Here is a 227,805-nt window from a genome sequence, read left to right as displayed (position 1 = left end):
AGCTCGCGGGCCTGCCGTCCAACCGCATCCTGTCACTCAAGGCGACGGATGACGGCGCGCTCTACATCGGCACCGACGGCGCGGGCCTCTGGCGGCTGGAGGCGGACGGCACCACGCTGGCCCCGGTCCGCGAGGTCTCCGGGCAGCGCGTGCTGCAGATGGTCTACGAGCCCACCGTGACGCCGAGCATGCTGCTCGTCCTCACCAACCAGGGGCTCACGGTCCTCCGCGGACCGTAAGCCCCCGGGCCTCAGGCGAGCTTCGCCAGGGTGGGCAGCACCTGCCCGCTCATGCCCTGGACGAAGTGGTGGAAGCGCTCCGTGTTCGCGGCGGACTCGTAGTTCACGAGCCACGTGTCCCCGCGCACGGAGCGCACCTCGTCCACGATGCCCGCCGCCGGCCACACCGCGCCAGACGTGCCCGCGGCCAGGAACACCAGCCGCGTGCCGTCCTTGCGCGTGATGAACTCGCCAATGCGCGCCAGGTGGTCCGGGTCCAGCATCTCCCCGAACCAGACGATGTCCGGCCGCAGCCGGCCTCCGCAGCTGTCGCACCGGGGCACCGTGCCCGACGCGTGCACCGTGGTGTCGGCGAAGGGCTCACGCCGGCAGTCCGCGCACTTCGTGCGGAAGAGGTTGCCGTGCATGTCCACCACGCGCTGGCTGCCTGCCTTCGTGTGCAGGCCGTCCACGTTCTGCGTGGCCAACAGGAAGCGGTCGCCCAGGTGCTCCTCCCAGCGGACCAGCGCGTCGTGGCCCGGGTTGGGCTTCACGTCCGCCGCCCCCGAGCGACGCTGCGAGTAGAAGCGCCAGACGAGCGCGGGGTTCGCCTCGAAGCCCTGCGGCGACGCCACGGCCTCCACGGGGTGGTTCTCCCACAGGCCGTTCATCCCCCGGAACGTGGGCACTCCGCTCTCCGCGGAGACTCCGGCACCGGTGAGCACGAGCAGGCGGGTTTTCGAATCCAGGACGAGCGGTTCCACACGACCTCCAGTGCCAGCCGGCACGAGGGTTGTTAGAAGGGGCGGGACTGAACTCCTGACAGAGGACTCCATCATGGCCGAAGTCACCCTGGATCTGCGCGGTCAGCCCAAGACCGAGGCATACGCCGAGCTGAAGGCGCACGCGCTCGCCATCCTCGAGGGCGTGGATGATGACATCTGCGCGATGGCGACGATGAGCTGCCTGCTGCACAACGCCTTCGGCCACCTGTGGACGGGCTTCTACCGGGTGGTGACGCCCGGGAAGCTGCTGCGCGTGGGCCCCTACCAGGGGACGCTCGGGTGCCTGGAGATCGCCTTCGGCAAGGGCGTGTGCGGCACGTCCGCAGCCAGGGGCGAGACGGTGGTGGTGCCGGACGTGCACGCGTTCCCGGGCCACATCACCTGCGACGGGCGCTCCGCGTCGGAGATCGTCGTGCCGGTGTACGGGCGCAACCGCGAGCTCCTCGCGGTGCTCGACATCGACTCCGAGCACAAGAACACCTTCGACGAAGTGGACCGCGCGGCGCTGGAGGACCTGATGTCCTGGTTCCAGCGCCGCGCGGCCTGAGACCGCCGCTTCAGCGCTTCGCGAGGCGGGCGTAGGCCACGGCCAGCGCCCCCGCGAAGCGCGCGTTGTTCTCCAGGAGCGCCAGGTTCGTCTTGAGGCTCTTGCCGCCGGTGCGCCGGGCCATCTCGCCCAGGAGGAACGGCGTCACGGCCTTGCCGCGCACGCCCTGCCGCTCCGCGTCCGCCAGCGCGGACGCGATGTGCAGCTCCACGTCGTTGCGGGGCAGCGCGGCCTCCGCCGGCGGCGGCACGGTGTAGAGCACCCCGCCCTGCCCCAGCGTCTCGAAGCGCGCGTGGGCGATGCGCGCGGCGGTCTCCGCGTCGTCCGCGCGATGCTCCAGAGAGAGGCCGGACTCGCGGCTGTAGAAGGACGGCAGCTCGTTCGTGCCCACGCCGATGACGGGCACGCCCGCGGTCTCCAGGAGCTCCATCGTCTTGGGCAGGTCCAACACGGACTTGGCGCCCGCGCACACCACGGCGACGGGGTAGCGCGACAGCGCCGCGATGTCCTGCGAGATGTCCCAGTGCTCGGAAGCCCCGCGGTGCACGCCGCCGATGCCGCCGGTGGAGAAGACGCGGATGCCGGCCGCCGCGGCCAGCTCGCACGTGGCGCTCACCGTGGTGCCGCCGCTGGCGCGGGTGGCCACCGCCACGGCTAGGTCGCGCGAGCCCACCTTGAGGAGCTTCTCCTTGCCCTCGGCCAGCCGGCGCAGCGCGGCGTCCTCCAGGCCGATCCACACCTCGCCGTCCACCAGCGCGATGGGCGCGGGCACGGCGCCAGCGCGGCGGATGGCCTCCTCGCACGCGCGAGCCGCGGCCAGGTTGTCGGGATACGGCAGGCCCTGCGCGACGACGCTCGTCTCCAGCGCCACCAGCGGCTGCCCGGAGTCCTTCGCGCGCCGCACCTCGTCCGAATAGCGGAAGTCCATGGGCGGGCATTTACGCCATGGCCCGGGCGGCCGGACAAGCACGGGCGCGGGGAAACGTCGGCGCGCCGTCGACTGCGGGTGGGAGAGCACCGCGCGTGCGTGTCGGTGACCGGGCCGTGTGGCATGGAAGGCGCCTGTTCGTTGCGGCTCCGTGGGTTGCATCCGGAACCGCGCCGCCCTATGCCCCGCCGCCGTGAGCACCTCGTCGCCCGCGGTCGCAGCGCCTGCCCGTCTCCTCTCCACCTCGGACCTGGCGATGATCGCCGTCGTGGTCGTCTGGGGGACGAACTACACCCTCGTGAAGGACGCGCTGGAGGGCATGCCGGCGCGGGCCTTCATGTCGCTGCGCTTCGGGCTCGCGGCGCTCGCGATGGGGCTCGTGCTGCTCGCGGTGGAGGGCCACAAGCCGATGCCGTGGAAGACGCTCCTGCGGCTGACCGCGCTGGGGTTCGTGGGCAACACGCTGTACCAGCTGTGCTTCATCGAGGGGCTGTCGAGGACCACGGCGGCCAACAGCGGCATGCTCACGGCGGTGAGCCCGGTGGTGACGGCGGCGCTGGGCGCGGCGCTGGGCATCGAACGGCTGCGGCGGCCCGTCGTCGCGGGGCTCTCCCTCGCGGTGGTGGGCACGCTGCTCGTCGTCGGAGCCCGAGGCCCCAACCTGGGCGCGGCGACGTGGATGGGCGACGCGCTGATTGTCGGCAGCTCGCTGTGCTGGTCCATCTACACGGTGGGCACGCGCGCCGTGGGCGACGGCGTGTCCGCGCTGCGCGTCACCGCCATCACCATGCTCACGGGAGCCCCGGGCGTCGTGCTGGCCGGCGCCTCCCAGGTCATCGAGATGGACACGTCGCGCGTGAGCGCCGCGGGCTGGGTGGCGCTCGTGTATTCGGCGCTGGTGCCGCTGGTGCTCGCGTACTTCGTGTGGTTCCGCAGCGTGCAGCAGGTGGGCACCAACCGCACGACGCTCTACGGCACCGGCATCCCCGTGGTCGCCGCCCTCACCGCCTGGGCCGTCCGCGGCGAGCGCCCCACCCTGCTCCAGATGCTCGGCGCGGCGCTCATCCTCACGGGGGTGTTGCTCAGCCGCCGCAAGGACGGCGCCATCACCAAGGCCTGAGCGCTCAACCGCGGGTCCCCCGCTCCAGCGTCAGCCCGTACTCCTCCATCTTCCGGTCGAGCGTGGGCCGGCTGATGCCCAGCAGCTCCGCCGCGCGGACCTTCTTCCAGCCGGACTCGCGAAGGGCCTCCGCGATGGCGTCGCGCTCCAGGCGGGCCACCTGCTCCTGCAACGTGCGCGGCGCGTGCCCCACCACGCCCTCGCGCACCTCGGGCGGCAGCTGCGGAATGCCCACGTGGCCCGCCGCGTACACGCGCCCCAGCCGCTCCGCGACCAACTCCAGTTCGCGCACGTTCTGCGGCCACGGGTACTCCGCCAACAGGCGCCGGGCCTCCGGTCCCAGCACCGGCGCCTCCCGCCCGCCCTGCCGGGCACCGCGCAGGACGAAGTGCTCCAGCAGCACCGGTACGTCGGCCCGCCGCTCCCGCAGGGGAGGCACTTCCATCTCGAACCCCGTGAGCCCCCGGGCCAGCGCCGCGTCGAACTCGCCCCGCGACGCGAGCCGCGACACCGGCGACGCGCTGGTGGCGACGATGCGCACGTCCACGGGCTCCTCTCCCCCCTGCCGGGCCGGAGCCGCGCGCCGGGCCAGCATCCGCGCCAGCCGCTCCGCCGCCTGCCGGGGAAGCGCCTCCACGTGGCGCAACAGCAGCGTGCCCGCGTCCGCTCGCAGCACCGCGGACGTCACCGGTGGCTGGCCGGGCGAGCCCGCGCGGCCGAAGAGCGCCACCTCCACGGCCTCCAGCGGCTGCCGGCACTCCACCGTCACCCACGGCCCCAGCGCGCGCGGTGACTTGCCGTGGAGGAAGTGCGCCAGCAACGCCTTGCCCGTACCGGGTTCGCCATACAGCACCACCGGGGCGGCGCTGCCCGCCGCCCGCCGCGCTTCCTCCAACACGCCCCGGAACACCCGCGACGTCCCCAGCGGCGTCACCCACGGCGTCTCCGCGGCCTCCGCCTCACCGCGCGAGCGCACCGCCGTATAGGCCTCGCCGCCCAGCCGCCCCAGCGACGCGAGCAACTGCCCCTCGCCCTCGGTGAACGGCGACTCCTCGCGCTCCACGTAGAGCACGCCAAAGGGCATCCCGCCCGAAGCCACCAGCGGCGAGCACAGCGCCGTATCCGTCCGCCCCAACTCCTTGCGCTCCAGCGCCGCCTGCACCAGCGCGCGAGGCACCTCCACGGACGCCGCGCCGGACACCGCGGCCGTGCGCAGCCCCTCCGGCCCGCTCAGGAGCGCCGCGGCCCGGTCCGCGTTGAGCGCGTGCGCCGTCTCCTCGGACAGCCGCCGCAGCACCATGGCCTCGCTGGTGGCCCCCAACAGCGCCGTCCCCGCCGAGTACATCGCCGCGGCCGCGCCCACGTGCGGCAGCACCTCCTCGATGGGCACGTGCTCCGGCCCCGGGGCGACGACCCCGGAAGGCTCGTCCACGATGGACACCGGCGGCGGCTCGTACACCGCGATGGTGGCGCCCACGCGCATCCGGTCGCCCGGGCGCAGCACCGCCTCCTCCTGGAGCGCCAACCGCTGCCCGTTGAGCAGCGTGCCGTTGGTGGAGCCCAGGTCGCGCAGCCGCACCTGTCCCGCGACCGTGTCCAGGAACAGCTGCGCGTGGCGGCGCGAGACCTGGTCGTCTTCCAGCGGGATGTCGCAGGAGGGGCTGCGGCCGAGGGTCAGCTGGGAGACGACCTCGTACCGGCGCCCCGCCGAGGGGCCCGTGAGCAGCAGCAATGCCGGCATGCGGACGGGGAGCCTACCAGTGCCCCGAGGGGCGCCCGCAAGACGCGTCGGGTTGGACGCGCGGCGCTACATCGGGCGTTCGGCGTTCAAAAGAGCCCTCAGCTCGGACTCGTTGAGCGCGCGGCCCTCCCGGGCGATGGCCAGGGCGTTGATCTGCTTCTCCTCCACCTCCACGTGGGCCCCCTTGCGCCACTCCGTGGTGTGCACCGCGCCATCCACCAGCCGGCCCACGACGGAGCCCTCGTCCCGGGTCACCGCCTCCAGCCAGAGGTTCTCCACCACCACCTCACCCTCCGGGTGCGTCTCGAAGGGAGCCCGCACCAGGAACGTGAGGGGCTCCATCAACCCCTTGCGCTGGAAGCGCGCCAAGAACGCGGGCAACAGCGCCTGCGCCTCTTCATGCATGGCCTGGGTCTGCTCGGCCGGCTCCTTGGCGAAGCGCTCCCGGTACGTCGCCAGGAGCTCCGCCGTGTTGTGCCGGCCCAGCGGCGACACCACCGTGAGGAACAGCCCCTCGTGGCCCTCGAAGGCGTCCAGCGGCACGCCCAGCAGGTTCGCGCGGGCCTCCTCCGACGGCACCAGGGTGAAGCTCTGGCCCTCGCTGGTGGCCACCTCCGAGCGCAGCGCCGGCCCCTGCGCGAACGCCAGGTCCGTGCACAGCTCGTGGAGGAAGCTCTCCGCGGCCAGCAGGTCGTTCTCCCCCAGGTGGAAGATCTCCACGTCCCGCGCGCCGAACTTCTCCATCCCGTGCGAGTGCACCCACAGCGGCGTGTCCCCCTCCGCCAGCTCCAAGGCGTGCAGGTGCACGTGGTCGCGGATGTCGAAGTCCAGCTCCGTGATCTCGACCACGTCCTCGGGCTCGTGCAGCTTGAACGCCGTCAGGTCCACGAGCACGCCCTGCACCTGCTCCATGAGCGTGCGCACGGTCCACAGCGCCTCGAAGACGGGCAGCGTGGGCTGCGGACCGCCCGGCTCCAGGAGGAACGCGTAGCAGGCCTGGGAACGCTCCACGCGCGCGAAGGCATCCGGGCTGCCGCTGAACAGCTCCTGGGTGACGCGCGGACGGCCGTCGCTCAGGGGCTTGAGCACCACCTTCACCTCCGAACCGTCCGCCCGCACGGTGAAGCCCCAGTCGCCCTCGTGCGGGACGAACTCCACCTCGTCCGTCGCGAACGCCGCGCGCAGCGCGTCCAGGGCCGGCGGCGCGGGGTGCTCGGTGGCCAGGACGTAGACCTCCTTCACAGGTGCTTCTCGATCTGTCGGAAGAGGTCCACGCGGTCCACCAGGTTGGTGAGGTAGTCCAGCTTGTCCGTCCCCAGCACCAGCACCGGCGACAGCGAGTAGCCCTCGAACCATTCCTCGTAGAGGGCGTTGAGGCGCTTCAGGTAGGGGGTCGGGATGTCCTTCTCCATGGCCCGCCCGCGCAGCCGGATGCGCTCCTTCAGCGTGGCCACCGGGCAGCGCAGGTAGATCATCAGGTCCGGCGGCCGGAGCGCCTGGGAGATGGTCTGGTACAGCTCCCAGTACGTTCCCCAGTCGCGCTTGTCGATGAGCCGCTGCCGGTGGAGGTTCTTGGCGAAGATTTCCGCGTCCTCGTAGAGCGTCCGGTCCTGGAGCACGGTGCCGGGCGTACGCTCCAGCTCCCGGTGCAGGCGGAACTTGTGCGTCAGGAAGAAGAGCTGCGAGCGGAACGCCCACGTCTTCATGTCCTTGTAGAAGTCCGCGAGGTAGGGGTTCTGGTCATTGGGCTCGAAGGACGGCGTGAGGCCGTACTTCCGGCACAGGAAGGACGTGAGCTCCGTCTTTCCGGCCCCGATGTTGCCCGCGATGGCGATGAACTTTTTCCTGGCCACGCCACCCTTGCTTGTAACCCCGGCGAGCGGCATTCACCAGAAACAATGGCGAGAGGAGCCATGGTAGATAAAGTGCATGCCCCCGCCCCGTTCCGCACGCCCAGGAGCCCGAGCCGGCGCCCAAGCCGCTCCGCCTGCCTGCACGTCGGGTGAGCGGCACCCCCGGGGTCCTACCGGCGCTCAGGCCCTGCGGTAGAAGGAAAGGCGACGCATGCTGCGCAAGCTGTGGTGCATCCTCGTGGTCACGGTGTGGTCCATCGTCTGCTTCCCGCTGGCCTGCCTCACGATGCTGGTGACGCTCAACCCGTCGCGCTCGGTGTGGTTCGTCCGGAAGTTCTGGTCGCCCGTGCTGCTCTGGGCTGGCGGCGCGAAGCTGGAGGTCATCGGCCAGGAGAACGTGGACCCGAAGCGGCCCACCATCTACGTGGGCAACCACCTGTCCACGCTCGACATCCCGGCGCACTTCGTGTCCGTGCCGGTGGACTTCCGCTTCGTCGCCAAGTCGCAGCTGCGCTTCGTGCCCCTCATCGGCTGGTACCTGTGGCTGGCGGGGCACATCTTCATCGACCGGGGGGACCGCTCGTCCGCCATCGCGTCCCTGGAGAAGGCCGCCCGGAAGATCCGCGCCGGCACCAGCATCTTCCTGTACCCAGAGGGCACCCGCTCCCAGGATGGCCGCGTGCTGCCGTTCAAGAAGGGCCCCTTCGCGCTCGCGCTCAAGGCCCGCGTGCCCATCTGCCCCGTCACCATCGAGGGCACCGACAACATCATGCCCAAGAACTCGTGGGACATCCGGCCGGGCGTGGTGCGCGTGAAGATTGGCCGCCCCATCGACACCACCGGCTTCGCGGACAACGACCGCGAGGGCCTGGCCCGCGCCGTGCGCGCGCAGATCATCACCGACAGCCTGTCGCTGGGCGGCAAGGGCGGTGACCCCGACACGGCCGTCGCCCCGCCGAACCGCGAGGGCGTCGCGCAGCTTGCCTCCACTTCCCAGGCCTCCTGAGCTCCCCGTGCACTCGACCTCCCACCGCTCCCGCACGCTCCGCTGGCCCGCCGCCCTCCTGGGGCTGGGGCTGTTCACCACCGCCTGTGGCCACGGCCAGGCCCAGGGCCCCGCGCCCTCCCCCCAGGCCCAGGCGCGGGCCTACCTGGACGGCAACAAGCCTGAAGAGGCGGTGAAGCTGCTGCGCGAGCTGCACGCGCGCACGCCCGACGACGTGGACGTGGCGCGCGCCCTCACCGAGGCCCAGGTGAAGGCGGGCCACGCGGACGCCTGGGCGGAGGAGCTGCGCCAGGCCATCGCGAAGAACGAGCGCGCGGTGGACCAGTACATGCTGGGCCTGACCCTCTTCTCGCGCGCCCGGGACGCGGGCGCCCCCACCGTGGCCGCCTTCGAGCGCGCCATCGCGCTGTCCCCCCCCACCGCGGAGTTCCACTACCGCCTGGGCGTCGCGCGCCTGGAGTCGGAGCAGTACGCCGCCGCGCTGGGACCGCTGCGCAAGGCCGTGGAGCTGGCTCCGGAGCGCGCGGGCTGGAAGCTGCCCCTGGCCAAGGCCCTGGCCCGCACGGGGGACACCGCGGGCGCGGTGGAGGCCCTGGGCACCGTCGTGCGAGGCACCCCCACCCCCGCGGAGGTCGCCACCGCGCGGGCGCTGATGAACCAGCTGGCGGATCCGTTCCAGAACTTCCCCAAGGCGGCGGAGGGGAAGCTCGAGGAGGGCATGCGCTACCTGCACGAGCTGGACGCGCCCCAGCACGCCCTCATCGCCTTCGAGGAGATCCTCCACGACTACCCGGACCTGGCCGTGGTGCACGCGCTCCTGGGGCTGGCCTATCAGCGCCTGGATGACGCCGGCCGCGCCGTGGATGAATTCAAGCAGGCCATCGAGCACGCCCCCCAGGACGGCAAGAACCAGCTCTACCTGGGAGAGCTGTACCTGTCGCGCCAGCGCACGGACGCGGCCCGCACCGCCTTCGAGAAGGCCGTGGCGCTCAACCCGCTGCTCGACCTGGCCTGGTTCCGCCTGGGCGACCTGCGCCTGGAGGCGCGCGACCTGGCCACCGCGAAGGAGGCCTTCCAGGTGGCGGTGACGCTGACCCCGGACTCAGTGCCCGCCCGCGGCAAGCTGTCGCTCGTGTACCAGTTGGAGGGTGACTACACGGCCGCGCAGCGGGAGCTGAAGGTCGTGGCGGACAAGGACCCGGAGAACACCGAGTTCGCCCTGCGCCTGGGCCTGCTCTACACGGACGAGGCCCAGAAGGCCCGCCGCCCCGAGGACCGCCAGAAGGCCGCGAGCGAGGCAGAGCGCTGGCTGGGGAAGGTGCTGGAGACCCAGCCCGACAACGCGGTGGCCAGCAAGGCCCTGCAGGTGCTCAAGGGCCAGTAGCCACCGGCGCACCGCGCCTTCTACACTCCGCCTCCTGATGAGCGACGCGCGCAAACCCGCCCCTCCCAGCCCCCCGGCGCCCCGGACGCCCTCCAACCCCGGCCCCCAGCCCCGAGCCGCCACCAGCCCCGGTATGCGCGCCGTGAGCGCCGCGCGCACGGCCCCGCTGGAGAAGCCCAAGACGGAGGGCCCGCTGGGCAAGCGCGTGGCCGCGGAGACGTCCAACGTCCTCCTCAACGCCTTCTCCATCCTCAAGGAGCAGCTCGCGGACTTCCGCGCGAGTGACCGCTTCTTCAAGTACAAGGCCGGCATCGTCGCGGGCTGGCTCGTCCTGTCCGTCGCCAGCCTCGGCATCGCGTGCCCGGGCAGGTCGCTGGACACGGGTGACATGGACGCGCGCCTGGTGCTCAGCGACAAGCTGGACCGGCCCTCCGTCACCATCTGGAACGAGAGCAAGGACGTCTGGCGCGACGTCATCATCACCGTGAACAACGAGTACAAGGCCGTGGTGGCGGAGGTGCAGCCCGGCAACTTCGTCACCATCACGCCCAAGCAGCTGCTGGGGAAGAACGGCGGCGCCGCGCCGGCGGACCTCCGATTCCAGGCGCTGAAGATGAAGAGCGCGGACGACAGCGCCGACCTCACGCCCTCCCTCCAGGAGGAGTGGAAGCGCCTCCTCGAACCGAAGAAGTAGCCGTCGCGAGGCGCGCTTCCAGTCACTGGAAACACGAAGGGCGCCCTCCTGAAGCAGGAAGGCGCCCTGGGTGCTTCTTCAGCCCGTCCGGGCCTCACTCACGTGAAGCCCGGATGCGGGGAACGGCTCAACCCTCGGACTTCGCCTCGGCGGGAGCCTCGGTCGTCTCGGCGGCGGCCGGAGCCTTCGCGGGACGGTCCACCAGCTCGATGAGGGCCATCTCCGCGGCGTCGCCCCGGCGGAAGCCCAGGCGCACGATGCGGGTGTAGCCACCCGGACGGGAGGCGTAACGCTCCTTGTACTCGCTGAACACCTTCTGGAGGACCGCGCGGTCCTTCACGGTGCGGGCGGCAAGGCGCACGTTGGAGAGCCCACCGCGCTTGGCGAGCGTGATGATGCGCTCCGCCAGCGGCCGGACTTCCTTCGCCTTGGGAACGGTGGTGCGGATGGCCCCGTGCTCCAGCAGCGACGTGACCATGTTGTTCAGCATCGCGAGACGGTGGCTCGTGGTGCGGTGCAGCTTCCTCTGTCCGACCTTATGACGCATGCGCGTGCTCCGGGGCCTCTTCGTGAGAACCCCACCACTCCGGCCGTATCAGGTACCGGGTGGGAAGGACGGCCCTGACACAAAGGGCCGTCGTTGAATCGGGCCCTGTGTACCAGGGCCCCCTGCCTTCGCGCCACCGTGAAGCCGTGTCGGTGGGGAGCGGAGGCAGGCGCTTCAGGAAACAACGACGCTTCAGGCCTTGGGGGCCGCGGGAGCCGGCGCGTTCTTCGGCGGCCAGTTCTCCAGCTTCATGCCCAGCGACAAGCCCATCTCCGCGAGGATCTCCTTGATCTCCTTCAGGGACTTGCGGCCGAAGTTCTTCGTCTTGAGCATCTCCGCCTCGGTGCGCTGAACCAGGTCACCGATGGTCTTGATGTTCGCCTGCTGCAGGCAGTTGGCCGAGCGCACCGACAGCTCCAGCTCGTCCACCGAGCGGAACAGGTTCTCGTTGAGCTTGGCCTCTTCCTTCGGCGCCTCGGCGACGACCGGCTCCTCGGTCTCGTCGAAGTTCACGAACACCGTGAGCTGCTCCTTGATGATCTTCGCCGCGTACGCCACCGCGTCCTGCGGCACCACGGAGCCGTCCGTCCAGACCTCGAGCGACAGCTTGTCGTAGTCCGTGACCTGACCGACGCGCGCGTTGGTGACCTGGTAGTTCACCTTGCGGATGGGCGAGAAGAGCGAGTCGATGGGGATGGTCCCGATGGGCGCGCCCGCCACCTTGTTGGTGGACGCCGGCACGTAGCCCCGGCCGCGGCGGCACGTCAGCTCCATGCGCACCTTGCCACCCTCGGACACGGTGCAGATGTGGTGACCCGGGTTCAGGATTTCGACATCCTGGTCCGCGATGAGGTCGCCCGCCTTCACTTCCTTGGGGCCCTCCACCTCGATGCGAAGCGTCTTCGTCTCGTTCGTGTGCATCCGGAGGAGGACCTCCTTCAGGTTCAACACGACGTCCGTGACGTCCTCGGCCACCTCGGGGATGGTCGTGAACTCGTGGTCCACGCCCTCAATCTTCACGGAGGTGATGGCCGCGCCCTGCAGCGACGACAGCAGCACCCGCCGCAGCGAGTTGCCCAGCGTCGTCCCGAAGCCGCGCTCCAGCGGCTCCGCCACGAACTTGCCGTACGTGGGGCTCAGCGAGTCCTGGTCCACTTCCATGCGGCGCGGCTTGATGAGGTCGCGCCAGTTCTTCGCAACAAACGTGTCGGCCATGGGGACTGCTCCTCTGGTCGTGCGCCATCACCGACTTCCCCGTCAGGGTGACGGGAGGACGGGCACGCGGGGACTGCGTAACAAGCTCGCCCGGCGCGCGCAGGACGCGCCCTCCAGGCGATGAAACGACAGGCGACAAAGCGACGACGCCCCGGCCTCATCGACCAGGGCGTCCACCGCGGGAGGGGCCCACCGGAGGCGGGCCCGGCACCCCTGCTTACTTCGAGTACAGTTCGACGATGAGCTGCTCCTGGATGGGCATCGTCAGGTCCTCACGGTTCGGGACCGTCTTGACCGTGCCCTTGAACGCCTTCTTGTCCAGGTCGATCCACTGCGGCACGCCACGGCGGTCCACCGTCTCCAGCGCCTCGGAGATGCGGAGCACCTTGCGGCTCTTCTCGGCGACTTCCACGGCGCTGCCCGGCTTCACGGCGAACGACGGGATGTTCACCCGGCGGCCGTTCACCTGGAAGTGACCGTGGCGGACCAGCTGGCGCGCCTCGTTGCGCGTGTCCGCGAAGCCCATGCGGAACACCACGTTGTCCAGGCGGAGCTCCAGCTGCTGCAGCAGGTTCTCACCCGTCTTGCCCTTGGCCGCGGACGCGCGGTGGTAGTACCCGCGGAACTGGTTCTCGAGCAGGCCGTACATGCGCTTGACCTTCTGCTTCTCGCGCAGCTGCACGCCGTAGCCGGAGAACTTCACGCGGCCCTGGCCGTGCTGACCGGGGGGATAGGGGCGGCGCTCGATGGCGCACTTGTCCGTATAGCAACGGTCGCCCTTGAGGTACATCTTCAGGTTCTCGCGCCGGCAGATACGGCAGGCGCTCGCGGTATAACGAGCCACGGAAATCTCCTTGCAGATGGTCTGGAGCCGGGCCCGCCGCGAGGCAGGTCCCCGGCCCGAAGCGGTAATTAGACGCGGCGGCGCTTGGGCTGACGGCAGCCGTTGTGCGGGATGGGCGTCACGTCGCGGATGAGGCTGATCTTCAGGCCGGCGGCGGCCAGCGCGCGCAGCGCCGACTCACGGCCCGCGCCCGGGCCCTTCACGAACACCGTCACGCTCTTCAGGCCGTGCTCCATCGCCTTCGCCGCGGCGTCGCCAGCGGCCACCTGCGCCGCGAACGGCGTGGACTTGCGGCTGCCCTTGAAGCCGCGCGCCCCGGCCGACGACCAGGAGATCACGTTCCCGGACACGTCCGTGATCGTGATGATGGTGTTGTTGAACGTGGACTGGATGTGGACCACGCCGTTGAGGATGTTCTTCTTGCCCTTGCGCTTGCTCTTCTTCGCCGCAGGGGTCTCGCCACCCTCGGCACCGGCCGGCGCGGCGGCGGTATTGATCTCGTCAGCCATGTGAATCGCTGCTCCTGGGAGTAGGTGATCAACGCCCGCGCCTCACCTGGGGCGAGGCTGCAGGCGCCAGAGGGTTTAGCGGGCCGGAGCGGCCGGCTTCGCGCGAACGATGCCGCGCTTGGGGCCCTTGCGGGTACGCGCGTTGGTGTGGGTGCGCTGGCCGCGGACCGGAAGACCCTTGCGGTGACGCAGACCCCGGTAGCACCCCAGGTCCATCAGCCGCTTGATGTTCATGGTCACTTCACGCCGGAGGTCACCCTCGACCTTGTACTTGGCCTCGATGATCTCGCGGATCTTTCGAGCCTGGTCCTCGGTGAGGTCCTTGGTCCGGGTGGTGAGATCGATGCCCGCCTCGGTGATGATGTCGTGCGCGGTCTTGTTACCGATCCCGTAGATATACTGAAGCGAGATCACCGCGCGCTTGTTGGGCGGCAGATCGATGCCGGCGATACGAGCCATCTTCGGTCTTCCTTCGTTGTGGAGTTGGTCTGAGGCAAGAGTCCCCGAGGGACTCTTAGCCCTGGCGCTGCTTGTGCCGGGGGTTGGAGGCGCAGATGATGCGCACGATGCCCTTGCGGCGAACAACCTTGCACTTGTCGCAGATCTTCTTGACGGACGCCCGAACCTTCATGGAGCGAACTTCCTTCCTTCAGCAGAGAAAAGCACAACAGCCGGTCCGCACAGGCGGCCGGCGCGAATTACTTGGCCCGGTACGTGATCCGTCCGCGGGTCAGGTCATACGGCGACAACTCGACCTTCACCTTGTCGCCCGGGAGGATACGGATGAAGTGCATCCGCATCTTGCCCGAGATGTGCGCGAGGACTTTGTGGCCGTTGTCCAGCACCACGCGGAACATCGCGTTCGGTAGGGGCTCCATTACGGTCCCCTCGACTTCGATGGAATCATCCTTCGGCAAGCGTCAACCTTCTTCCCGGACCACGAACCTTCTGGAAGCGCGGCGGGATAACACTTTGGTCCGTAAGTAGCAAGCGCCGCGCGATCTGAAATCTGGACCTCTATCAACACCAGCTGACATCGTCCTATTTCACCCGGCGTCCAGGGGGCCCTCCTCAGCGCCGGGTGAGGACCTCCGGCCCCCGCTCCGAGATCAGGATGGTGTGCTCGAAGTGGGCGGACAACTTGCCGTCCACGGTGACGGCCGTCCACTCGTCTTCCAGGACCTCCACGTCGGGCGTTCCCTGGTTCACCATCGGTTCCACCGCGAGGACCATGCCTGGCCGCAGCTTCATCCCCGCCCCTGCCTGTCCGTAGTTGGGCACCTGGGGCGGCTCGTGCAGCTTCCGGCCGATCCCATGCCCGGTGAAGTCCCGGACCACGGAGAACCCCCGCGCCTCCACGTGGCTCTGCACCGCGTGGCCAATGTCCCCGAGCCGGTTGCCCGGCCGCATCACCTGGATGGCCCGCTCCAGGGACTGCCGGGTGGCGTCCACCAGGGCCTGGGTCTCAGGCGTCACCTTCCCCACCGGCACCGTCCGCGCCGAGTCCCCGAAGAAGCCCCGGTAGACCACCCCGAAGTCCAGCTTCATCAGGTCGCCGGCCACGAGCCGCCGCTTCTTGCTGGGGATGCCATGGACGACCTCCTGATTCACGGAGGCGCAGAGCACACCCGGAAAGCCGTGGTAGCCCTTGAACGCCGGCCTGGCGCCCTTCTTGGCGATGAGCTGCTCCGCCAGGGCGTCCAGCTCCCACGTAGAAACTCCGGGAGCCACTGCCTTCTCCAGCTCATCCAAGATTTCACAGACGATCCGCCCGGCTTCCCGCATCAGGGCGATCTCATCCGGGCTCTTGATCTCCACCGGGTTCATGCGCCCCTTTCCCTACCGGGCTGCTGCATGAGGGGAACCCGCGATTGGTGGGGCGGCAGTCCGGACCGGCCCTGCCCCCGCCCTACCGCCTGGACCCCAGGCTCAGGCAGGGCGCCCGGCGGCCTTCTTGATCTCCTCGTAGATGCCCTCCGGAGATCCGACGCCGTCCACGCTCTTGAGCAGCCCCTTCTTCGCGTAGAAGTCCTTCAGCGGGGACGTCTCCGCGTCGTACTTCTGCAGCCGCTTCTCGATGACCTCCGGCGTGTCATCCGGCCGCTGCACGAGCTCCGCGCCGCACTTGTCACACAGGCCCGCGCGCTTCGGGGGGCTCTGCGTGACGTGGTAGACGGACCCGTCGTTGGGGCATACGCGCCGGCCGGAGCCGCGCTCGACCAGCGTCGAGTGCGGGACCTCGAGCGACACCACGGCGTTCAGCTGCTTGCCCAGACGCTCCAGCATCCGGTCCAGCGCGTCCGCCTGCCCCGGGGTGCGCGGGAAGCCGTCGAGCACGAAGCCCTTGGCCACGTCCGACTCCTTCAGGCGCTCCTCCACGATGCCGATGACGACATCGTCCGGGACGTACTGCCCCGCGGCCATCAACGGCCCGGCCACCTTGCCCAGCGCCGTGCCATCCTTCACGGCCTTGCGCAGGATGTCCCCGGTGGAGATCTGCGGGATCTGGAAGTCCGCGAACAGCTTCTTCGCCTGGGTACCCTTCCCAGCGTTCGGCGGCCCCAAAAGGATGAGGTTCATGTCGCTCCCTTGTACCTGCGTCCACCCTTGAACGACGAGGCGCCCCTCCCCACCATTGGGGAGAGGCGCCCAGAACACAACCGACCGCCGTCAGGCCGCCACGCGGACCCGACCACGGATGCGCGGACCGCGCGGACCCGCGAAGCCCTCGTAGTTGCGGCTGATGAGGTGCCCCTCGATCTGCTGCACCGTGTCCAGCGCCACGCCCACCACGATGAGGAGCGCCGTACCACCGAAGGTGAACCGCACGCCCAGCACGCTGCTGATGACGGACGGAATCACGCAGATGATGGCCAGGTAGATGGCGCCACCGAACGTGAGGCGGTTGAGAGTGCGCTCGATGAACTCCGCCGTCTGCCGGCCCGGGCGGATGCCCGGGATGTAGCCGCCCTGCTTCTTGATGTTGTCCGCCACGTCATCCGGCCGGAACGTGAGCGCCGTGTAGAAGTAGGAGAAGAACACCACCAGCAGCACGAACAGGCCGTTGTAGACCCAGAGGTTGCCTTCGATGCTGCGCTGGAAGCCCTGGAGGAAGGGGAACCACGCGCCCAGCGTCGCCGGGAAGGACAGCACCGCGCCGGCGAAGATGGGGGGAATCACGCCCGACGCGTTCACCTTCATGGGGAAGTACGTGGCCTGGCCCGCGAACATGCGACGGCCCGCCATGCGCTTGGCGTACTGGATGGGCACGCGCCGCATGCCCCGCTCCACGTAGACGACCACCCCGATGATGATGAGCATGAAGAAGAGCAGGCCCAGCACCGCGGCCACGTTCACCACTTCCTGCGTCGTCAGGTCCAGCAGCGTCTTCGCGCCGGGCAGCACGCGCGCCACGATGCCGGCGAAGATGATGAGCGAGATGCCGTTGCCGATGCCACGCTCGGTGATGCGCTCGCCCAGCCACATGATGAAGGCCGTGCCCGCCGTGAGGCTCACCACCGTCATGAAGGTGAACCAGACGTTGTCGTTGGGCACCACGACCTGGTTGAACCCGCCCTGCCCCGCGTCGGAGCGGCCCAGCGAGGCCAGCCACCGCGAGATGCCCACGCCCTGCACGATGGACAGCACGATGCTGCCATAGCGCGTGTACTGGTTGATCTTCTGGCGGCCCGCGGCGCCTTCCTTCTGCAGGCGCTCCAGGCTGGGCACCACCACCGCCAGGAGCTGGATGATGATGGAAGCGCTCACGTACGGCATGATGCCCAGACCGAAGATGGACATCTGCTCCAGCGCGCCGCCGGAGAAAAGGTTGAACAGCGAGACCAGGCCGCCCGATTGTTTCTGGGCGTCCATGAACGCGTTCATCGCGGAGCGGTCCACGCCTGGCGTGTTGATGAAGATGCCGATGCGGTAGACGGACAACAGCACGAGCGTGTACGCAAGCCGGCTGCGCAGCTCCGCGATGCGGAAGACGTTGGCGAGGGCGTTCAGGGCCACGGTAATGCCATCCTCTTCAAGAGGTTCTGCCAGCAACAACAAACGCCCCTCTCCGGTTCCGGAAAGGGGCGCGGAAGCCTACACAAGGCTGGGGGCGCGCACCACATCACCGTGATGCGCGCCGGTCACGCCTACGCCCGGGGCTGGCGAGGGGCCTTGACGCCCTTGCCGGCGTGGGCCTTGGCGGCCGACTCCGGCTTGTGCGCCATCAGGGGGAGCTCCTCCACGGAGCCGCCCGCCTTCTCGATGTTCTCGCGGGCAGCCGCGGACACCTTGTTCACCTTCACGGTGAGCTTCTTGGCGAGCTCGCCGTGCGCCAGGACCTTCACGCCATCGTAACGGCCCTTGACCAGGCCCGCCTGCTTCAGCGCGGCCTCGTCCACCGTGGTGCCCGCGTCGAACACGTGCTCCAGGTCGCCCAGGTTCACCACCGCGTAGACGGTGCGGTTGGGCGGGTTGAAGCCGAACTTCGGCAGACGGCGCTGCAGCGGGCTCTGGCCGCCTTCGAAGCCCTCGAACCGCATGTTGCCGGAGCGGGCCTTCTGGCCCTTGCCACCGCGGCCGGCCGTCTTGCCCAGGCCGCTACCCTGGCCACGGCCCACGCGCTTCTTGCGGTGCCAGGAGCCCTTCGGGCGATTCAGATTGGTCAGGATGCTCATGTTGGATCCTCAGTTCTCAGGCCTTGGCCTGGGCGGCCAGGCGCTCCAGGGCGCGGTCCCGGGCGACAATCTTCCGGGGCTTGCGGCGCTTGGGCGCCGGGGCCTCCTGGCTGACCGTCTCCAGGGAGACCAGGTGCTTCACCTTGAACACCATGCCGCGCACCGCCGGGGTGTCCTTCAACAGCCGCTCGTCGCCGAACTTCTTCAGACCGAGGCCCTTGATGGTGGCCAGCATGTCCTCGGAAGAACCCGAGAAGCTCTTCGTCAGCTTAACCTTGAGCGCCATGACTAGCCCCTCGCCTCGCCCGCGAGCTTCTGGGTCTCGACGTCCTTGCCCCGCAGGCGCGCGACCTGCTCCGCGCTGCGCAGCTGCTTCAGGCCGGCCACCGTGGCCTTCAGCACGTTGTGCGGATTCCGCGAACCCTGGCTCTTGGTCAGGATGTTGCGGATGCCCGCCGCCTCCAGCACCGCGCGCACCGCGCCACCGGCGATGACGCCTGTACCTTCGGAGGCCGGCTTCAGGAGCACCCAGCCGGCACCGAAGTGCCCCAGGATCTCGTGCGGGATGGTGTGGCCCATGCGGGGAACGCGGAACAGGTTCTTCTTCGCGTTCTCGCCGCCCTTGCGGATGGCCTCGGGGACTTCGTTGGCCTTGCCCAGGCCCACGCCCACGTGCCCGTTGCCATCGCCCACCACGACGAGCGCGGCGAACGAGAAACGGCGGCCACCCTTCACCACCTTGGCCACGCGGTTGATATTCACCACGCGGTCGGTCAGGTCCAGATCGTTCGGATTGATCGGAGTTGCCACTTGAGGAATTCCTTTCTGGTACCTAGAACTTCAGGCCGGCCTCGCGCGCGGCGTCAGCCACGGCGGCGATGCGCCCATGGTAAGGGAAGCCGTTGCGGTCGAACACCACCGCATCGACGTTGGCGGCCTTGCACTTCTCCGCGATGAGGGAGCCCACGCGCTTCGCGTCGGCCTTCTTGTCGCCCTCGTCCTTGCCCTTCAGCTCCTTGGACAGGGACGACGCGAACGCCAGCGTGCGGCCAGTGGAGTCGTCCACCACCTGCGCGTAGATGTGCTTGAGGCTCTTGTAGACCGACAGCCGCGGACGCTCCGTGGTGCCGGAGAGCTTCTTGCGGATGCGGTTCTTCCTCTTGAGGCGCTGATCGACAGTCTTGGACATGGCTGCTTCCTTTTCCGTCCGGCGGCGATGCGGCCTTCCGCCGCCGGATGATTCCGCCAGACCTCAGGGTCCGGCAGGGTTGAATGCTCGGCGAAGACGCGGCGACGACTAGGTCGTACCGGTCTTGCCCTCCTTGCGACGGATGCGCTCCTCGGCGTACTTGATGCCCTTGCCCTTGTAGGGCTCCGGCGGACGCAGCGAGCGGATGTTGACCGCCGTGGCGCCCAGGGCTTCCTTGTCCGCCGAGCGGAGCGTGAGCCCCACCGTGGGAAGGCTGTCCTCGGTGCGGGAGGTCTTGTCGACTTCCGCCGTCACGCCCTCCGGGAGGTTGAACACCACCGGGTGGGAGTAACCGAGCGAGAAGTGGATGGCCTTGCCCTTCACTTCCGCGCGGAAACCAACGCCGCGGATGTCCAGGCGCTTCTCGAAGCCCGTGGAGACGCCCTTCGCCGCGTTGGCGAGGATGGTCCGCGTCAGGCCGTGCAGGCTGCGGGCCTCGCGCGAGTCATCCTCACGCTGCACCGTCACCTGGCCGTCCTTCACCTCCACCTTCACCTTGGCGGGGAGCTTGACGGACAGCTTGCCCTTGGGGCCTTCGAAGTTGACCTGCTGGTTGGCGACGTTCACCTTCGTCTTGTCGCCAAGCTTGATCGCCAGTTTTCCAATCCGACTCATGATTGCCTCGTGCTGTCGTCGCCCGGGGCGCGCTCCTCGCGGGGCGCCTCACCCAGGCTCCTGGCTAGTAGACCGTGCAGAGCAGCTCGCCGCCGACCTTCTGCTTCCGGGCCTCGGTGTCCACCAGGATGCCGCGCGAGGTGGAAAGGATGGAGATGCCCATGCCGCCGAGCACCGGCTGGATGTCGCGGGAGCCGACGTAGCGACGCAGGCCGGGCTTGGACACGCGGCGCATGCCGGTGATGGCCGGGCTGCGGTCCGGGCCGTACTTCAGCTGGACGGTGATCTCGTTCTGCGGCGCGACCTCGTGGACCGTGAAGTCCCCGATGTAGCCCTCGTCCTTGAGGACCTTGATGATCTCCACCTTGAGCTTCGAGTGGGGGATGACGACCTTGTCGTGCCGCGCACGCGAGGCGTTGCGCAGACGGGTCAGCATGTCGCCGACGGGATCATTGACCGGCATGAAGCACCTTCAAGCAAAGCAGCGGTCCCCAGGGGACCCACCGCGCTCACAGCCACCGCGCCTGCCGGGCCCATCCCGGGGGTTCGCGACGACCGCCACTTCCCTTCTACTTCAGCCTGGTACCGCCCTGCCCTCTTCAGGACAGGGACAGGCCCAGGGTCCAGCGCCTACCAGGACGACTTGGTGACGCCGGTGATCTCACCGCGCAAGGCACGGTGACGCAGGCAGATACGGCACATCTTGAACTTGCGCAGGAAGGCGCGAGGACGACCGCAGAGACCGCAGCGGTTGTACTGACGCACGGGGAACTTCAGCTTGCGCTTCGCCTGGGCAATCTTGGAGAGCTTGGCCATGATCGATGGGAGTCCTGGGCTCGGTTACTGACGGAACGGCATGCCGAAGTGACGCATCAGCGCGAGGCCCTGCTCGTCGTTCCGGGCGGTGGTGACGAAGCTGATGTTGAGCCCCTTCACCTTTTCGATCTGATCGTAGTTGATTTCCGGGAAGATGATCTGCTCGCGCACGCCGAGCGTGTAGTTGCCCTTCCCGTCGAAGGCCTTCGGGGACACGCCCTTGAAGTCACGCACGCGAGGCAGCGCGACGGTGATGAGGCGGTCCATGAACTCGAACATGCGGTCGCCGCGCAGCGTGACGGCGGCACCGATGGCCTGCCCCTGGCGCAGCTTGAAGTTCGCGATGGACTTGCGCGCGCGGGTCACGACCGGCTTCTGACCGGTGATGGCGGCCAGCTGGTCCACCGCCGACTCCAGGATCTTGTTGTTGGCGAGCGCCTCGCCCAGACCCATGTTGACGACGATCTTCTCCAGCCGCGGCACTTCCATGGGGTTCTTGAGCCCCAGTTCCTTCATGAGCGAAGGAACGCCTTCCGCGCGGAAGCGGTCCTTGAGGCGCGCCGAGCGGGCCTTCAGGCCCTCCTCGATGTTCGCGGCGAAGCCGACCTTCTTGGCTTCTTCCTTGCCGCGCTTCTTGCTCTTCTTTTCCTTCGAGTCGGCCTTCTTCTCGTCAGCCATCTTTCAGTCCTCTGCTTCGGAACGCCGTCATGGACCCAGCGCGCCCGATCAGTCCTGCGTCTAGAACGTGGAAACACCCAAAGGGAACAACGATTTCAACCCTCTGGACGCGCACGCCCGCTTGCCCCACCACCAGGTGGGGCAAGGGGCGCGCATACATGCCCGAACACCGACCCCTAGTCAATCAGGGCGTCACACTGCTTGCAGAACCGCTTGGAGGACTCCCCCTCCTTGCGGATGCCGACGCGCGTCGGCTTGTCGCACTTGGAGCAGACCACCTGGACGCTCGAGAGCGCGATGGTGCCCGGCTTCTCGATGATGCCGCCCTCAGGGGACTGCGGCGTCTTGCGCATGTGGCGCTTGACCAGGCGCAGCCCCTCGACCGTCACGCGGCCCGCCTCGCGGTCAACCTTCAGCACCTTGCCGCGCTTGGTCGCCGGCGTCTTCTCCGACCGTTCGGCACCGGAGATGACCTGGATGGTGTCACCGACTTTCAGCTTCTGCATGGCTTCCTCACTCTGGCTGTTCGCCGTCAGGCCTGCGTCCTCTTAGAGGACCTCGGGCGCCAGCGAGATGATCTTCATGAACTTACGGGCACGCAGCTCACGGGCGACCGGCCCAAAGATGCGCGTCCCGATGGGCTCCAGGTCCTTGTTGATGAGGACCGCCGAGTTGCCGTCGAACTTGATGTAGCTGCCGTCCGGACGACCCACCTCGCGACGGGTGCGAACGATGACGGCCTTGGCCACGTCACCCTTCTTCACCTTGGAGTTGGGAAGCGCCTCGCGGATCGAAACGACGATCACGTCGCCGATGGAGGCGTACTTGCGCTTGGAGCCGCCGAGAACCTTGATGCAAAACACCTTCTTGGCGCCCGAGTTGTCGGCCACATCGAGCACACTCTGCATCTGAATCATGTGAAGTCTCCTCTTGCTCGAACCGGTCCATGCGCTTCATGGCGCACGGACCCGGTGTGGCCTACCTAGACGTTCTTGCTCTTCTCCAGGACCTCGACCACGCGCCAGCGCTTGTCCTTCGAAGCGGGCTTGGTCTCGGCGATGCGCACCCGGTCACCCTCGTTGATGGTGACCTTCTTCGGGTAGTCATGGTCCTCGACGTGCGCCTTGTACTTCTCGCGCAGGCTCATGATCTTCCCGTACTTCGGGTGGGGAGCGCGACGCTGGACGGTGACGACCACCGTCTTCTGCATCTTGTTGGAGGTGACGATGCCCACGCGGGTCTTGGGACGACCCCGGGTGGAGGTCTCGGCAGCGGGCGTTTCGGTCGCTTCAGCCATGTTGGTTCTCACTGTCTGTCATGCACCCGGGCCCTCTGCCCGGATGGCCGCGGACACCGGGTGAGCCCGGATGCCCGCGGATGCACTGCGACTACCCCGCCTTGGCCGCCCGGGCCTTCTCGCCCAGGACGGTGAGGATGCGGGCCAGATCACGGCGGTGCTGCACGCCCTCAGCGGGGCTGTCCAGCGAGCCGGTCCGACGCTTGAGCCGATCCTGGACCAGCGTGTCGCGCAGTTCCTTCGCGCGGTTCTGCAGGTCGTCCGTCGACAGTTCCTTCAATTCCTTCGCAGTCGCCATCTTGGTCTCCTCGGCGCGGGACGCGGGCGCCCTCCCCTGTCACCAGGTGGAGCGCCCGTCCCGGCGGTGCGTGACTACAGCGAGAGCTCGCTGCGGCGCACGATCTTGGTGAGCACCGGCAGCTTCGCCTGCGCCAGCTTCAGCGCACCGGTGGCGATCTCCTGCGTCATGCCCTCCATCTCGTAGAGCACGCGTCCCGGCTTCACCACCGCGACGTAGTACTCCACACCACCCTTACCGGTACCCATACGGGTTTCGGCGGGCTTCTTCGTGATGGGCTTGTCCGGGAAGATCCGGATCCAGATCTTGCCGCCGCGCTTCACGTGGCGGGTCATCGCGATACGGGCCGCCTCGATCTGGCGCGAGGTGATCCATCCCGGCTGGAGGCTCACCAGGCCGAACTCACCGTAGGTGAGGTCGCTGCCGCGGTGGGCCGAGCCGAACATGCGGCCCTTCTGCATCTTGCGGTACTTGGTTCGAGCAGGCTGAAGCATGGTCGATGTCCTTCGTGCCTCACGTGCAGGGCGGGCTTCTCAGGGCCCGCCCCGCCGGGGGCGGATTACCGGTTGGAGGGCATGGGGGCCTGGCCGGCCTTGCCCGGGAGGACCTCGCCCTTGCAGATCCAGACCTTGCAGCCAATCTTGCCGTAGGTCGTCTTGGCCTCGGCGAAGCCGAAGTCGATGTCCGCGCGGAGGGTGTGCAGGGGCACGCGGCCCTCGCGGTACCACTCGTAGCGGGCCATCTCGGCGCCACCCAGGCGGCCGGAGCAGGCCACGCGGATGCCCTTGGCCCCGAACTTCATCGCGGTCTGCAGCGCCTTCTTCATGGCGCGGCGGAAGGCGATGCGGCGCTCGAGCTGCGTGGCGATGTTCTCCGCCACGAGCTGCGCGTCGGTCTCGGCCTTGCGGACCTCGACGATGTTCAGGAAGACCTCGTTCTTGGTGAACTGCTGGAGGTCCTTCTTGACGGTCTCGATGCCAGCACCGCGCTTGCCGATGACGATGCCCGGACGCGCGGTGTGGACGTTGACCTTCACCTTGTTGGCGGCGCGCTCAATCTCCACCTTGGACACGCCCGCGTGGTTCAGCGACTTCTTCACGAACTCGCGGATGCGGATGTCCTCGTGGAGCCACTGGGCGTAGTTCTTGTGCTCGAACCACTTGGAGTCCCAGGTCTTGATGACGCCGAGCCGGAACCCGATCGGATGTACTTTCTGTCCCAAACTGAATCTCCTTGGTGCGTCCGGGCGGGGCCCGACGGGTCCTACTTCTTGGCCTCGGCCAGCACGACGTGGACGTGGGCAGACTTCTTCTGGATGGGCGTCGCGCGCCCCATGGCGCGCGGCATGAACCGGCGCTGGGTGGCGGCCTGGTCCACGGAGATGGTCTTGACGTAGAGGGTATCCACGTCGACCTGACCCTTGGACAGGTCCGTCGCGTTGGCGACGGCGCTCTTGATGAGCTTCTCCACCGGCCGCGCGGCGGCGCGCGGGGTGAACTTCAGGATGTTGAGGGCAGCCTCGACAGGCTTGCCCCGGACGAGCGCCGCGACGAGGGACAGCTTGCGCGGGCTCATGCGCAGGTGACGCAGATGTGCAGTCGACTCCATGGTCATCTCCTCAGGCTCTCAGGCGTAGGTGCGGGCTACTTGCCCGGGGCCTTGGCGACCTTCTTCTCCGCCGAGTGCCCGCCGAAGGTGCGCGTGGGAGCGAACTCGCCGAGCTTGTGGCCCACCATGTTCTCCGTCACGAACACCGGAATGAACTTCTTGCCGTTGTGCACGGCGAAGGTGTGACCCACGAACTCAGGGAGAATCGTGGAGCGCCGGGACCAGGTCTTGACGACCGCCTTCTTGTTCGCCGCGATCATCCCCTCAATCTTCTTGAGGAGGTGATCGTCGACGAACGGACCCTTCTTGATCGAACGAGCCATGTTTCAAATCCTCTTACTGGCTGCGCGCGCCCTGGCGGCGGCCGCTCACGATGAACTTGTCAGTGCGCTTGTTGGTGCGCGTGGTGAGGCCCTTGGTCTTCTTGCCCCACGGCGACACCGGGTGCGGGTTACCCTGACCGGACTTACCCTCACCACCACCGTGCGGGTGGTCGACGGGGTTCATGGCCAGACCGCGGACGGTGGGACGGATGCCCAGCCAGCGGCTCTTACCCGCCTTACCGATGCGGATGATTTCGTGCTCGATGTTGCCGACCTGGCCCACGGTGGCGCGGCACTCGATGAGCACCTTGCGCACGGCGCCCGAGGGCATACGGACCTGGGCGTAGCGCTCCTCCTTCGCCATCAGCTGGCCGGAGGTGCCCGCGGAGCGGATGACCTGGGCGCCACGGCCCGGCTTCAGCTCCACGTTGTGGATGACCGTGCCCACCGGGATGTTCTGCAGCGGGAGGCTGTTGCCCGGACGGATGTCGGCGGCGGCGCCGGCGAACACGGTGTCGCCCACGCTCAGGCCCACGGGGGCCAGGATGTAGCGCTTGTCGCCGTCCGCGTAGTGCAGGAGGGCGATGTTGGCGGTGCGGTTCGGGTCGTACTCAACCGCGACGACCTTGGCCGGCACGCCGTCCTTGTCCCGACGCTTGAAGTCGATGACGCGGTAGCGGCGCTTGTGACCACCACCCTGGTGGCGGCGGGTGATGTGCCCGTGGACGTTGCGGCCACCGGAGCGCTTGATGGGCTCGGTGAGAGACTTCTCCGGGGAGTCCTTGGTGATGTCCGCGAAGTCGGACACCGTCATCAGACGGCGGGCGGCGCTGGTCGGCTTGTACTTCTTGATGCCCATGGTGTGTTCCTCTCAGGCGGATCCGGACGCCAATGGCGTCAGACCGCTCCCCCTTCGAAGAGTTCGATCTTGTCACCCTCCTTCAGGGTGACGACCGCCTTCTTGAAGTTGGGGCGCTGGCCGATGTTCTTGCCCACCCGCTTCGTCTTGCCACGCACGATGTTGGTGCGAACACCCTCCACCGTGACCTTGAACAGGGCCGTGACCGCGCGGGACACGTCGTGCTTCGTGGCCTTGCGGTCCACGATGAACGAGTACTGGCGGAACTTCTCCCGGGCCTTGTCCAGCTTCTCCGTGATGAGCGGGCCCTTGATGACGTCGTTCAGGTTCATGACAGGGACCCCTCGAGCGCCTTGGCGGCGGCGGAAGTCAGGACGATGTGCGAGTGCTTGAGCACGGATTCGAGGTTGAGACCCTCGGGCGGCAGCACGTCGAACTTCGCCAGGTTGCGCACGCTGCGGTGCAGGTTGGTGTTGCCGCGCTCGTCGATGACCAGCGCGTTCTGGAGCTTCATGCGCCGCGTGAGCACCTCGAAGGCCTGCTTCGACTTCGGGGCGTCCAGCTTGAAGCCATCCAGGATGATGAGCTGCTTCTCCCGGGCGCGCAGGGACAGCGCGGCGCGCAGGGCGCCACGGCGAACCTTGCGGGGCGGCCGGTAGAAGTAGTCACGGGCCTTGGGGGCCATCGCCTTGCCGCCGCCCACCCAGTGGGAGGCGCGGATCGAGCCCTGACGGGCGCGACCGGTGCCCTTCTGCTTCCAGGGCTTCTTGCCGCCGCCGCTGACGAGCGAGGTGTTCTTCACCCCGACCGTGCCGCGGCGCCGGTTGATCTGCTGCATCTTCGCCACCTCGTAGAACAGGTGGGTGTTCGGCTCGGCGCCGAAGATCTCGTCGGAGAGCTCGATCTCCGACACCTTCTTCAAATCCAGGTCGACTACGTCAAACTTCGCCATGGCACTTTCCTCGGGGGTCAGAGTGAAACCACTCCGACGCCATCCCGCTTCCTAGGACTTGATCTCGACGTCAACGCCGGCAGACAGATCCAGCTTCATCAGCGCGTCCAGCGTCTGCTGGGTCGGCTCGAGGATATCGAGCAGGCGCTTGTGCGTGCGGATCTCAAACTGCTCGCGGCTCTTCTTGTCCACGTGCGGCGAACGCAACACGGTGAACTTGTTGATGCGCGTCGGCAGGGGGATCGGACCGGCCACCTTGGCGCCCGTGCGCTTGGCCGTCTCGACGATCTCCCCAGCACTCTGATCCAGGAGCTTCGAGTCGTACGCCTTCAGCCGGATGCGGATCTTCTGTGTCGCCATTCGCAAGAACCTCTTTGAACGACCTCTGGGAACCGTGAGGCGGTACGCCCGTCAACGCCTGGATTTCAGAGAACCGTTTCTTCGGAACGAAGGGGCGCGGTGTGTACCACCACACCCCATGGGTTGCAACTGGATTTCCACCGGCCCCCTGGCAAGGCCCCCATGGGCCCCACCGGGGAGCTGGTGGCCTGAGCACTACGCGATGATTTCAGCCACGACGCCCGCGCCCACCGTGCGGCCGCCTTCACGAACCGCGAACCGGAGCTCCTTCTCCATCGCGACCGGGGTGATGAGCTCCACCTCGATGGCGATGTTGTCGCCCGGCATGACCATCTCGACGTTGTCCGGCAGCTTCACCGTGCCCGTCACGTCCGTGGTGCGGAAGTAGAACTGCGGACGGTACCCCTTGAAGAACGGGGTGTGGCGGCCGCCCTCTTCCTTCGACAGCACGTAAATCTGCGCCTTGAACTTCGTGTGAGGCGTGATGCTCCCCGGCTTCGCCAGCACCTGGCCGCGCTCCATGTCCTCGCGCTTGAGGCCACGCACCAGCGCGCCGATGTTGTCGCCCGCCCGGCCCTCGTCCAGCAGCTTGCGGAACATCTCCACGCCCGTCACCACCGTCTTCTGCGTCGCGCGCAGACCGACGACTTCCACTTCCTCGCCCACCTTGATGACGCCACGCTCCACGCGGCCCGTCGCCACCGTCCCGCGGCCGGCGATGGAGAAGACGTCTTCCACCGGCATCAGGAAGGGCTTGTCCGTCGCGCGCTGCGGCGTCGGGATGTAGCTGTCCACCGCCTCCATCAGCTTCAGGATGGCCGGCTCGCCGATGTCGCTGGTGTCACCCTCCAGCGCCTTCACCGCGGAGCCGGGGACGATGGGGATGGTGTCGCCCGGGAACTCGTACTTCTTCAGCAGGTCGCGCACCTCCATCTCCACGAGCTCGCGCAGCTCGGGGTCGTCCAGCAGGTCCACCTTGTTCAGGAAGACCACGATGTAGGGCACGCCCACCTGCCGCGCCAGCAGGATGTGCTCGCGCGTCTGCGGCATCGGGCCGTCCGCCGCCGACACCACCAGGATGGCGCCGTCCATCTGCGCCGCGCCCGTAATCATGTTCTTCACGTAGTCGGCGTGCCCCGGGCAGTCGACGTGCGCGTAGTGCCGGTTCTTCGTCTTGTACTCCACGTGCGCCGTGGAGATGGTGATGCCGCGCTCGCGCTCTTCCGGCGCCTTGTCAATCTGGTCGTACGCCAGGAACGTGGCGCCGCCCGTCTTCGCCAGCACCTTCGTGATGGCCGCCGTCAGCGACGTCTTGCCGTGGTCCACGTGCCCAATCGTTCCGATGTTCACGTGGGGCAGGCTGCGATCGAACTTTTCCTTGGACATGAACCGCTCCTCACGACGCCGCCGGTGCAACTCCGGCGGTATGGGACTACGGGGGAACTTCCGAGGGGTGCTGCGTGTGCTTCAAAGCTGCTGGAACGTCAACAGAATTCGCCCGGCAGCCCCCCTGGCGGGCAGAAGCTCAGTAGACAGGGTTGAGCGCTGACTTCGGCGCCGGTGCGTAGTGCTTGAACTGCATCGTGTAGGTCGCCCTTCCCTGGCTCTTGCTGCGCAGGTCGGTCGAGTACCCGAACATGGCGGCCAGGGGCACCTCCGCCTGGATGGCCTGCACCCCACCGGGCCGGGGCGTCATGCCGAGAATCTTTCCGCGGCGGCCGTTCAGGTCACCGATGACGTCGCCCATGGCGGCCTCCGGGGTGACGACCTCGGTGGCCATGATGGGCTCCAGGAGGACGGGGTTCGCCGCGCGGACCGCGTCCTTGAAGGCCATGGAGCCGGCGATCTTGAACGCCATCTCCGACGAGTCCACGTCGTGCATGGAGCCGTCGTAGGCCTCCACCTTCACGTCCACCATGGGGTAGCCGGCGACGGGGCCATTCTGCATGGCCTCCTTCGCGCCGTCGCGCGCGGCGTCCACGAACTCCTTGGACACGGCGCCGCCGGTGATGGTGCTGACGAACTCGAAGCCCTTGCCCGGCTCGTTCGGGGACACGCGCAGGTGGATGTGGCCGTACTGCCCCTTGCCGCCCGTCTGGCGGATGTACTTGCCTTCCGCCGCCTTCGTCGTGGTCACCGTCTCGCGGTAGGCCACCTGCGGCTTGCCGATGTTCGCGTCCACCTTGAACTCGCGCAGGAGGCGGTCGACGATGATTTCGAGGTGCAGTTCGCCCATGCCGGCGATGAGCGTCTGCCCCGTCTCCTCGTTGGTGCGCACGCGGAAGGACGGGTCCTCCATGGCCAGCCGCTGCAGGGCCTGGATGATCTTGTCCTGATCCGCGGTGGACTTCGGCTCGATGGCGATGTCGATGACCGGCTCGGGGAACTCCATCCGCTCCAGGATGATGGGCTGCTTGTCGTCACAGAGCGTGTCGCCCGTGGTGGCGAGCTTCAGGCCCACCACCGCGCAGATGTCGCCGGCGTAGCACTCGGTCAGCTCGTCCTTCTTGTCCGCGCGCATCTGCACGAGCCGGCTGATGCGCTCGCGCTTGCCCTTCACGGAGTTCCAGGCCGCCGTGCCCGCCTCCAGCTTCCCCGAGTAGACGCGCAGGAAGGTCAACGTCTGCGAGGAGAACGACGGGTCGTTCATGATCTTGAACGCCAGCGCGCTGAAGGGCGCATCGTCGCGCGTCTCGCGGATGGCGTCCTCGCCCTTGGGCGTCTTGCCGTGGATCGGCGGGATGTCCAGCGGGCTGGGCAGGTAGTCCACCACCGCGTCCAGCAGCGGCTGCACGCCCTTGTGGCGGAACGCCGAGCCGCAGAACACCGGGAACAGCTTCAGCCCCACGCAGCCCTTGCGGATGGCGGCGCGCACCTCGTCCTCGGTCAGCTCCTCGCCGTTGAGGAACTTCTCCGTGAGCGCGTCGTCCTGCTCGGCCGCGGCCTCCAGGAGCTCCCCGCGCGCGGCGGCGGCGGCGTCCTGGTACTCCGCGGGGATGTCCTGGATGTCGAAGCGGCTGCCCTGCTCCGCGTCCTGGAACACCAGCGCCTTCATGCGGACGAGGTCGATGACGCCCTTGAGCTTGTCCTCGCTGCCCAGGGGCAGCTGCATGCGCACCGGACGCGCGCCCAGCTTCTCCTTGATGGTGCCGACGGACATCTCGAAGTCCGCGCCCACGCGGTCCATCTTGTTGATGAAGCAGATGCGCGGGACCTTGTAGCGGTCCGCCTGGCGCCACACCGTCTCCGACTGCGGCTCCACGCCGTTGACCGCGTCGAACACGGCGATGGCGCCGTCGAGCACGCGCAGCGAGCGCTCCACCTCGATGGTGAAGTCCACGTGTCCCGGCGTGTCGATGATGTTCACGCGGTAGCGCTGGCCCATCCGCTCCCAGAAGGCGCTGATGGCCGCGGACGTGATGGTGATGCCGCGCTCGCGCTCCTGCACCATCCAGTCCGTCGTGGTGGTGCCTTCGTGCACCTCGCCCATCTTGTGGATGGCGCCTGTGTAGAACAGGATCCGCTCGGTGGTGGTCGTCTTGCCGGCATCGATGTGCGCCATGATGCCGATGTTGCGGTAGCGCTCGAGGGGGAACTCACGGGGCATGACTCGGTTCCTTCCGGACGTCTCAAGGTGCTGCCAGGGCAGATAAACGAAACCGCCCGGACGCTGGCAGCGCATCCGGGCGGCGACCGCGAAGCCCCTGACGGGACCTACCAGCGGTAGTGAGCGAAGGCCTTGTTGGCTTCCGCCATCTTGTGCGTGTCTTCACGCTTCTTCACCGCGTTGCCGCGGTTGTTGGCGGCGTCCATGATCTCGCCGGCCAGCTTCTCCTGCATGGTCTTCTCACCGCGCGCCTTGGCGTAGGTGATGATCCAACGCATGCCCAGCGCGACGCGGCGGTCCTGACGGACCTCCACGGGCACCTGGTAGGTGGCGCCACCGACGCGGCGGCTCTTCACCTCGAGGACGGGCTTCACGTTGTCCAAGGCCTTCTTGAAGGTCTTGAGGGGGTCTTCCTTCGCGCGCTCCTCGAGGAGGGCAAAGGCGCCGTAGCACACGCCTTCCGCGATGGACTTCTTGCCCTTGCGCATCAGGTCGTTGACGAACTTGGTGACGAGCCGGTCCTGGAACTTCGGATCCGGGAGAATCTTCCGCTTGGCGACTACGCGACGACGAGGCATCTCTTCCCTTACGCCCCACTCTCCTCGCCTGGAGGAAAGCCTTGTTCAGGGGCTTCAAGAACGACTGCTGGGAACTTCCAAGGACACTCCCCAGGGTGTGGGGCCAGCGTCCGACACTTCTTCAGGGACCGCGAAGGTGTTCCGCGCCAACGACGCGCGGGGGACCGACTAGCTGGGACGCTTCGCGCCGTACTTGGAGCGGCTCTGCTTGCGACCGGCAACGCCCACGGAGTCCAGCGTGCCGCGGATGATGTGGTAGCGAACGCCCGGGAGGTCCTTCACACGGCCGCCGCGGATCATGACCACCGAGTGCTCCTGGAGGTTGTGACCCACGCCGGGGATGTAGGAGGTGACCTCGATGCCGTTGGTGAGACGCACGCGGGCCACCTTGCGGAGGGCCGAGTTCGGCTTCTTCGGGGTCGTGGTGTAGACGCGCGTGCAAACACCGCGCTTCTGGGGGCACTCCTTCAGGGCAGGGCTCTTGCCCTTGATGTTGAGCTTCTCGCGGCCCTTGCGGACGAGCTGGCTGATGGTCGGCACTGAAACCTCTTCTTCGTGGGGACCCCGCGTCCGGAGACACGAAAGCGGAGCATATCTACCTACAGGCTACACAAAAGGCCCGCGAGTATAGGGAGGGCCCCCCGGGTGTCAAGCATGGCTTGCCCCTGGGCCAGAACCGGCCAGAGGACCCGGGTGCGTTCCCCGACACGCGAAAAACCTGGGACTGCGACGACGGCCGGACGCTCTACTCCCTTACGCCCCTAGAAGTCGAGGACCATCACGATCGCATCCTCGCCCTCGTCCACGTAGTAGTTCGGGCGGATGCCGACCGGACGGAAGCCCAGCGAGCGGTAGAGGTTGAGGGCGGACTCGTTGCCCCGGCGCACCTCCAGGGTGGCCAGCGAGCAGCGGCGGGCCACGCCCCGACGGAGCACCTCCTCCATCACGGTGCGCGCGACGCCGCGGCGGCGGTGCACGGGGGCGGTGGCGACGTTGAGGACGTGGACCTCGTCGTGGACGATCCAGAAGATGGCCAGGCCCAAGAGGTCCACGCCGCCCTCGGGCCGGGGCTCCTCCACGAGGAGGATGGTGGACCAGTCGTGCTGGAGCTCTCGCCCGAGCAGCTCCGTGGACCAGGGGTTCTTGAAGGACGCCTTCTCCAGCGCCATCACCGCCGGCATGTCGTCCACGGTCATCTGCCGGATGAGGAAGCCCTTCCCCTTGTCGGGCGTGCCGTCCTCCCTCAGCCGTCTCATCGCCGTGCCTCCCGCGCGAAGGGCGCCACCCGCCGCACCTGCGCCGACCTGCGTACTTCAGCCAGGGCCTGGGCCGCCAGCTCTCCGTAGCGCGCCCGCACCAGCTCCTCGCGGATGGCCGTGCGCGCCGCCTGGTCGAACTCACCGGGGTACAGGTCCCGGTGGGCGTCATAATGGTGACGGACCTCCGCCTCGCTCACCTGCGCCTTCAACCGGACGCGACTGTCGAGGATTCGCTCCGCCCGCAGCCCCCGCGCCAGCACGGTCTCCAGCGCGGCCCGGTCCACGCCATGCCGGTCCAGGAAGCGCCGGAGCGCCGCTTCGCCCCCCACGCGCGCCCGGAAGGCGTCCAGCCGGGCCTCCACCTCCGCCGGCTCCGCCGGGAAGGCCTGCAGGCGGTCCGCGCTCAGCACCTGGAGGCGCTGGTTGATGGACAGCTCCAGGGCGCTCCGGAGCGTCTGCTCATCCAACGGCTGGGCGGCGGCCTGCACGGCCCCCCGCTGGATCAGCGCCACCCGGGCCTCCATCTCCAGCTCGCTCAGGGTGAGGACCTGGCCCTCGATGACCGCCACGACCCGGTCCACCACCCTGCCCTCCTCCACGGCGGGGGCGGGTGTAGCGGCGTGAGCGGTCGCTCCGACCCCAGGGCCGAGCCCCAGGCCGGCTCCCAGGCTCATGGGAAGCAGCGCCCACGCCAGCCACAGGGGGGCCTTCCGGCGGGCGCGCGGTGGTGGCATGGCCTTCCTCATCTTGCGGCGACTGTAACCATCGCGGCCCTGTCCGGACATCCCGTGCTGGCGCTCACCGCCCCGCTGGTTACGTTCTCCCTTGTCGGGTACTGCACCACCCTTAAGAACTTATGGCTGACGACTACTACCAGATTCTGGGCGTGCCCCGGACGGCCTCGGCGGACGAGCTCAAGAAGGCCTTCCGGAAGCTGGCGCGCCAGCACCACCCCGACGTCAACCCGGGCGACAAGGCGGCGGAGGAGAAGTTCAAGCGCATCAACACCGCCTTCGAGGTGCTGGGCGACCCGAAGAAGCGCGCGCTGTACGACGAGTTCGGCGAGGACGCGGAGAAGATCGGCTTCGACGAGAAGAAGGCCGCGGCCTACCGCCAGTACCGCGCCGCCCAGGCGGCCGGGGGCAGCGGCGGCGGAGGCATCCCCTTCAGCACCGAGGGCGTGGACCTGGGGGACCTCTTCAACGACATCTTCGGACGCGCGGGCGGCGGAGGCGGTGGCGGCTTCGACATCAACGACCTGTTCAGCCGGGGCCGGGGCGGCAGCCGCTCCACGGCGGCGGAGCGCGGCGACGACCTGACGACCCGGGTCCACATCTCCCTCGCGGAGGCGGTCACCGGCACCGAGCGCACCCTGACCCTCCAGCGGCCGGGGCGCTGCTCCAGGTGCCATGGCGAGGGCAACACGGGGAAGCTCGTGACGTGCCCCACCTGCAACGGCACGGGGCGGGCCCGGCGGGGCGGCGCCATGTTCGGCGGGTCCGGTGTGTGCCCCACCTGCCGCGGCAGCGGGAAGGCCCCGGAGCCCTGCCCCCAGTGCGGCGGCAGCGGCATCAAGGAGGAGACGACCCGGCTGACGGTGAAGATTCCGGCGGGCGTCGTCACCGGCTCCAAGGTGCGGCTGGCCGGTCAGGGCGCGGCGGGCATCCAGGGGGGCCCTCCGGGGGACCTCTACATCGAGACGGAAGTCGCCGAGCACCCGCTGGTGCGCCGCGAGGGCGATGACCTCTACCTGGACCTGCCGGTGACGGTGTCCGAGGCGCTCTTGGGCGGTGAGGTGCGCGTGCCCACCTTCCAGGGGGAGGTGACGCTGAAGGTGCCGCCGGGGTCCCAGTCCGGCCGGAAGATGCGGCTCAAGGGGCGGGGCGTCCCGTCGCTCCGGGGCGGTACTCCGGGAGACATGTACCTGTTGCTCCAGGTCAAGGTCCCCGAGGAGGCCACGGACGAGGTCCGGGCCGCCGCGGAGACCCTTGCGCGGGCCTACCGGGGCGACGTGCGCCGGGAGCTGACGTTGTAGTTGTCGTTGCCACTTGTCCTGGAGAGCGCACCGTCCTACATGGCGCCTCCACTCTTCCGAATCCGGAGCGGGTACGTACCTATGGGTCTCTTCGATTTCCTCTCGGGCGGCTCGGGCCCGGAAAAAGCCCTCAAGCTCAAGTCCAAGGTGACCCAGAAGTATGGGGAGCCGTCCACGCGCCAGAAGGCGCTGCAGCAGCTGGGGGAGATGAAGTCCCCCGAGGCCGTCACGGTGCTGCTCAGCCGGTTCACCATCACCGTGGACCCGCTCACCACCGACGCGGACGAGAAAGAGCACACCTTCGAGCTGATCAAGCACTTCGGCGACGTCGCCGTCGAGCCGGTGAAGGCCTTCCTCAAGACGAGCGATCAGGCCACGTCCTGGGCGCTGCGCATCCTCCAGGAGCTGCTCCCCGAGGACGCGCTCATGGGTGCCATCACCGACACGCTCCAGCACCTGTCCGAGCGCTACACGCGCGACCCGGAGAAGAAGGTCGTCCTGCTCCACCACGTGCAGGGCAAGCAGGACCCGCGCGTGCCCGCGGCCGTGCTCCCCTTCCTGGAGGACATGTCCGATGACGTGAAGATCGCCGCCATCAACGTCCTGGGGCCCCTGAAGTACGAGCCGGCGCGCGAGCCCCTGCTCAAGCTCCTGACCTCCGAGGACACCGCACGCCGCGTGCAGACCGTGGCGCTGGCGGCCCTGGCGGAGAGCGGCTTTGGCGTGCAGGGCTACCAGGACAAGGTGCAGGCCGCCCTCGTGGAGCCCTACAGCCTGGACAAGGATGGCCGCGTCCAGCGCCGGGCCTGAGGCATCCCGGTAGCCCCGGCCGGAGGGGCTGGGGGCTGTCGGGCACCTGACACGCTCGGCGTTGGTGGAGGGCACCGGGCTTCGGTGCGGTTCCCTCCCACGCGAGACATGAAGCAGGATTCACGCGTGCCATCGAAGAAGAAGGGTCCGCAGCTCGCAGAGGTGGTCCCGCTGCGCCCCGCCACCACCGCGAAGAAGGCCCCACCGAAGCGCGCGGCGAAACCGCCGCCCCCGGTGGACACCGATGCCGCCGCCCAGGCCCTGCTGGAGATGGGCCGGCAGCTCACCGACAACGCGGGCCCCACCGAGGCCCTGCGCGCGCAGTTGCAGACACTGCACTCGTTGCTCAAGCCGAAGGTCTGCTACGTCGCGCGGCACTTCCCGACGCGCAACCAGCTGCACGTGGAGCACGTGCGCGGACGCTACGACGAGCGCGTCACCGCCGCCGTCCCGGGCGAGGGCGTGGTGGGCCGGTGCTTCACCGACAAGGTGCTCCTGCGCGAGGACGACACCGTCGCCGTGCCCCTGGAGGGGCCACAGGGCGTGACGGGCGTGCTCGTGGTGCTGGGCGCTCGCCGCAAGGCGTCCGACGTGCTGATGCAGTCACTGGCGGCGCAGCTCACCGCCGCCTACGAGGTGGCCCGGCTGCGCGACGACAGCGCCCGGCGCAACAAGGACCTGCAGACGGCCATCGCGGGCCTCAAGAGCCTGGAGCAGAACCGCGAGGAGCTGCTCGGCAACGTGTCCCATGACTTGAAGAACCCGCTCACCACCATCAAGGCCTACCTGGCCATGCTGGGCCGGGAGAAGCTGGGCGCGCTGACGGACGGGCAGCGCCGCGCGGTGCAGATCTGCGACCGCAACGCGGACCGGCTGCTCCAGCAGGTGAACGACCTGGTGCTGATGTCCCGGCTGTCCTCCGGGAAGATGCAGCTCAACCAGCGCCCCTTCGGCCTCAAGGCCGTGGCGGAAGAGGTGGTGCGGGGGCTGGGCGCCGTCGCGGAGCACAGCCGCGTGCGCGTGGTGATTCCGCCCTGCCCGGAGGTGTTCGTCCGCGGCGACCGCGAGCGCATCTCCGAGGCCATCCACAACCTCGTGGAGAACGGCATCCACCACAGCGAGACGGACGACGTCGTCGAGGTGAGCGTGTCCTCCAGCGAGGGGCTGGGCATCCTCACCGTGAAGGACTCCGGCCAGGGCATGACGGCGGAAGCCCTGGAGCACGTGTTCGATTCGTTCTACCGCGCGCAGCCGGGCATGCCCCGGCCGCCGGGCACGGGCCTGGGCCTGCCGCTGGTGGCGAAGATCGTCGCGCTGCACGGCGGCCGCGTGGACGCGACCAGCGTGCTGGGCGAGGGCAGCACGTTCCAGATGGTCCTGCCCCTGTTCGCGAGCGCCGTGAGCGCCCCGGACGTGAGCCAGGCCGCGCCCAAGGCGGGCGGCATCCTCCTGGTGGAGGACGACGTGGACTGCCGCGAGGTGCTGGAGCAGGTGCTGGAGCAGGAGGGCTACCGGGTGATGGCCACCTCCGGGGCCGCCGAGGCCCGCTCCCTGCTGTCCCACATCCGGCCGGCCATGGTGCTGCTGGACCTGCGGCTGTCCGGCGAGGATGGCCGGTCCGTGCTCCACTACATCCGCACCACGGAGTCGCTGGCGGACGTGGTCGTCTACATCATCTCCGGAGCGAGCGACGTCGCGTCCCTCACCTCGGGTGAAGGGCCGGACCGCATCGACGGGTACTTCGAAAAGCCGCTCAAGCTGCCCAAGCTGCTGGACACCGTGGCCTCGGTGGTCCGTCCCAAGAGCCGCGGCCCCGCCGTGCCCTGAAAGACGCTCCAGCGCCTTCCCTACAGAAGAGGTGGATGGAAGGCGCCCCGCCTTGGGTAGTATCCGCGCGGTCCATGAGCACTTCTGTCTATTCCCGTTACCGCGCCGCGTTCGCCCAGGCCCTCGCCGGGGCCCTGGGTGTCCCCGCCGCGGACATTGAGCCCCAGGTCAAGCCCGCGGACCCCGCGCACGGCGACCTGAGCTTCGCCACCTTCCCCCTCGCCAAGGCGCAGAAGAAGGCGCCCCCCGCCATCGCCGCGCAGCTCGCGCAGGCGCTCCAGGTGCCCGGCCTGGAGGTGAAGGCCGTGGGCCCCTACGTCAACGCGCGCTTCCTGCCCCTCCCCTTCACCCACGAGGTCATCGACGGCGTGCGCCTGGCGGGGCTCGCCTACGGCAGCGACGCGGAGGACGGCAAGGGCAAGACGGTGGTCATCGACTACTCGTCACCCAACATCGCCAAGCCCATTGGCTTCCACCACATCCGCACCACGTTCCTGGGCCACTGCATCGCGAACCTGTACCGCGCGCTGGGCTGGCGCGTGGAGGGCATCAACTACCTGGGAGACTGGGGCAAGCAGTTCGGCCTGGTGGCCGTGGGCTTCCAGGAGTACGGCGACCCGGCGCGCATCGACGACATGGCGCACCTGGTCCAGGTGTACGTCCAGGCGAACAAGCGCGCCGGCGAGGACCCCGCCTTCGACGAGAAGGCCCGTGAGTTCTTCCGCCGCATGGAGGCCAACGAGCCGGCGGCGATCAAGCTCTGGAACCAGTTCCGGGAGACGAGCCTCAAGGGCTTCAAGAAGGTCTACGCCCGGATGGGCATCGACTTCGAGCACATCGAGGGCGAGAGCCGCTACCAGGGCAAGATGGACGCGGTCATTGATCAGATCGCGAAGAAGCCCGGCGTGAAGGAGTCCCAGGGCGCCATCATCGTGGACATGCCCTACGCGGACGGCGAGCCGCCCGTGCTGCTCAAGAAGAACGACGGCAGCACGCTCTACGCCACGCGCGACCTGGCCGCCGCCGAGGACCGCCACGCGCGCTTCAACTTCGACAAGTCGCTCTACGTCGTCGCGCAGGACCAGGCGCTGCACTTCCGGCAGGTGTTCCGCACCCTGAGGGAGATGGGGCAGCCGTGGGCGGACCGGTGCGTGCACGTGCCGTTCGGCCGCATCCACGGCATGAGCACGCGCAAGGGCCAGGTGGTGGAGCTGGACCAGGTGCTCGACGAGGCGAAGGAGCGCGTGCTCGAGCGCGTGAAGGCGAACATCCAGGAGGGCAACCTGGAGACGAACGACGCGGAGGCGCTGTCGGAGCAGATCGGCCTGGGGGCCATCGTCTTCGGCGACCTGAAGCACAACCGCGCCAGCGACTACACCTTTGACTGGGATGAGGTGACGAGCCTGGAGGGGCACACGGGGCCCTATCTGCAGTACGCGCACGCCCGGAGCGCGAACGTGCTGCGCAAGGGCGGCGGCGTGCCCACGGCCTACGACCCAGCCCTGCTCACGCTTCCGGAGGAGCAGGCCCTGGTGCGCGAGCTGATGCGGCTGCCGGACACCGTGAAGGCGGCGGCGGAGCAGTACGAGCCCAGCCTGGTGGCGCGGCTGCTCCTGGACGTGGCGGCGGCGTACAGCCGCTACTACACGGCCGGCAACAAGGACCGGGACAAGCGCATCCTCGTGGAGGGGAATGACGCGGTGCGCGCGGCCCGGCTGGCACTCACGGACGCGACGCGCATCACCCTGGCGGCGGGGCTCACCTTGCTCGGCATCCCGACGCCGGAAAACATGTAGCCTGGGGGGCTGCGATGGACACCGCGCTGGCGCCGACCGAGACGCAAGGAGAGGCCTTGAAGGAGGAATTTGGTCCCATGTCCCGGGTGCTCGGGGCTCGGTACTTCGACGGGGTGCATTTCCCGCCCGAAGCCGAGAACGAGCTGCGCGTGCTCAGCGCCCGGGGCTTCGTGGTGCACGTCATGCGCACCACCGCGTGGATCAACTTCCTCTACATCGCGTGGGCCATGGTCCGCCGGGCCATGCCCCCCATCCGCGCGGTGGTGAACCTGCGCCCCTGGTTCACCCGCCCCTGGCGCCAGACGGCCCAGGGCGGCGCGGTGGAGGAGCGCTTCCGCTACGCCCGCGAGCAGGGCGGCAGCGGCCTGGTGTTCCTGCGCCGCACGGCGCTCCTGCACGCCTCCGGCAAGGAGACGCGCGAGGACCCCTTCCCTGCCCTGGTGCGGCTGGCGCGAGCCTCCGAGCGGCCGGTGTTCCTGGTGCCGGAGCTGTTCGTCTGGGAGAAGCGCCCCGCGAAGCTCAAGCCGGGCTGGCGAGACGTGGTGTTCGGAAGCCCGGAGGCGCCGGGCTTCGTGCACTCCATGGTGGCGTTCTTCCGCAACTACAAGCGCGCGCAGTTCCGCGTGGGTGAGCCCATCGACCTGCGCCGCTTCATCGAGGAGAACCCGGGCGTCAGCGACGAGGTGCTGGCGCGCAAGGTGCGCAGCACGCTGCACGTGTTCCTCGCGCGGGAGACGCGCGCGGTGTTCGGTCCGCCGCAGAAGCCCACGGACCGGCTCATCGAGGAGACGCTGCGCGACCGCCAGCTGCGCAAGGCGCTGGACGAGCACGCCGCCGCCACGGGCCGCAAGTCCTCGAGCGTGTACCGCGAGGCGAAGCGCAACCTGGAGGCCATCGCGGCCAAGCCCAACCCGTCCGTCCTGGCGGTCATCGCGCCGGTGCTGGAGTGGGTGTTCAACCGCATCTACGACGGCATCGGCGTGGACGAGGCGGGCCTGCACCGCGCGCTCAAGGCCGCGGGCAAGGCGCCGGTCGTGCTCTGCCCCAGCCACAAGAGCCACGTGGACTACCTGGTGATGAGCTGGGTGCTCTGGAACCGGGGCTACACCGCGCCGCTGGTGGCCGCGGGCGCGAACCTGTCCTTCTGGCCCCTGGGCGTGCTGTTCCGCCGTTGCGGCGCGTTCTTCCTGCGCCGCTCGTTCAAGGGCGACAAGGTCTACGCCGCGTCCTTCAAGGCGTACATCAAGAAGCTGGTGCACGACGGCATCCACCAGGAGTTCTTCCCGGAGGGCGGCCGCTCGCGCACGGGCAAGCTGCTCACGCCCAAGCTGGGCATGCTCACGTGGCAGGTGGAGGCGGTGCTGGACGGCGCTCGCAACGACCTCTACTTCGTGCCCGTCTCCATCGACTACGAGAAGGTCGTGGAGTCCGACAGCTACTCGAAGGAGCTGGCCGGCGGGGAGAAGAAGCCGGAGGACCTGAAGGCGCTCCTGAGCGCGCCCAAGGTGCTGGCCGCGCGCTATGGGCGCATCCACCTGACGTTCGACGAGCCGCTGTCGCTGGTGGAGTTCATGAAGGCGCGTGGCCTGTCGCCGCAGGAGCCGGTGACGGACGAGCAGAAGAAGGGCCTGGTGCGCGCGCTGGGCAACCGCGTGATGTATGGCATCAGCAAGGTGTCCACCGTCACGCCGCACGCGCTGGTGAGCGCGTCGCTGCTGGCCCACCGCCGGCGCGGCCTCACCCAGCGCGAGCTCACGGACCGGATCAGCCTGCTGCGCCGCATCGCCTCCGAGGACGGCGCGCGGCTGTCCAAGGAGCTGGCCAACGCGCCGAGCAACCCGGAGACACTGGGCCCCATCCAGGACGCGATGCGCGAGTTCATCTCCGACGAGATGGTGCGCACGCAGGAGGCGCGTGGCGAGGTCAGCTACCAGGTGGAGGATTCACGCCGCCCGGAGATGTCCTTCTACAAGAACACGCTGATGAACCTGGTGGCCGCGCGCAGCCTGGTGGCCAACGCGCTGCTGGCGGGCACGCCCGCGCCGTACGACACCGTGAAGGCCCGCGCGCTGTTCCTGTCGCGCCTCTTCAAGGTGGAGTTCATCTACCGGGTGGGCGCGTCGTTCGACACCATCTTCGCCGAGTGCGTGGAGCGGCTCGTGCGCATGGGCCTGGTCATCCACGAGGGCGACACGCTCACGCGCGCGCCGGAGGCCCATGCCCAGCCGGACCTGGAGTTCCTCGCGGACCTCTTGCGCGACTTCCTGGAGGCCTACCTGCTGGCCGCCATGACGTTGCCGGACGTGGCTGCGGGCGTGGCCACCGACCGCAAGTCGTTCGTCAAGCTGGCGCTGGAGACGGGGCGCGGCGAGTACAACGCCGGCCGCATCACCGCCGCCGAGTCGCTGGCGAAGACGACGCTGGAGAACGCGGTGGAGTACCTGTTGGATCAGCGCATCCTCGTGGAGGAGGACAAGAAGCTGCGGCTGGGAGACCCGGCCGCGGCGGCGGAGCTGCCCCGGAAGAACCCGCTCGCGGAGGAGATCCGCGGCTACCTCCACCGGGCCTGAAGCAGCGCCCGTCCCTCGAAGCGAACGCGGCACCCCACCCCTCTTCCGCCTGACGGAAAGGGGGGCAGGAGACGACACGGTGGACGAAGCCTCCCCTCCCAGCGACCCGCGGCCGGCGGAGGCCCCCGGGCCGCTGTCGCCGCCCCACCCCGTGCTCGCCGCGGCCGTGGCCTTTGGCCTCTTTGTGACGCTGGGCGCGGTCGTCCAGTTGCTCAACCCCGCCTTCGGCGTGTGGTTCACGGAGGTGTTCCTCTTCCTCGGCCTCGCGTGGATCATCCTGCGCGACTCCGGGTTCCGGCCCGCTGCGTACACGGGCCTCACGCCGTTCCAGGGGCCTGCCGCCCTGTTCGGCTTCCTGCTGGGCATGGCGAACTTCATCGCCGTGGTGGTGCCCGTGCAGTTCCTCGCGCAGCGGGTGGCCCCCGAGTGGCTGCGGGAGATGTTCGACGCCTCGCGCCTCTTCGAGGGCCAGTCACCCGTGGAGCTGGCGCTGCTCCTGGGCGGCGTGTCCGTGGCCGCGCCGCTGTGCGAGGAGTTCTTCTTCCGCGGCCTCTTCCAGCGCGCCCTGACGCCGCCGGCCCCGGCTTCCCCCTGGCGCGCGCTGATCATCACGTCCGTGGTGTTCAGCGCCTTCCACCTGGATCCGGTGGGCTTCCTCGCGCGGGCGGAGCTGGGGCTGCTGTTCGGCTGGCTCTTCCTGCGCACCGGCTCGCTGTGGCCGGGCATCGCCGCGCACGCGGCGAACAACATCGTGTCGTCGGCGCTGTTCCTCATCGCCACGCACTCGGGCCTCGGGAACGAAGGGGGCTCGGACGACGTGACGGACTGGCGCGCGGTGGTGGGGCTGGCGCTGTTCGGCTGGTCGGCGCTGTTGGGGCTGCGCGCCGCGTCCCGGCACTTCCCCTCCGTGTGGGGGCGAGGCAGGGCTGCCAGCGCCGAGGAGGTGCGCGCCACGAAGCCCGCGCCCCTCTTCGCCGTCCAATTGGTGCCCTGGGTGGTGGCGGCCACGCTGTCGCTGGTGGGGCTGGGCCTCGTGGACGGGCGCGGCGTGTCCCTGAGCGTCTACGACGTCCAGCACCCGGTGGAGCCGCTGGGCAAGGACGCGGACCCGGCGCTCCAGGCGGAGCGCAAGGCCCTGCGGCAGCTTCGCGCGGCCGCGCGCCGGGGCGAGGTGCCCATGGAGGCCTACGAAGAAGAGCGGCTCCGGCAGTCGGAGGGCCAGGCCCCCGCCAAGGACAAGCCCCGCCGCTGAGGGCAGGGCCGTCCCTTCACTCCAGAGCCGGACGCCGTTTCAGTCCGGCTTGTACGACGAGACGTGGAACACCGGCCCCACCATGGCGGCGGTGACGGCGTCACGCTGGATGCTGCCTTCGGCCGTGATGCGCTGACCGTCCTTCTTGATCTTCCGGTCACCGCCCGCGAGTTGGTACGTCCGGCCGTCGTCGGCCTTCAGCACCCACACACCGCCCTCCAGGTCCTGGTACTGCACCGTGCCGGAGAGCTTCATGCGTCCTCCCGCTTGAGCATCGCGCGAGCGATGACGAGGCACACCACCGTGTTGAAGCCCAGCCACGGCTTCGCCAGGAAGGTGAAGGGCATCCATGCGAGCGCCGGAGCGCCCACCCACGCCGCGTAGGAAAGGAAGCCCGCGAAGCCCAGCGCCAGGCCGCCCACCGCCGGACGGAAGCCCCGCCACGCGATGGCCGGCAGCGACAGCACCAGCGGGATGAGCGCGCTGTAGAACAGCGGGTTCACTGTGTTCCGGCCGAAGATGATCTTCTGCCAGTCCGGGATGGGCAGCGATGCCACGCTCACCACGTCGTGGGCCGGGCCGGCCGCGCCCGCGAACCAGGTGCGCAGGAAGAAGAAGCCCACCGTGGAGAGCACCAGCGACACGAGGAACGTCGGGCGGAAGAGCACGTTGAGGTAGCCCGGACGCTCACGGCCGCGCAGCGTGAGCAACACCACCGCGAGCAGCACCGCGGCCCAGCCCAGCGGAGGCCAGCGGGGACCGGCGCCCTGGTTGAAGGCCTGCAGCGACGCGTTGGCGTTGAGCACGCCGTGGCCGTACTCCTCAGACCAGGCCTGATTCTCCGTCGCCTTCGCGCCGGTGTAGAGCGCCTGCTCCACCTCGTCCGGCGTCGTGGCGCCCGCGCCGTAGAGCATCGCGGCGACGGCGGCCACGTGCGGCGCGGCCATGCTGGTGCCCTGGTACCAGGCGTAGATGGAGCGCGAGGGATCCCGCGGGTCGATGGTGTTCTGCAGGATGCCGCCCGTCTCGCCCTGGCTCTTGTCACCACCGGGCGCCGCGATGTCCAGCTCCTTGCCGTAGGAGGAGTACGGCGCGCGCGTGCCGGACGGGCCCACCGCGCTCACCGCCACCGCGCCCGGGTACGCCGCGGGGAACTCCACCCGGCCCCGCCCGGTGTTGCCCGCCGCGGCCACCACGGTGACGCCCTTCTTGCGCGCGTAGTCCACCGCGCTGGCCATGACCTGCGAGTACAGGCCGCCGCCCAGCGACATGTTGATGACCTTCGCGTCGTGGTCCGCCGCGAAGCGGATGGCGTCCGCGATGTCCGCGCTGGTGCCGCTGCCGAAGTGGTTGAGCACCTTGAGCGGCATCAGCGTCGCTTCGAAGGCCACGCCCGCCACGCCCTCGCCATTGTTGGTGGCCTGCGCGATGGTGCCCGCCACGTGCGTGCCGTGGCCGTGGTCGTCGTTGGCGTGCTCGTCGTCGTTGACGAAGTCATAGCCCTTCACGAACGACACGCCCTTGAGGTCCGGCACCTGCTTGAAGTCGCCGTAGTCCTCGTAGGCGATGCCCGTGTCGATGACCGCCACCACCACGCCCTTGCCCCGGTTGCCGTCCCACGCCTTCGGCATGTCGATCATCCGGAGGTTCCACTGGGCCTCGAACTGGGGGTCGTTCGGCGTGTAGCTGGTGCGCAGTTGCATGAGCGGCTCGGCGGACTCCACCGCCGGGTTCTGCCGGATGCGCTGGAGCACGGACTCCACGTCGTCCACGCCCACCGCCAGCGTGACGCCCGACTGGGGGCCCTCCACGGAGTTGAACTCCAGGTCCACGCCCCACTCCTGCTCCCAGGCGTCGAACTGTTCCTTCGTGGTGCCGTCCTTGAAGTCCACCACGATGGCGCCGGACACCACGTCGTCCGAGCCCTCCGCCACCGCCCGGGACACCTCCGCCTCCGCGGCTGCCAGGTCCTGCCTGGCCGGGGCCTCCGGCTCCCTCGACGCGGAAGCACACGCCGAGGCCGACAAGGCCAGCGCCGCGAGAACCACGTTCCATCGCCTCATCCGCATCGGGACACTCCTTGAACGAAGACGCCTCGAAGACCCACTACGAACGCACGGCGGGACGATTGGGTCTGCGCTTTCAGTCTGTCCGCCCCCAGGCCGGCCGTGCAAGGCACAGGGGATGAAGAAAGGTGAAGAAGTCCAACGGTTTGCACGCCACCGACCTACCCACCCGACAGCCGCTGGAGCCACGCCGCCGCCGCCCGCCCCACCTGCGGAAGGTTGCGATGGAAGGTGGGCCCGGCATCATCGATGACCTCTAAATCGCCCCCGGCCTCCGCGACAGCGGCGGCCAGCGCCGCCCGGGGCACCCGCGTGTCCGCCTCCCCCACGATCACCAGCAGCGGACACGACAGTCGCACGAGCGACAGCGGGTCCACATCCGGCGCCACCAGACACAGTCCGCCCACCGCCGGGTGCCGCTCCTGGAGCGCCAGCGCCACCCGGGCCCCGCCGTGCAGCGACGCCACCGCGAGCGCCGTCGTCCCCGCGTTCTCCAGCGCCACCCGCATCGCGGCCTCCGCATCCTCCACCAGCGCCCCGCCGGTGCCCCGTGCGCCCTGGCTGGCCCCCACGCCCCGGTGGTTGAAGCGCAGGGTGGGAAAACCCGCCCTCGCCACCGCGAAGGCCAGCTCCGCCGCCACGACGTGGTCCATCCCCCCGCCCTCCTCCGGCCGGGGCGGCAGGATGAGCAGCGGCGGCGACTTCTGGCCCCGGTGCACCGTGCCCTCCATCACCGCGCCGTCCGAGCCCACCGGGATGAGCGTGGAGCGCTCCAGGAACTGACCTTTCTGGACCATGCCCCCACCTTAATCGCCCCCCTGGGTCCCGCTCGGAGCGGATTCCCGCCGCCGTCCCCTTCTGGATTTCCCGCGCCGCATCGCGTTACGCACATTCCGTGACCTGCTCGCAACTTTTCGGCGGTTCGGGGGAGAATGGATCAACGCAATACGCTTTCCCCCCTCCCTTCAAAAATCCGCACACCGCAGGAGCCTCAAGCCATGGGAACCATCGGGCGCACCTCCAACAACACCATCGCGCGCACCCCTTCGACGACGGGGACGACCAACACGGCCCCCGCGGCCAAGCCGGCCGCCCCGGCGACGGCGAAGCCGGCCAACACCGTGAAGGACGGGTTCGACGCCAAGTCGACGAACAGCGCGGTGCGCACCGTGGCCCCCACGGGCGTCTTCACCGCTCCGGCCGGCGCGAAGGACAAGGCCTATGACGGCAAGATTGTCGGCAAGGGCGGGCAGGCCTTCGACGCCAGCACCCCGCTGAGCCAGATCCCCGCCTACGAGCCCAAGAACGGCGTGAAGCAGCCGGGCACCATCATCTACGTGAACGGCATGATGACGGACAAGGCGGGCCAGGAGGCCACGCTGCAGGCCATCGCGGACAAGACGGGCCAGAAGACCATCGGCATCCACAACTCCACCGAGGGCTTCTTCAAGGACCTGGGCCAGTGCATCACGGACAAGATGGACAAGGGCAAGAACCCGGCCGTGGACACGCTGGCGGACTCGCTCTACACGGAGCTGAAGGCCGGCCGTGACGTGCACCTGATGGCGCACAGCCAGGGTGGCCTCATCACCAGCCGCGCGCTGAGCGACGTGGCCAAGCGGCTGCGCATCGAAGACGGGATGTCCCCCGCCCAGGTCCAGGAGAAGCTGGGCAAGGTCTCCGTGGAGACCTTCGGCGCCGCGGCGGCGACCTACCCGGACGGCCCCAAGTACGTCCACTACGTCAACGACAAGGACCCCGTCCCCGGCCTCTTCGGCCTGGGCACCAGCGGCAAGGGCCCCCTGGACCTGCTGAAGCACGCGGGCAAGGACGCGAAGATCCGCTACTTCTCCGAGAAGAGCATCTTCTCCGGCGCGCACAACATCAACGACACGTACCTCAACCAGCGCGTCCCGTTCGACCAGGCGCGCGCGGGCTAGTTCTCATCCTGGGCCTGGACTGGTATGACTGCACGTATGACGCTCGAAGATGCCCAGCGACTGGTGCAGTCATTCATCCAGGCCCACGGAGGCGATGCACAGGCTTCCGGGCTGAACGCGAAGGGATTTGGCGGCGCCGCTCTTGGCGAAGCCCAGGTCTACTTCGAGCATGTGAAGGACACGGGGGCGCTGAAGTGCAGCGCCCTCATCTACCGCTTCCGCGACGCGCCCCGTCCGGGCGTCATCGACGGGTTCCGTGACGAAGAGAAGAAGGGCACGGACACCGGCGGCGGCAAGGTGGACTACGAGTCCGAGAACAAGAGCCTCTTCCTGAGCCGCATCTACGGCGTGCTGCCCGCGCAGCAGCAGTTCAAGGAAGACGTGGACCGGCTCGTGGAAGCCAGCCTCGTGTGGGGCGACGAAGTGTTCAACCGCGTCGCGGACCGCGTCATCCCCGCGAAGTGATCAGCTCCTTCTCCAGCAAGATTCAGTGGCTGCTGTCCTCCATGGGCCTGGCGCGTCCCGCGCCGCCTTCGGGGGGGCCGATGACGCGCGACGCGGCCCGGCAGCTGGTGAAGTGGTACCTCCAGTCCCAGGGCGCCGGCGTCACCGAGGGCCTCAACGCCGAGGGCCTGGGCGGGATGATGAACGGCGAGGGCCAGTACGCCTTCGAGCACGTCGAGTCCCCGCCCGCGCTCAAGTGCAGCGCCCTCATCTACCGGTTCCGCGAGCCGCCCAAGCCCGGCATCATCGAGGGCTTCCGGCAGCAGCAGGAGGAAGGCACGGACACCGGCGGCGGCAACGTGGACTTCGAGCCCGCCACCGGCAACCTCTTCCTGACCCGCACCTACGAAGTCGTGCCGGACGGCCGCGAGTTCACCCGCGACCTGGACCGGCTGGGCAAGGCCAGCATCGTCTGGGGCAAGGACGTGCTGGACCGCGTGGCCCACAAGGTCTTCGGCACCTGAGCCCCCCACGCCCCCTGGGAGGCGCGCCCGATGGCCGGCGCGCCCCGAGGGCTGGAGGCTCCCGCTACACCGACTGCATCACGTAGAACTTGAGGTACTTCCCTTCCGGGAACTGCAGGCGCACGGGGTGGTCCGGCGGCTGGTAGCGCTCCTCCACCAGGGCCAGGTCCACGCCGGCCTTGAAGCCCGCCTCGCGCACGGCGCCCATGAACATGTCCCCCGTCACGCGCGCGGAGCACGACGCCGTGGCCAGGAGGCCGCCGGGGCGCAGCAGCGCCAGGGCCTGCCGGTTGAGGGACGCGTAGCCGTCCACGGCCGCCTCCACCGCGCGCTGGCTCTTCGCGAAGGCGGGCGGGTCCAGGATGATGAGGTCGAAGGTGCGGCCCTCCTCCTTGAACGATTGGATGAGGGCGAAGACGTCCGCCGCCAGGAAGTCGTGCTTCGCCGCGGGCAGCCCGTTGCGCGTGAAGTTCTCCCGCGCCAGCGCGATGGCCTCCGGGTCCTGATCCACGGAGAAGACGCTGTTGGCGCCGCCGAGCGCCGCGTTCACGGAGAAGCCGCCGCTGAAGCTGAAGCAGTTGAGCACGTCCCTCCCCTGTCCCAGGCGGCGGATGAGGAAGCGGTTCTCACGCTGGTCCAGGAAGAAGCCCGTCTTCTGTCCCTTCCACGCGTCCACCAGGAAGATGGCGCCGCGCTCGCGGATGGGGATGAGCTCCGGGGCCTCCTCGCCCCACAGCATCTTCCCGCTGCCGCGCCCGTCATCCTCCTCCACGTCGTCGCGCCCCACCTCGTCGCGGCCGATGATGCCCTTGAGGCCCGGGACGCCCGCCTTCAGCGCCTCCACGATGAGGGGCCGGTACGGGGTGAGGCCCGCGGAGTAGAGCTTCATGACCGCCCAGCCCGCGTACAGGTCCACCACCACGCCGGGCAGGCCGTCGCCCTCGCCGTGGATGAGGCGGTAGCTGTCCGTGTCCTTCAGGTCGATGAGCGCCGTGCGCGCGGCCAGGGCGCGCTGCACGCGCTGGGTGATGAAGCGCGCGTCCACCGTCTCGCGCGAGTCCCGCGTGAGCACGCGCACCGCGATGGCCGAGTGCGGGTCGTAGTACCCGCGCGCGACGAACTTCCCGTTCTCCGTCAGGTCCACCACGCTGCCGGGCGGAATCCGCGGCACGTGCTCCAGGGCCTTGCGGAACACCCACGGGTGCCCCGCGCGCAGGTGACGCCCCAGGCCCCGGGCCAGCTCCAGCTTCACGACATTCACGTTGAAACTCCTCGACTGCGGGCCGTCCGGCGGCGGGCGAGGAGGGCGCGAGCCAGCTCCTCGAAGCCCCGCCCCTCGGGCGCCCGGGTGATGAAGGCCGGCGGCGCGTCGATGCGATCCAACACCGCGCGCACGTTGGCCACGCCCACGCCCAGCTTGAACGCCTGGAACATCGGAGCGTCGTTGAAAGAATCCCCCGCGTAGACATACCGCCCGTCCGCGGGGTCCAGCGTCTCGCCCCACGCCACCTTCGCGAAGCGGCGCGACGCGGAGAGCTTGTCGAAGCGGCCCAGCCAGCAGTTGATGTGCACCGACGAGCGCACCGCCGTCACGCCCCGCGCCCGCAGGAGCGACTCGATGCGGGTGGCCCCTTCATCCCCCAGCCGGGCCTCCTCGTTGTAATCCACCGCCAGGTCCACTTCCGTGTAGCGGCTGTCCACGGACAGCCGCGCCCCCGGCACCTGGGCGAGCACCCGCTGGACCTCCTGCTCCAGGCGCTGGCGGTTGGCCACGCGCTGCGCGGGCGGCTCCAGGTACACCTTGCGCAGCTGCCCCTTCGCGTCCTTGAGGAAGAACAGCCCGCCGTTCTCCACGACGACGCCGTCCACCGGGAGCTGCCGGGCCCAGGCCTCGCCCCACCCCGCCGGGCGGCCGCTCACCAGCACCACGCGCAGTCCGGACTCCGTGAGCTGCTCCAGGGCGCGCACCGTCTGGCTGCGCAGCTTGTGGCCCGTCGTCAGCGTGCCGTCCACGTCGGTGAAGACGCCCTGCACGCCGGACAGGTCCGCCTGCCGCAGGGGACGCGGCTCCACGACCTCCAGTTTCCTCGCGGCCGTCACATCACATCCAGTTGCGCGAGCTGGGCCTGGAAGGACTCGATGGTGGAGAGCAGCTCCGGGCCGGTGAGCGCGGCGAGCTTCAGCTTGCGCGCCTTGCGCAGGAACGCATCCATCGTGGGATCCCGCCCGTAGAGCGACTGCGCGCTGGCCGCGGCCTCCGCCAGCGCCTTGGCGGACGCGACCGGGTCCTTCTTGGACTGGGACAGCGCTCGCTCCAGGCGCACGCCGCACGCGGCCCAGACCTCGCGGTCGTGGAGGATGAGCAGCTGGCGCTGGTTCATCGCGGACAGGCCTCGCACCAGCTCCTCCAGCGCTTGCGTCAACGTGAGCAGCCGCTGCTTCTCCGGGGCGGACTCCAGCGCGAGCGCGCCCACCTCCGCGCGGGCCTCCACGATGTGGCGCTTGTCCTGGGCGCGCAGGTTCCGGTACGCCGCGGTGCGGCCGAAGGCGTCCAGCTCCGTCTGGAGCTGCTGCGCGTTCCACAGCACCTCCTCCGGCTTCGCGTCGCGCACCTTGTTGAGCCGCGCCGCGACGATGCGCGACAGGTCGGACGTGATGGCGCGCACCGTGACGGCCGCCTTCACCTCCGCCTCGTAGCCGGGCACCACCTGGGCGCGCGACACCTCGCCGAAGGTGCTCGCGGACTCGAAGACGAGCTGGCTCATCTGTTCGCGGTAGTCGGACCGGAAGCGTTGGATTTCCGCCAACAGCTGCCAGCGGTCGCTCACCACGGACGGGTTTCGCATGGCCTCGCCCAGCTGGGTGATGCTCTGGGCGAGCCGCGCCATCCCGTCCTGGAGCATGGCCGGCACGTCCCCGGGGCCCTTGCGTGACGCGGACGGCGGCGGCGCGCCGGGGAACTGCTCGCGGATGACGTTGAGCAGCCCGTTGACGTCCATCACCGTGTCGCGGATGACGGGCGCCATCTCCTCCCACAGCGACAGGTCGGGGCTGGCGTCGACGACCGGTGTTTCATACTTCACCAGGTCCAGGTCGCTCAGCCGGGAGATGGCCTGGGCCGCGGCGAGGTACACCGCGCGCAGCCGCGCGGCGAAGGCGCGGTCGGGCAGCGACTGGAGGATTTGTTCGAGCCTCGGGGTCAGGGAGGCCGGCGGGGGATTCTCGGCGGCAGCGGACACGTTGCCCCCACTCTACCGCTCGACATCGCGTCCGGGGAGTTCTAGCAAGCGTCCCGGGCCCAACTGTCGGGCCGGGGAGTCCACGGAAATGATCCAGGTCTGTCTGTGGGAGGACGGCAGGGCTGTCTCGGGGGGCGAAGAACTGCTCGACCGGCCGGGGACCAAGTGGATCGACGTGCTGGAGCCGGACGCGGAGGTGATGGGCCGGCTGGCCGAGCGCTTCCAGCTCCACCGCCTGGCCGTGGAGGACTGCCTGACGCTGGACCAGCGGCCCAAGCTGGAGGAGTACCCGCACCACCAGTTCATCGTGCTGCAGGGCTTCAGCTGCGGGCCGGACGTCACGGAGCTCACGCTGCACGAGCAGCACTTCTTCCTCGCGCAGGACTGGATCATCAGCGTGCACGCGCTGAAGCTGCCCAGCCATGAAGGCGTCCGGCGGCGCGTGATGGACGACCCCGCGGGCACGCTGGGCCGGGGCGTGGACGTCATCCTGTACCTGCTCGCGGACGCGCTCGTGGACGCGCAGTTCCCCATCATGGACGACTTCAGCGACCAGCTGGACGACCTGGAGGACGCCATCTTCGCGGAGCCGGATCCGGAGCACCTCCAGCGCATCTTCGCGCTCAAGCGCGCGCTGGTGACGCTGCGCCGCGTGCTGTCCCCGCAGCGGGACGTGGTGGGCATGCTGTCGCGCCGGGGCATCCCGCAGATCCAGGAGAAGACGACGCTGTACTTCCGCGACGTCTACGACCACCTGGTGCGGCTGTACGAGCAGATCGACTCCAGCCGCGACGTCGTGGGCAACGTGATGGACGGCTACCTGTCCATGGTGGCCAACCGCACCAACGACATCAGCAAGCAGCTCACCATCTTCGCCACCCTCTTCCTGCCCCTGTCCTTCATCGTGGGTTTCTTCGGGCAGAACTTCGAGCAGTTGACGGGACGGGGCTGGTACACCGCCATGTGGGCGACCATGGTGGGCTTCCCGCTGGGGCTCGTCGCCTGGTTCAAGTACAAGAAGTGGATCTGACGCCGCACCCTGAGACGGGCCGCGAGGAGGCACGCATGCTGACGGTCGCCGTGGATGGGATTCCGCTGCACTACCGGGACGTGGGCCAGGGGCTGCCGGTGCTCCTCATGCACGCCTTCCCGCTGGATGGCTCCGCGTTCGACCGGCAGGTGTCCGCGCTGTCCGGGCGCTACCGCTTCCTCGTGCCGGACCTGAGAGGCTTCGGGCAGAGCCGCCTGGGCGAAGGCCCCACGGAGATGCGCAAGCTGGCGCAGGACGCGCTCGCGCTGCTGGACGCGCTGAACATCGACTCCGCGGTGGTGGGCGGCGTGTCCATGGGCGGCTACGCGGCGCTGGCGCTCCTGCGCGAGGACGCGGGCCGGGTGCGCGGGCTGGTGCTTTCGGACACGCAGTGCACCGCGGACGACGCCGCGGGGAAGGACAAGCGCGAGGCCACCGCGCAGCAGGCGCTGAAGGAGGGCACGGCGTCCGTCATCCCGGGGCTGGTGCCCAAGCTGGTCCACGCGGGGCCGGAGTCCCCGGTGGGCCGCGAGGTGACGAAGCTGGGCATGTCCGTGTCGCCGGAGTCCATCGCCGCCGCGCAGCGGGGCATGGCGCTGCGGCTGGACAGCAAGGACCTGCTCGCGCGCTACGCGGGGCCCGCGCTCGTTGTCGTCGGCGAGCACGACACCGTGACGCCCCTGACGAAGGCGAAGCAGATGGCGGACCTGGTGCAGGGCGCGCGGCTGGAGGTCATTCCAGGCGCGGCGCACCTGCCCAACCAGGAACAGCCGGAGGCCTTCAACGCGGTGCTGGACAGCTTCCTCGCGTCGCTGGCCTGATGGGGCACCTGCTGCCCTTTCGCCAGGAAGTGCGATGAAGCCGTCCCCCGCTCCGCAAAGCATGTACCTGCCCGACGTCGAGTCGCATGAATCCGACGGAACCTACGGGACGATGATCGCCATGGCGCGGGCCGGGGGCATGACGCCACCGGGCATCTGGCACCTGTTCGCGTTCAAGCCGCGCATGACGGACGCGCTGTCCGCCTTCACCCACGAGGTGATGCGCGGCCCGTCCCCGCTGTCCGCGGGCCTGCGGGAGCTCATCGCCGCGTACACGTCGAGGCGCAACGCCTGCGTGTTTTGAACGGGCTCACACGCCGCGGTCGCGGCGGAATTGCTGGGCAGCACGCAGCACGTGCAGGCGGTGCTGGACGACGTGAAGACGGCCCCCATCCCGGAGGCCGAGAAGGCGTTGTTCGCCTTCGTGGACCGGCTCAACGACACGCCCGGTGACGTGCGCCGCGAGGACGTGGAGCGCCTGAAGGTGGCCGGCTGGTCGGATGAGGCCGTCTACGACGCCGTCTCCGTCTGCGCCCTCTTCAACTTCTACAACCGGTGGATTGACGGCACCGGCGTCCAGGGCCTCTCACCGGCCATGTACGAGCGGTCCGGGAAGCGCATGGCCGCGGGCGGCTACCTGCCCGCGCCGCCGCCGGGAGCCCCACCGCCGGCCTCCGGAGGGGACCCCGAGCGCTGACGTCACGGCTGGCAGACGGCCTGGTTGTCCTGCACGGCGCACGAGGAGCAATCCGCCGTCTTCACCAGCACGCCCTGCTTGCAGGTGAGGAGCGCGCGCCCGTTCGGGCTGCACACGCCCTTGCCCTCGGCGGACATCGCGCAGCCGTCGTTCTCCTGGTTGAGGGACGTGTCGCACCGCACGCTGTCCGCCAGCTCCCGGCATCCCAGCGGCCCGCGGCACGCCAGCGGACGCCAGGTGCCGTTGCGGCACTCCAGCGCCTGCGCGCCGTCCTGGCACACGAAGTCACGGTCACTGCACGAGTCGCCCGAGCTCGGCCCGCCACAGCCGGGAAGGAGGAGGAAACCGACGAGGGACAGGAGCGCGAGAGGAAGGCGGTTCATGAGTGCCGGCGACTCTTTTCGACCGGTTTTTCGCTGTCAACCGCCGCCGAGCGTCTCGCGGAAGTAACGCCGCAAGTTGCCACCCATCACACGTTCCACCCAGGACTCCGGGTGCCGTTTGAGCAGGGCTTCCGTGAGTCGCGGCAAATCCGTCACGTCCCGCATGCCCCGGGGCAGCGCCACCATGCCGTCGTAGTCCGAGCCCACGCCCACGCCCTCCTCGCCCATGATGTCCACCGCGTGCTCCACGTGGCGGACGACGTCGTCCCACGTGTCGCCGCCCAGGTACACCGGCGCCAGGATGATGCCCACCACGCCGCCGCGCCGGGCAATGGTGCGCAGCGCCTCGTCGGACAGGTTGCGCCAGCCACCGCCCGCGGCGCGCACCCCCGTGTGCGAACAGAAGTAGCGCACCGTGGGGTGCGCGAAGAGGTCCGCGAGCGTCTGCTCGGAGGCGTGCGCCACGTCCACGCTCATGCCCAGGCGGGCCATCTCCTCCATCACCTGGTGGCCCAGGGCCGTCAGCCCGCGGTTGCCCATCATGGGAAAGGACGAACCGCCCAGGGCGTTGTTGGACAGGTGCGTGAGCCCCATGAAGCGCACGCCGCGCCGGTGCAGCTCCGCGAGCCGCTCCACCTGGCCTTCAATCGCGTGGCCCCCCTCCACGCCGAGCACCGCCGACAGCCGCCCGTGGGCGAGGTTGTCCTCCAGCCCCGCCCCGGTGGTGGCGATGCGCACGGTGTCCCCGGAGCGGGCGCAGAAGGCGTCCAGCCGTCCAATCTGCCAGAGCGCGCGCGTCCACTCGCTGCCGCGCGCCTCGCGGGGCCACTTGCGCCACGCGGCGAACAGCGGGAAGCCGCCAATGAACGGGAAGCCCCGGGTCACCAGCGTGAAGCACTGCAGCTTCACCCCCGCCTCGCGCAGGCGGGGGAAGTCCACGTGCCCCTCCGAGGACCGCTCGCACAGGTCGCGGTTCCACATCAACGAGTCCGCGTGCCCGTCCGCGATGCACCACTGACGGTGCAGCTCCTTCACGTCACCCATGCCAGCAGTCTTCGCCACGGCCTCCCGGGATGACAAGCGCCCCGGGCCCCCCGTCCATCACGCCTCACGTCCACTCCGCGCCATCGTCATCGCAGCCATCCCAGAGGTCGTCCTCCAGCGGGAGCCCCGCCTCCGCCTCCCCCGCCGGGCCCACGAGCGCGTCCGTACGCACCTCCGCCACCTCGCGCAGCGCTTCGTGAGGACCATAGGGCCGGCCTTGCGCGTTCAGCAGGTCCCGGAGCGCGTCCCGCAGCTGCGCGCCCGTCTGGAAGCGCAGGTCGCGGTCGCGCTGGAGCACCTGCTGGAGCACGGCCCGCATGCCCGGCGACAGCCCCCGCGTGGCCTGCTCCACGTGCGCCGGCGTCAGGCACGCCATGCGCGCGGCCATCAGCGGCGCGGGGAGCCAGCTGGGCGTCTCCGCGCACAGCCCGCGCGTCCCGGGCACGGGCTGGGCCTGCTGCGCGGCGCGCTCCACGTCCTCCAGGTCCAGCAGGTGCAGGCCGGTGAGCAGCTCCAGCAGCACCATGCCCAGGGAGAACAGGTCCGCGCGGCCATCCAACGGCAGCCCCTCCAGCGCCTCCGGCGACGCATAGGCCACGTCCCCGCGCACGAGCCCCGGCTCCGTCACCACGCGCCCGGGCAGCCGCGACCACGCGAGCGCGAAGTCCGACAGCCGCACCCGCCCGTGCACGTCCACGCGCAGCGAGCGGGGGCTGACGTCGCGGTGGACCACGCCCACCGGCAGGCCGCGCGCGTCCTCCAGCGAATGGGCGTGGTGGAGCGCGTCCGCCACCTCCGCGCCCACGTACGCGGCGAAGGCCTCCGAGAAGGGCCGCCGCCGCAGCGCCGCGAAGCTGGACAGCGTCTCCAGGCACGGCCCGTCCACGTACTCCGTCACCAGGTGGGGCGCGCCGTCGTGCACCCGCACCAGGTACACCGGCGCGATGGCCGGGTGGGACAGCCGCATGAGCAGCTTCACCTCTTCGCGCAGCCGCGCCCGCGCCACGTCATCCGTCACGTCGCGCAGGCGTTTGATCAGCACCAGCCCGCCCGGCGTGCGCGCGTAGTGCCGGCGGGCGAGCAGCAGCTCCCCGCCGGCGCGCGACCCCAGGTAGCGCACCAGCTCATAGGACGTGGCCCCGGTGGTGAAGAGGATGAAGGGCCGGGACGCGGAAGACGCGGGGGGATGGGTGGCCATCGCGGTGACGCTCCTGACGGGAGTGGCGCTTCCCGGGGGCGGGAAGGCATGAGGAATTCCTCACGCACGCGTCCTACCACCCGGGTCAGACATTCCCATCCGACCCCACCGGGCAGCTCCCCGACAAAAAAGGAAACGGCCCCCACCGCGAAGGTGGGAGCCGCTGCCTTTCAAGTACTTCCCCTGTCCGCTCGGGACGTCAGGCGCGTGAGGCGCGGGGCTACTTGTCCATCTTCTTCACCGGCGCCACCAGGGTGACGTCGCGGGCGACCATGTCCTTGCCGTCCATCACGTAGGAGGCGCGCACCTGCGAGCCTTCCTTGATGTCGTCCAGCTTCACCGCGCGGCTGGCGTTGTCCATCACCGCGGTCTTGTCGTTGGTCTTGATCTTCAGCTCCTTGTTGGTGCTGTCCACCAGCGTCAGCGTGTCGCCGGACTTGGACAGCACGCGGCCGTTGACGGTGGTGGCCGCCGCGGCGCTGGTGGTGCCGGCCATGCCGGAGCCGCCCTCGGCCAGGTCCGCGTTGCGGTTGGACTGGGCCTCGGCCAGGTCCTTCTCCTCGTCGCGCACGTCGTCATTGGCGCTGGCGATCTTCTCGTTGGCGTCCCGGTGCGCCTCCGCGATGTCCTCGTTGGCGTTCTGCTGCGCCGAGGCCACTTCCTTGCTCTCGTCCCGGCGCGCCTCCGCCGTCTCGTGCGCGGCTTCCTGACGGGCCTCGGCCACATCCTCGCGCTGCGCCTGGACATCATCCCGCTTGCAACCGGTGACCATCGTCAGACCCGCGACCGCCGTGACCGCAATCATGAGCTTCCGCATGTGTGACCGCCCCCTGTGAGTGTGTTCTCGATGCCGGTGATTTGTTCCCCGGCGTTGGGCAGAAACTGGTCGTTCCCCCCGCCCCTGCACAGCGCTTGTCAGCGCGCGGGGCCATGCGCAGGGGCGGAAGGCGTCAGGGGGAGGGCCTGGCCCCCTGCCTGCTGGGGTAGCGGAACAAAACGCATCCGGGCGCGAAAAATCCGTTCCGGTGCGCTGAAGCGGGGCTGCTGCGTGGGGGAGGCTGTGCGTTGACAGGGCAGAACCGCCCTTGTACTGGCAGCGGCGGGTCCCGTCCGTGGAGGGGGCCGGAAGGAGCCGCGAGGCCGTGAACGTGTGGGTCAACGGAGAAGCCCGGACGCTGCCGGAGGGCAGCACCCTTTCGTCCCTGCTGGCGCTGTTGAACCTGGGCAGTGGCCCCGGGGTGGCTGTGGAGGTGAACGCGGAGGTGGTGCGCCGCGCCCGTCACGCCGAGCACCGGCTCCAGGACGGGGACCGGGTGGAGATCGTCACCTTCGTCGGTGGCGGGTGAGCGCAGGCACTGGAGAGGAGACGGTCATGAGCGGCATCGCGGACAAGCCTTTCACGCTGGCGGGGGTGACGTTCTCCTCGCGGCTCATCGTGGGGACGGGGAAGTACCCCAGTCACGAGGTGATGAAGCAGTGCCACGAAGCGTCGGGCGCGGAGCTCGTCACGGTGGCGGTGCGGCGGTTGGACCTGAAGGCGACGGGTGAGGCGTCGCTGATGAACTGGATCGACCGCACCCGGATGCGGCTCCTGCCCAACACGGCGCTCTGCTACACGGCGGAGGACGCGGTGCGCACGTGCCGGCTGGCGGAAGAGCTGGGCATGAGCAAGTGGGTGAAGCTGGAGGTCCTGGGCGACGAGAAGACGCTCTACCCGGACGTCGAGGAGACGGTGAAGGCGGCGCGCATCCTGGTGAAGGAGGGCTTCACGGTGCTGCCGTACACCAGCGACGACCCCATCACCGCGCGCAAGCTGGAGGACGCGGGCTGCGCGGCGGTGATGCCGCTGGCGGCGCCCATCGGCAGCGGGCTGGGCATCCGCAACCCGCACAACCTGCGGCTCATCCGCGAGGTGGTGAAGGTGCCGGTCATCGTGGACGCGGGCGTGGGCACGGCGTCCGACGCGGCCATCGCGATGGAGCTGGGCGTGGACGCGCTGCTCATGAACACCGCCATCGCGGGCGCGAAGGATCCGGTGCGCATGGCCGTGGCCATGAAGAAGGCCGTGGAGGCCGGCCGCGACGCGTTCCTGGCGGGCCGCATCCCGCGCAAGGCGTACGGCTCCGCGTCCAGCCCCATCGAAGGGCTCGTGGAGTAGCGGTGCCCCCCCTGCCCCGCCTCGTGGTCATCACGGACTGGCGGCTGCCCCGGGCGCGGTTGTTGACCGCGCTGGAGCGGGCGCTGGAGGCGGGGCCGGACGTCGCCGTGCAGCACCGCCACCCGGAGGCCCCCGGGCGGCTGTTCCTGGAGGAGGCGCGGCTCCTGGCGGAGGTGTGCCGGGGCCGGACGCTGTTCGTGAACGGGAGGCTGGACGTCGCGCTGCTCGTGGGCGCGCACCTGCACCTGCCCGCGTCGGGCCCTGCGCCTCGAGACGTGCGCCCGTTCCTCTCCGCGGACCGGTGGGTGAGCGTGGCGGTGCACGACGCGCGCGAGGCGGAGGCCGCGGCCGGAGCGGACCTGGCGCTGGTGAGCCCCGTGTTCGCGCCCGGCTCCAAGCCGGGGGACACGCGCGACACGCTGGGCCCGCATGGGTTCCGGGGGCTCGCGCGGCGGCTGCCCTGCCCGGCCCTGGCGCTGGGCGGGATGACTCCGGAGCGCGCTCGGGAGGTACCGGAGGCCTGGGGCGTCGCGGTCATCTCCGCCGTGCTGGAGGCCGAGGATCCGCGCGCGGCGGCCCAGGCGTTGTTGGACGTCCGCGCGCCCCCGTGAGCCCGAGGCGGCGCTATGCTGCGCGGCCGTGACGCCCTCCCCGACCTCCGTTGAGCTGCGCCCGCTCGCCCTCGGAGAAATCATCGACCGCGCGGCGACGTTCTGGCGCGCGCACCTCAAGCCCCTGTTCGTGCTGTGTCTGGGGTTCGACCTGCTCAACTACATCGCGGTGAAGGCCTTCACGGTCGTGATGACGCGCACGGTGGGCGTCTTGCCCGGAATGGGGAGCCAGGCTCCCGCGGGCACGGCCCCCACGCAGGCGTTGGCGCAGTCCGGCACCCTGCTCGGGTTGATGCTCGTGCTGTACGTGGTCCTGGTGTGGAACTTCTGGGTCGCCACCACGGCGGCGGCCCGGTACGTGGTGCCCGCGCAGCTGGGGGAGCCGGTGCGTCCCTCGGAAGGCCTGCGGCGGGCGGCGTCGCGCCTGGGCACGCTGACCGGGACGTACCTGCTGTCCAGCCTGTGGTTCATGGGCGTGGCGGTCGTCTTGTGCCTGCCCGGGTCCTTCGTCCTGGGGCTGGGCGTGGTCGCGGCCGTCACCGGGAAGGGCTCGGGCGGGAGCACGGCGCTGAGCGTCGCGTTGATCATCATCGGCGCCATCGTGCTGGGCCTGGGCGCCCTGGCGGCGGTGCTCTGGTACTTCCTTCGCTTCATGCTCCTGCCTCCGGTGCTGGCCATGGAGGACGTGGGCGCGTGGGCGGCGTTCAAGCGCTCCGGGGCCCTGCTCAAGGGCCGCGTCGAACAGGGCTTCCTGGGCCGGGGCACGGTGCGGGCCATGGTGCTGTCCACGGTGGTGGGCGGCATCCTCATCGCGGTGAGCCTGGTTTCGGGCCTGCCCGCGTGGATCGTCCGGCTGGCCTATGGCGGCAACCTGTTGGATCCGGCGGCCCAGGCGGCCATTCCGCAGGCGCTGCTCGTCCCCGCGGAGCTGTTGCAGGTGGTCGGGCAGTCCTTCTTCACGCCGCTGAGCTTCGTGGTGACCGCGTTCTTCTACGTGGACATGCGCGTGCGCCGCGAGGGCCTGGACCTGGAGCGGCGGATCGCGACCGTGGAGCCGGCGCCGCCGTCCCCCTGAGCTCCCGTGCCCGCCCTGCCCCTGCTCCTGCTGCTGGCCGCACTGCCCCCCTGCGCGGAACGGGAGGCCGTGTCGCGCCGGCTCGAGGACACGGCGCGCTCGCGCCCGGACGCCTTCAACGCGGAGGTGAACCGGCTGGTGGAGGCGCTGGACGGCCTGCCCCTGCCGCCCGGGTCCTCCGGACAGACGGCGCCGGAGCGGGCCCGGCAGCTCTCCGTGTACCTGGAGGCCGTGTGCGCGCTGGACGCGGAGCCGACGGCGTCCCCTGTGGTGACGAGTGAGCCGGAGCGGCTGCGCGCCATCCTCGACCGGCCGGAGTTCGCGAGGGCCCGTCAGCGCAACAGCGACCTGCTGACGCGCCTGCTGCGCGAATTGCAGAGCTGGTTGGAAGGACTCTTCGAGTCCCGGGGCGCGCAGGGCTTCGCGGTGGCCACGCGCGCGGTGATGCTGGGCGTGGCGCTGGCGGTGGTGCTGTTCGGTGTGCTGAGGGTGCGCTGGCGCCGGAGCCGCAAGGCCGCCACCGCGCAGGGAGTGGAGGGCGAAGCCGCGCCCCTGGAGCTGGACACGCCTGGAGAACACCTGGGCCGCGCGCGCACGGCCCTGGAGACGGAGGACGCGCGCGAGGCCATCCGCGAAGGCTTGCTGGGCCTGCTGTCCACGCTGGAGCAGCGCCGGTTGGCAAGGCCGGACCGCGTGAAGACCAACCGCGAGCTCGCCGCGGAGCTGCCGTCGCGAGGCGCCCCCGCGCGCGTCACGGGCGAGGTGGAGCGGCTGGTCTGCTGGTACGACCGGGCCTTCTATTCGCTGGAGCCCGTGTCGCGGGAGGAGGCCACCCGCTTCGTGGAGTCCGTGGAGCAGTTGCACGGCTCGCTCGCGGAGGGCCGGCCGTGAGGAACGCGCGCGTCGCCGTCGTCCTGGGCTTGATGATCGCCGTGGCGCTGGCGGTGGGCCTGGCCTCACACGAGGCCCCGCCGGACTCGCCCGTTCCGTCCATCTCGAACCCGGGGCCCCTGGGGCTCAAGGCCCTCTTCGTCTACCTGCGGGAACGCGGACGGAACGTCAGCGCGCAGACGAAGTCCCTGGACGCGGTCCCCGCGGACACCCGCACGCTGGTCATCGCCGCGCCGCAGGCCCAGCCCGTCACGAAGGAGGAGGTCGCCGCGCTGGAGCGCTTCGTCCACAGCGGCGGCACGCTCGTGTACCTGTCTCCGCACGTGCTGGGCGAACACCAGCCGGGCATGGAGGAGTGGCTGCGCATCGTCTCCGGCGCCCTGCCCGGCACGAACCACCAGGGCCTGGCCTCCGAATGGGTGGACCCCTCCGGAGTCAGCGTGGACGTGTGGCTGCCCACCGGCGCGCTGCGCGACCTGTCGCTGCTGCGCGTGGCACGGGATCGAAGCCTGCGGATGGAGCACGAGGACGCGGTGCCGCTCGCGGGCCTGGGCAGCGCGGGCGTGCTGTGGCGCTGGGGCCTGGGCCAGGGCGAGGTCTACGTCGCCGCGGGCCCGGACCTCGCGGAGAACCGGCGCCTGGAGCTGCTCGACAACCTGCGCTTCTGGGATGCGCTCGCCGCGCGGGGGCCCCTGCGCTTCGACGAGTTCCACCACGCCGTCGTCACGCGCCCGCCCCTCTCCCAGGGCCTCTGGGTGTTCATTGCCCAGAGCCTCGCCGCGGGGCTCGTCTACGCCGTCTCCCGAGGCACGCGCTTCGGCGCGCCCCGCCCCGTGCGCGTGGAACGCCACCGTTCGTCGCGCGAATACGTGCGCTCCCTGGGCTGGCTCATGCGCCGCGCGAAGGTGGAGGCGGAGCTGTTGCCGGAGCTCGACGGCAGCCTGCGCCGCTTGATGCAGGAGCGCCTGGGCATCGCTCCGTCCCTGCCGGACGCGGAGGCCGCGCGCCTGTTGGAGGAGACCTGCGGCGTGCCCGCGCGCGACTACCTGGACGCGAAGGACGACCTCCTGCGCACGAAGGAGCGCGCGCCCATCCGCCCCGCGGACTACACCCGCCTCGCGCGCCGCTACGCCCTCCTGGAGCGTCGCGTGACGGGCCGCGCGGACGCCCCCCGCGAATGACGAAGACGCGGGCCTGAGCGCGCTCGCACGCCCCGGACCCGCGCCCTCTTGTCGCCCGGTACCGGACCGGACCTACAGCTTCTTGCCCGCCGCGAGCATCGCCTCACCCACGTGCTGGCGGATCTCCGCGACGCGCGCCTCCCAGCTCTCGTGGAAGATCTTCTCCGCGCGCTCCCGGTTCGGGCCCGGGTTGTCCGCCAGCGCCGCGTTGACCTGCTTCACGTAGTCCTCGGGCGTGGTGGCGATGCGGCACAGGCCCACCTTGCGGACCTCCGGGAGGTCGGACGACACCACCGGCAGGCCGGACGCCAGGTACTCGCGCACCTTCAGCGGGTTGGAGTTGAGCGTCAGCTCGTTGATGACGAACGGGTTGAGCGCCACGTCGAACGCCTTGTTGTAGCCCGGCAGGTCCGCGTACGGCTTGCGCCCCAGCATGTGGATGTTGGGCACCGCGCGCAGCCGGCTGTCGTCGCAGTCCGGCGTCGTCTTGCCCACGATGACCACCGAGCCCTCGGGGTGCGCCTTCGCGCACGCGATGATGGCGTCCTGATCAATCCAGTCCGCCACCAGCCCGAAGAAGCCGATGATGGGCCTGGGCAGCTTCGCGATGTCCTCCGGAATCCTCGTCGCCGGGTCGCACGCCTTCACGAAGTGCGAGAAGTCCGTGCCGTGGCGCACCAGCACCGTGCGCGGGTTGATGCGCTTCTTGTTCTCATACAGGCGCTCCGCGGACGTGATGCACATGTCCGCGCGGCGCAACAGGCGCTCCTCCAGCTCCGCGATGTGCTTGCCGTTCGTGTCGCTGAACGCGGAGAACTCGTCCACGCAGTGGTACACGACGAAGTCCTCGCCCAGCGTGCCGGACACCGGCGCGGAAGCCGGCAGGAAGCTCCAGGAGATGGGGCGCTCGAACTTCAGCTGCTTCATCGCGCGCAGCACCTGGAGGCGCAGGAGGTGGCGGTTCGCCTGGCGCACCGTCTCCGAGCCGTAGAACGGAATCGCCAGCGGCGCGAGCACGTGCAGGTTGGGCTCCACTTCACGGATGCCCTGGGTGAACGTCTTCAGCTTCTTGATGATCCGCTGCGCGTCGTGCGCGTTCGCCTTGGGCGCCCGGTTGCCGATGCTGTTCACCCACAGCACGCGGTTGTCCCGGGAGAGGATCCGCATGATGTGGACCTTCGACAGCGGGTCCCCATCCCAGTCGTTGGAGAACACCACCAGGTCCCGGCCGCGAAGGGCCCGCTTCGACAAATCCATTTCTTCACTGCGACGCATCGTCTTCTTCTCCTGAAATCAAAACCCCGTGCTGAAAGCCCCTGGAGCGCGCCCGCATCACGCAGGCGCCCCAACCCCGTCCCCGCCCGCTCACGCCGCGTTCACGGTCCCCGCACCCGACATGCCGGACGGCAGCAGCCCCGCGTACAGGTCCAGCATCACCGGCCCCGCATCCGGGGCCATCACCTTCGCCGGGCCCGCCGCCAGCGCGTCGCGCACCGCCTGCGCCAGCGCCCGCTCGTCCCCGGCCTTGAACAACCGCGTGCCCTCCGGCCGCGCGCACACGTCGCTGGCCACGCACGGCACGCCCAGCGCCAGCGCCTCGCGCACGGACAGCGAGTCCCCGTCATGCGTCGTGGGCCGGATGAAGACGTCGCTCCGGGACAGCAGCCCCAGCGCCTTCGCGTGCTCCAATTCGCCCAGGTCCTCCAAGAGCCCCGCCACGCCCAGGTTGCGCGCGTCGCGGATGAACTCTTCAGAACGCGTGCCCGGGCCGAAGAGCGCCAGCCCCACGCCCGGATGCGTCTCCGCCACGAGCTTCAGCGCGCGGAACATCTGCATGCGCCCGTACACGGGCGACGGGTGGTGCGCCATCGCGAGCAGCGGACTGCGCCGGGCCCGCGCGGCCTCCACCTCCGGCGTCACCGGCCCCGGCTGCACCTGGGAGGCACAGAAGGCCGGATGCACCAGGACCCTCTCCTCCGGCACGCCGCACGCGACCACCGCGTCGCGCACCGCCGGGGACACCGCCACCACCCGCGCGTAGCCCGCCAGCGCCGTGCGCGCGAACACGCGCCGGGCCTGCGACTCCGCCAGGTAGTCCGGAATCAACCCGGAGTGCAGCGTGATGACCCGCGGCGAGCGCGGCCCGGGCATCGTGCCCACCAGCGCCGCCAGCACCCACGCCTTCGGGTTGTTGCCGCTGGTGTGCAGGTGGACCGTCCAGCCCGCGGAGGTGAACCCCGCGAGCCGCAGGCCGAAGGCGGCGGCGCCGTGCACCGGGAGGACGTCCGGAGCCGGCCGGCCCCCCTTCCCGATGTCGAGCACCTTCGCCTCGACCCCGCGGTCGCGCAGGAATTGATGGAGTTGACGGACGTGGATGGCCACGCCCCCGTACGGCGGCGGATAGTCCCCGACGAGCAGCACGCGCATGAACGAAGCCCCCTTGTCCATGGAACCGGTGGCTAGCGCAGGGACGCCTGCGAGGAGTGCCGGGGAACCTGGGTGAGCTTCGGCGGCGCGCGCGTGGGCAACAGGCCCATCTCGCGCTGGTACGTGGTGAGCGGGTCCGCGTCCTGGCGGATGACCCTCGCGGGCACGCCCGCGACGACCGCGCCCGCCGGCACGTCCTTCACCACCACCGCGTTGGCCCCAATCACCGCGAAGTCGCCCACGCGGATGTTGCCCAGCACCTTGGCGCCCGCGCCGATGCGCACGTAGTCGCCAATCACCGGCGCGCCCTCCAGCCCGGAGCGTCCGCCAATCGTGACCTGCTGCGAGATGAGGACGTGGCGGCCCACCTGCGCCGCCTTGTGGATGACCACGCCGATGCCGCCGTAGCCCAGCTGCGTGCCCTCCCCCAGCTGCGCGTCCTCGGGGATGTAGGAGCTGTGCAGGTAGTAGATGGCCTTGCGCAACACCGCAGGAAGCAACGGCACTCCGCGCTTCTTCAGCCCATGCGCCAGCCGGTACAACGTCATCGCGTCGAATCCCATCACGCCTCTCCTCGCCCTCACCCGAAATCCGTGACGCCCGGAAGGTAGGTACCCACGCGTGGAGAGGGAAGTGCTCCCCACGCGTCCAGTACCCGACGGTGGATCAGGCCGCCCGGCGGGGACGCAGGGACTGCAGTGCGCTCCACGGGCGAACGCCCTGCGCATACAGGCCCACCACGTACCCCACCACGAACGTCAGCCCCGCCACCGCCAGCGGCAGCACCCGCCACAGGAAGCCCGTGGGCAGGTTCACCCACGCGTCGTGCACGCCGGTGCGAAGCAGGAAGATGCTCCCGCCCGCCGCGACCGCCGCCAGCGACGCCTGTCCCAGCTCCCGCCATGGGATGACGTCCCGCAGTCCCAGCTTCCGCTCGGGCGTGGACAGAGCCCTGGGCACGCGGATGAGCAGCATGCCCTTGCCCACCATCTCCGCCAGCGCCCAGGACGCGATGCCGCCCATCATCCCGAACTGCCTCACGCCCACCCAGAGCAGCGGCACCGTCACCACTGCCTTCACCAGGTATGACGCGAAGATGGCCCGCGTCTGGCCCCGGGCCCGCAGCGTCCCGTCCATGGGCAGGATGGACAGCATCACGCCCAGCACGCTCACCCGGAAGATGGGGACCGCCGGCAGGAACTTCTGGCCGAACATGCCCCCCACGAACTCCGGCGCCGCCGCGAAGAGGAACGCCGCGAAGGGCAGGAACACGTACGCGAGCTTGCCGGCCGCCTCCCGGAAGGCCTCCACGCCCTCCTCCAGCCGGCCCTCGCGCTCCAGCTCGCCCAGGCGCACCATCAGCACCTCACTGGTGGGCGTGTAGAGCAGGTCCACCACCGGCAGCTGGAAGCAGCCCACCCGGTAGAGCGCGTACACCGCGGGGGCCACCACGCCCGCCACCGCGTACATGTGCGCGTTCTGCTGGGGGATGGCCAGGCACATGGCCGCGCCAAAGGGCGCCGCGTACACCAGCTGTTCCTTGAAGAGCTTCCAGTCCACCAGCGGACCGGTGGAGCCGCGCAGCGACACCACCCACGTGGCCACGTAGCGAAGCCCCGCGAAGCAGGCCACGGCGATCATCATCCCGTGCAGGGAGAAGCCCAACAGCGGCGGCACCACCATCACGCCCGAGCGCACCGCGTCCGACGCCAGGTACACCACCGCGGACGCCTTCGTCTTCCCCTGGCTGGTGAGCGAGATCTCCAGCGGGTAGGCGCCCAGGAAGAGCGCCGTGTAGAGCGCCAGCGCCGCGCGGTGCTCCATCAGCGCCGGGTTGTTGAAGTAGGCGGCCACGTGGCCCAGGAAGGCCCACACCAGGCCCGCGGCCACGATGCCCGCCCCCGTCACGAAGAGCAGCGCGTGCCCCAGGTAGGGCCGCTTCGCTTCCGCGCGGGGCAGGAAGTAGTAGAGGCTCTGCGCCACGCCGAAGGGCAGCACGTACGACAGCGTCGTGGCGATGAGGAACAGTTGGTAGTAGGTGCCGTACTCGTCCAGGCGCAGCACCCGGGCCAGCACGAGCGGAATGGACAGCGTCAGCCCGGCGGTGAACAACCGGGCCAACACCAACGGGCCGGCCCGCCCCAGGAACGACGGGGCCGCGGCCGGCTTGGGTGACGCACTCACTGGATCTCCTCCGGCTTCGCCGCCTCCGAGGCAAGGGCCACGTTCGGCGCCACCACGACCTGCGCACCCGTCACCGCCGCGGCAACCCGGGGGTCCTTCACGATCACCTGCGCTGTCACGTCCACGACGTCCACCGGCGTCACCTTGCCCAGCACCGTGCTCGTGATGGCCGGCGGCTGGGCGAGCACGTTGGCGCCGCTCGACTGCGAGAACACGTGGGGCCGGTGGCCCAGCACCGGATGGCTCATGCCCAGCAAGCCGAAGCAGTCGTCGAACTGGCACACCGTGAGCGACGACGAGTAGTCCCCCATCAGGCCCAGGCTGAAGTTCTCCCACATCACCTTGCGCTTGAGGGTGAACGGGTCGCCGCCCACGCGGTTGGGCAGGTCCTCCGTGGTGACGCCGGAGCGGAAGCCGTTCTGGCTGAGCACGCGGATCATCTCATCCGAGTACCAGCCATTGCAGTACGCGAAGTCCTTCACCTGGATGCCCACCTCGCGCTCGATGGTCTGCTTGGACTCCAGGATCTCCTTCTCCACCACCGCGGTGGGCTCCAGCGTCAGCACCGTGTGGCCCAGCGTGTGCGCGCCGAACTCGAAGCCGTCGCGCGCCATCTGGCGCACCTCGTCCCAGTTCATGACGTCGCCCTGCTCGGGCGTCAGGTCCGAGCCGCCGCCCAGCTGCTGCTCCAGCGCGTCGATGATGCCCGTGAGCACGCGCGTCGGGTGCTCGCCGATGAAGTCGTCCAGCGCCGCGGACGCCGTCTTCCGCCCGGAGAGGATGGGCCCCAGCAGTTCCACCGACGCGCCGGGCATGGCGGAGTAGTCCGGACGGAACCGGCGCTCCTGCACGCGGCGCAGCAAGTGGAACAGCCGGTCGTGGTTGAAGCGCTTGTCCGTGTTGATGAACGCCGTGGGCAGATAGGTGATGGCCGGCACGCCCATCTGCTTCAGCACCGGGTACGCGTACCGGTACACGTCGCGGTAGCCGTCATCGAACGTCACCACGAACTGGTCCTTCTTCGCCGCGCGCCGGCCCGCCATCACGTCCAGCGCGTCGCCCAGGCTCGCCAGCTCGAAGCCCGCGGCGTGCGCCTCTTCCATGTGGCGACGGAAGGTCTCCTGGGAGATGAGCAGACCCGGGATGGAGCGCTGAAGCTCCCCCGTGAAATCGCTCACCACGCGGTGGTAGCTCACAATGAGGATGCGCCGCCCCCCCGACTGGGAACGGCGGTACGCCGCCATCGCCTTGCGCACCCCGCTGTAGTGGAGGAATCCCGCCGCCGCCGCCTTCGCCGCCCGCCGCAACACCCTGCCTGCCATCACGCCTCCCTCGCGGTTTTCGCCGTCTGCCCGCTCCCCACTATGGAGCGAACCCCGGCGCGAGTGGTTGCATGCTGGATGCCAGGGCAGGAAGGTGGTGGAAATCCTCCGTAACCCGGGGAAACCCGGTGCCTTCAGGGGCAGACAGGGGCCGATGTGAGTCGTACCTGGGGGTACCAGGGCAGTCTGGAGCCCCCCCATGGGGAAAACCTTTCAGTCCTGCAGCGAAAGCAGCGGAAGAAGCAGGCGTAAAAACTTCTTGTCCTCGTGCGGCCGGCCCCTGGGGTTTCACTGGTGAACAGCGGGTTTTCCGGCTACGAAACGGCCCGCCGATGCCCCCTCTCCCCTCTGGATCAGCGCCCGCGATCGCCCTCCACGACGTGAGCAAGCGCTATGGGCGTCGGTGGGCGCTCGCGCGCCTCACCTACGCGCTGCCCGCTGGCCGTTCGCTGCTGCTCACCGGCCACAACGGCTCCGGGAAGACGACGCTCCTGCGCCTCGTGGCCACCGCGCTCGGGCCCACCGCGGGCCGCGTGGAGGTGCTGGGCCGGGACGCCGTGCGGGACCGCGATGCGGTGCGCCGCGACGTGGCGCTCCTGTCCCACGCCAGCTTCCTCTACGAGGACCTCACCGCGCAGCAGAACCTGATGGTGCTGGGGCGCCTGCTGGGCGTGGACGCGCCGCAGGACGTCGCGGACGCGCTGCTCAACCGGGTGGGCCTGACGCGCCGCACGGACAGCCCGGTGCGAGGCTTCAGCGCGGGCATGCGCAAGCGCCTGGCCATCGCGCGGCTCCTGATGAAGGCCCCCGCCCTGGCGCTGTTGGACGAGCCCTTTGGAGAGCTGGACCCCGCGGGCATCGGGGACATGGAGCGCGTCATCGCGGAATTGAAGGCGGCGGGGACCACGGTGGTGCTGGCCACGCACCTCATCGAACAGGGATTGAGCCTGTGCGAGGAGCGGCTGCACCTGCAGGACGGCCGGGCGGTGGCGGCATGAGCGCGCCGACCCCGAAGCGCCGTCCGGGCCTGCTGACGACGACGCTCGTCCTCCTGCGCAAGGACCTGCTCATCGAATGGCGCACCCGCGCGCGGCTCAACGCGCTGGTGTTCTTCGCCATGGCCACGCTGCTGCTCTTCTCCTTCGCGCTGGGCCCGGACACGAAGCTCCTGGAGCGCAACGCGGGCGGCTACCTGTGGCTGGCCATCCTCTTCGCCAGCGTGCTGTCCCTGGGCGAGTCCTTCCGCGTGGAGACGGAGAACGCCTGCCTGGACGGCGTGCGCCTGGCCCCCGCGGACGCGCGCGCCATCTTCCTGTCCAAGGCGCTGGGCAACGCCCTGCTGCTGTTGGCCCTGGGGATGCTGCTGGTGCCGGTGATGGTGGCCCTCTACGGCGTGCGCATCGTCACCGGGCTCGGTGACCTGGCGGGCATCCTGGTCCTGGGCAGCCTGGCGCTCAGCGCCCCGGGGACCGTGTATGCGGCCATCTCCAGCAACGCCCGGGCCCGAGATGTGCTGCTGCCTCTGCTATTGTTCCCGCTCGTCATCCCGGCCCTCCTGTCCGCTGCCAAGGGGACCACGCTCGTACTCCAGGGTGACCCGATGCAGCAGCTGGGCTCATGGCAGGGGCTGCTGCTGGGGTTCAATCTGATTTACTGGGGCGTAGGCTTCGTGCTGTTTCCCCGAGTCATCGAGGACTGAAGGATGAACAAGTTCGTCAAGTTTGGCTTGCCGGCGCTGGCGCTGGCACTGCTGGGCGCGGGCTGGTGGCTGGGCCTTGCGTGGGCGCCGCCGGACCGGGAGATGGGTGACGTGCAGCGCATCATGTACGTCCACGTGCCGCTCCAGTGGATGGCCATGATGGCCATGTTCATCAACTTCGTGGCCGCGGTGACGTACCTGATGCGTCCGTCGTGGAAGACGGACGCGATGGCGGAGGCCTCCGCGGAGGTCGGCCTGCTCTTCGGCACGCTGGGCATGATTACGGGCTCCATCTGGGGCCGCCCCACGTGGGGCGTGTACTGGTCGTGGGACCCGCGCCTGACGTCGGAGGCCATCCTGCTGGTGTCCTACACGGGCTACCTGGTGCTGCGGCGCTTCGTGGAGGACCCGGAGAAGCGCGCGGTGTGGAGCGCGGTGGTGGCCATCATCGGGGCCATCAACCTGCCCATCGTGTGGTTCTCCGTGCGGTGGTGGCGCAGCCTCCACCAGGTGCAGTCCAGCCCCAAGACGGTGGACCCGAACATGGTGCTGCCGCTGCGCGTGGCCGCGTTCGGCATGCTGGCGCTGCTCATCCTCTTCATGGTGCACCGCTACCGCATCGCGCTGGCGGATCGGAAGGCGGAGGTGGCGCTGCCGGACGCGCTGCCCACGGATGATCCCGCGGTGCGCGCGTCCCATTCCTCGAAGGTGGCCTGAACATGACCTCGCTGACGTCGCTGATGCTGCTGGCCCAGGTGGGCAGTGGCCGTCTCCAGGGTGGTTGGGGGTACGTGCAGGCGTGCTACGGCATCTCCGTGGCCGCCTTCGTGCTCTACTCGGTTTCCCTCTGGGCGCGCCGTCCCCGCGCCTCCGCTGATTCGAAGGAGTGAGCCCATGACGCCCGTCAACCGCAACCGCCTCATCGCGCTGGGAGCCCTGCTCTTCGCCGGCGCGGGCCTGGGCTTCATCGCCTTCGGCAACATCGGGGACAACCTCGTCTACTACTGGAGCCCGTCGGAGCTGGTCGCCAACGGGGACAAGGCCTACACGGCCACCATCCGCCTGGGCGGCGTGGTGCAGCCGGGCAGCATCCAGTGGAACGAGTCCCACACCACGCTGGACTTCCGCGTGGCGGACAACGCGCACGCGGACGCGACGAGCGTGCACGTGCGCTCGCTGGAGACGCCGCCGCAGATGTTCCGAGAGAAGATCGGCGTCGTGGTGGAGGGCACCTATGACAAGTCCGGCGTCTTCACGTCCAACCGGCTGATGGTGAACCACTCCAACGAGTACCGCGCGCCCAAGGAAGGCGAGTCCCCGCGCAAGTGGCAGGACACGCTGTCCGAAGGCGCCACCACCGCGGCCGCGACGCCGCCGGGGGCGCCGTGAACGGGATGCTGGGTTACGGGCTGGTCCTCGCGGGCCTGGCCTTCGCGGCGTTCGGCGCGGTCCTGGGACTGGTGGGCGGCCTGCGCCGCAACGACGCCAGCTATCCGTGGGTGCTGCGCGCGGTGTGGGGCTTCGCCGCGTGCATGATCGGCAGCAACCTGGTGATGGTGGAGGCGCTCATCCGCCACGACTTCAGCGTGAAGTACGTGGCCCAGGTGGGCAGCCGCGCCACGCCGCTCATCTACACCATCGTGTCGCTCTGGAGCGCGCTGGAGGGGTCCATCCTCTTCTGGGGCCTCATCATGGGCACGTACGTGGCGGCGTTCGCCTGGGTGCACCGCAAGGAGCACGCGCGCTACATGCAGCTGGCGCTGGGCACCATGCTGGCCGTGGGCGTCTTCTTCGCCTTCCTCATCGCGGGCCCCGCGAACCCCTGGGGCGCGGTGTCGCCGGTGCCGGCGGACGGTCCGGGCCCCAACCCGCTTTTGCAGAACCACTTCCTGATGATCATCCACCCGCCCATGCTCTACGCGGGCTACGTGGGCATGACGGTGCCTTTCGGCGTCGCCGTGGCGGGCCTCTTGCGCGGGGAGATTGGCGAGGCGTGGATGGCGCCGCTGCGGCGCTGGACGCTCATCGCGTGGATGTTCCTCACGCTGGGCATCGTGCTGGGCTCGTGGTGGGCGTACGCCGTCTTGGGCTGGGGCGGCTACTGGGCGTGGGATCCGGTGGAGAACGCGTCGTTCCTGCCGTGGCTGACGGCCACGGCGTTCATGCACTCCACCATGGTCCAGGAGCGCAAGCGGATGCTGAAGCTGTGGACGCTGAGCCTCGCGCTGGCGTCGTTCGTGCTCACCATCCTGGGCACGTTCATGACCCGCTCCGGCATCTTCAACTCGGTGCACTCGTTCACCCAGTCGGACATCGGGCCCACGTTCCTCGTCTTCATCGGCATCCTGCTGGTGGTGTGCATCGGCCTCCTGGCCACGCGCGGCCACCTCCTGGCGCCGGAGGGCCGGCTGTCGTCCATGATGTCTCGCGAGGCGAGCATCCTGGTGAACAACCTGGTCTTCGTGGCCATCACCTTCACGGTGCTGTTGGGCACGCTCTACCCGCTGGTGTCGGAGGCCGTGCGCGGCATCCGCGTGAGCGTGGGCGAGCCGTACTTCAACAAGATGGCGGTGCCGGGCGGCATCGCGGTGCTCTTCCTCATGGGCGTGGGCCCGGTGCTGCCCTGGGGCACGCCGGACAAGGCCACGCTGCGCCGGCAGTTCCTCATCCCCGCGGCGGTGGGCGTGGTCATCACGGTGGCCTGCTACGCGGCGGGGCTGCGCGGCGTGTACCCGCTGCTCACGTTCGGGCTGGCCGGCTTCGTCACCGTCATCACGCTGCGCGAGCTGGTGGTGCCGGTGCGCGTGCGCATGACGGAGCGCAAGGAGGGCTTCGTCACGGCGCTCGCCACCGCGACGGGCAAGGCGCGCCGCCGCTTCGGCGGCTACGTGGTGCACCTGGGCATCGTGCTCATCATCGTCGCCGTGGCGGCCTCCAGCGCGTACGTGAAGCACACGTCCGGCACGCTGAAGAAGGACGGCACGATGATGCTGGACGGCTACCAGCTGAAGTACGTGGGCCTGTCCAGCGGCGAGGAGCCGCACCGCACCTTCGTCGCCGCGCGCCTGGAGGTGACGGCGCCCAACGGCACGGTGAGCGAGCTGCGCCCGCGCATGAACTACTACGAGCGGAGCACGGACCCCGTGGGCACGCCCGCGGTGCGCGAGTCGCCGAAGGAGGACCTCTACATCTCCCTGATGGCCTTCAGCGAGACGACGGGCACGGCGAGCTTCAACGTCTGGGTGTTCCCGCTGGTGGGATGGATCTGGTACAGCCTGCCGCTCCTGCTCCTGGGCACGCTCATCGCCGTGTGGCCGCAGCGCCGGGCCGCGGTGCTGCGCGCGGACGCGCCGACGGTGGGGGCCTCCCCTCCCCTGGCCAGCGGTGACGCCGAGCGGGGTGCGGCATGAAGCGCTGGCGGCTTCCCCTGCTGTTCACCGTGGCGGGCGCGGCGCTGCTCGCCGTGCTCTACCAGGGCTTCGGGCGGGATCCGCACGAGGTCCCCTTCATGCTGAAGGGCACGTCCGCGCCGGACTTCACGCTCAAGCCGCTGGACGGCGGAGACCCCGTGAAGCTCGCGGACCTCCAGGGCCGCCCGGCGGTCATCAACTTCTGGGCGTCGTGGTGCGGGCCCTGCAAGTACGAGCACCCGGTGCTCGAGTGGGGTTCGCGCGAGCTGGGCGCGCAGGCCGTGTTCATGGGCGTCGTCTTCGAGGACACGGAGCCCAACGCCCGCGACTTCCTGCGCCGCATGGGCGCGAGCTTCCCGCAGCTGATGGACGAGCGCTCGCGCATGGCGGTGGACTACGGCGTCGCGGGCGTGCCGGAGACGTACTTCATCGACGCGAAGGGCATCATCCGCGGCAAGCACGTGGGTCCCATCGATCCGCAGACGCTGGCGCAGCGGGTGAAGGAGCTGACCCAGCCCCTGGCCAGCTCCACCGCGGAAGCCGCGCGTCAAAACTGAGTCACGCTGCCCGCTCGGACGGCAGGCCCCCGGGAGCAGGGAGGGACCTCCCGGGGCCGCCTCGCGGCAAGCGCGGCTTCCGTAGTAAGTCCCTGCTGTCGGCGTCGTGCGCAGGGGCTTCCCCCGGCCCCGGTCCCAGCGAGGTGGGCTTCCATGCAGTGCCCCGAGTGCGGTGAGAACGCGGCGGACGTCCGCCTGGCCTACTGCGAGAACTGCGGCGCGAAGATGCCGGCACGCCAGCTCCCGCCCCCTCGCGCGACCAGCGCGAAGAAGAGCCAGCGCCCCAGCCGCCCCGCGTCCGAGCCGGCCTATGCGTCGGAGATCATGGACGAGGAGGAGGACGACGCGCGGCAGGGCCGCGACACGCCGCCCCCGCGTGGCTCCCGCGCACAGCCTCCCCCCGAGGAGTACGAGGACGAGGAGCCGTACACGGGCCCGCGCTGGCTGAAGGACGTGCCGGGCCACTCGCAGAGCGTGCTGGGCGTGGGGCTGGTGGCGTTCTCGTTGGTGCTGTCCATCCTCCCCTTCTTCCCCAGCGTGGGCGTGCTGGGGACGCTGCTGACGCTGGTGGGCTGCGTGGCGCTCGCCGCGCGGGAGCTGCGGCGCAGTGGCGACGCGCCCGGCTGGGTGGACTCCGTGCCGCTGGCGCTGATGCGGCCGGAGGTGCCCGCCGCGTTCACGCTGCTGCTCCTGGCGCTGTCGGTGCGGCTGCTCTCCGGCTTCAACCTGCTCTTCCCCCTCTGGGCGGCGGGGACGGCGCTCATCGCCGTGGAGCAGTACCGGCGGGTCATCGCGGAGCCGGATGGCGTGGGCCGCCACTTCGAGTGGCGCTCGCTGCTGGGCTTCCCCCGGGTGCTGGCGCTGGCGGGCGTGGCGGTGTGCGTGGCGGCGCTCTACCTGCCCTGGGGCAAGGTGATGGCGGACGGCTCGCCCCTGCCGGACAACGCGCCGGTGCCCGGCAGCGTGCGCGCCGGGCCACCGGAGCTGCGCGTGATTCCCACGACGCAGGCCTCGGATGATTCGCTCTACAGCGCGGGGGGCGGCGTCGCGTCGCGCTCGGGCTGGGACCTGCCCCTGTCGGAGCTGCCGCTGCTGGTGCTCCTGTCGGTGCTGGTGCTCGCGGCGCTGCGGCCGGACGTGGAGCGCCCGGCCTTCCTGCGGTGGGCGCCGGTGGGCGCGGTGAGCGTGAGCCTGCTCTGGGCGCTCGCGGGGGTGAAGCTCGCGGTGGGGCCCCTCGCGTTCCTCGTGGGCCTGGGGGCGGTGGGCTTCCATGCCGTGCGCCAGGCGCTGGGCCGGGACGAGCCGGCCGGGTACCTGCCACCGGACGAGGACCCCTACGACCCGGACCAGGACCTGGAGACCGAGCAGGACCCGGCGTACCGGGGCTGAGGCCTTCGGAAGTGCCAAAGGGGGGCTGCCCGAGCGGCGGGCGTGCGGCCCAGGAATCCCTGTGCAATACCCGTCAGGGGGCGGTAGTTAGGGACGGCCCCCGCTGGAGCCCCCGATGAATGCCGTCCTCGTCTCGTTGACCCTCGCCCTGAGCCTTGCCACGGGGCAGTTCGCGCCGCAGCAGGCCGCGAGTGAGCCGCTCGCGCCGGAGCAGGAAGTCCGGGTGCAGCAGCTGGCGAAGAAGCTGCGCTGCGCGGTGTGCCAGGGCCTGTCGGTGGCGGACAGCCCGTCCTCCATGGCGCGCGCCCAGTTGGACAAGGTGCGCGAGCTGGTCTCCGCGGGCAAGACGGACACGGAGATCGTCGACTACTTCGTGGCGCGCTACGGCGAGTGGGTGTTGCTGGAGCCGCGCGCGGAGGGCTTCAACTGGTTCGTGTGGCTGGGACCGGTGGCGCTGGTGCTGGGCGGCCTCTTCGTCATCCTGAAACAGCGTCAGCCCTTGCCCGAGGGCGCCGCGCCCGCGGAAGCCGCGCAGGTCCCCTCCCCTTCCACACCCGCGCCGTCTCCGGACGACGCGGACCCCTACCTCCAGGCCGTGCGCCGGGAGCTGGAGCGCTAAGCCATGCAGCCCGAGCCCACCAACTGGTTGCCCGGAATCATCGTCCTGTCGGTCGCCTTCGTGCTGGCGGCCGCGTGGCTCCTCTACATGAAGATGAAGACGGGGAGCGCGCTGCCGGACACCCCGCCCAGGGCGGACGGTACGGCGGACGACCTGGCGCAGCGGGCGCAGTCGCTCATCGAGCAGCTGCGGACGCTGGAGGCGGAGAAGCACCACTTCAGCGCGGAGCACTACACGGCGGAGAAGGCGCGCCTGGAGAAGGAGGCGGCCGCCGCGCTGCGCGCGAAGGACGAGCACCAGAAGCGGCAGGCGGCGGGAGAGAGGTCACCCGCGCGCAACGTGCCGGCGCCCACGGGCTGGGCGTCGCGCAATCCGCAGCTGGTGGGCGCGATGTGGGGCGCGGGCATCGTGGTCTTCTTCGGAGGGCTGAGCTACCTGCTCGTGTCCGAGCAGAAGCCGCGCGAGGAAGGGCAGATGGGCACGGGCGCGACGCCGCCGGGCATGGCCCAGCAGCAGGCGCAGCTGCCCGAGGAGAACGACGAACTGGAGCAGGCGCGCCAGCGGCTGGCGTCGAACCCGGGCGACGTGGAGGCCGCGTCGATGCTGAGCCACGAGCTCATCCGCCAGCAGCAGTTCGACGAAGCGATGAAGGTGACGCTGAAGGGCCTGGCGGTGGATCCGTTCAACGTGGAGCTGCGGGTGCACCGGGGCGTGCTGCGCGCGACATCGCAGGGCGACCTGCAGGGCGCGGAGCAGGAGCTGACGGAGCTGGTGGACACGTGGCCGGACGCACAGGAGGCGCTCATCTTCCTGGGCAGCCTGTCGCTGCGCCGGGGCGACAAGGCAGGCGCGCTGGCGCATTTCGAACGCTTCACGGTGGAAGTGCCCAAGAACATGCAGCCCCCGCAGCTGGCCCCCGCCATCGCCCAGCTGCGCGCGGAGGTCGCGCAGCCGTAGCGCTACGGTGTGCGTCGTGAAGGGCCGGGCCTCCGGCCCGCCTCCCCACCGTCACCTCGGCCCGTGCCCCCCCGGGCGTCAATGCACCGCGGCCTTCCTCCGACGGAACCGGCGCACCTTCTCCACCAGCGCGTCGGACAGCACCCCCTTCACCGCGTTGCGCGTCTGGCGGGCCCACGCCTCGGAGCGCGTGAACCACCCGCCCGCGAAGCCCGCGCCGTGCACGCGCAGCGACACCGTCTGCCGCTGCTTCGTCACCCAGTCGGACTTGTACGTCTCCGTGCCCCGCAGGAAGTCGTACTCCGTCAGGCCCATCTCGATGGCGTCCTTGAACGTCTCGCCCACCAGCACCAGCCCCACGCTGCGGTTGCGCCACGCCGGGTCATAGCCGGACTGGAAGTACACGAACGTCTGGCCATGGAGGATGCCGTACACGGACGCCACCGCCTGGCCGCCCACCTTCATCGTGTACATCCGCAGCCGGCCCCGCTCCGCCAGCCACTGCGTCGCATCCCGGTGGAACGCCTCCACCCCAGCGCCCTTGATGCCCTGCGACCCGCCATCCGAGGACCAGCGCAGCGCGTGCAGCCGGAGGAAGTCCGTCATCGGACCGGCCAACCCACCCGGCGCGTCCGTGCGCTCGATGCGGTAGCCGTCCTGCTTCTCCAGCCACTTGCGCCGGCGCAGGTAGTTGTCCCGCCGGCCCGTGCGCTTGAGGAAGGCATCGAACGGCTCGCCCGGCACCAGCGTCTCGTAGGGGCACACGTAGCGCTCCGACACGCGCACGTCGCCAAACACCTCGCGCGCCACGCCGAGCGTCGTCGAACCCTCACGCAGGTCCGTCAAATCCAACACATCCCACTCGTCGCGAAGCCCCTGGAGCACCTGGAAGAACGCCCGGGCCACCTCCGCCTCGCGGCCCTTGCGCGCCACCACGTCCAGGTAGTCGCTGCCCACGTGCGTCTCCCCCAGGAAGCCCAGGCGCCGCACGCGCACCCCGTTCACCCAGCGGTGCTCCAGCCCCAGCGGCAGCAGGCCCACCAGCGTGCCCAGCCTGTCTCGCGCCGTCAGCACCAGCGGCCGCACGTCGGGCGCGATGCGCCGGCACCACGGATACAGCCACTCCCATGCGTTGAACGGACCGGCCGTGCTCGCGTCCAGCAGCGCGTTCCACTCCGCCCGCATCCCCGCCAGCTGAGAGGCATTGCCCACCGCCGCCACGTCCAACCGCGGCGACAACCTCGGCCCCGACGTCAACTCGTCCTCGCGGATCACCGCGTCACCCTGATGCCTTTCCCGAAGCACTTCCCCGGCACCCGGGGGCCATTGCAACCCGGGCGCCAGTTCCTGGTCCCTCACGACGCGCGCTTGCTCGGCTGGCGCTCCGTCTTCAGCACCTCCCGCACCACGTCCGCCACCTGCCCCATCACCTCCGGCGACAAGTCCTGGTGGCACGGAATCTCCAGGATGGTGCGGCGCAGCTGCGCCACCTCCGGGAACTCCGCCGGGTCGCACGCGGGATGGAAGCGCTTCCAGAAGTCGATGGCGTCGATGCCCCTCTCCCGCAGCCTCGCCAGCAGCGCCTCCTTGTCCTGCACCAGCATCGGGTAGAACAGGGGGCTGACGCCCGGAGGCAGCTGGTTGAAGAGCGGCGGAGACACGTCGCGCAGCCGGCTCAGCAGGAGGAAGTAGTTGCGGCGGCGCGCCTCGACGATGGAATCCAGGTCCTGCGCCAGCGCGATCCGCTTCGTCAACGGGCTCATGCCCAGGTCCACGTGCCGCCGGTCGAAGTGCTGCGTGCCCGTGGCCACGCGCTCGATGCTCGCGGCCTTCACCGTGCCGTGCCCCACCGAGCGCACCAGGCCGCGCAGCCCCCGGCCCACCGCCCCGCCGCGCAGCTCCAGGTTCTGCAGCAGCGCGGACACGGTGTGGCTGAAGGTGGACGCCAGCGGCGGCGCCGGCGGCTCCGGCAGGCTGTACGAGCGCTTGCCATTGACGACCAGCGCACCCCCATTGGGTACCGGAAGGGTCTTGTAGAGGCAGAAGATGCCCACGTCGCCCGTGGTGCCCAGCGGCGTCGTACCGTCGGATGACAGCAGGGACAGCGCGCAGTCCTCGATCAACGGGATGCCGTGCTCGTCCGCCAGCTTGCGCATCTCGGCCACCGGGCCCGGGAAGCCCGCGTAGTGCGTGAGGTAGAGCGCGCGCGTCTTCGGCGTGATGCGCCGGGCCACGTCCGCCAGGTCCACGTCCCAGCGGCTGCCCACGCGGTAGAAGCGCGGCGTCGCGCCCGCGTCCACCACCGCCTCCACCTCCACGCCGTGGTGGTAGGCGGGCATCAGCACCTCGCCGCCATCCAGGCGCAGCATCTTGATGGCCAGCCAGATGGCGTTGCGCGCGAAGTAGAAGTAACGCGCGTTGGAAGAGGAGAACGGCGGCAGCGCCCCCGGGCGCCGCGGAGCCACCAGCATGCCCGGCCACAACGTGGGCAGGGAGGGAACGAACAGCTTGTCAGTTGTCTTCACCGCTTCCATCGCGCCATCACCTCTTTCGCAGCCGGCACCCACCGGAACTTCGCCGCGCACAGGGCCCGGCCAAAGGCGGTGTCATTGAACACGTAGAGCCAGGTGTGCCGCCGGACCTGATCCGTCCAGTCGCGCTTCCACACCATGTCCGGCCCCAGGAAATCGAACTCGGTGAGCCCCCGCTCCAGGCAGTCCCCCAGCACCTCTTCCACCAGGAGCTGCCCCGGGCTGCACTCCTTCAGGTTCTCGTCGTAGCCGGGCTTCAAGAGGAAGTAGCGGCCGCCGTATTCCAGGCCGTACTGGAACGCCACCGCGCGCCCGTCCACGCGCAGGAAGTACAGCGCCAGCCGGTCGCGGTAGGCCGCGTCGCGCGCCAGCTCCGTGTAGAAGCCGCGCGTCTTCGCGTCCTGCGCCATGGCCGTGCCGTTGGCGCCCTTCCAGCCGCTCTGCTCCAGGAGCAGCCCCTCCTCCAGCGTGCCCTCCAGGTCCAGCCCGCCGGAGATGCGCTCGAAGGTGACCTTCCCCTTCTCCTCCAGCTTGCGGCGCCGGCGGCGGCAGTTGGCCTTGAACTTGGACGGCAGCTTCGCGAAGTACGCGTCCTTCGTCGCGGGCAGCGGCACGTACGGAGACCGCAGGGACTCCCACTCGCCCACCGGCATCCGGGCCTGCCTCGCGGCCTCCAGCAGGAGGAAGCCCGCCCCGCCGTCCGGCACGTCCGTCAGCCGCAGCACGTCCCAGCCACCCGTCGCGCGCAGGTGCGCGAGGAAGGTCCGGGCCGCGGCGTCCGGCTCCCGCGCCAGCATGTCGAAGCGGCAGGAGTGCGCGTTGGCCGCGGAGGTGAGCTGGCGCACGGGCACGCCGTACATCGACGTGCGCTCCTCCACCAGAGGCAGCGCGGCGGCGAGCGCGCCATCCGCACCGCGCAGGGTCAGCACGCGCATGCGCGCCCCGGCGGCGAAGTTGTCCAGCCACAGCCGCAGGAACTCGTGCCGGTAGAAGAGCTCGTTGGAGGTCTGCTCCACGAGCACGTTCCACTCGGCTTCCAGGGTCATGAAGGCCGCCCGGTCGTTGATCTCCACGACGCGTGGGACGGCGGCAAGGTTGATGGCTTCCATATTCGCGGGCCCCCAAGGTGGTGATGGAAGAGGTGGCCTACAACCCGCTGCGCGCCATCTTCAGCAGGCACGCGGCGACCTTGCGGCTGTCGTGTCGGATCTTGGACCCCTCCTTGAGCAGGTCCGCCTGCACCGGAATCACGCCGGAGGACAACAGCTCCCGCGCCTCCGCCGTGACCATGAAGGAGCCCTTGCGCGCATAGCGCTGGATGGACTCCTCCGTGGGCATCCGGCCGTTGACGAGCACCGCGTCCAGCACCGGCCCCACGTGGTCGATGACGGCCTGCACGTGGTCCAGGCAGTTCATGCCGTCCGTCTCACCCGGCTGGGTCATCAGGTTGGCCACCATGACCTTCAGCGCGCGCGTCTCCTTCAGCGCCTGGGCCACGCCGTCCACCAGCAGGTTGGGCAGCACGCTCGAGTACAGCGAGCCCGGCCCGATGGCGATGAGGTCCGCCGAGTAGATGGCCTCCAGCAGGCCGTCCACCGGCGGAGGCGAACGGGGGCTCAGCGACACGCGGCGCACGCGGCCCTCGGCGCGGCAGATGTTGCGCTCGCCCACCACCTCCGTGTCGTCGTGCATCTGGGCCACCAGCTGCACCGACGCGAGCGTGCTCGGCAGCACATGGCCCTTTGCGCCCAACAGCTCCCCGGACAGCCGCACCGCCTCCAGGAAGTCACCCCTCAGCTCCGCGAGCGCCGCGATGAGCAGGTTGCCCACCGCGTGGCCGGCCAGGCCCCGCGCGCCGCCGAAGCGGTACTGGAACACGTCCTTCAGCGCGCTCTTGCCGCCCGCGAGCGCCACCAGGCAGTTGCGGATGTCGCCCGGGGGCAGCGCGCCGTGCAGCCGGCGCAGGCGGCCGGAGCTGCCGCCGTCGTCGCTCATCGCCACGACCGCGGTGATGTCCACGCCGGGCTGCCCCGCCTTGGGGGCCGCGCGGCGGGCCAGCCCCTTGAGCACCATGGGCAGGCCCGTGCCGCCCCCCATCGCGACGATGCGCGTGGGACGGTTCTTCGGCGCCTGCAGCAGCTCGTTGCGCTCCACGCCCTGCTGCTTGTTGCGCGCGTCGTCCTGGCTCCACTGCTCTGAGAACGGCGCGTCCACGTCCATGCCCACCATGTTCCAACCCCCTCGCCCACCCCAATCCATGGCTCCACCCTTCGCATCCCGGCCTCCCCCCACAACCGGAGGCCGCGGACCGTCCCCGACATCCACTGACGAACTGTCCTACCGGGCCCCCCGCCCCAGCAGCACGTGCCGCACCGTGTGGAAGATGATGCCGACGTCCAGGAAGAGCGACCCGTTCTTCACGTAGTACAGGTCGAACTCCAGCTTGTTGCGCGCATCCTCCACCGAAGCGCCGTAGGGGTAGCGGATCTGCGCCCAGCCCGTGATGCCCGGCTTCACCGCCTCGCGCAGGCCGTAGAACGGAATCTGCTGCTTGAGCTGCTCCGTGAACACCGGGCGCTCCGGACGCGGCCCCACGAAGCTCATGTGGCCCAGGAGCACGTTGAACACCTGCGGAATCTCGTCGATGCGCGTCTTGCGGATGAACCGTCCCACCCGGGTGACGCGGTCGTCGTTGGAGCGCGCCCACACGGCGCCGTTCTTCTCCGCGTCGGTGCGCATGCTGCGGAACTTCCAGAGCGGATACGCCCTGCCGCCCAGGCCCACGCGGTCCTGCCGGTAGAAGACGGGGCCCTTCGAATCCAGCTTGATGGCGATGGCCACCAGCACCAGGAAGGGCGAGGCCATCAGCAGGAGCAGCGACGCCACCGCCACGTCGAACACGCGCTTGAAGGCCCGGCGAAGGGGCGACACCGTCATCTCATCCGCGAAGGCGAAGTCGCTGGCGCGCAGGAACTGCACCGGGATGCGGCGCAGCACGCGCTCGCAGAAGCCCGCCGCGTCGTACACCCGCCGCCCGTCCAGCCGGCAGCGCAAGAGCGAATCCACCCAGTTGGCGCCGCGCATGTCGTCCGCGGCCTGCACCACGTAGGAGGCGTTGAGGCGGGCCGCCATCGCGTCCAGCCGCTCCTCCACCTTGCGCGGGTCCACCAGGGCCACCACGCGGAAGGACCCCTCGCCGCCGTCTTCGATGGCGCTCGCCACCGCGCGGGCCTTGAGGCCATCCCCGACGACGAGCACCGCGTCGGGCTCACCCACCAGCGCCCGGATGGAGACGCGCACCACCAGCGTGCCGGCCAGGGCGCCCATCGCGCCGCCCAGCAGCGTCCCGGGAGGCAGCACCACCGGGAGCATGAGCGGCAGGAGCAGCATCACCCCGCCCGCCACCATCGCGGTGACGCCCGCGGCCTTGAGGAAGCGGTAGCCGCGCGTCCGGTCCTCCGCGGCGATGCGCAAATCGTAGAGGTCCAGCAGGTACAGCGTGAACTGGAACGTCACGACGAAGGCCAGGCCCAGCCCCACCAGCGTGGGCCACAGCGTGGCGAACGGAGGCTGGGTGCCCAGGGGTGCGAAGAGGGCCGCGCAGGCCGCGGCACCCGCGACACAGGCCAACGCGATCGCCGAGGACTCGGCGAGGAAGAACGTCAGTTTCTTGGCTGAAAAATAGTGGTGGAAAACGCGAAGCACGTGACTCCTCCAACCCCAACCCGCCGCCGCTCCAGGCCCCCCGCCCCTCACCCCTCATCAGGGCGAGGAGCGGGTCGGGCCGCGAAACACTTCACCTCACCGCCACACCGCTACTTCCTCACGTAGTTCTTCAGGTATGGGGTCGCGTTCACTTCCGCCCCGTTGAGGACACAGCCCACCAGCGCCGCGCCCGCCAGCTGCTCCACCGCCTGGTTCACCACCTTGGAGGGGGTGACGTTGGCGCGGATGACCATCAGCACGCCGTCCATCTGGTGGCCCAGGATGGCCGCGTCCGCGAACGGCAGCGTGGGCGGCAGGTCCACGTACACCTCGTCGAAGCCGTCGCGCACCGCCTTGAGGAACTGCTTCATGCGGGCGCTTGCCAGCACCTGGGTGCTCTCCTCCGGCGTGGCGCCGGCGGGGATGACCGCCAGCCGCGTGGCGTTGAAGCGGCGCACCACGTCGCGCACGTCGCACTCACCCGCCAGGAGCTCCGCCAGGCCCTGCTTGTTGCGCATGCCCAGCGTGGGAGCCACCTGCCCCCGGCGCAGGTCCGCGTCCACCAGCAGGATGCGGCGCTCCGGGTTCGCCCGGGCGGCGGCCAGGGCCAGGTTCACGCTCGTCACCGTCTTGCCCTCGCCGGGCATCGCGGAGGTGAGCGCCACCACCTTCATCGGGCGCTGCTCGCGCATCCGCTCCAGGCGGTAGTACAGGGTGCGGTACTGTTCGGCGGCCGCGGAAGCAGGGGCCGTGAGCGTCACCACCCGGCGGTCCACCGCGTTCGAGGAAGCCGCGCTGTCGTCCACGCGGGGGAGGAAATTACCGGCCCGCTCCATCGTCGAGTCCATCTGAGTTCTCCAATCCTTTCCGTAGAGGGTCGGCAATTAGTTCAGGGAAGTCGGTGCGGAGACGCTGTTCTTGCTCCCAGCCATCGGCATCAGGATCCGCTTCTCCGTCTTGCCTTGCATGTTCGGGACCACCGCCAGGACAGGCAGCGTCAGGCGCTCGCGGACCTCGGTGCCGTCGCGCAGGCTGTCGTCGCGCATCTCCAGGACGGTGCCGGTGAGGACCCCCAGGGCCAGGGCCGCCAGCGCGGCGATGAGCAGACCGCTCATGCGGTCCGGGCGGGCGGGCGAGGAGGGCACCCCGGCGGGCGAGATGACGTTGAACAGGCTCTTGGCGCTCTTGGCCTCCAGCTCCTGGGCGATCTCCGCCTCCACCTTGCGGCTCACCACGCTCTGGTACTTGGTGCGGGCGATTTCGTAGTCCCGGTTCATGACCGCCAGGTCCTGGGCCCAGCGCGGGGTGTTGTTCAGCCGCGCCTGGTACGCCTCGGCCTGCTTCTGGAGATCCACGATGTCCTTCTGGATGTTGGTGATGAGCGTGGCCACGCGGGTGCGCTCGTTGCGCTCGGCGACCATGCGGCCTTCCGCGTCCTTGCGCTGGGCGGCGATGTCGCTCAGCTCACGCGCCATCCGCTTCACCTCCGGGTGGTCCTCGGTCCACTGCGTCTTGGCCTGGGTGAGGGTGCGAGCCAGCCCGCTCTCCGCGGCCTCCAGCCGGCCGGCCTCGCTGTCCGCGGCGTTGCGGGCGCGGGCCAGGTCGGAGCGGCGCGCCTCGGCCATGCGCAGCTCCTCGGACTTCGTCTGCAGCTGGGCGCCAATGCGCTCCAGGCCGCGCATGTTCATCTCCAGCTGCTCGGGCAGCTCGCCCAGGTGGTCCACCTTGAACTTGGAGATCTTCGACTCCCACGCGGACACGGCCTTGCCCATGGACACCATCTCCTCGTTGAAGAGGTCGGTGGCGCGGGCCGCCTGCGCCTGGCGGATCTTCAGCGTCTCCTCGGAGAAGATGGCCGGCAGGCGGTTGGCCACCTGCGCCACCACCTGCGGGTCGCGGCCCGCGTAGGTGAGCTCGAAGGCCGTCTCACCCTCGACGCGCACGGTGATGTCCTTGCGCATCTGCTCGACCGCCGCCTCGATGCCCTTCTCCGACACCAGCTCCGGATAGAGGTTCATCTCCTCGATGGCCTTCTGCAGCACCGGCCTCGCCAGGAGCTCCTGGCGGACGGTGACGAGCCGCTGCTCGATGAGCTCGCTCACCGTGCGCTGGACCATCTCCTCGCCGGGGCGCTGCGGCTCCACGCGCACCACCACGGACGCCTCATAAATGCTCGGCCGCGTCATCACGATGGCCGCACCCAACACGAAGATTGCTGCAGCGATCGCCCCCACCAGGGCCTTGCGGCGCCACAGCGCCGAAAGCAACTGGTCCGCCGTCATCCCACGCTCCATGATCCGCTCCTCCATCCTCGTACTCTTTCGAAAGTTGCCTACCAAGCAGTCATGACCAGACGGAGGGCGAACACGTTGCGTGTCAGGTCCCCCGCCCCAGCGACATCCGCCGCGCCCACCTGGGCGATGCGGTCGAACGCGCCCTGCAGCGCGAGCTTCCGGCTCAGCCGGTACTCGACGCCACCTCCCACCGCATAGCCCTGCGACACGTTCGTGGTGTTACGCCACTCCGTGTAGTGAAGCCCGGGAGCCGTCCCGTTCCGGAAGAAGCTGGCCGCCCCAAAGGCAGACAGCTTCTGGCTGAACCGGTGCGCCCCCATCAACGACGCGTAGTCCGCCCACACCGCGCCGGAGAAACCGCTCGCGCCCACCAGGTCGTGGCCCATGGCGAAGCCGAAGTCGCTGCGCTCACCCTCGCGCATCACCTCCAGCCCCACGCGGGGCAGCCACCCGCCGCGCGACGCGTCCGGCGGCAGGTAGCGCACCGGCCCGCCCCGAAGGGTGAGCGTGGTGGGCCGCGTCAGCCGGTAGCGCAGGGCCACGGAAGCGCCATGCGCCTGGCTGTAGTCGCCGTCATACAGGAAGCCCTGGTAGCGGTAGTCCACGCCCAGGGCCAGCCGGCGCGTGGCGCGGTACCACAGCTCCAAGGACGGGGTGTGCGCGTAGCCCGCGACCCGTCCCGGCTCGATGATGCGCGTCGCTTCGAACGTGTAGTTGCCGCGCACGTCCATGCGGTCCGTGACGCGCCCCGTGAGCCCCACCTTCGTCTGCGCATAGAAGGTCGGCGCCGTGGAGCGCGCCAGGCCGTCGCGCGGCAGCGACGTGGGGTCGGTGACCCGGAACACCTTCGCGGTGGCGTCCAGCCGCAGCCGGCGGGACAGCACGTTCTTCAGGCCCACGCCCGCGCGGTGGTCGAGCGTCGTCGTTCCGGAGCCGTGCCGCGCGAGCAGGTCCGTGGCGTAGAAGGACTCGAGCGTCAGCTGCTCGTTCATCACGTCCAGCCCCAGCCGCGGGGACAGCTTCGTCATGAACTGTCCGTTGGTGCCGGTGCCGCCCAGACGGATGTCGTTGTCGAAGCGCTCCTCCGCCGCCAGGCGCAGCCGCGGCTGCAGCAGGGTGGCCGCCTGCGCGGCCGGCGCGACGACGAGACAGCCTGCAATCACTGCCCGCTTCCAATTGCCCCTCACCGCCGCCCTCCCATCCTTGCCCACGCCCGCGCCCACGTCCGCTGCTTCCCCATGTCTATCTTTGAAGCGCCCGCGCCGTCCTCGGCTCACGGGACGACGACGGTGTCACCCGGCCGCAGGATGACGCCTTCGTTCTCGGCGGAGGCGGAGACCAGGTCGCTGTAGCGCACCGGGATCTGCCCGCCCTTGCCGTCCGTGCGGATGACGACGATGCCGTCGGAGTTGGCGAAGTCCGTGAAGCCGCCGGCCAGCGCGATGGCCTGCAGGAGCGACACGCGGCCGCGCAGCGGGTAGGCGCCCGGGTGGGCCACCTCGCCCGTCACGAAGACGCGGCTGCTGTTGACCTCGCGGACGATGACCGTCACGCGCGGCTCCTGCACGTACTGCTGGAGGCCCGTCTTGAGCATCTCCGCCAGCTCCGTGGGCGTCTTGCCCGCGGCCTGCACCTCACCCACCATCGGAATGGAGATGAAGCCGTCGGGGCGCACCGGCACCGTGCGCGACAGCTCCTGGTCGCGCCAGACGCTCACGTCGAGCACGTCCTCACGCCCGATGCGGTACGGCTGATCCGAATTGTCGACCTTCAGCGCCTGCTGATGAGCACAACCCGACAGGAGGAGCATCCCCATCACCGTCCAGAACCCCGTGCGCCGCATTCCCATCTTCCGCTCTCCTTCGTTCACTGATGTCCGCGAGAGCCACCGCTCACACGCCCTGAAGGGCCGGGTGGCTCGCTTCTGGCGGTGGCTCTTAGCAGCGCGTGTGCCAGCGCCAGGGGGGAGGGAAAACCCTTGGAATGCAGTGGGTTACGGCGTGCCACATCAGGCGCACATCCGCGCATCCGGGAAAAATTCCGGTCCGGGACCGGTGTTCTCCCCTGTGCTTTCTGCCGATCGCTTCCACGGGTTGGAAGGGGATTGCCCACCCCAACCCACGCATCTTCCACGCTCCTTCGTGCTCCCTCTGGGGCGCCCGCACCGGAGGCTCGGCACAGGACTTGAAGAGGGATGGGCGTCGAACAGCGGTTGGGGTTCAGGGGTCCAATTCAGTCCAGAGGGGGACAGCGGATGGGCAAGGTGGCAGGGGCGGTGGGGGTGGTCTTCATGCTCGGAACCAGCATCGTGGGGCTGTTGGGGACCACGATGGGCGGCAGCGTCGAAGCCGGCGTGCTGGGCATGGTGGGCCTGGCCCTGTACGGCGGCAGTTCGCTGTTGGGCGGCAAGGCGACGGAGCCCGAGGGCGTCGCGAAGCAGGCATAGCGCTCACGCCAACGCGGTCTGGATCGCTGTAGGAAACACAGGGCCTTCGGGCCGGAGCGGCGAAGAGGGAAGCCAGGCTTCCTCCCGCTGCCGGCCCGCGGGCCCTTGTCATGTCGTGGGTTCGCTTCAGCTCAGTGCGAGTGGCGCCCGGCTTCCGGAGGATGGGAAGCGTTCGCCTCTGGCAGGGCTCGCGGTTCCCCACCCGTGGAACGCGGCGGCACCTCCTGCTCCGGAAGCGGTTGCTGTGCGGTGCCCTGGGCCTCCTGACGGCGCAGGCGCAGGGCCCGGCTCCACAGGGCGATGCCCGCCCACGCGCCCACGATCGCCGCCGGCACGGCCACGACATGCGGCCAGTAGAGCGCCACGCCGGCCAGGGCCAGGGGCACCACGCCCGCGCCGAAGACGACCTTGGATTCGGTGCGGCCCAGCTCACGGTGGTTGGTGACGGCGGCGCCCACGGTGTTGCCCAGGCGCACCGCGCCCGCGGCCGCGCGGCTGACGCTGCCCCGCCGTCCAGGAGCCCCCCGCTGCGCGCGAGGCAACGGAGGCGCGGCGTTCATGCGCCGGGCCCGCCCGCTGAGTACGACCTCGGTCGCATGTTCCAGGTCCTGGAGGTACATGGCCTCCATCTGCTGGGCGAAGCGGGCGTCCTCCACGGCGACGTCGATTTCGGAGTTGCCCAGCCAGCTCGCGGGGTTGAGGTTGGACGACCCGACGCGCGCCCAGGTTCCATCCGCCACGGCCGTCTTCGCGTGGAGCATGGTGCCGTTCCATTCATAGACGCGGATGCCGGCCTCCAGGAGGGGGCGGTAGCCGGCCTGGGTGAGCGGGCGCAGCGCGGGGATGTCGCTGCTGCCAGGCACGAGCAGCCGCACATCCACGCCGTCGCGCGACGCGGCCCGGAGCGCCTGCACATAGGTGGCGGTGCCCACGAAGTACGCGTCGGTGAGCCACAGCCGCTTGCGCGCGAGCGACGCGATGAGCTGATCCACGCGGAACAGGCCCGCGCTCCACGGCACGCCAGCCACCACGCGCAGGGCGACGTCGCCCATGGGCAGGGAGGCGCGGGAGGACAGGCAGCCCTCCTCGTCCAGGGGAGGGCCCACGGTGCTCCACCCCTGGGCGAAGGCGCGCACGAGGTCCGCCACCGCGGGGCCGCGAATCTCCAGGCCGGTGTCGCGCCACGGAGCCACGCCCTTCGCCGGGTCGCCCACCCACTTGTGGCTCACGCACAGGCCGGAGACGAAGCCCACCTCGCCGTCGACGGTGAGCGTCTTGCGGTGGTTGCGGCCCAGCCACGCGAGGGGCCTGTCGAACTGGAAGGGATTGAAGGAGCGCACCTCCACGCCTGCGTCGCGCAGGTCGCGCCAGTAGCGGCGGGACGCGGTGCCCTGGCAGCCCAGCCAGTCATAGAGGACGCGGACCTGCACGCCGGCGCGGGCGCGGGCGCACAGGGCCTCCGCGAAGGAGCGGCCCACCTCGTCGTCCTCGATGATGTAGTTCTCGAAGAGGATGGAGCATTGGGCCTCGCGGATGGCGCGCAGCCACGCGGGGTAGTTCTCGCGCGCGTCGCGCAGGAGGCGCACGTCGTTGGAGGGCACGAGCGGCGCGCCCGCGGCGCGGGAGAACACCTGCTCGGCGAGGTTATGCTGTCGGCCGCTGATGCCCGACGACTTCACGATGGCCACGCGGTGTCTCCTCGAAACTTCGGGGCGCACCCGAAGACCCTGGGTGAGGTGCGGTTCCAGGAGGACCACCGCAAGGGCGCGGTGTGAAGGGATTCCGGTGCGCGCCCGGCATCGGCGAGGGCCTGTCCGTCCGGCTGCCCTCCCCTCGAGTCCAGGGGCCAGGGGATGCGCTGTGAGGAGCGGGGCTGCATGAGCAACGTCTTCCTACCCTTCCCGCGCGTCTCCGCACAGGGGGACGGGCGGTGACCACCGCGCTCGCGTCAACGAGCAAGGAGGAGACGTAGGCGTGAACGAACCAGCCCCTACCCTGCCCCGACTGTCGTTCGACTTTCCGGAGGGCGCCGACTTTAGCGCCGGCGTGAACCACGAGTGGCTGATGACCAACGGCCGAGGGGGCTACGCCTCCGGCACGGTGGTGGGCTGCAACACGCGCCGCTACCACGGGCTGTTCATCCCCACGCTGGAGAAGCTGGGCCGCACGGTGCTGATGGCGAGGTTGGAGGAGGCGGCGCTGGTTGACGGAGGGCGCTACCGGCTCACGTCCGAGGAGCACGCGGACGGCGGCACGATGGAGGACGGAGCCAGGCACCTGCGCCACTTCCACCTGGAGGGGCTGATCCCCGTCTGGGAGTACGCGGTGGGCCGTGCGCGCCTGCGACGGCGCTTCGTGATGGTGCACGGCGAAGACACGGTGTTCATCGAGTGGACGCACCTGTCCGGCCCGGAGGTGACGCTGAACCTGAGGCCGTTCCCGGTGCTGCGTCCGCACGACGGACCGCTGCTGAAGGCCGTGCCCGAGCCCATCGTCACGCTGCGCGGACCATTGCTGGAGCTGCGCAATGGCGAGGACGGTCCCCGTCAGAGGATGCTGCTGTATTCGGACAGGCCCACGCCGTACGTCAGCCTGGCGGAGACGTCCCAGCCACAGCACCTGCGGATAGAGAAGGCGCGCGGCTATGACTTCACGGAGGTACAGCACTCGCCGGGCTACTTCACGGCGACGCTGAAGCCGGGAGGGGCGCTCTACTTCGGGCTCACGACGGGACCCGCGGGCCACTTGATGGAGCGCAAGCCCTCGGAGGTCTTCGAGCGGGAGTTGCTGCGGCAGCAACGTCTGCTGGAGCAGGCGCCGGTGCATGGGCGCACGGGCGTCCCAGCACGTCTGGTCCTGGCGGCGGATCAATTCATCATCGAGCCGCCAAGGCCGGCGGACGCCGTGAGGGCACGGTCAATGGGCCTGGACGCGAGGAGCGTCATCGCGGGCTACCCCTGGTTCACGGACTGGGGCCGGGACACGATGATCAGCCTGGACGGACTGACGCTGGCCACGGGGCGCTACCGCGAGGCGGCGGCCATCCTGCGCACGTTCCAGCACAACGTGCGGGACGGGCTGATTCCGAACTACTTCCCGGACGGAGCGAACGAGGGCGTCTACCACACGGCGGACGCGACGCTCTGGTTCTTCCACGCGGTGGACCGCTACCTGGAGGAGACGGGAGACGAAGCGCTGCTGCGCGACCTGTTCCCGACGCTGCAAGACATCGTGGCGCACCACATGAAGGGCACGCGCTTCAACATCGGCGTGGATCCGGCGGACGGGCTCCTGCGGCAGGGGCAGGAGGGCTACCAGCTCACCTGGATGGACGCGAAGGTGGACGGCTGGGTGGTGACGCCCCGCCGGGGCAAGGCGGTGGAGATCAACGCGCTGTGGTTCAACGCCCTGCGGCTGATGGCCGGTTGGGCGGAGCGGCTGGGGCAGGACTCGGGGCCTTACCGGGCCTCGGCGGAGCAGGCGCAGGGCAGCTTCAACCAGCGCTTCTGGAACGAAGCGGGAGGATGCCTCTACGACATCGTGGACGGAGAGGACGGCCGCGAGGACGCGCACGTGCGGCCCAACCAGGTCTTCGCCATCTCGCTGAAGCACCCGGTGCTTCAGCGCGACAAGTGGGCGAAGGTGCTGGAGGTGGTGAAGCGCGAGTTGGTGACACCGGTGGGCCTGCGCAGCCTGGCGCCAGGGAGCAAGGACTACAAACCCAGGTACGACGGCGACCTGCGAGCCCGCGACGCGGCCTACCACCAGGGCACGGTGTGGGGCTGGCTCATGGGTCACTACGTGGACGCGACGTTGAAGGTGTCCCCGGACCTGAAGGCCGCGAGGGCCCTCCTGTCTGGAATGGAGGACCACCTGTCGCACGCGTGCATTGGACAGATTTCGGAGATCTTCGACGCCACGGAGCCCTACCGCCCGCGCGGTTGCTTCGCCCAGGCCTGGAGCGTGGCGGAGGCGCTGCGGTTGTTCAGCAAGACGAACGTGGGGTGATCAACTTCCGCACCCATCTGGCGGACTTCGCGTGGCCCAGGCTCGCGGCATCCCGAAAGTGCCGCAGGGCTCGCGCCGTGGACCTGGGCACGCCATCGCCGTTCGCGAACATCAAACCCAGGTTGAACGACGCACTGGCATTGCCCTGCTCCGCCGCCAGTCGAAACCAGGCAAAGGCACGCAAGGGGTCTGGAACCAGGCCCACGCCATTGGAATAGTTGTAGCCCAGGGCCAGCTGGGCTTCCGCGTAGCCACCCTTCGCGGACATTTCATAATACGCGTTGGCTCTCTTCAGGTTCTTGCGGACACCCTTCCCCAGCTCATACGCGAGGCCGACGTTGTAGGCCGGAATCGGGTGTCCCTGCCTTGCGTGCTTCCGGTAGAGCCGGACCGCCTCCTCCTGCTGGTGGGTCTCGGTTCCGTGGAACAGGAGATACGCCAGGTTGTCCTCGGCGATGGCGAATCCCAGGGCGATGGACCGGCGATACCAGGCTTCCGCGAGCCCTTTGTTCTTTCGGACCCCTCGTCCATTGTCATAGGCGAGGCCCAGATTGAACGCCGCGATGTCGTCCCCCAGGGCGGCTGCCTTTTCCGTCCACATCCGTGAGCGCTTCGGGTCGCGCCGGACGCCATCTCCGTAGAGGAAATGGAGTCCCACGTTCGTCATGGCCTCCATCTTCCCGAGTCGCGCCGCCGCGAGGTACGCCTCGTAGAGCGCCTTGCGGTCATCAGGCCGCGTCTCTTCGATCGTCCACGCCCTGTTCATGGCCGCGTCCGCCAGGGACACGACCGGACGCGCTCTCACTTTTTCCATTCCGCCCTACACGACGTGAACCAGACAGACCTGACCCTCGCGGTCATCCCCCTGTTGTCGTGACCGCGGGACCGCCAGTCGCGGAGGCCCGTGCGCGTGGGCAGCCCCCGTCGTTCAGCAAGAGGCCCAGGCGCGCGAAACGCCGCCCTGCGCTAGGGTGCGCCGCCATGGCGAATCCGCGGTACTGGCTGATCAAGAGCGAGCCCTCCGTCTACGCGTACGCGCAGCTGGAGAAGGACGGCAGGACGGAGTGGACGGGCGTGCGCAGCTTCGAGGCGCGCAACAACATCCGGGCCATGACGCCCGGGGACCTGTGCCTCTACTACCACTCCAATGAGGATAAGGCCGTCGTCGGCGTGGCGTGCGTCCTGTCGAATCCAGGCCCCGACCCCACCGCCCCCGGCGAGGACTGGGCCTCCGTGGACGTGGGGCCCGTCGTCGCCTTCACCACGCCGGTGACGCTCGCCACCATCAAGGCCACGCCCGCGCTCAAGGACTTCCCGCTGATCACCCGCAGCCGCCTCAGCGTGACGCCCACCCCCGTCGAACACTTCGAACTCGTCCTCAAGATGGGCAAGACCAAGCTGCCCAAGACCCCGTCGCCCAAGCCGAAGGCCAGACCCAGGGCCCGCCCATGAGCGCTGCCCGCGAAGTCCGCGCCGACTTCGATCGAGCCACCATCGTCATCTATCAGGCCTACTCGGACGCCATCGCCGACGTGGCCGTGAAGCAGCAGAAGTTCGGCCCGCCGTTCTCCGTGGGCCGGATGACGTGGATCAAACCCAGCTTCCTGTGGCTCATGCACCGCTCCAACTGGGGCAAGAAGAGCAGCCAGGAGCGCACGCTCGCGGTGCGCATCAAGCGCTCCGGCTGGGAAGAGGCCCTGGCCTCCGGCGTCCTCACCGGTTACGAGCCGAAGGCCCACGGCTCGCCGGACGCGTGGCGCAAGGCCTTCGACACCGCGCCCGTCCACATCCAGTGGGACCCGGAGCGCAGCTTGCGCGGCGCGGGCCTGCCCCACGACAGCATCCAGGTGGGCCTGAGCCGCGCCGTCATCCAGCGCTTCGTGGAGGACTGGACCGTCTCCATCACCGACCTCACCCCGCTGGTCCAGAAGCTGCGCAAGCTCATGGACGACGGCCGCGCGGACCAGGCCACGCGCCACCTGCCGAAGGAGTCCGCCTACCCGGTCCCTCCGGACCTCACCCGCCGCCTGGGAATGTGACGGCCCCAAGAGAGAAGCCCGCGCACTCGACGCGAGTTGTTATGTTCCTGCAATGGCGGACATCCCCTCCCTGGAGACCCTGCGGACGCAAATCGAACGCATCGACGAGGACATCCTCGATGCCCTCCAGCGGCGCATGGCCCTGGCGGACGACGTGGCGCGCGCCAAGCTGGTGACGGCCTGGCCCTTCCGGGACCCCCAACGCGAGGACCTGCTCCTGCGCAAGCTGCGCGGCCGGGCGGCGGAGCGCGGCCTGGATCCGCATGAGGTCGAGCGCCTCTACCGCGTCATCCTCGACATGTCCGTGGCCCGGCAGCAGGCCCTGGTCACCCGGCTGGACACCACGCCCCTGCGCGTGGGCTACCTGGGCGTCGAGGGCTCCTACAGCCACCTGGCCGCCCGTCAGCGCTACGGCCACCGGCCCGGCGGCGTGCTCCTCACCGGCTTCGACTCCGCCCGCCAGGCCGTGAAGGCCCTCAAGCAGGGCGAACAGGACCTGCTGCTCCTGCCCATCGAGAACACCACCGCCGGCAGCATGAATGAGACCTACGACGTGCTCGCCGCTGGCGACGCCGTCATCACCGGCGAGGTGGTGAGCCAGGTGGACCACCGGCTGCTGGGCGTGAAGGGCGCGAAGCTGGAGGACCTGCGCGAGGTGCTCTCCCATCCGCAGGCGCTGGCGCAGTGCGAGGACTTCCTGCACACGCACGTGCCCTGGGCCCGCGCCGTGCCGGGGCCGGACACCGCCATCGCCGCCCAGATGGTCGCGGACCGCAACGACCCGACCGTGGCCGCCATCGCCAGCGAGTCCGCGGCGGGCCGCTTCGGGCTGGTGGTGCTCGCCAGCAACCTGCAGCCCGCCGGCGCGGACTTCACGCGCTTCGTGGAGGTGACGCGCCAGCCCACGCCGCTCGCGCCCGAAGTCCCGTGCAAGACGTCGCTGCTCGTCGTCCTGGAGCACCGTCCGGGCGCGCTCGGCCAGGTGCTGCAGCGGCTCACGCAGCGCGGGGTGAACCTCTCCAAGCTGGAGTCGCGCCCCATCCCCGGAGCGCCGTGGAAGTACCGCTTCTATCTGGACGTCGAGGGCCACGCCGCTTCCGCCGCGGTGACCGCCGCGCTGGAAGACCTGCGCCCGCTCACGTCGTCGCTGCGCGTGCTGGGCACGTATCCGCGCGCGGAGCCCGTCGATGGCTGACGCCGTCCCCCGCCGCATCGCCTTCCAGGGTGAGCGCGGCGCGTTCGGCGACGAGGCCACGGGCGCCTTCTTCGGCGCCACCGTGACGCCCATCCCCTGCCCCACCTTCCGCGCCGTCTTCGAGGCCGTGGCCCGGGGCGCGGTGGACGGCGGCGTGGTGCCCATGGAGAGCGCGCTCGCGGGGCCCGTGGCGGAGGTGGTGGACCTGCTCCTGGAGTTCACCCCGCGCATCTCCGGCGAGCTGCGCCTGCGCGTGCGCCACTGTCTGCTCGCGCCGCCGGGCCGCGCGCTGGAGGACCTCACGCGCGCGCTATCGCATCCGCAGGCGCTGGCGCAGTGCGGAGGCTGGCTGCGAAAGCACCACATGGAGCCCGTCCCGGAGGCCAACACCGCCGTGGCGGCGCGGCGCGTGGCGCGAGAAGCCCTGGACGGCACGGCGGCCATCGCCAGCCGGACCGCGGCGGAGCTCTACGGCCTCAGCGTGCTCGCGGAGGACATCGCGGACTCGCCGGACAACGCCACCCGCTTCCTCGCAGTGGGCCCCGCCGTGCCGCCGAACCTGGGCTCCCGGTGGAAGACGTCCGTGGTGCTCACGCTCGACAACGGCCCCGGGGCGCTCGCGGGCGTGCTCACGGCCTTCGCCGCGCACGGGGTGAACGTCGCGCGGCTGGAGTCCCGGCCCGGCGGCGTCCGCGCCTGGGACTACCGCTGGTGCCTGGACGTGGACGGCGCGGTGGACTCCGCGCCGGTGAAGGCGGCCCTGGACGAAGCCCGGAGCGCCTGTACGTCGCTCCGGGTCCTGGGCAGCTACGCGCTCAGCGACTGACGGCCTTGGCCGGCGCGGCGGCCTGCGTCCCGTCGCCGTTGCGCACGGCCTCCGTGTACGCGGTGCGGACGATCTGCGTGTAACGCTGGAGCGCGCCCAGCTGCTCCAGGCGCAGCGCCTGCGGCCCGTCGCACAGGGCCTTCTCCGGCGTCGGGTGGAAGTCCACCAGCACCATGGACGCGCCCGCGATGAGCCCCTGGCCAATCGCGTGGAAGATGTCCGGCAGCCCGTCCGGCGGGGCCTCCGCGCGGCCAATGGCGTGCGAGGGGTCCACGCACACCGGCATGCGCGTGAGGCGGCGCACCACCGGCACGTGCGCGAAGTCCACCATGTTGCGGTGCGGGTCGCCCAGGTGCGTCTTCACGCCGCGCAGGCAGAAGACGATCTTCGGGTTGCCCTCGCTCGCCACGTACTCGCACGCGTTGAGGGACTCCTCCAGCGTGATGCCCATGCCGCGCTTGAAGAGCACCGGGAAGGTGCGCTGCTGGCCAATCACCTTGAGCAGCTCGAAGTTCTGCGCGTTGCGCGTGCCCACCTGGAGCATCACGCCCGTGGGGCTGCCCGACTTCTTCAGCGCGTCGTTGATCTCATCGATGTGGCGCGGGTGCGTCACCTCCATCGCGATGACCTTGATGCCGTGCTTGCCCGCGGACTCGAAGACGTAGGGCAGGCACTTCGCGCCCAGGCCCTGGAACTCATACGGGTTGGTGCGCGGCTTGTACGCGCCCATGCGCGTGGTGGTGATGCCGCAGCGGGCGAGCGCCGCCATCATCGCGTCCACGCTCTCCGGCGAGTCCACCGCGCACAGGCCCGCGAACAGGTTCACCGAGTTGTCGTCGAAGGTGACGCCGTTGTACTCGAAGCCCGCCGTGGTGCGCTGTCCGCCGTGCCGGCCGATGATGCGGTACTTCTGCGAGACGCGGACCACCTGACGCACGCCGGGCAGCTGCTGGAACGGCTCCAGCGGCACCTGCGCGGTGGAGCCGAGCAGGTACAGCTCCGTGATGGTGGACTCGGCGCCCTGGACCACGTGGGCACGCGGGGTGACGCCCTCGTATTGCGAAGCGAGTTGGAGGACGGCGTTCACGACGGATTCGGGGGAATCCGGCTCGAGCATCACGATCATGCGAAGGGTTCTCCTGCTGAGGGGGGCCAGCTTCGGCATTCAACACCGGCGCCCCGCCCTTTCCCTCCGCATTCGTATGGAAAATGACGCGGGCCGCCTCAGGAGGAGGCGGGGCGCAGCCGGGTCGCCAGCTGGGTGTAGTGCTCCCGCTGGGTAGGGTCGCCCAGGTGCTCCCAGACGTCCGCCAGGGCCTTGGCGGCCTCCACGTAGGCGGGCGACAGTTCCAGCGCCAGTTCGAAGACCTGACGGGCCAGCCGGTAGCGGGCCTTGTCCGGCCGCCGGCCCTGGGTCAACAGCGCGTTACCCAGGTGGTAGACCTCGATGGCGGAGGCCTCCCGGTAGCCGGGGGTGGGGTTGAGCTGAACCGCCCGGTTCATCAGGAGGGAGGCGGCCTCCGGCTCGCCCAGCTCCAGCTGGCAGAGGGCGGCCTCCCGGTGGGGGTCCGCGGCGTCGGGGTCCAGTTCGATGGCGCGTTGGAAGCCCTTCAGCGCCTCCTCGGTGCGCCCCAGCTGTTTGAGGGCGAAGGCCTTCGCGGTGAGCGCGGGGAAGTGGCGCGGATCCACGGCGAGAACCTGATCGAACGACTGGAGCGCGGCCTCGTGGTTGCCAGCCATGGACCGGTGGACGCCCTCGTTGAACGCCGCCAACAGCAACGACCTGGACATCGTCTGTTCCCCATCGGGCAAGGGTTCGCTTCCGGGCCGCGCATCCCCACGCGGCCCGAAAGCGCAAGCGTGTCACCGGGGGCCCACGCCTCGCAAAGGCGGGCCCCCTTCCCGGCTGATGGGACCCATCGCGTTCCGCTGATGACGCGGGCCGCGCGCCACCCGACGCCCGTCTCCTCCGTCCGGAATTCGCCACTGTCCCCAGCGACCCCTCCTGGGCTAGGTCGCCAGGAATCCAGGGCGGACTTCCCCCCGAGGCCATCATGCTGGTGTTCGAGATCGTCATCGCGCTGCTGCTGGGCGGCGCGGGGCTGGCGGCGCTGTCCCGGCGGATGGGTACGCCCTACCCCGCGCTGGTGGCGCTCGCCGGGGCGGTGCTGGCGCTCGTGCCGGGCAGCCCGGAGCTGGTGTTGGATCCGGAGCTGGCGCTCACCTTGTTCGTCGCGCCGGTGCTGCTGGACGCGGCGTTCGACGCGTCCCCGCGCGATCTGCGCGCGAACTGGCGGCCGGTGGCGGGCCTGGCGGTGGGGGCGGTGGTGCTCACGGTCATCGCCGTCGCGGTGGCGGTGAAGTGGAGGGTGCCGGCGATGCCCTGGGCCGCGGCCATCGCGCTGGGCGCCATCGTCGCTCCCCCAGACGCGGCGGCGGCCACGGCGGTGCTCAAGGCGCTGAGGCCTCCGCACCGGCTGCTGGTCATCCTGGAAGGGGAGAGCCTGTTCAACGACGCGAGCGCCCTGCTCATCTACCGGCTCGCGCTGGGCGCCATGGCCGCGGGCGGCGTGCTGGGCTGGAGCGCGGTGCCCACGCTGCTCGTCGTCACGGCGGGCAGCGCGCTGTTGGGGGTGGTGCTGTCGCGGGTGAGCCTGCGCATCAACGCCGGCGTGGAGGACGTGTCCACGGCGGTCATCACCCAGTTCGGCAGCACGTTCGCGGTGTGGATCCTCGCGGAGCGGCTCCACCTGTCCGGCATCCTGACGACGGTGGTCTACGCGATGACCATCTCCCGGCAGGCCTCCATCGTGACGCCCGCGCGGATCCGCATCCCGTCCTACGCGGTGTGGGAGGTGGCGACGTTCGTGTTGAACGTGCTGGCCTTCGTGCTCGTGGGCTTCCAGCTGAAGACCATCGTCGCGCGCTTCGACCGGGAGCTGTGGCTGGAGTACGGCGCCATCGCCGCGGTGGTGACGGGCGCGGCCATCCTCGCGCGCTTCGCCTGGGTGATGGGGGCGGGGGCGTTCAACCGCTGGGTCCACCGCAAGTCGAAGTCCAGCCCCGTCACGCTCTCACCGGGCGCGTCCATGCTGGTGGGCTGGTGCGGGATGCGGGGCATCGTGACGCTCGCGGCGGCGCTGGCGCTGCCCACGGGACACGAGGGGACCGGCGCCTTCCCCTACCGGGACCTCATCCTCTTCACGTCCTTCTCCGTGGTGCTGGGGACGCTCGTGGTGCAGGGGATGACGCTCCGGCCCCTGATGTCGCGGCTGAAGCTGGACGACGACAACGAGGTGGACCACGAGGTGCGGCTCGCCCGGGTGGAGACGCTGCGCGCGGGGCTGGAGGCCACCCAGGAGTTCCAGGGCACGGAGATATCCGTCCTGGTCCGGCGCCGCTACGAGTTGCAGCTGCGGCGCGCGCGACAGCGCCTGGACGAGCATGCCCTCACGGCCACGGGCGGCCCCAGCTCCCCCTGGGGGCCCCCCACGGAGGACGCGCGGACGGTGCGCACCGCGATGGCCGCGAGCCGGCGGAAGCTGGCGGAGCTCCGGGCGAACGGCACCATCGGAGACGCGGCATTCCAGCAGGTGGAGCAGGAGCTGGACTGGTCGGAGCTCGACCTGCAACAGATCCTGCGAGCGGAGGCCGCGGACTAGCGTCCGGTGCCACCGGCGGCCGCGGGCACGCCCACGGTCACCACCTGCGTCGCGGACGCGCTCACGCCCTTGCCGTCCGTCGCGGTGAGGGTGACGGTGTAGCGGCCAGGCGATTGGAAGGAGTGGGTGGAGTAGCCCACCTCGGCCTGGGTGCCGTCCCCGAAGTTCCATTGGAAGCGTTGGATCCACCCGCCGGGCTCCGCCGTCCGGGTGAGCGTGCCGTCCAGGAAGACGTCGAAGGGCGCCTGGGCGCCGGAGAACGGGCCTCCGGAGATGATGGGGATGGGCCCGGTGGAGGGCCCGCCTCCACCCTCACGCGTGAGCCTGCGCACCGTGGAGGCCCCCTGCTCCACCACCAGCACGGTGCCATCCGGCAGCCGGGCGATGCCGGTGGGCAGGCTGAACGTGGCCTTGTCCGCGGCGCCATCGTTCGCACCGTGCGCGCCGGTGCCCGCGAACGTGCGCGCCCGGCCGTCCGCCACCGCGCGGATGCGCTCGTTGCCGGTGTCCGTCAGGAGCAGCTGGCCGTTGTCCCACGCCGCGCCCAGCAGCGGCATGAAGCGCGCCGCGCTGCCCACGCCGTCCGCGAAGCCCCCCGCGCCGTTGCCCACGGGCGTGGAGGTGGTGAAGGCGCCGTCGAGCGCCACGCGGCGCACGGCCCGGTTGCCGGTGTCCACCACCCAGAGCGCGCCGCCCCCCACGGCGAGGCCCGTGGGACGCTTGAAGCGCGCCTGGGCTCCGGCGCCGTCGGTGCTGCCCACGCCCCGCTTCCCGACGACGGTGGTGAGCCGCCCGTCCGGCGTCACCCGGCCCAGCCGGTGGTTGAAGGTGTCCACGACATAGAGGTCGTTCCCGGAGAAGGCCAGCGCGCTGGGCGTGGAGAAGCGCGCGGCGGTCCCCACGCCCTCCGCGTTGCCGGAGCGCCCCTCGCGGGAGCCGGCGAAGGTGCTCACCGTCCAGCGGCCGTCCCGCGCGATGCGCACGATGCGGTGGTTGCCGGTGTCCGCCACGTACAGGCTCGAGTCCGGCCCCACCGCGACAGCCTGCGGGGAGCGCAGCGCGGCGCTCGCGCCCGGGCCCTCGCCCACGCCCGCGACGCCGGTGCCCGCGAGGGTGGACACCGTCCTCGCCGCGTCGTTGGCGATCATCCGCACCACGTGGTTCCCGGTGTCGGCGACGAACACATTCCCCGAGGCGTCCACGGCCAGGCCCACGGGCCGGCGGAAGCGCGCCAGGGAGGCGGGCCCGTCCACCCGCCCCTCCTGGAAGGGCGCGCCCGCGAACAGCGCCACGCCCGCCGCCTGCCCGGTGCGGTCCACGGGCCGGCTCTTCTCCGAGCCAAACGTGTCCCCCGGGCCCGCGGGCGCGAGGCCCGCGCGCTGGAAGAGGTTGCTGGTGATGCGCTGCACCCGGGCATCCGCGTAGCCGGGAGCCGACAGGGCGCGCGACCACGCGATGCCGCCGACGGCGAAGACGAACGCGCCCGATGGCGCGGTGTACAGCCCCGCGTCGTGCCAGTTGCCCACGCCCAGGTTGCTGATGACCGGCGAGTGCCCCAGCGGCGTGAAGCCCGCGGGCGTGCGGCCATTGGTGAAGGCCCGGTCCATCTCGTAGCCCACGACGAACGGCAGCGTGTCGCCGTTGGCCAGGCCGGTCCCCTCGAAGGGCCAGGCTTCCGCGTGGGTCACCACGAACGGCTGCTCCACCACTCCCCACGAGTCCGACATCACGCCGAACAGGCCGTTCTCCGGCTCGTTGATCGGCGCGTCGCGCCAGCGCACGGTGGTGACGTTGGAGCCCGCGCGCGGGTCCTCCTTCATCGACCATTCCTTGTAACAGACCTGCCGGCGGTACGGGACGCCCGTGGCCGAGGGCTCCAGGCGGATGAGCCAGAAGCTGGTGTCGCCCGCGAGCGCCGCCAGGTTCACTCCGGAGGCCAGCGCGGCCTCCACCGCCGCGCGCGCGGGCCGGGACCAGTACTCGTCGTGTCCCACGGCGATGAACAGCTTCTGACCCCGGGCGAGCGACGGGTCTCGGTCCAGGTCCACGTTCGTCACGTAGGACAGCTCATAGCCTCGGGACTCGGCCCACTGGACGAACGAGTGCACGTAGTAGAAGTACTCGCCCGCCCCTCCTCCATCCGCGAACGGCCGGTCGAAGGAGACGATCTTCGCGTGGCCTCCGGTGAGGCCCAGCGCGTCCTCGTAGAGACTCTCACCGCCCCAGGTGTTGTAGGCCTGGAAGGTGGTGAACGGGATCTGCACCAGGGCCACGCCCTTGCGCTCGTCCGCGCGCAGCACGAAGAGGACGTAGGACTGGAGCCCGTCCTCGCGGATGAGCTTGAGCAGGTAGACGCCGCTGGGCCACGTCGCCTGGGTCTGGAGGGTGAAGGACGTGGGCCAGCGGCACTCCACCAGCCCCGTCGCGGGGTCCGGTACCGGATCCGCCTGGGGCCCGACGTTCACCGGGCCGCCGGTGGCCATCTTCCGGGACCCCAGGCCGTCGTAGTAGCCCATCCGGTACAGCTCCCACCGCACGGTGTGGTTGCCGTCGGTCCGCGCGTGGATGTCGATGGACGCCCCGTGTTGGACGCTGGTCGCGCCCGCGTAGCCTTCCAGCTGCCGGGACACCGCGGCGCGGGTGAGCCTCCACTCCGCGCTGCCCGGCTCGGCGTTCTCCCGGGCCACCAGCCCGGGCTCGCCGACCGTGGACACAAGCACCGCGACCACGACGGACATCCACATGCGCATCCCCCCGGGAGCCGTTTGGCGTGACGCGGCCCCTGTCGTCCCTCCCAACGCTCGCGGGCTCCGCTCCTTGGCCGCATGTTCGACCGGAGGGGCTCGAGCGCCGCGAGCGTCCGGAATGCGGCGGACGTCAGGTCACCCCACGCCCTGTCCCTGGCGCGCGTCCTCCTCCATGGCCGCGGGGAACCCGGTGGTGAAGTCCGGGTAGCGAGGCGTCCAGCCCAGGGCCTCCAGCTTCGCGGCGCGGATGGCGCGGTCGCCGCGCAGGGACTCATGGAGGGACGCGAAGGGCACGCGCGGCGGCATGGGGAGCCCCAGCCGCTCACACAGCCACGAGGCCGTCTCCTCCTGCGTCGCGGGCCGGCGGTCGGCCACGCAATACACCTCACCCGGGGCCCCGCGCTCGAGCACCACTCGCACCGCGCCCACCAGGTCATCCACGTGGATGCGCGAGAGCCGTCCCCCACCCGAGTCCGGGATGCGCAGCGTGCCCGCCTTCAGGCGGCCGGACGTGCCACGCCCCGGGCCGTAGATGCCCGCGATGCGCATCACGCTCGCGCCCAGGGGGAGGAAGCGGTCCTCCGCGTCCAGTCGCGCACGGGAGACGGCGGAGGTCCGATCAACGGGCGTCGCTTCATCCACGAGCCCGCGCGCGGAGCCATAGACGCCCGTGGAGGACAGGTAGACGAACCGCGAGGGACGAGCGCGCGACAGGGCCTCCGCCAACCGCGCATCCAGCCCGGCCTCCGGAGGAACGGAGTCCACGACGTGCGCGCCCTCCGCGCGTGCCAGGGCGTCCTCCATCGTCAGCACCCGGACGCCCGCGCCCTCCAGCACCGAGCGGCGGGAAGCGTCCCGGGTCGTGGCCAGGACCTCCCGGCCCGCACGGGCCTCCGCCACCGCCAGCCGCGTGAGCGTGTAACCACAGCCAAGGAGGAGGAGCGGAGCCGTCATGTCCGCCGCGATACCGGGCAACGCCCGCGGCGCGCAAGGCCCGGCCCGAAAAGCGAGCGGCCCTCCTCCCGTCATCCGGAAGAAGGGCCGTCACCTCACGGCTTCAAACGCGTGTCAGGCGCGTGACTCAGAACTCCGCGCTCGCGCGAGGGTCGATGATGCCGCACTCCTTGATCTTGTAGAGCAGCGCCTTGTAGCTGATGCGCAGCTTGCCGGCCGCGCGGCGCTTGTTCCACGCGGTGCGCTGGAGCATCGCGAGGATGGCCTCGCGCTCCGCGAGCATCGCCGCCCGCTTGCCGATGTCCTTGAGCGACAGCTCCCCGGCCGGAGGCGGCGGGGGCGGAGGCTGCGGCGCATCGAACGGGTTCGCGTAGCGCTGCGGCGCCACGGCGTTGAACGGCGAGGCCTCCACCACCGGAGCGGGCGTCAGCGACGCGCCGCGCGCGGGCATCTCCAACACCTGAACACCCCCGGGGCCCGTCACCGGGGACACGGCCGGCGGGGCCGCGAAGACGCGGGCCGCCTCGTCCACGTGGCGCGCCGGAGGCTGCATGAAGTCATCGCCACCGCCGAACGACGTGGGCAGCGACGGGGCGCTCGCCGGAGCCCGGCCACCGGCGTGGATTTCATCCAGCACCAGCGTCGGGTCCTTCAGCACGCACAGGCGGCGGACCATGTTCTCCAGCTCGCGCACGTTGCCCGGCCACTCGTAGTCGCTGAACGCGTGGAGCACCTCCGACGGCAGCTCCGACACGTTCGTCATGAAGCCCCGGCCGTACTTCTTCAGGAAGTGGTCGGTCAGCGGCACCACGTCCTCGCGGCGCTCGCGCAGGGGCGGCAGGCGGATGGCCACCACGTTGAGGCGGTAGTAGAGGTCCTCGCGGAAGTTGCCGAGCGCGATCTCCTTCTCCAGGTCGCGGTTCGTCGCCACCACCACGCGGCTGTCCACGCGGACGCTCTTCTTGCCACCGACGCGGAAGAACTCCTCGTCCTGCAGCACCTGGAGCAGCTTCGCCTGGAGGCGGATGGCCATCTCGCCAATCTCGTCCAGGAAGATGGTGCCCTGATCCGCCAGCTCGAACTTGCCCGGCTTCTCCGCCGTGGCGCCCGTGAACGCGCCGCGCTCGTGGCCGAACAGCTCGCTCTCCAGGAGCTCACCCGGCAGCGCCGCGCAGTTCACCTTGATGAAGGGCCGGCCATGGCGCTGGCTGCGCGCGTGGATCTCCCGGGCAATGACCTCCTTGCCCGTTCCGGACTCACCCAGGAGCAGCACCGGCACGTCCGTGTCCGCGATGCGCTCCACCAGCGCGCGTGCGCGGCGCATGGCCGGCGACGTGGAGATGAGCACGCGGGCCTCCGCCGCGGCCTCCGCGGGCGTCATCACCACGCGAGGCGCCGGCGCGGTCGCCTGACGCTCCGGCACGCGGGTCCCCATGGCGCGCGCGAGCACGTCCTGCAGCTCGTCATTGCCAAAGGGCTTCGCCAGATAGTCGGAGGCGCCCATCTTCAGCGCCCGCACCGCGTCGTCCGCGCCCGACAGCGCGCTCAACACGATGACCGGGGCCGTGCCACCGGTGCTCCGGTAGCGGCGCAGCACCTCCAGGCCACTCATCTCCGGCATCACCACGTCCAGCAGGACCGCGTCGAACGAGCCGCCGGAGAGCATCTCCAGCGCCTGCGTCCCACTCGACGCACAGCGCACCTGGTACCCCGAGCTGCCCAGCAGCTCGGACAGGAACGTGCGAACCGACTCCTCGTCATCCACCACCAGCACCGCGATCCGATCCATCCCCTCGCCTCCACTCGCCCTGTGCATCAAACCCTCGTGAAATGAATCAAACCGACATCAGGCGGGCTGGACCGGCTACCCGCCGAAGCTCGCGTGTCCGCCTCAAGGTCCGCAGCGCCGTGCCCAGCAGCTGCGTGGGAGCCCCCACCGTGTCCGGGAAGCTCACCGCCCCCAGCTCCAGCGCCGTGCGCACCACGCGACCGTCCAGCTGGAACCGGGCGGCCTCGAAGCGGGCCTCCACCCGGGCCAGCACCTCCGGAACCGCCTCCGCGGGCGTGCCCGGCAGCAGCATGGCGAACTGGCTGTCGCCCACCCGCGCCACCGCGTCCGCCTCACGCACCGTCTGCCCCAGCACCACCGCGCTGTAGACGAGCAGGCGCTCCGCCATGCCCTTGCCGTGCTCCTTGCGAAGCGCGCTCCACCCCGACACCTCCGCCGCCACCACCGAGAACGTCCCGCCGTAGCGCTCCGTCCGCCGCGCCTCCAACCCGATGAGGGCCAGCAGGAACGGCCGGTTGTAGAGCCCCGTCACCGGATCATGCAGCGCGAGCGCCGTGCCGGCCTCCTCCCCGGCCGCCGCTCGCTCCACCGACTGCTTCAGCCGCATCTGCGCGTGCAGCTTCATGGACAGCTCCGCGCCATCCGCCGCGCGCGGCACCACGTCCACGCACTGCCCCTTCTCCACGCAGAAGCGCCATGCGTCCCGGTCGTGTGAATCCACCAGGTACATCATGGGCACCGTGCCGCGCCCCACCTGGCGCAGGCGCCGCGCCGTCTGCACCGCCGCGAAGTCCGGCGGGTGAGCGGCCAGGAGCACCGCGTCCGGGCGGATCACCTCGAACAGGGGCACGGCCGCATCGAAGCGCGTCAGGGGCACCACCCGAAAGCCGGCCTCTCCCAGGAGCGCCCGGGTGCGCTCCAGGTCCTCCGCGCGCGGCTCCACCAGCAGCACCGTCGGCGGCTGGCCCGACCTTCCCGCTCGCTTGCGCTTCACACCCACCGCCGTGCCCTCCCTTCCAGCATTTTCTGCCCGCCACCCTTCCCACCCGCCCAGATTTACAGCCCCGTCACTTTTGCGCCCCTCCTATCCCCCCGGATTTCTTAGCAAAGGGCACTTCATTGCCCATCCTGGCCCACGGTTTTAGCAATGGGTATGCCATTCATCACCTCACGGATCCGGGCCTCCAGGGCCTCCTCGTCGACCCTGTACTTGAAGACAGGGACCCCCTCGATGAGGACCACGGGGATGTCGTAACGCCAGGCTTCGAAGAGGTCCGGGCTCTGGAGGATGTCGGTGACGTAGAGCTCGAACGGCAGCCGGGACTGCACGGCTTCGACCACGGCGAGGGCCTTCTCACAGAGGGAGCACCGGGGTTTCGAGTAGATATCGACTCGCATGCGTTGCAGGATGGGCGCTCGATGCGCGGCGTGTGTGGTGATTTTTCGACGATGCCCCTCAAGGACCTGGTCGTCCACCTCGGGAATCGCCGGGCCACCGGCACCCTGAATGTGGAGCGGGGAGACGTGCGCAAGCAGCTGCTCTTGCGCGAAGGCAACGTCATCACCGCCAGCTCCAACCAGCCGCGCGAGTACTTCGGTCAGTTCCTGATCAACCAGGGCCACCTCACGGAGGACCAGCTGGAGCGCGCGTTCGCCACGCAGGCGGAGACGCACATCCTCCTGGGGAAGATCCTCACGATGACGGGCACGGTCTCCGAGGCCACGGTGCGCACGGTGCTCTCCCACAAGTTCCGGGAGATGCTGCTGGATGCCTTCACCTGGGAGGAGGGCGGCTTCGACTTCCGTCCCACGGACGTCGCCCCGGAGCTCGAGGGCCTGGACGTCAGCGTGGACCTGCTGGACGTGCACCGCGAGGGCGAGTTCCGCGAGACGGCGTGGCAGGCCATCCGCGCGGTGTTCCCCTCCGGCCGCGTGCGCCTGGAGGTGGACGAGCGCAAGCTGACGGACCGCAAGGCCGGCAGCATGGACGAGCGCATCGTGCAGCTCGCGAAGGAGGGCCTCAGCATCGACGGCATCGCGCTGGCGCTGCACGCCACCGACTTCTTCCTCTACCAGCGGCTGTACGCGCTCTATCGCCAGGACGCGCTGCGGGTCTCCGACGAGGCGCCCCTGCCCTCGCCCGAGCCCGGCGCGAACACCGTGGTGGTGGTGGAGGAGGACGAGGACGACCTGGACTCGGGCGGCGTCATCGGCTCCGAGTCCTCCTCCGACGAGGTGCTCCAGGCGGCCCAGCTGTTCCTGGACGCGGGCAACCTGCGCGACGGCGAGGCGCTGGCCCGGCGCGCGCATGAAATCGCGCCCACCGAGCACACCGCGACGCTCTTGCGCGACGCGGAGACGCGGCTGCTCACGGAGCTGCGCAAGGCGCTGATGGAGCCGTCGCGGGTGCCCGCGCTGATGGTGACGCCCGCGCACCTGAAGACGCTGCCGCTCACGTCGCCGGAGCGCTACCTGCTGTCGCGCATCGACGGGCGGCGGGACGTGGCGGCCATCGTGCACGTGTCGCCGCTGCAGGAGCTGGAGGCCCTGAAGTTCTTCCAGGGCTTCGTGGACACGGGGCTGGTGAAGCTCACCGCGCGCCCGTTGTCCTGAGCGCGGCCTCAGTGCTTGCCGGCGGCGCCCGCGGGGGCCGTCAGCTCGACCGGCGCGGGGATGCGCTCCAGCGCCAGGCGCAAGGCCTCGCGGCCCAGGTAGGAGCCGCGGATGCGCCACTTGGGGTCGTTCACGATGAGGGCGGCCACGGCCACGCGGGGGTTGTCCTTGGGCGCGAAGCCGACGAACCACGAGTAGTCGCGGAAGGGCTCGCGGTCCGCGAGCGTGCCCGTCTTGCCCACGGCGTCCTTCACCTGGAACCCGCGCTCGCGGAAGACGCCGCGCGCGGTGCCGTGGGTGACGGTCTCCTCCAGCATGCGGGTGAGCGCGTGCGCGGCGGTGGGCGTGAGCACGGGCTCCGGCTCCGGCGAGGGCATGAAGGGATCCGGCTCCACGAGCACGGGGTCCACCCACCGGCCGTTGTTGGCGGCGACGGCGGCCAGCAGCGCGCCGTGCAGCGGGGACAGGTACACGTCGCCAAAGCCCGCGCCGGTGTTCGCGAGCGCGAAGCCGTCCTCCGGGATGTACGCGAGCGACACGTCCAGCGGCTGGGCGAAGGGGATCTCGCGGTTGAAGCGCAGGCGCGCCGCCATGCGCTTGAGCGCGTCCGCGGACAGGTGCTTGCTGGTCATCTTGGCGAAGATGACGTTGGCGCTCTTGCCCATGGCCAGCGCCAGGGAATAGCAGGCGCCGTCGCGCTCGGTGTCCTCCAGCTGGCGCTCGTTGAGGCGGCGCTTGCCGCCGTGGAAGCAGGCCTCGGTCTCGGGAGACACGCCGGCCTCCAGGAGCGCGCTGCCGGTGACGATCTTGAAGATGCTGGCGGCCGGGTACACCGCGCGGATGGGCAACCCGCGCAGCTCCGGCTTCGCCTCGGAGTGCTCCGCCAGCGCGAGCACGCGGCCGGTGGAGGGCTCCAGGACCACCGCGGCGCCGTAGGGCACCTGGTAGTTCTCCATGATCTTGGTGAGCGACGCCTGGAGGCCTGGGTCGATGGTGAGCACCTGATCCGGCGCGCTCTTGCCGCCCTTCACCACCAGCTTGTTGCCCTCCAGCTTCGCGCGGGCCACCAGGTCCTGCGCGCGGGGAAGCCCCTGGAGCTTCGAGAACGGCGGCGCCTTCTCACGCGAGGGCACCGGCATCGGAGGCACCATGCCGGGCTCCAGCGCGGACGCATCCTTCGCGGCCAGCGCCTCCGCCAGCGCGCGCGCATCCACCGGGCGCGTGTCCGTGCCCTGCACGGTGGAGGTCGCCGTGGCGGCCTCGGCCTGGGCCTGCGCGACCGCAGCGCCGCTCGTGGACGGAGCCGCGGCCGGGGCTTGCGCCGCGGTCGCACCGTTCGCGGAGGGAGCAGCACCTGGAGCCTGCGAGGCGGCCGCACCGCTCACGGACGGCTCAACGGCCGGCGCCTGCGCGATGCTCGCGGCGGCCCCGGCATCCGACGCGCCCGCCCGAGCACGATGTTCGGCCTCCACCTTCTCCACCAGCGCGCGGGCGCCCACCGGACCCGCGTCCGTTGCCAGCGCGTCCGCCGTCCGCGCGAGCGCCTGGGCATCCGACGGGGCAGCGGGTGACGGCGCGGGATTCGCGTCCGGCCCGGGCGCGGAGGCGCCCAGGAGCAGCGTGAGGGGGAACAGCGGCAGGGCGGCGAGGAGACGGTGCTTCATCATGCTTCAGGGCTCTCCTTGGGGGGCAGGGAGCAGGCCGCTGGATCCTAGTCACTGAGAGCGCGCTGTCCACGGCTTGCCTCCCTGTCTGCCGCCTTCGTCCGCGAGAAACCTGGGAAGGTGCTCGGAGGTCCAGTAGGGTCCTGTGCACCTTGGACGGACTCAAAGAGACATTGGTGATCTGGGAAGCCGAGCTGCGCCGGGCCCTGAAGAGTGGCCGGGCCATCGTGCTGCTCGGGCTCTACAGCATGTTCTCCGCGCTGGTGCTGCTCATCGTGGGCTTCGTTACCCGCGAGCTGCAATCCCAGGTGAACGCGAAGCTCGCCGAATCCGGCGCCGACGCGGAGGTCGCCACGCGCGCCGCGGAGGAGATGCACCGCGGGGTGCTCGGCTTCCTCGCCAGCAACGACCCCGCGATGATGGAGGCCCTGGCGAAGGTGCCCATCGTGGTGCTCGTCGTCTTCAAGATCACCCTCTTCTTCCTGCCCGCCTACATCGCGCTGATGGGCTTCGACCAGGTGAGCGGAGAAGTGGGACCGCGCTCCATGCGCTACCTCACCGTGCGCGCGCGCCGCTCGTCGGTGCTGCTGGGCAAGTTCCTCTCCCAGGCGACCCTGCTGGTGGGGCTGGTGCTGGTCATCGACCTGGCCATCTTCATCTACGCGCGCATCATCAACGCGGACTTCGCCTTCGCGGATCTGGTGCTCAACCTCCTGAAGTTCTGGTGCGCCACCATCGTCTTCTCGCTGGCGTACATCTCGCTCACCACGCTGTGCTCCAGCCTCTTCCGCACCCCCGCGGTGAGCCTCGTCTTCAACTTCAGCCTGCTCTTCGTCTTCTGGCTGATGGACTCCGTGGGACGCGCCGTGAGCGACGAGAGCCCGGTGCGCTTCCTGCGCTACCTGTCCCCGTCGTACTACTCGGTCAACCTGCTGCACCCGAGGCTCGCCGAGTTCGCCATCAGCGGCGCGGCCTACGCCGCCTTCGCGGCCGCCTTCCTCTTCGGCGCCTACGGCGTCCTGCGCACGAGGGACCTGTGAGCGACCTGGCCATCCAGCTGAACAACGTCTCCAAGACCTTCGGCCCCAAGGTCGCCGTCAACGCGGTGAGCTTCCAGGTCCAGAAGGGGGACGTGTTCGGCCTCATCGGCCCCAACGGCGCCGGCAAGACGACCACCTTCTCCATGATGTGCGGCTACCTCTACCCGTCCCAGGGCTCGCTCCAGGTGATGGGCGTGTCGCCCACCACGCCCGGCGCCCTCAAGGGCCGCGTGGGCGCCCTGCCCCAGGACGCGGTGCTGCCCCCGGGCTGGGAGGTGGGCGCGCTGCTCACGTACTGGGCCCGCCTGTCGGACCTCCCCCAGCCGGAGCACGAGGCCCGCGGCGCCCTGGAGAAGGTGGGCCTGATGGAGGCCTGGAAGGTCCAGACACAGGCGCTCAGCCACGGCATGGCCAAGCGCGCCGCCATGGCCCAGGCCCTGATGGGCCGCCCCCCCCTCGTGCTCCTGGATGAGCCCACCGCCGGCCTGGATCCGCGCATCGCCGCGCAGGTGCGCCAGGTCATCAAGGACATGAAGGGCACGCAGACGGTGGTCGTCTCCAGCCACAACCTCCAGGAGCTGGAGGAGCTGTGCGACGCCGCCGCCATCCTCGACAAGGGCTCGCTCGCGCAGGCCGGCACCATGTCCGAGCTCACCGGCCAGGGCGCCGAGTTCCGCGTCCAGATCGCCCGGGGCGACGTCATCATCCCCGAAATCACGTCCCTGCCCGGCGTCACCGACGCGCGCATGGAGGGCACGGACGTGCTGCGCGTGCGCTTCGACGGCCAGGCCCACAAGGCCGAGGAGGTCATCAGCCGCACCGTCGGCCACCTCCTCCAGCACCAGGTGCTCATCCTCGGGGTCAGCCGCGGCCGCCGCCTGGAGGACCGCGTCCTCCAGCTGCTGTAGGCCTGCCCCCCACGGGCGCTCACCCCGCCTTGCGCACCCAGCCCACGTAGTGGGCACCGCGGTGCTCCAGGCGGACGAGCACATTGCCCGTCGCGTCGCACCACGCGGGCAGATCCGCCTCCAGCCCCCGGTCCGTGGAGATGAGCTCCACCAGCGTCCCGGGCTGGAGGCGGCGCATGGCCTTGGCAATCTCCAGGATGGGCACCGGACAGAGGGCCCCGGACGTATCCACGCGCACACCGGCTTCCATGGCCGCGCATCCTCTCACGGTTGGGTCACGGCCCAAGCGCCTCCCCCACGCATTCCAAGAGGGAATTTTGGCGCTCCGAGCGTCGTTGTCCGACCCTTCGAGGCCTCTGGATAACGGGCGGACGCAGGCGGTCATCGCGGCTTGCGTGTCTGGAATTCCCTCTGTTAAGTACCCCGCCCTTTCCCTACCCAGACACCCGCTTGGGGCCCGGAGTCGGACCTATGGCGCAGGAGCATTCCCAACCCATGAAGCCCAATGTCATCGTGGCCCTGCTGGTGGGCCTGGTGCTCGGGTTCGTTGGCGGCCGTGCCGCCACCGGCTCGAAAACCACCCCCGGCAGCACGCCTTCCCTCGCGCAGGCCGCCAACAAGCCCGCCGCGCGCGCCGTGGACCCCACCGTCTTCAAGGTGCCCATCGACGGCGCCCCGACGAAGGGCAGCGCCAACGCGCTCGTCACCCTGGTGGAGTTCTCCGACTACCAGTGCCCGTTCTGCAGCCGCGCGCACAACACCGTCCAGCAGCTGGAGAAGGACTACGGCAGCAAGCTCCGCGTGGTGATGCGCCAGAACCCGCTGTCCTTCCACGCCCAGGCCCGCCCCGCGGCCCTCGCGGCGCTCGCCGCCGGTGAGCAGGGCAAGTACTGGGAGATGCACGACGTCCTCTTCGCCAACCAGAAGAAGCTGGATGCGGAGAGCCTGGAGGGCTACGCCAAGCAGATCGGCCTGGACCTGGCGAAGTGGAAGGCGGACATGGCGGACGCGCGCCTGGGCGCCACCATCGACAAGGAGCAGGCCCTGGCCCAGCAGCTGGGCGCCAGCGGCACGCCGGCCTTCTTCATCAACGGCCGCTTCCTCTCCGGCGCGCAGCCCATCGAGAACTTCAAGGCCCTCATCGACGAGGAGATGGGCAAGGCCGAGGCCCTGGTGAAGAGCGGCGTCGCGCCGTCGCAGGTGTACGCGCGCACCATCGAGAAGGGCCTCGAGCGCGCCCCGTCCCGCCCCCAGCAGCCGGATGCGCCCCCGGCCGCCGCGAAGAAGATCGAGATCCCCTCGGACTCCCCCGTCTTCGGCCCGGCCACCGCGAAGGTGACCATCGTCGAGTGGTCCGACTTCGAGTGCCCGTTCTGCAGCCGCGCGGTGCCGACCCTCACCAAGATCAAGGAGACCTACGGCAAGGACGTGCGCGTGGTGTTCCGCCACCAGCCGCTGCCCATGCACTCGCACGCGAAGCTCGCCGCCCAGGCCTCCATGGCCGCCCACGAGCAGGGCAAGTTCTGGGAGATGCATGACAAGCTCTTCGCCAACCAGCGCGCCCTGGAGCGCGGTGACCTGGAGAAGTACGCCCAGGAGCTGGGCCTGAACATGAGCAAGTTCAAGGCCGACCTGGAGTCCAGCAAGGTGGCCGCGAAGGTGGAGGCGGATGCCTCCGCGGGCATGGCGGTGGGCGCCAACGGCACCCCGGCCTTCTTCATCAACGGCCGCTTCCTCTCCGGCGCGCAGCCCTTCGAGGCCTTCAAGCCCCTCATCGACCAGGAGATCGCCAAGGCCGACAAGGCGCTCGCCGCCGGCACCAAGGCGGAGGACCTCTACGCCAAGCTGAACCAGGACAACGTCAACGCCGCGCCGGCCGCTCCCGCGGAGCCGGCCGAGCCGGCGGTGCAGAAGGTGGAGCTGGGCAACGCCCCGGTGCGCGGTCCGAAGAACGCGCCGGTGACCATCGTCGCCTGGTCTGACTTCGAGTGCCCCTTCTGCGGCCGCGCCGTGCCGACCATCGAGCAGGTGGAGAAGGAGTACAAGGGCAAGGTCAAGTTCGCCTTCAAGCACCAGCCCCTGCCCTTCCACCAGCACGCCAAGCTCGCCGCCCAGGCCTCCATGGCCGCGAACGAGCAGGGCAAGTTCTGGGAGATGCACGACAAGCTCTTCGCCAACCAGCGCTCGCTGGACCGCGAGAGCCTGGAGAAGTACGCCCAGGAGCTGAAGCTGGACATGAACAAGTTCAAGGCGGCCCTGGACTCCGGCAAGTTCGACAAGCAGATCGAGGCGGACATGGCGGATGGTGCCTCCAAGGGCGCCAACGGCACGCCCACCTTCTTCATCAACGGCCGCACGCTGGTGGGCGCGCAGCCCTTCGAGGCCTTCAAGCGCGTCATCGACGAGGAGCTGAAGAAGGCCGGCGTCGCGGTGGCGGCGGAAGCGAAGTAGCCCTCGCCCGTTCCTGAAACACACAAGGCCGCCGGCTCCCACGGGAACCGGCGGCCTTCGTGTTTCCAGCGCGTGCCCGGTGAGACGTCAGGACACGGCGATGGCGTCGATCTCCACCTGGGAGCCGCGCGGCAGCGCGGACACCTGCACGGTGGCGCGGGCCGGCGGCGTGCCCGGGAAGGCGCGCGCGTACACCTCGTTCACCTTGGCGAAGTCACCCAGGTTGGTGAGGAAGATGGTGCAGCGCACGACGTGGCTGAAGTCCAGGCCGCTGGCGGCGAGCACGGCCTTCAGGTTCTTCATCACCTGCTCGGCCTGCGCGACGACGTCCCCGGGGACGAGCTCCATCGTCTTCGGGTCCAGGGGAATCTGGCCGGACAGGAACGTCATCTTCCCGGCGTCCACCTGCACGGCCTGGGAGTAGGGGCCAATCGCCTTGGGGGCGTCGTCGGAGTGGATTGCCTTGCGCGCCATGCAGCACACCTCGCGTTGAGGCGGCCCTCCTGAAAGGCGGGGCCGCGGGTCCGCCGGGCGCTGTAGCACAGGCGCGGGCTAGATTCGCTCGACCGAGTAGACGCCCGTCAACCGCTCGATGGAGCGCATCAGGTCCGTCAGCTGCTTGAGGTCGGAGATGGTGACCTCGAAGGTGTTCACCGCCCGGTCATCGCCGGTGGCCCGGCAGTTGGCCTGGGAGATGTTGACGCTCTTCTTGGAGAACGTGTTGGTGATGTCCGCCAGGAGGCCCGGCCGGTCCGCCGTCAGCACGCGCAGCGTGACGGGCCGCTTGAAGTCGCCCTTCACGTCCCAGGACACGTCCACGCGCCGCTCGGGGTCCGTGGCCAGGGCCTTCTCACACCCCACCGTGTGCACCGTCACCCCCCGCCCCCGCGTGATGAACCCCGCGATGGGGTCCCCGGGAACGGGGTTGCAACAGCGCCCGAAGCGCACGAGCACGTCGTCCACGCCGCCAATCTGGACGCCGCTGCGGTTGTTGCGCCCCACCAGCCGCTTGGCCAGGTCCGTCATGCGCGACAGGCCCGGCAGCATGGAGGCGTTGCCCCCCGCGCCATGGCCCGTCCCGTTGCCGTCCGAGGCGGGACGCGGGGCCGGCTCCGCCTGCGCCAGCTTCTCCTGCGGCACCAGGCGCTGCACCAGCTGCTGCGGCGTCACCTTCCCGTAGCCGATGGCGACCAGCATGTCGTCCTCGACGCGGAAGCCCAGCTCCTCGGCGACCTTCTTCACCTCGCCGGAGCGCATCAGCTTGTTGAAGTTGAGCTGGAAGCGCTTGAACTCGCGGTCCACCAGCTCGCGGCCCAGCTGCAGGCTCTTGTCGCGCTGCTGCTGCTTGATGAAGCCGCGGATGCGCTGCTGCGCGCGGCTCGTTTTGACGAAGGTGAGCCAGTCCTTGGACGGGTGCGCCTGCGGGCTGGTGAGCACCTCCACCGTGTCGCCGTTCTTCAGCTTGTAGCGCAGCGGGACGATCTTCCCGTTCACCTTGGCGCCCACGCACCGGCCGCCCACGTCGGAATGGATGGCGTACGCGAAGTCCACCGGCGTCGCGCCGCGCGGCAGGCTGCGCACGTCGCCCTTGGGCGTGAAGACGAAGACCTCGTCGGTGAAGAGGTCCACCTTCACCGTCTCGAGGAACTCCTTGGGGTCCTTCAAGTCCTGCTGCCACTCCATCAGCTGGCGCAGCCAGGCGAACTTCTCGTCGTCCTTGGAGATGGGCGCGCGGCCTTCCTTGTAGGCCCAGTGCGCGGCGATGCCCTCCTCCGCGATCTTGTGCATCTCCGCGGTGCGGATCTGCACCTCCACGCGCTCGCTCAACGGACCAATCACCGTGGTGTGCAGGGACTGGTACATGTTGGGCTTCGGGATGGCGATGAAGTCCTTGAAGCGCCCGGGCACCGGCTTCCACATCTGGTGCACCATGCCCAGCGCCTCGTAGCAGGCGGGCACCGACGGCGCGATGATGCGGAACGCGATGATGTCGTGGATCTGATCGAAGTCGATGCCCTGCGACTTGATCTTCTTCCAGATGCTGTAGACGTGCTTGAAGCGCCCGCTGACGTCGCCCTTGAGGCCGCGCTCCTGGAGCTTGGCGCGCATCAGGTCGCAGGTGTCCTCGATGTACTTCTCGCGCTCCTTCTTGCGCTTGTTGAGCTGCTCCTCCAGCGCGAAGAACTCCTGCGGCTTCACGTAGCGGAAGGACAGGTCCTCCAGCTCCGTCTTGATCCAGGAGATGCCCAGGCGGTTGGCCAGGGGCGCGTAGATGTCCAGCGTCTCCTGTCCGATGCGGGCCTGCTTCTCCTCGGACATGTGATCCAGCGTCCGCATGTTGTGCGTGCGGTCCGCCAGCTTCACGAGGATGACGCGGATGTCCTGCGCCATCGCGATGATCATCTTGCGGAAGTTCTCCGCCTGCTTCTCCTCCTGGGAGAGCGTCGCGGACGCGGAGAACTTGGACAGCTTCGTCACGCCGTCCACCAGCTGCGCGACCTCCGGGCCGAAGAGCTCCGTGAGCTCCTCCGCGGTGGCGAGCGTGTCCTCGATGGTGTCGTGGAGCAGGCCGGTGACGATGGAGGCCTCGTCCAGCTTCAGCTCCGCCAGGATGCCCGCCACCTCCAGCGGGTGGATGAGGTAGGGCTCTCCCGACTTGCGGAGTTGTCCCTGGTGGACCTTGGCCGAGTAGACGTACGCCTTCTTGATGATGTCCAGATCGGGGTCCGGGTGGTACGACGCAACCCGCTGCAGGATGTCGTTCAGGCGAATCATCGAGGCGGTGGCAATCGTAACTGCCTCAACCAGCAGGGGCAACGTTACCCTGGAACATCGCGGACCCCGCCGGGTTCAGGGGGCCCGGGCGCCTTGGATACAGGTCCGAGGCTTTCGTTGACCGGGCGTTTCACGCCCCCCTAGATTGGCCTTCTGCCCATGTCTCAGCTTCTGCTGTCCGCGCTCCCGGTGGTCTGCCCGCATTGTGACGGCTACAACCCGCCACGCTCGGCCACCTGCGTGCTGTGCGGCCAGGCGCTGGAAGAGGCCGCTCCGGCCCCCCGCCCGGCGGCCGCGCCCCCTGCCCGCCCGGGGACGCCGCCTCCCGCCGCGAGCCCTGGCCGCCCCGCCGCCGTCGCGAGCTTCACGCGGCCGGGCGAGGTGTACGCGCCGCCCACGCCGCCGCCGCCCAGCGCGGTGCCGCCCGGGCTCAAGCCCTCCGCGCGCACCCCGCCGCCCACGGCGGCCCAGGGGCTGATGGTGGAGGCCCGCCGGGCCGTGGGGACGCCTCCGCCTCCGCGCGCGGGCTACGGGCCGGCGATTCCGCCCGCCAACACCCGGCCGCCTCCGCCCGTGCCGGACAACACGCTGCCGCCCCGGGGCGGCACGGGGGCCACGGCGCCGGTCCCTCCGGGAGCCACGCCGCCGGCCACCACGGGCGCCACGGCGCGTCCGCCGCCGGTGGCCTCGCGCTTCGGGCTGGCGGTCATCGCCGGGACGACGCGCGGCCAGCGCTACAAGCTGCCGGTGACGGGCTGTGTGGTGGGCCGCCAGCGCGGCGCCATCCTCTTCCCGGACGACGTCTTCGTGTCACCGCTGCACGCCACCTTCCTCGTGAAGGACGGCGCCCTCTTCGTGCGCGACGAGTCGAGCGCGTCGGGCGTCTACGTCACCTTCGCCGGCACGGAGCCGCTGGCGCCGCGCGCCCTCTTCAGCGCCGGCCAGCGGCTGTTCCGCTTCACCGGCCGCGTGGAGTCCCCCGCGCCCGTGGCGGGCCGGCCCACGCCGTACGGCTCGCCCGTGCCGCTGGGCCAGGCGCTCTACGGCGTGGAGGAGGTGCACATGGGAGGCCGGGCGGGCCGCGCGGTGGTGACGGCCGCGGCGCTGCTCACCATCGGGCAGGCGCACTGCGACCTGGCGTACCCGAACGACGAGGGGCTCGCTGGCCGTCATTGCGAGCTCAGCCCCACGGCGACGGGCGCGCTGCTGCGCGACCTCTCCGGCGGCCTGGGCACCTTCGTGCGCATCCCGCCCGCGACGGAGCGCCTGCTGCGTCCGGGAGACCGCGTCCGCCTGGGTCAGCACGTCATGCAGGTGGAGACGCTGGGCTGACGGGAAGAAGCCCCGGCCTCACACCAGGCCGGGCGCGCACCGGGACGGACCGCCGCTCACCAGGCGCCGCGGGCCCTCAGGGCGCCGGGGGACGCGCCACCGGGCTGCCGAGCCGGGCCTCGATGTACTCACGGGCGCGCGAATCCGGCATGTCGGTCAGGTGGCGCACCCACCAGCCGCGGGCCTCGTCCGTCATGTCGCGCTGCCAGTACAGCTCGCCCAGCTTGAGGGCCAGCTCCGCCTCCGGGTTGTACTGGAAGGCTTCCCGGTAGAGGGACGTGGCGCGGCCCAGCTCGCCGGCCATCACGTCGTGGTCCCCGTCCCGCGTCAGCTTGCGCGCCTTGTCCACGTTGCGCGAGGCGCTGGGAATCTGCCGCTGGTAGTCCGGCACGTCCGCGCCCGCGTTGATGGGCCGGGGCGCGTTCTGCGGAAGCTGGTACCCGCCATTCTCCGAGCCGCTGCCCGCACCGATGCCGAAGTAGTAGACGAAGAAGCCCACCGCTCCCAGCACCAGCACCGTGGTGAGCGCCTTGAAGAAGAGGATGATGCCCTCGCCACCACCACCGGAGGTGGGCGCGGCCACGGCGGTCCGGGTGCCCTCGGGCGCGAGCGTGGACTCCTCGGAGACCGGGGTGCGCGAGTGGGGCAGGCCCTGCACGGTGGCCTCCACCGTCACGTCGTTCCAGCCCGTGTTGTTGCGCGCCGAGTTCTGCGCGGCCTGGGAGCGGCGCGGGATGGGGGCCAGCACGTTGGAGGCCTGGGGACGGCGTCCACCGGTGTCACCGGCGGCGCCTCCGCGGCGGCGCTCCTTGTCGACGGCGAGCAGCTCCGCCTTGAAGGCCGCGGCGTTGGCCGGCCGGTCGTCCGGGTCCTTGGACAGGACGCGGAGGATGAGCCGCTCCATGCCCGGGGAGATGCGCGCGTCCGGGCGGCGCCGCGTGGGCGGGGGCGGCTCCTCGGTGAGGTGCTTGGTGGCGAAGCCCACCGCGGAGTCGGACTCGAAGGGCAGGAGGCCCGTCATCAGCTGGTAGAGGATGACGCCCACCGCGTACAGGTCCGAGCGGTGGTCCAACACCGCGCCCCGCGCCTGCTCCGGGGACATGTACTCGGGGGTGCCGCACACGAAGCCCGCGCGCGTGAGGGCCGGGCCCTCGTCCTGCGAGTCGGTGATCTTCGCGATGCCGAAGTCCAGCACCTTCACGAAGTCCGGCTCGTTGCGGCGCTGCTCCACCATGATGTTCTCGGGCTTGAGGTCCCGGTGGATGACGCCCGCGCCGTGCGCGTCCGACAGCGCGCTGAGGATCTGCAGGGCGATGCGCACCACGCGCGCCTCGCCCAGCGGCCACTCGCGGCTGAGAATTTGATGCAGGTCCTGCCCGGCCACGTACTCCATCGCGATGAAGAGCGCGCCGTCGTCGGCCTGGCCGAAGTCCAGCACGCTGATGGAGTTGGGGTGGTTGAGGCGGCTGGCCGCCTTGGCCTCGCGCTGGAAGCGCGCGACGGTGCGCTCGTCCGACAAGAGCGTGTGGCGCAGCACCTTCAGCACCACCACCTTGTCCAGCGCGAGCTGGCGGGCCCGGTACACCTTGCCCATTCCGCCCTCGCCGATGAGGGCCTCCACCCGGTACTTGGCGGCAATCGTCTTGCCCACATATTCGTCGCCGCCGTCCGCCGAGCGCAGGAGCGTCGCGCCGCAGGCGGGGCAGTAGCGGGAGGAGTCTTCGGCGTCAGCGCCGCAGGAAGGGCAGTACACGTCAGCGTCCAGTCAGTGGGGCCGGGACTTCACCATGCCGCTCGGGTGGGGAGCAAGCCGTGCGCTGTCGGTCCCCCAAGGCGGCGCGGGCCTGCTAGAAGGGAGCCTCGCATGGACGCCGTGGACTATTGCCCCCGCTGTGACACCGAGAATTCCCGGGATGCCACCGTCTGCCGCGCCTGCGGCTCGGCGCTGCGCTCCGGGACCATGGTGATGGCCGTGGCGCACATCTCGTCGCGCCCGCAGGTATCCATCCGCGTGGTGCGCGCGGACGGCGGCCCGGAATCACTGGTGCGCATGCAGCGCGACACCCTCACCTGCGGCCAGCAGGCGGACATCGCGCTCACCGACGACCCGTTCATCATGCCCGTGCAGGCGCGCTTCTTCTTCTCCGGCGCGCGGCTGGCCGTGGAGGACGTGGGCGGCGCCAACGGCGTCTTCGTGCGCCTGCGCAATGAGCGCGAGCTGCCCGCCGGCGGAGAGCTGCGCCTGGGCCGTCAGCGCCTGGTGCTGGAGCCCATCCCCGCCGCGGCGCTCGGGCCCGGCGGCACGCAGGTGTGGGGCTCGCCGGATCCCGGCTACCGGCTGCGCCTCATCCAGCAGTTGGAGGGCGGCCTGCGCGGCGCGGCCTTCCCGCTCAAGGACGGCGACAACCTGCTGGGGCGCGAGCAGGGCGACATCGCCTTCCCCACGGACGGCTTCGTGTCCGGGCGGCACGCGCTGCTGCAGGTGCGGGGGGACCGCCTGATGGTGCGCGACGTGGGCTCGTCCAACGGCACCTTCATCCGGCTCGCGGGGCCGACCTTCGTCGACAACGGCGATCACTTCCTCATCGGCCGTCAGCTGCTGCGGGTGGAGATCCAGCCCGCGGCGGCCTGAAGCGGCTTCGCCTCTCGGGCGAGGCATGGACCGCACGGGCATGGAAGCGCCGTGCGGCCCGGTGAAGCCACGGCCTCAGCCGTAGGACTTCTCCTTCTTCTCCTGCTCCTCCTTGCAGCGGATGCAGAGCGTCGTCACCGGACGCGCATCCAGGCGCTTGGGGGAGATGTCCTCCTCGCAGCGCTCGCAGATGCCGAACGTGCCCTCCTCCACGCGCTTGAGCGCGCTGTCGATCTTCTGCAGGAGGAACTTCTCGCGGTCCCGCAGGCGGAAGACCATGGACTGGGTGTACTCGGAGGCTGCCTGGTCGATTTCATCAGGCAGGTCATCCGTGTCGAAGGATGACTCCTCCACCAGGGTCTTCTTCGCGCTTTCGAGCAGGCTCGCTTTGCTGTCCTCGAGCATCTTCTTGTAACGCTTGAGATCTTTCTGGTTCAAAGCCGGCGGCTCCGTTGGGACGGGTAGAGGGGGCCTGCCCCCGAAAAAAAGGGCCCGAAAGCTTTATTCATACAGCTGCCAGTGTCAAGCTGACCTGCTTCAAAACGTGGGTGCACGAGGAGCGCCTTGAGCGAGAACACGAAGTTCGATCGGGAATTCTTGCGCTCGGCGCTCTCCCTGGCCGCCAAGAGCGAGGTCGACCACTTCCTCTATATCTGCGACACGCCCATTCCTCCGGAGGACCTCCGGGGCAGGCCCGCGCGCAAGAAGCTGGTCTACGCGGTGACGCTGGACAAGCTGGCGCAGGACCTCCTGCACAAGAAGGTCCGCGCGCTCGTCATCCCCGCATACGACTACTCGCGCACGGAGCGGGTGAAGGTGGCGCTCGTCTCCGCGCTGTCCCAGGGCGCGTTCAAGGAAGGCGACCTCGTGCTCTGCATGACGGGCAAGGTGGGGCGCGCGCCGGACACGCTGATGCAGATGCGCATCGGCGGGTCGCTGGACGACCGGCTGGCCATCGAGGGCGTGAAGCTGGGCGAGGAGTTCAACTCGCAGGTGGTGGACGCGCTCATCCAGCTGGCGCTGCAGATTGGCCAGGAGGGCTTCGAGGGCCACCCCATCGGGACCATCATCACGATTGGCGACCACACGAGCGTGCTGGAGAAGAGCCGGCAGCTCACCATCAACCCGTTCCAGGGCCTGTCGGAGTCCGAGCGCAACGTGCTCGACCCGAAGATCCGCGACGCCATCAAGAACTTCTCCGTGCTGGACGGCGCGTTCGTCATCCGCGAGGACGGCGTGGTGCTGGCCGCGGGCCGCTACCTGTCCGCCAACGACGACACGGTGAAGATTCCCCTGGGCCTGGGCGCGCGCCACGCGGCCTCCGCGGGCATCACGTCCTCCACCCACTGCATCGCGCTCACGGTGAGCCAGACGTCCGGGGCGGTGCGGCTCTTCAAGGGCGGCAACATCGTGCTGGAGCTGCACCAGACGGCGCGGCGGACCTGAAGCGCCCTGCCTACTTCACGTGCTCGGGCGCCGCGGTGGGCTGGTGCTCCTCGCGGTAGATGTCCGCCAGGGCGTGCGCCTTCTCCACCTCGTCACGCGCCGCATCCAGCGCCATCACTCGGTCGAAGCGCTCCACCTGTTCGCGCAGTCCCTCCGTGACGATGCCGCCGGCGGCGATGCGCGCGGAGGCGCTCTCCCGCTCGATGCGAAGGTCGGCCACGCGCTCGCCCAGCTCGCCGGCCGCGCCGAGCAGCAGCTCCGCGTCCTGCTCCGCGCGCCGCAGCGACTCGCGCGTGGACTCCAGCAGGCGTTCGGTCTGCACGCGGTCGCGCTCCAGCACGCCCACGCCCTTCGCGTCCCCCCGGTCGTGCGCCGTCTGGCACCGTCCGGCGATGTCGCCCAGGCGGGCCGTGTAGCGCGTCACGGCGCGGGAGAGCTCGCCCTTGAGGGCCAGCAGCGTGGCGGCGGACTTGCGCACCTCGGCCGCCTGGCGCTCCAGGTCCTCGATGAGCCGGTCGAACGTGGCCAGGGGGTCCACGGGCGCCGGAGGTGCCTTCTTGCGTTTGAGGAAGCCGAACATGGCGCGTGCCTGGAAGCCTACCCGAACGGGCGGCACAGCAGGCGTACGCGTTCCAACGCCTCGCCCACCGGACGCCCGCCGCCGGACAGCACGGCCAGGTAGCGCGCGGGCGTGAGTCCGTAGACGGACAGCAGGTGCTGCAGGAGCACCACGCTCTCCGTCGCGCGCCGGTCCGCGGAGGCGAGCGACGCGGCCTCGCCTACGGCCTCCAGGATGTCCGTCACGCGCGCCACCAGGTCCGCGCCGGGTTTCTCCGGCACGGTGGGCGCCGAAGGCATGGGAGGAAAGAGCGCGTCGAAGGACGCCTCCACGGCCACGCCCGTTCCGGGAGCACGGCCCGCCGCCACCGCCTCCAGCGCGTCCAGGTGCGGGGCCAGGGCCTCCAGCGCCTCCAGCGAGGCCGGCACGTCGCGCGGCAAGAGCGTGCGCCAGGGCGTGTCGAACTCCGTGCGCGCCCAGCGGATCTCCTCGTCGGAGAGCGGGTGGTAGAAGGCGCGGCCTCCGGCGGCGCGCTGCTCCAGCACCAGGGACTTGAGGTCCGGGTTCTCCTCGCCCAGCGAGATAAAGCTCAGCGCGATGTCCAGGGCCCCCATGGGCGCGCGGGTGCGGCGGATGAGGTCCAGGTCCACGCGGTCCTCTCCGTCGGTGATCAGCACCACCGTAGCGCGAGCGAGGTACGGGTCGCGCCCCTGCGCGGCGCGGATGGAGTCGAACGCGGACAGGAGGGCGAGCGAGATGTCCGTCTGCCCCTCCGCGGGCGAGTCCCGGAAGAGCTTCTCAATCTGCCGGGTCGCCTCCGCGGCGGTGTCCACGCGCGCCAGCTCCGTGGGCACGTCGTTGAAGAAGCTGAAGTAGAGCGGATCGAAGTTCTCTCCGCGCCGCGCCTTCACGCGCAGGTTGTTCAGCTCCGCGATGATGAGCGCGTCGCGGAAGCGCGCCCGCGCGCCGTGCATGGAGCCGGAGGCATCGCAGACATAGACGCGCACGGCGGTGCGCTTCACCTTGCGGGGCTTGGGGGGCGGCGCATCGTCCAGGTACGTGCGCACGAGCTGCCGGTGCCCCGCCAGGTCCTGGAGGATGCGCCGCGGATCCGAGATGACGAAGTGGTGGACCTCGTCGAGGCTCCCCGTCGTGGCGAAGGTCATCGTCTGCGTCGGATAGGGCACCTGGCGCGGCACGGCCCGCACGGCGGCGGCGTCCTTCTCGACGATCTCCTCCGACAGCGCGTCCTCCACGTCGAAGTAGCGCGCGCACCCCGCCGCCAGGTCGAACGTGGCCAGCTGCTCCGGCTTCAGGGAGAACGCCAGGTCCGCGAGCTGCTCGTCCGGCGCGTCCTCGGGCTCACGGCCGGATTCCGCCTCGGCATCCGCCTCTCCCAGCCACTCGAGCCGCGCGCCCGCCTCCGCCTCCTCCACCATCCGCGTCAGCCGGGGCTCCGGCGGAAGCAGCGGCGCCAGCGCCTTCCGCGCCGCCGAGGCCAGCTCCGCGTCCCCCGCTTCGATGGCGCGCTCGTAGAGGCCCTGCAAGGTCCGGTAGGCGCCCCGGGGGTCCTTGTGCGCGGTCTCCCGCACGCCGCGCACCAGCGCCTCCAGGGAGCGCGTGGGTGGCACCTCGCGCACCCGCTCGCGCGCCTCCGCCACGTCGTTGCGCAGCGCCATGCTCCGCTCGCGGTCCGCGTCCGTCGTGCCCAGGCGCAGCAGCATCTCGTGGGCCAGGTCCAGGTCGCGCCGCTTCTGCACCAGGTCGATGACGTTGTCCCGAGCCCGGGCGGCCAGCAGCTCCGCGATGGCCAGGCGCGCGTTCGCCGGCGGCCGCTCCCGCGTCGTCGCCGGGCGTTCGAAGATCTCGAACGGCGCGTCGTTGCCGCCCTGCGCATCCAGCGGACGGCTGAAGAGGTCCGCCACCTTCACCGCGCGGGCCAGCCGCACGAAGCCGCGGTCCAGCGCGGTCAGGGCCCCCGGCGGAACCTCGCCGGAGCGGTGCGCCTTCTCCACGAGGCGCAGGCACTCCTCGTACTCCGCCAGGGCCTGGTTCGCGCGCGCCGCGAGCCCCTGCGCGAGCGCCCCCGCCCTGCCCCGCTGGGTGCCCAACGCGAGCAGCAGCCGGGCATCCGCGGCGGTGTGGACGCCCACGCGATCCAACTCACGGTCGAGCGCCACGAGCACCGGCAGGGCCAGGTCCTCCGGCCCCTTCAGCTTGCGGCCGAAGGGCCAGGACCACGCACCGCCGCGGGCCGCCGCGGGCTGGCGGAGCGCATCCAGGCGCTGCCGCAGGGGAGTGAGCTGACGCGCCAGCACGTCTCAGCGCCGCCTTCCGTGCAGGACCCCGGCCCTCACTGCGCGGTCCGCCGCTCCAGCACCTGCCGGCTGAAGCGTCCGAAGTCCTCGTCGATGCCGCGGAGCTGGGTGGACAGCCTGCGCGCGCTCTCGCCCAGCTCGCCCGGGAGCGCCTCCAGCATGCCCAGCGTGGACTTGAGCCGCACCAGCTCACCCTCCTTGAGCGCGAGCTGTGGGAAGCGGCTGCGCACCAGCCGTTCGAAGGTGCGCTCCGCGTCGGCGCGTCCGTTGAGCGCCTCGGGCGCGGGCAGCGCGGTCAGGAGCTGCGTCAGCCAGCTGCGCAGGTACTTGATGCGCGACTGGAGGAAGGACAGCTCCGCCTCGGCCACCGCCGCGCGCACCGTGTCGGAGAGGAACGAGGACGCGGCCGGGGGACGCGCCGCCATCAATTGTCCGTCCAGGCCCACGAGCGCGTTCAGCTCGCCGTCGGGGGCCTGCGCGGACAGCTCGCCCCGGTAGTAGGTGTACGCGTCGCCATTGAGCACGGCGCCAGGGGCCGGAGGCGGGCTGGCCACCTCACGCGACAGCACGCGAGCATGCTCCCGGAGGCGGTTCTCCAGCAGGTCCCGGCACTCGGCGAGCACCGGCTCCGCCGTCACGCCCTCGCGCCGCAGGTTCTCGGCCACCGCCTGCACCGCGCGGCCGTACTGCTCGATGCGCTCGAACGGGGTCGCCCCCAGCACCTCGCGCGCGTACGCCAGGCTCAGCGGCCGGAGCAGCTCCTGCTTCAACCCCGCCTGCGAGGGGTCCAAGGCCGTCAGCGCGTTCTCCAGTTGGGTGAGGCGCCGCGAGTCCGCGGCCAGCGCGTCCAGCGGATCCTTGCGGCCCCGAGGGGCCTGCGCGGGGAACGCCGCGGAGACCCGGCGCCGAAGCGCGGCCACCACCCGGCGGCGCGTCTCGCGGTCCGCGCCGCGCAGCCGCTCCTGGAGCGAGGGCACCGCCTCGCCGAGCATCGCCGCCAGCGAGCCCATCACGCCCAGCTCCTCCTCCAGGTTCTCCGCGAGGCCGACGAGCCACTCCATCTTCACGCTGTCCTCGAACGCGAGCCCCTCCGCCGCGGACGCGCTCATCTCCAGCGCCTGCTCCAGGAAGCGCGCGGCCGCCTCGCACAGCGCGGGGTAGCCCTGCTTCAGCTCCGGCACGGCCCGGCTCAGCTCCAGGACGTCGCGGATGGCGATGAGCAGCGCCACGCCACCACGCCCCTCCCCCTGCCCCGCCGCCATGCCGCGCGACAGCCGCTGCTCCAGGGCGGCCACCAGCGCGCGCGCCGCCACCAGCAGCGGCGCCCGGTTCTGTCCGTGGCGCGGTCCTGGCACCAGCTTGCCCAGCACGGCGCGCGCGGTGGTGGACACCAGGCCCGCCTGCCAGTTGCGGCTCAGGCCCTCCGCGGCGTTCACGTCATCCGCGGCCGCGAGCGCCGTCGCCTCGCGCTCCACGCCGCCGCCCAGCTCCTGGCGCACCTTGCCCAGCACCTCGTCGAAGGTGCGCTGCTCCAGCCGGACGATCTCCAGCTGCGCCCGCTCGCGCGGGTCCACCGCCGTCTTGAGCAGCGCGTCCACCTCCGCGGAGGGCGGGCCGCCCAGCAGGAAGAACCAGCGCAGCGCGTCCAGGTCCTCCACCGCCGCCTCGAGCGGCCGGTCCGGACGACGGTAGATCTGATCGCGCACCACCGCCGCCTTCAGCGTCCAGAGCGCCTTCACCACCGAGCGCTGGGAGAAGTACTTCGTGGGCACGTAGTCCGGCAGCTTCGACACCTGCGCCACGAGCGCGCGCTCCAGCGCGTCCGTGAGCATCTCCACGCCCTCCAGCACGGGGCCGGGCACCTTCACCTGGGCCACCGCGTCCTGGAGCACGTCCAACTGCTGGAGCGTCAGCGTGGCGCGCAGGTCCGGCCGCGTCCCGTGCACGAAGCGGTGCAGCATGGCGGCCCGGCTCTCCCGCCGGGCGAAGGCCTTGGGCACGAAGCTGATGAAGCTCAACCGGTCCGCGAACGCCAGGAGCAGCTCCGGCGAGCGCGCGAGCACCTCCGTGAGGTACCGGTTGCTCGTCATCACCACGCACTCGGTGCGGCCGGCCGTCACCTTGCGGCCGTGCTTCAGCTCCCGCTCGTACATCACGTTGAGGATGGAGCGCAGCAGCATGTCCCGGCCGTCGAAGACCTCGTCCAGGAACGCGTGCACCGCGCCCAGCATGCCCTCGTCGGTGAGGTACTCGGTGCGCCCCGTCTCCGTGAGGACCTTGAAGTCCACCGGCCCGATGAGGTCCGTCTGCAGCGTCGTCTCCGCGATCTGCTTGGAGAACAGGGACGGCAGCCCGGAGACCTCGTCGGTGATGCGCCCCAGGACGGCGCTGGCGACCGCGCTCTTCGCCGTCCCGGGCGGCCCCACCACCAGCACGTGCTCGCGGCAGAGCAGCGCCAGCTCAATCTGCGTGAACAGCGATTCCCGCTCCAGGTACGTCTCTCTCAGCTCCCCGAAGAAGCGGCGAAAGGACTGGGCGGCCTGCAGGTTGGGAGGAGGCGAAGTCACGAAAGGGCCAGAGGAGGATGCGGGGAAGGCCGCATGCTATCCGCGCCCCTCCCCCTATTTGAAGTGCACCGCACAGGCCCCGTCGGGGCAGTTGCGACCCGCGATGCGGAAGCGGTAGCGGGCCACGACCCCATACACCGCATCCGCCAGCTGCCGCAGCCCCGGGACGTAGTAGACGTAGAGCAGCCGCCCCAACGGCCGCCGGCCCAGCGCGCGGACAATGGCCTCCGCGCCCTCCAGGACCCGGCCATCCGCCTGGATGAGCTGCATGGCTTTCTCGCAGCGCTCGAAGCTCACCCCCGGGAAGGCGTCCAGGACGCCCTCGTCGCGGAACGACAAGAGCCGCGTCCCCTGCCCGCCCACCAGCTTGCGCATCTCCCGCGCGGCGCCGCTGCACACGCGGCAGTGGCTGTCGTAGAGGACCACGTCATGTCCCGGCGGCGTCGTGTGGAGCGTCGTCATGGGTCACCTTCCCCCTGGCCACAGTATGTCAACGCGGCTTGAGCATCTCATGCAGTTGTCCGTGCACGCTGCGCCAGATGTCGTGCTGCCGTTCAATAGGATCCATCAGCGCGAGCCCCACCGACGTCGCCGGAGAGCTGCCCTGGAAGGCGGAATACTGTCGGATGCGCGTGCCTCCGCCGCCGTCGTCGTCGAAGACGAACTGGTTGGTGCCGCGCAGCGGATGCCCGTCCAGGGTGGTGATGTGGACGACGTGCTCCGTCTCGTTGAGCTTCACCGTGATGGGCGCCCACACCGGCGGCGGCCCCTGCTCCTCCAGGAACAGCCGGGCGCCATCCGTGAGGACGCTCGCCGCCGGCCGCAGCGAGATGCCCGCCGCGCCGAAGAGCAGCTCCGGATTGCGGATGAAGGCCTCGAAGGCGTCCTTCGCGGACACGCCGGGAATGGTGCTGGTGTAGTCGGTGAGCGCCGTGGGAGCGCCCGCGATGGGCGGGCTCGGCTCCAGGTGCGCCAGCTGGGTGCGCGCGTAGGCGTCCATCGCCGGCCCCTTGTCCAGCGTCACGCTGAAGGCGGCGGCCTGGGTCTGCTCCAGGAGCCGCGCTCCCTGCTTCACCTGCTCCATCAGGGAACCCGTGGGCTTCGGCGGGAACGCGCCCCCCACGCCGAAGTCGAAGCCGTTGCCCTCCCGCGCCCGGGGCGCCACCTGCGGCGCCCGCGTGGGACTCGGGGCCGGCGCACCGGTCCCCCGAAACACCTCCACGGAGTTGGCCGGCGCGGCCGACGTCCGTGAAGGCGCCTCCATGCGCGGGGCCAGGGGAACGGAGACGCCCTCGGGGGCGGCGAGGTCGGGCAGCAGGCCGGACAACAGGGAGTCGATGCGGGACATGGCGGGACACCTTCGGGGTGGACTGCGAGGAACCCCTCCGCCCGTTGCAGTGCGCCTGCCGCTCGCGCCCGCGTGAATTCGCGGGGTTGCTGCCGCCCCTCATCCCGCGTCCGGCACACCCGTCCACCGGCGCGGAGAAAATGAAGAAGGCCGGCGCCCCTCGTCGGAGCACCGGCCCTCGGGACTTCAGCCCCCGCCGCGCGGCGGGAGGCTCACGGCCTTACGACTGGCGGAACTCGGCGTCCACCACGTCGTCCTTCGCGGACGGCTGGGCGCTGGAGCCCGGAGCCGCGGAGGGCTCGGCGCCCGGAGGAGGCGTGGCGCCCGGCGCGCCGCCGGTGGCCCGGTACATCTCCTCGGCCGCCTTGTAGCTGGCCTGCTGGAGCTTCTCGAGGGCCGCCTTGATGGCGTCCTTGTCCTGCCCCTCGCGCACGCGGTTCAGCTCCGCGACGCCGTCCTCGATGGACTTCGCCACCTCGGGGGTGAGCTTGTCCTTGTTCTCCTTGACCATCTTCTCCGCGGCGTAGGCCTGGCTCTCCGCCTGGTTCTTCACCTCGACCAGCTCGCGGCGGGCCTTGTCGGCGGCCTCGTTGCTGCGCGCGTCGTCCACCATCTTGCTGACCTCGTCCTTCGACAGGCCGGACGAGTGGCTGATGGTGACCTTCTGCTCCTTGCCCGTCGCCTTGTCCTTCGCGCTGACGTTGAGGATGCCGTTCGCGTCGATGTCGAACGTCACCTCGATCTGCGGCACGCCGCGCGGCGCCGGGGGCATGCCCGTCAGGTGGAAGCGGCCGAGGCTGCGGTTGTCGCCCGCCATCTCGCGCTCACCCTGCAGCACGTGGATCTCCACCTGCGTCTGGCCATCCGCCGCCGTGGAGAAGGTCTCCGACTTGCGCGTGGGGATGGTGGTGTTGCGCTCGATGAGCTTCGTCATCACGCCGCCGAGCGTCTCCACGCCCAGCGACAGCGGCGTCACGTCCAGCAGGAGGATGTCCTTCACCTCGCCGGAGAGCACGCCCGCCTGCACCGCGGCGCCCACCGCCACGACCTCGTCCGGGTTCACGGAGCGGTTGGGCTCCTTGCCGAACAGCTTCTTCACCGCCTCCTGCACCATGGGGATGCGCGTGGTGCCGCCCACCAGCACGACCTCGTTGAGGTCCTTGGGGTCCAGCCCCGCGTCCTTCAGGCACTTGCGGCACGGCTCCAGCGAACGCTCCACCAGCGGGCCAATCATCTGCTCGAACTTGGCGCGCGTGAGCTTCACGTTCAGGTGCTTCGGACCGGAGGCATCCGCCGTGAGGAACGGCAGGTTGATCTCCGTCTGCGTCGCGCTGGACAGCTCGATCTTGGCCTTCTCCGCCGCCTCCTTCAGGCGCTGGATGACCATCTTGTCCTTGCTGACGTCGAGCCCGGTGTCCTTCTTGAACTCGCTGATCAGCCAGTTCATGATCTCCAGGTCGATGTTGTCGCCGCCCAGGTGCGTGTCGCCGTTGGTCGCGAGCACGTCCACGACGCTCTCGCCCACCTCCAGGATGGACACGTCGAAGGTGCCGCCGCCGAAGTCATAGACGGCGATCTTCTCATCCTTCTTCTTGTCCATGCCGTACGCGAGCGCGGCCGCGGTGGGCTCGTTCACGATGCGGCGGACGTTCAGGCCGGCGATCTCACCGGCGTCCTTGGTGGCCTGGCGCTGGGCGTCGTTGAAGTACGCCGGGACGGTGATGACCGCCTCCGTCACCTTCTCACCCAGGTAGTTCTCCGCGGCGCGCTTGAGCTTCAGGAGCACCTGGGCGCTGATCTCCGGCGCGCTGTACTGCTTGCCCGCGATCTCCACGCGCGCGTCGCCGTTGGGACCCTTCACGACCTTGTACGGGACGAGCTTCGCCTCCTCGGACGTCTCCTCGGCGCGGCGGCCCATGAAGCGCTTCACCGAGTAGACGGTCTGCTCCGGGTTGGTGATGGCCTGGCGCTTCGCCACCTGACCGACCAGGCGCTCTCCGTCCTTCGTGAACGCGACCACCGAAGGCGTGGTGGGGGCTCCCTCTTCGTTGACGATGACCTTGGGCTCGCGACCCTCCATGATCGCCACCACGCTGTTCGTGGTGCCCAGGTCGATTCCGATAATCTTGCCCACGGTTCCCATCCTCTGGAAATTACTGCGTTTTTCCTACGAAATCCCGATGTATGCCCAACGTAACCACCCCCCCCGGCGTGTCAAACGCGAGGACGGGTTTCCCCGTAGGCCCGGGCACCCACCGCAAAGGTGATGACGCCTGCTGCGTAGCGCAGTGCGCAGCCCCAGCCGTCCGCCCGTCACCCAAACGCCATCCGCGCGCCACGGGTGCGTAACGCGCTCTACACCGCCGTCACCCCGCGGTAGCAACCGGGCGGGCATTTTGGACACCAGCTGACCGTTCAACCCCTCGGAATCACTTCTGACCGCCCGCCTGACACCGCGCGTCAGGGGTTGGCGAGAAAACTGCACAGGGAAACCGCGCCATCGCTGTCATACCGCTCCCCGCCCCTTTGGAGTCGTCCATGCTGGTTCAGCCCCTGCGTTCCACGGACTTCCGCCGCTCCCCGTCGGCGCTCCCGTCCGCCGAGCCGAAGGTCGCGGTGCTGCTGAACGCGAACGCCCGCAAGGTGGACGCCCGGGTGGTCAAGCTGCTGTCGCACGTGGTGCCGGAGGAGGACCTGTTCCTGTCGCGCTCGCCGCTGGACGCGCGGCGCATCGCGCAGACGGTGCTGGAGCGGGGCTACCCCACCGTCTTCACGGGCGGCGGCGACGGCACCTTCATGGGCTTCGTCAACGAGGTGCTGCAGCAGGTGGGCCCGCGCGGGAAGTTCGCCGGCCAGGCCGCGCCGCGCTTCGGCATCCTCAAGCTGGGCACGGGCAACGGCATCGCGGCGTTCGTCAACGCGTCCAGCACCCGGGGCGACGGCATCCTCAACGACGTGGTGCGCGCCCGCGCGGCGGAAGTCCCAGGCGTGCGCACCATGGACCTGGTGCAGGTGGACGGCCAGCGCGCACCCTTCGCGGGCCTGGGCGTGGATGGCAAGGTGCTCAACGACTACATCTCCGTGAAGGAGTCGCTGGGCAAGGGCATGTTCAAGCGGGTCATGTCCGGCGGTGGCGGCTACTTCTCCGCGGTGGCCTTCAAGACGGTGCCGCACTACCTCACCAGCTCCGTGCTGGTGGAGTGCGAAGTGGTCAACGGCCCGTCGGAGGCGTACCGCCTGGGCGCGGAGGGCCAGACCGTGGGCGGGCCGCTCGCGCCGGGCGCGGTGCTCTTCCGGGGCAAGCTGATGATGGCCGCCGCGGGCACCATGCCCTTCTACGGCTACGGCTTCCGCATGTTCCCCCACGCGAATGATCGCCGGGGCTTCCTGCAGCTGCGCCTGGGCCAGGTGTCGCCCACGCAGGTGCTGGCCAACCTGCCCCGCCTCTGGAATGGCCGCTGGGCGCCGGAAGGCCTCCACGACTTCCACGCCCGCGAGGTCACCATCCGCTTCGCGCGCCCCATGCCCTTCCAGGTCGGCGGCGACGCGGCCGGCTACCGCGAGCAGGTCACGCTGTCCGTGGCGCCCGAGTCCATCGAGCTGCTCGACTTCAACGGCGTGCAGTAGCCCCGGCGGTTGAAGGGCCCGGAAGTCTTCCGGGTCCTCCCGCACGCTTCACAAAGCAGCCTCTGCCCGGCTTCGGAGACTCAGCCGCGGTCGCGCGACGCCGGCGGCTTCTCACCCGGCTCCTTGCGGCGGCCCACGGCGAACGCGTAGCTGACGCCCGGCCGCTGGTTGTTCTCGCGGTGCAGGGCCAGCTCCTCGCGCAAGCCAACGCTCTCCGGCGCGTCACCTTCCGGCAGGTGCGATTCCAGGTCCTTGTAGAACGCGTCCAGCTCCGTGTCGTGCAGCGACTCCACGGACTCGGGCTCGAAGCCGGCGCCCTCCAGCGCCTGGAGCAGCTCGCGCGGCAGGAGCAACGGCGCGCCCAGGCGCTTCTCCCAGAAGTCCAGCACGGCCTTGGGCGTGAAGCGGCCCACGCGCGCCGGGAAGGTGAAGCCCACGCGGCCGCGCTTGCCCAACAGCGGGCGGAACACGCGCAGCGCCACGTCCAGCGGGTACTGCACGCGCCCCGGCACGAGGATGCCGTGGAAGGGCCCATCCAGCATTCCCAGCGCGTCCGGCGCCACGCGGCGCACCTCGATGCGGTCCGACAGGCCCTGGGCGCGCACCCGCTCGCGGACGGGGGACACCAGCGCTTCGTCCACGTCCACGGCCACCACGGAGCACTTGAGCTCCTGGGCCAGCAGCATGGCGGCGCCGCCGTCGGGGCCACAGCCGAGCACCAGCACGCGGGAGCCCGGCTCGAGCTGGGCCACCTTGGCGAAGCGGCGCGTGGCGTCGTCGGATCCGAACGCGCGCTGCGCCCCCGGCGGGTGGTACAGCGGGAAATGCTCGGCGGGACTCATTCCACCCTCATATACGCACCCCGGCCGGACTTCCAGCCGCCGGCGTGCTCCGGGCGCCCTGGGGCATCCGCCCCCGCACCGCCTGCCTCACAGGTAGTAGACGATGCGCGGGTCCTGGTGCAGCTCGGCGTAGATGGCCCGCCGCTGCTCCTCGGAGATGAGCAGCACGGACACGCTCAGGGACACGAACTTCCCCTTGCGGCTGTGCTGCACGTGGATGGAGTCCGGGGACACCTCCGACCCCAGCTTCCGCCGGAACAGCGAGCGCACGTGCTCCTCGAAGCCAGGCGTCTCCTCGACCGTCGCCTTGCCCATCACCTTGTACTCATAGACGGAGGGGTACTCGACGAGGGGCTTCTTCTCCTCGCCGGGCGCGTCGGGCTTGTCGGTGCCGTCCTGGGTCATGATTCGTCTCTATCAGGCGCGGGCCTCGGGCGCTTCACAACAGGTTGGCCGCCAACTCGGCCAGCATGCTGCGCTCGCCCTTGGCCATGGTGATGTGGCCGGCGATCTTCTCGTTCTTGAAGCGGTTGACCACGTGCACGAGCCCGTTGTTCGTCGAGTCGACGTACGGGTTGTCGATCTGGAACGGGTCGCCGGTGAGGATGATCTTCGTGTTGTCGCCCACGCGGGTGAGGATGGTCTTCACCTCGTGCGGGGTGAGGTTCTGCGCCTCGTCCACGATGATGAACTGGTTGGGGATGCTGCGCCCGCGGATGTACGTGAGCGGTTCGATCTCCATCAGCCCCAGGTCGATGAGCTCATGGTGCCCGCGCCCGGCCTTCTTGTCCGCGCGGCTCAGGTTCATGAGGAACTCGACATTGTCGAAGATGGGCTGCATCCAGGGGTTGAGCTTCTCCTCGACGCTGCCCGGCAGGTAGCCGATGTCCCTGCCCAGGGGGAAGATGGGACGGCTGACCAGCAGCTTGTGGTACAGCCCCTCCTCCGTCACCTTCTGCAGGCCCGCGGCGATGGCCAGCAGCGTCTTGCCCGTGCCCGCCTTGCCGACGATGGTCACGAGCTTGATGTCGTCGTTGAGCAGCAGGTCCAGGCAGAAGGCCTGCTCCATGTTGCGCGGCCGGATGCCCCACGTGCCTTCCTTGCTGTTGCGCGCGAGCGGCACGAGCCGCGCCTTGGTCCCATGGAAGCGGGCCATGGCGGTATGGGACGGGTTCAGCTCGTCCTTGAGCAGCACCAGCTGGTTGGGGAAGAGCCGGTCCTGGGCCGGCAGCTCCACCTCGCCGCCGGGCTTGTAGAGCTGATCCACCATCTCCGTGGGGACGAGCAGCTCCGTGAAGCCGGTGTAGAGGTCGGTGATTTCGACGCGCTCGGTGTCGAAGTCCTGGGCGGACAGGCCCAGCGCGTCCGCGCGGATGCGCAGGTTGGTGTCCTTGGTGATGAAGACGGCCTGGGTGTCCGGCTCGGTCTCCATCAGGTCCAGGGCCACCGCGAGGATGCGGTTGTCCACCAGGTTGCTGTCCGCCATGGAGGACGGCAGCGAACGGTCGGTGAAGGCCACGCGGAGCATCCCGCCGTGCGGCAGCGGGACGCCCTCCTTCAGGGAGCCCTCGGCGCGGAAGGAATCCAGGTAGCGCGCCACCAGTCGCGCGTTGCGCCCCAGTTCGGAGAGATCGCGCTTGAACTGATCGATCTCCTCGATGACGTAGATGGGGATGATGACGTTGTTGTCCTTGAACCCGTAGATGCTGCGGGGGTCATGGAGGAGGACGTTCGTGTCGAGGATGAAGTTCTTTCGCATCGAGGGCTTCGCGACCTGACCTGGTTCGGGTGCGATTGCGGACGGCGAGCGACGACCGTGGATGACCGACGCCGCTCAATATAGGCACCGAACGAGGGGGCACCAGCCGCATTCCCGGCTGAAACCATGGGGCTCCGTCCGAAACAGCACGGCCGTTTCCGACGGAACAGGATGCTACAGCGCCCCTCAGGACGTCGCGGCGGTGCGCAGCGGAGCGGGCGCTGCCTCCGCGGCATCCTGGAACGGCGACGCGGGCGCCAGCGGATCATACCCGAGCAGTTCCACCATCCTCTCGGGCGGAGGACCGGGGGGCATGCGGGCCCAGGGGAAGCGCGCCTGGAGTGCCTCCTCGTCCAGCGACAGCGCCTGCTTCGCCTGGATGCGCCGGGCCTCGTGCCAGCCGCGCGCGTCGAGCCGCCGGGCCAGCCGCCGCGACAGGGGGCTGATCATCGGCGTGGGCGTGAAGAGGGCTGGCTGTCCCTGCGCGTCCCGCATGCAGCCCAGCTCCACGGCCCACGCCAGGAGCCACCGGGGCCAACCGCGGCCCGCGCGGCGAAGGGCGCTGAAGCGCCCCTGCGCGGCGCCGTCCACGAAGCTGAAGCGCCGCTCGTAGACGCACGCGGCGGAGAACGTCGCGGGCATCAGCGCAACGCCCTTCGCTCCGATGCGGCGGGCCATGAGGTGCAGCAGTTCCAGGATGTCGCGCGACAGGGAGAGCCCGGGGTGGAGCTGTCCGGGCAGCGGCGGCCGGTTCCAGTCGAAGGGGCGCCCGGGGTGTTGCAGGAGGAGGCTGTCCACGTAGAGCAGCGGGGCCTCCGCGGCCGAGTGGGTGAAGCCCACCTCCGAGCCCTGGGACCGGCGCAGGGACAGGTCCACGACGGGCGAGTGGTAGCGGCGGCTCTGGAGGGTGAGGCGCGGCTGGAACGGATCCTGGCAGGACAGGCGCAGCTCGACGGGGCCCACGCGCTCCTCCAGCCGCTGGGTGAAGCCGTAGGCTCGGAGGGCGTACTCCAGGCCCTCGCGGCTGTAGGTGCCGAACGCCAGGCTCACGCGGTCGCCGCCGGAGTCCAGGCCCAGGTCGTCGAGGGACAGGGACTCGGTGGCGGACGCGGCCAGTTCCAGGCTGCTCAGGCGCGCATAGGTGCGGCGAGCATGGGGGCTGAGCTCTGGCGTCCGGGGCATGGTGGTGTCCTAGTCGTAGCGGATGTCCACCAGGGTGAGTTCAATCTCACCCCGGGGGCGCCGCACCTCGACGGTGTCGCCCGGGCTTTTGCGCAGCAGTGCGCGGCCCATGGGTGACTCGACGCTGATGCGGCCTCCAGAGGCGTCGATCTCGTCCGACCCGACAATCTGGTACGTGCTGCGGCTTCCGTCCTCGTCCTCCAGGGTGACGGTGGCGCCGAAGTAGACTTTCGAGCGATCGCTCTGTTCCGAGGGGGTCACGATGGTGGCGGTGTCCAGGCGCTTCTGGAGGAAGCGGATGCGCCGGTCGATCTCCCTCAGGCGCTTCTTGCCGTAGATGTATTCGGCGTTTTCTGAACGGTCGCCCTGGGCGGCGGCGGCGGAGACCTCGGCGGTGACCTTGGGGCGGGCCTCGTTGAGGAGCTGGAGCAGCTCGCGGTGCATGCGCTCGGCGCCCGCGCGGGTGAGGTAGCGGCGGAACGGGGCCTGTTCGCCTGCCTCTTCGTCCTCGAGGGTGTCGGGAGGCTCGGAAACGTCCTGGGACATGCCCCGTGTATAGCGCCGCGGGCTGACGGGTGGAGGGAACCGGCGGCGGGATGTTCACCGCGGGTCGGGCTGGAGCGTGTCAGGAAGGGGCGACTGCGATCGCCAGTGGAACTCCCACGGCGCTGCTGGTAGGAAGCGCCTCGCGGAGCCGCTGACGGATCCGCAGCGGTGCCAAAAAAAGAATAGCGAGTCGCTAGCTCAGCTGGTAGAGCACCGGCCTTTTAAGCCGAGGGTCGGGGGTTCGAGCCCCCCGCGACTCAAGCAGTGACGACGTCCCCGTCGTCTAGAGGCCCAGGACGCTGGCCTTTCAAGCCGGTAACACGGGTTCGAATCCCGTCGGGGACACTGAAGGACCGAGGCCGGAAGCCGCTGAGACCCAGCGGTTTCCGGCCTCGGTGTTTTCAGGCTCCTTCGCGTCTCCAGACGGATAGGAAGAAAGCCCCTGCTGTCGCTATGAGAGATGCGCCCTTACGAAGGCCATCGCCTGAGCGATGATTTCGCGGGAGCGCTCGACGTCGTCCAGGACGTCGAAGGTGTGACGGCCTTCCGGGTGGTCGGCGAAGTCAATCTGAACGTCGGCAGCGGCCGCTTCGCGCATGAAGGCGTCAATCGACTGGTTCACCATTGGCGAATCCTGGCCGGCCCTGGCGACGAAGAGGGGCAGCCCCTTGGCCCGTGTCCCTACGAGCGCGGCGGGCGAGTAGGCGGCAGCCTGCTCCAGAAAGACGGGCGGCGCCCCCGGAGGCACGAGGGCCCGGAGGTCGAGGAGCGCATAGAACGCAAGCACGCAGCGCACGGAGGTCGGGCGTTCGCGGAGGACCCACGAGAGCTGCGGACCTCCGCCTGAGAAATACCAGAGCGCGATCCGGGACGGGTCCACGTTCAGCCTGTCCGCGTGGCTCCGGACGTACTCCACCGCCGCGGCGATGTCGCTCTCGGAGCGAGGGTAGTCCTCCGGCGCGTGCAGGCGATGATTGAAGGCCACTCCCACGAACCCGGACGCTGCCGCGAGCGCCGAGTAGGACTGGAAGATGCCCCACTGCTTGGGTGGCACGCCCTCTCGCGGGAGGGGGCCGCCGTGGACGAAGAAGATGGCCGGCACCCGGGCTCCGGATGGGAGGTTGGGCGGCAGCTGCAGGTCCATCAGCAGCTTCTCGTCTCCGTCCACGCGGTAGACTTCGTTGCGCCGCGTTGCCGTGTGGTTCATCCCTTCGACGCGGTAGACGATGGGCTTGCTCAAGTCGATCTCAGCCATTTGGGTCCTCACTCGCGAAACAATTGCGTGAGAGCGCCGGAGGCGTTCGAGAACGGCCGTATACGGCTCGCCGCTCAGCTTCTGGAGCGCACGAGCCCTCTTCTTTTCATTCCGACGGACGGTCATCGCCTGCCTCGACGCGGTGCGAAGCCCCATGCGCTCGCGTTCCGCAGAGGAAGCGATGCGACCTGCTGCACAAAGCCCGAGGAATCCAATCCCCTTCGTCCCAGACCTTCACCAGGCATGGGCTGGTGATGGGACTGCGCGCGAGCAGGCCGCGTTCAGTGCAGGGAACTTGATCTCCCGGTGGGATGTCAAGTCGAGGCGCTGCGACGTTGACGGATAGGAAGAATGGGCAGCCTCGTTCGCGTCCACGTCTGGTGACCCTTCGCTCCGCCATCTCCACGGGCATCTCCGAGGCCCTCGTGACGACGGCCTGCGACCTCCTGACGCATCGAGGGCCCAGGCCGCTGCCGGGGCTACCCCGTGGGCTTCTGGACCGGGACAGGGCTTGGACGCGGGGGCGTGAGAGGGGGAGGCCGTGTCTCGGTATTCGCCAGCCGCTCGAGGGGGCGGAGGAGCGACATGACGCCATGGCCCAACACGGGCAATGCCACGGAGGGCTGGAGAACCGCCTCCAGCCCCGCGTGCAGGTGCAGTATCCGGTAGAACTGGCGATGGACGTGTGCGTCGGTCGACGTGCGCTCCATCAGCCGCAGGATGTACCAGTGCAGCAAGCCCAGCCCGAAGGGCCGCTTCCCGACGGCCTGCGGATACAGCAGGTCCATGCCCGTGCCCAACAGCCACGGGAGCCGGATGACTTCAGGCAGCCGCTCACGGAAGCGCTGCGCCAGGCCCGAGAGCTCGCCGCGTTCGGCGTGCTCGCGAAGGCAGGTGTCCAGCAGCTCGGCGCCAAGCCCCGCCACCGACATGCCTTGCCCGTAGAGGGGGTTGAAGGCACACGCGGCGTCTCCCAGGATGACCAGCCCCTCGGGAAAGCGGGGCAGCTTCTCGTAGTGCCGCCACCGGCAGTCCTTCACCTTGTGCTGAGAGATGGGCCCTATCGGCGTGGCCTCTTTCAGATAGTTGTACAGGTCCGGGCGCGTCAGTGAGCGCGCGTACTCGAGGAACCCCGCGTACTCGGTGGGCGCGTGCTCCCCGAAGTAGCCATTGAGGGTGACGAGCCACCGGCCTCCCTCGACGTGTGAGATGAAACCCGCGCGCCAGGCCTTGGGAGGACTTGGATAGAGGAAGAGCGCCTTCCATTCCTTCTGGAAGTGGGGCGGCGGCTCGTGCAGGCACGTCGTGTAGGAAAGGTCCACGATGACCTGCTCTTCCTCCGGGCGCGCGTAGCCAATGGCTTCCAACCACTGAGGCATCCGCGAGCCCCGGCCACTGGCATCCACGACGAGGTCCGCCTCCCACGACTCCTCGCCCTGGGGTGTCTTGACCCGGACGCCCGTGATGCGCCCCGTGCCCTTCTCGTCGGAGATGAGCCCTTCGATGGAGCAGCCCTCGCGCACCGCGACGTTGGGCCGCGCCTTCACCCGGCGCAGGACGTTCCACTCGAGCAGGGGCCGGGTGCACAGCAGCCCGGGGATGCCGCTGGTGCGGCGCAGCTTCCACACCCCGAAGTGGTGCCAGGCGAGGTCTCCACTCGAGTCGATGAGCTCGGCGCCCTGGACCTGGAGTTGCTCGAACAGGTCCGGGAAGTACTTGTCGAGGATGCGCCGGCCCGTGTCCAACAGCACGTGGATGTGCGGCCCTTGCGGAACACCTTTGCGCGCGGCGGGCCCCTCCCCCCGGATATCCCGCTCCACCAGCGTCACCTTCTCGAAGTGGTCCGCGAGCACCCGCGCGCTCAGGAGCCCCGCCATGCTGCTGCCGATGACCACGGCGCTTCCGAATCTGCGTCCAGGGGTTTCCAAGTCCCAAGCCTCCAAGGCTTCATGTCGTGGCGCTGCGGGTCAGAGGGGTCCGCCTTCCCCAGAGCCGCTCGCCACCGCCGAGGAGATTGCACATCACCGGTCTGACATGCCCTCTCGGACCCGGGGCTCGAGTCGTCGGCTTCATGGAGGGCACCTACACCCAGCCCATGCCGCTGCCGGACGGCTCCTCCATCGCCCCCACCGGCAAGTCTTTCAAGCTGATCATGAACACCGTCGGCCACTGGAAGGACGGTGTCATGACCGAGGAGTACCTCTTCTGGGATAACCCGTCGTACATGCAGCAGCTCGGCCTGGCCCCTTGATGCTTCGGCGAACCGGCAATCACCTGGTGAGCCACGCTCGCGGAGGACTCCCCCTGATTACGAGGCGCGGCGAGACTTGCGTGCCGCGGGGGCCTTCTCCGCGAGCGCGGGTTTGCCGCGCCGGACGAAGTCGGCGAGCGTCTCCGCGTCGATGGCGTCGATCCACGGCGCATCGGGATCGGCTTCATCGCCGTCCTCGTCCTCGAACATCTCATCCGCGAAGCGCTTGAGCAGCTTCGGCGAGAGGAGGTCGCGGACGCGGCGGTCGGTCTCCTCGATGAAGGTGTGCTTCTGGCGGGCGCGGATGTGCTGCTTCGCGTCTCCGGTCACGAGCCGGGCCTTCACGCCGCCGTGTACGTTGACGGCGTGGTACTGCGTGTAGACGAAGGGGGCGCGAACATCGCCGAACACCTCGGTGCAGGCATCGTTGCCGAGGAAGAGGATGGACCGCTCGGCGACGAGGTCGCCGTGCACTTCGAGGAACCCCTCGGTGATGATGTCACCGGCGCGCAGGGAGCCCGTGACGATGACCACGGACTCCGGGTCGAGCGAGTCCTCGTAACGGCCCTTCACCACCAGATCGCCCTCGACGATGAGCAGGCCGATCCACGGGTGCTTGCGGGTCATGAGCGCGTCGAGGACGAGGCGTCCCTTGTAGTAGAGGATGTCTCCTCCGGCGTGCTCGCTGGCGACGCGCTCCTGGATGAATCGCTTCGCGACGCGTGGCGTGCTGGACTTCGCGAACGTGCCGCGCGCGAACTGCTTCAGCAGGGACCGCACGGAGTCGGCGGTGAGCGTTCCCGCATTGAAACTCTTCGCCTTCGGAATCGGGCTCTTCTTCGTGGCCATCCGGCCACCCTAACTCCCGGGCACGAAATGTGTCATTCGAAGTTCCACCTCCCAGCGAGGGAGACGGATGCGCGACACCGTCGTCACCGGGGCCAGGTGCGCACTCACCGTGGGCAATCCCAGGTGCTCCACAATCGCTCTCACCCCTGCGGCCTGCTTCACGTATGCCAAGACCCTTAAGCCTGCCTCCACACCTCACGCAGACGAACATGTCAAAGTCGAACGTCCTGCTGCGCAACCCCGCCCAGTCCACTCGCGGCCTCCTCTCCTTCAGCGCTTCCTTGCTGGCCACTGCCACCCTCGCCTCCTCCTCTCCTGGCTGGATGGGGTTCATGCCCATGTCGAACGCGCGGTTGTGGGCGATATCCAGGTACGTGCCCATGGCGGGGTGGCGGGTGACGGCCTCCAGCAGGGGGCGGTAGTTGTCGAGGGCGGACGTGGAGAGCAGGTTGAGGTAGCTCGCCAGCGCCAGCTTGCGCTCGGACTCGGGCGTGGCCCGCATCTCCGGGATGCCCCGCTGCGACACGACGAAGATCTGGCTCAGCGCGAAGGCCACGCGCTGCTGGAGCTGGTCCTGCTCCGTGACGGCGGTGAATAAGAACTGCGAGCCGAGGTCCCGGCTCCCCGACGTGCCGTCGAGCGTGGAGCGCGGGGCGCGGGGCTCACGCCGTTCGCAAGCCGGGGGCCAAGCTTCGTGCTCCTCCTGAACGCTGGGGAACGGCGCTGGGAGTGGCACCCCAGGGCAACAGGATTCACCGGAAAAATAACGCCCAGGGTGCCTTTCCCTGCCCCCTGGGCCATCCACTCGCCCGGTCGGGACTACGCCTTGCGGAGCCCCACGACCTCGCCGTAGCCGCCGGGGATGAAGAACTCGTGCGTCTGCATGCCCAGGATGCGCAGTGCGGTCGTCACCGCGTCCGCGGACCGGGGCACGCGCTTCGAGGCCTGGCCGTTCTCCTCGATGATGTCCACCGGGACACCGAGCCCGCGCGGGGTGTACGAGCCCACCTGCCGGTTCCCCGCCACGTTTCCGCCCGCGAAGCAGATGGACGTGTAGGGGTGGTGATCGTCCGCCAGGTAGTAGCTGCCGTCGCTGCTCCGCGAGGCCCAGCTCCGGCCGAACTCGCTCATCACCAGCACGAGCGTGTCATCGAGCAGCGTCTTGCCGGGCTTGCCGGGCGCGGGCGCGGCCTTGAGCTCGCCGAGGAAGCGCGCGACGTTGTCCATCATCCCGCGGCCGTGCGCGCAGCTGTAGCCATGGCCCAGGCCGCTGTGTGTGTCGAAGTCCTGCTGCAGCGAGACGTGCACCGAGGTGCAGAGGTCCGCCTTGAGCAGGCGCAGCGCCATGTCCATGCGCGGGTCGAGCCCCGTGAGGTGGAAGTTCGCGAGGCCGAAGGTGTACGTGAATGACTGGTTGGACAGGTAGCTTGACAGGTACGCGGGGCGGTTCGAGGTCATCATCTCGATGCCCTTGGTCTTCTCCAGCACGGACACGACGTCCGTCGCGAGCACGCGCGACACCGACGACAGCGAGCCGTGCAGCCCCTCCAGGTAGTTGTCCACCTTCGCCGTCGAGCGGCGCAGGAGCTGCTGGGCGCGCGTCAGCGAGAAGCGCTCGACGGTCGTCGTCTTCAGGGTGCCCCCGGTGGGCTGCCCACGCGCGTCCAGCTCGGGCGCCTCGGCGCGCGCGTCGAGCCCCGTCCACCACGGGTTGTCCGAGGGCTTCGCCGAGAGCATCGGCTTGAGCGCCTCGATGGACGGCACTCGCAGGGGCGAGGCATGGGAGGGCAGCCCCATGCCCACCGGAGTGCCGCGCTCTCCGGTGACGACGACGAAGGGCAGCGGCCGGCTCTCGCGGTGCTTCTCGTACAGGTGGTTCGCGATGACCGAGTGCACGGCGGGCGCCCGGTAGTCCGCGCCAGCGACACCGCACATCGAGGAGATGAACGCGCTCGAGTGGTCGTTGGTGCCCTGGTCGATGCCGTGCAGCACGCTGAGCTGCTCCGCCAGCGCGAAGTGCGTGTAGCCGTACATGAGCGGGCTGTAGCTGCCGCGCGCGGCCGGGTCGGCGGGGTTCCACGACTGCCACGTCCGCAGCGGCTTGTAGGAGCCGTTCGGCGGCGCGAGGTTCACCAGCTGGCTCGCCTGGAAGAAGACGGGCTCGCCGCTGAAGTTGGAGGGCGTGGGGACGCAGAGCGGAATGTCCGCGTCCTCCATCGGGGTGAAGTAGTACGCGGGCCGGTAGCCGCCCGGGATGTAGAGCACCACGAGGCGCGAGGGGACGTCGACGTCCGCGGCGTGCGCGGTGCTCGAACCGAGGAGCCCCGCGCGCTCGAGGAGCGCGAGCTGTCCCGCGCCAAGGGCCCACTTGAGCAGGGTGCGACGAGAGGTGTTCGGCATGGTGTCCTCGCTCAGTAGGTGATCCACATCGGGTGACGGATGAGCGCCGCGCAGACGCCAATCCAGGCGAGGCGCGTGGTCTGCGCCTCCAGCGGCAGGTAGACCTGCTCGTACAGCGCCTGGGCCTCCGCGTCCGAGGGCGGCTGGCCGAGCATGCGCAGGTAGAGCGAGCGAAGGTTCTTCTGCACCGCGTCCGGGTTGCTCTTGGAGGTGTCGGCGAGCGTCACGTAGCGCAGCACCGCCGGGTTGTTCTTCTTGTCCACCGCGCGCGCGCACCACGCCTGGGACATCTGCACCAGCGTCTGCGCGGCGGACGGACCGAAGGTCACGTCCCGCTTGCGGTACAGGAGCGAATTGCCGCCGCCGAGCGCCTCGAAGCGCTCGACACTGCGCGAGTCGGAGACGTACTCGCCCGAGATGCCGGGGGCCCAGTCCCCGGGCCAGATGAAGAGCTTGCCGCCGTTCGCCACGTACGGCTTGTTGCGCCAGTTGGGGTCTGTGGTGCTGACGAAGTCCTCGAGGGTGAGCCCGAGCTGATCCATCAGGCTGATGATCATCTCCTCGGCGGTGAGCCGGCGGACGCTGAACTCCTCCGCCACGGGGGCCTCCAGTTGCGCGGGCGTGGCCGGCAGGTTCCGAATCCAGTCCTCCACCTGCGCGATGGTCAGCGCGACGCGGCCGCTGCTGACGAGTTCGCTGTACGGCTGCCCGGGCGGCATCTGGGGATAGCTGCCAGGGGCCACGCCGTTCAGCAGCTGGATGAGCATGCTGTTCCCGGGGTCGCCGCGCTTCACGTACTTTTCGTTGTAGACGAGCCCGTTCTCGAAGGCGGTGAGCGAGGCGAAGAAGGGCTTGTTGCCGGTGAGGTGGCAGCCCTGGCACGCGGGCGCGAGCGCGAGACGGATCTCGTCGTTCTTGCTCACGGCCTCGCAGTGCTCGCCGCCCGGGTCCTCCGGCGTGGCGGGGTCACCGGGAGCGTCCCAGATCTTCCCGACGCAGCTCACGGCGAGGAGCGCGACCGCGGCCAGCGCGGCGCCCATCAAGGTCGAACGCAACGTGTTCATCACAGGCCCCTCCGCAGCTCGGGCTGTTCGAAGAGGTATCGGATGAAGGGTCTCAGCTTGCGGTCGCCCGCGACGAACTCCCGCGCGAGCTTGTCGATGAAGCCCTTCTCCGTGGCCGGGTTCAGGTCGCGGCCGACGAACATCGAATACATCTTGCGCGCGACGCAGCGGTCGAACTCGCCGGAGCGCACGACGAGCTTCCCGAAGCCGAGCGGGCCCATGGTGCCGTCGCCGTGCTCGCCGAGCAGCGTGTACGTGTCGGGCATCGTGTCGAGCAGCACCGCCTCGGGGTTGGCCTTCACCTGCTCGGGGGTGACGGGCGTGAGGAGGGTGTTGGGGACGAACGCGTTCTTCCAGCGGTAGCCCGGCGAGGTGCCGATGTACGGGTACTGCCCGGACAGCCACTCCTTGGTGATGCGGTAGCGGCCCACGCCCGGCATGAAGGGCCACGGGACGTAGGAGCTCTGGGCCGTGCCGAAGTCCCAGCGCTTGAAGGAGATGGCCGCGGGGTCGAGCGTCCGGTGGCAGTGCAGGCACGTGCCGCCGGTGCCGGGGTCCAGCTCCAGGGGCGGGAAGTGCACGTCCGCGGGCGGTGGCGAGAAGCTCTGGCAGGCGAACATTTCGAGGAAGCGCGCGGCCCGGACGCGCTCGCGCGGGAAGGACGACAGCGAGCCGATCATGGTGAGCACGCCCGCGGTGGGGAGGCCCTGGGGCGCGTCGGTCGTGGTGCGCGGGTCGAAGCGGTAGGTGCGGTCGATGCTGCCGGAGCGCGCCCGGTTCGGGGTGAGCGCGAGGTGGAAGGGCTCCAGGTCCTCGACGACGAACTCGCGCCACGCCTGCGGATCATTCGGCGTGGGGTGCAGCGGGTCGCGCGGCGCGTTGTCCGCGTCGGGACGCCACCACGTGGTGTTCTTGTCCAGCGCGCTGTTGCCCATCTGCCGGCCGAAGCGCACGTACAGCGCGCGCAGCCAGTTGGTGCCGACCGAGTAGTTCCCGAGGATGAGGTCCGAGAGCGGCCGGTCGTGCCACGCGAGGTGCGCGAAGAGGCGTGCGGGCTCCTCGTAGGGGTGCCGGCGCTGCATGCCGAAGTCGTAGTTGTTGTTGCCCTGGAGGCCGTAGAGCGGGCTGCACCACACCAGGTTCGGGCCGCAGCCGCACGCGGCGGGCAACATGGGGTCGTAGTAGCCGCCGTTCGCGAGGCCGCAGTCGACCGGCTGGCCCTTGCTGTCTGTGACCTGGGTGACGTCGGAGCCGGCCTTGCCGAGCACGGTGACGGCAGTGCCCGGCGCCCACCAGGGCTCCACCTGGTGCACCTCGGGCACTGCGGGGTTGCCGTCGGCGTCCTGGTCCTGGCACTGCTTGGCCGGGTCCTTCGAATCACCGAACTCGTGCACGGCGTAGTACGCACCCGCGTGCGCGGTGTTGGCGTCGCACTTGAAGAGGTGGCCCGACATGTCGCCCTGGTAGGCGTCACCCGCCGCGCCGGTGGTGTATGCGCCCACCGCGAGCCACTCGTGGCCGAAGTTCACCATCCGCTCGTAGAACTTCGGCGAGGCGAGCGTGGCCTCGAGCGTGGAGCGCAGGATGGATTCCCGCGCCTCGGGCGTGGTCGCGGCCGCCATCGCCTCGTACTGCTCGACGGTGGGCGTCGTCCCCGTGAGACCGAGGACGAGACGGCGCAAGATCCGCGTGCCGCTCATCTGATCATTGAGAGGGACGACGGGGGGAGGTGCTTCAGGGCCACATTGTTGTGCGTGCGCGTCGACTCCGGTGAGCCCGGACGCTGCGAAGAGCACAGCCAGCAGGGCGGCGCGCTTCAGGTGCAAGTGCCAGTGCATATGCACGAACGATACACCGGGCGCATGACTCCATGACACAGGACGCGCGATCCGGGCTCAGGACGTATCCAGCAGTGACACGGTGGCCGCATGGACCTGGGCCCAGGAGCGCAGGCGGTGGAAGGGATGGCCCTCGCCAGAGCTGCTGGGGATGGACCTGTCGCAGGACGAGCTCGAATGGGCGGGAACGGCGCTGCGCCGGGCTTTGGTCACCCGAGCGACACCGTCCCGGCTTCGCCAGACCTGCTCCGCCGTCGGCCGTTGAGTAGCGGCCTGAGGCCAGGGATTTTGTCTCGCTTACACGCCGCCGTCAGGTGTCGTCGGAAACGGGCAGGTGCATTCGACCTCGGTCCCGCACACCTGACGTTTCTCTCCGCAGCTCCACTGCATTTTACCGTAGCCCTCGGAACCATGGAGCTCGCCGTCGATCCGCCTGCGCTTCTCAGTTCCTATTTCGACCATGCAGTGGTCTCCGCCCTCGTGCACGGACCCAAAGCAGTCGCCACCTGACTGCCCTTGTCACCGATGGCTACCTTGGTCTGGTTACGACAGTGATGGGCGACCTCGTGAAGCGCTGCTGGAGCGGGGTGCGGATCTGCTCCCGTCAGCACGGCACGAAGTGAGGACTGACTCCGGAACGATTCGACAAGAGACCCAAAGCCGAAGGGGCCAGGACGTGCTACCCCAGGCCCATGGACCGTTCCCGCCGCCCCGCCGCCGCGCATTTCGAGTTTCCGCCTGGCGCCGCGTTCACCTGGCACTCGGAGAGTGACGAGCCCGCCCCCACGCGCCTGTCGCCCGTGGACGACGGACTCAGTGCGGACACCGCGCTCAAGCGCGTCCGCCGGGGCGAGTTCCTGCGCTACACTGGAGACTTCCACAACGCGAAGCAGTTGCTGGGTGCGCTGGGCCGGCGGCTCGAACGGCCGTGGCAGGCCCGCTCACCCCTCGAGGCCTTCCGAGCCGAACGCCGCGCTCGGCAGCAGGAGCATGCGACGCTGTCGCGCATCGTCGTCGCGCTGGACCGCGGCTACCGCCTGGAGCTCTCGCGTGCGCCGGACGTCGCGGAGGCGTGCCGGCAGGTCTGGGGTGAACCGACCGAGGATTTCACCGTCGTGCCGCTCAGGCAGTTGCTCGGGATGCTCGGGGCCGCGGAGTGGCGTCGCAAGGGATTGGAGGTCCCGGGCCTGAAGGGGCTGCTCCACCCGCACTATGGCGTCTACCTCCCCACGCGCACGGACTACGTGGAGCTGCTGGCGGCGGTGCCGGACGTGAAGGGCAAGCGCGTCTTCGACGTGGGCACCGGCACCGGCGTGCTGTCCTTCCTCCTCCTGCAGCGCGGAGCGGCGTCCGCGCAGGCCACCGACTGCGACTCCCGCGCGGTGGCGTGCGCACGGGAGAACGCGGAGCGGCTCGGCCTCTCACAGCGCTTCCAGGTGACGGAGGCAGACCTGTTCCCGGAAGGAAAGGCGGACCTCGTCGTCTGCAACCCGCCGTGGATCCCCGAGCCGCCCAAGAACCGGGTGGACCGCGCGGTGTTCGATGAAGACAGCCAGTTCCTGCGGCGCTTCCTCGAGGGGCTCCCCGCCGCCCTCACGTCCGCAGGAGCGGGATTGCTCATCCTGTCGGACCTCGCGGTGCTGCTGGGCCTGCGTCCATCCGGGTGGCTCGAGGAGCAGTTCGAGCGCTGCGGCCTGACGGTGGCATGGCGGAAGTCCACCCCGGCGCGGCACTCCAAGGCGAAGGACAAAGCAGACCCCTTGCACGCCGCACGCTCCCGAGAGGTCACCACGCTCTACGGCCTCGTCCCCGCCGCGAGATAGTCGGAGGCGACCGATGCCCCTGCGCCTGTCGTTGAGCCCATGAGCGGCCCCGCGAAGGCGATGAGGAGACGGAATGGCGGCGGCCGGGGGGCCATCACCTTCTGCTTCGCCTGTCTGTGGACGGAGTTGAGGCGGTCGAGCAGCGCGTCCTCGGACATGCGGTGGCTGTCAGCGGGTCCCGGGTGCCGCATAGGCTTGGATGACGATGAGCGCACCGAACGAGCCGCCGGCCAGTCCGCCGTTCTGGCTTCCCCTCCTCGCGGGCCTTCCCATCACCCTCTGCATGGTGGTGATGGCGCTCCCCGGCCTGGGCGAGGGGCACGCCGCGGCGTATCGGGCGCTCTGCCTCGTGGCGTATCTCGTATGGTGCCTCCCGCTGACCGCCCTCCAGCGTGCACTCTGGCGCCGTCGCACGCCCGGGTGGGCTTCAGCGCTCGCGCTGCTCGCGCTCACCTACGCCATGTCGCTGGTGAACAACGCGCTCGGCGTGTTGCTGACGTGGGTGGCTGGCTGGGGCCTCTCGCCCACCTTCCGGTGGACGAACCTCTTCGGCGGGCTCGATGGCTGCTGGCTCGCGCTCATCGCCTTCTGCGCCATCCATGCCGTGGTGGCGTACTACGCCGAGCTGAAGCACGAGCAGGGACGGCGTGAGGCGGCCCTCTTCCTGGCGCGGGACGCCGAGCTGCGGGCGCTGCGATATCAGCTCCATCCCCACTTCCTGTTCAACACCCTCAATGCCATCTCGACCCTGGTTGCGGAGGGGCGCGGCCGTGAGGCCTGCCACATGGTTTCGAAGCTCGGTGAGTTCCTCCGGGCGACGCTGGATGGCGCGGACAGCCACGAGGTGGCGCTGGCCGACGAGCTCGCGCTGACGGAGACCTACCTGGAGATCGCGAGGGTGCGCCTGGGAGAGCGGCTCGCGCTCAAGTGGAGCGTCGGACCGGAGGTCCTGGATGCGCTGGTGCCGTACCTCCTGCTTCAGCCCCTGGTCGAGAACGCGATCCGCCACGGCATCGCGCTTCGGAGCCGGCCCGGGAGGTTGGACATCCAGCTCATGCGGCAAGGAGACCGCCTACCTCGACTCGTGCTCGTCTGTCTGTTGGCCGTCCCCTTCCCCGCTCTTGCGGCTCCCCCAGATGTGCCGGCCCACTCACGGCAGATCGAGGCGGTGATTGAAGAGTTCCGCACCGCCATCATCCACAAGGACAAGGAGCGCTTCCTGAAGCTGTTCCTGCATGAGAGCCCCACCCGGCAATCCGTGCAGGGGGACGAGGGCCTCGCGCGCATCCGCCAGAAGGTCCGGATGCCACCAAGGTCCGGGGGGCCTCCAGGGACAATCACCTCGCGTTCATCGACTGGATTGTCTCAGGCAAGGAGCAGCAAGAGGAGAAGTTCTCCCATGTCCGCATCGACACGGATGGCGACATCGCCTCGGTCGCCTTCGACTACAGCTTCCATGTCGACGGACGGATGACCAACTCCGGCAAGGAGGCCTGGCTCCTGGTGAACACGGGAGCAGGCTGGAAGATTGTCTCCGCCATCTGGTCCGTGCACCTCCCGAAGGAGTCCCGGAAGTAGATTGACGGGGACGGCCTATCATCGGCCCCTCCGCCGCGTGAGCGTATAGGCGAGCAGGCCGATGCCAGCCAGCGCCTGCAGGCCGAGGATGATGCGTGTGGGCTCAACGACAGGCAACCATGACACCCGGTCGCCGCGGATGACGAAGACGCCGGACGGGCGCGCGCTCAGTCCAAAGCCCGTCCCCTCGCCATGTCCCGTGCCCTCTCTCGAGGTGCCCTCATGTCCCGAGCCCTCGCCGCCACCGCCGCCTCCACCGCCCCTTACGCGCGCGACGGGAATCACGGTGACATCCCCCTGCTGGATGGGGTGTCCGAAGACGCAGCGCGCGGAGATGCTGTCGCGCGTCCGGTCGATGAGGTCGATGATGTCCATGGCAGATGCCCCTTCGAGTGCTCCCGCCAGAGATAGGCACGGTGAGAGCACGCGCCATCACACCAAGGCACTGGCCGGGGGCGCGACTCGCCGTCAGGGATGGCCCGTGCCGCAAAGGTGAGCTTCAACGGATGGGCTTCCTTCAACCGCTCGCGCAAATCCATGACCCAACTCCAGGTCGGATCATGGACATGCGCAGGCTCGCGGCTTCGCGCCTCAGTGCGGCCGCTTCGCCCACTCCCATGCGGTTCCGCGATGAAGCGTGGCGTAGATGTCGTCACGCAGCGTGTTGCACTCGTCGTGGGTGAGCGTGCGGTCCAGCGCGCGCAGCACCACCCGGAGCAGCACGTTCTTCTGTCCCGGTGACACGCCCATGCGCTTCACCGCGCTGGGCGGCAGACCGGCATACGGCGTCTCCGACAGCACCTGCACAGTCTCCACCAACTCCGCTCGCTCCCCGAGCGCCGCGCGCACGGCGTCTCCGAGTTCTTCCGGGGTCTGTGCCTCATCCAGCACGATGGACAAGTCGCGCCGGACCTCGGGCATGGAGGACACGGGGCGGTAGGGCTCCAGGTCTTGGAGCTGGGATGCGATCCGGGGGTCCGCCGAGCGCAACAGTCGAATGTCGTCCAGGCCCTTGCGCAGCATGAGGATGCGGTCCAGACCCATGCCCATGGCGAGGCCCGTGGTGGTGCGGGGGTCCAGGCCGCTCTCCTCCAGCAGGGCCGGGAGCGCGAGGCCACACTCGCCAATCTCCACCCACTCGTTGCCTTCGCGCACGTCCATTTGCAGACCGTCGGTGGTGTACGGGTGGACCGCCGGAGTGAGCTTCACGTCGCGCCCGGGGAGGAGCGCACGGACCACGGTGGAAATCATGACGTGCAGGTCGTCCCGTGTGAGCGGCGGCCCGCGGCGGATGCGCCAGAGGTCCATCTGGTGGGGTTCACCGGTGTGCAGCCGGTCGATGCAGTCGCGGCGGTAGACGAGGCCGGGGCACGCCAACAGCACGTCTCCAGGAGGCGTGGAGGAGAGCCCGCGCAGGAGGCCCGGAATCATCGCCGAGGTCTGCGAACGCAGAAGTGCGGTGTCACAGACGTAGCGTGAGTAGCGCGCGTCGCGAGCCGCGCCGCCGGGTGGGTAGTGGAGCCGGTCGTAGTTGTCGGCAATGGAGACGACGGGACTCTGCCGATGGATGCGGACCTCACTGCCCCACTGCTTGCCCAGGGCTTCGAGCGCGGCAGACACGAGCTGCTGCATCGCGTGCGGGCCGGTGGCGGGGTCGGTGAGATCACGAACGGACAGGGCGCGCCGAAGCTCCTCGGCGCTGAGGATGGAGACGGAAACGGAGACGGACGACATGGGAAACCTCTCGGTGGAGTGGGAGTGGACGCAGCGGCTTCGGAGGTCCCCCCGGCGAGCTCGGGAGGGCGTCGCGCCTGACGGCGTTCCACCAACGAGAGGGGCGTGCGCTCAGTCGAACAGCACGGCCTCCCGACTCCCAAACGGGGCCGGGGGGCGGCTAAATCGACGTGCGCTCACCACGAGGTGCATGACACCAGGATTAACGAAGCGAGGGGCTCCTGGCAAGCGGGCCCGTTTCCTCCCTCGCTTCTTGCGAACCTTTTCCGCCGACCGGTTCCTTCTCCGCTGAACGCATTCAACGGCGAGTGAGGCTCGCGGGAGCCGGGAGCAATGGTCGAGTTCTTCATGTCGGGGGGCATTGCCATGTACCCCACGCTGCTGTTCGGATTCCTGCTCGTGGCGTGCAGCATCCTCTTCCTGTTCCGGCCGGAGCCCCGCTATCTCGCGTCGCTCGTCGGCCTGGGCGCCCCCACGGGCTCCGCGCGCGTGCTGCGTAGTCCCGGACTCCCATGCCATCGGACGAGGCGCTGTACGAAGCCCTATCGGGCGGTGACTTGAAGGCCTTCGATGCGCTCTACGCGCGTTACGAACGGCATCTCTTCGGGTTCACCCGCAAGCACCTGATGGATGCCCATGCGGCGGAGGACGTCCTGCATGAGACGTTCATGGTGGTCATCCGGGACCGGGCCGGAGGCCATGCCGCCCAAAGCTTTCGCGCGTGGCTCTTCCAGGTCGCGCGCCACCTCTAGCTCAACCGCCACCGCACTACGGACCATTCAGGTCCAGGATTCGCGCCAGCATCTCCTTCCCAGCGGTGGCGACTTCCGGATCCGGATCCGTCGAGAGCTTCTCTGCGGTGCCGCGGAACGTCGACCATGGGCGCGTGCGCAGGGCACGTACCCCAGCCAGGCGGATGCTCGGCTCATCCATCTTGAGGAATGCGGTCAGGACGCCAGCAGAGGCGGCATCGTACTCGTCCATTTCCGCTGCCACCTCGTAGGCGACTTGCTGTCTGCTCTCATCCGAGCCCTCGGCGAGCAGATCGAGCGCATGCTTGAGCAGGTCATCGCGGGTCCAGAGGGGCAGCGCTTCCGCCAATTGCTCCGCGAGCGCGTCCACTTCCTTTCCGCGCAGGGAGAGGTAGCGGATCTTTCTCAATGAATCATCGACGGCGTGGACAGCGCTCTGGCGGTCGGAGGTCATCCAGATCTGACGGGACATCTGCTCCAACCTCTCGTCATTCTCCTTGACGAGCATGAGGCCTGTCTTGCGCAGGGCCTCGTCAAGCCGTTTTCGTCCAACATCCTCTTTGAGGATCATGGTGCGCATCCGAGCCTCATCCCTTCAAGTAGTAGCGTGCGAGAGCGCTCTCGATGATATCGGCGATCTCCTCCGCTGACATATCCTTGTTGAACACCTTGTCATCAAGCCCCGCCGCCGTGGCCCACTGTTTGATTTGCGCCACTTCCCGGCGATACGCCTCGGCGAACGTCAGATCTGGATCGGTCCGCTTGTGCGCCGGCAACTTCTCCTGCCTCTTGTTCTCCTTCTTGGCCCAGTCATCGAGCGCTTCCTGGCTCGGGGCCTTCCCCAGCATGGACGTGCCGCCCTGGCCTTGAACCGCGCCCCTGAATGCTGGTGGGAAGATGCCTCCTTTCGCCCCTTGCTCCGGGCTCAGGACATTCAGCGGCGAATTCACGCCCGCGGCCATCGTCTGCGCCGCCATGAGAGCGTAAGCGAAGTTCTTCGCATGCCGCTTTCGCTCTGAAACAAACATCGTCCCGTACACCTCCCCTAGCCCCGCCACGTTGGCGTCCGCGCGCTTTCTCTTGACGAGTTGAACAAGCAGCAAACCAAATTTTTCACGTTCCGCCACGTCCAATTTTTCGAGGTCTTTTGTGATTGCGGCATACGAGCGCGGCTTCTCGGCGCCAGGAATGAGCGTCAGGCTCTCCTTCGTTTCGAACGTCACCGGCTCTGAGCCTGCGGTACCGGGGCTGTGCACGCCACTCTTCCCATAGTTTCGGGCCTCGATTCCGCCTTGTTCCAATGACATCAAATCATCGCCAGGGTTGCGCTCTTCCGCCTTGCGCCGCTTAGCCCACTTCTGCGCGACGAGTTGGACCGCCCTGAGGAATTTGTGTGAGTCGACGCCGAAGATCTTCTCGTCGGGCAAAGGCGGGTTGATGAACCCCGAGATGGTGAAGTTGGGGCGGGTGCCGCTGATGGCCAGCTTCTTGAGGCGATACTGAAACCTGAGCTTCAGAAGCTGCATCGTGAGCATGAGCTTCCGGGGCCGCCTGGCGACGAGCGCCTTGACCTTGGGAGGCACCTCGCGCAGCGCCTTTTCAATCTGCTCCTTCTTCTTCTTCGCCTTGTCCTTCTTCTTGCCCTTCCCCTTCTTCTTCTTTCCGAAGAGCTTCTCCTTCAGCTTCTTGAATTTCTGGCCGGCCTTCTTGAAGAACTTCTTCAGCTTCTTGCCGACCTTCTTCAGGCCCTTCTTGATCTTGGCCAGGATCTTCTTGCCGATCGCGGCCAGCTTGCCGGACACCTTCTTCGCCGGCTTCATGAGGCGCTTGAGCAGCCAGTTGGCGACGAAGTCGATTACCGCCACGGCGCCCGCCGCCACCGCCGTCGCGAAGGGGGGACCGCCGTTTCCTCCCTTCACCGCCTTCAGGAAGGTAATGAAGGAGTCGATGGCCGCGATGATCCGGCTGACCGCACCCCACGCCGCCTGGACGCCTTCGATGATGGCCATCACCGCGCCCGCGGCGGGCACGATCATCGCCACCAGCTTTTCGATCAGGAGCTGAATGAGGATGCCCGGGACGGCGCTCTTGAGTGCCTCCCAGGCCATCTTCCCGATGGCCTCCAGGTTGAAGCCGCCCGTGAAGAGCGCCTTCATGAGGTCGATCGGAATGCCCAGCACCTCCTCGACCTTGCTCTTGAACCACTCGCTGATGGCCGACTTCATGGCCTTCACGAGGTGGTTCTTGATGCCGTCGACGACCGCGGCGCCCAGGTTCGCGATCCACTGACCCGGGCCCGCCGCGATGTCCTTGATGAGCGCGAGGAACGTCCCCAGCGCTTTCGCGACGGCCTCCGCCGCCTTGATCGCCGAGTCCACCACCGCGGCGACCGCGTCCACCGCCGCGAGCAATCCCTTCTCGAGGAGCCCCAGTGCCTTGTCGAGGAACTCGCCGAGCGCGTCGAGCAGCCTGGTGACGCCCTTCTTCAGCTTGTCCGCGATGTTGTTGACCGCGTCCTCGGCGTCCTGAACGGCCTGGCGGATGGTGCCCTGGAACTTCGCCCTGAGCTCCGGGAACGCGGCGAGCGCCACGTCGCTGATGGCGATCAGCGCATCCCCCGCGAGACGGATGGCCGCGACCACCGCCTGCCGCGCCTTTTCGATCAACGCGACCGCGGCCTTCTTCGCCGCTTCGATGGCGGCCTTCACCGCCTCGCGGAGCGCCTTCATGACGCTCTTCACGGCCTCCTTGATCTTGTTGAAGAACGCCTTCGCCTTCGACGCGAGCCAGCCGAAGAAGCCGCTCGACTCCTCCTTCGCCTTGGCCTTCTCGCGCTCGGCCTTGGCCTCTCCCTCCTCCTTGGCCTTCTGGGCCTTCTGCTCGCCCTCGGAGATGGTCTTTCCGGCGCTCTCGTCGGCCTGCGTCTTCTCGGTTTCGACCTTCTCGTCGGCCTCCTGCTGCTTCGTGTCGGCCTCAGTGTTGCTCTTGTCGACGGTGGCCTGCTGCTCGTCGGTCCACTCGCCGCGCTTCTTCGCGACCTCGTTCTGCGCGGCGGCCTTCTCCGCTTCCTGCTCCGCCGCGGCGTCCGACTCGGCCTGGGCCGCCAGGTCCTGGGTGCGCTGGGTTTCGGCCGCTGAGGCTTCCTGTTCCTTCGCCTCCTCCTGGGCCATGTCGCCCTGGCCCTTTTCGACCGCGGCGTCGATCTCTCCCTGGCTCTTCTCCTGGGCGATGATCGACGCGGCCTCCGCGTCCGAGCCGCCCGCTCCACCCGCCGGTCCTCCGCCCGCGGCGCCTCCGCTGGCGGGCACCTTCGCGGCGAGCGTCTCGTGGGTTTCCTGGGGAGCAATCTCGTTCTCCCCCATCGGCTTGCGCGCGTCGGCCTTGCCCGTGTCGTGCGCGGACGCCACGGCCTGGTCCATCTTCACGCGCTGGGCCGTGACCTGCGTCGGGTCCGCGTTCCCTTCGAGCGCGAGCGTGGGCGGCGGCCCCGCGCTGGTGCTCACCTCGGGATCCGAGGTGGGCAGGGTATCGACCGCGGCCCCCATCCGGTCCGCGTCCTCCTGCGACATCTCTCCTTCGCCAGCGCCGCTCGTCGGAGGTGCGGTCACTGCGTTGACGGCGGGAGCAGGGGCCTCCGGCACGGGCTCGGGAGCAGGCGTTTCGACAGCGGCGCCTTCGTTCACCTTTGCGGCCTTCGCGTCGCCCTTGCCTCCACCGCCGAGGTCGACTCGCGTCGTGCCCTTCTTGCCGGGCATCCCGGAGGAGGCCTCGCGTGTGGGCGTGTTCGCGGCGAGCGCCTGTTTCTTGTCGCCAACGGCCTTGGAGACCGACTGGGACACGCTCCCGAGCGCGCCCTGGATGGACATGGGAGCCAGGCCCTTGAGTGAACCGAGCCCGGCCTTGGGTTCGCTGCCCGAGACATCCGGCATGACCGGTGCCGGCTTGTCGGGAATGGCGCCTCCGCCGCCACCGCCGCCCGCGACCGCGCCGGCACCGCCGCCCGCGTCCTCGCTCACGGACGCCGTCGCCGCGCCCTGCTCCGCTGGCGAGAGCGCTCCCTCTTCGGGCCCCGCGCTTTCGGGAGCCGGCTCCTGCGCCTGCTCCTCTTCGGCGTCGGCCTTCTTCTGTTCGTCGATCTCCCGGTTCGTCTCCGCGGTGGCCGCGGCCTCTTTCGCTTCGACCTGCTGTTCGGTGGGGCCCTTCGTCGCGCCGTCGCCGCTGGCCATCTCCGGCTCGGAGCTGGAGGGCTCGGTGCCTCCTTCACCACCACCGCTCAGCGACTCCGCGCTGGCACCTTGAGCGCTCGCTTCCGCTGCCTGCTGCTCCGCCCCGCTGCTGCCCTCGGCTTCCGCTTCGACACCGCCGCCCGCGCCACCTTCGGCGGCCTCCTGCTCCTGATCTTGTTGTGCTTCGGCGGCCTTCTCTTCCTCGGGTTGCTTCTCGTCGACCTTCTCCTCGGTGGCCTGGGCCTCGGGGGATTCGGCACCTCCCTCCCCGCCCGCGCCGCCGCCGCCGCCACCTCCTCCGCCACCGCCACCGCCACCAGCCGCCGCGGGCTCACGCTCCGCGGTCGCGGGCGAAGCACCCGCTGGGCCCTTCTCGTTCGCGCCCGCCAGGGCGTTCTTCACGTCGCCGGGGACACCCTGCCGGGCCTTGGCCTGGCCCTCGGCCTTCGCGCTCGCGTCGCCGCCCTTGTCCTTCCTGGCGCCCTCTTCCTTCTCTCCCGCGAGGGCCTTTCCTTCCTCGGGAGCTCCCGGCTTCTTCTCGGCGCCCTTCGCACCCGCCGCGCCTTCCCCTTCGGCGCCATTTCCCCCCTGGCCCTTGTCCTCGGCCTTGCCTTCAGGCGCACCCGCTTTGCCTTCAGCAGGCGAGCCGGGCTCCTTCCCTTGGACACCCGCCTTGTCCGCGACAGGAGCCTCAGGTCCCTTCGCGGTGACACCTGCATTGCCTCCAGGCGCTCCAGGTTCCTTCCTGGCGACACCGGCCTTCGCATCAACCGGCGTTGTCTGCTTGCGGTCCTCGCCCGCGGGCTTCGTCTCGCGCAGGCCGGACACTCCACCGGGAGCCATTGCTTCAGGCGCGGTCCTTGCCTCGTCTTTCTTTGATCCGGGCGCCTTCCCGGGATCCGCCGCCTCACGGAGTGCCTCCTTGGCTCCGGGCGACAACGCGGGCTTCTCTTCTCCTTGGAGCGCCTTCGCACGCAGCGACTGCGCGAGCCTTCCAGTGAGGCCCCCGCCCACGGCCGCCTTGGCGCCCTGGCTTCCTTCCAGCGGCTTCGGGTCAGGCGCGGGCTTCTCCACGCCAGCCTGAGGTTCCGCGGCCTTTTCACCGCCGCCCTCTTCTCCGTGCGTCTTCTCCTGCGCCTTGCGAGCCTCCCCTCCTTCCGACTCCGCCCCCACCTCTTCTGGCTTCTTCCGCTTCTTCCCGGGCGGTCCTCCGGTGACTTCGGGGCCGTTGGCGGACTTCGCCTCCGTTGGCCCGGAAGCCTCCGCGGCATTGCCGGGCACCGGCACCGGCACGCTCGCGCTGGACAGCGCCTTGCGCATCAACCGACTCCGCGTTGTCCCCGCGTACCCGCCCTCCGTGACGCCGGCCGACTGTCCCGACAGCACCCGCGCGGCGGCCGCGTCGGCCTGCATCTCCGCCGGCTCGTTCGGCGTGGAGACCTCGCTCTTGGCCTGGGGCGCTCCTCGCGCGGAGTTGCCCTGCTGCACGACGTGGGTGAGCTCGTGCGCGAGCAGCCTGTCTCCGCCCTCGGTGCCGGGGCGGTACTTCGACGTCCCGAAAGCGATGTCCTGTCCCGTGGTGACGGCTTCAGCCTGGTGCCCGGCGGCGAAGTCCGACGCGCGCGCGTCGGTGTGCACGCGCACGCCATCGAAGGAGCGGCCGAAGGCACCCTCCATCCGCGACCGCGTCGACGGCGCGAGTGGACTGCCTCCGGACAACTCCGGAGCGGCCGCGTGGGACACACCGGCGGCTTCAGCGGCCCGCGACGCGGGTACCGCCGCACTCGGCGCATTCACAGGCGCCGGAGCCTTTGCCGCCGGCCGTCCCACGCGCCGTCAGCCCTTCCCCGGCTTCGGCGGTGGACTGTTCGGCGCCCCCAGTCCGCGTGCACGTGCGGACTGATAGGTCGCCAGGGCCTTCAGCCTCGCCTCACCCCGGCGGATGCGGAGCGCGAGCCGCTCCTGCGTGTCCTTCTCGATGCCCGTCCAGGCCTCCAGCGCCACGCGCTCGGCCTCTTCAATCTTCACGGCCTCCGCCTTGGTGGGCGGCTTGGTTGGGGGATTGCTCGGCGGCGTCGTGCCCGGCGGGGTCTGCGGAAGCTCCTTCTTGCCCTGCAGCGCGGCCTTCGCGATCTCCTGGATGAGCTCGCGTCCGGCGGTCATCGTCTGCTTCAGCGCTGCACTGCTCGTGAGCTCTCGAATCGACTTGAGCCGCTGCTCCAACTGCTCACGCTGCGCGGTCACCAACGCGCCCGGATTCTTGGGCACGGGCGGCCGGGAACGTGGGTCGTTGATGTCGCGGAGCTTCAAGACCTTCTTCATGTTCGGCGTCGGTCGCATGAAGTGCGTCCTCCTCGTCAGGGGGCGTTGTAGTTGGGAGCCGTGATGATCCCGGTCTGGCTCCAGCCCGGGATGCTGAAGTCCACCGCGTAGTTGTGCGCGAACACGAGCCGGCTGTACGCGTTGGTGACGAGCATGCTGCCGGCCCGGTTGCCCACGATTTGAAGGCCCGAGGTCGCGTCCGCCACCGCCGACGAATACGTGTCATACGGCGACTTGACGGTCGTGTTCGGCGTGCCGATGACCAGATCCGCTGTCGCCCAGTTCCCCTCCACCTGCGCGTTGTACGGGTACTCCCGGATGATGACGGCGGCCGCGGCGATCGCGTTCAGATAGGTCTGGAAGATCGACTGGACCTCCGCGACCCGGACGGTCCCTCTTTCGACGGCGTTCTTCGGCGCCACCCACGGCTGCAGGGTCTCGATGAACCGCGGCGACGTGCTCGCCACGCCAGAGGACGTGTACGTGTAGGGGGTGAACACGATGCTCCCCTCGGCGCGGTTGTCCTCGATCTGCCATTCCCCCGACGCATAGGTGATGCTGAGGGCGATGTAGCCGCTCGAGAGCTGGCCGAACTGGTTGCCGGACACGATGTTGTTGCTCACGTTGACGAGCCGCAGTCCCCCTGAGAAGGAGTTGCTCCGCAGGACGCAGCCGTAGAGTTGCTCGCCCCTGCAGCCCCGCCCGGTGAAGCGGTTCGACTCCAGGAGGAGCGCATCCGTCCCGGCGCCCGTCTCCCCCTCGGCCGCCCAGAACGGAGCCGACGCATTCACCGTGTTGCCCTGGATCCGGATGGCCGTGCGTTCACCTTCGGTCCAACGCTCGTAGATCAGGATGCCCACGGTCCCGCCCTCTTCGGCGGGGATCGCCGCGTTCAGCTTGATGACGTTGTCCTGGGCGACCAGGTTCCCGCCATCCGCCAGGTAGAGGCCCACCTGCTTCGACTTGCGCATGGGAAGGCCGAGCACCTGGTCGGAGGTGATCGTCTGCTGGCCGCACACGGTGTTGCCCTGCACCACCACGTCATTGCCCAGCGTGAGCACCCCGACCGCGGCGTCGATTTGATTGTCCGCGACGCGCAGCCGCTGGATGCGCACCTGCTGATCCTGCTCCCACGAAGGCGGGGCGTGCAGCATGCAGGCGACTCCAACGGTGGCATACGTGAAGACGTTCGCCGTCACGGCGACCGCCTCCATGCTCACCACGGGCGGGCTGCTATCCCTCTTCAGGGCCAGGCTCGGCCCGAACTGGACTCCCTCGAGGTAGGTCTGGAAGCGGTTGTTGTGGATGCTGAGTTCGATGAGCCCTGGAAACGTATTCTCCACGTCGGGCAGCGGGCCGCTGTCGGCCGAGGCCGCGAAGAGGATGCCGCGAACGCCCCCGAACGTGCACCCCTCGATGTCCAGGTTGGAGACAATCCAAGGCACCCAGAGACAGGCCGCGCCGTACGCGGCGAACCGGTCTCCGGACACCCGGCCCTGGTACAGGTAGTCGACCCGGATGCCGGCCTTCGCGGCCCAATACACATTTCCGACCGAAACCAGCTCGTACGTGTACCCGATGAGCACGGGGCTTCCGCAGTAGAACGCGCACCGCTCGAATTCGCAGCGCGTGGTGTCAATGCCTCCCACCGCGACGCCGACGGTGTCCACTGCGTAGTCGCCCGCCTCCGTTTCGATGAGTGACGTGATCGTCCTCTCCAGGTCCTCGTCCGCCGCCTCGGTGAGCACCTTGCGGCGCTCCACATCCAGCCACCCCTGGAACGACGAGCCCTGGAGCCGCAGGCCTCCCGCCGACCTGGCGTAGAGGCAGGCCTTCTCGCAGACCACCACCGACTCGACGAGCTCGGTCATGAAGACGTACTCCGCGGCGATGCCCCACGCGCCCAGGAGGATGGAATCCTCGGCATGGATGGACGTGGTCCCCCGGGTGTCCGCGTATTGCACGAACGGCCTCGGGTCCTCGGGCTTGAGGTCCGGAAGCGCGGGCTTGGCGACGCGGATCGCGACGCCATTCTCTCCGGGGTGGACCAGCGCGGCCCGCTCCAGGCGGACCTGCGTCGGGATGAAGACCGCGCGCGCCTTCTTCTCTTCCGGCGCGGACCCGGACAGCGTGAGCTGCACGAGCGGCCCGGAGGTTTCGCGCGAGAAGACGAGGAGATCGCGCAGGGTGAGGCACGCGTCCCCCTGCACATAGAACACCGGCGCGTCGCCCCCGAAGCCGAGCAGGGTCGCATGCGGACACCCGGAGATCGTCACCCGCTTCCCGGCGACGTTCAGCGTCCCGTGAATCCGGTAGATGCCTCGCTCCAGGCAGAGGGTTGCTCCATCGACGGCGTCATCAATGGCCTCCTGGATGCGCGTGGTGTCATCCCCGTGGTTCTCCGACGGAGACAGCGACACGTCACAGCAGCCGCCGTCCTCCTTCGCGTACAGCTCGTCGATGGCCTCCTGCACCGTGTCCGCTTGGGTGCCGACCTTGCCGCCGTCATAGGCGATGTCGTCCGCGTTCAGCTCACAGAGCGCCGAGTACTGGTGGTCGTACCAGCGCACGAGCAGGAGCGGCGCGGACTCGCCCGTGTATTGGAAGAGGGCCAGCGGCGCGAACAGCCGCTCCGGGCCGTGGGCCGACTCCTGCCAGGGACCGTTCTGGTTGTCCTTGATCTTGCGCGCTTCGTGCTGCCAGTAGTCCCCCGGACGGAAGGCCGCGCCGGACAGCTCGATGACGATGCCGTCGCCCAGGTCGAACACGGTGACGGGCGGCTCTCCCATCGCCTTCGGCTGCGTGACGAGGAGGCCGTGCCAGACCCGCACCTTCCGGGGAGCCTTGTCCTTGTTGGCGAAGTCCGCCGGCACGTTCACCGGCAGCCGCGTCACCCGGTCGCGCAGCTTGAGCTGTCCGGAGGTGGCGGTCGTCTCCGCGTAATAGAGCTGCCCCACCGAGCGCTGCGCGGCCTTGAAGGACTTCGTCGCGAGCGCGACCTCGGCGAGGGCCGCGTCGCCCAGGTCGTCCGTTTCGTCGACCAGCTCGATGAGGTCCCCGTCCTTCACCTCGGAGCCGGGCGCGAGCGTCAGGCTGGCGAGCGTGTTCGCCACGGAGGCGACGGCGAAGACATCCGAGCCATTGTTCTTCGACCACTTGATCTCGACGTTGCCGAGCGCGCCGCCTTTGTGCACCTCGAACCGGTAGAAGCGGTTGTCCGCGCCCGTGTAGCCGCCAGCCTCCGGGATGGCGCAGGGGTCCAGGTTGTCCGGCGCCACCTTGGTGGTGAGCTTCAGCTTGCCGGTGCCCGCGTCGACCTTCGCGAACGCGGCCGGCACGTCGTCCTTGCCCGTGAGCGGGTCGCTCCCGTCGCTCGCGAACACGGCGAGCTTGACCTGGCCCATCGCTTTCGAGCGCACCGTCGTGTCGAGCACGCCGCCCAGCGCCTGCTCCAGGATGCCGCCATCCTCGATGCGGGTGATCAGCCGCTCCCACCCTTCCAGGTAGGCGACCACGTAGCTCCCCGCCACGGGCACCGTGTCGCCCGACGGGAAGCCCTTGCTGGTCGGGAAGGTCGACTCCCAGAACATCCCGTCGTCGTTCGACTCGACCGCCAGGCCCCGCAGGTAGTACCGGCCGCGCGTGTACGAGAACAGCGGGGCCTTGGTGGCGGCCTCGAAGCCTTCGATGAAGCCGATCCACGCCTCGTTCGCGGCGCCGGCCGCGGAGAAGCCGATATCAAAGGTGTCGTACTCGGCGGGTGCGCCCGCGGGCACCTGCACGTCGTAGGGCTTGAACGTGGTCGCGTCGTTCGCGGCGAGGGTCCCCGCGCTGACGCCCTGGATCCGGACCTCGACGCTGGCGTTGGCCCGCAGCCAGAGGCGGACCTTCGGATACCGCGCCTTGCCCAGCTTGCGGCGGGCGCTGATCTTGACGAAGCCGCCCGCCGCGTGCGCGCCCACGTAGATGGACGGGAACCGCTCGTGGTACTTCGCGCCGTAGTCGCGATACGCCACGAACGTGCCGCCCGGCGCTGGCAGCGTCACGCCATCCAGCGTCTCGAACACCGCGAGGAGCGGGCCCGGCGTCGCGAGGTAGCCCAGGTTCGGGCTGCCCTGTTCGCAGCCTACGTCCGACGCCAGGTCGCGCAGCAGCGTGTCGGCCGCGTCGACGCTGGCCGCGACATCGCTGTCCAGCACCAGCCGCCCCTCCTGCAGGAGCACGCGCCGGTACTTCTCCTTGCGCTTGGAATCAGGGCGATGGCCTCTGGTGAAGTCACCTTTCATGGTCGCTCTCTCAACCCTCTCGCCGGTGTCTCAGGTCTCGCCGGGCCCGTTGGCTCGGCGCGCTAGTCCATCCGCAGGAGCCCGGTCTGGAGCCCTGCGGGGGTGTATTCGATCAACCTCGTGAGCAACGCGTCGCCCCGCTGCGCGAAGCGCGCGCCGTGGAACGCCCCCATCTCCGAGCCGTCCTCCGCGCCGCGCGTGACGGTCCTCGGGCATTCCTCGGACAGACGCAGGTGCGCGGCATCGTTCCGGTCGCGCGTGACGAACAGGGGAAGGTCCTCGGTGACGCGATGTCTGCGTGGCAGCAGGCTCCCGGGCTCCACGCGGCTGTAGCGGACGCAGCCGTGGAACCGGTCGCGCGCCCGCGCCACGTCGGTGAAGAGGCTCTCGCTCGCCTCCATGACGCGCACGTCCACAGAAGGTGCCCCGCCCAAGTCCGCGCGCCAGGCCGCGACCGTCGAGCGCTCGAAGCGGACCTCGCAGTCGATGGCCAGGACGGCCGCTCCGCCCGCCGCGTCGACCACGCATTCCTCCATCAGGACGGTGGCGGCTCCGCTCACCTGGACCCTGGGTGCCTGGCAGCGGAAGAGCTCAATCGCCGTGTCCGACCCCGTCGCGGTCGTGAACCTCCAGAGGTCGTGGGGCGTCAGCGCGGAACAGAACCGCACCTCGATGGCCTTCGCCGGTGGCAGGGCCAGGGCCATCGTGGCCGGAACCGGCGGCGTCCCCGGATAGGTGGTCTGCCGGAGGGCGAGCCCGTGCAGCGTCAGCTTCTCGTACGTCGGGGGCGAGCCACTCGCCCACGCCGCGCCGAGCAGGAGTACGGGTCGGTGGAGCTCCGCCGCCTGGATGCTGAGCGACGCCACGTTGGCGGGCCAGACCAGCGCGCTCTCCGTGTATGTCGCGCTGTCTTCGAACTGGATGACCTCGTGCTTCGCCGCGTTCGCGCCATCCGCGACGACGGCCGCGAGCGCCTCCCCGAGCGTCGAGTAGCGCGGGAGGCCCTGATACGAGAGGGGCGCTTCGCGGTGCAGGCTGCCCCCACGAAGCACGAGTCGCGTCGGGGTGGGCAGCTCCTCGGCGAGCAGGGGCTCTCGCGCATCGGGGCGTGCGCCGGTGTGGAACGAGTAACCCTCCAGATAGTCGACTGTTACTGGGGCCGGCGGCCAGCCAGCGGCCCCCGCGTGCACCGAGGCCACGGTGAATGGAGCCGCGGGCTCTGCCTTCGCGAATGAGAACAAGCCGTGCGCGGGATCGATGTCCAGGCAGCCCGCGGGCGTCGCGAGGCCCAACTGGGGGCTTGCCGGATCTTCGTTCTTCCACCAGCACAGCGTGCGCTGCCGGAGCCGTCGGCGGCGGAGCGTCTTCGCCTCGCGAATGGGAGTGATGGCTCCGCACGCGAAGCGCGCCACCTGAAGAGTGCCGGCCCAGACCGTCGAGCCGTCGAGCCGCACCGACACGGCCTCGCTCGCGAAGGCCAGCGACGCAGACCACCCCGCGAAGGGCGGTACCTTCGTTTCGAGCGCCGGGAGGTGGATGAGGACCGCCTCCCCCTGGTCGCTCGTGAAGGACACCTCGCAGGACGGCAGGAGGATGCTCTTCGTTTCGGACTCCAGCCGGAGCCAGAGCTCGGCATCGTCGCGAGAGGCCGCGGCCTCCTGCGCGAAGAAGCTCCACGCCGCGCGCAACTCCGCTGCCGTCGTGACGGCGGTGCCATTCTTCTGGAAGGCCTTCCACGTGGTGGCCACCGTGGAGTCCGGGCCCGTCCACGCCAGCTGGAGGAAGGGCCAGGTCTGGTTCTTGATCCGCAGCGCGAACACCAGCCGGAGCGAAACGGCATTGCCCGCCACCGTCGGCGCTCCGGACACGTCGAGCGCACGGGGAGCGTGCACCACCACCGGCCCTCGCGCGATCGCGGAGGGAATGCTCCGCCACGGCTCGGGCTCGGAGGTGAGCGGAAGGGGCGGCCACGCGGGTCCGGGCCCGGTGGACAGGGCCTCTCCGGGCAGACGCAGCCCCTCGGGCGTGACGGTCAGCGGGTTCGCGGGAGGATTCGCGTCGTACACGCTGCCGTCCGCCGCGACGAACAGCCACCGGTCTCCCACCACCCACGTCGCGGGGAGCTCCACGGTGAGCGCGCCCGCGAGGAACCCCATCGTGGCGAGACGCGGGTCCGAAGGCGGCATCGAGGCCGCGGGCGCACGGCAGGCGATTTCGATGACGGCGCCCGGGAAGTATCCCGCGCCCCCTTCCGCCGCGAGCCGCAGCATGACGACATACGAACCCGCCACCGGTGTGGCGACGCCGAGCGACGACGTTCCGCCTCGCGCCTCGATGCGCACCTCCCCGCGCAGCACGCCCGCGGCGATATTCGGCACGTTGGAATCCGCTCCGGTGAGCGGAACGGCCATCACCCCGACCCGGACCGGCGACGACAACCGCTCCGCCACATGAGACAGGAGCAGCACGTCACAAAGATCCGCGGCGAGCGCGCGCGCCGCGGGCAGACGGACGGCGGACCGCGCCTCCTTCGAAGCCGTGGCGACGGCGGCGGGCAGGCCCGTGAAGCGCACCGTGAAGCCCGCGCCGCTCCCTCCCTCCTGGTCGAAGTAGTCGCCCGGGCGCTCCGCGAAGTGGAGGGGCGGCACGCGATCGCTCGCGAGCCGGTCCTCGGCCGACGCGCGCCGCATGCGCAGGGGCACGTCCTCGCCCAGGGGGTTGAAGGCGAACCGGTAATCGACCTCGGGCACCCCGCCCCCGGTGTAGCGCGTGCGGTCCTTCGCCGTGCCCTCCGTGACGGGGAACAGCTTCGTCGGGTACAGCCAGTGCGCCACGTGCTTGGGGTGGTACCGCCCGGTGTTCCGACCAATGCGACGCGGATCCACTGCGTGGAACGCGGTGTCGAGCGGGCCCGACGCACGTTCGGCGATCGTCGCCGCCCGAAGCCCGGCGACCGTCCGCTCGGGCCGGTACAGGTCGAGGTCCTGGGCAAGCAGGATCCGCTTCCATCCCTCGCGCGTCACCGCCAGCTGGCCGGAGAGGTCTCCCGCCATCTCCTCCAGCATGGTGGGCGTGCCCTTGCGGCGCCGCCAGCCCACCGTGCCGCGCACGTCGCGCCGGTTGGACGCGGCATCAGGGAAGACGAGCCGCATCCCGATCATGTCCGCCAGATACGGGAGGACCCAATCCGCGCTCTTGTCGATGAAGAGGTCCGCGTGCAGCTCTTCAACGCTCTGCCGCGTCCGAGCGATGGGCGCGGCGAGGATGCGCAGGAACTTGTAGAGCTCCTCCACGCCCCGGGGCGCGAGCGACTTCTTGGGCTCGCGCGTCCCCTCGGCCATGTCGACGACGCGGTAGAGCGCCGGCAGGTGCGAATAGAGCAGGTCCGTGACGAGGTCGCGGACGCCGGGGTCGAGCGTGGGGGTACCGCCGCCTTCGCCGCTCATGGGGCCTCCGGGAGAAGGATTTCGATGTCCTGCGGCGTGAGCACGAGCAACTGGTTCGGCCACGCGATGACGGTGTCCGCCACCCGCGAAGGCTGGCCCTTGGCGACCTCTTCGAGCGTGTCGAACCTGCGCAGCTCGATGAAGCGCACGCCCGGGGCACGCTCGATGTGCTCGTAGAGTTCGCTCAGGAACGCGGGCTGTCCCAGGTCGCGCGCCCCGAAGGCGAACAGGCCCGGTGCGGCCTCGGATGTGCCGCAGAGCGCGTCTCGCACCGCACGCTCCACGCTCTCCCGCAGGTACGCCGGATCGCTCTCCAGCGTCAGCGTGAGCGTGAGCCCGACGAGCTCGGGGCCCGCCACGTCGAGCAGCACCGTGGTGTCACGGCGGGCCTGGAGGAAGGCCTTCACCTGGGCCGCGTTCGACGCCGTGCCCTTCGCGTCGGAGACCACCACGCGGATGCCTTCCGCGCCGCCCTCGAGCTTCGTCCACTCCGCGTTCGCCTTCACGACGCCCGGGAACTGCAACGCGAGCTGTTTGTGGTCCTCCACGGAGACGGCGCGGTCGAAGGTCCGGATGTATCCCGTCGCCTTGGTGCGAACCGCCTCGGGCTCGGCCGGTGCCGCGCCGCCCTTCACCGGGAGCGGATTCGCCGCGCGCTCCACCAGCGCGTGCGCCTTCTTGAGCCGGCTCACAGCGAAGGCGTCCGCGTCGCCGTCCGGGCCGATGCCGGTGCGGTACGTCGCGACGATGTGGTTCCTTCCAGAAGACGGAATGGCGCCCTGGATGCCGTCCCCGAACACCACGCTGACCGTGCCGGTCTCATCGCGCTGGACGAGGTAGCAGCGGTCCTCTGGCGGCGACGCCACGAAGTCCACGACGCGGTGCCACAAGACGTCCGCCACGCGGATCTCCAATTCGGGCTCGGCGCCGTCCGGCGAAGGCAGGTACGTGAGCGGCTTCTGCTTGAGCGAGAGGCGCAGGAAGGGCGTGCTCCCATCCGAGCCCCCCAGCACCTCCGTCGCGGTCTTCCCGTGGGAGATGCGCGCGACATTGCCCAGGATGCGAAGCGCCCCATACGTCCAGGGAGCGCCCGCCACGGGCGGCTCAACGGGCTCCCAGGTGAGCTGCGTGCGGACGGGGCCGCTGCCATCCGCCCAGGTCCCCACCGACGTGAGACGCACGATCTCGAAGCGCGCTTCGCTCCCGCGCTCCGCCAGCGCGACGAGCCGACCCGGCTCGAGGTCCGCGACCAGACGGTCGAGCCGGACGGGCGTGGAGCCGGGCTGCGTGACGACCGCTGGATTGGGCCCGGTCGCGACCAGGGGCGCCTTCACGCCAAAGCCCAGGACCCACCGGCTCGTCCGGATGGCCTGATCGCTCCGGGCCAGGAGCGTGCCGCCCACGGTCGCCTGGATGGCGGTCACCGTCCTCGCCACGCTCACCGTGGGCTTCTCATCGAGCACCGTGATCTGCGTCCCGTTCGGCTTCGTGGGGTCCGCCGGAATCTGGACGACCACGTGGTTGACCTTCGAGAACGTGACGCTCCTTGATGCCTCCGCCGTGATTCGGAGCGCCGAGGGGCCCGAATTGGTGACACGAACCCCGGGAGTACCGATGACCGACTTCTTGAGCTCCTCGGACAGATAGAGGCCGTTCGGATCGTCCGCGTTGTTCGGGTCGTTCGCGGGCGTCACGGTGTAGCCGGAGGCGGGATACGACGCGGGACTCGCCTTGAGGGCCCCGCCTCGCAGCTCCGCCTCCGTGAACGACGCGGCTGACGTATTCCAGCCGAAGAGATGAAGGTCGTGCGCGGGCTTCGCCCAGACGACGGCACCCGGGAAGCTGCTGTCGCTCCCGGTGAGCGGCTGCTTCACCGTGAGCCGCGTCCGTCCCCCACCCTCCACGGGCGGCGCGCTCACTTCGTGCGCGGAGAGAGTGGTCCCCCGCTCGATGACCACGAAGTCGCCCTGCGCGATGCCGAACCCCGTCCCCTCCACCTCGAACGTCGACTTGCCTGAGAGCGGCAGCACCGCGAGCGCGTCGTACGGGAGGAGCTCGCTCCACGCCGCGCTGACGGCCAGGTCCTCGGTGGTCTCGTAGTCCTGCGCCTTCTTCTCGCCCACGGACGCCGAGCCCATCGCCAGGCCCCGGAGCACCGTGCCGGACACGCCGTCCTTGAGGGTCAGCAACGCGTATCCGGTGGCAGCGAGGCCCGGCCCGGGCTCGTAGCCCAGGCGGCGTCCATGGCGTACCAGCGCCTTCGCCGTGAGCGCCGTGCCCAGGAAGGCGTCGTTCGCGTACCGGTCCTGGTAGGCCCCCAGCGTGTGTCCGAGGAGCGCCGCGAGTTCCATCAGCGTGCCGGCGAAGTCGCCCTGCGCGGTGGAGGGAGGGAAGCCCAGCTCGTGCGAGGCCAGCGTCCGCTGCTCATCGAGGAGGTCGGCGAACTCGTCCGGCAGGTAGTCGAGCACCGTGCGGCCCGCGAGGGGCTCGCCCGTGGTGGAGTACGCGGTGCGGAAGCGCGGTGGGCGGCTCACGGTGCGACCTCCTCGATGACGAAGTCCTTCTCGGTCACGCCCGCGTCGAGCCCGACCACGAGGACCTTCAGCTTCCCGTGGTCCGGCATGTCGTCGTCACCGTCGTTGCGGACGACCTCGGTCGGCGCGAGTGTGATTCGCGACTCGACCTCGTTCGCGGACAGCACCTTCAGCTTGCGGAAGCGGAGTGCCTTGACGGCGCGCACGCCTGGGATGCGCTGCACGAACGCGAGCAACTCGCCGACCTCCAGCCCGTCGCTGAAGCTCAGCCGGTCCGGGTGGAAGTAGCCGGGGTTGTCCCGGGAGCCGGGCCGCAACGCCGCGAGGACCGCCGAACGCACGCGGTAGGGCAGCGCCCCCGGCTCCACGCAGATGCCGAGCCGCACGTCGATGGGCACGTACTCCGCGGCGCGCACGAAGTGCTCCCGCCCCGTCATGCGAAGCGCGTCGATGCGGTCGAACACCGCCTGCCGGAGCGGCTCCGACAGCCCGGCCTTTCCTTCTGGATCCACCAGGACGAGCACCGCGTTGAAGGGCCCGCCCAGGAGCCGGGCGGTCGCGAGCCCCACGCCCTTCACGGTGGCTGCGGCCACGGCGTAGTCGGACAGCGACACGGCGCGCTCGACGGGGCCATGACGGAGCGACGCCGGAATGCGGAGGCGCACGGCCTCGCGTGTTTCGGCGCGGACACCTCCGGTGCCCGGGAGCACGTTGACGCCGCGCAGCCCGGTGAAGCCAGCCACGGCGGACTGGCCGGGCATGAAGCGCGTGAGGACGCCGGCCCCCACGTTGCCCGCGACCGCGTCGCCCGTGCGGTAGTCCACCACGATGTCGCCGGGGAGCTGCTCGCTCTGCTTCTGCGCCTGGCTCAACGCGTCCTCGGACCACACCTCGACGGCGCGCCCCTGCTTGCCGTCGCCGAACTCGAGCCACAGCGAGCCGTCCTCGTCCGAGCTCGCGACGAAGTGCCTGTCGAAGGACTGCGAGGCATGCAGGTGCTCCACCCGCTGCCACTTCTCCGAGCCGATCGTCACCTCCACCCGGACCGAGGAGCCCGTGAGCCCCGCCGCCGAAACCGACGACTCGAACACGACCTGAGACTCCGACAGCCGCAGCGCGCGCAGCAGCAGGTGCGAGAACCCTGGCCGTCGCTCCAGCACGTAGCTCTGCCGGTCGCGCGAGAAAGCCGTCTCCGAGCGCGCGTAGCGATCCTGCCGGGACCGGCCGAAACGGCCACGCCCCAGGTTGCCGTGGATCCGAAGCGCATCCGGATCGCCCCACGCCGGCCGCATGTCGATGTCGAGCGGCGGCTCGAACGCGACGACCGTGACCTCGGATTCGTTCGCGTGCGAGGCGTCCGACGCGGAGGCGGTCCATCCAGGAAGCCGCTCATGCCGGAAGGCCGTGATGGTCACGACCCGCGCCGGGGGGACGGGCGCGTCCAGCGGCGTCGTGGCGAAGTGGTTGCCCTGCACGAACGCGAGCGTCTGGCCCACGGAGAGGTTCTCGACCGTGCCCCAGAGGAGCACCTCGCTCGCCCCCGCGGGGATGACGGCGTCGTCGGCCCCGGGCCACGCCGCGAGCGGCAGCACGTTGTGCGCGGCGAGGACGCGCGTCCGCTCGGTGAGCCAGAACACCACCTCCGCGCCGCTCGCTCCGGCGGGGGTCGTGATTTCGACGCCCACGGGCAGGTAGCCGTCGCTCTGGGCCTGGAAACAGAGGAGCGTTTCGGCCGCGGTGCCGTCAAACAGGCGCGTCCCGAGCAACGCCGCGTGCTGGCGCAGCGAATACCGCTGGCCGGCCGTGTCGACGAACGCCTCGTTGGCGACGCGGTCCTGGTAGTAGCTCAGCAGGTCGCCGTGGTGCGCGAGCAACTCCACGAGCACGCGCTCCAGGGCCGCGGGCGAGAGGTCGGCCCAGGCCGGGTTCTTCACCCGCACCCAGTCGCCGAACATCTGCACGAAGCCCGTGAAGTCCTTGGTGAGCAGATCCACCGCGGGCCGCGGCTGCAACGCCTTGGGAGGCTTCTCCGCGAGAGGCCGGCAGTCTCCGCCCTCACAGCTCAACGTGAAGTCGAACGTCGCGGAGCCGAAGAAGGGATGGACCTGGGGACCGCCCGGCCCTTCCCCCGTGGAGAGGAGCGTCAGCGTGTACTCGGAGGCATCGCCCATCTTCGAGAGCGCGAGCGTGACGGTCTTCTGGGCGCTGTCCTCGCCCACGTAGGTGAAGCCCAGGTCGGTGATCCGCAGCCCGCCGGTGATGGCGAAGCTCTTCTCCGAGAACTTGGGGGCGGCCCAGGTCCGCTGGAGATGGACGACCAGCGTCGCCGACGTGGGTGCCTGTTCGTCGGGCAGGAGCGTCAGCTCCAGGTAATCGATGCCCTGGAACAGCGCGGTCCCATGGCGGCCGGACCACTGAAGCCACGGGGTCGTCACAGCCGCACCTCCAGGTTGCGAGGCAGGCGGTCCGTACGGCGGCGGAAGGCGATCTTCACCCACAGCTCCCCGTCCTCGGGGGAGGCCTCCACGTCGACGCCGTCCACCAGGACTTCATCTCCGATGTCGCGGCGGAGCGACTGCGAGATGCGGAACTCCAACGCGCCAATCGTCAGGTCGTTGAGCTCGTCGAAGACGGCGCGGTTGAGGCCCACGCCGAAGTCCGGCCGGTTGACGCGCTCGCCCGGCGCGGTGAACAGGACCGCGAGGATCTTGTCGCGCAGGTGCTTGTCCGCGTCGTCGATGACGGCGACCCCGCCCTGGGCGCCGAACCGGAATGGGTGCTGGAGGAAGCGATCGGCCATGGGAGGTCCTCCTCAGGTGATGGGCGCGGACGGCGGGCCAGGGGGGACGGGGAAGATGACGAGCGTGCTGGACGCGAGCAGCGTGCACGCCGTGGCGACCTGCTGCGCCTTCTGCGACACCGACCCGTTCACGTCGGAGAACACGGAGACCAGCTGCGACACCGCCGCGCCCGCCGCAGTCGGAAACGCCGACATGCCGGGCGGGAAGCTCTGGCCCGCCATGTACGCCGCCACGGCCATGGCCAGCTGGGTGCCCGCCGCCTGCGCCGACTGAGCCGCGAGCGCCCCCGCCGCCGCGGCCATGAGCTGGGACTTGCGCGCAAGCGCCGTCGCGCAGGGGATCCCCGCCGCCTGCCCCGCCGCGAACCAACTGGACACCGCGGTCGCGAAGTGGTCCGCGGACGCGTTCACGTCCTGCGGATACGAGCCGCCCTCCGGGACGAGCCAGGTCTGTTCGAGCTGGGTCTTGAGCGTGTCGAACACGAGGGGCATGGGGCGGCCTATTCGGTGAACGTCTTCGTCGACAGGAGGTTCGACTGCATCGGCTGGGTCGGAGGCCCCGAGGGCCCGACACCGGTCGGATGCGTGTGGCTGTTGAAGAACTGCATGAAGTCGTTGCCCAGGACCACGGCCTGCTCCGCGCCGTCGCCCAGCTTGATCTTGTCGGCCTTGATGATCAGCTCGCCGTTCTTGGTCAGTCGCAGCTCGACCTTGTCGCCGCCGTGGGCGAGCACGACGACCTCCCCTTCGTCGTCCATGAAGATGCGGTGCCCCGCCTTGGTCCGGAGCACGTGCTTCATCGGGCCGGCCTGGGTGTCCTCGGAGGTGGGCACCTCCGTGCCCTTCTCGGTGCCCAGGTCGTCGGTCTGGCCGGTGCTCTCCGGGGCGCCCCAGAAGCAGCCGGACCAGATGGGACGGCTGGGGTCGCCGGCCGCGAACTCAATCCACACCGTGTCACCGACCTCCGGCGTGAACAGGAAGCCGCGGTCCTTGCCTCCACCGTAGGGCACGCATGGCAGCGCCCAGCCCGTCGGGACGTCTTCGCCCAGGACAGCGGGCACCTTCGCGCGCAGGCGCCCCAACTTCAGGGGGTCCGCGTTGTCGGTGACGACGCCCTCGTATTTTCCGTAGAAGCGGTGCACGAACCGCTCCTCGAACGTGCGCAGCAGGTCTTCCACCTTCATTGCGGCGGAACCTCCTCGGCGCTCTGGCCGAAGTCTTCCTTCCCGGAGAGGCCCAGCGCGTTGCGCTCGGCGACGAAGGTCTGGCTGATCACCCCTTCATCCACGGTCGTCCGGACCGCACGCACGTAGTAGACGCCCGCGAACATCCGCCCCACGCCCTTGATGAGCACCGGGCGACGCGCGCGCAGGAGCCCCCGGTACAGGGGCGTGTCCACCTCGCCCCTCGCCTCGACGGCGAACAGCGCCCGGTCCGTTGCCGCCGAACCTTCATCCGCGATGGCCGTCTCCGCGGGGAACGGGTCGCGCAGGAGCGTGACGGAGCCGGTCGCCCCCGCCTGCTTCAGCCCCTTCTCCAGTGCGTCGTCCATCAGCCCTTCGCCCAGCGGATCCAGCTTGGGGCTTCCGTCGGAGCGCACGAGGCGCTTGCCGATGGGGTCGATGGCCGCGCCCTTCACACGGGCAGGCCCTGTCAACGTGGCCTGGAGGTCCAGCCACTTGAGGTTGGGATCATCGCGCAGGATGGTGAGGTCCGGCTGCGGCGTGTCCTTGAGGGCGCGCGGCCGGAAGTACGCCGTCACGGCGCCGCTCTGCGGGTCGGGCTCCAAATAGCAGACGAAGCCGTTGCGCCGGGCCAGGCGCTGGACCCATTCCCAGTCAGTGCCGCGCTGCACGAGAAGCTGCTTCTTCGCCTCATGGCGCGTGCCGGTCTTCTCCCCGGCGAAGGTGAGCGGGTAGCGGGCGAAGACCTTCTCCGCGGCCTCGGTGTCGGTGACGTCGGGATAGGCCTCCACCCGCTCCTCGGCCGACAGCAGCACGGCCGCGTCCATGGCGAGCACCTCGACGTAGCTGTTCGACTCGACAGCTTCGAAGTGCGGGCGCACGTGCGTGACGAAGCCCTCGAAGAGGCGCACGGCGTTGCCGCCGGGCGGTTCAAGCTGCACCGACACCTTCGCGGACGGCACGAAGATGCCGTCATCGAGCGGCGAGAACTCTCCTTCCGGCGACTGCGTGGCGTTGAAGCGCAGGGCGAGGACGCTGGGGTCCGCGTCGCTTTCACGCACCTCGATACGGGTGAGCAGACCGAGCACCGAGGCCTCGATCGGCTCCCCATCGATGGATACGAGCATGCGCGGATCCGGCATGGTTCCTCAGCGGTTCGGCGGGATGAGGACGGGCCGTCCGGGGACGAGCACGTCGAACGGGTCGAGGACGCTGGACGCGTCGCAGATGCGCCAGAACTTCTTCGGGTCGCGGAAGTACTGCTGGGCCAGGGTGTCCAGCCGCTCTCCCTCGCCGGGCGCGTGGAAGAAGACGCCGCCCGTCGCCGGAAGCTCACGCAGCGACAGGAGGGTGACCTCCTCGCCCGAGGCGTCGGTGGCTGTATCCGTGGGTGTCTTCGCGTAGCGGCTCGTCTTGTCGATCACGGGTGAGCGCCTTTCTCAGAGCGGCAGGATGTTGGTTCCCTGCGCGGCCGTCGTATCGAAGAACTGCCGGGCCATCTCCGAGCGCTTCGACGCGGTGAAGGCGAGCGCGTCCTGGACGGCCTTGTTGTCCTTGGCGTCCGCGTCGGTGAGCACCTCCAGCTGCACGTCCACCTCCGCGCGGATGGGGTTGAGGTCGCGGTTGTGGCGGGTCTCGTTGACGTTCATCCCGGTGATGCGGACGGGAAGCACGCGCTTCCTGCCCCACACGAACAGGACGGTGGGTCGCTGCTTGCGCGCCTTCACGGGCTCCTTGCCGTCGGAGCTCCGGTCCTGCGGGCTTTCGGCCGGGAAGAGCAGCCCCTCCAGCGCGCTGACCTCCGGGAGGATGCCCAACTCCGCGGGGAGGTTCTCCGCGCTCTGGAGGCGGTCGTCGAAGTCGAACCGCACCTGCACGGTGAGGGTCTGCTTGACGTTACCGCTGGAGGCATCAGCCCCCTGCTCTCCCTTGCCGGAGCCCTTCGCCGCGCCCTCCGTGCCGGAGCCGCTCTTGCCCTGCTCGACCTGGAAGGCCCGGGTCAGAACCTCGGGATTGAAGCGGAACGGAATCACCCGCTTGTCACCGTCCGGGTAGCCGCCCGGCTCATACGCGATGAAGGCGCCTCGCAGGTAGCTGACAGGATCGCTCACGGCAGTCTCCTCAGGACGGCGGAATACAGCTCGTCGGCAAGACGCTCCGCGCCGCGCTCGGAAAGCAATTCATCCGCGGGCAGCGCGTCGAGCGAGAGCCGCTCCAGGGCAAGCTCCTGCACACCCGCGCGTGCGAGCGGGGACTTCGCGAGGCGCTCGGCCAGTCTGCGCAGGGCATCCTGCACCGTCGCCTGGATGGCCTGCGCGCGGGCGTCGTCGGAGAGGCCCAACACCGAAATGGTGTCAATGCGGAGGGAGATGCCACTCATGCGCGTCCCCTCGCCCAGACAACGGGCTTGCCGTTCAACCCCTGAGCATGGCCCGGCAGGTGGTCGGCGAGCGGACCGAAGTCCTCGCGCGAGCGCCCGAGCCCGACCTTCTCCAGCTCGCGATACGTGGCGCGAACCAGGTGCTCGACCCGCACGAGCCCATCGGGCTCGGCGGCGGCGAGGTGCGCCGCCGCGACGCCGATGTTGTAGATGCTGCCGCCCGCGAGGCTGAAGCGCTCCACGAAGTGCCGCAGGTCGAGCCCCGGCGCCCAGCGCGCGGCGGGCGGAAGCGAGCGCTGCCACAGCGACGCGCGCATGGACGCATCCGGCATGGGGAACTCCAGCACGAACCGGAGGCGACGCAGGAACGCGGTGTCCATGTTGCTGCGCAGGTTGGTGGTCAGGATGCTGATGCCCTCGAAGGACTCCATGCGCTGGAGCAGGTACGCGACCTCCACGTTGGCGTATCGGTCGTGCGCGTCCTTCACCTCGCTGCGCTTGCCGAAGAGCGCGTCGGCCTCGTCGAAGAGGAGGATGCCGTGTCCTGCCTCGGCCTCCTCGAACACGCGCGACAGCGCCTTCTCCGTCTCGCCGATGTACTTGGAGACCACCTGGCTCAAGTCGATGCGGTAGAGGTTCAGCCCAAGCGCGCTGGCGAGGCACTGCGCGGCGAAGGTCTTGCCCGTGCCGGGGCTGCCCGAGAACAGACACGAGAGACCACGGCCGAGCGGCGACGCCCCCGAAAGGCCCATCTCGGAGCGCACCCGGGGCGCCGCCCGGTAGAAGCCCACGATGTCGACGAGCGTGTCGCGCAGGTGCGGCGGCACGACCAGATCGTCGAACACCGCGCGCGACGGGATGTGCGTGACGAGCCGACCCATCTTCCGCGCGCCCTGGGCCAGCAGCTCCGCGGCGATGGCCTCGGCATCCATCCCGGCGGCAGCGCCGCCGGCCAGACGCTGCTTCGTGGAGGCGGCACGAGCAGCCGCGCGCACCTCGTCAAGGCTGGAGCGGAAGCGGAGGGCCAAGGCAGAGGCCACGGGTCCCTCACCAAACTCGGCCTCGAACACGCGGCGGCGTGCATCGAGATCGAGCTCCGGCAGCTCCACCGTGGGCCAGGCGCCGGTGTACGCGTTGTGCGGCACCAGGAGCACCAAGGCGGGGAGGTGCCGGGACACCATCCGGATCCACGGCTCGGGGAAGGCACGCGACTGACAGGCGGTGTGGAGATCCACCACGGTGAGGCCGCCGCGCAGGCGCATCACCTCCGCGGCGTCCGGCGCGTCGTCAGCACCCGTCCCGACGAGGAACGCAGTCTCACCGGCCACGGACGCCAGGTCGAGCCCCAGCTGGCGCGACGCGCGGGCCGTCCCGGCGCGGAGGCACAGGACGCCTTCCGCATCGAGGATGGCGCGAGCCCCCTCCACCAGAGACCGGGGCAGCCCGAGGACCCGCGAGGGAGGCTCGCGCGTGACGGCGAGCTGCGTGGGCTCCACGTCGGGCACCTCCGCGAGCAGGTGGCGCCGGGCCTCGGCGGGGGCAAGGCGCACGGGCACCTGCGAGAGCGGCTTCTGGACCGCCGCCTCGACGCGCTCCACGAGGCCCATGCGCTCCGCCGAGCCCCCTTCAATCGCCTCGGCAAGGGCGCGCTCGAAGGGAACGCCCTGCGCGGACACGAGGAGCCTGGCGAACGCGGCTGGCGTCACCAACTGCACGCGCTCGTCCTCCGCGAGGATGCTCGCCGCGGCGGCGCACTCCGGATGGGCCTCGACCGCGGCGGCGAGGACGACGAGCCAGGTGCCCTCCTCGGAAAGGCCGAGCCGCCCCCGCAGGCGGGCCGTCATGGGGTCCTGCTGGAGCAGGCACGCGCGCATCCGCTCGCCGAGCTCCCGGAAGCGCTCGGGCGCATGCGCGAACCCCGCCGCTCCATCGAACGTGGAGGTCTCCCGCTCGCGGACGGCGGCCTCCGCGCCGAGCAGCGCCAGTTCACGTGCGAGCGCGAGCGCGGACATGGGAGGCGGCACGGGAGCGCTCATGCCTTGACCTCCACGATGACGAACGGGGTGAACTGCAACGGCACCGAGGCCCCGAGGGTGAGCTCGACCGACAACCGGTAGTCACCGCCAGGCAGGTCGGGAACGGTGAACTCGACCGAGGTGGGCGTAACGGTGAGGCCGCCAATCCGGTGCACGTCGGTGGGCGCGAAGATGCCGCTGTCCGGCCAGAGGTACACCTGCGTGGCGGGCGTGAGCCCCTGCCCCTCCAGCTTGAAGAGCGCGCTCTTCGCCACGGAGAGGACCTTCGGTCCGTCGACCGACCAGGTGCCCGCCTGGACGACGCAAAGATCCACGGGCTCGGATCCGACCTTGCCGCTCATCACCGACACGCGATGGACGCCCGGGGGAACCGCGTGCGGTCCGGCCGTGGGCAGCCGGAGCCCGATGGCGCGGCCCGGCTCGATGACGTCGAAGCCGCCAGCGACGAACTTCCTGGCGCCCACCCAGACCGCGTCGACGGTGGCCGGGAAGGCACCATCGATGCGGACGTAGCCGCCTTCGGCAAGGGTGTTGGGCACGAGCCGGCCCAGCCTCGGCGGCGCCGCGATGGAGGGTCCCGTCAGGACCATGCCTCCCGGGGCGACCACCGGCGACACGGGGGTCGTGGCCAGCTTGCTCACGAGCTGCACCGGGCCCACCTCGTAGAGCAGGAAGGGCCGGTGCTTGATCTGCAGCGGAGAGAAGAGCTTCTCCACCACGTCGGGCGTGAGCGGCACCAGGGCGAGCGAGAGCCGGCCCCTGCCGCTGTTGCTCGGGAGCGCCGCGATGGGTAGCTCGATGTGCGGTTCCGCGTGGAAGATCCGCAGCACCTCGCCGATGAGGCGGTGGGCACCGGCGGAGTTGGTCTCGGGGTCCTCGCCGTAGCCGGTGATCAGCACGAAGAGGGACAGCGTCATGGGCGGCGGCGAGGACGTGCCGTCGGGGTTGCGGATGTAGCCGTCGTTCTTGTGGCCCGCCTGTTCGTTGACCCAGAGGAGCGACACGCGCAGCTCCTCGATGGTGGTGGCGGTGTCGGGCGGAGGGCCGGCGATCACGTTGCCCGGCGCGGGAGTGATCCGCGTCTCCAGGACGTGCTTGATGGCCTCGGTCGCGTGGTAGAGGTTGTTGAACGTCGCCACCTACCACCTCCCGCCGAGTGAGCCGACTGGGAGCCCCGGTTCAATCTGATGCGCGCGCGGCGCGTGCACCGTGGCCAGCCGTGGCGCGGGCGCACGGCTGCCGACGATCTCGATGCGGCCTACCGAAATGGAGATGCTCGGAGGCGCAGGACGCGAGGGCGACGGCGCGCGTTGCGGCGCGGGCACGGGTGCGGGACGCACGCTCGCGGCGTCGGCGCGAGGGCGCGGCGCGGCGGCAGGCCCGGGCTGCGCGGGCTCTGGCACCGGAGCTGGAGATGGAGTGCCAGCAGGCGACTTCGGAAGGACTGGCGCCACGGGCTGAGCGGCCTTCGCCCCCGGCATGCTGGGGGGCTGCACGACAGCGGGAACCGTCCGCGAGGGCACAGGCGCAGCGGCACGAGGAGCCCTGTCCTCGGAAGCGGCCGAGGGGCGCGGAGGACGCGGTGCCAGGGGAGCTTCGGGAGGTGGGGCCGCGACCAGCGGTGGCCGCGCGGTCCGCTCCGCATTGCCCGTGGAGGATGGAGGCGCGCTCTGGGGCGCGAGCGGTGCCGGCGGCGTGAGCGGCGCCGTCGCCCAGCGCGGAGCGTCCACGGCCGGGCGCTCCGGCATGGGGGCCAGGGGCTCACGAGGAACAGCCGTCGTGACGACGACCCGTTGTTCGACGACGCGGTCCACCACACGCTCGGTGCGCCGTTCGACCACGCGCTCTCGCACCACGAGCGGTGCGGCCATGGCCGGCATGCGAGGACGTTCCGCGATCATCGGCCTCGCGGGTGGAACGGGAGCTGGGGCGGCCACGGTGAGGCCCGGAGGAACGACGGAGCCCGGAGCCTTCGCGGCCGGAGCGGGGAGCGGTGTCGCCGCGGGCACGGGCGCCGGGGCAACGGGAGTGGCGGCTCGGGCCGGCTCGGCCGCGGTGGGACGAACGGGGGCCGGAGTTTCCGGCACGGCTCCCACGTCCACGTGGGGACGCTCCGGCGCTTGTTCCGCCTGAGGGACGGTGGCCGCCATCCGCGCGGGAACGAGCAGCCCGGCCGGGGCCTCCACGGCGGGCGTCGCGCGCTCGGGCTCGGTGGCGCGCACGCTCACCGGCGCGGCACGCTGCGCGGCCTCACCCGCGGCGCCCTCTCCGGCGCTGCGCAAGGGGCCCTGGACGATCCGCGACAGGTCCGCCATCGAGCCTCACCCCTCCCCGAGTGCTTCGAACAGGCCCTGGTCGTCCTCGGCCTCGATGAGGGCGAGGTAGGCGGCGCGCCGGGAGAGCTTCAGGCGGAGGATCTCGTCCTCGCTCCAGTGGTAGCGCGCGGCCAGCCTGTGGATGTCATGCAGCATCCGTCGCCCCCTCCCGCTCATCTCGGCAAAAAAAAAGCCGCAACGTCGAACGGACTCTCGAACTCGGCACTACAGGTCGAACACCGCACCGCCATGCCGAGATCGAGGTCCGGGAGCGCCGACTCGATGGCCCGTTCAATCGCGGCGCGCGCGGCGATGGGCAACGCGCGCACGAACGCCTCGTCAAAGGGCCCCTCTTCTCCGCCGTAACGCATCAGCACCCGGGCCAGCAGGAAGGTGCGGCGCGCAGACTCCGACTCCAGCCCCGCGGACAGCAGGTCCTCCTGATCTCCCGCGGTCGGAGTCCGCGCGAGCGCCGTGCGGACCGGGGCCTCCGCCGGCAGGACATGGCCGGGCAGCTCGACCTCGACCTCTCCAGGCACAGGCGCCTCCGGCAGAGGCAACTGGCTCAGCTTGAAGTCGACCTCGCTCTTCTGGCCGCACGTGGGGCAGGACACCTGCAGGTGGACCACGTCGCCCAGGGAGAGCTGGCGGATCCGCACGAGAGCGGCATCGCGCTCGACGGTCGACAGCTCCCGGACGCGGTCGTACGCGGCCTCGAAGTCCGCGCCGGGCGCCACCGAGCACCGCGCCACGATCTCATTGCAGAGCGCGGCGGTGTTCGGGTCCCGCTGGTGGGCCTCGACCGCCTCCTCCTCGTAGCCGGTCATGGCCCGAAGCGACGCGTCGGTGCGCGGCTTCCGCTCGGCACGGGCCGCCACCGCGGGCGTCGTCGGCCGCGAGTCGGACTCGGGCGGAGGCGTGGGCCGGGCATCACGAGCCCCAGCCGCCTCCCGCGAGGCAATACCTGTCTGAGCCCGTCGCCTGGCGAACGGGTTTTCGATCCGCTCTGTGGCCATCTCTCAGCTCCGTGGGCCGGTGGAGGAGGAATCAGGTCTCGGCGGGCTCGGTCAGCGTGGTGTCGCGCTGGAAGCCTTCGTGCTCGATCTTCACCATGGTGATGGCGACCGCGTTGGCGTTCGCATCCATCTCCGGCGTGGCCTGGTATTCACTCACCCACGCGCGGCGGACCTTGAACCGGAGGACCGGGGTGCTCTGGAGGTTGAGCACCTCGATGGCGATGTCCTTGCGGTACTTCGCGAGCGACATGGCCGCGGCGCCATCCAGGTTGTTCACCAGGTTGGCCCACTCCTCGAACGTGGTGTCGTGGGTCAACCCGGCTTCCAGGGTGATGGGCTCGAACTTCGTGCGCCCCGGCATCTTCCGGACGATGGACGGGTCGCCGGCCTCGCGCCATTCGACGGCTTCGGTCGACTTCTTGAGCGCGCTCATCTTCGAGAGCCCGGCGACGGGGCGCCCATCGATGAGGACGCGGAACTTGAAGTTCTTGTACGGGTCGTTCCGGTGGCTGTTGACGGAAAAGAGTGCCATGGCCGTGTGCCCTCGCTACGCCTTCTGATTGACGATCTGGCTGAGCCGGACGACGACGAACTCGGCGGGTCGCAACGGCGCGAACCCGACGGACACGTTGACGATGCCCGCGATCTGATCCGCTTCCGGGGTCGTCTCCGCGTCGCATTTGACGAAGAACGCCTCGCGGGTGGTGCGGCCCGCGAACGCGCCCTGGCGGAAGAGCTGCTCCATGAACCCGCCAATGGTCAGCCGCAGCTGCGCCCAGAGCGGCTCATCGTTGGGCTCGAACACCGCCCACTGGATGCCGTTGTAGATGCTGGTCCGCAGGAAGATGGCCGTGCGCCGGACGGGCACGTACCGCCACTCCGAGCCCGGCTGCATCGTGCGCGCCCCCCACACGACGTTCCCGCCGCCAGGCTGGGCGCGCAGCCCGTTGATGCCCAGCGGGTTGAGGTCGTCCTGGTGGGCGTCGAGCAGGTTGTAGTCCAGGCGCCGGGAGTTGAGCACCGTCGCCTCCAGGCCCGCGGGAGCCTTCCACACGCCGCGCTTCTGGTCGATGCGGGCGTAGATGCCGGCGACGAAGCTGCTCGGCCCGATGACGAGCGTCGGATCCCTTCCCACGCCCGCCGGATCGCTGATTTCAATCCAGGGGAAGTACACACCGCCGAAGTTCGTCGTGGTGAGCACCGCGTTGCGGATGTAGGCCACCGTGGCGGACGCCGCCTCCGTCGTCGACTTGTTGGCCGACCGGGGCATGTCCGCGATGCAGAACAGGTCCTGCCGCGGGCGGCCCGTCGCGTAGTCGAGCGCGGCCTGGGTGCGCGTCACCACGTCGTTGTCCGCCTCGCCAAGCTGGGCGGGGACGACGAGCAGGCTCGCGTCCGTGATCTCATCGAGCGCGGAGAGCAGCCCGGGGAGGTTTCCGTTCGGAAAGTCTACGTTGCCCTGGGTGCCGCCCGTCATCCGGTGGGTGGCGGCGGAAGCGACGATGGCGGTGTCCAGCGGGTTCGCGCCCGCGACATCCGCGGGACCGGCCGGCTTCACGACGGGGCCGTCCTGCCAGCGGAGGTAGGAACTGCGCAGGAGGACGTCCTTCGCGTAGTTCTCATCCGACGGGTTGGCGGAGAGCCGGTCCCACCGCTCGACGATGACGCCGTCGGAGGTGCCCGGGAACGTGTAGACCACGAAGAGACGGAAGCGGGTGGCGTCACCGTCGCTCGAGTCTCCGAGGACCACGCCCAGGTTGTCAGACCACGCGCCGGGCGAGGAGGCCACGACGCCGAGGCTGGCCCGCGCGCCCGTCTTGGCCGGGGTGGCGGTGGTGTTGGTGAGGGCCCGCAGGACGTACGCCGACGTGCCGCCATTGCGGAAGAAGGCGTCCACCGCGTACCGCAGGACGACGGAACTCGCCGCGGGCGCGGCACCCGCGTGGCGCTTGAAGCCGCCGAACTGCCGCTCGAAGTCCGCGACGCCCTTGATGCGGGTCGGCGTGAGAGGACCGCGCTCGGTGTCACCGACGAAGATGGCCGTCGAGGTTCCCGCCGCCTCGATCGCCCGTGCGCCGCTGGAAACCTCTTCAACGTAAACACCTGGGTGCAGACGTGCAGGCATGGTGATCCTCGTTGAGGCAGACGGTCAGTTCCCGAGGACGACGTACTCAATCGTCCCGGGATTGATGGGGCTGGCAGGCGTCGCCTTCACGCCGGTGAGGGACTTCGTCGACTTCACCGGCGACCAGTGCATCAGGACGCCACCCGCCGCGAGGTTGTAGAGGTCGTTGGCGCCGACCTTGATGGCGATGTCCTTGTCGGTGTTGTTCTGGAGGATGAATCCCAGGACCTCGTTCACCGAGCCGAACAGGATGTCCACGGCGGCCGAGGCGCCGGCGGCGACATCCACGGTTCCCGAGGAGGAGGCGGTGTATGGAAAAGCCACATTGAACCCTTGGGTCAGCGAACCGCCTCCGCTGGGTGTGTAGGTCACCTTCGATGAGAACACCGCGTCCGCCATGGCCGCTCTCCTCTTTGCGAGGGGGGAATCACGACGGAGCCGCCCCCCTGGCGCTCGCATGTGGCCCCCCAACCCGATGGCTCAATCAAAAACAAAACAGCGACTGTTTTGTCCAGTCATTTATACAAATATTTTTGGCATCACCCGCCCACACATGTGACGCCTGCGGAAACCACGTATGCGTTGACGCGACACAAAAGAACACACTCACAGTGCGTCAAAAAATGACGACATGTACCAAGGTTCAAGGGCGGTTTGTTCAGCGGTCCCGCAGGGTTGTGGCCGCTCTTCGCCAAAGGCATTCCTGGCAGGTTCTTGACGCGCGTTGAAACCTTTGAAGCACGGTGACTGCGGAGGCCCTGCCTGAACCGCCCTCACGGACTTCCGGTGCGACCTCAAGACATCAAAAACAATCACATATTTATTAAACCCAGAGGAGGCGCGAGCTGATTTCAACAGACTTATCGAGCGCCCCTGCGAGCGCGCCAGCCAGCCACGGGCACCCGGCCGTGAGCATTTGATGAGCCCTCGCCTTCTTGCCCCCGCCCATCCGCCCTCGCGCGAAGCGGCGGGCACGGGCTGGGAGCCGATGAGGCCCCGCGGATACCTGCCTCAAGGGTTTTCCGGCCATTCCCCTGGGTAGGAACGCGCCGACGGCCCCTGCGGGTGATGGCTCTCCGGTACAGTGTGGTACGAAAGATCCTGTCCTGAAACCGGAGGCTCGTGTTGAAGCTGTTTCGAGTGTGTCTGACGTCGTTGCTGGTGTTGGCCGTCGCGTGCGGCGATTCAAATCCTGCGGAGACGCCCGATGCCGGGCAGACCCGGCCGGACGCAGGCGTCGAGACGCCTGACTCGGGCGAGCCCGTGCCGGACTCGGGCACCGAGCCGGAGGAGGATGCCGGCTCCGAGACGCTGGACGCGGGCACCGAGACGCCGGATTCCGGCACGGAGACTCCTGACTCGGGCACGGAAACGCCGGACGCGGGCACCGAGCCCACGGACGCAGGCTCCGGGACGTCCGACGCGGGCACCGAGCCCACGGACGCAGGCTCCGGGACGTCCGACGCGGGCACTGAGCCCGGCGCGGGGAACGTCATCGACAACGGGGGCTTCGAGGACTGGTCCGGTGCGCTGCCGGCGCAGTGGTTCGGGAGCACGTCGAACATCGAAGACGTGCGGAAGGTCACGACGCAGGCCTTCGAGGGCGTGAACGCGGCGCGGCTGGTCAACACCCTGACCGCCCACCGGCGCTTCAGCACCGCGGCGAAGTCCATGCCCGCGGGCCGCTACTCCTGCACCTACCAGGTGCGTGGCACGGGTGAGATCCGCAACGCCTACTTCGGCACGGACTACTCCTCCTACTCGGCCTACACCTCCGTCGACACCCAGACGTGGAAGCAGATGGCCTACACCTTCAACCTGGCCACCTCCATCTTCGACACCTTCGAGCTCATCTTCAGTGTCCGCAACACCAGCGGCGACCACCTGATCATCGACAACGTCCGCTGCACGCGGGCCCCCGAGCCGTGTGATTCGGTCACCTGCGAGGAGTGGGCGCGTTGCGACAATGCCACCGTGAGCTGCCAGCCGCTCTCCGGCCGCTGCGCCGACTCCAGGAACTGCAGCGCGTGGCAGACCTGCGACGCGACCCACACCTGCGTGACCGCGGAAGACCGCTGCGCCCGTCACGCGGATTGCGCCCGGACGCCGCAGACGCCTGTCTGCGACACGTCCACGCACCTCTGCGTCGCGGGCGATCCCTGCGCCGGCGTGACCTGCACCAACCCGGCGATGGCCTGCAATCCCACCACGGGCACGTGCGAGCTGGCCGAGGGGTCGTGCTTCACGACGTATGACTGCCGCGGCGCCCTGCCCGCCTGCGACACGGCCACCCACCGCTGCGTCCCGGCGGAGCACTCCGCGAACATCATCCGCAACGGCGGCTTCGAGAACTGGAGCACCCGCGCCATCCCCTACTACGGGAACAACTACGTCCCGGATTACTGGTACGGGCTCGACAACGGCATCACGGATCCGGGTTCGGAGATCAAGCCCTCGCGCCTCGTGCGCTACACGAGCGCGGTGCATGGCGGCTCGGCGGCGCTGCAGTTCGTGGTCCCCATCCAGACGGCGGAGCGCTTCACGACCGAGAAGTTCAACGTGCCGGTGGGCAATTACTCCTGCTCGTACCGGGTGCGCGGCCACGGCACCATCCGCCACCGCAGCTATTCAAGCGGCGGCTGGAGCCCGCAGACGGACTTCCTCGCCGTCGACAGCGACGAGTGGCAGCCGGTGTTCTTCCGCTTCACCGGCAACGTGCGCGACTGGCGCCTGTTCTTCTATCCGAGCCGCAGCGTCGCCGACCGCGACCACCTCCAGGTCGATGACATCGTCTGCACGAAGGACTAGCGGCTGACGTCCGCTGTCACGGACGCGATGCCGCACTCAGCGGCATCGCGCCCCGGGGACCTTCCATGGCTCGCGCCGCCCGGCTCCTTGAGCTCATGCAAGCACTGCGAAGGCACCGTGCCCCCGTGTCCGGCACGGACCTGGCGCGGGAGCTGGGCATCTCCCTGCGCACGCTCTACCGCGACATCGCGACCCTGCAGGAGCAAGGGGCGGACATCCGGGGCGAAGCAGGCGTGGGCTACGTCCTGCGCCCCGGTTTCACGCTGCCGCCGCTGAACTTCTCGGTGGACGAGCTGGAAGCCCTGGTGCTCGGCTCGCGATGGGTCGCGGCCCGAGGCGACTCCCGGCTTGGGGCCGCCGCGGACAACGCGGTGGCGAAGATCCGCGCCGTGCTGCCGGCGGAGCTGCGGGAGAGCGTCGATGTGGCGACGCTGACGGTGCCTGTCATCACGCCGGCGGAGCCGGTCCGCATCGATGTGTCCGTCATCCGTGCCGCCATCCGGAAGGAGCACACGGTCTCCATCACCTACCGCGACGGTGGGGGTAGCGACACCCGGCGCACCATCTGGCCGCTGCTCATCGGCTTCTTCGAGCGGGTCATGGTGGTCGCGGCGTGGTGTGAGCTGCGGCGGGACTACCGCGCCTTCCGGATCGACCGCATCCTCGCGGTGGAAGCCACCGGGACGCGCTATCCGCGCCGCCGCGCGGACCTGGTCAAGGAGTGGCGAGCCAGGCAGCCCCCGCTGACTGCTGCCAGAAACTGACACCGTGCGCGCGCATGACTGCTCCGACCCCGAAAGGAGCTGTTCATGCGAACCCTGAACTACCTGCTGTTGCCCGTCCGCTCCCCGCGCGAGAGCGAGAAGCTGTACACCCGGCTGCTGGGCCGGGAGCCGGTCGAGAACTCCGAGACCTTCGTCCTCTACGTCCTGCCGACAGGTCTCAAGGTCGGCCTCTGGCTGGCCAGCGAGATGGAGCCCCGCCCCAAGGCTCCGGGCGGGCTGGAGCTCGCGTTCACCGAGCAGAGCCGGGACGCCGTGCTCCAGACCTACGAGGACTGGAAGAAGCTGGGACTCAAGGTGCTGCAGGAGCCCACCGACATGGACTTCGGCTTCACCTTCGTCGTCGAAGACCCGGACGGACATCGGCTCCGTCCGTTCGTCCTCGCCGTCAATCCGCGCTGACGCTTCGCGCGGCCCTCAGCGGCTTCTGTCTCCGCTAGGCTCCCGGTCCGTTTCTTCGCGGAGCCCCGATGATTCTTGCCACATGCCATTGCGGCCGTGTCTCGCTCGAGGTCGAGTCCGAGCCGGCCGCCGTCACCGACTGCAATTGCTCCCTCTGCCGGCGCTACGGCGTGCTGTGGGCGTACTACTCGCCTCGGCAGGTCCGCGTTCGCGTGGAGGGCACGGTCCAGGACACGTATAAGTGGGGAGAGGAGAACGTCGCCTTCCACCGCTGCGCGCACTGTGGCTGCGTCTCGCACTGGGCTTCGCTCGACCCTTCCCGGGACCGGATGGGCATCAATGCGCGGCTCATGCCCCCGGAGCTGCTCTCGCGAGTCCGCGTGCGGCACCGCGACGGCGCCGACACCAAGCAGTACCTCGATTGACGCTCGCTCCTCTGTCTCAGCTCACGTGGAACGGGACCTGCCGCTCGAACTCGCGGCTGGGGACTCCGATGACGGAGTACGCCGGGGACTGGATGGGCGGCATGCGCGAAGGATGCGGCGGTGGAAGGTCGGGTAGCTCGCCTTGAACTTCCCTCCGTTCCAGACGCGCAGCAGGTTGGATGTGAAGAGGCCGTTGTAGACGCCGTCGCTGGAGAGCTGGTTGTCCTGGCAACCGGAGATGAGCAGGACCGTGGCCTTGAGCGTCAGCTTGGGGTCTTCCTTGGGCAGGCCCTCCAGGATGGCGTCGTACATCGCCTTGTTGTCGCGGTACGTGCGCTGCTCGATGCCCAGCGGCATCTCCTTGAAGCGCCGCTCCGTCGGCTCCGTGCTCCGCACCGAATCCGCCAGCAATTGCAGGCTGCCGCTGGAGCGGAGGGCCACATAGGCCACCCGGCTCACCGTGCCGCTGTGGCAGCTGTCGGAGAGCATGAAGACACGCACCCCGGCCTTGAGCTTCGTCATCGCCTGGTAGATTTCGTCGTCGACGAGCTCTCCGTCATACAGGCACCACGTCTCATCCAGCCCGTCGTCCTCGTCCCCGTTCATGTCGGGGAGCTGGCCGCCGTGCCCTGAGTAGGTGAGCAGCAGCAGGTCCCCGGGCTGAAGCACCGTCGCTGCCTCGCCCAGTTCCGCAAGCACCCTGTCGCGCGTGGCCTCCTTCGTCAGGAAGGGCCGCACGCGGCTGAATTCCTGTGCCTTCGCGATGCTGATCATGTCCTTGGCGTCCGCTTCACACGCCGTCAGCTGCCCATCCCAGCCCGCGTAGTGATGCGGATCCACTGCGTTCAAACCGATGTTGATGGAATACCCCTGTGGCATGACCGTCTGCGCCTCCTTCGCGCACGGTGGAGACGGGCGCCAGCGACGGCAGGAGGGAGGCGGAGCGCGACGCGTGCTTCCGGCCCTTCCACGACCGGAAGACCGAGGCCCCCTCCCTGCTCATGCCGGGAAGGGGCCTCTTGCTTCAGGACCTCAACGGTTCAAATCCGGCGGAGGTACAGCCTCCTGGCGCGTCCACCCTTCGTTCCCCTACCCCACCGTCTTCGGCTGACGCGCGAGCCATGCGCGCCACTCGTCGGCGGTTTCATAGGACTCGCCGGAGAGCTGCTTCAGCAACAGGATGGCGGGATCGCGGTTGATGGGGACCTGGAGCGCGGACATCTCAACCAGCCGGGCTCCCAGCTGGCGGATCAGCCCGCGCCCAACGCGACCACGCCCAGCGCCATCACGAATCGCATCCGGCCATCCTTTCGAGAAAGCGCCAATCTCATGCAAGCTGCGCGCAGGTTTCAAGGAGCCCCCATGGCCAATGCCATTTCGAAGACCGCGTACTACACCCTCGCCTGCCGGGCGGCGGACGCGCGCAAGCCGCGGCCGCTGTGCGGTGACAGCTTCGCCTCACGCTTCATGGATGATGAGGCGCGGCAGGTCTGGGCCCGCTTCCAGTACTTCGACCGCGCCAACGAGAGCAACGCCGCGCGGCATCAGATCATCGACGCCTTGGTGCAGGAGGAATTGGACCGCGCCCCCGACGCGCGCGTGGTGGTGCTGGGCGCGGGCTTCGACACGCGGGCCTACCGGCTTCGCGGCGGCCTGTGGCTGGAGGTGGACGAGCCCGCCATCCTCACGCTCAAGGACGCGAAGCTTCCGGTGACGGAGGCGAAGAACCCGCTCGAGCGGCTCCCCATCGACTTCGCCGCGGAGTCGCTCGCCGCGAAGCTCGCGCCCTACCAGGACTCCCGGCGCACGCACGTCATCATCGAGGGCGTGCTCATGTACCTGTCGGATGCGCAGCGGCGGGACATGCTCGCGGTGCTCCAGCAGGTGTTCCCCCACCACGTCGTGTACTGCGACCTGATGCGAGCCTCCTTCCAGCGTGAGTACAGCCGCGACGTGCACGCGGTGCTCGCCAGCATGGGCGCGTCCTTCCAGGACATGACGGACGCGCCGGAGGCCCTCTTCCTGGAGACGGGCCATGCGGTCGCTTCCTCCACGTCCGTGCCCGTGCGCGCACAGGAGCTCGCGGGCAAGCGCGTCCCGGCGTTCATCCTCCGGCGCTTCATGCCCGCGGTCCGGGACGGCTATCGCATCTGGAAGTTCGAGCGGACCTGACACGCCTCATGTCGACTTCGGCGCCACGGGCGGCTTCCCCAGCGCCACGCTCCCCAGGATGAGCGAGCCCGCCACCAGCATGGTGGGCGTCAGCGGCTCGCCCAGGAGGAGCCAGGCCCAGGTCAGCGCGAACAGCGGCACCAGGTAGGTGACGACGGCGGCGCGCGGCGCGCCGATGCGCTGGATGAGCCGGTAGAACACCGCATACCCGATGCCGGTGCAGAGGATGCCCAGGGCCACCGCCGCCAGCCAGGGGCGCATGCCGATGGACTCCGTGGGCCACGTGGCCACCGCGAAGGGCAGCATCAGCACCGCGCCGCAGGCCAGCGTGGCGGCGGCGACCGCGGCGGCTGGCAGTCCGGTGAAGTGGCGGCGCACCAGGTTCGCGCCGATGCCGTAAAGAAACGCCCCCGTGGTCCCCGCGGCCGCTGCCCAGGCGACGCTCGCGCCCGCGGCCTTGCCACTGGCCAGCACCACCACCCCGGCGAAGCCCGCGAGCAGCGCCACCGCGCGCCGGGCCCCGATGCGCTCGCCGTAGAAGACGAATGCCACCAGCGAGGTGAAGAGCACCGCCATGCTGTTGGTGATGGCCCCAATTCCCGCGGGGGCTTGCCGCGCGGCCCAGGCGAACAGCGAGAAGGGCACCGCCGCGTTGATGACGCCCACCAACGCCAGCCGGGGCCACAGCGACGGACGGAGGGCCGCGCGCGCGCGCCAGAGGAACGGCATCAGCACCACCGAGCCCAGCGCCAGGCGGAGCGCCACCAGGGGAATGGGGCCGAAGGCCGGCGCCGCGATGCGCAAGAACAGGAAGGACCCGCCCCAGATGGCGGCCAGCCCGCCCAGTTCCAGGGGCGTGAGCCACGCCCGGGTGAAGGGAGGAGTCACAGCCTGGGGATGGGTGAGACCGGATGCGCTCATGGCGGCACCTCGTGCGAGGAAGGAATCTGGCTTCTGTCCGGCGCCTTCTTCACGCCGGCACCCTTTCTTCACAAGCGCATCCTTTCCGTGTCAGACATGAGCCAGATTTGAGGCTCGTCCCCCATGCCCCTCCGCACCGACCTGCTCCCCGCCCTCGCGGCCTTCGAGTCCGCCGCCCGCCATCAGAACTTCGCCCGCGCGGCGGAGGAGCTGCACCTGACCGCGAGCGCCGTCAGCCACCACGTGCGCAAGCTGGAGGACCGGCTGGGGGTCGCGCTGTTCCAGCGGCATGCCCGGGGCGTGGCGCTGACGGCCGAGGGGCGCCAGTTGGCGGACGCCGCCAGCACCGCGCTGTCGGACATGGACCACGTGATTGGCGGGCTGAAGCACTCGCGGGACGAGGACACCGTGGTGCGGGTGACCACCGTGCACTCACTGACGTATGCGTGGCTGCTGCCGCGCATGCCGGGCTTCACCTCGCGGCATCCGGGAATCCGGATCCACGTGGACACGGAGATGGCGCTCACCCGCTTCGACGAGGGCGGGCCGGACATGGGCATCCGCTACGGGCAGGGCCCCTGGCCGGGCCTCACGGCGCAGCCGCTCATGGACGACGCGCTGTTCCCCGTGGCGTCACCGCGGCTGGCGGGCCTGGAGCGCGTGCGCGAGGCAACGGACGTGGCGACGTTGCCGCTCATCGCGGACCTTTCGCGCCAGGGCTGGCAGGACTGGTTCCGCTCGGCGGGCGTGCGCGGACCCCGGTTCGAGGAGCGCTATAGCTTCAGCGACACGACCGGCGCGCTGATGGCCGCGGTGCAGGGGCTGGGCGCGGCGCTGGCGCGCGAGAAGATTTCCGCGCCCTACTTCGCGGACAACCGCCTCATCCGGCTGCCAGGGCCCATCGTGCCCACCCGCGCCAGCTACTTCGTGGTGTATCCCTCGCACAAGCGCCTGCGCCCGGCCGCGCGCCTCTTCGTGGATTGGCTGCTGGCGCAGCGCGATACCGCGGCCGTGCCGATCCCCCCCGCGACGCAAGGCGTTGCACCGCCACGCCGGAAAGTTCCCCAATCACAGCCTTCAGCACGGGGGGACGACAAACACTCCCAATGACATGCATTGACTTGTCTGGGGAAGAGGCTCACGGTGGCCGCGCCGTTCTCTCACGAGGAGCACGCATGCGCACGCTGGTGAAGACCCTGTTGACTGTCTCCGCTGTGGTGTCGCTGGCCCCCACGGCGGCCCTTGCCCTGCCGCCCCAGTGCAGCTTCTCCGGCTGTCGCACCGCTGATTGCGACGCCGTGTGCTACATCGGGCTCAAGATCGAAACGACGTGTGGTGAGTACACCAGCTACACCTCCTGCGGCGGCGCCTGGGGCGTCGTCTCCGAGCCCACGGCCTCCGTGACCGACGCGGAGGCCCGCCAGGCCGAAGAAGCCTCGCAGGTGTGCAGCGAAGAGCATCCCACCGCCGAGCAGTCCCTCACCGCCGGCACCTGAGCGCCGGTCCGCGAGGCCCTGGCTCCATGGCCGGGCCTCGCGGTCGCACGCCGCACCCGCGCTCCAACGGAGAGTGCGCCCCACTCCGTGCACTGAGCCGCTCGAGCCCCCGCCGCCCCGGTCGCTCCCAGGCAGCCAGGCGTCCCCAGCGCTTTCGCTTGTGCCCGCGCCCCCTGCCCCGTAGGTTGCGGGCAGATATATGGGCTCCCATACAAATCGGACGCCGCCACCGGAGGTCTCCGGCGAGGTGCGCTCGGCCATGGATGGATTGCGTCGGCTGGTACGCCTGCTGAGGGTCTCCACGCGCGCCTCAGAACGGCTGGTCGGCATCAGCGGCGCCCAGCTGTTCATCCTCCAGGAGCTGGCGGAGGCCGGGCCGTGCTCCATCAACGCGCTCGCGGAGCGCACGCTCACGCACCAGAGCAGCGTGTCCGTCGTCGTCACGAAGCTCATCGAGCAGGGGCTGGTGAGCCGGCGCCGCTCGGACGAGGACGCCCGCCGCGTGGAGGTGGCGTTGGAGCCAAAGGGCCGGGCGCTGATTCGCAAGGCGCCCCCCATGGCCCAGGCGCGCCTCATCTCCGCGCTGCGCGGGCTGGAGCCCGGCGTGCGTGCCGGTCTGGTCCAGGGGTTGGACGCATGGGTGCGCGCCCTGGGACTCGACGGGGACGTGGCTCCCCTCTTTTTCGAAGACGAAGGCTCGCGCCCTTCGCGGCGCCGCAAGGCCGAGGAGCACTCCGATGAAGAAACCTGACGTGGAGCGCATCGAAGAGGGGCTGGGCGAGGGAGCGACCGCGCGGTCCAGCCTTCCCGTCGCCCCATCGATGGGGCCCGCGCTCGCCAGCCTGCGCACCCCCACCACCTCCGTGGCGGTGGACTCCCGCACCGTGTTCATCAGCGGCCTGGCCGTGGTGCTCGCGGCCGTCGCGGGCCTGGTGGCGCAGGGGCTGGGCGCCCTCATCCACTTCGTCACCCACCTGGCGTTCTACGGCCGGTTGTCCGTGCAGCCGGTGTCGCCCGGGGACAACACGTTGGGCGTCTGGGTGGTGGTCGTGCCCGTGGTGGGCGCCCTCATCGTGGGCCTGATGGCGCGCTATGGCTCGCGGGCCATCCGGGGCCACGGCATCCCGGAGGCCATGGAGCAGGTCCTCTTCAACCAGAGCCGCATCCCGCCCCGGATGACGCTGCTCAAGCCGCTGTCGGCGGCCATCGCCATCGGCACCGGCGGTCCCTTCGGCGCGGAGGGCCCCATCATCGCCACGGGCGGCGCGCTGGGGTCACTGATGGGACAGGGACTCCACGTCACCGCCGATGAGCGCAAGGCGCTGCTCGCCGCGGGCGCCGCCGCGGGCATGGCCGCCACGTTCGGCGCGCCGGTGTCCGCGGTGCTGCTCGCCGTGGAGCTCCTGCTCTTCGAGTTCAAGCCCCGCTCCGTCATCCCCGTGGCCCTGGCCACCGCCACCGCCACCGGCGTGCGCATCGCGTTCGTGGGCGGCGCGCCCGCGTTCGCCATCCCGGACCTGACCACGCCTTCAGGCTCGGCGCTCGCGTTCTACGGCGTGCTGGGGCTCGTCATCGGCGTTGCCTCCGTGGCGTGCACGCGCGCGGTGTACTGGCTGGAGGACATGTTCGAGAAGCTGCCCCTGCACTGGATGTGGTGGCCGGCGCTGGGCGCCATCGTCGTGGGCGTGGTGGGCTACTTCTCCCCGCGAACGCTGGGCGTGGGCTACACCAACATCGAGGACATCCTGTCCGGCCGCTTCGTGGGGACGGCGATGATCCTCTTCTGCGCGCTCAAGTTCATCTCCTGGTCCGTGGCGCTGGGCAGCGGGACGTCGGGCGGAACGCTGGCGCCCCTCTTCACGCTGGGCGGCGGCCTGGGCTCCGGCCTGGGGCTCCTGGCCACGCAGCTGGTCCCCTCCCTGGGCGTGGACGTGCGCGTCGCGGCGCTGGTGGGCATGGCCGCGCTCTTCGCGGGGTCTTCACGCGCGCTGCTCGCGTCGGTGGTGTTCGCCTTTGAAACGACGCGGCAGCCGCTGGGCCTGCTGCCGCTGCTCGCCGGCTGCGCGGCGTCCTACCTGGTGTCCGCGCTGCTCATGCGTCACTCCATCATGACGGAGAAGCTGGCCCGCCGCGGCGCCCGCATCCCGACGGAGCTGGGCGCGGACGCGCTGAGCACGGCGCTCGTGCGCGACCATGGCCTCAAGACCGTGGTGACGCTGCAGGCGGAGTCGCTCCTGGAAGAGGTGCGCACGTGGCTCGCGTCTGACGCCGCGGGCTCCCGCCATCAGGGCTTCCCCGTCGTGACCCAGGAGGGCCGGCTGGTGGGCGTCGTCACCCGCAGGGACCTGATGGATGGCCAGGCGAGCGGCAGCAGGCGGCTGCGGGACGTGGTGAAGCGCCCGCCCGCGGTCGTCTTCGATGACAGCTCCCTGCGCGAGGCGGCGGACCTGATGATGGACGAGGGAGTGGGCCGCCTGCCCGTCGTCTCGCGCGCCCGGCCGGAGCACGTCGTCGGAATCCTCACCCGCAGCGATCTGCTCGGCGGCCACCGCCAGCGCCTGGTGAACGAGCGCAAGCGCGAGCGCGGCCTGGGCCCCGCGCGTCCCTCGGCGCCCCGGCCCGCCTGAGCCAGGCCTCGGCTCAGGTCGCGGCAGGGACCTGGGCCGAACGCGCCTTCGCCTCCTGCTCGCGGTGCAAGGCCGCGAGCGTCTGGCGGATGCCTTCCGGGTACGGCGTCTTGTGCACCGTGCCCAGCAGGCCGCGCAGCGCGGAGTCGTCCAGCAGCACCGGGTTCGTGAGCAGGTAGTACATCTCCACGAGCTCGCGCATGAACGGGTCGAACAAGCCCGCCAGCCGCACCATGCCCTTGCCCATCGCCATCGTCTTTGGCTTGTGGCCGGCCTGCGCGTACATCTCCTTCACCATCTGGCGCTGCGTGGTGACGCCCGCGCCCGCCAGGTTCCAGAAGCGGCCGTACGCGCGCGGCTCGTCCATCAACGCGGTGACGACGGGGCCCACGTCATCCACGAAGACGAACTCGTGCGGCGTGTCCAACGGCCCGATGAGCGGCGCGCGCTTGCCCTGGGACGCGGCGACGAAGGCGCGGTACAGGAAGCTGCGCTCCACGCCCGGCCCGTAGAAGTCCGGCAGCCGGAGGATGGTGCCCCGGATGCGGCCCGCCGCGTCCGCGTCCAGCAGCAGGTCCTCCTGCGCCTTGCGCATGCGGCCCTTGTAGGAGTTCGGCTCGCGGGGATGGGACTCCGTCACCGTCGCGGTGCGCGGCAGGCCATACGGATACACCGTGCCGATGAGCACCACCCGCTCCACGCCCTCCGCGATGGCTGCGTCCAGCGTGCGGCGCATCAGCTCCGGGTGCAGGTGGAACTGCCAATAGTTCACGCCCACCATGTAGATGAGCGTCCGCACGCCCCGCGCCGCGGCCCGGATGGACGCCGGGTCCTCCGGGTTCCACGTCACCACCTCCGCCCGCGGATCCGCGCCGAACTCCTTGCGCAGGCTTCCCGCCGAGCGCCCCACCACCCGGTACGGCCGGCCCTGCGCCTGGAGCGTCCGCGCCACAGACTGCCCGATGACGCCCGAGGCGCCGAACAATGCCACCGTCTCCATGTCGCTCTCCTGGAAGTGAACGGCCGGACATTTTATGAACGGCGTTCTGTGAACGGTGTTCATTTATTGCTGGCCGTTCGTTCCGTCAAGGCCTACGCTCGTGACATGGGCATCACGGAGCGCAAGGAGCGTCAGCGCGCGGAGCTGCGGGAGCACATCCTCAAGGTGGCGCGCGACATGGTGATCAAGGAGGGGTTCAGCGCCCTCTCCATGCGCAAGCTGGCGGACGCGGTGGAGTACGCGCCCGCGACGCTCTACCTGCACTTCGAGAACCGCGACGCCATCGCGCGGGAGCTGTGCGTGCGCGGCTTCCAGGAGCTGCTCTCGGTGCTGGAGCCGGCGGCCGCCGTGGAGGAGCCCGTGGAGCGGCTGTCGCGCCTGGCCCAGGCGTACCTGTCCTTTGGCCTGAAGCACCCGGAGACCTACCGGCTCATCTTCATGGAGGACCCCAGGCTGTCCGCGGACCTCTTCCAGGACAAGCAGGGGGGCGAGGGCCCGCGGGCGTTCGCGCTCCTGGTGCGGGCCTTCGATGACCTGAAGGCCGCCGGACGGGCCCCGGAGGCCACTGACTCCGAGCAGCTGGCGGAGGTCTTCTGGGCGGGGCTGCACGGCATCCTCAGCCTCAAGCTCACCTGCTCCGGGTTCCAGGGCGCGCCGGCGGAGGCCCTGGCGAGGACGCTCGTCGCCACGCTGGTGCACGCTCCGAAGCCCGCGCGGCGCTCCCGGTAACGCCCAGGCAGAACAGGCCGAGCGCGGGCCTGCACGTTGGACCAGACATTCTCCCCCTTCCCGATAAAGCGCGCCGTGCCCGTCTCGCGCGCGTACTGGATGAGCGGCGGCAGCTGCACGCTGTCCGCGTTCAGTCCCAGGCCCTTGCCATAGACGAGGCACGGGCAGATGACGTCGGTGTGGATGCCGTCCTTCGAGGCGTCCAGCACCGTCTTGTCCAGGGCGATGCGCGCCACCTTCTCCGGGACGGGCTCGATGGGCGTGTCCTCGTCGTGCACGCCCGTCGTCAGCTCGCCGCCCGCATCCGTGGCCACGATGCTGGAGCCGCTGGTGTGGATGAAGTGCTTGCCGGAGCCCCTCAGCGCGGCGAGCAGCGCCTCCACGGCCGTGCGCTCGTCCGGGGATGCCCCGCTGATGACGGCGTCGGACTCCTTCGCCAGCCTCGCGAGCACGGCCAGGTCGTCGAAGGACGCGACCGTCGCCTGGATGCCGCGCGCCTCCAGCGCTCGCGCCTTGTCCTGCGTCCGGGCAGTGCCCACCACCTGATGCCCCGCCGCCATCAACCGCGCCGCCACCGACCCGCCGATGTACCCCGTCGCGCCCAACACGAAGACTTTCATCATCCGCTCCCGTGAATGGGCGGAAACCTGCGCTGTTCCCAGGTGGACGGGTAGTGGCTTGCCGGTCACACGTCCTGTTCCTGGAGTACTTGGATGACCCTCATCCAGGAGCCGCTCGCCGGGCTGGGCGCCTTCGTGCGCACGCTCGAGACGGGCAGCTTCAGCGCGGCGGCCCGGGCGCTCGGCGTGTCCCCTTCCGCGGTCAGCAAGTCGGTGGCCCGCCTGGAGGGCCGGCTGGGCGCACTGCTCCTCCAGCGCGGCACGCGGCGGCTCCAGCCGACACCGGAGGGGCTGTCTCTCTTTGAGCGAGGCCAACGCATCGTCTCGGAGCTCGACGCGGCCCAGGACGAGCTGCGCGAGTCGAAGGGCCCCCGCGGCCCGCTCCACGTCACCGCGCCCATGGACCTGGGCCGTCACTGGCTGGTGCCGCGGCTGCCGGCGTTCCTCGCCGCGTATCCCCTGATTCAGTGCGCGCTGGGGCTCACGGACCGCTTCATCGACCTGTTGGAGGAGCGCGTGGACGTGGGGCTGCGCATGGGGGAGAGCTCGGACACGCGGCTCGTGCGCCGGCGGCTGGGAGAATCGCGCGCCGTCATCTGCGCCTCGCCCACGTACCTGCGCCGGCACGGCACGCCCCGGAAGGTCACGGACCTCCAGCGACACGCGTGCCTGGCCTACCTGCGCGACGGCCAGCGCGTCCCATGGCGGCTGGATGGCCAGCCGGTGGACGTGCCCGGCCCCTTCGCGTCCGACAACAACGAAGCGCTGCTCGCGCTGGCGCTGGCGGGCGGGGGCATCGCGCGCATCCCGGAGTTCGTCGCCACCCAGGCGCTGGCCTCCGGGCGGCTGCGCGCCGTGCTCGGCGAGGTGCACCCGCCGGGACCGGACGTGTTCGTCGTCTATCCGGAGCGCCGCCACCTGTCGCCCCGCGTCCGCGTGTTCGTGGACTTCGTGGCGGAGGCGTTCGCGCGCGAGCAGGCGCGGGGTGGTCCCGCGAAGGGGCCGGGCACGAGGCCGCGGCCCCGGAAGTGAAGGGGCTCAGTAGATCTTGTCGCCCTTCTGCACTCCGAAGGGGGACGCCGGCGCGAAGGTGCCGTTCACCGTCGTCCCACCGTTGTGGATGGCGGGGAAGACGGGCTGCATGTTCTGCGGGAACCCGAAGGTGGGCTTCGTGAGCTCGTCCAGGCGGCCCAGCTCCGCGGCCGTGAGCTTCACGTCGGCGGCCTTGAGGTTGTCCTCGAGCTGGGAAATCCGCCGCGCGCCGATGATGGTCGAGCCGACGCCCGGCTTCGCCATGACCCAGGCCAGCGCCACGCGCGCCGGGGTGCTCTCGTGCGCGCGGGCAATCTGCTCCAGCGCGTCGACGACGGTGTAGGTCTTCTCGTTCAGGAAGGGCTCGATGAAGGCGCCCCGGTCTGCCTTCAGCTGCCCGGCGTTCTTGCGGGTGTACTTGCCGCTGAGCGCGCCGCTCTTGAGCGGGGACCAGGGGGTGATGCCCAGCCCGTGCTCCAGGGCCATGGGGACCAGCTCCTGCTCCACGCTGCGCTCCAGCAGCGAGTACTCGATCTGCAACCCGATGAACGCCGACCAGCCGCGGAAGCGCGCGGTGACGTTGGCCTCGACGATCTTCCACGCCGGCGTGTCGGAGACGCCGAGGTAGCGGACCTTGCCGGCCCGGACGAGGTCCTCGAGCGCGGCCATCGTCTCGTCGATGGGCGTATGCACGTCCCAGTTATGGAGCCAGTACAGGTCGATGTAGTCGGTTTGCAGGCGGCGGAGCGAGTTCTCGCACGCAGCGATGATGGACTTGCGGCCGGAGCCGCCCCCGTTCGGGTCGCCAGGATAGAGGTTCCCGCTGAACTTGGTGGCGATGACCAGGCGGTCGCGCCGGGCCGCGTGCCGCCCCACGTGGTCGCCGATGATCTTCTCGGAGTGGCTCTTCGTGTAGAAGTTGGCGGTGTCGATGAAGTTGCCGCCCAGTTCGAGATACCGGTCGATGATGCGCTCGGACTCCTCCACGCTGGTGCCCCAGCCGAGGTCTTCGCCAAACGTCATCGCGCCAAGGCACAGCGGGCTCACGCGGAGGCCTGAGCGGCCGAGCGTCACATAGTGGTCGAGAGGCATGAGGGCTCCAGGGGATGTGCTACCGTTTCGGGGAAGGCCGAACTGGTTCAGCCTTGAACTGATTTAATTTTGTACCAATTTCCGCGCAACCCCTCATGTCGAGAATCGACCCGGCGAGAATCTGGTCGCTGAACTACAACCTGCTGATGTCGGTCATCGCGGACGTGTCGCCCGACATCGCCGAGCTGGGGCTGGACACGAAGGAGCTGTTCGTGCTGGCGCAGGTGGAGGAGCACCCCTACCCGGCCGAGCTGGCGGCGACGCTGAGCATGCCGAAGCCGACCATCACGGTGTACGTGAAGCGGCTGGAGGTGGCGGGCTTCCTGCGCCGGGAGCTCGACACCGAGGACCTGCGCCGGCACCGGCTGCAGGTCACCCCGGCGGGGCGGAAGGTGACGGCGCGGGGCCTGGCGATGCTGTCGGAGGCGTTCAGCGCGAGGCTCGGTCGCCTGAGTGCAGCGGAGCAGGCGCAGCTCCAGCACCTGCTGGAGAAGATGCGCTGACGGCGGCGGTCCACGAACTGGACGGGCTGGACCAGGAACTGGACTCGTTGCAATCCCAGCCATTGTCACGCACTGGCTGCCTCTTGAATCCAGACATTCGATTGGTACGTAATTCTCAACACGATGCCGAGGCGGTCCTCGCCTGGCCGGGGGTTGTCCATACATGCAGACGCGTCGCGCGGGTGAAGTGGTTCTGGGTGCACTGGTGTGCTGGCTGCTGGCTGCGTGTGGTGGTGACAAGGTGCAGGTCCGCGGACATGTCACCAACGGAGGCGGCCAGCAGTCGCAGGGGCTCACCGATGGCGCGCCCGCACTGGCGGGGGATGGAACGGCTTCCGCGGCGGCCACGGTGCGGATCAGCCGCGTGGTGGCGGCCGGCGACCTGTCGACGCTGACGGAGGCGTCCGTCGCGGCGGACGGCAGCTACACGCTGGAGCTGGACAAACCGGGGCAGCGGTTGGTCATCGAGGCGGTGAACAAATCGGGCGTGACGGTGGGCTCCGCGGTGTTGGACTCCACGCAGCCGCAGTCCGGACAGGACGTGCGCACGGCGCCGCCCATCACCAGTGAGTCGTCGCTGGAGGCGGAGGTCTTCGTCCAGATGGTGCGGGACGGGGACTCGCCGGACAGCGTGGACACGGTGGACCTGCGCGCGCGGCTGAACGCGGAGCAGGCGGCGGCGGTGCGTGGTCAGCTCAAGGCGACTGCGGCCGAGTCCGTGGAGGCGCTCGCGGCGGCGGTGCGCGCGGCGCAGGCCACGCGGCTCAAGGCGTATACCCGGGCCGGCGCCTCGGTGACCCAGGACCAGCTCTTCAGCGCGTCGCTGGATGCGTCCGCGCAGCTGGACGCCGCGCTGGATGCCGGCGGTTCTTCCGCGGCGAGCGCCTACGACACGTTCTTCGCGGCGGTGCGCGCGGCCACGCCGCAGGCGACCGACGCGCAGGACCAGCAAGCGGAGCGGGAGGCCAGCGTGTCCTACCGCATGGCGGTGGAAGCGCGGCTGTCCTCCGGAGCGGGGATCGCGGTGGCGGACGCGTCGGTGCGGGCCGCGGCCTCGCTGGAGGCCCGGGCCACCGAGGCCGCCGTGAAGGCCCTGCTCCAGAGCGCCAACGCCTCGGATACGGCGGTGGCCCAGGCGAACACCGCGGCCACGTCGCTGCGCGCGAGCCTGTCCAGCTCCACGTCCGCCAGCGCCGCCGCGACGGCATGGACGTCCTACAATGCACAGCTCGCCACCAGCGGCAGCGCATCCGTGATGGGCGCGCAGTTGGGCGTGACGAGCAGCAACCAGCTCGCCTTCGACTCCGCGGTGCACACGGGAGCGCAGGCGGGGGCGACGCTCGACGCCACGCTGGGCACGGTGCTGGAGCAGTCCGGAAAGGCATCCGCCACGGTGCTCGCGGACGCGGTGGTCAACGCCTTCGCCACCTACGACGCCGCGGTGCGCGCCGGCGCCACCGCCACCCTGACGTCCTTCGGCGCCAAGGCCAACACCGGCGTGGAGCTGCTGATCATCTCCGAGGGTTCGTTCCGGCTGAAGTAGCTGCCCCTACGGCCGGACGTCTCCATCCGCCGCGCGCTGCTCCTCCCGCCGCAGCGCGCGGTCCAGCACGAAGGTCCCGAAGGGCACCAGCGACGCTCCGAACGCCGCGAGCGAACGGCGCACTGGCCAGCCGTGCTCGGAGGCCGCGCGAAACAGTGACGACACGAAGAGCAGGAACAGGAGCCCGTGGACGCTGCCGGTGATTCGCACCGCCAGGGGCTGCCCCAGCAGGTACTTCACCGGCATCGCGATGAAGAGCAGCCCCAGGAAGGACAGCCCCTCCAGGAAGGCCACCCACCGCAGTTGCCGCAACGCGCTCATGGGTCCACCCCGGGCCAGCGCGGCCGGAAGATCATCAACACCAGCACGAAGAAGAACGGCACGGCCGCCAGCAGCGCCCCCGTCAGCGTGCGCCGCTCGTGGGTGGCCAGGGCCCCGAGCGCCAGCTGCGACACCAAGGACAGCGACAGCCCGCCCAATATCCACGGCTCCGTCAGCGCGACGTTGAGCTGGAGCGTCAGCAGGTAGCCCGCGCTCCACGTCAACACCAACCCCGGCGACGCGATGGCGTGCACCGCCCTCTTCCGGTCGCGCGACGTCGTGGCCACCAGCGCCGCCACGAGGCCTCCTCCAAAGAGCACCACGCCCACGAACTTCAGCAGGAGCAGCAAGCGGTAGAGCAACACCCGTCACACGTCCCTGGCACGCCGTGGCGTCCATCGCCACGAACCTCCGCTCATATGACACGGCGAGCGCCCCATCGTGAGTGGCGGAAACGCCATCTTTCGACGGTTTCCCGCCACGCCCCCCCACCCTGGCGGGAACACCCCCGTCCTGGCATCTTCCCGCCATGCACACCGTGGCCATCGTCGCGCTGGATGGAGTGGTGCCCTTCGACCTCGCGATCCCCACCGAGGTCTTCGGCCGCGTGCGGCTGCCCGACGGGCGCGCGGGCTACGAGGTCCGCGTCTGCGGTGTGACACCCGAGATCCACGCGGGCGCGTTCCGGGTAAAGACCCGGTACGGCCTGGGCGCGCTGGCCCGCGCGGACACCCTCCTCCTGCCGGGCACCACGGACGTCTCCTCGCCCGTCCCGCCCCGGCTGGTGCGGGCGCTCCGCGCGGCGTCACGCAGGGGCGCGCGCATCGCTTCCATCTGCTCCGGGGCCTTCATCCTGGCCGAGACCGGGCTGCTCGATGGGCTGCGCGCCACCACCCACTGGCTGGCCGCGGAGGAGCTGGCCCGGCGACATCCCCGCATCCAGGTGGATCCCAACGTCCTCTACGTCGACAACGGCCAGCTGCTCACCTCCGCGGGTGCGGCGGCGGGAATGGACCTGTGCCTGCACCTGGTGCGGCGGGATTACGGCGCCGCGGTGGCGGCGGACGCGGCGCGGCTGTCGGTGATGCCGCTGGAGCGCGACGGCGGCCAGTCCCAGTTCATCACCCATGCACCGCCCGCACCGGAGGGGGCGTCGCTGGAGCCGCTGCTGCGCTGGATGGAGGACCACCTGCACCGCCCGCTCACGCTCCCGGCCCTCGCCCGGAAGGCGGCGATGAGCGAGCGCACCCTGAGCCGCCGCTTCCGGGAACAGACCGGCACCACGCCGCTCCAGTGGCTCCTGCGCGCCCGCGTGCGCCGCGCGCAGCACCTGCTCGAGACCACCGGCCAGTCCGTGGAGGCCGTCGCGGAGGAGGTGGGCTTCGGCTCCACCACCACCTTCCGCGAACACTTCCAGCGCTTCGTCACCACCAGCCCCCTCGCCTACCGCCGCGCGTTCCGGCGCGGCCCGGACGGCCTCAGTGCTGGTGGCCGAAGCGCACCTCCACCTCCGGGTGCGCCGCGACGAATGCGCGCAGCTTCTTGAAGCTCTCCACGCCCCGAGACGCGTCCTGCGTGAAGGTGCCCGGCTCCACGTCGTGCTCCCAGCCCCAGCGCGTGTGGCTGGCGTCCCCCAACAGCAGCACCGGCCCCTTCGTGGAGCGCACGAGGTACGCGGTGCTGCCCGGCGTGTGCCCCGGCACCCAGAGCGCCCACACGGAGCCGTCCCCGAAGATGTCCACCGCGCCGTCGAAGAGGCCCTTCGCGTCGGCCGTGTAGTTCCACTCGGACAGCGCCGGCTTGCCCGCCAGCGCGCGGTCCGTGGCGCCCTGCACCGCCAGGTTCACGAAGGCGCGGCTGCCCGCCTCGCCCGGGCCGGTGTAGACGGGCGTCCCCGCCGGCGCGTCCGCCATGCCGCTGATGTGGTCCGGGTGCAGGTGCGTGAGGAAGACGCCGGACAGCGGCTGGGGCTGCTTCGCCAGCCACTCGCCCAGCGGCGCCAGCACCTTCATCTTCTCCATGTGCATCGCGCTCGTGACGATGCCGCCCAGCGCCGCGCGGTCCGGCGCGTCCCGCAGCGCCGTCTCCACCCCGGTGTCCACGATGTACAGCCCCCGCGTCGGGTGGCGCAGCGCGTGGAAGAAGACCTGGATGGGCTCGTCGCCGTCCTCCAGGTGCGCCGCCTTCGCCGTCGGGTGGTCCAGGTTGATGAGGCCGCTCCGGTCCACGGACCAGTCGCACGACGTCACGGTCTCCAGCTCCACCGGCCCCGGCACGTCCAGCTCCGCGAGCAGCGCCTCCGCCGGCCGCGTCACCCCGAGCGCGGACTGCTGGACGGCATGGGACGACGTGGCGCAGCCGGTGGTGAACCCCACGACGGAGAGGCAGAGCGCGAACAGGGTGGACTTCATGGCGGACTCCTTGTGCCGGCATGCGGCGCCGGGCGTTCGGGACGGGAGGGAAGATGCGCGATGCGCCCGTGGATGGAAATCCGCGAAAACGGCATGATGCCATCCATTCATGGATATCTCCTGGGACGACGCCCGGCTGTTCCTCGCCATCGCGGAGACGGGCAGCTTCAGCGGGGCCGCGCGGCGGCTGCGCATCGGACAACCCACGGTGAGCCGGCGGCTCGCCGCGCTCGAATACACGGTGGGCGCGGCGCTGTTCCGCCGGAGCGTGGATGGCGCGGCGCTCACGGCGGCGGGAGAGCGGCTGCTCGTGCCCGCGAAGAAGATGGCGGAGTGGGCCGGGGAGCTGCACCGCGCGGCGGAGTCCTCGGACAGCTCCCCCCGGGGCATCGTGCGCGTGACGGCCACGCCCTTCATGAGCTTCGACTTCGTGGCCCCCTTCGCCGCCTTCGTCGCGCAGAAGAACCCGGGCCTGCGCCTGGAGGTGCAGTCCCAGATCCAGTACCAGGACCTGGCGCGCGGCGAGGCGGACCTCGCGCTGCGCGGGCGGCCTCCCACGAGCGCGGACCTGAAGCTCGTGGACACGCTGGAGGTCCCGAACGCCGTCTTCGTCTCCAAGGCCTTGAAGGCCCGGCTGCCCAAGAAGGTGACGCTCCAGCAGCTGCCCTGGGTCGCCTGGGCGCCGCCATTCGAGGCCGTCCCGCCCAACCCCCAGCTGGAGTCGATGATCCCCGGCTTCGCCCCGGCCTTCACGGCGGACAGCTACCTGGTGATGCTCGCGGCGGCGGAGGCCGGCCTGGGCGCGATGGTGCTCGCTCGCATGGCGCACCGCTTCACGCGCCCCACGCAGCTGGTGCCGCTGGAGCTGGACCTGGGGCCCTTCTCCCGCAGCCAGACGCACCTGGTGTGCGCGAGGTCCGCGCTGGACATCCCCCGCGTGAGACGTGTGTCGGAGCTGCTTCTTGAGGAGTTCCAACGGATTCGCGTGGGTCGATGAAAACCCCCAACGGACGCCGGCCCGCGTATTGTGCCCGCCATGCAATCCGCGCGTCCCGCAGCAGCCTCCTACGTCCTCATCGACGCCGAGAACGTCGACTGGGCTGTCTCCAACATCGTCGGGCGCAAGCCCGAGCCCCAGGACCGGGTGCAGTTCGACCGGCTCGTCGCCTTCTGTGACACGTACTTTCCCAAGCCCGTACGCTGCGTGGTGGTGCTCAACGCGCGCGGCGAGCAGCTGCCGGACGCGATGATTGGCTTCGTGCGCGCGCTGAAGTCCGCGGGCTGCGAGGTGGCGCTGCTGCACGGCCGTCCGGACCAGAAGGTCGTGGACCTGGGCATCCTGAAGCTCCTGGAGAACATCCGCACCCAGCGCCCGCAGGCGGCGGTGGGCCTGGCCAGCCACGACGGCGCGGACTTCGCGGAGGCGCTCAAGCCGCTGCTGGAGGAGAAGCGTCAGGTCGCCGTGCTGGGGCTGCGCGAGTACGTGAGCCAGAAGTTCCGCGAGCTCACCCCGCTGGGCCTGAAGGTCGTCGACCTGGAGCTCAACGCCCGCGTGTTCCAGCGTCCCCTGCCCCGGCTGCTGCCGGTCAACGTGGACGAGTTCGATCCCACGCTGTTCATCTAGCCGCGGTTTGCGCTCCGGAGTCCGCCCATGTCATCCGAGTCCGTCCCCTCGCGCGGTGCCGCTTCCGCCGCGCTGCACGCCCTGTTGGATGCGGAGTGGCAGTACTCACTCCAGCAGTACCCCACCTACGCGTCGCTCCTGGGGGACCGGCGCTGGAATGACCGGTGGGATGACCTGAGCCTCGCCGGGCTGGAGGCGGATCACCGGCACAGCCACGACGTGCTGCGCCGGCTCCAGGACGTGGACCGCGCCGCGCTGGACAGCGACGCGGACCGGCTGCACCTGGACCTCTTCCGCCGGATGCACGAGACGTGGATCGAGGAGTACGGGGTGAAGGCCCACCTGCTGCCCCTCAACCAGATGGGCTGCCTGCCGGAGGGCCTCAAGATGCCGCCGGGGCTCCAGACGGCGTACCAGCTGGCGGACACCCTGCGCTTCGAGACGGTGCAGGACTACGAGGACTGGGTGAAGCGGCTGGAGCGCTTCGGCACCTACGCGGAGCAGGTGGTGGCGCTGATGCGCGAGGGCATGCGCCAGCACCGCATCCACCCGCGCATCGTGCTCCAGCGCATCCCGCCGCAACTGGAGCGGCAGGTGGTGGAGGACCCGACGGCGAGCGGCTTCTACGGGCCCTTCACGCGCATGCCGAAGGACTTCGCGCCAGAGGACGCGCGGCGGCTCTCGCAGGCGGGCCGTGAGGCCATCGCGAACACGGTGGTGCCCGCGCTGAAGCGGGCCCTGGACTTCGTCCTCACGGAGTACCTGCCCGCCGCCCCGGAGACCGTGGGCGTGTGGCAGTTCCCGGACGGGGAAGCGATGTACACGGTGCTCGCGCGCCGGCACACGACGACGCGCCTGACGCCCGATGACATCCACGCGATGGGGCTCGCGGAGGTCCGGCGGCTGAGCGCGGAGCTGGATCAGGTGATGGCCCGCACGGGCTTCACCGGCACGCGGCAGGCCTTCTTCGAGAAGGTGCGCACGGACTCGCGCTTCTACGAGCCCACGGGCGAGTCGCTGCTCGCGCGCTACCGGGCGCTGGCCCGCCGCATTGATCCGCTGCTGCCCCGGCTGTTCCGGACGATGCCGAAGAAGCCCTACGTGGTCGAACCCATCCCGGAGGCCATGGCCCCGGACGTGACGACGGGCTTCTACTTCCCGGCGGCCGCGGACGGCTCGCGCCCGGGAACCTTCCAGGTGAACCTCTACCGGCCGGAGACGCGCCCCGTCTGGGAGATGGTGCCCCTGACGCTGCACGAAGCCGTGCCCGGCCACCACTTCCAGGTGTGCCTGGCCAATGAGCAGACGGACGTCCCGGACTTCCGCCGCTTCACGTCCTACGTGGCCTTCGACGAGGGCTGGGCGCTCTACGCCGAGTCCCTGGGCGACGAGCTGGGCCTGTATGACGACCCGTACGACAAGTTCGGCCAGCTCGCCTACGAGATGTGGCGTGCGGTGCGGCTGGTGGTGGACACCGGCCTGCACGCGAAGCGGTGGACGCGGAAGCAGGCGCTGGACTTCTTCATGGAGCACGCGCCGCGCCAGGAGCTGGACGTCACCAACGAGGTGGACCGCTACATCGCGTGGCCCGGCCAGGCGCTGGCGTACAAGGTCGGCCAGCTGCGGATCCGCGCGCTGCGCGACCGGGCGGAGGCCGCGCTGGGCGCGCGCTTCGACGTGAAGGCCTTCCACGACGAGGTGCTCCTCACGGGCTCGCTGCCGCTGGACGTGCTGGAGGCGAAGGTGGACGCGTGGGTGGCGCGGGAGTCCGCGTGAAGCGTCCGCTCGTCGCCGGGCTCCTCCTGGGAGGCGTGGCGCTGCTGGCGATGGCGGCCTGGGTCGCCGTGCGCAGTGCGCGGTACATCTCCCAGGAGGTGCACCCGCCCCGTCAGCCGGTGGGGAGCCCTCCGGAGGACGCGGAGTTCTCCAGCCTGCGCGACGTCGCGTTCCAGGACGCGGACGGCCTTCAGCTCAAGGGCTGGTACCTGCCTCCGCGCGACGGGGCGGTCGTCGTGCTGGTCCATGGGCTTTCGGGCAACCGCACGCAGCTCTTGCCCGAGGCGCGGTTCCTGGCGCGGGCGGGGTACGGCCTGCTGCTCTTCGATCTGGGCGCGCACGGTGAGAGCAGCGGGACGGTGTCCACCTACGGCGACCGCGAGGCCATCCAGGTGCGGGCGGCGGTGGACTTCGCCGCGCATCAGCCGGAGGTGGATGCGAAGCGCATCGGCGCGCTCGGGTTTTCGCTCGGAGGCTACTCCGTGCTGAAGGCCGCGGCCGAGGATCCGCGCCTCAAGGCCGTGGTGGTGGAGGCCGCCGCCGTGGCGCCCGCGCAGGCGCTCCAGGACGAGTTGGGACACTGGGGGCCCTTGGGCCTGTGGCCCGCGCTGGGCGTGATGAAGCGCGCGGGTGTCGACGTGAACGCGGTACAGCCCGCGCGAAACATGGCCGCGCTCGCGGGCCGCCCCGTCCTGTTGATCGCGGGCGCGGCGGATCCGTGGGTGCCGAGCGCCGCGCTGGAGGAGCTCCTGCGCCAGGGTCAAGGCCCCTGGGAGAAGTGGCTCGTACCCGGGGCGGGCCACGAGAACTATCTCCAGGCCGCGCCCGACGAATATCCACGTAAAGTGCAGGAGTTCTTTTCGCGCTTTCTCTGAATGCGGTGCCAGGGGAGCGGCCGAGGGCTCACCCGCATGTAAGGAATCTGCTCAGGCGCGATCAATCCATTCCAGGCATGGCATGCTCGGAGACCGGGTTGGCGCGCCTTTCCCATCCGCTTTCATTTCCAATGTTCGGAACCTAAAGGTCGGATGGCCCAGGGGGATATGTCCGTGGACGCAGCGCTCATGCAGACAGTGGTGGCGCACTTCACCGCGCAAGCGTCCCGAACACCCGATGCCGAGGCAGTCCGCTTCGACGGTGGGGGGCTGACGTACGCGGCGTTGGACCGCCGCTCCAACCAGCTCGCGCATCATCTGCGGGGACTGGGTGTCACCACGGACGTGCTCGTCGGCGTGTGCCTGGAACGGTCGGTGGAGATGGTGGTGGCGGTGCTGGCCGTGCTCAAGGCTGGCGGCGCGTATCTGCCATTGGACCCGGCCTACCCCGCGCCGCGTCTGGCTTTCATGTTGGAGGATGCGAAGGCGCCGGTGCTGCTCACCCAGGCGAGGCTGCGCGCGGGCCTGCCGGCCTTCGCGGGACCGGTGCTGTGCCTGGACGAATCCCCGGCCCTCTTCGCGCCGGAGGCCCCCGCCTCGCCGGTGGACGCGTCGAACCTGGACGGACTGGCCTACGCCATCTACACGTCCGGCTCCACGGGCACGCCCAAGGGCGTGGCCATGGGACACCGGCCGCTCGCCAACCTCATCGCGTGGCAGCTGGGCCAGTCCATCGCGGGGCCGGGCACGCGCACGCTGCAGTTCTCCCCGCTGTCCTTCGACGTGTCGTTCCAGGAGCTGTTCGGCACCTGGTGCTCTGGCGGAACGCTGGTGCTGGTGCGGGACGCGCTGCGGCTGGACGCCGTGCTGCTGTTGCAGCTGTTGGCGGACGAGCGCGTGGAGCGGCTGTTCCTGCCCTTCATCGCGCTGCAGAACGTGGCGGAGATCGCCACCTCGCACCAGAAGGTTCCGCCAGCCCTGCGCGAGGTCGTCACCGCGGGCGAGCAGCTCCAGGTGACGCACCACCTGCGCGCGTTCTTCGCCGCGCTGCCGGGCTGCGCGCTGCACAACCACTACGGCCCGTCGGAGACGCACGTCGTCTCCAGCTACGTGCTCCGGGGCTCACCCGACACGTGGCCCGCGCTGCCGCCCATCGGCCAGGCGGTGGACGGCTGCGAGCTGCTGGTGCTGGACGAGCAGAAGAAGCCCGTGCCGCGAGGCGAGTCCGGAGAGCTGTACCTCGCGGGCGTGTGTCTGGCGCGCGGCTACCTGCACCGCGAGGCGCTGACCGCGGAGCGCTTCGTGCAACACCCGCTCAAGCCCGGTGAGCGCGCGTACAAGACGGGCGACCTGGCGCGCGTGCTGCCGGACGGCAACGTGGAGTTCCTGGGCCGCATCGACGGCCAGGTGAAGGTGCGCGGCTACCGCATCGAGCTGGGCGAGATTGAAGTCGCGCTCGGCAGCCACCCGGCGGTGAAGCAGGTGGCGGTGGTGGCGCGCGAGGACGAGCCCGGCGACAAGCGGCTGGTGGCCTACGTCGTCCCGGACGGCACGCTGGAGCACACGGCCGGGACGCTGCGGCGCCACCTGTCCACGCGGGTGCCGGACTACATGGTGCCCTCCGCGTTCGTGCTGCTGGACGCCCTGCCGCGCACGCCCAGCGGGAAGATCGATCGCCGCGGACTCCCCGCCCCGCTGCCCACGCGGCCGGAGCTTCAGCAGGCGTATGTCTCGCCGCGCTCGCCGCTGGAGCGCACGCTCGCGGAGTCCTGGGCGCAGCTCTTGCGCATCGACCGGGTGGGCGTGCACGACAGCTTCTTCGAGTTGGGCGGCAACTCGCTGCTCGCGCTCCAGTGCGTGGCGCGGCTGCGGCAGGCGCACGGGCTGGAGATCCCCATCGTCCAGCTGTTCCAGTCTCCCACGGTGGCGCAACTCGCGGCGGTGCTGACCGGGGATGCGTCGCGCCCGTCGCTGCGGCAGCAGGTGGAGGCGCGGCAGGCGAAGCGCCAGCAGGCGGGCGGCGGCGCGGAGCCGGTGGCCATCATCGGCATGGCGGGCCGCTTCCCGGGCGCGCCCGACATCGAGTCGTTCTGGAAGAACCTGGTGGGCGGCGTGGAGTCCGTCGCCACCTTCACGCGCGAGGAGGTGGACCCCTCCGTGCCCGCCGCCGAGCGGGACGCCCCCGAGTACGTGCGGGCGCGCGGCATCCTGGACGGCGTGGAGCTGTTCGACGCGGCCTTCTTCGGCATCACGCCGAAGGAGGCGCAGGTGATGGATCCGCAGCAGCGCCTGTTCCTGGAGACGGCGTGGGAGGCGCTGGAGTCCGCCGGCGTCGTGCCGGAGACGTACCCCGGCCTCATCGGCGTCTTCGCGGGCACGCACAACAACAGCTACCAGCCGCTGCACGTGTTGCCCCGGCAGGACATCGTGGGGCGCGTGGGCGCCTTCCAGGCGATGGTGGCCAACGAGAAGGACTACGCGGCCACGCGCGTCGCGCACAAGCTGGACCTGCGCGGCCCCGCGTTGTCGCTCAACACCGCGTGCTCCACGTCGCTGGTCGCGGTGGCGCAGGCCTTCTGGGCGCTCCAGACGCACCAGTGCGACGTGGCGCTCGCGGGCGGCGCGTCCGTGACGGTGCCCCAGAAGTCCGGCCACCTGTACCAGGAGGGCGGCATGCTCTCCCAGGACGGGCACTGCCGCCCCTTCGACGCGAAGGCCACCGGCACCCTCTTCAGCGACGGCCTGGGCGCGGTGGTGCTCAAGCGCCTGTCGGACGCGCAGGCGGACGGCGACGTCATCCACGCGGTGCTGCGCGGCGTCGGCGTCAACAACGACGGCGCGGCCAAGGTGAGCTTCGCGGCACCGGGCGTGGAGGGGCAGGCCACCGCCATCGCGACGGCGCACGCGAACGCGGGCATTGATCCGCGCACCATCCGCTACGTGGAGGCGCACGGCACGGCGACGCCGCTGGGCGACCCCATCGAGGTGGAGGCGCTGTCGCAGGCGTTCCGCGCGCACACCTCCGACACGGGCTTCTGCGCCATCGGTTCGGTGAAGAGCAACTTCGGCCACCTCACCGCCGCGGCGGGCGTGGCGGGCCTCTTGAAGACGGTGCTCGCGATGAAGCACCGCGAGCTGCCGCCGACGCTGCACTTCCAGACGCCCAACCCGAAGATCGACTTCCCGCGCAGCCCCTTCTTCGTCCAGGCGAGGCGCTCCGCGTGGCCGGAGGGCACGGGCCCGCTGCGCGCGGGGGTGAGTTCGTTCGGCGTGGGCGGCACCAACGCGCACGTGGTGGTGGAGGAGGCCCCGGAGCGCCCCGCGTCCGGCCCATCGAAGCCGCGCCAGCTCTTGACGCTGTCGGCGAAGACGCCCGCGGCCCTGTCGCAGGCGGCGCTGCGGCTGGCCTCGCACCTCCAGGCGCATCCGGAGGAGCCTCTCCCGGACGTGGCGCATACGCTGGCCACGGGGCGCAAGGCGTTCCCGTTCCGCCGCGCCGTGGTGGCCGGCACCCATGAGGAGGCCGTGCGGGCGCTGACGGCAGCCGAGCCGGAGCCCTCCGGCCTGGAGTCCACGCCGCCCGTCGCGTTCCTCTTCCCGGGGCAGGGCTCGCAGCATCCGGACATGGCGCACGGGCTGTACCGCCACGCGCCGGCCTTCCGCGCCACGGTGGATGCGTGCGCGGAGGTGCTCAAGCCGCTGCTCGGACGTGACCTGCGCGAGGTGCTCTTCCCGAAGGATCCCGAGTCCCCCGAGGCCGCGGAGGCACTGCGCCAGACGTCGTTCGCGCAGACGGCGCTGTTCACGGTGGAGTACGCGCTCGCGCAGCTCTGGTGGAGCTGGGGTGTGCGGCCGGGCGCGCTCGTGGGCCACAGCGTGGGCGAGTTCGTCGCCGCGTGCCTCGCGGGCGTCTTCACGCTGGAGGACGCGCTGCACCTGGTGGCGAAGCGCGGCCAGCGGATGCAGGCGCAGGCGCCGGGCAGCATGCTGTCGGTGCGCCTGTCCGCTGAAGCAGTGGCGCCCCGGCTGACGGACGGGCTGGCCATCGCGTCGGACAACGGGCCGCGCCTGTGCGTGGTGTCCGGCCCCACCGGGGCCGTGCAGCGGTTGCAGGCCACCCTGGAGGCGGAGGGCACCGCGTGCCGGATGCTCCAGACGTCGCACGCGTTCCACTCGCCGATGATGGACGCCGCGGTGGCGCCCTTCCTGGAGGCGGTGAGGGGCGTGCGCCTGTCCGAGCCGCGCATCCCCATCGTCTCCACGGCGACGGGCACCTGGCTCAAGGCCTCCGAGGCCACCTCTCCCGAGTACTGGGCGCGGCACCTGCGCGACACGGTGCGGTTCTCGCCCGCGCTGCGCACGCTCTGGGACAAGGGCGAGCACCTCCTGCTGGAGGTGGGCCCGCGCGCGACGCTCGCCACGCTGGCGCGGCAGCAGGCCACGGCGGACCAGCGCTCGCGCGTCTTCGCGTCCCTGGGCGAGTCCACCGGCGATGCCGCGGACTGGACTGCCCTCCTGAACGCCGCGGGCCAGCTCTGGCGCCGGGGCGTGCCCCTGGACTGGCGCGCCTTCCATGCCGACGAGCAGCGCCAGCGCGTCACCCTTCCCACGTATCCCTTCCAGAGGCAGCGCCACTGGATCGACCTCGAGCGGGCGCCAGTGCCCGCCCCCACTCTCTCCACCGGAGTCGTCGTGAGCCCCGCCCCTGTTCCCCGTGCCGAGCGTCTTGTCCCGACCCTGCGCAGCTTGTTCGAGGAGCTGAGCGGCCTGGAGCTGGCCGACGCGGATCCGGGCGCGAGCTTCCTGGAGCTGGGGCTGGATTCGCTGGTGCTCACGCAGGCGGCGCTCGCGGTGCAGAAGCAGTTCGGCGTGAAGGTGACCTTCCGGCAGCTCCTGGAGGAGGTCTCGTCGCTGGGGCAGCTCGCCGCGTACCTCGACAGCCACATGCCTCCGGAGACCGCGTCCGCGCCCACCGCGCAGCTCACCGCGAGCATCCTCGCGCAACCGCAGGTCGCTCCGTCCGCCGCGTTCCAGGCCCAGACTCCGACGGCTGTCGCCGCCCTCCCCGCGCAGTTCGCCTCCGCCGGTGCCGCGTTCCAGGCCCAGGCGATGGCCGCCCCCGCCGGCAGCCTCCAGGCGGTCGTCGCGCAGCAACTCTGGCTGATGACCCAGCAGCTCGCGCTGCTCTCCGGTCAGCCCGCGCAGCCCCTGGCCCCGCAGACCTTCGCCCAGGCCCCCGCCGAGCCGGTCCAGGCCGCGCAGCCGCAGGCCGCCCAGGCCCAGCCCGCGCCCGCCGCCGCGCCCGACGAGGCCGACCTCAAGGGCCCGGTGAAGTACGACGTGAAGAAGGCCTTCGGCGCCATCGCGCGCATCAGCCTCGCGCCGAAGGACTCGCTCACGCCGCGCCAGCAGACGTTCCTGGACGACTTCACCCGCCGCTACAACGCGAAGACGCAGGGCTCCAAGCGCTACGCCCAGGAGAACCGCGGTCACTTGTCGGATCCGCGCGTGGTGACGGGCTTCCGTCCGCTGCTCAAGGAGATCATCTACCCGTTGGCCGTGAACCGCTCGAAGGGCTCCCGGCTCTGGGACGTGGACGGCAATGAGTACGTGGACGCGCTCAACGGCTTCGGCTCCGTGATGTTCGGCCACGCGCCGGACTTCATCACCCAGGCCGTGCGCCAGCAGGTGGAAGACGGCTACGAGCTGGGGCCCATGCACCCCCTGGCCGGCGAGGTCGCGAAGCTCGTCTGTGAGTTCACCGGCGCGGACCGCGCGGCGCTCTGCAACACCGGCTCCGAGGCGGTGATGGGCGCGATGCGCATCGCCCGCACCGTCACCGGCCGCAGCACCATCGCCATCTTCACCGGCAGCTACCACGGCATCTTCGACGAGGTGCTGGTGCGCGGCACCAAGAGCCTGCGCACGGTGCCGGCCGCCCCGGGCATCATGGCGGGCGCGGTGCAGGACGTGCTCGTGCTGGACTACGGCACGCCGGAGTCGCTCGAAACCCTGCGCGCCCGCGCGGACTCGCTGGCGGCCATCATGGTGGAGCCCGTGCAGAGCCGCCGCCCGGACTTCCAGCCGCGCGAGTTCCTGCACCAGCTGCGCGACCTCACCCAGAAGTCCGGCTCCGTCTACATCTTCGACGAGGTCATCACAGGCTTCCGCATGCACCCGGGCGGCGCCCAGGCCCTCTTCGGCGTACAGGCGGACGTGGCCACCTACGGCAAGGTCGTGGGCGGCGGAATGCCCATTGGCGTCATCGCGGGCAAGCGCCCGTTCATGGACGCGCTGGACGGCGGCCACTGGCAGTACGGCGACGACTCCGTGCCCACCGTGGGCGTGACGTACTTCGCCGGCACGTTCGTGCGCCACCCGTTGGCGCTCGCCGCCGCGAAGGCCGCGCTGGAGCACATGAAGGCCGCGGGCCCGGAGCTGCAACGGAGCGTGAGCGCCAAGGCGGACACGCTCGCCAGCGCGCTCAACGCGTTCTTCGACGAGGTGGGCGCCCCGCTGCGCATCAAGCACTTCGGTTCGCTGTGGAAGACGTTCGTCACGTCGGACGTCGCGAACGCGGACCTGCTGTTCTGCCTGCTGCGCGACAAGGGCATCCACATCTGGGATGGCTTCCCGTGCTTCTTCACCACGGCGCACTCGGACGCGGACGTGCGGCGGCTCATCACCGCGTTCCAGGACAGCGTCACGGAGCTGCAGGACGCGGGCTTCCTGCCCGGCACGGCGCGCCCCCAGCCGCAGGCCCCCGCCGCCTTCGATTCCAGCCAGCCTCCCGTCCCCGGCGCCCGCCTGGGGCGTGATCCGCAGGGCAACCCCGCCTGGTTCGTCCCGCACCCCACGGTGCCCGGCAAGTTCGTCAAGCTGAGCGAGACCCGATGAAGACCCCCGCGCCCCCGATGCAGGACATGCCCGACGACTTCGATCCATTCGCCGGGCCCGCGCTGCTGCTCACCGCGCCCTCCACCGAGCCCCAGCGCGAGGTGTGGACCGGCGTGCAGATGGGCCCGGACGCGTCGTGCGCCTTCAACGAGTCCATGTCCGTGCGGCTGCAAGGCCCACTGGACGTCGAGTGCCTGCGCGCCGCGCTCCAGGACCTGCTGGAGCGGCACGAAGCGCTGCGCACGACGTTCAGCGCGGACGGTCTCACCCTGTGCGTGGCCGCCTCCACGCCCTTCCCGCTGGAGGTGCTGGCGCTGGACGCACTGCCGCCCTCCGAGCGCGACGCCCGCGTTCGCGAGCTCCTGGCCCACGAGGTGGAGACGCCGCTGCCCCTGGAGGCCGGGCCACTCGTGCGCCCGCGCCTTGCGCGGCTGTCCCCCGGGGAGCACCTGCTGACGCTGACCGCGCACCACATCGTGTGCGACGGCTGGTCCATGGCGGTGATGCTGCGCGACCTGGCGACGTTCTACTCGGCGCACGTGCGGCGCACGCCGCACACGCTTTCGCCCGCGCCCGCGTTCAGTGACTACGCCCGCGCGCAGGCGCAGCTGGCCACGACGCCGGAGTACGCGGAGCACGAGCGCTACTGGTTGAAGCAGTTCTCCGGCGCGCTGCCCGTGCTGGAGCTGCCGTTGGACCGGCGCCGCCCGCCGTCGAAGACGTACAGCTCCCGGCGCGAGGACTGCGTCCTGGAGCCCGCGCTCGTGGAGCAACTCAAGCGCGTGGGCGCGCGCCACGGCGGCAGCTTCTTCACCACGCTCCTGGCGGGCTTCAAGGCCCTGCTGCACCGGCTCACGGGGCTGGAGGACGTGGTCGTGGCCATCCCCGCCGCGGGCCAGTCCGTGGCCGGGTTGAAGGACCTGGTGGGCCACTGCGTGAACTCGCTGCCTTTGCGCAGCAACGTGGCCGCGGAGGCGCCCTTCACGCAGGTGCTCAAGCAACTGCGCACCACGATGCTCGATGCCTACGAGCATCAGGAGTACACGTTCGGCACGCTGCTCAAGCAGCTGGCGCTGCCGCGCGACCCCAGCCGCCTGCCGCTGGTCAACGTGCTGTTCAACGTGGATCAGGCCGTCACGGGTGAGCAGCTGGAGTTCCAGGGCCTCACCTGCACCCTGGCGAGCAACCCGCGCCACTTCGAGAACTTCGACCTCTTCATCAACGCGGCCGAGGCTCATGGCCGCGTGGTGCTGGAGTGCCAGTACAACACCGACCTCTTCGACGGCTCCACGGTTCGCCGCTGGATGGCGTGTTACGAAGAGCTGCTGCGAGGCGTGGTCGCGGACGCGGAGTGTCCCGTGTCGCGCCTGCCGCTGCTGCCGGACGCGGAGAAGCAGCGCGTGCTGGTGGACTGGAACGCCACCGAGAAGCCGTTCGACCGTCAGGCCTTCGTGCACACGCTCGTGGCCGCGCAGGCCCGGACCACACCTGACGCGGTGGCGCTGCGCGCGGGGGACGTGACGCTCACGTACCAGCAACTGCTCCAGCGCGCCCATCAGGTGGCGCATGGGCTGAAGCAGCAGGGCGTCACCGCCGGCAGCCTCGTGGGCCTCTTCACGAACCGTGGCGCGGACATGGTGGTCGGCCTTTTGGGCATCCTTGAAGCGGGCGCGGGTTACGTGCCGCTCGACCCCGGCTTCCCGCCCGAGCGTCTGGCCTTCATGGTCGAGGACGCGAAGCTCTCCACCATCCTCACGCAGCAGGCGCTGGTGGCGTCCCTTCCGTCCACGAACGTGAAGCCGCTGCTCATCGAGGACACCGCCTCGCAGCCGGACTCCGCGCTCCCGGCGCAGGAAATGTCTCCGGAGGCCGTGGCGTACGTCATCTACACGTCGGGTTCGACGGGCAAGCCCAAGGGCGTGCGCGTGCCGCACCGGGCGGTGGTGAACTTCCTGGGCACCATGCAGGAGGCTCCGGGCCTCTCGGCCCAGGACGTGCTGCTGGCCGTCACCACGCTCTCCTTCGACATCGCCGTGCTGGAGCTGCTGCTGCCGCTCACCTCCGGCGCCCAGGTGGTGCTCGCCTCGCGCGACACCGCCTCCGACGGTGCGCTGCTCAAGGCGGCCCTCGATGCCAACGCCGTCACCGTCATGCAGGCCACGCCCTCCGCCTGGCGCCTCCTGCTGGAGGCCGGCTGGCAGCCCCGCCCCGGCTTCAAGGCCCTCTGCGGGGGTGAGGCCCTTCCGCGTGAATTGGCCGAGGCGCTCCTCTCCCGTATCGCCAGCCTGTGGAACATGTACGGCCCCACGGAGACCACCGTCTGGTCCACCACCTGGCGCGTGCAGCCTCCCCTCTCCTCCATCCGCATCGGCCGCCCCATCGCCAATACCCAGCTCTACCTCCTCGACTCTCACCGGGCCCCCGTGCCGGTGGGCGTCGCGGGTGAGCTCTACATCGGCGGCGACGGCGTGACGCTGGGCTACCTGCACCGTCCGGAGTTGACGCAGGAGCGCTTCCTGGCCAACCCCTTCCGCCCCGGCGAGCGCATGTACCGCACGGGCGATTTGGCCCGGTGGCTCGCCGACGGCACGGTGGAGTACCTGGGCCGCAACGACTCGCAGGTGAAGCTGCGTGGCTTCCGCATCGAGCTGGGGGAAGTCGAGGCGGCGCTCGCCTCGCATCCCTCCCTCGCCCAGGCCGTCGCCCTCGTTCGCGAGGACCGCCCCGGCGACCGCCGCCTCGTCGCGTACCTCATCGCCCGGCCCGGACAGACGATTCCGTCGGACGAAGCCCTTCGCGCGCACCTCAAGCAGGGGCTGCCAGAGTACATGGTGCCGCAGCACTTCGTGGCACTGCCTGCGCTGCCGCTCACGCCGAACGGCAAGGTGGATCGCAAGGCCCTGCCATCTCCGCAGGTGGAGTCGCAGGAGGACGCCTACGTCGCGCCTCGCGATGAGACGGAGCAGAAGCTCGCGGCCATCTTCGCGGAGGTGCTGGGGCTGCGCCGGGTGAGCGTCACCGCGGACTTCTTCCGGCTGGGCGGCCACTCGCTGCTGGCGTCGCAGGCCCTCACGCGCGCGAGCCGTGACCTCGACGTGAGCCTCACGCTGCGCCGCATGTTCGAGGCTCCCACCGTGGAGAAGCTGGCCCGGCTGGCGCGCGGCGATGATGGCGCCATGAACCGAGCGCAGCGCATCTCGCCCCGTGCGGGCACCGCGCCCGCGCCGCTGTCCCTCATGCAGCAGCGGCTGTGGTTCCTGGAGCAGCTCAACCCGGGCACGGCCGTCTACAACCTGCCCTCCGCGTTCCGCCTCCACGGCGCGCTGGACGTGGGCGCGCTGCGCTTCAGCTTCAACAAGCTGCTGGAGCGCCAGGCGTCGCTGCGCACCTTCGTGCGGTGGGACGAGGGCACGCCGGTGCAGCACGTGGCCCCGTCCCTGACGGTGGAGCTGGAGCCGGTGGACCTGGAGCCCGTCCCCGCGCACCAGCGCGAGGAGGACCTGCTGCGCCGCCTCCAGGCGCTGGCGGACGAGTCCATCCCCATCACCGCGCCGCCGCTGTTCCGGCTGACGCTGTTCCGGCTGGGCGCCACCGAGCACGTCCTCTTCTTCATGCCCCATCACCTCATCTGGGATGGGTGGTCGTTCGACGTGTTCCTGCGCGACCTGGACATCATCTACTCCGCGCTCACGAAGGGACAGGAGCCCAAGCTCCCCACGCTGCCCATCCAGTACGCGGACTTCACCGAGTGGCACCGCAACTGGCTCCAGGGCGAGGAGTTGGAGCGGCAGGCGCGCTACTGGAAGGGGAAGCTCTCCGGGAACCTGCCGGCGCTGGAGCTGCCCACGGACAAGCCGCGCCCCGCGCAGATGAGCCTCCAGGGCGGCACCGAGCCGTTCGTCCTCACCGGCGCGGAGGTGGACGCGCTCACGAAGCTGGGCCGCGAGTCCAACGCCACGCTGTACATGGTGCTGCTCACGGCGTTCAAGACGCTGTTGCACCGCTACAGCGCCCAGGAGGATCTGGTCGTGGGCACGCCCATCCGGGGCCGCTCGCATCCGGAGGTCGAGGACCTGCTGGGCTTCTTCGTCAACACGCTCGTGCTGCGCACGCAGTTGTCGCCAGAGCTCACGTTCCGGCAACTGCTGGAGCGCGTGCGCACCACGTGCATGGAGGCGTTCGGCCACCAGGACATGCCCATCGAGCTGCTCATGCAGCAGTTGGGCGTGCAGCGCGACCTGAGCCGCACGCCGCTGTTCCAGACGTTCTTCACCTTCCAGGACGTGCGCAACCGCGGCTCCAGCCTGGGGGACATCACCTACGGACAGGTGCACGTGCACGCGCACGCGACGCCGCTGGACCTGAGCTTCTGGGTGAAGGAGACGGCGAACGGCATCGTCGGCGGCATGGACTACAACACCGACCTGTTCGAGCGGGACACCATCCTCCGCATGCTCGAGCAGATCCGCACGCTGCTGCGCGCCGCGGTGTCCGACGCGGAGGTGCCGGTGTCCCGGCTGTCGCTGCTGCCGGACGCGGAGAAGCAGCGCGTGCTGGTGGACTGGAACGCCACCGAGAAGCCGTTCGACCGTCAGGCCTTCGTGCACACGCTCGTGGCCGCGCAGGCCCAGGCCACGCCTGACGCGGTGGCGCTGCGCTCCGGAGCGACGACGCTCACCTACCGACAGCTCCAGCAGCGCAGCCACCAGGTGGCGAACGCGCTCAGGCAGGAGGGTGTCACCGCCGGAAGCCTCGTCGGCCTCTTCACCGAGCGCGGTCCGGACATGGTGGTGGGCCTCCTGGGCATTCTCGAAGCGGGCGCGGGTTACGTGCCGCTCGACCCCGGCTTCCCGCCCGAGCGGCTGGCCTTCATGGTCGAGGACGCGAAGCTCTCGCTCGTCCTCACCCAGCGCGCGCTCCAGGGCACCCTGCCCTCCACCACGGCGAAGGCCCTCTTCGTCGAGGACACCACGTCGCAGGCAGACACGGCCCCCGAGGTCTCCGGCATCACGCCCGAAGCCGTGGCGTACGTCATCTACACGTCGGGTTCGACGGGCAAGCCCAAGGGCGTGCGCGTGCCGCACCGGGCGGTGGTGAACTTCCTGGGCACCATGCAGGAGGCTCCGGGCCTCTCGGCCCAGGACGTGCTGCTGGCCGTCACCACGCTCTCCTTCGACATCGCCGTGCTGGAGCTGCTGCTGCCACTCACCTCCGGCGCCCAGGTGGTGCTCGCCTCGCGCGACACCGCCTCCGACGGTGCGCTGCTCAAGGCGGCCCTCGATGCCAACGCCGTCACCGTCATGCAGGCCACGCCCTCCGCCTGGCGCCTCCTGCTGGAGGCCGGCTGGCAGCCCCGCCCCGGCTTCAAGGCCCTCTGCGGGGGTGAGGCCCTTCCGCGTGAATTGGCCGAGGCGCTCCTCTCCCGTGTCGCCAGCCTGTGGAACATGTACGGCCCCACGGAGACCACCGTCTGGTCCACCACCTGGCGCGTGCAGCCTCCCCTCTCCTCCATCCGCATCGGCCGCCCCATCGCCAATACCCAGCTCTACCTCCTCGACTCTCACCGGGCCCCCGTGCCGGTGGGCGTCGCGGGTGAGCTCTACATCGGCGGCGATGGCGTGACGCTGGGCTACCTCCACCGTCCGGAGTTGACGCAGGAGCGCTTCCTGGCCAATCCCTTCCGCCCTGGCGAGCGCATGTACCGCACGGGCGATTTGGCCCGGTGGCTGGCCGACGGCACGGTGGAGTACCTGGGCCGCAACGACTCGCAGGTGAAGCTGCGTGGCTTCCGCATCGAGCTGGGTGAAGTCGAAGCGGCGCTCGCTTCGCATCCCTCCCTTGCCCAGGCCGTCGCCCTCGTTCGCGAGGATCGCCCCGGTGACCGTCGCCTCGTCGCGTACCTCGTGACGAAGCCGGGCCAGGCGTACACGGACACGGAGCTGCGCAAGCACCTGCGCTCGCAGCTGCCGCAGTACATGGTGCCGCAGCACTTCGTGGAGCTGGAGGCCCTGCCGCTGACTCCGAACGGCAAGGTGGACCGCAAGGCCCTGCCGCCTCCGGCGGGCACCTCGCGTCCCGCCGAGGACGCCTTCGTCGCGCCGCGCACGCCGACGGAGCAGCACCTGGCGCGCATCTGGCGGGAGGTGCTGGGCATCGCGCAGGTTGGCGTGCACGACAACTTCTTCAACATCGGCGGGCACTCGCTCCTGTCCTTCCAGGTGGTGATGCGCGTCAAGAAGGAGCTGAACCAGGAGCTGCACCCGCGCACGCTCCTGCTCAACACGCTGGAGCAGGTGGCCTCGCAGCTCGTGCCCGCGACGCCAGCTCCCGCGGCCACGCCCAAGGCACAGCACGTCCCGTCGACAAAGCCTGCCGCGCAGGAGACTTCTGTTCCCCTGGCGCAACGCTTGTTCAATAAGCTGAAGGGGAAACTGCCGGGGCGCTCGGACTGAGCGGCCCTTCGAGGAGAGTGGTCCCACCGTGACGCCCTGCTTCTTTGGCACCTCCGAGCGACAACTCTTCGGCATGCACCACCCGGCGCAAGGCGCCGAGCGCACCACCGGGGTGGTGCTCTGCTATCCCGCCGCCCAGGAGTACATGCTGACGCACTGGGCATTCCGGAAGCTGGCCGGGATGCTCGCGCGCGAGGGCTTCCACGTCTTCCGCTTCGACTATTACGGCACGGGGGACTCGGCCGGAGAGGTCCACGAGGGCCGCGTGTCCACGTGGGTCCAGGACATCCGCCACGCCGCCAATGAATTGCAGGACGTGACGGGCGTGCAGCGCGTGGCGCTCGTGGGCTTCCGGCTGGGCGCGGCGCTCGCGGTGCGCGCGGCCCTGGAAGGGTTGTCCACCGCCGCGCTCGTGCTCTGGGAGCCGTTGGTGGAGGGCGCGGCCTGGATCCGGGAACTGGAGCAACTCCAGCAGCGCCGGGCCGCCCGCACGCTCTTTCCCAGGCCCGAGAGTCCGGTGGAGGTGCGCCAGGAGCTGCTCGGCTTCGCGTTCCCCCGCGCCCTGCACGACGACATCCTCGCGTTGGACCTGGCGGCGCTGCCCACGTGGCCCGCGACGCGCACGCACCTGGTGGCCGGTGCGCCGAAGCCCGAGTATGCGCGCCTCCAAGCGCACCTGGAGAAGACGGGCCTGCCCTCCCAGCACCACCTGGTGCCCGAGGAGGGCGCGGGCGGCCAGGAGTCCGCGCTCCTGTCCAACCGCATCCTGCAGACCATCACCACGCTCCTGAAGGAGGCCGCGTGATGCGCGAGCGCATCTGTACCTTCGGCCCCGAGCTGAGCCTCGTGGGCATCCTCACGGAGCCTGATCCGGCGAAGGCGCTGCCGGGGGCGCCCACCGTGGTGCTCTCCAACGTGGGCCTCAACCACCACGTGGGTCCGTACCGGCTCTGGGTGGAGCTGGCGCGGCAGCTGGCGGGGCGAGGCTTCTCCACGCTGCGCTTCGACCTGTCCGGCCTGGGCGACAGCCGCCCCCGCCGCGAGGGCGGCGCTGATGAATTCCAGCGCGCTCGCGAGGAGACGCGCGCGGCGCTCGACTATCTGGAGCAGAAGAAGGGCCACCAGCGCTTCGCGCTCATCGGGCTGTGCTCCGGGGTGGACAGCGCGCACGCGGTGACGGTGGCGGATCCGCGCGTGGTGGGCGCGGCCTTCATCGACGGGTACACGTACCGCACGCTGGGCTATCACCTGCGCTTCCACCTGCGTTATCTGAGTCCCCGCCGGTGGTCGCGCTTCCTGCGCAAGCGCAAGCTGCCCGCCCAGCTGCGTGAGGCCGGCGAGGCCGACGAGGTCTACACGCGCGAGTACCCGGAGCGGGAGCAGCTGACGCAGGACTACCAGCACCTGCTGGAGCGCGGCGTCAGCCTGTGCTTCGTGTTCTCCGGCGGCATGGGGCTGTCCTTCAACCACGAGGGGCAGTTCTACGAGATGCTCTCGCCGCTGAAGTTGGAAGGCCGCGTCACCTACGCCTTCTACCCGCGCGCGGATCACCTCTTCTCCGTGCCGGAGGACCGCGCGGAGCTGTTGCGCAAGCTCACCGCGTGGGCCGTGGGCACGGTGCCGCCGCGTGCCCTGGCGGGCTGACGGCCGCCTGTCCGCTCACCAGGCGGGGGACGCGGCTCCAGGCCGGGGGTGCGTCAAGCGCTTGTTTCCCACCCGACGGTCGCCACCTTCGAAGCACACACGTTCTTCGAAGGAGAGCCACCGATGAAGCTCCCCCTGATGGCAGCACTGGCGGCACTCGCCCTCTCCGGTCAGGCGTTCGCGCAGAGCCACACCGACCACGAGACGCCGCCCCTGCAGGACCCGTCCACGGACGCGCCCCGGGACAGCGCGGAGCGCTGGGACAAGGCCACGGGCGGCTCGGGCTCCTCGGGCGTCCTGGCCCCGGATGACGACAGCCTCCTGACTCCGGAGCACGTCGATGAAGGCGTGGGTGGCTCCGGTTCGACCGAGCAGGGGACCAACAGCACGGGCGAGAATTCAGCCGCCGCGAAGCCGCGCGCGCCGAACTCCGGCACCCCGGGCAACAAGGGGGCGAAGATGGAGGTGACGCCGCCAGCCTGGGACAAGAACAAGGACATCGGCAGCTCCGCGAGCCCCACCACGGGCACGCCGCCGGTGGAAGGCAGCGCGGGCAACTGACGCGGAGGTTCCACAGCCCTGGCGGATTCTTGCGGCGGGTCCGCGAGCGGGACGACCGCTCGCGGCCGTCGCACTGCTGCGTCTGGCGCGAGCGACAGGGGCGGCCCTGCATCGCCAGACGTCATCTACCCCTTGTGGGGGAGAGACCCCCGGGCCTCCAGACCGGTAAATCCTTGCATGGACCGGTTGGACGGAGGCCTGTCGGATGAATCTCACCACACGCGAACAGGCGCTCCTGCTCGAGCTGACCCAGGCACTTTCCAGCTCATTGGACTTGACCGAGGTCCTGGCTCGCGCACAGGGGATCCTGACGCAATTGCTCCCTTGCGACTATGCGGCGCTGTGCGTGTCGAGACCGGAGCGACCCGGTGACTACGAGTGGTTGGGATTGGGGGCGCCGGGCATCCTCCTGACCCACTATCCAGAGCTGGCAGCGGTTGATTTCGGCCCCGAGCCGCCCATGCCACCATCCGACGTGCCCTTGCGCGCCTCGGGAGCGCGGTCACGCAAGGAATTGACGCGCAGCCTGCTCTACCTGCGCTGCCGGGAGATGGGGCTGCCCCTGGAGCAGGTGATGGCGGTGCTCCTGGACCTGCGGCAGGACTGGCACGGAAGCCTGGCCGTGTACCGGGAGCACACCCTGCCCTTCTCCGAGCGGGAGCAGGCGCTCCTCGAGGACCTGAAGCCCTACCTGACGAACACGGTGCGCAACTGCCGCCTCTTCGGGCACGAGGCATTGCGTGGCGACCTGTTGGATGCCCTCTTCCGTCATCAGGGGGCCGAGTGCGTCGTGATGGATCCCCCGGAGCACGAGAGGCTGCGGACGCCCGGAGCGACGGAGCTCCTGCGCCGCTGGTACCCGGAGGAGATGGAGGCGGACGATTCGCGGCTGCCCCAGGAGCTGCGCGAGCACCTGGAGCGCCTCCAGGCGCTGGGGCCGAAGCGGGCCTCGGGCGTGGACACGTGGATGCGCGCCGGAGGGAAGCACGACCTTCAGGTCACCTGCGTGCAACTGCCCGAGCAACGCGGCAGCCGCCCCTGGGTGCTGGTGCTGCAGGAGTGCTCGCGGGCCATCCCGATGCCGGAGCCCTGGCGAGAGAAGCTCTCCCACCGTGAGGTGGAGGTGGTCCAGGGAGTCCTCCGCAACTGGGCGAACGAGACCATCGCGGAGGACCTGGGCCTGTCGCTGAACACGGTGAAGACGCACCTGCGCAACATCTTCCCCAAGCTGGGAATCGAGAGCCGGACGGACCTCCTCTACCAGGCTGCCTGGAGACGGAAGTCGTGCTGAGGAGGTCCGCAAGTTCGCTCACGGATCCCGGAAGAACTTGGGGAACAGGATGCGCGTGGTGCGGGCGGAGTGGAGCAGCGCGGCCTGCTCCTCCGGCGAGGTGACGGCGCGCAGGGCGGACTCCAGGTCGGCCACGTGGTCGCCGTCCGCGGCGCCGTGGCCCTTGAGGAAGAGGACCGCCTTGTGGATGTTGGGGATGCCGCTCTCCGCGATGAGGCGGTCCACCGAGCCCGGGGCCCGGTTCACGGAGAGGTACTCCAGCACGTAGGCCGTGCCCAGGAACGCGGTGGGAACGCCGGACTGCGTGGTGAAGCGGTTCCACTCCACGTAGGCGCGCACGGCGGGGCTGATGGTCGCGCGCTCCACGCGCTCCTGCGTCCAGCCCAGGGCCTTCAGGTCCTTGAGCAGCCACTCCTCATGGCCCTGCTCCTCGCGAGCCTTCTGGAACAGCAGCTCCGCGAGCACGGGGTTGCGGCCCTCGCGGTGCACTCGCTCGCCGGACTCGGCGCAGAACTCCGCGCTCCAGCGCACGTACTGGTACGACTGGACGAGGTAGTGGACGTAGTCGTCCTGGCGGATGCGCCCCTCGAAGAGGCGCTGGACGCCCGGCGTCGCATCCAGCTCATGCACGAGCATCCGCGCCTCGTGCCGCAGGGAGTCCAGCCAGTCCGTCTTCGTGTGCTCATGCTTGGGCTGCTTGCACATACACGTCTCCTGACAGGGGCCCGTGAAGGCCCGGTGGGTGTTGCGTTGGGGGTGAAGGGAGAGCGGAGCGCGCCGGCCGGAACTCAGGCGGCGTCAGCGTCCAGCGAGTCGAAGAGCTTCAGCGTGCGCGGGGGAATGGCATCCAGCGCGGCGACGAGCGGCACGGTGAAGCGATTGAAGGTGGGATCGAAGTGAGGCGGCGCGATGAAGCGTGCGCCCATCTTGTCCGCGAACAGCGACAGGATGCTCGGCATGCGCAGGGCCTGCAGGTGTCCCTGGCGAGCGCGGGCGCGCTGCTCCGGCGTGAGGCGGGGCGCCAGGGGCTCCACGGGCGGCGGAGGAAAGTCCCGGGTCCGCACGCGGAAGGCGTCGGTCACCCAGCCGCGTCGCGAGGCGGCCAGATAGTAGAGGTCTGCCTCTTCTTGTGAGTCGGTCTCCATGTTGGCCGCGGCGATCCAGTGGGTGACGCCGCGCTTGCGGCTCTCACGGTAGAGGCCCGCCTGGAGTTCCAGCGTCGCCTTGAAAGGGCTGCCGTGGGAGGCGCAGTAGCGCGTGGTCTCCGCGAACACGCGGTCCGGCGCGACCATCTCCGACAGGTCGAGCTTCTTCTCGATGTCCAGCCCCACCACCGTGTCCGCGAAGGCGGCCACCTCCGCGTTGGGGGTCAGCAGCCGGGCGGTCGCCACCGGCTCCCCGTCCGCGTAGACGACCACGTGGGCGGTGGTCCGGAGCGTGTCGAAGCAGTCCGCCTCGCGCGGGGCCCGTGGCCGCCGGGGCCCCAGCATCCGCATCTCCTCGCCGAAGACCTGGTAACGGACGCGGAGGGCGTCATCCAATTCGCGCTGCGCAGTGGCGACACGGCAACTCAATGAAGACATGGCGGGTCTCGCTTTCACGGTGCCTGCCGGACTGTGTGTCCGGCCCCGACCTTTCATTCGTCGCCGCTTGCATGAGTGCGCTCGCGGGTTGTCTTTTTTCGCGAGGCCCGGCCAATCGCGTAGTGCTGCTCAACGGCAATGGTTTCGACGGACCTCCCTGGTCGGCCCGTGTGACATTGGCGAATCCGGAGGATGACGCGTATCCACGGATTGACTGTTATTTCCGGGATGAGGCGTGCCGAGCTATCGACGCGTGGAAGAAATCCAGGGGCTCCCAGCCGCCCGCGTCGCATTGAAACACGGGTCGTTTCCGATCCAGGGGGATCGCGAAAGACTCACTGGCCTCAAAGACAGTACCACTTGAGAGGTAGAGACACCGATCCTCCTTGCCGCCAACCTCTCGGCTCGGACGGAGACGCTCCGCCGTCGAACTCTACAGGCCTGTAGCGAAAGTCCATACGGACCGTAGCCACCGGAAAGTGGGCGCGCGCATGTCAATGAGGTGTGGGGGATGAGCAGTCCATCGCGAGAGCAAGGACGTGACCTTCACGAACGGATCCTGGGCGGGGACAGGACGGCATCCGTGGACGTCTTCCTGACGTTCAGGGAGCCCCTGATCCGGGCATTGAAAAGGAACCCAGGCTGTAACGATGACGATGCCTACGACTCGGCGATCGACGCGATGTACGCGTACTTCAAGGAGCCCCAAAGGTACGACCCGCAGAAGAGTAGCCTGAAGACCTACCTAGGACGAATTGCCCTCCGAAGGGCCCAGGATCGCCACCGCTCCTCCAACGCCCGGACGCTCCGAGACCAGATTTTCGCGACCCTTGTCGAAGTCTGGTCCGCGCCTCCGAACAAGGCCATGGAGACCAGCGCGGAGGTACGTCTGATTCTGGAGAAGATCGACCAAGCCAGCTTTTCGGAAAGGGACAAGGCCTTTCTCCGCTGCATGTTCTCCGGGGAGCGGTCCACGGACCAGTTGGCGGAGGTGCTGGGGATCAGGCACCTGCCCCAGCTCGAACTCCGGCGAGAGGTGAAGCGAAACCAGGACCGCCTCAAGCAGGCGCTGAAGCGCCTCTTCGAGGAGGGATACGATGACGAATCCTGATTGGTTGAAGCGAGCGGTGGAGCGCAGCACGGGCGAAGCAGGAATGCTCGGCCATGTATTCCATGCGTACCGCCAAATGGAGAAGCTTTCGGAGGACTCGCTGGTCCAGCGGCTGGGGTGCACGCCAGACGTGCTCCAGTGGCTGTCACTCTGCCTGACGCCGGATGGACCCGACTTCGAGGAGCAGACCCGGGGCATCGCAGACCGTTTCGAGGTCGACCTCCAGAAGCTCGTGCACGTGCTCCGGCGCGTCCAGGTCCAGCAAGCATTGGCGAAGCCCACGGTCATCCAAGGCAGCCCGATAGATATCGCGGCCCGGGACCGCGAAGACGAAGAGGAAGAAGACCTCTTCGAGGACGAGTTCGA

210 protein-coding genes, 2 tRNA genes and 3 pseudogenes (2 of these 215 running past the window's edge) are annotated in these 227,805 nt (G+C 69.9%); 82 read left to right on the top strand and 133 right to left on the bottom strand.

Annotated elements, in window-relative coordinates; genetic code table 11:
- A protein-coding gene (locus tag KYK13_RS15900; RefSeq protein ID WP_223645273.1) for a two-component regulator propeller domain-containing protein crosses the window boundary here: on the top strand, positions 1-239 show its end. The gene continues 1,009 nt to the left of window position 1, outside the view; 239 of the gene's 1,248 nt are visible here — the last part of the coding sequence; its start codon lies off the left edge, out of view; the stop codon is at positions 237-239.
- 11 nt (positions 240-250) lie between these two features.
- Here KYK13_RS15900 and KYK13_RS15895 read toward each other — a convergent pair whose 3' ends face one another.
- Positions 251-982, bottom strand: a complete 732-nt coding sequence (locus KYK13_RS15895; protein ID WP_223645272.1) for an NAD-dependent deacylase — start codon at positions 980-982, stop codon at positions 251-253.
- 73 nt (positions 983-1,055) lie between these two features.
- On the opposite strand from KYK13_RS15895, the gene KYK13_RS15890 reads away from it, so the two are divergent.
- Entirely contained in the window at positions 1,056-1,550 is a 495-nt protein-coding gene (locus KYK13_RS15890; RefSeq protein WP_223645271.1) for a GAF domain-containing protein, read from the top strand.
- 10 nt (positions 1,551-1,560) lie between these two features.
- Here the strand turns inward: KYK13_RS15890 and KYK13_RS15885 are convergent, their stop codons facing one another.
- Positions 1,561-2,478: a pseudouridine-5'-phosphate glycosidase gene (locus KYK13_RS15885; RefSeq protein ID WP_223645270.1), complete on the bottom strand. Its 918-nt coding sequence runs from the start codon at positions 2,476-2,478 to the stop codon at positions 1,561-1,563.
- A gap of 256 nt (positions 2,479-2,734) precedes the next feature.
- Between KYK13_RS15885 and KYK13_RS15880 the strand changes: the two genes are divergently transcribed.
- Complete coding sequence (locus tag KYK13_RS15880) at positions 2,735-3,598, top strand: DMT family transporter (protein WP_255654262.1); 864 nt, start codon at positions 2,735-2,737, stop codon at positions 3,596-3,598.
- A gap of 4 nt (positions 3,599-3,602) precedes the next feature.
- Here the strand turns inward: KYK13_RS15880 and KYK13_RS15875 are convergent, their stop codons facing one another.
- From KYK13_RS15875 to KYK13_RS15865, 3 genes are all read right to left on the bottom strand, one after another.
- Positions 3,603-5,339, bottom strand: a complete 1,737-nt coding sequence (locus KYK13_RS15875) for an FHA domain-containing protein (protein ID WP_223645268.1) — start codon at positions 5,337-5,339, stop codon at positions 3,603-3,605.
- Between the two features lie 66 nt (positions 5,340-5,405).
- Entirely contained in the window at positions 5,406-6,581 is a 1,176-nt protein-coding gene (locus tag KYK13_RS15870; protein ID WP_223645267.1) for a DUF2314 domain-containing protein, read from the bottom strand.
- A complete protein-coding gene (locus KYK13_RS15865) occupies positions 6,578-7,192 on the bottom strand; it encodes a deoxynucleoside kinase (RefSeq protein WP_223645266.1) in 615 nt (204 codons plus the stop codon). The genes KYK13_RS15870 and KYK13_RS15865 overlap by 4 nt, the downstream gene beginning before the upstream one ends.
- Before the next feature lie 211 nt (positions 7,193-7,403).
- Here KYK13_RS15865 and KYK13_RS15860 point away from each other — a divergent pair, with 211 nt between their 5' ends.
- The 3 genes from KYK13_RS15860 to KYK13_RS15850 all read left to right on the top strand — a co-directional run bounded on the left by KYK13_RS15860 (position 7,404) and on the right by KYK13_RS15850 (position 10,276).
- Positions 7,404-8,198, top strand: coding sequence for a lysophospholipid acyltransferase family protein (locus KYK13_RS15860; RefSeq protein WP_370645371.1), 795 nt, complete (start codon positions 7,404-7,406; stop codon positions 8,196-8,198).
- A gap of 7 nt (positions 8,199-8,205) precedes the next feature.
- Complete coding sequence (locus KYK13_RS15855) at positions 8,206-9,582, top strand: tetratricopeptide repeat protein (protein ID WP_370645370.1); 1,377 nt, start codon at positions 8,206-8,208, stop codon at positions 9,580-9,582.
- A 133-nt stretch (positions 9,583-9,715) separates the two neighbouring features.
- Positions 9,716-10,276 carry a hypothetical protein gene (locus KYK13_RS15850; protein WP_223645265.1) on the top strand — a complete coding sequence of 187 codons (561 nt, stop codon included), beginning with the start codon at positions 9,716-9,718 and terminating at the stop codon, positions 10,274-10,276.
- A 127-nt stretch (positions 10,277-10,403) separates the two neighbouring features.
- Here the strand turns inward: KYK13_RS15850 and rplQ are convergent, their stop codons facing one another.
- The 36 genes from rplQ to KYK13_RS15670 form a co-directional block, all read right to left on the bottom strand.
- Positions 10,404-10,823 carry a 50S ribosomal protein L17 gene (gene rplQ, locus KYK13_RS15845; RefSeq protein WP_223645264.1) on the bottom strand — a complete coding sequence of 140 codons (420 nt, stop codon included), beginning with the start codon at positions 10,821-10,823 and terminating at the stop codon, positions 10,404-10,406.
- Between the two features lie 192 nt (positions 10,824-11,015).
- A complete protein-coding gene (locus tag KYK13_RS15840; RefSeq protein ID WP_223645263.1) occupies positions 11,016-12,038 on the bottom strand; it encodes a DNA-directed RNA polymerase subunit alpha in 1,023 nt (340 codons plus the stop codon).
- Between the two features lie 217 nt (positions 12,039-12,255).
- Positions 12,256-12,882 carry a 30S ribosomal protein S4 gene (gene rpsD / locus KYK13_RS15835; protein WP_014395885.1) on the bottom strand — a complete coding sequence of 209 codons (627 nt, stop codon included), beginning with the start codon at positions 12,880-12,882 and terminating at the stop codon, positions 12,256-12,258.
- Between the two features lie 68 nt (positions 12,883-12,950).
- A complete protein-coding gene (gene rpsK, locus KYK13_RS15830) occupies positions 12,951-13,391 on the bottom strand; it encodes a 30S ribosomal protein S11 (RefSeq protein ID WP_223645262.1) in 441 nt (146 codons plus the stop codon).
- 75 nt (positions 13,392-13,466) lie between these two features.
- The gene (gene rpsM, locus KYK13_RS15825; protein WP_120552124.1) at positions 13,467-13,850 is read right to left on the bottom strand and encodes a 30S ribosomal protein S13; all 384 of its coding nucleotides are present in this window, start codon (positions 13,848-13,850) and stop codon (positions 13,467-13,469) included.
- A 55-nt stretch (positions 13,851-13,905) separates the two neighbouring features.
- A complete protein-coding gene (gene rpmJ, locus KYK13_RS15820; protein ID WP_043321360.1) occupies positions 13,906-14,022 on the bottom strand; it encodes a 50S ribosomal protein L36 in 117 nt (38 codons plus the stop codon).
- A 67-nt stretch (positions 14,023-14,089) separates the two neighbouring features.
- The gene (infA, locus tag KYK13_RS15815) at positions 14,090-14,308 is read right to left on the bottom strand and encodes a translation initiation factor IF-1 (protein ID WP_002614803.1); all 219 of its coding nucleotides are present in this window, start codon (positions 14,306-14,308) and stop codon (positions 14,090-14,092) included.
- A 154-nt stretch (positions 14,309-14,462) separates the two neighbouring features.
- Positions 14,463-15,218 (bottom strand): type I methionyl aminopeptidase, encoded by a 756-nt coding sequence (gene map, locus KYK13_RS15810; protein WP_223645261.1) that lies wholly within the window; start codon positions 15,216-15,218, stop codon positions 14,463-14,465.
- 102 nt (positions 15,219-15,320) lie between these two features.
- Positions 15,321-15,971, bottom strand: a complete 651-nt coding sequence (locus KYK13_RS15805; RefSeq protein WP_223645260.1) for an adenylate kinase — start codon at positions 15,969-15,971, stop codon at positions 15,321-15,323.
- A gap of 90 nt (positions 15,972-16,061) precedes the next feature.
- On the bottom strand, positions 16,062-17,408 hold the full coding sequence (secY, locus tag KYK13_RS15800) for a preprotein translocase subunit SecY (protein ID WP_223645259.1): 1,347 nt from the start codon (positions 17,406-17,408) through the stop codon (positions 16,062-16,064).
- A 131-nt stretch (positions 17,409-17,539) separates the two neighbouring features.
- Positions 17,540-18,067 (bottom strand): 50S ribosomal protein L15, encoded by a 528-nt coding sequence (gene rplO / locus KYK13_RS15795; RefSeq protein WP_223645258.1) that lies wholly within the window; start codon positions 18,065-18,067, stop codon positions 17,540-17,542.
- A 16-nt stretch (positions 18,068-18,083) separates the two neighbouring features.
- On the bottom strand, positions 18,084-18,353 hold the full coding sequence (gene rpmD / locus KYK13_RS15790) for a 50S ribosomal protein L30 (RefSeq protein WP_223645257.1): 270 nt from the start codon (positions 18,351-18,353) through the stop codon (positions 18,084-18,086).
- A 2-nt stretch (positions 18,354-18,355) separates the two neighbouring features.
- The gene (rpsE, locus tag KYK13_RS15785; RefSeq protein WP_223645256.1) at positions 18,356-18,877 is read right to left on the bottom strand and encodes a 30S ribosomal protein S5; all 522 of its coding nucleotides are present in this window, start codon (positions 18,875-18,877) and stop codon (positions 18,356-18,358) included.
- Positions 18,878-18,899: 22 nt separating this feature from the next.
- On the bottom strand, positions 18,900-19,256 hold the full coding sequence (rplR, locus tag KYK13_RS15780; RefSeq protein WP_014395876.1) for a 50S ribosomal protein L18: 357 nt from the start codon (positions 19,254-19,256) through the stop codon (positions 18,900-18,902).
- Between the two features lie 108 nt (positions 19,257-19,364).
- Entirely contained in the window at positions 19,365-19,931 is a 567-nt protein-coding gene (rplF, locus tag KYK13_RS15775) for a 50S ribosomal protein L6 (protein ID WP_120621647.1), read from the bottom strand.
- Between the two features lie 64 nt (positions 19,932-19,995).
- Positions 19,996-20,394 carry a 30S ribosomal protein S8 gene (gene rpsH, locus KYK13_RS15770; protein ID WP_223645255.1) on the bottom strand — a complete coding sequence of 133 codons (399 nt, stop codon included), beginning with the start codon at positions 20,392-20,394 and terminating at the stop codon, positions 19,996-19,998.
- Between the two features lie 167 nt (positions 20,395-20,561).
- Positions 20,562-20,747, bottom strand: a complete 186-nt coding sequence (locus KYK13_RS15765) for a type Z 30S ribosomal protein S14 (protein ID WP_014395873.1) — start codon at positions 20,745-20,747, stop codon at positions 20,562-20,564.
- 24 nt (positions 20,748-20,771) lie between these two features.
- Entirely contained in the window at positions 20,772-21,425 is a 654-nt protein-coding gene (rplE, locus tag KYK13_RS15760) for a 50S ribosomal protein L5 (RefSeq protein WP_120552132.1), read from the bottom strand.
- Positions 21,426-21,601: 176 nt separating this feature from the next.
- Positions 21,602-21,931, bottom strand: coding sequence for a 50S ribosomal protein L24 (gene rplX / locus KYK13_RS15755; protein ID WP_223645254.1), 330 nt, complete (start codon positions 21,929-21,931; stop codon positions 21,602-21,604).
- A 42-nt stretch (positions 21,932-21,973) separates the two neighbouring features.
- Positions 21,974-22,342 carry a 50S ribosomal protein L14 gene (gene rplN, locus KYK13_RS15750; protein WP_223645253.1) on the bottom strand — a complete coding sequence of 123 codons (369 nt, stop codon included), beginning with the start codon at positions 22,340-22,342 and terminating at the stop codon, positions 21,974-21,976.
- 65 nt (positions 22,343-22,407) lie between these two features.
- Complete coding sequence (gene rpsQ, locus KYK13_RS15745) at positions 22,408-22,734, bottom strand: 30S ribosomal protein S17 (protein ID WP_169821648.1); 327 nt, start codon at positions 22,732-22,734, stop codon at positions 22,408-22,410.
- Between the two features lie 79 nt (positions 22,735-22,813).
- Positions 22,814-23,020: a 50S ribosomal protein L29 gene (gene rpmC, locus KYK13_RS15740; protein ID WP_014395868.1), complete on the bottom strand. Its 207-nt coding sequence runs from the start codon at positions 23,018-23,020 to the stop codon at positions 22,814-22,816.
- A gap of 74 nt (positions 23,021-23,094) precedes the next feature.
- Positions 23,095-23,514 carry a 50S ribosomal protein L16 gene (gene rplP, locus KYK13_RS15735; RefSeq protein WP_014395867.1) on the bottom strand — a complete coding sequence of 140 codons (420 nt, stop codon included), beginning with the start codon at positions 23,512-23,514 and terminating at the stop codon, positions 23,095-23,097.
- Positions 23,515-23,579: 65 nt separating this feature from the next.
- Entirely contained in the window at positions 23,580-24,242 is a 663-nt protein-coding gene (gene rpsC / locus KYK13_RS15730; protein ID WP_223645252.1) for a 30S ribosomal protein S3, read from the bottom strand.
- Between the two features lie 41 nt (positions 24,243-24,283).
- Positions 24,284-24,628 carry a 50S ribosomal protein L22 gene (gene rplV, locus KYK13_RS15725; RefSeq protein WP_223645251.1) on the bottom strand — a complete coding sequence of 115 codons (345 nt, stop codon included), beginning with the start codon at positions 24,626-24,628 and terminating at the stop codon, positions 24,284-24,286.
- A 35-nt stretch (positions 24,629-24,663) separates the two neighbouring features.
- Positions 24,664-24,951: a 30S ribosomal protein S19 gene (gene rpsS, locus KYK13_RS15720; protein WP_014395864.1), complete on the bottom strand. Its 288-nt coding sequence runs from the start codon at positions 24,949-24,951 to the stop codon at positions 24,664-24,666.
- Positions 24,952-24,964: 13 nt separating this feature from the next.
- Entirely contained in the window at positions 24,965-25,810 is an 846-nt protein-coding gene (rplB, locus tag KYK13_RS15715; RefSeq protein WP_223645250.1) for a 50S ribosomal protein L2, read from the bottom strand.
- 38 nt (positions 25,811-25,848) lie between these two features.
- Positions 25,849-26,142 carry a 50S ribosomal protein L23 gene (locus KYK13_RS15710; protein ID WP_223645249.1) on the bottom strand — a complete coding sequence of 98 codons (294 nt, stop codon included), beginning with the start codon at positions 26,140-26,142 and terminating at the stop codon, positions 25,849-25,851.
- Positions 26,139-26,762: a 50S ribosomal protein L4 gene (rplD, locus tag KYK13_RS15705; protein ID WP_223645248.1), complete on the bottom strand. Its 624-nt coding sequence runs from the start codon at positions 26,760-26,762 to the stop codon at positions 26,139-26,141. The genes KYK13_RS15710 and rplD overlap by 4 nt, the downstream gene beginning before the upstream one ends.
- Positions 26,763-26,813: 51 nt before the next feature.
- Positions 26,814-27,122, bottom strand: a complete 309-nt coding sequence (rpsJ, locus tag KYK13_RS15700; protein WP_002633608.1) for a 30S ribosomal protein S10 — start codon at positions 27,120-27,122, stop codon at positions 26,814-26,816.
- Positions 27,123-27,317: 195 nt separating this feature from the next.
- On the bottom strand, positions 27,318-28,508 hold the full coding sequence (gene tuf / locus KYK13_RS15695; RefSeq protein ID WP_143901324.1) for an elongation factor Tu: 1,191 nt from the start codon (positions 28,506-28,508) through the stop codon (positions 27,318-27,320).
- A 139-nt stretch (positions 28,509-28,647) separates the two neighbouring features.
- A complete protein-coding gene (gene fusA, locus KYK13_RS15690) occupies positions 28,648-30,729 on the bottom strand; it encodes an elongation factor G (protein WP_223645247.1) in 2,082 nt (693 codons plus the stop codon).
- Positions 30,730-30,836: 107 nt separating this feature from the next.
- Positions 30,837-31,307, bottom strand: a complete 471-nt coding sequence (gene rpsG, locus KYK13_RS15685; RefSeq protein ID WP_223645246.1) for a 30S ribosomal protein S7 — start codon at positions 31,305-31,307, stop codon at positions 30,837-30,839.
- Between the two features lie 168 nt (positions 31,308-31,475).
- Positions 31,476-31,847, bottom strand: coding sequence for a 30S ribosomal protein S12 (gene rpsL, locus KYK13_RS15680; protein ID WP_014395857.1), 372 nt, complete (start codon positions 31,845-31,847; stop codon positions 31,476-31,478).
- 221 nt (positions 31,848-32,068) lie between these two features.
- Positions 32,069-32,563, bottom strand: a complete 495-nt coding sequence (rimI, locus tag KYK13_RS15675) for a ribosomal protein S18-alanine N-acetyltransferase (RefSeq protein ID WP_223645245.1) — start codon at positions 32,561-32,563, stop codon at positions 32,069-32,071.
- Positions 32,560-33,300 (bottom strand): hypothetical protein, encoded by a 741-nt coding sequence (locus KYK13_RS15670; protein WP_370645367.1) that lies wholly within the window; start codon positions 33,298-33,300, stop codon positions 32,560-32,562. Before KYK13_RS15670 ends, rimI begins: the two co-directional genes overlap by 4 nt.
- Before the next feature lie 122 nt (positions 33,301-33,422).
- Here KYK13_RS15670 and dnaJ point away from each other — a divergent pair, with 122 nt between their 5' ends.
- The 6 genes from dnaJ (at position 33,423) to KYK13_RS15640 (ending at position 42,856) form a co-directional block, all read left to right on the top strand.
- The gene (dnaJ, locus tag KYK13_RS15665; RefSeq protein ID WP_223645244.1) at positions 33,423-34,601 is read left to right on the top strand and encodes a molecular chaperone DnaJ; all 1,179 of its coding nucleotides are present in this window, start codon (positions 33,423-33,425) and stop codon (positions 34,599-34,601) included.
- Positions 34,602-34,682: 81 nt separating this feature from the next.
- Entirely contained in the window at positions 34,683-35,411 is a 729-nt protein-coding gene (locus tag KYK13_RS15660; protein ID WP_223645243.1) for a HEAT repeat domain-containing protein, read from the top strand.
- 126 nt (positions 35,412-35,537) lie between these two features.
- Positions 35,538-37,238, top strand: a complete 1,701-nt coding sequence (locus KYK13_RS15655; RefSeq protein ID WP_223645242.1) for a hybrid sensor histidine kinase/response regulator — start codon at positions 35,538-35,540, stop codon at positions 37,236-37,238.
- Positions 37,239-37,312: 74 nt separating this feature from the next.
- The gene (argS, locus tag KYK13_RS15650) at positions 37,313-39,034 is read left to right on the top strand and encodes an arginine--tRNA ligase (RefSeq protein ID WP_223645241.1); all 1,722 of its coding nucleotides are present in this window, start codon (positions 37,313-37,315) and stop codon (positions 39,032-39,034) included.
- 14 nt (positions 39,035-39,048) lie between these two features.
- On the top strand, positions 39,049-41,604 hold the full coding sequence (locus KYK13_RS15645; RefSeq protein WP_223645240.1) for a 1-acyl-sn-glycerol-3-phosphate acyltransferase: 2,556 nt from the start codon (positions 39,049-39,051) through the stop codon (positions 41,602-41,604).
- A 79-nt stretch (positions 41,605-41,683) separates the two neighbouring features.
- The gene (locus tag KYK13_RS15640; RefSeq protein ID WP_223645239.1) at positions 41,684-42,856 is read left to right on the top strand and encodes a type II CAAX endopeptidase family protein; all 1,173 of its coding nucleotides are present in this window, start codon (positions 41,684-41,686) and stop codon (positions 42,854-42,856) included.
- Between the two features lie 39 nt (positions 42,857-42,895).
- Here the strand turns inward: KYK13_RS15640 and KYK13_RS15635 are convergent, their stop codons facing one another.
- The 3 genes from KYK13_RS15635 to KYK13_RS15625 all read right to left on the bottom strand — a co-directional run bounded on the left by KYK13_RS15635 (position 42,896) and on the right by KYK13_RS15625 (position 45,719).
- Positions 42,896-43,111, bottom strand: a complete 216-nt coding sequence (locus tag KYK13_RS15635; protein ID WP_223645238.1) for a DUF5818 domain-containing protein — start codon at positions 43,109-43,111, stop codon at positions 42,896-42,898.
- A complete protein-coding gene (locus KYK13_RS15630; protein ID WP_223645237.1) occupies positions 43,108-44,925 on the bottom strand; it encodes a S8 family serine peptidase in 1,818 nt (605 codons plus the stop codon). The genes KYK13_RS15635 and KYK13_RS15630 overlap by 4 nt, the downstream gene beginning before the upstream one ends.
- A 158-nt stretch (positions 44,926-45,083) precedes the next feature.
- Entirely contained in the window at positions 45,084-45,719 is a 636-nt protein-coding gene (locus tag KYK13_RS15625) for an alpha/beta hydrolase (RefSeq protein ID WP_223645236.1), read from the bottom strand.
- Positions 45,720-45,920: 201 nt separating this feature from the next.
- On the opposite strand from KYK13_RS15625, the gene KYK13_RS15620 reads away from it, so the two are divergent.
- From KYK13_RS15620 to KYK13_RS15610, 3 genes are read left to right on the top strand one after another with little or no spacing between them, the layout of a single operon-like run.
- Positions 45,921-46,862, top strand: a complete 942-nt coding sequence (locus KYK13_RS15620) for a hypothetical protein (RefSeq protein WP_223645235.1) — start codon at positions 45,921-45,923, stop codon at positions 46,860-46,862.
- 36 nt (positions 46,863-46,898) lie between these two features.
- Positions 46,899-47,327 carry a hypothetical protein gene (locus KYK13_RS15615; RefSeq protein WP_223645234.1) on the top strand — a complete coding sequence of 143 codons (429 nt, stop codon included), beginning with the start codon at positions 46,899-46,901 and terminating at the stop codon, positions 47,325-47,327.
- Complete coding sequence (locus KYK13_RS15610; RefSeq protein ID WP_223645233.1) at positions 47,324-47,830, top strand: hypothetical protein; 507 nt, start codon at positions 47,324-47,326, stop codon at positions 47,828-47,830. The genes KYK13_RS15615 and KYK13_RS15610 overlap by 4 nt, the downstream gene beginning before the upstream one ends.
- A 64-nt stretch (positions 47,831-47,894) precedes the next feature.
- On the opposite strand, the gene KYK13_RS15605 is transcribed toward KYK13_RS15610, so the two are convergent.
- From KYK13_RS15605 to KYK13_RS15595, 3 genes are read right to left on the bottom strand one after another with little or no spacing between them, the layout of a single operon-like run.
- A complete protein-coding gene (locus KYK13_RS15605) occupies positions 47,895-49,091 on the bottom strand; it encodes a class I SAM-dependent rRNA methyltransferase (protein ID WP_223645232.1) in 1,197 nt (398 codons plus the stop codon).
- Positions 49,088-49,903 (bottom strand): HAD-IIB family hydrolase, encoded by an 816-nt coding sequence (locus KYK13_RS15600; RefSeq protein ID WP_223645231.1) that lies wholly within the window; start codon positions 49,901-49,903, stop codon positions 49,088-49,090. Before KYK13_RS15600 ends, KYK13_RS15605 begins: the two co-directional genes overlap by 4 nt.
- Before the next feature lie 23 nt (positions 49,904-49,926).
- Positions 49,927-51,069: a hypothetical protein gene (locus tag KYK13_RS15595; RefSeq protein WP_223645230.1), complete on the bottom strand. Its 1,143-nt coding sequence runs from the start codon at positions 51,067-51,069 to the stop codon at positions 49,927-49,929.
- 88 nt (positions 51,070-51,157) lie between these two features.
- Between KYK13_RS15595 and KYK13_RS15590 the strand changes: the two genes are divergently transcribed.
- Genes KYK13_RS15590 through KYK13_RS15575 form a run of 4 tightly spaced genes read left to right on the top strand, consistent with a single transcriptional unit; the run spans position 51,158 to position 53,617 of the window.
- On the top strand, positions 51,158-52,099 hold the full coding sequence (locus KYK13_RS15590) for a magnesium transporter CorA family protein (protein ID WP_223645229.1): 942 nt from the start codon (positions 51,158-51,160) through the stop codon (positions 52,097-52,099).
- Between the two features lie 35 nt (positions 52,100-52,134).
- On the top strand, positions 52,135-52,920 hold the full coding sequence (locus KYK13_RS15585) for an alpha/beta fold hydrolase (protein ID WP_223645228.1): 786 nt from the start codon (positions 52,135-52,137) through the stop codon (positions 52,918-52,920).
- A 34-nt stretch (positions 52,921-52,954) separates the two neighbouring features.
- Positions 52,955-53,224, top strand: coding sequence for a peroxidase (locus KYK13_RS15580; protein WP_223645227.1), 270 nt, complete (start codon positions 52,955-52,957; stop codon positions 53,222-53,224).
- A gap of 30 nt (positions 53,225-53,254) precedes the next feature.
- Positions 53,255-53,617: a carboxymuconolactone decarboxylase family protein gene (locus KYK13_RS15575; RefSeq protein ID WP_223645226.1), complete on the top strand. Its 363-nt coding sequence runs from the start codon at positions 53,255-53,257 to the stop codon at positions 53,615-53,617.
- A gap of 2 nt (positions 53,618-53,619) precedes the next feature.
- On the opposite strand, the gene KYK13_RS15570 is transcribed toward KYK13_RS15575, so the two are convergent.
- The 4 genes from KYK13_RS15570 to KYK13_RS15555 all read right to left on the bottom strand — a co-directional run bounded on the left by KYK13_RS15570 (position 53,620) and on the right by KYK13_RS15555 (position 57,047).
- On the bottom strand, positions 53,620-54,000 hold the full coding sequence (locus tag KYK13_RS15570) for a hypothetical protein (protein WP_223645225.1): 381 nt from the start codon (positions 53,998-54,000) through the stop codon (positions 53,620-53,622).
- Positions 54,001-54,036: 36 nt separating this feature from the next.
- Entirely contained in the window at positions 54,037-55,044 is a 1,008-nt protein-coding gene (locus KYK13_RS15565) for a dipeptidase (protein WP_370645420.1), read from the bottom strand.
- 64 nt (positions 55,045-55,108) lie between these two features.
- Positions 55,109-56,242 (bottom strand): serine/threonine-protein kinase, encoded by a 1,134-nt coding sequence (locus KYK13_RS15560; protein WP_223645223.1) that lies wholly within the window; start codon positions 56,240-56,242, stop codon positions 55,109-55,111.
- Between the two features lie 220 nt (positions 56,243-56,462).
- Positions 56,463-57,047 (bottom strand): hypothetical protein, encoded by a 585-nt coding sequence (locus KYK13_RS15555; protein ID WP_223645222.1) that lies wholly within the window; start codon positions 57,045-57,047, stop codon positions 56,463-56,465.
- Positions 57,048-57,384: 337 nt separating this feature from the next.
- Between KYK13_RS15555 and thiS the strand changes: the two genes are divergently transcribed.
- From thiS to KYK13_RS15525, 6 genes are read left to right on the top strand one after another with little or no spacing between them, the layout of a single operon-like run.
- On the top strand, positions 57,385-57,588 hold the full coding sequence (gene thiS, locus KYK13_RS15550; RefSeq protein WP_223645221.1) for a sulfur carrier protein ThiS: 204 nt from the start codon (positions 57,385-57,387) through the stop codon (positions 57,586-57,588).
- A 26-nt stretch (positions 57,589-57,614) separates the two neighbouring features.
- On the top strand, positions 57,615-58,400 hold the full coding sequence (locus KYK13_RS15545; protein WP_370645366.1) for a thiazole synthase: 786 nt from the start codon (positions 57,615-57,617) through the stop codon (positions 58,398-58,400).
- A 2-nt stretch (positions 58,401-58,402) separates the two neighbouring features.
- Positions 58,403-59,011 carry a thiamine phosphate synthase gene (locus tag KYK13_RS15540; RefSeq protein ID WP_223645220.1) on the top strand — a complete coding sequence of 203 codons (609 nt, stop codon included), beginning with the start codon at positions 58,403-58,405 and terminating at the stop codon, positions 59,009-59,011.
- 28 nt (positions 59,012-59,039) lie between these two features.
- Positions 59,040-60,086: a hypothetical protein gene (locus tag KYK13_RS15535; protein WP_223645219.1), complete on the top strand. Its 1,047-nt coding sequence runs from the start codon at positions 59,040-59,042 to the stop codon at positions 60,084-60,086.
- A 6-nt stretch (positions 60,087-60,092) separates the two neighbouring features.
- Complete coding sequence (locus tag KYK13_RS15530; RefSeq protein WP_223645218.1) at positions 60,093-60,977, top strand: DUF4129 domain-containing protein; 885 nt, start codon at positions 60,093-60,095, stop codon at positions 60,975-60,977.
- Positions 60,974-62,158, top strand: a complete 1,185-nt coding sequence (locus tag KYK13_RS15525; RefSeq protein ID WP_223645217.1) for a DUF4350 domain-containing protein — start codon at positions 60,974-60,976, stop codon at positions 62,156-62,158. The genes KYK13_RS15530 and KYK13_RS15525 overlap by 4 nt, the downstream gene beginning before the upstream one ends.
- 72 nt (positions 62,159-62,230) lie before the next feature.
- On the opposite strand, the gene exoP is transcribed toward KYK13_RS15525, so the two are convergent.
- The 5 genes from exoP to exoL form a co-directional block, all read right to left on the bottom strand.
- A complete protein-coding gene (gene exoP, locus KYK13_RS15520; RefSeq protein WP_223645216.1) occupies positions 62,231-63,433 on the bottom strand; it encodes a spore coat polysaccharide biosynthesis glycosyltransferase ExoP in 1,203 nt (400 codons plus the stop codon).
- A gap of 90 nt (positions 63,434-63,523) precedes the next feature.
- Positions 63,524-64,585 carry a glycosyltransferase family 4 protein gene (locus KYK13_RS15515; protein WP_223645215.1) on the bottom strand — a complete coding sequence of 354 codons (1,062 nt, stop codon included), beginning with the start codon at positions 64,583-64,585 and terminating at the stop codon, positions 63,524-63,526.
- A 32-nt stretch (positions 64,586-64,617) separates the two neighbouring features.
- A complete protein-coding gene (locus tag KYK13_RS15510; protein WP_223645214.1) occupies positions 64,618-65,148 on the bottom strand; it encodes a serine O-acetyltransferase in 531 nt (176 codons plus the stop codon).
- A 103-nt stretch (positions 65,149-65,251) separates the two neighbouring features.
- Positions 65,252-66,769 carry an oligosaccharide flippase family protein gene (locus KYK13_RS15505; RefSeq protein WP_223645213.1) on the bottom strand — a complete coding sequence of 506 codons (1,518 nt, stop codon included), beginning with the start codon at positions 66,767-66,769 and terminating at the stop codon, positions 65,252-65,254.
- The gene (gene exoL, locus KYK13_RS15500; protein ID WP_223646630.1) at positions 66,766-68,013 is read right to left on the bottom strand and encodes a spore coat polysaccharide deacetylase ExoL; all 1,248 of its coding nucleotides are present in this window, start codon (positions 68,011-68,013) and stop codon (positions 66,766-66,768) included. The genes KYK13_RS15505 and exoL overlap by 4 nt, the downstream gene beginning before the upstream one ends.
- Positions 68,014-68,423: 410 nt before the next feature.
- Here exoL and ccmA point away from each other — a divergent pair, with 410 nt between their 5' ends.
- From ccmA to KYK13_RS15450, 10 genes are all read left to right on the top strand, one after another.
- Positions 68,424-69,089: a heme ABC exporter ATP-binding protein CcmA gene (gene ccmA, locus KYK13_RS15495; RefSeq protein ID WP_223645212.1), complete on the top strand. Its 666-nt coding sequence runs from the start codon at positions 68,424-68,426 to the stop codon at positions 69,087-69,089.
- Positions 69,086-69,790, top strand: a complete 705-nt coding sequence (locus KYK13_RS15490) for a heme exporter protein CcmB (protein WP_223645211.1) — start codon at positions 69,086-69,088, stop codon at positions 69,788-69,790. The genes ccmA and KYK13_RS15490 overlap by 4 nt, the downstream gene beginning before the upstream one ends.
- Before the next feature lie 3 nt (positions 69,791-69,793).
- Entirely contained in the window at positions 69,794-70,507 is a 714-nt protein-coding gene (gene ccsA, locus KYK13_RS15485) for a cytochrome c biogenesis protein CcsA (RefSeq protein ID WP_223645210.1), read from the top strand.
- 2 nt (positions 70,508-70,509) lie between these two features.
- Entirely contained in the window at positions 70,510-70,680 is a 171-nt protein-coding gene (locus tag KYK13_RS15480) for a hypothetical protein (protein ID WP_223645209.1), read from the top strand.
- Positions 70,681-70,684: 4 nt separating this feature from the next.
- A complete protein-coding gene (locus tag KYK13_RS15475; RefSeq protein ID WP_223645208.1) occupies positions 70,685-71,179 on the top strand; it encodes a cytochrome c maturation protein CcmE in 495 nt (164 codons plus the stop codon).
- A complete protein-coding gene (locus tag KYK13_RS15470) occupies positions 71,176-73,200 on the top strand; it encodes a heme lyase CcmF/NrfE family subunit (protein WP_223645207.1) in 2,025 nt (674 codons plus the stop codon). The genes KYK13_RS15475 and KYK13_RS15470 overlap by 4 nt, the downstream gene beginning before the upstream one ends.
- Complete coding sequence (locus KYK13_RS15465) at positions 73,197-73,757, top strand: redoxin domain-containing protein (RefSeq protein ID WP_223645206.1); 561 nt, start codon at positions 73,197-73,199, stop codon at positions 73,755-73,757. The genes KYK13_RS15470 and KYK13_RS15465 overlap by 4 nt, the downstream gene beginning before the upstream one ends.
- A 153-nt stretch (positions 73,758-73,910) precedes the next feature.
- On the top strand, positions 73,911-75,146 hold the full coding sequence (locus KYK13_RS15460) for a zinc ribbon domain-containing protein (RefSeq protein WP_223645205.1): 1,236 nt from the start codon (positions 73,911-73,913) through the stop codon (positions 75,144-75,146).
- A 115-nt stretch (positions 75,147-75,261) separates the two neighbouring features.
- Entirely contained in the window at positions 75,262-75,765 is a 504-nt protein-coding gene (locus tag KYK13_RS15455) for a cytochrome c-type biogenesis protein (protein ID WP_223645204.1), read from the top strand.
- Positions 75,766-75,768: 3 nt separating this feature from the next.
- Entirely contained in the window at positions 75,769-76,722 is a 954-nt protein-coding gene (locus KYK13_RS15450) for a tetratricopeptide repeat protein (protein ID WP_223645203.1), read from the top strand.
- Between the two features lie 78 nt (positions 76,723-76,800).
- Here the strand turns inward: KYK13_RS15450 and KYK13_RS15445 are convergent, their stop codons facing one another.
- The 9 genes from KYK13_RS15445 to KYK13_RS15405 all read right to left on the bottom strand — a co-directional run bounded on the left by KYK13_RS15445 (position 76,801) and on the right by KYK13_RS15405 (position 87,101).
- On the bottom strand, positions 76,801-77,997 hold the full coding sequence (locus KYK13_RS15445; RefSeq protein WP_223645202.1) for a GNAT family N-acetyltransferase: 1,197 nt from the start codon (positions 77,995-77,997) through the stop codon (positions 76,801-76,803).
- Between the two features lie 80 nt (positions 77,998-78,077).
- Positions 78,078-79,256, bottom strand: coding sequence for a DegT/DnrJ/EryC1/StrS family aminotransferase (locus KYK13_RS15440; protein ID WP_223645201.1), 1,179 nt, complete (start codon positions 79,254-79,256; stop codon positions 78,078-78,080).
- Positions 79,244-80,362, bottom strand: a complete 1,119-nt coding sequence (locus tag KYK13_RS15435) for a GNAT family N-acetyltransferase (RefSeq protein WP_223645200.1) — start codon at positions 80,360-80,362, stop codon at positions 79,244-79,246. The genes KYK13_RS15440 and KYK13_RS15435 overlap by 13 nt, the downstream gene beginning before the upstream one ends.
- 37 nt (positions 80,363-80,399) lie before the next feature.
- The gene (gene yvcK / locus KYK13_RS15430; protein WP_223645199.1) at positions 80,400-81,482 is read right to left on the bottom strand and encodes a gluconeogenesis factor YvcK family protein; all 1,083 of its coding nucleotides are present in this window, start codon (positions 81,480-81,482) and stop codon (positions 80,400-80,402) included.
- Between the two features lie 108 nt (positions 81,483-81,590).
- Complete coding sequence (gene exoE, locus KYK13_RS15425; RefSeq protein WP_223645198.1) at positions 81,591-82,958, bottom strand: polyisoprenyl-phosphate hexose-1-phosphate transferase ExoE; 1,368 nt, start codon at positions 82,956-82,958, stop codon at positions 81,591-81,593.
- Between the two features lie 110 nt (positions 82,959-83,068).
- Entirely contained in the window at positions 83,069-83,806 is a 738-nt protein-coding gene (locus KYK13_RS15420) for a CpsD/CapB family tyrosine-protein kinase (protein WP_223645197.1), read from the bottom strand.
- Between the two features lie 36 nt (positions 83,807-83,842).
- Positions 83,843-85,252 carry a Wzz/FepE/Etk N-terminal domain-containing protein gene (locus KYK13_RS15415; protein WP_223645196.1) on the bottom strand — a complete coding sequence of 470 codons (1,410 nt, stop codon included), beginning with the start codon at positions 85,250-85,252 and terminating at the stop codon, positions 83,843-83,845.
- A gap of 38 nt (positions 85,253-85,290) precedes the next feature.
- Complete coding sequence (locus KYK13_RS15410) at positions 85,291-86,439, bottom strand: hypothetical protein (RefSeq protein WP_223645195.1); 1,149 nt, start codon at positions 86,437-86,439, stop codon at positions 85,291-85,293.
- Positions 86,440-86,525: 86 nt separating this feature from the next.
- Positions 86,526-87,101, bottom strand: a complete 576-nt coding sequence (locus tag KYK13_RS15405) for a polysaccharide biosynthesis/export family protein (protein ID WP_223645194.1) — start codon at positions 87,099-87,101, stop codon at positions 86,526-86,528.
- Between the two features lie 405 nt (positions 87,102-87,506).
- Between KYK13_RS15405 and KYK13_RS15400 the strand changes: the two genes are divergently transcribed.
- Positions 87,507-87,698 carry a hypothetical protein gene (locus KYK13_RS15400; RefSeq protein ID WP_223645193.1) on the top strand — a complete coding sequence of 64 codons (192 nt, stop codon included), beginning with the start codon at positions 87,507-87,509 and terminating at the stop codon, positions 87,696-87,698.
- A 131-nt stretch (positions 87,699-87,829) separates the two neighbouring features.
- On the opposite strand, the gene KYK13_RS15395 is transcribed toward KYK13_RS15400, so the two are convergent.
- Positions 87,830-89,386 carry a phosphatidylserine/phosphatidylglycerophosphate/cardiolipin synthase family protein gene (locus KYK13_RS15395; protein ID WP_223645192.1) on the bottom strand — a complete coding sequence of 519 codons (1,557 nt, stop codon included), beginning with the start codon at positions 89,384-89,386 and terminating at the stop codon, positions 87,830-87,832.
- 376 nt (positions 89,387-89,762) lie between these two features.
- On the opposite strand from KYK13_RS15395, the gene KYK13_RS15390 reads away from it, so the two are divergent.
- The gene (locus KYK13_RS15390; protein WP_223645191.1) at positions 89,763-91,706 is read left to right on the top strand and encodes an amylo-alpha-1,6-glucosidase; all 1,944 of its coding nucleotides are present in this window, start codon (positions 89,763-89,765) and stop codon (positions 91,704-91,706) included.
- On the opposite strand, the gene KYK13_RS15385 is transcribed toward KYK13_RS15390, so the two are convergent.
- Entirely contained in the window at positions 91,684-92,493 is an 810-nt protein-coding gene (locus tag KYK13_RS15385) for a tetratricopeptide repeat protein (RefSeq protein ID WP_223645190.1), read from the bottom strand. The two genes, KYK13_RS15390 and KYK13_RS15385, sit on opposite strands and share 23 nt — an antisense overlap.
- A gap of 194 nt (positions 92,494-92,687) precedes the next feature.
- Here KYK13_RS15385 and KYK13_RS15380 point away from each other — a divergent pair, with 194 nt between their 5' ends.
- From KYK13_RS15380 to pheA (KYK13_RS15365), 4 genes are read left to right on the top strand one after another with little or no spacing between them, the layout of a single operon-like run.
- Positions 92,688-93,158, top strand: coding sequence for an EVE domain-containing protein (locus KYK13_RS15380; protein WP_223645189.1), 471 nt, complete (start codon positions 92,688-92,690; stop codon positions 93,156-93,158).
- Positions 93,155-93,745, top strand: coding sequence for a DUF4291 domain-containing protein (locus tag KYK13_RS15375; protein WP_223645188.1), 591 nt, complete (start codon positions 93,155-93,157; stop codon positions 93,743-93,745). Before KYK13_RS15380 ends, KYK13_RS15375 begins: the two co-directional genes overlap by 4 nt.
- 52 nt (positions 93,746-93,797) lie before the next feature.
- Entirely contained in the window at positions 93,798-94,940 is a 1,143-nt protein-coding gene (gene pheA, locus KYK13_RS15370) for a prephenate dehydratase (RefSeq protein ID WP_223645187.1), read from the top strand.
- The gene (pheA, locus tag KYK13_RS15365) at positions 94,933-95,766 is read left to right on the top strand and encodes a prephenate dehydratase (RefSeq protein ID WP_223645186.1); all 834 of its coding nucleotides are present in this window, start codon (positions 94,933-94,935) and stop codon (positions 95,764-95,766) included. Before pheA (KYK13_RS15370) ends, pheA (KYK13_RS15365) begins: the two co-directional genes overlap by 8 nt.
- On the opposite strand, the gene KYK13_RS15360 is transcribed toward pheA (KYK13_RS15365), so the two are convergent.
- Together KYK13_RS15360 and KYK13_RS15355 are read right to left on the bottom strand one after the other, a co-directional pair.
- Positions 95,756-96,892, bottom strand: coding sequence for a 3-deoxy-7-phosphoheptulonate synthase (locus KYK13_RS15360; protein ID WP_223645185.1), 1,137 nt, complete (start codon positions 96,890-96,892; stop codon positions 95,756-95,758). The genes pheA (KYK13_RS15365) and KYK13_RS15360 overlap by 11 nt on opposite strands.
- A gap of 98 nt (positions 96,893-96,990) precedes the next feature.
- Positions 96,991-97,557 carry a tetratricopeptide repeat protein gene (locus KYK13_RS15355; protein WP_223645184.1) on the bottom strand — a complete coding sequence of 189 codons (567 nt, stop codon included), beginning with the start codon at positions 97,555-97,557 and terminating at the stop codon, positions 96,991-96,993.
- 263 nt (positions 97,558-97,820) lie between these two features.
- Between KYK13_RS15355 and KYK13_RS15350 the strand changes: the two genes are divergently transcribed.
- Positions 97,821-99,428 (top strand): Na+/H+ antiporter, encoded by a 1,608-nt coding sequence (locus KYK13_RS15350; RefSeq protein ID WP_223645183.1) that lies wholly within the window; start codon positions 97,821-97,823, stop codon positions 99,426-99,428.
- On the opposite strand, the gene KYK13_RS15345 is transcribed toward KYK13_RS15350, so the two are convergent.
- The 5 genes from KYK13_RS15345 to KYK13_RS15325 all read right to left on the bottom strand — a co-directional run bounded on the left by KYK13_RS15345 (position 99,425) and on the right by KYK13_RS15325 (position 106,316).
- Positions 99,425-102,166, bottom strand: a complete 2,742-nt coding sequence (locus KYK13_RS15345) for a N,N-dimethylformamidase beta subunit family domain-containing protein (protein ID WP_223645182.1) — start codon at positions 102,164-102,166, stop codon at positions 99,425-99,427. The two genes, KYK13_RS15350 and KYK13_RS15345, sit on opposite strands and share 4 nt — an antisense overlap.
- A 144-nt stretch (positions 102,167-102,310) precedes the next feature.
- Positions 102,311-103,129, bottom strand: coding sequence for an NAD-dependent epimerase/dehydratase family protein (locus tag KYK13_RS15340; protein ID WP_223645181.1), 819 nt, complete (start codon positions 103,127-103,129; stop codon positions 102,311-102,313).
- Between the two features lie 127 nt (positions 103,130-103,256).
- A complete protein-coding gene (locus KYK13_RS15335; protein WP_223645180.1) occupies positions 103,257-104,918 on the bottom strand; it encodes a sigma-54 dependent transcriptional regulator in 1,662 nt (553 codons plus the stop codon).
- Between the two features lie 46 nt (positions 104,919-104,964).
- Positions 104,965-105,918 (bottom strand): diguanylate cyclase domain-containing protein, encoded by a 954-nt coding sequence (locus KYK13_RS15330; RefSeq protein WP_223645179.1) that lies wholly within the window; start codon positions 105,916-105,918, stop codon positions 104,965-104,967.
- A 116-nt stretch (positions 105,919-106,034) separates the two neighbouring features.
- On the bottom strand, positions 106,035-106,316 hold the full coding sequence (locus KYK13_RS15325; protein WP_223645178.1) for a glutaredoxin family protein: 282 nt from the start codon (positions 106,314-106,316) through the stop codon (positions 106,035-106,037).
- A gap of 21 nt (positions 106,317-106,337) precedes the next feature.
- On the opposite strand from KYK13_RS15325, the gene KYK13_RS15320 reads away from it, so the two are divergent.
- Positions 106,338-107,531, top strand: coding sequence for a DUF4388 domain-containing protein (locus KYK13_RS15320; RefSeq protein ID WP_223645177.1), 1,194 nt, complete (start codon positions 106,338-106,340; stop codon positions 107,529-107,531).
- A gap of 8 nt (positions 107,532-107,539) precedes the next feature.
- Here KYK13_RS15320 and KYK13_RS15315 read toward each other — a convergent pair whose 3' ends face one another.
- Positions 107,540-109,198: a penicillin-binding transpeptidase domain-containing protein gene (locus tag KYK13_RS15315; RefSeq protein ID WP_223645176.1), complete on the bottom strand. Its 1,659-nt coding sequence runs from the start codon at positions 109,196-109,198 to the stop codon at positions 107,540-107,542.
- A gap of 170 nt (positions 109,199-109,368) precedes the next feature.
- Between KYK13_RS15315 and KYK13_RS15310 the strand changes: the two genes are divergently transcribed.
- Positions 109,369-110,235: an ABC transporter permease gene (locus KYK13_RS15310; protein WP_223646629.1), complete on the top strand. Its 867-nt coding sequence runs from the start codon at positions 109,369-109,371 to the stop codon at positions 110,233-110,235.
- Positions 110,232-111,143: an ABC transporter ATP-binding protein gene (locus KYK13_RS15305; RefSeq protein ID WP_223645175.1), complete on the top strand. Its 912-nt coding sequence runs from the start codon at positions 110,232-110,234 to the stop codon at positions 111,141-111,143. Before KYK13_RS15310 ends, KYK13_RS15305 begins: the two co-directional genes overlap by 4 nt.
- Before the next feature lie 19 nt (positions 111,144-111,162).
- Here KYK13_RS15305 and KYK13_RS15300 read toward each other — a convergent pair whose 3' ends face one another.
- Positions 111,163-111,393 carry a sulfurtransferase TusA family protein gene (locus KYK13_RS15300; RefSeq protein ID WP_223645174.1) on the bottom strand — a complete coding sequence of 77 codons (231 nt, stop codon included), beginning with the start codon at positions 111,391-111,393 and terminating at the stop codon, positions 111,163-111,165.
- Positions 111,394-111,638: 245 nt separating this feature from the next.
- On the opposite strand from KYK13_RS15300, the gene KYK13_RS15295 reads away from it, so the two are divergent.
- Positions 111,639-113,594 carry a thioredoxin domain-containing protein gene (locus KYK13_RS15295; RefSeq protein ID WP_223645173.1) on the top strand — a complete coding sequence of 652 codons (1,956 nt, stop codon included), beginning with the start codon at positions 111,639-111,641 and terminating at the stop codon, positions 113,592-113,594.
- 87 nt (positions 113,595-113,681) lie between these two features.
- Here the strand turns inward: KYK13_RS15295 and KYK13_RS15290 are convergent, their stop codons facing one another.
- Together KYK13_RS15290 and KYK13_RS15285 are read right to left on the bottom strand one after the other, a co-directional pair.
- Entirely contained in the window at positions 113,682-114,068 is a 387-nt protein-coding gene (locus tag KYK13_RS15290) for a RidA family protein (RefSeq protein WP_370645362.1), read from the bottom strand.
- 78 nt (positions 114,069-114,146) lie between these two features.
- Positions 114,147-116,369: a bifunctional (p)ppGpp synthetase/guanosine-3',5'-bis(diphosphate) 3'-pyrophosphohydrolase gene (locus KYK13_RS15285; protein WP_223645171.1), complete on the bottom strand. Its 2,223-nt coding sequence runs from the start codon at positions 116,367-116,369 to the stop codon at positions 114,147-114,149.
- Positions 116,370-116,528: 159 nt separating this feature from the next.
- Between KYK13_RS15285 and KYK13_RS15280 the strand changes: the two genes are divergently transcribed.
- Positions 116,529-117,701: an FHA domain-containing protein gene (locus KYK13_RS15280; protein ID WP_223645170.1), complete on the top strand. Its 1,173-nt coding sequence runs from the start codon at positions 116,529-116,531 to the stop codon at positions 117,699-117,701.
- 76 nt (positions 117,702-117,777) lie between these two features.
- On the opposite strand, the gene KYK13_RS15275 is transcribed toward KYK13_RS15280, so the two are convergent.
- Complete coding sequence (locus KYK13_RS15275) at positions 117,778-119,454, bottom strand: serine/threonine-protein kinase (RefSeq protein WP_223645169.1); 1,677 nt, start codon at positions 119,452-119,454, stop codon at positions 117,778-117,780.
- 111 nt (positions 119,455-119,565) lie between these two features.
- On the opposite strand from KYK13_RS15275, the gene KYK13_RS15270 reads away from it, so the two are divergent.
- Entirely contained in the window at positions 119,566-120,333 is a 768-nt protein-coding gene (locus tag KYK13_RS15270; protein ID WP_223645168.1) for an FHA domain-containing protein, read from the top strand.
- Positions 120,334-120,408: 75 nt separating this feature from the next.
- Here the strand turns inward: KYK13_RS15270 and KYK13_RS15265 are convergent, their stop codons facing one another.
- Positions 120,409-120,771, bottom strand: a complete 363-nt coding sequence (locus KYK13_RS15265) for a TraR/DksA C4-type zinc finger protein (RefSeq protein WP_223645167.1) — start codon at positions 120,769-120,771, stop codon at positions 120,409-120,411.
- 126 nt (positions 120,772-120,897) lie between these two features.
- On the opposite strand from KYK13_RS15265, the gene KYK13_RS15260 reads away from it, so the two are divergent.
- Entirely contained in the window at positions 120,898-121,779 is an 882-nt protein-coding gene (locus KYK13_RS15260) for a diadenylate cyclase (protein ID WP_223645166.1), read from the top strand.
- A 10-nt stretch (positions 121,780-121,789) separates the two neighbouring features.
- On the opposite strand, the gene KYK13_RS15255 is transcribed toward KYK13_RS15260, so the two are convergent.
- From KYK13_RS15255 to dnaK, 6 genes are all read right to left on the bottom strand, one after another.
- The gene (locus tag KYK13_RS15255) at positions 121,790-122,359 is read right to left on the bottom strand and encodes a PspA/IM30 family protein (protein ID WP_223645165.1); all 570 of its coding nucleotides are present in this window, start codon (positions 122,357-122,359) and stop codon (positions 121,790-121,792) included.
- A gap of 17 nt (positions 122,360-122,376) precedes the next feature.
- Complete coding sequence (locus KYK13_RS15250; protein ID WP_223645164.1) at positions 122,377-124,656, bottom strand: VWA domain-containing protein; 2,280 nt, start codon at positions 124,654-124,656, stop codon at positions 122,377-122,379.
- A 35-nt stretch (positions 124,657-124,691) separates the two neighbouring features.
- Positions 124,692-127,223: a MoxR family ATPase gene (locus KYK13_RS15245; RefSeq protein WP_223645163.1), complete on the bottom strand. Its 2,532-nt coding sequence runs from the start codon at positions 127,221-127,223 to the stop codon at positions 124,692-124,694.
- Positions 127,224-127,277: 54 nt separating this feature from the next.
- On the bottom strand, positions 127,278-127,685 hold the full coding sequence (locus tag KYK13_RS15240) for a thiol-disulfide oxidoreductase DCC family protein (RefSeq protein ID WP_223645162.1): 408 nt from the start codon (positions 127,683-127,685) through the stop codon (positions 127,278-127,280).
- Positions 127,686-127,713: 28 nt separating this feature from the next.
- Positions 127,714-128,571, bottom strand: coding sequence for a hypothetical protein (locus tag KYK13_RS15235; protein ID WP_223645161.1), 858 nt, complete (start codon positions 128,569-128,571; stop codon positions 127,714-127,716).
- A gap of 220 nt (positions 128,572-128,791) precedes the next feature.
- Positions 128,792-130,705, bottom strand: coding sequence for a molecular chaperone DnaK (gene dnaK / locus KYK13_RS15230; protein WP_223645160.1), 1,914 nt, complete (start codon positions 130,703-130,705; stop codon positions 128,792-128,794).
- 404 nt (positions 130,706-131,109) lie between these two features.
- Here dnaK and KYK13_RS15225 point away from each other — a divergent pair, with 404 nt between their 5' ends.
- Positions 131,110-132,198 (top strand): diacylglycerol kinase family protein, encoded by a 1,089-nt coding sequence (locus KYK13_RS15225; protein WP_223645159.1) that lies wholly within the window; start codon positions 131,110-131,112, stop codon positions 132,196-132,198.
- Positions 132,199-132,278: 80 nt separating this feature from the next.
- Here KYK13_RS15225 and KYK13_RS15220 read toward each other — a convergent pair whose 3' ends face one another.
- From KYK13_RS15220 to greB, 5 genes are all read right to left on the bottom strand, one after another.
- Positions 132,279-133,040 carry a cyclopropane-fatty-acyl-phospholipid synthase family protein gene (locus tag KYK13_RS15220; protein WP_223645158.1) on the bottom strand — a complete coding sequence of 254 codons (762 nt, stop codon included), beginning with the start codon at positions 133,038-133,040 and terminating at the stop codon, positions 132,279-132,281.
- Between the two features lie 87 nt (positions 133,041-133,127).
- A complete protein-coding gene (locus KYK13_RS15215) occupies positions 133,128-133,445 on the bottom strand; it encodes a YbeD family protein (protein WP_223645157.1) in 318 nt (105 codons plus the stop codon).
- 34 nt (positions 133,446-133,479) lie between these two features.
- Positions 133,480-134,799, bottom strand: a complete 1,320-nt coding sequence (locus KYK13_RS15210; protein ID WP_223645156.1) for a PhoH family protein — start codon at positions 134,797-134,799, stop codon at positions 133,480-133,482.
- 186 nt (positions 134,800-134,985) lie between these two features.
- Entirely contained in the window at positions 134,986-135,981 is a 996-nt protein-coding gene (locus KYK13_RS15205; protein ID WP_223645155.1) for a deacetylase, read from the bottom strand.
- A 9-nt stretch (positions 135,982-135,990) separates the two neighbouring features.
- Complete coding sequence (greB, locus tag KYK13_RS15200) at positions 135,991-136,527, bottom strand: transcription elongation factor GreB (RefSeq protein ID WP_223645154.1); 537 nt, start codon at positions 136,525-136,527, stop codon at positions 135,991-135,993.
- Positions 136,528-136,714: 187 nt separating this feature from the next.
- Between greB and KYK13_RS15195 the strand changes: the two genes are divergently transcribed.
- Both KYK13_RS15195 and KYK13_RS15190 read left to right on the top strand, forming a co-directional pair.
- Positions 136,715-136,787, top strand: a tRNA-Lys gene (locus KYK13_RS15195).
- Positions 136,788-136,799: 12 nt separating this feature from the next.
- Positions 136,800-136,872 (top strand) — tRNA-Glu (locus KYK13_RS15190).
- Between the two features lie 106 nt (positions 136,873-136,978).
- Here KYK13_RS15190 and KYK13_RS15185 read toward each other — a convergent pair.
- Both KYK13_RS15185 and KYK13_RS15180 read right to left on the bottom strand, forming a co-directional pair.
- Entirely contained in the window at positions 136,979-137,782 is an 804-nt protein-coding gene (locus KYK13_RS15185; RefSeq protein WP_223645153.1) for an alpha/beta hydrolase, read from the bottom strand.
- Positions 137,783-138,261: 479 nt separating this feature from the next.
- Complete coding sequence (locus KYK13_RS15180) at positions 138,262-139,710, bottom strand: NAD(P)/FAD-dependent oxidoreductase (RefSeq protein ID WP_223645152.1); 1,449 nt, start codon at positions 139,708-139,710, stop codon at positions 138,262-138,264.
- Between the two features lie 143 nt (positions 139,711-139,853).
- On the opposite strand from KYK13_RS15180, the gene KYK13_RS15175 reads away from it, so the two are divergent.
- Positions 139,854-140,033: an ester cyclase gene (locus KYK13_RS15175; protein WP_223645151.1), complete on the top strand. Its 180-nt coding sequence runs from the start codon at positions 139,854-139,856 to the stop codon at positions 140,031-140,033.
- Between the two features lie 57 nt (positions 140,034-140,090).
- On the opposite strand, the gene KYK13_RS15170 is transcribed toward KYK13_RS15175, so the two are convergent.
- The 5 genes and pseudogenes from KYK13_RS15170 to KYK13_RS15150 all read right to left on the bottom strand — a co-directional run bounded on the left by KYK13_RS15170 (position 140,091) and on the right by KYK13_RS15150 (position 146,028).
- The gene (locus KYK13_RS15170; RefSeq protein WP_223646981.1) at positions 140,091-140,882 is read right to left on the bottom strand and encodes a polymer-forming cytoskeletal protein; all 792 of its coding nucleotides are present in this window, start codon (positions 140,880-140,882) and stop codon (positions 140,091-140,093) included.
- 358 nt (positions 140,883-141,240) lie between these two features.
- Positions 141,241-141,618 (bottom strand): annotated as a pseudogene (locus KYK13_RS15165) (DUF1800 family protein); the annotation flags it as partial.
- Positions 141,619-141,701: 83 nt separating this feature from the next.
- Entirely contained in the window at positions 141,702-143,282 is a 1,581-nt protein-coding gene (locus tag KYK13_RS15160) for a DUF1501 domain-containing protein (RefSeq protein WP_223645150.1), read from the bottom strand.
- 11 nt (positions 143,283-143,293) lie between these two features.
- On the bottom strand, positions 143,294-144,346 hold the full coding sequence (locus KYK13_RS15155) for a hypothetical protein (protein ID WP_223645149.1): 1,053 nt from the start codon (positions 144,344-144,346) through the stop codon (positions 143,294-143,296).
- Complete coding sequence (locus KYK13_RS15150; protein WP_223645148.1) at positions 144,346-146,028, bottom strand: hypothetical protein; 1,683 nt, start codon at positions 146,026-146,028, stop codon at positions 144,346-144,348. Before KYK13_RS15150 ends, KYK13_RS15155 begins: the two co-directional genes overlap by 1 nt.
- 848 nt (positions 146,029-146,876) lie before the next feature.
- Between KYK13_RS15150 and KYK13_RS15145 the strand changes: the two genes are divergently transcribed.
- Complete coding sequence (locus tag KYK13_RS15145; RefSeq protein WP_223645147.1) at positions 146,877-148,007, top strand: 50S ribosomal protein L11 methyltransferase; 1,131 nt, start codon at positions 146,877-146,879, stop codon at positions 148,005-148,007.
- 205 nt (positions 148,008-148,212) lie between these two features.
- Entirely contained in the window at positions 148,213-149,481 is a 1,269-nt protein-coding gene (locus KYK13_RS15140; RefSeq protein WP_223645146.1) for a sensor histidine kinase, read from the top strand.
- Positions 149,482-149,603: 122 nt separating this feature from the next.
- On the opposite strand, the gene KYK13_RS15135 is transcribed toward KYK13_RS15140, so the two are convergent.
- Together KYK13_RS15135 and KYK13_RS15130 are read right to left on the bottom strand one after the other, a co-directional pair.
- The gene (locus tag KYK13_RS15135; protein WP_223645145.1) at positions 149,604-149,960 is read right to left on the bottom strand and encodes a spore germination protein GerW family protein; all 357 of its coding nucleotides are present in this window, start codon (positions 149,958-149,960) and stop codon (positions 149,604-149,606) included.
- Positions 149,961-150,176: 216 nt separating this feature from the next.
- Positions 150,177-151,319: a hypothetical protein gene (locus KYK13_RS15130; RefSeq protein WP_223645144.1), complete on the bottom strand. Its 1,143-nt coding sequence runs from the start codon at positions 151,317-151,319 to the stop codon at positions 150,177-150,179.
- A 512-nt stretch (positions 151,320-151,831) separates the two neighbouring features.
- Here KYK13_RS15130 and KYK13_RS15125 point away from each other — a divergent pair.
- Positions 151,832-152,071 carry an RNA polymerase sigma factor gene (locus KYK13_RS15125; RefSeq protein WP_223645143.1) on the top strand — a complete coding sequence of 80 codons (240 nt, stop codon included), beginning with the start codon at positions 151,832-151,834 and terminating at the stop codon, positions 152,069-152,071.
- A 16-nt stretch (positions 152,072-152,087) separates the two neighbouring features.
- Here the strand turns inward: KYK13_RS15125 and KYK13_RS15120 are convergent, their stop codons facing one another.
- The 22 genes and pseudogenes from KYK13_RS15120 to KYK13_RS15015 all read right to left on the bottom strand — a co-directional run bounded on the left by KYK13_RS15120 (position 152,088) and on the right by KYK13_RS15015 (position 183,140).
- A complete protein-coding gene (locus tag KYK13_RS15120; RefSeq protein ID WP_223645142.1) occupies positions 152,088-152,651 on the bottom strand; it encodes a hypothetical protein in 564 nt (187 codons plus the stop codon).
- A 7-nt stretch (positions 152,652-152,658) separates the two neighbouring features.
- Positions 152,659-156,699, bottom strand: a complete 4,041-nt coding sequence (locus tag KYK13_RS15115; RefSeq protein ID WP_223646979.1) for a hypothetical protein — start codon at positions 156,697-156,699, stop codon at positions 152,659-152,661.
- A gap of 1,083 nt (positions 156,700-157,782) precedes the next feature.
- Positions 157,783-158,040 (bottom strand): annotated as a pseudogene (locus tag KYK13_RS39325) (DUF4157 domain-containing protein); the annotation flags it as partial.
- 93 nt (positions 158,041-158,133) lie between these two features.
- Positions 158,134-158,637 carry a hypothetical protein gene (locus KYK13_RS15105; protein ID WP_223645141.1) on the bottom strand — a complete coding sequence of 168 codons (504 nt, stop codon included), beginning with the start codon at positions 158,635-158,637 and terminating at the stop codon, positions 158,134-158,136.
- Positions 158,638-158,654: 17 nt separating this feature from the next.
- Positions 158,655-162,905: a DUF6519 domain-containing protein gene (locus tag KYK13_RS15100; protein WP_223645140.1), complete on the bottom strand. Its 4,251-nt coding sequence runs from the start codon at positions 162,903-162,905 to the stop codon at positions 158,655-158,657.
- A gap of 62 nt (positions 162,906-162,967) precedes the next feature.
- Positions 162,968-166,351, bottom strand: coding sequence for a hypothetical protein (locus KYK13_RS15095; protein WP_223645139.1), 3,384 nt, complete (start codon positions 166,349-166,351; stop codon positions 162,968-162,970).
- Positions 166,348-168,885: a baseplate J/gp47 family protein gene (locus KYK13_RS15090; protein ID WP_223645138.1), complete on the bottom strand. Its 2,538-nt coding sequence runs from the start codon at positions 168,883-168,885 to the stop codon at positions 166,348-166,350. The genes KYK13_RS15095 and KYK13_RS15090 overlap by 4 nt, the downstream gene beginning before the upstream one ends.
- The gene (locus KYK13_RS15085; protein WP_223645137.1) at positions 168,882-171,320 is read right to left on the bottom strand and encodes a baseplate J/gp47 family protein; all 2,439 of its coding nucleotides are present in this window, start codon (positions 171,318-171,320) and stop codon (positions 168,882-168,884) included. Before KYK13_RS15085 ends, KYK13_RS15090 begins: the two co-directional genes overlap by 4 nt.
- On the bottom strand, positions 171,317-171,685 hold the full coding sequence (locus tag KYK13_RS15080; RefSeq protein WP_206883907.1) for a GPW/gp25 family protein: 369 nt from the start codon (positions 171,683-171,685) through the stop codon (positions 171,317-171,319). The genes KYK13_RS15085 and KYK13_RS15080 overlap by 4 nt, the downstream gene beginning before the upstream one ends.
- 12 nt (positions 171,686-171,697) lie before the next feature.
- Positions 171,698-172,177, bottom strand: a complete 480-nt coding sequence (locus tag KYK13_RS15075) for a hypothetical protein (RefSeq protein WP_223645136.1) — start codon at positions 172,175-172,177, stop codon at positions 171,698-171,700.
- A gap of 8 nt (positions 172,178-172,185) precedes the next feature.
- Entirely contained in the window at positions 172,186-172,869 is a 684-nt protein-coding gene (locus KYK13_RS15070) for a phage baseplate assembly protein V (protein ID WP_223645135.1), read from the bottom strand.
- The gene (locus KYK13_RS15065; RefSeq protein ID WP_223645134.1) at positions 172,866-173,996 is read right to left on the bottom strand and encodes a phage late control D family protein; all 1,131 of its coding nucleotides are present in this window, start codon (positions 173,994-173,996) and stop codon (positions 172,866-172,868) included. Before KYK13_RS15065 ends, KYK13_RS15070 begins: the two co-directional genes overlap by 4 nt.
- Positions 173,997-174,017: 21 nt before the next feature.
- The gene (locus KYK13_RS15060; RefSeq protein WP_223645133.1) at positions 174,018-174,293 is read right to left on the bottom strand and encodes a hypothetical protein; all 276 of its coding nucleotides are present in this window, start codon (positions 174,291-174,293) and stop codon (positions 174,018-174,020) included.
- A 15-nt stretch (positions 174,294-174,308) separates the two neighbouring features.
- Entirely contained in the window at positions 174,309-174,980 is a 672-nt protein-coding gene (locus tag KYK13_RS15055) for a hypothetical protein (RefSeq protein WP_223645132.1), read from the bottom strand.
- Positions 174,977-175,249, bottom strand: coding sequence for a hypothetical protein (locus KYK13_RS15050; protein ID WP_223645131.1), 273 nt, complete (start codon positions 175,247-175,249; stop codon positions 174,977-174,979). The genes KYK13_RS15055 and KYK13_RS15050 overlap by 4 nt, the downstream gene beginning before the upstream one ends.
- Complete coding sequence (locus KYK13_RS15045; RefSeq protein WP_223645130.1) at positions 175,246-177,285, bottom strand: ATP-binding protein; 2,040 nt, start codon at positions 177,283-177,285, stop codon at positions 175,246-175,248. The genes KYK13_RS15050 and KYK13_RS15045 overlap by 4 nt, the downstream gene beginning before the upstream one ends.
- Positions 177,282-178,424: a Pvc16 family protein gene (locus KYK13_RS15040; protein ID WP_223645129.1), complete on the bottom strand. Its 1,143-nt coding sequence runs from the start codon at positions 178,422-178,424 to the stop codon at positions 177,282-177,284. Before KYK13_RS15040 ends, KYK13_RS15045 begins: the two co-directional genes overlap by 4 nt.
- 1,182 nt (positions 178,425-179,606) lie before the next feature.
- Positions 179,607-179,756 (bottom strand): hypothetical protein, encoded by a 150-nt coding sequence (locus KYK13_RS15035; RefSeq protein ID WP_223645128.1) that lies wholly within the window; start codon positions 179,754-179,756, stop codon positions 179,607-179,609.
- 17 nt (positions 179,757-179,773) lie between these two features.
- Positions 179,774-180,427, bottom strand: a complete 654-nt coding sequence (locus tag KYK13_RS15030) for a hypothetical protein (protein WP_223645127.1) — start codon at positions 180,425-180,427, stop codon at positions 179,774-179,776.
- Between the two features lie 220 nt (positions 180,428-180,647).
- The gene (locus KYK13_RS15025; RefSeq protein ID WP_223645126.1) at positions 180,648-181,148 is read right to left on the bottom strand and encodes a phage tail protein; all 501 of its coding nucleotides are present in this window, start codon (positions 181,146-181,148) and stop codon (positions 180,648-180,650) included.
- A 15-nt stretch (positions 181,149-181,163) separates the two neighbouring features.
- Complete coding sequence (locus KYK13_RS15020; RefSeq protein WP_223645125.1) at positions 181,164-182,741, bottom strand: phage tail sheath subtilisin-like domain-containing protein; 1,578 nt, start codon at positions 182,739-182,741, stop codon at positions 181,164-181,166.
- Between the two features lie 24 nt (positions 182,742-182,765).
- Positions 182,766-183,140 (bottom strand): hypothetical protein, encoded by a 375-nt coding sequence (locus KYK13_RS15015; RefSeq protein ID WP_223645124.1) that lies wholly within the window; start codon positions 183,138-183,140, stop codon positions 182,766-182,768.
- Positions 183,141-183,866: 726 nt separating this feature from the next.
- Between KYK13_RS15015 and KYK13_RS15010 the strand changes: the two genes are divergently transcribed.
- From KYK13_RS15010 to KYK13_RS14995, 4 genes are all read left to right on the top strand, one after another.
- On the top strand, positions 183,867-185,549 hold the full coding sequence (locus tag KYK13_RS15010; protein WP_223645123.1) for an invertase recombinase-like protein: 1,683 nt from the start codon (positions 183,867-183,869) through the stop codon (positions 185,547-185,549).
- A 65-nt stretch (positions 185,550-185,614) separates the two neighbouring features.
- Positions 185,615-186,313, top strand: coding sequence for a YafY family protein (locus tag KYK13_RS15005; protein WP_223645122.1), 699 nt, complete (start codon positions 185,615-185,617; stop codon positions 186,311-186,313).
- Between the two features lie 45 nt (positions 186,314-186,358).
- Positions 186,359-186,733, top strand: a complete 375-nt coding sequence (locus tag KYK13_RS15000; RefSeq protein ID WP_223645121.1) for a VOC family protein — start codon at positions 186,359-186,361, stop codon at positions 186,731-186,733.
- A gap of 68 nt (positions 186,734-186,801) precedes the next feature.
- The gene (locus KYK13_RS14995) at positions 186,802-187,158 is read left to right on the top strand and encodes a GFA family protein (RefSeq protein ID WP_223645120.1); all 357 of its coding nucleotides are present in this window, start codon (positions 186,802-186,804) and stop codon (positions 187,156-187,158) included.
- A 21-nt stretch (positions 187,159-187,179) separates the two neighbouring features.
- On the opposite strand, the gene KYK13_RS14990 is transcribed toward KYK13_RS14995, so the two are convergent.
- Both KYK13_RS14990 and KYK13_RS38865 read right to left on the bottom strand, forming a co-directional pair.
- Positions 187,180-188,037: a caspase family protein gene (locus tag KYK13_RS14990; RefSeq protein ID WP_223645119.1), complete on the bottom strand. Its 858-nt coding sequence runs from the start codon at positions 188,035-188,037 to the stop codon at positions 187,180-187,182.
- A 210-nt stretch (positions 188,038-188,247) separates the two neighbouring features.
- Positions 188,248-188,379, bottom strand: a complete 132-nt coding sequence (locus KYK13_RS38865) for a hypothetical protein (RefSeq protein ID WP_255654238.1) — start codon at positions 188,377-188,379, stop codon at positions 188,248-188,250.
- 141 nt (positions 188,380-188,520) lie between these two features.
- Here KYK13_RS38865 and KYK13_RS14985 point away from each other — a divergent pair, with 141 nt between their 5' ends.
- A complete protein-coding gene (locus KYK13_RS14985; protein ID WP_223645118.1) occupies positions 188,521-189,330 on the top strand; it encodes a class I SAM-dependent methyltransferase in 810 nt (269 codons plus the stop codon).
- Positions 189,331-189,336: 6 nt separating this feature from the next.
- On the opposite strand, the gene KYK13_RS14980 is transcribed toward KYK13_RS14985, so the two are convergent.
- On the bottom strand, positions 189,337-190,251 hold the full coding sequence (locus tag KYK13_RS14980; protein WP_223645117.1) for a DMT family transporter: 915 nt from the start codon (positions 190,249-190,251) through the stop codon (positions 189,337-189,339).
- A gap of 123 nt (positions 190,252-190,374) precedes the next feature.
- Here KYK13_RS14980 and KYK13_RS14975 point away from each other — a divergent pair, with 123 nt between their 5' ends.
- The 4 genes from KYK13_RS14975 to KYK13_RS14960 all read left to right on the top strand — a co-directional run bounded on the left by KYK13_RS14975 (position 190,375) and on the right by KYK13_RS14960 (position 194,374).
- Positions 190,375-191,361 (top strand): LysR substrate-binding domain-containing protein, encoded by a 987-nt coding sequence (locus KYK13_RS14975; protein WP_223645116.1) that lies wholly within the window; start codon positions 190,375-190,377, stop codon positions 191,359-191,361.
- Between the two features lie 65 nt (positions 191,362-191,426).
- Positions 191,427-191,747: a hypothetical protein gene (locus tag KYK13_RS14970; protein WP_223645115.1), complete on the top strand. Its 321-nt coding sequence runs from the start codon at positions 191,427-191,429 to the stop codon at positions 191,745-191,747.
- Between the two features lie 259 nt (positions 191,748-192,006).
- Complete coding sequence (locus KYK13_RS14965; protein WP_223645114.1) at positions 192,007-192,498, top strand: MarR family winged helix-turn-helix transcriptional regulator; 492 nt, start codon at positions 192,007-192,009, stop codon at positions 192,496-192,498.
- A complete protein-coding gene (locus KYK13_RS14960; protein ID WP_223645113.1) occupies positions 192,485-194,374 on the top strand; it encodes a chloride channel protein in 1,890 nt (629 codons plus the stop codon). The genes KYK13_RS14965 and KYK13_RS14960 overlap by 14 nt, the downstream gene beginning before the upstream one ends.
- Before the next feature lie 13 nt (positions 194,375-194,387).
- On the opposite strand, the gene KYK13_RS14955 is transcribed toward KYK13_RS14960, so the two are convergent.
- A complete protein-coding gene (locus KYK13_RS14955) occupies positions 194,388-195,374 on the bottom strand; it encodes an NAD-dependent epimerase/dehydratase family protein (protein ID WP_223645112.1) in 987 nt (328 codons plus the stop codon).
- 105 nt (positions 195,375-195,479) lie between these two features.
- Here KYK13_RS14955 and KYK13_RS14950 point away from each other — a divergent pair, with 105 nt between their 5' ends.
- Positions 195,480-196,103 carry a TetR/AcrR family transcriptional regulator gene (locus tag KYK13_RS14950; protein ID WP_223646627.1) on the top strand — a complete coding sequence of 208 codons (624 nt, stop codon included), beginning with the start codon at positions 195,480-195,482 and terminating at the stop codon, positions 196,101-196,103.
- Between the two features lie 104 nt (positions 196,104-196,207).
- On the opposite strand, the pseudogene KYK13_RS14945 reads toward KYK13_RS14950, so the two are convergent.
- A pseudogene (locus KYK13_RS14945) lies at positions 196,208-196,663 on the bottom strand (NAD(P)H-binding protein); the annotation flags it as partial.
- A gap of 153 nt (positions 196,664-196,816) precedes the next feature.
- On the opposite strand from KYK13_RS14945, the gene KYK13_RS14940 reads away from it, so the two are divergent.
- A complete protein-coding gene (locus KYK13_RS14940; RefSeq protein ID WP_223645111.1) occupies positions 196,817-197,755 on the top strand; it encodes a LysR family transcriptional regulator in 939 nt (312 codons plus the stop codon).
- Positions 197,756-197,761: 6 nt separating this feature from the next.
- Here KYK13_RS14940 and KYK13_RS14935 read toward each other — a convergent pair whose 3' ends face one another.
- A complete protein-coding gene (locus KYK13_RS14935) occupies positions 197,762-198,847 on the bottom strand; it encodes an aldo/keto reductase (RefSeq protein ID WP_223645110.1) in 1,086 nt (361 codons plus the stop codon).
- 95 nt (positions 198,848-198,942) lie between these two features.
- On the opposite strand from KYK13_RS14935, the gene KYK13_RS14930 reads away from it, so the two are divergent.
- Positions 198,943-199,350, top strand: a complete 408-nt coding sequence (locus tag KYK13_RS14930; protein ID WP_223645109.1) for a MarR family winged helix-turn-helix transcriptional regulator — start codon at positions 198,943-198,945, stop codon at positions 199,348-199,350.
- 163 nt (positions 199,351-199,513) lie between these two features.
- Entirely contained in the window at positions 199,514-200,893 is a 1,380-nt protein-coding gene (locus KYK13_RS14925; RefSeq protein WP_223645108.1) for a hypothetical protein, read from the top strand.
- A 6-nt stretch (positions 200,894-200,899) separates the two neighbouring features.
- Here KYK13_RS14925 and KYK13_RS14920 read toward each other — a convergent pair whose 3' ends face one another.
- Positions 200,900-201,214 carry a DUF3817 domain-containing protein gene (locus KYK13_RS14920; RefSeq protein ID WP_223645107.1) on the bottom strand — a complete coding sequence of 105 codons (315 nt, stop codon included), beginning with the start codon at positions 201,212-201,214 and terminating at the stop codon, positions 200,900-200,902.
- Positions 201,211-201,579 (bottom strand): hypothetical protein, encoded by a 369-nt coding sequence (locus KYK13_RS14915; RefSeq protein WP_223645106.1) that lies wholly within the window; start codon positions 201,577-201,579, stop codon positions 201,211-201,213. Before KYK13_RS14915 ends, KYK13_RS14920 begins: the two co-directional genes overlap by 4 nt.
- A 164-nt stretch (positions 201,580-201,743) precedes the next feature.
- Here KYK13_RS14915 and KYK13_RS14910 point away from each other — a divergent pair, with 164 nt between their 5' ends.
- Positions 201,744-202,760 carry a GlxA family transcriptional regulator gene (locus tag KYK13_RS14910; RefSeq protein ID WP_223645105.1) on the top strand — a complete coding sequence of 339 codons (1,017 nt, stop codon included), beginning with the start codon at positions 201,744-201,746 and terminating at the stop codon, positions 202,758-202,760.
- Here the strand turns inward: KYK13_RS14910 and KYK13_RS14905 are convergent.
- Positions 202,693-203,625 carry an MBL fold metallo-hydrolase gene (locus KYK13_RS14905; protein WP_223645104.1) on the bottom strand — a complete coding sequence of 311 codons (933 nt, stop codon included), beginning with the start codon at positions 203,623-203,625 and terminating at the stop codon, positions 202,693-202,695. The two genes, KYK13_RS14910 and KYK13_RS14905, sit on opposite strands and share 68 nt — an antisense overlap.
- Before the next feature lie 109 nt (positions 203,626-203,734).
- On the opposite strand from KYK13_RS14905, the gene KYK13_RS14900 reads away from it, so the two are divergent.
- From KYK13_RS14900 to KYK13_RS14855, 10 genes are all read left to right on the top strand, one after another.
- Positions 203,735-204,622 carry a LysR family transcriptional regulator gene (locus tag KYK13_RS14900; RefSeq protein WP_223645103.1) on the top strand — a complete coding sequence of 296 codons (888 nt, stop codon included), beginning with the start codon at positions 203,735-203,737 and terminating at the stop codon, positions 204,620-204,622.
- A gap of 39 nt (positions 204,623-204,661) precedes the next feature.
- Positions 204,662-205,249 carry an NYN domain-containing protein gene (locus KYK13_RS14895; RefSeq protein ID WP_223645102.1) on the top strand — a complete coding sequence of 196 codons (588 nt, stop codon included), beginning with the start codon at positions 204,662-204,664 and terminating at the stop codon, positions 205,247-205,249.
- 27 nt (positions 205,250-205,276) lie between these two features.
- Positions 205,277-207,025, top strand: coding sequence for a DUF885 family protein (locus KYK13_RS14890; RefSeq protein ID WP_223645101.1), 1,749 nt, complete (start codon positions 205,277-205,279; stop codon positions 207,023-207,025).
- Positions 207,022-207,900: an alpha/beta hydrolase gene (locus KYK13_RS14885; RefSeq protein WP_223645100.1), complete on the top strand. Its 879-nt coding sequence runs from the start codon at positions 207,022-207,024 to the stop codon at positions 207,898-207,900. The genes KYK13_RS14890 and KYK13_RS14885 overlap by 4 nt, the downstream gene beginning before the upstream one ends.
- Before the next feature lie 174 nt (positions 207,901-208,074).
- Entirely contained in the window at positions 208,075-214,797 is a 6,723-nt protein-coding gene (locus tag KYK13_RS14880) for a polyketide synthase (RefSeq protein ID WP_223645099.1), read from the top strand.
- Complete coding sequence (locus KYK13_RS14875; RefSeq protein WP_223645098.1) at positions 214,794-221,249, top strand: non-ribosomal peptide synthetase; 6,456 nt, start codon at positions 214,794-214,796, stop codon at positions 221,247-221,249. The genes KYK13_RS14880 and KYK13_RS14875 overlap by 4 nt, the downstream gene beginning before the upstream one ends.
- 28 nt (positions 221,250-221,277) lie before the next feature.
- Positions 221,278-222,054, top strand: a complete 777-nt coding sequence (locus KYK13_RS14870) for an alpha/beta fold hydrolase (protein ID WP_223645097.1) — start codon at positions 221,278-221,280, stop codon at positions 222,052-222,054.
- On the top strand, positions 222,054-222,893 hold the full coding sequence (locus KYK13_RS14865; protein ID WP_223645096.1) for an alpha/beta fold hydrolase: 840 nt from the start codon (positions 222,054-222,056) through the stop codon (positions 222,891-222,893). Before KYK13_RS14870 ends, KYK13_RS14865 begins: the two co-directional genes overlap by 1 nt.
- A gap of 123 nt (positions 222,894-223,016) precedes the next feature.
- Positions 223,017-223,454, top strand: coding sequence for a hypothetical protein (locus KYK13_RS14860; protein ID WP_223645095.1), 438 nt, complete (start codon positions 223,017-223,019; stop codon positions 223,452-223,454).
- Between the two features lie 346 nt (positions 223,455-223,800).
- Positions 223,801-224,745 (top strand): helix-turn-helix transcriptional regulator, encoded by a 945-nt coding sequence (locus tag KYK13_RS14855; protein WP_223645094.1) that lies wholly within the window; start codon positions 223,801-223,803, stop codon positions 224,743-224,745.
- 18 nt (positions 224,746-224,763) lie between these two features.
- On the opposite strand, the gene KYK13_RS14850 is transcribed toward KYK13_RS14855, so the two are convergent.
- Together KYK13_RS14850 and KYK13_RS14845 are read right to left on the bottom strand one after the other, a co-directional pair.
- Complete coding sequence (locus KYK13_RS14850) at positions 224,764-225,450, bottom strand: iron-containing redox enzyme family protein (RefSeq protein WP_223645093.1); 687 nt, start codon at positions 225,448-225,450, stop codon at positions 224,764-224,766.
- Positions 225,451-225,533: 83 nt separating this feature from the next.
- A complete protein-coding gene (locus KYK13_RS14845; RefSeq protein ID WP_223645092.1) occupies positions 225,534-226,328 on the bottom strand; it encodes a GNAT family N-acyltransferase in 795 nt (264 codons plus the stop codon).
- A gap of 583 nt (positions 226,329-226,911) precedes the next feature.
- Here KYK13_RS14845 and KYK13_RS14840 point away from each other — a divergent pair.
- Positions 226,912-227,439 carry an RNA polymerase sigma factor gene (locus KYK13_RS14840; RefSeq protein WP_223645091.1) on the top strand — a complete coding sequence of 176 codons (528 nt, stop codon included), beginning with the start codon at positions 226,912-226,914 and terminating at the stop codon, positions 227,437-227,439.
- Positions 227,440-227,515: 76 nt separating this feature from the next.
- Positions 227,516-227,805, top strand: the 5' portion of a protein-coding gene (locus KYK13_RS14835) for a hypothetical protein (protein ID WP_223645090.1). 7 nt of this gene lie beyond the right edge of the window; only the first 290 of its 297 coding nucleotides appear in the window; its start codon is at positions 227,516-227,518; its stop codon lies beyond the right edge, outside the window.

Source organism: Corallococcus sp. EGB, assembly GCF_019968905.1.
Lineage (GTDB): Bacteria > Myxococcota > Myxococcia > Myxococcales > Myxococcaceae > Corallococcus.
The sequence above is the reverse complement of the archived record's forward strand: the minus strand, read 5'-3'. Positions and strand labels throughout refer to the sequence as shown.

Coding starts and splice junctions, on each gene's coding strand:
- KYK13_RS15215 (WP_223645157.1), bottom strand. CDS start 133,445: ATGACCCAGGACGGCACCGACAAGCCCGACGCGCCCGGCGAGGAGAAG.
- KYK13_RS15015 (WP_223645124.1), bottom strand. CDS start 183,140: ATGGCGGACGCGGTGTTCTCATCGAAGGTGACCTACACACCCAGCGGA.
- KYK13_RS15035 (WP_223645128.1), bottom strand. CDS start 179,756: ATGCTGCATGACATCCACAGGCTGGCCGCGCGCTACCACTGGAGCGAG.
- rplV (WP_223645251.1), bottom strand. CDS start 24,628: ATGGAGTCGACTGCACATCTGCGTCACCTGCGCATGAGCCCGCGCAAG.
- KYK13_RS15030 (WP_223645127.1), bottom strand. CDS start 180,427: ATGACCGGCTACGAGGAGGAGGCGGTCGAGGCCCACCAGCGGGACCCG.
- KYK13_RS15290 (WP_370645362.1), bottom strand. CDS start 114,068: ATGGCGCGCAAGGCAATCCACTCCGACGACGCCCCCAAGGCGATTGGC.
- KYK13_RS14930 (WP_223645109.1), top strand. CDS start 198,943: ATGTCGAGAATCGACCCGGCGAGAATCTGGTCGCTGAACTACAACCTG.
- KYK13_RS15630 (WP_223645237.1), bottom strand. CDS start 44,925: ATGCGGATGAGGCGATGGAACGTGGTTCTCGCGGCGCTGGCCTTGTCG.
- KYK13_RS15765 (WP_014395873.1), bottom strand. CDS start 20,747: ATGGCCAAGCTCTCCAAGATTGCCCAGGCGAAGCGCAAGCTGAAGTTC.
- KYK13_RS15100 (WP_223645140.1), bottom strand. CDS start 162,905: ATGAAAGGTGACTTCACCAGAGGCCATCGCCCTGATTCCAAGCGCAAG.
- KYK13_RS14860 (WP_223645095.1), top strand. CDS start 223,017: ATGAAGCTCCCCCTGATGGCAGCACTGGCGGCACTCGCCCTCTCCGGT.
- dnaJ (WP_223645244.1), top strand. CDS start 33,423: ATGGCTGACGACTACTACCAGATTCTGGGCGTGCCCCGGACGGCCTCG.
- map (WP_223645261.1), bottom strand. CDS start 15,218: ATGAACCCGGTGGAGATCAAGAGCCCGGATGAGATCGCCCTGATGCGG.
- rpsM (WP_120552124.1), bottom strand. CDS start 13,850: ATGGCTCGTATCGCCGGCATCGATCTGCCGCCCAACAAGCGCGCGGTG.
- KYK13_RS15235 (WP_223645161.1), bottom strand. CDS start 128,571: ATGTCCCGCATCGACTCCCTGTTGTCCGGCCTGCTGCCCGACCTCGCC.
- KYK13_RS15620 (WP_223645235.1), top strand. CDS start 45,921: ATGGGAACCATCGGGCGCACCTCCAACAACACCATCGCGCGCACCCCT.
- KYK13_RS15480 (WP_223645209.1), top strand. CDS start 70,510: ATGACCTCGCTGACGTCGCTGATGCTGCTGGCCCAGGTGGGCAGTGGC.
- KYK13_RS15155 (WP_223645149.1), bottom strand. CDS start 144,346: ATGAACACGTTGCGTTCGACCTTGATGGGCGCCGCGCTGGCCGCGGTC.
- rplN (WP_223645253.1), bottom strand. CDS start 22,342: ATGATTCAGATGCAGAGTGTGCTCGATGTGGCCGACAACTCGGGCGCC.
- KYK13_RS15075 (WP_223645136.1), bottom strand. CDS start 172,177: ATGCCCCTCGTGTTCGACACGCTCAAGACCCAGCTCGAACAGACCTGG.
- KYK13_RS15585 (WP_223645228.1), top strand. CDS start 52,135: ATGCTGACGGTCGCCGTGGATGGGATTCCGCTGCACTACCGGGACGTG.
- rplB (WP_223645250.1), bottom strand. CDS start 25,810: ATGGGCATCAAGAAGTACAAGCCGACCAGCGCCGCCCGCCGTCTGATG.
- KYK13_RS15450 (WP_223645203.1), top strand. CDS start 75,769: ATGCAGCCCGAGCCCACCAACTGGTTGCCCGGAATCATCGTCCTGTCG.
- ccmA (WP_223645212.1), top strand. CDS start 68,424: ATGCCCCCTCTCCCCTCTGGATCAGCGCCCGCGATCGCCCTCCACGAC.
- rplD (WP_223645248.1), bottom strand. CDS start 26,762: ATGGCGAAGTTTGACGTAGTCGACCTGGATTTGAAGAAGGTGTCGGAG.
- KYK13_RS14980 (WP_223645117.1), bottom strand. CDS start 190,251: ATGAGCGCATCCGGTCTCACCCATCCCCAGGCTGTGACTCCTCCCTTC.
- KYK13_RS15170 (WP_223646981.1), bottom strand. CDS start 140,882: ATGGCCACGAAGAAGAGCCCGATTCCGAAGGCGAAGAGTTTCAATGCG.
- fusA (WP_223645247.1), bottom strand. CDS start 30,729: ATGCCCCGTGAGTTCCCCCTCGAGCGCTACCGCAACATCGGCATCATG.
- KYK13_RS14895 (WP_223645102.1), top strand. CDS start 204,662: ATGCAATCCGCGCGTCCCGCAGCAGCCTCCTACGTCCTCATCGACGCC.
- KYK13_RS15280 (WP_223645170.1), top strand. CDS start 116,529: ATGTCTCAGCTTCTGCTGTCCGCGCTCCCGGTGGTCTGCCCGCATTGT.
- KYK13_RS15300 (WP_223645174.1), bottom strand. CDS start 111,393: ATGGAAGCCGGTGTGCGCGTGGATACGTCCGGGGCCCTCTGTCCGGTG.
- KYK13_RS15140 (WP_223645146.1), top strand. CDS start 148,213: ATGAGCGCACCGAACGAGCCGCCGGCCAGTCCGCCGTTCTGGCTTCCC.
- KYK13_RS14935 (WP_223645110.1), bottom strand. CDS start 198,847: ATGCCTCTCGACCACTATGTGACGCTCGGCCGCTCAGGCCTCCGCGTG.
- KYK13_RS15625 (WP_223645236.1), bottom strand. CDS start 45,719: ATGGTCCAGAAAGGTCAGTTCCTGGAGCGCTCCACGCTCATCCCGGTG.
- KYK13_RS14910 (WP_223645105.1), top strand. CDS start 201,744: ATGCACACCGTGGCCATCGTCGCGCTGGATGGAGTGGTGCCCTTCGAC.
- KYK13_RS15460 (WP_223645205.1), top strand. CDS start 73,911: ATGCAGTGCCCCGAGTGCGGTGAGAACGCGGCGGACGTCCGCCTGGCC.
- KYK13_RS15390 (WP_223645191.1), top strand. CDS start 89,763: ATGACCAACGGCCGAGGGGGCTACGCCTCCGGCACGGTGGTGGGCTGC.
- KYK13_RS15020 (WP_223645125.1), bottom strand. CDS start 182,741: ATGCCTGCACGTCTGCACCCAGGTGTTTACGTTGAAGAGGTTTCCAGC.
- pheA (WP_223645187.1), top strand. CDS start 93,798: ATGGCGGACATCCCCTCCCTGGAGACCCTGCGGACGCAAATCGAACGC.
- rpsJ (WP_002633608.1), bottom strand. CDS start 27,122: ATGGCGACACAGAAGATCCGCATCCGGCTGAAGGCGTACGACTCGAAG.
- KYK13_RS15635 (WP_223645238.1), bottom strand. CDS start 43,111: ATGAAGCTCTCCGGCACGGTGCAGTACCAGGACCTGGAGGGCGGTGTG.
- KYK13_RS15645 (WP_223645240.1), top strand. CDS start 39,049: ATGGACACCGCGCTGGCGCCGACCGAGACGCAAGGAGAGGCCTTGAAG.
- KYK13_RS15660 (WP_223645243.1), top strand. CDS start 34,683: ATGGGTCTCTTCGATTTCCTCTCGGGCGGCTCGGGCCCGGAAAAAGCC.
- rplF (WP_120621647.1), bottom strand. CDS start 19,931: ATGAGTCGGATTGGAAAACTGGCGATCAAGCTTGGCGACAAGACGAAG.
- rplR (WP_014395876.1), bottom strand. CDS start 19,256: ATGTCCAAGACTGTCGATCAGCGCCTCAAGAGGAAGAACCGCATCCGC.
- rimI (WP_223645245.1), bottom strand. CDS start 32,563: ATGAGACGGCTGAGGGAGGACGGCACGCCCGACAAGGGGAAGGGCTTC.
- KYK13_RS15095 (WP_223645139.1), bottom strand. CDS start 166,351: ATGAGCGGCGAAGGCGGCGGTACCCCCACGCTCGACCCCGGCGTCCGC.
- KYK13_RS15710 (WP_223645249.1), bottom strand. CDS start 26,142: ATGAACCTGAACGACGTCATCAAGGGCCCGCTCATCACGGAGAAGCTG.
- KYK13_RS14975 (WP_223645116.1), top strand. CDS start 190,375: ATGCCCCTCCGCACCGACCTGCTCCCCGCCCTCGCGGCCTTCGAGTCC.
- KYK13_RS15415 (WP_223645196.1), bottom strand. CDS start 85,252: ATGGAGCGTGGGATGACGGCGGACCAGTTGCTTTCGGCGCTGTGGCGC.
- KYK13_RS15570 (WP_223645225.1), bottom strand. CDS start 54,000: ATGAACCGCCTTCCTCTCGCGCTCCTGTCCCTCGTCGGTTTCCTCCTC.
- KYK13_RS14955 (WP_223645112.1), bottom strand. CDS start 195,374: ATGGAGACGGTGGCATTGTTCGGCGCCTCGGGCGTCATCGGGCAGTCT.
- KYK13_RS15545 (WP_370645366.1), top strand. CDS start 57,615: ATGAGCGGCATCGCGGACAAGCCTTTCACGCTGGCGGGGGTGACGTTC.
- KYK13_RS15225 (WP_223645159.1), top strand. CDS start 131,110: ATGCTGGTTCAGCCCCTGCGTTCCACGGACTTCCGCCGCTCCCCGTCG.
- KYK13_RS15435 (WP_223645200.1), bottom strand. CDS start 80,362: ATGGAAGCCATCAACCTTGCCGCCGTCCCACGCGTCGTGGAGATCAAC.
- KYK13_RS15440 (WP_223645201.1), bottom strand. CDS start 79,256: ATGGAAGCGGTGAAGACAACTGACAAGCTGTTCGTTCCCTCCCTGCCC.
- rpsS (WP_014395864.1), bottom strand. CDS start 24,951: ATGGCTCGTTCGATCAAGAAGGGTCCGTTCGTCGACGATCACCTCCTC.
- KYK13_RS14890 (WP_223645101.1), top strand. CDS start 205,277: ATGTCATCCGAGTCCGTCCCCTCGCGCGGTGCCGCTTCCGCCGCGCTG.
- KYK13_RS15325 (WP_223645178.1), bottom strand. CDS start 106,316: ATGCGAGTCGATATCTACTCGAAACCCCGGTGCTCCCTCTGTGAGAAG.
- yvcK (WP_223645199.1), bottom strand. CDS start 81,482: ATGGTGGGCATGGACGTGGACGCGCCGTTCTCAGAGCAGTGGAGCCAG.
- KYK13_RS15070 (WP_223645135.1), bottom strand. CDS start 172,869: ATGAAGGTGGAAGACCTGCTGCGCACGTTCGAGGAGCGGTTCGTGCAC.
- rpsK (WP_223645262.1), bottom strand. CDS start 13,391: ATGGCTGACGAGATCAATACCGCCGCCGCGCCGGCCGGTGCCGAGGGT.
- KYK13_RS15375 (WP_223645188.1), top strand. CDS start 93,155: ATGAGCGCTGCCCGCGAAGTCCGCGCCGACTTCGATCGAGCCACCATC.
- rplX (WP_223645254.1), bottom strand. CDS start 21,931: ATGCAGAAGCTGAAAGTCGGTGACACCATCCAGGTCATCTCCGGTGCC.
- KYK13_RS15205 (WP_223645155.1), bottom strand. CDS start 135,981: ATGCCCCGGACGCCAGAGCTCAGCCCCCATGCTCGCCGCACCTATGCG.
- KYK13_RS14905 (WP_223645104.1), bottom strand. CDS start 203,625: ATGAAGTCCACCCTGTTCGCGCTCTGCCTCTCCGTCGTGGGGTTCACC.
- KYK13_RS15875 (WP_223645268.1), bottom strand. CDS start 5,339: ATGCCGGCATTGCTGCTGCTCACGGGCCCCTCGGCGGGGCGCCGGTAC.
- KYK13_RS14925 (WP_223645108.1), top strand. CDS start 199,514: ATGCAGACGCGTCGCGCGGGTGAAGTGGTTCTGGGTGCACTGGTGTGC.
- KYK13_RS15360 (WP_223645185.1), bottom strand. CDS start 96,892: ATGATCGTGATGCTCGAGCCGGATTCCCCCGAATCCGTCGTGAACGCC.
- KYK13_RS14875 (WP_223645098.1), top strand. CDS start 214,794: ATGAAGACCCCCGCGCCCCCGATGCAGGACATGCCCGACGACTTCGAT.
- KYK13_RS15890 (WP_223645271.1), top strand. CDS start 1,056: ATGGCCGAAGTCACCCTGGATCTGCGCGGTCAGCCCAAGACCGAGGCA.
- KYK13_RS15405 (WP_223645194.1), bottom strand. CDS start 87,101: ATGGGAATGCGGCGCACGGGGTTCTGGACGGTGATGGGGATGCTCCTC.
- rplE (WP_120552132.1), bottom strand. CDS start 21,425: ATGGCTGACGAGAAGAAGGCCGACTCGAAGGAAAAGAAGAGCAAGAAG.
- KYK13_RS15350 (WP_223645183.1), top strand. CDS start 97,821: ATGCTGGTGTTCGAGATCGTCATCGCGCTGCTGCTGGGCGGCGCGGGG.
- KYK13_RS15315 (WP_223645176.1), bottom strand. CDS start 109,198: ATGATGAAGCACCGTCTCCTCGCCGCCCTGCCGCTGTTCCCCCTCACG.
- KYK13_RS15025 (WP_223645126.1), bottom strand. CDS start 181,148: ATGGCACTCTTTTCCGTCAACAGCCACCGGAACGACCCGTACAAGAAC.
- KYK13_RS15125 (WP_223645143.1), top strand. CDS start 151,832: ATGCCATCGGACGAGGCGCTGTACGAAGCCCTATCGGGCGGTGACTTG.
- argS (WP_223645241.1), top strand. CDS start 37,313: ATGAGCACTTCTGTCTATTCCCGTTACCGCGCCGCGTTCGCCCAGGCC.
- KYK13_RS15885 (WP_223645270.1), bottom strand. CDS start 2,478: ATGGACTTCCGCTATTCGGACGAGGTGCGGCGCGCGAAGGACTCCGGG.
- rpsH (WP_223645255.1), bottom strand. CDS start 20,394: ATGCCGGTCAATGATCCCGTCGGCGACATGCTGACCCGTCTGCGCAAC.
- KYK13_RS15240 (WP_223645162.1), bottom strand. CDS start 127,685: ATGACGACGCTCCACACGACGCCGCCGGGACATGACGTGGTCCTCTAC.
- KYK13_RS15355 (WP_223645184.1), bottom strand. CDS start 97,557: ATGTCCAGGTCGTTGCTGTTGGCGGCGTTCAACGAGGGCGTCCACCGG.
- KYK13_RS15145 (WP_223645147.1), top strand. CDS start 146,877: ATGGACCGTTCCCGCCGCCCCGCCGCCGCGCATTTCGAGTTTCCGCCT.
- tuf (WP_143901324.1), bottom strand. CDS start 28,508: ATGTCCAAGGAAAAGTTCGATCGCAGCCTGCCCCACGTGAACATCGGA.
- KYK13_RS15285 (WP_223645171.1), bottom strand. CDS start 116,369: ATGATTCGCCTGAACGACATCCTGCAGCGGGTTGCGTCGTACCACCCG.
- KYK13_RS14960 (WP_223645113.1), top strand. CDS start 192,485: ATGAAGAAACCTGACGTGGAGCGCATCGAAGAGGGGCTGGGCGAGGGA.
- KYK13_RS15555 (WP_223645222.1), bottom strand. CDS start 57,047: ATGATTGCGGTCACGGCGGTCGCGGGTCTGACGATGGTCACCGGTTGC.
- KYK13_RS14965 (WP_223645114.1), top strand. CDS start 192,007: ATGGATGGATTGCGTCGGCTGGTACGCCTGCTGAGGGTCTCCACGCGC.
- KYK13_RS15590 (WP_223645229.1), top strand. CDS start 51,158: ATGATCCAGGTCTGTCTGTGGGAGGACGGCAGGGCTGTCTCGGGGGGC.
- KYK13_RS15210 (WP_223645156.1), bottom strand. CDS start 134,799: ATGCGAAAGAACTTCATCCTCGACACGAACGTCCTCCTCCATGACCCC.
- KYK13_RS14985 (WP_223645118.1), top strand. CDS start 188,521: ATGGCCAATGCCATTTCGAAGACCGCGTACTACACCCTCGCCTGCCGG.
- KYK13_RS15135 (WP_223645145.1), bottom strand. CDS start 149,960: ATGGACATCATCGACCTCATCGACCGGACGCGCGACAGCATCTCCGCG.
- KYK13_RS15850 (WP_223645265.1), top strand. CDS start 9,716: ATGCGCGCCGTGAGCGCCGCGCGCACGGCCCCGCTGGAGAAGCCCAAG.
- KYK13_RS15270 (WP_223645168.1), top strand. CDS start 119,566: ATGGACGCCGTGGACTATTGCCCCCGCTGTGACACCGAGAATTCCCGG.
- KYK13_RS15475 (WP_223645208.1), top strand. CDS start 70,685: ATGACGCCCGTCAACCGCAACCGCCTCATCGCGCTGGGAGCCCTGCTC.
- ccsA (WP_223645210.1), top strand. CDS start 69,794: ATGAACAAGTTCGTCAAGTTTGGCTTGCCGGCGCTGGCGCTGGCACTG.
- KYK13_RS15860 (WP_370645371.1), top strand. CDS start 7,404: ATGCTGCGCAAGCTGTGGTGCATCCTCGTGGTCACGGTGTGGTCCATC.
- rplO (WP_223645258.1), bottom strand. CDS start 18,067: ATGAGCATCCTGACCAATCTGAATCGCCCGAAGGGCTCCTGGCACCGC.
- KYK13_RS15220 (WP_223645158.1), bottom strand. CDS start 133,040: ATGAGTCCCGCCGAGCATTTCCCGCTGTACCACCCGCCGGGGGCGCAG.
- KYK13_RS15400 (WP_223645193.1), top strand. CDS start 87,507: ATGGGCAAGGTGGCAGGGGCGGTGGGGGTGGTCTTCATGCTCGGAACC.
- KYK13_RS15420 (WP_223645197.1), bottom strand. CDS start 83,806: ATGGACTCGACGATGGAGCGGGCCGGTAATTTCCTCCCCCGCGTGGAC.
- KYK13_RS15840 (WP_223645263.1), bottom strand. CDS start 12,038: ATGGCCGACACGTTTGTTGCGAAGAACTGGCGCGACCTCATCAAGCCG.
- KYK13_RS15320 (WP_223645177.1), top strand. CDS start 106,338: ATGCGCGGCGTGTGTGGTGATTTTTCGACGATGCCCCTCAAGGACCTG.
- rplP (WP_014395867.1), bottom strand. CDS start 23,514: ATGCTTCAGCCTGCTCGAACCAAGTACCGCAAGATGCAGAAGGGCCGC.
- KYK13_RS15185 (WP_223645153.1), bottom strand. CDS start 137,782: ATGGCTGAGATCGACTTGAGCAAGCCCATCGTCTACCGCGTCGAAGGG.
- KYK13_RS15105 (WP_223645141.1), bottom strand. CDS start 158,637: ATGCGACCGACGCCGAACATGAAGAAGGTCTTGAAGCTCCGCGACATC.
- greB (WP_223645154.1), bottom strand. CDS start 136,527: ATGTCCCAGGACGTTTCCGAGCCTCCCGACACCCTCGAGGACGAAGAG.
- KYK13_RS15510 (WP_223645214.1), bottom strand. CDS start 65,148: ATGGGATTCGACGCGATGACGTTGTACCGGCTGGCGCATGGGCTGAAG.
- KYK13_RS38865 (WP_255654238.1), bottom strand. CDS start 188,379: ATGTCCGCGCTCCAGGTCCCCATCAACCGCGATCCCGCCATCCTGTTG.
- KYK13_RS15560 (WP_223645223.1), bottom strand. CDS start 56,242: ATGGCCACCCATCCCCCCGCGTCTTCCGCGTCCCGGCCCTTCATCCTC.
- KYK13_RS14970 (WP_223645115.1), top strand. CDS start 191,427: ATGCGCACGCTGGTGAAGACCCTGTTGACTGTCTCCGCTGTGGTGTCG.
- KYK13_RS15045 (WP_223645130.1), bottom strand. CDS start 177,285: ATGAGCGCTCCCGTGCCGCCTCCCATGTCCGCGCTCGCGCTCGCACGT.
- KYK13_RS14990 (WP_223645119.1), bottom strand. CDS start 188,037: ATGCCACAGGGGTATTCCATCAACATCGGTTTGAACGCAGTGGATCCG.
- rpmD (WP_223645257.1), bottom strand. CDS start 18,353: ATGGCGCTCAAGGTTAAGCTGACGAAGAGCTTCTCGGGTTCTTCCGAG.
- KYK13_RS14940 (WP_223645111.1), top strand. CDS start 196,817: ATGACCCTCATCCAGGAGCCGCTCGCCGGGCTGGGCGCCTTCGTGCGC.
- KYK13_RS15080 (WP_206883907.1), bottom strand. CDS start 171,685: ATGGCCGATCGCTTCCTCCAGCACCCATTCCGGTTCGGCGCCCAGGGC.
- rpmC (WP_014395868.1), bottom strand. CDS start 23,020: ATGGCGACTGCGAAGGAATTGAAGGAACTGTCGACGGACGACCTGCAG.
- KYK13_RS15380 (WP_223645189.1), top strand. CDS start 92,688: ATGGCGAATCCGCGGTACTGGCTGATCAAGAGCGAGCCCTCCGTCTAC.
- KYK13_RS15565 (WP_370645420.1), bottom strand. CDS start 55,044: ATGGGTGACGTGAAGGAGCTGCACCGTCAGTGGTGCATCGCGGACGGG.
- KYK13_RS15345 (WP_223645182.1), bottom strand. CDS start 102,166: ATGTCCGTCGTGGTCGCGGTGCTTGTGTCCACGGTCGGCGAGCCCGGG.
- KYK13_RS15050 (WP_223645131.1), bottom strand. CDS start 175,249: ATGAGTGGCATCTCCCTCCGCATTGACACCATTTCGGTGTTGGGCCTC.
- KYK13_RS15455 (WP_223645204.1), top strand. CDS start 75,262: ATGAATGCCGTCCTCGTCTCGTTGACCCTCGCCCTGAGCCTTGCCACG.
- KYK13_RS15805 (WP_223645260.1), bottom strand. CDS start 15,971: ATGAACCTCATCCTTTTGGGGCCGCCGAACGCTGGGAAGGGTACCCAG.
- KYK13_RS15160 (WP_223645150.1), bottom strand. CDS start 143,282: ATGCCGAACACCTCTCGTCGCACCCTGCTCAAGTGGGCCCTTGGCGCG.
- KYK13_RS15580 (WP_223645227.1), top strand. CDS start 52,955: ATGAAGCCGTCCCCCGCTCCGCAAAGCATGTACCTGCCCGACGTCGAG.
- KYK13_RS14900 (WP_223645103.1), top strand. CDS start 203,735: ATGGATATCTCCTGGGACGACGCCCGGCTGTTCCTCGCCATCGCGGAG.
- rplQ (WP_223645264.1), bottom strand. CDS start 10,823: ATGCGTCATAAGGTCGGACAGAGGAAGCTGCACCGCACCACGAGCCAC.
- KYK13_RS15175 (WP_223645151.1), top strand. CDS start 139,854: ATGGAGGGCACCTACACCCAGCCCATGCCGCTGCCGGACGGCTCCTCC.
- KYK13_RS15295 (WP_223645173.1), top strand. CDS start 111,639: ATGAAGCCCAATGTCATCGTGGCCCTGCTGGTGGGCCTGGTGCTCGGG.
- KYK13_RS14865 (WP_223645096.1), top strand. CDS start 222,054: ATGCGCGAGCGCATCTGTACCTTCGGCCCCGAGCTGAGCCTCGTGGGC.
- KYK13_RS15670 (WP_370645367.1), bottom strand. CDS start 33,300: ATGCCACCACCGCGCGCCCGCCGGAAGGCCCCCCTGTGGCTGGCGTGG.
- rpsG (WP_223645246.1), bottom strand. CDS start 31,307: ATGCCTCGTCGTCGCGTAGTCGCCAAGCGGAAGATTCTCCCGGATCCG.
- KYK13_RS15255 (WP_223645165.1), bottom strand. CDS start 122,359: ATGTTCGGCTTCCTCAAACGCAAGAAGGCACCTCCGGCGCCCGTGGAC.
- KYK13_RS15000 (WP_223645121.1), top strand. CDS start 186,359: ATGCGAACCCTGAACTACCTGCTGTTGCCCGTCCGCTCCCCGCGCGAG.
- KYK13_RS14950 (WP_223646627.1), top strand. CDS start 195,480: ATGGGCATCACGGAGCGCAAGGAGCGTCAGCGCGCGGAGCTGCGGGAG.
- KYK13_RS14920 (WP_223645107.1), bottom strand. CDS start 201,214: ATGAGCGCGTTGCGGCAACTGCGGTGGGTGGCCTTCCTGGAGGGGCTG.
- KYK13_RS14850 (WP_223645093.1), bottom strand. CDS start 225,450: ATGTGCAAGCAGCCCAAGCATGAGCACACGAAGACGGACTGGCTGGAC.
- KYK13_RS15515 (WP_223645215.1), bottom strand. CDS start 64,585: ATGCGCGTGCTGCTCGTCGGGGACTATCCGCCGCCGTACGGGGGCGTG.
- KYK13_RS15120 (WP_223645142.1), bottom strand. CDS start 152,651: ATGCGCACCATGATCCTCAAAGAGGATGTTGGACGAAAACGGCTTGAC.
- KYK13_RS15615 (WP_223645234.1), top strand. CDS start 46,899: ATGACGCTCGAAGATGCCCAGCGACTGGTGCAGTCATTCATCCAGGCC.
- rpmJ (WP_043321360.1), bottom strand. CDS start 14,022: ATGAAGGTTCGGGCGTCCGTCAAGAAGATCTGCGACAAGTGCAAGGTT.
- KYK13_RS15065 (WP_223645134.1), bottom strand. CDS start 173,996: ATGCTCGTATCCATCGATGGGGAGCCGATCGAGGCCTCGGTGCTCGGT.
- exoP (WP_223645216.1), bottom strand. CDS start 63,433: ATGCGTCGCAGTGAAGAAATGGATTTGTCGAAGCGGGCCCTTCGCGGC.
- KYK13_RS15340 (WP_223645181.1), bottom strand. CDS start 103,129: ATGACGGCTCCGCTCCTCCTCCTTGGCTGTGGTTACACGCTCACGCGG.
- KYK13_RS15005 (WP_223645122.1), top strand. CDS start 185,615: ATGGCTCGCGCCGCCCGGCTCCTTGAGCTCATGCAAGCACTGCGAAGG.
- KYK13_RS15335 (WP_223645180.1), bottom strand. CDS start 104,918: ATGGATCGGATCGCGGTGCTGGTGGTGGATGACGAGGAGTCGGTTCGC.
- KYK13_RS15490 (WP_223645211.1), top strand. CDS start 69,086: ATGAGCGCGCCGACCCCGAAGCGCCGTCCGGGCCTGCTGACGACGACG.
- KYK13_RS15130 (WP_223645144.1), bottom strand. CDS start 151,319: ATGTCGTCCGTCTCCGTTTCCGTCTCCATCCTCAGCGCCGAGGAGCTT.
- pheA (WP_223645186.1), top strand. CDS start 94,933: ATGGCTGACGCCGTCCCCCGCCGCATCGCCTTCCAGGGTGAGCGCGGC.
- exoL (WP_223646630.1), bottom strand. CDS start 68,013: ATGGCGGCGTACCGCCGTTCCCAGTCGGGGGGGCGGCGCATCCTCATT.
- KYK13_RS14845 (WP_223645092.1), bottom strand. CDS start 226,328: ATGTCTTCATTGAGTTGCCGTGTCGCCACTGCGCAGCGCGAATTGGAT.
- KYK13_RS14995 (WP_223645120.1), top strand. CDS start 186,802: ATGATTCTTGCCACATGCCATTGCGGCCGTGTCTCGCTCGAGGTCGAG.
- KYK13_RS15880 (WP_255654262.1), top strand. CDS start 2,735: ATGATCGCCGTCGTGGTCGTCTGGGGGACGAACTACACCCTCGTGAAG.
- KYK13_RS15465 (WP_223645206.1), top strand. CDS start 73,197: ATGAAGCGCTGGCGGCTTCCCCTGCTGTTCACCGTGGCGGGCGCGGCG.